This is a genomic window from Acidovorax sp. LjRoot118, assembly GCF_964253575.1.
Taxonomy (GTDB): Bacteria; Pseudomonadota; Gammaproteobacteria; order Burkholderiales; family Burkholderiaceae_C; genus Acidovorax.
The window spans coordinates 2979816-3200270 of the sequence record NZ_CAXURB020000001.1 but is presented as its reverse complement, the minus strand read 5'-3'; the positions used below and the strand labels follow the sequence as shown (position 1 = coordinate 3200270).

Below are 220455 nucleotides of genomic sequence, written 5' to 3'. Positions count from 1 at the left end.
ATGCGCAGGCCGCGACGGTGGCCGAGCAGACCGCCGCCCGCATGGTCGAGCCGCTGCACGGCCTGCGCGCCGAGCAGGAGCAACGCGCGCAGGAGCAACGCAGCGCCGCCTACGAGGCCGCGATGCAGACCTTCCAATCCACTTACCCGAATGCCGTGGAGGTGGTGCGCAGCACGGACTTCAGCGCCTGGATCCACACCCAGCCACAGCCCATTCAGGCGGCCTTCTACCAGGGGCAGGACCCGGGCGAGGCCATCGCGGTGATGGACGCCTACGACGCGCACCTGCGCCGCGCGGGCCGTGCGCCCATTGCCCACTACCCCCAGCAGCCGGCCGCCCAGCGCGCCAGCGCCAATGCCGCGCGGCTGCAGTCGGCGGCGGGCCTGCCTTCGCGCGCCAGCGGCGCCAAGGGCGGGCTGCCCCCTGAGGACGACTTCGAGGCGTCGCTGGACTTCTTTCGGCGCCAGCGCCTGACGCGCGCGGGCTGACGCCCCCATGCGCTCCATGACAGGCGCTGCGGCCACCCGCAGCGCCTGGACACCCGTACCCAATTTTCCCGATGAGGAGCAATCGATATGACCGTTTACGGTGACATCACCCCCCGTACCGCCGCCTATGCGGTGGACAAGATGCTGGAGCGTGCCCAGCCCTCCCTGAACATGGCCAAATTTGCCGTGGTGACTGCCGTGCCCAAGGGCAAGACCAAGGTCGTCAAGTGGCGCCGCTATGGCCGCCTGGCGCCCACCACCACGCCGCTGACCGAGGGCGTGACGCCCGTGCAGGGCAACATCACCAGCACCGACGTGTCGGCCAACCTGGAGCAGTACGGCCAGCGCGTGCAGATCACCGACGTGATTGCCGACACGCACGAAGACCCGGTGCTCAGCGAACTGAGCGCCTCGCTGGGCGAGACGGCGGGCCAGACGCAGGAGCTGATCCTGTACAACACCATCAAGGCCGGCACGCAGGTGCTGTACGCCAACGGCGTGGCGCGCAACACGGTGAACACGACCATGACGGCCAACGTGGCGCGCCGCGCCATCCGCCAGCTCAAGGCGCAGGATGCGCGGGCGCTGACCACCGTGCTCAACGCCACCGACGGCGTGGGCACGCTGCCCATCCCGCCGTGCTACGTCTGCTTCGTGCACCCCAACGTGGAGATGGACCTGCAGAACCCCGCGTTCTTCCCGGCCGGCTACACGCGCATCCAGAACTACGGCACCTTCAAGCCGCTGTGCGAGAACGAGATCGGCTCGTTCGAGAACATCCGCTTCGTCTCGTCCACGCTGTACGCGCCGCTGGTCAACGCCGGCAACGCGACACTGAACGGCATGCTGGGTGGCACCGCGGTGGACGTGTACCAGTCGGTCATCGTCGGCAAGGAGGCCTATGCCACGGTGAACCTGTCGGCATCGGGCTCGGGCCTCACGCCCATCGTGGTCAACCCCAAGCCCAGCGACAGCGACCCCATGGGCCAGCGCGGGCATGTGGCTTTCAAGATGTGGTCGGCCGCGGCGATCCTGAACGACGCCTGGATGACGCGCATCGAGCACGGCGTGTCCGCCTGACCTTCGCTTCACATCGCAACCCAGGGGCCGGCAAGCCGCCGGCCCCATCCTTTGAAGGAGCACCCCCATGGCAAAAGCACAACCCAAGGCCGCCGCATTGGCCGAACCCACCGCCGGCACCGACACCGACATCGACGTGGCCGTGCAGCAGCACGGCTTCTCGGGCCAGACCTGCGAGATCAAACTCTTCAAGGGCGAGCTGCACGAACCGCAACAGCCGTTCTTCGGGCTCAACAACTACCAGATCCAGATCCAGCGCGAGCGCTGGGTGCGCGTGCCGGTGGAGATGGCCGACCACATCGAAGGCCTGGCCTACACGGTGCGCGAGGCCGACCCCGAAGAGCCCGAGAACATCGACAGGATGCGCTGGGTGGACAAGCCCCGCTTCCCCCTGCAACGCAAAAGCTGAGCGGGGAGGGCGCGCACCATGAACTTCCTGCAACTGGCCCGGGCCGTCAAGCGCGAGAGCGGCTTGTCGGGCGGCCCGCCGGCCTCGGCCACTACGGCCAGCGGCGACGATGCCCGCGTGTTCGAGTGGGTGAACTGGGCCTGGCGCGACATCGCGCTGGCGCACGAGTCCTGGTTGTTTCGCCGCGGCGAGGCGCTGGGCCAGGTGGCGGCCGGTGCCCTGCTGATGGTGCCCGAGGCTGCGGCCCCCGGCTTCGCCCTGGCCGACTTCGCCGCCTGGAAGCCTGCGGCCGACGGCTACCGCCCCAGCGCCTGGCGCGTGGCCGACGGGCAGGTGAGCGAGCATGCGCTGGCCTGGCTCGACTACGAGGCGTTCCGCCAGCGCTTTCTGGTGGGTGTGCATGCGCCGGGCGCGCTGCAGTGCTGGAGCATGGCGCCCGGCGGCGAGCTGCTGGTGGGGCCCACGCCCGACGCGGCGCACATGGTGCGCGCGGCCTATGTGAAGGATGTGGTGGACATGGTGCTCGACGCCGACGAGCCGGCCCTGCCGGCGCGCTTTCACAACCTGATCGGCTGGCGCGCGCTGCGCGAGTACGGCGGCTTCGACGCGGCCAGCGAGGTCTACCAGCGCGCCGAGCAGAACTACAGCATGGGGTTTTCGGCGCTGGCGCAGTCGCAGCTGCCCAGGCCCGGCTTCGGTGCGAGGCCCTTGGCATGACCGGCGAGATGCGCATGCCTGCGCTCAAGACCCAGTACTTCCCGCTCGCGGGCGGGCTCGATGCCGAGTCGGCGCAGCTCACCCTGCGCCCCGGCATGGTCACGGGCGCGATCAACTACGAAAGCTCGGCTCTGGAGGGCTATGAGCGCATCGGCGGCTACGAACGCTTTGACGGCCGGCCCCGGCCCAGCGATGCGGCCTTCAAGTGCCTGCGCGCCGCCACCGCCTTCACGGGCCTAGCCGTGGGGCAGACGGTGGCGGGTGCCACCTCGGGGGCCACGGCCCTGGTGCTGGCGCTGCGCAATGCGGCGCAGATGGTGGTGACCAAGCTCACGGGCGCATTCGCCGTGGGCGAGCCGCTCACGGTGGCGGGCAGCGCTGTGGGCGTGTTCGATGGCGATGCCTCGGACATCGACGGTTTTGACGACAACGCCTTTGCGGCGCTGGCCGCCGACCACTACCGCGCGGCCATTGGCGCCGTGCCGGGGTCGGGGCCGCTGCGGGGCATTGCCGTATTGAATGGCACGGTCTACGCCTGGCGCGACAACGTGGCCGCCACGGCCTGCAGCATCTACAAAAGCTCGGCCACCGGCTGGATGCCGGTGTTCCATCACCACGAGCTGGCCTTCACCGGCGGCAGCGGGGCAGAGCCGGCCGTGGGCGCCAACATCACCAAGGGGACCGTGTCCGCGATGGTCAAGCGCGTGGTGGTGGAGTCGGGCACCTGGGCGGCCGGCACGGCCAAGGGGCGCTTCATCGTCACGGCGCCCTCGGGCGGGCCGTTCACCGCAGGCGCCTTCACGGCCGGCGTGGCCGCCACCGCCAGCGGCGCCGAGACGGCCATCACCCAGTTGCCCGGCGGCCGGCTCGACGCCGTGGTCTACAACTTCAACGGCCGGGCCGGGCAGCAGCGCATCTACGGCGCCGATGGCGTGAACCGGGGCTTCGAGTTCGACGGCGAGGTGCTGGTGCCCCTGGCCACCGGCATGGCGGTGGACAAGCCCGTGCACTGCGTGGCGCACAAGAACCACCTGTTCTTCAGCTTCGAGGGCTCGGTGCAGCACAGTGCCGTGGGCGACCCCTGCCGCTGGTCCGCCGTGGTGGGCGCCGCCGAGATCGCGGCCGGCGACGTGGTCACGGGCTTCCAGGTGCTGCCGTCAGACGCAGAGGGCGGCGCGCTGATGGTGTTTGCCGCCGAGCGCACCTGGGTGCTGTACGGCAGCAGCAGTGCCGACTGGCGCTTCGTGAACTTTGCCGACGACGTGGGCGCCCAGCGCGGCAGCGTGCAGAACCTGGGCCGTGTGCTGGTGTTCGACACCCTGGGCGTGGCCGTGGTCAGCGCCACGCAGGCCTTCGGCAACTTCGAGCGGCTGCCGCTGTCCTCGCGCATCCAGCGGTTGCTCAAGGCGCGGCAGGTCACGGCCTCGGTGGTCAACCGGGCCGACAAGCGCATGCGCCTGTTCTTCGCCACGGGTGAGAGCCTGAGCGTCACGCCCATCCCCACGGCCGACGGCGGCAGCGCGCTGGCCTTCATGCCCATCGACTATGGCCGCACGGTGCGCTGCACCTGCGATGCGGTGGTCGGCGGCGAGCCGCGCAACTTCTTCGGCAGCGACGACGGCTTTGTCTACGAGGCCGACCGGGGCCGCAGCTTCGACGGCGCGCAGATCCAGGCCTACCTGCGCCTGGCCTTCAACCACACCAAGAGCCCGATGGAGAAAAAACGCTTTCGCCGCGTGGATCTGGAGAGCAAGAACCGCAGCGCCTGCCGCCTGCTGGTGCAGGGCGAGTACAGCCTGGGAAAGCCCGAGGTGGGCCTGACCGACGTGGTCAACGTGCTGCAGAACGCCGGCGGCGCCTATTACAGCGTGAGCAACTACGGCCAAAGCTACTACAGCGTGCCGGCCAACGTGCTCTCCAAGGTGCGGCTGGACGGCGTGGGCACCGACCTCAGCCTGAACATCGTGAGCACCGCGCGCGACGAGCTGCCGCACACGCTGCAGAGCGTATCGGTGGTGTACACGCCGCGGCGCCTGGACCGATAGCCAACCAATGGAACCACACCCATGGCCAACACCTTCTACCACCGCGTCTTCAACCCGCTGCCCGGCCAGCGCGTGGACGAGCAGGTCCTCAAGGACGAGTTCCAGCGCGTCGAGCTGGGCTTCGACGGCGTGGCCGGGCAGACCGGCCAGCTCGCCACCGGCCTGGCCACCAAGGCCAACCTGGCCGGCGGCAACGCCCTCACGGGGGACCAGTCCGTCACCGGCAACGTCACGGTGACCGGCACCGTCACCGCCGCCACGCCTGTGCCGCCGGGCGACAACAGCCAGGCCCTGGCCAGTACGAACTGGGTGCAGGCCTGGGTCAGCGCCCAGGCGGGCGGGGCCATCGGCCTGCCCGTGTCGCCGGTGCAGGCCCGGCCGCTGGCGCTGTTCGTGGTTGCCGGCGTGCACCAGTGGGCGCCGGTGCAGTCGCGCAGCAAGGTTTTCTTTCTTTCAGGAGCTTGATCGACATGGCCAACGGACGTCTTTTTGCACTGGATCTGGCTGCGGCCACGGCCACCACCCTCTACCAGCCGGCCACGCTGACCGGCACGCTCACGCTGTCGCTGGTCAACCGCAACACCTGGGCCGTGCTGGCCCGGGTGGCGCTGGCCGCCGCGGCCACACCCACCGATGCGGAGTGGATCGAATACGACGTGTACCTGCCGCCCTCGGGCGTGCTCGAGCGCACGGCCATCGTGGTCGGGCCGGGCCAGTACCTGGTGGCCCGGGCCAGCGCGACCGGGGTGTCGGCGGTGGGGTTCGGGTTCGAGGAGTAGGACGCAGTGGGGGCAGGGTAGGGGTGGGGGTGGCGCCCTGTCGCCTGTATGCAACGAAGCGGACCCCACCCGAACGGGTGGGTACTAACCCCTAAACCGTTGCGCCAGCACGCGCAACCCGCACAGGGGTGGGTATTTGTGCTCTTTTGTAACGGTAAAACTGTCGCCCCAAAGGGCCTTTCTGAGATAATTGAACCGTGTGCGCCGTGCACACGCTAACCAATGAAATCAGGAGAGGGCCGTGCGCGCTGCGTTCGCCGTTCGGGCGTGGGCTGCGATAGCACCGGGCCTGCAAAGTCAGGAGCAATGGCTGCAATGGGCCAAGGCCCCGGTGTGCCCCGTGGGGGATACGGCGGTCGAGCTGCCCCACGTGCCCGCCATGTCGCGCCGCCGCCTGGGCCACTTGGCGAAGATGGCCGTTGCCGTAGCCGACACCGTGCTGCCGCCCGCAGACGGCGCCGACATCCCCGTGGTCTGGGCCTCGCGCTATGGCGATGCCGACAAGGCGCTGGCGCTGCTGCGCACCCAGGCCTTGGATGAACCCCTGTCGCCCACCGCCTTCGGCCTGTCGGTGCACAACGCCGTAGGGGCCCAGCATTCCATTTTGCGCGGCATGCGCGCCAACGCGGTCTGCGTTGCCTCCTCGCACTGCGCGCCCGAGGCCGGTGTGGTCGAAGCCCTGGGCCTGCTCAGCGATGCACCTCAGGGTGCGGCCGAGGTGCTGCTGGTCTGCTACGACGAGGTGTTGCCGCCCGACTACGCGGCCTTCCACGACGAGCCCGCAGCCGAATACGCCTGGGCCGCCTTGCTGGCGCCCCTGCAGGCGGGCGAAGCAGGTTTCGTGCTGCAGGCGCTCGACGACGATGCGCCGCAGCGCGAGGGCCAGGCGGGCGCCTTGCCGCACGGGCTCGATGCGCTGCATTTCCTGTTGCAGGGCGAGCGGCAAAGCCTGGTGCGTGGCCATGCCTCGGGCCGATGGATGTGGGAGCGCGTGCATGCTTGAAGTGATCAACCGCGCCTGGCGCATCGTGGCCACGGGGTTCTGCTTTTCCGTGTTCGGCCTGGGCGGCATCGTGCTGGGTATCGTGGTGTGCCCCGTGGCCATGCTCTTCGTGCGCGGTGCCGCGCGCCAGCAGCAGCTGTCGCAGACCATCATCCATTACTGCTTTCGCGGCTTCGTGGGGCTGATGAACTGGGTGGGCGTGATCTCCTACGAGGTGCATGGCGCCGAGCGCCTGAATCGCCGGGGCCTGTTGATCCTGGCCAACCACCCCTCGCTGATCGACGTGGTGTTCCTGATCTCCTTCGTGCGCCATGCGGACTGCATCGTCAAGGCGGCGCTGGCGAGCAACCCCTTCACGCGCGGCCCCATCCGGGCGGCGGGCTTCATCACCAATGGCGATGGTGCGGGGCTGCTGGAGGACTGCGTGCGTTCGCTCAAGGACGGCAACAACCTCATCATCTTTCCCGAAGGCACGCGCACGCCGCTGCAGGGCGCCAACCGGCTGCAGCGCGGCGCCGCCCATGTGGCGGTGCGCGGGCGCATCGACATCACGCCCGTGCACATCCACAGCAGCCTGCCCATGCTGACCAAGGGCACGCCGTGGTGGAAGGTGCCCGTGCGCAAGCCGCACTTCACCATCGAGGTGCAGCCCGACATCGCGGTGCAAGAATTCTGTGACTCGGCCGCCAGCGAAACGCTGGCTGCGCGCCATGTGACCGAGCACCTGTCCGTACAACTATTCAGGGGACCTGCCCGTGCTTCAACTTGAGCAAGAAATCAAAGAAATCATCATCTCCAGCCTGGCGCTCGAAGATATCGCGCCCGAGGACATCGACGCGGCAGCGCCGCTGTTCGTCGAAGGCCTGGGCCTGGATTCGATCGACGCGCTGGAGCTCGGCCTGGCCCTGCAAAAGCGCTATGGCCTGAGCATGTCGGCCGACTCGGAGCAGACGCGCAAGCACTTTGGCAGTGTGCAGGCGCTGGCCGCCTTCGTGGCCGCCAGCCGCACGCACTGAACCGGGCGGCCTTCACGGAAAAATCCAACATGAACAAAGAAGCCATCTACGAACGCATCGCCGCCATCCTGCGCGAGACGTTTGAAATCGACGCCGCCCGCATCACCCCCGAGGCCCGCCTGTACGACGACCTGGACATCGACAGCATTGACGCCGTGGACCTGATCGTGCAGCTCAAGCCCTGGGTGGGCAAGCGCCTGAACGCCGACGCCTTCAAGTCCGTGCGCACCGTGCAGGACGTGGTCGACGCGCTGCACCATCTGGTGAACGACGCCGCCCCCGCTTCCTGAGACGGTTCGGCAACCTGCCCGCCATGCACAAGATCGTGACCGCCGTGCTGGTGGTGCTGACGGTGCTGTACCCGCTGGGCGTGTACCTGGCCATGGGCCACGTGGCGCCGCAGTGGCTGGCCGTGCTGCTCGTGGCGCTGGCCGTGCTGCGCGCCCTGGTCACGCGCCAGCGCTTCTGGTGGGCCGTGGCCTCGGGCGCGGCGGTGCTGGCGCTGGCCGCCTGGTGGCAGGGCGATGCGCTGGCCGTCAAGCTCTACCCGGTGCTGGTCAACGCCGTGCTGCTGGTGGTGTTTCTGGTCAGCCTGCGCCACCCGCCCACGGTGGTCGAGCGCCTGGCCCGGCTGACCGAGCCCGACCTGCCCGCAGCCGGGGTACGCTACACCCGCAAGGTGACGGCCGTGTGGTGCGTGTTCTTTGTGGCCAACGGCGCGGCGGCGGCCTACACCGCCGCCTTCAGCAGCGATGCCACCTGGGCGCTGTACAACGGGCTCATCGCCTATGTGCTGATGGGCTGCCTGATGGGCACCGAGTGGTGTGTGCGCCAGTGGGTCAAGCGCCGTGGCGCGCTGGCCTGAGTTTGAATTTCCCGTCCCTGTCCAACAACTCCAAGAATCCAGGAATCGAGCAAAGTGAACGCATTTACAGCGCTGTCTGAAGTGGCCTTGCCGCAGGCACGTGCCGCCGCGCATGCGGTGGCGGCTATCGGCGGTCGTACGGTGCAGCACGCCGACTGGGTGCTGTCCGTGCAGGCCTGGTGCGCCGCCTTCCAAAAGGTGCAGGGCACCGAGGTGGGCCTGTATTTCGACGACCCGCTGGCCTTTGCCGCAGCCCTCTGGGGCGCCTGGCACGCGGGCAAGACCCCGGTGCTGGCCAGCGACCTGCAGCCGCACACCCTGGCGCACCTGCTGCCCCAGGTGCAGGCCTGCGCGGGCCTGCTGCCCGGTGCCTTGCAGCCCGATGCAGCCGCTGCCCCGGCCGTGGTGTTGCAGCCCCTGTCGCTGCGCGCGGCGCAGGTGGTGCTGTTCACTTCGGGCTCCACGGGCGTGCCCGAGCGAATCGTCAAGTATTTATCGCAGCTCGATGCCGAGGTGCATGCGCTGCAGGCCGTGTTCGGCCCCATGGCGGATGTGCCGGGCCTGCGCACGCTGGCCACCGTGTCGCACCAGCACATCTACGGTCTGCTGTTCCGCGTGCTGTGGCCGCTGGCGGCTGGCCGGCACCTGGGCACCGGGTTTCTGCGCTACCCCGAAGAACTGGTGGCCCAGCTCTCGCAGCCCGGCCCCAAGCTCTTGATCTCCAGCCCCGCCATGCTCAGCCGCCTGCCGGATGCGCTCGACTGGGCGGTGGCATCCCAGGGCCTGCGCGGCGTTTTTTCATCGGGCGGCCCCCTGCCGCCCGAGGCCTCAGCGCACTGCCTGGCGCTGCTCGGCCATTCGCCCACCGAAGTCTTCGGCAGCTCCGAGACCGGTGGCATCGCCTGGCGGCGCAGGGCAGAGCAGGGCGATGCCTGGCAGCCCCTGCCGGGTGTGCAGGTGCGCCTGGCCGACAGCGGCTGCCTCTCGGTGCGCTCGGGCCACCTGCCCGATGCCGATGCCTGGTGGGAGACCGCCGACCGGGCGCTGCCGCAGGATGGCGGCGCCGGCTTCGTGCTGCAGGGCCGGGCCGACCGCATCGTGAAAATCGCCGAAAAGCGCATCTCGCTGACCGCCATGGAAACCACGCTGCTGGCCAGCGACTGGGTGGCCGCGGCCCGGGCCGTGGTGCTCGAAGCGCCGCCCGCCGCCGACCGCGTGGGCATGGTGCTGGCGCTCAGCGACGCCGGCTGGCAGGCGCTGCAGCAGCGAGGGCGCCGCGGCCTGGGTGCCGCACTGCGCGCGATGCTGGAGCCTTGCGTGGACCGCGTGGCCCTGCCGCGCAGCTGGCGCTACGTGCTGCGCATGCCGCAGAACGCGCAGGGCAAGACCACGCAGCACGACCTGCTGGCGCTGTTTCGCCCGCTCATGCCGCAGCCGCTGTGGACGGAGCGCGGCGACCTGCGGGCCACGGCCACGCTGCAGGTCGACCCCGGGCTGCGCGTGCTCGACGGGCATTTCCCCGGCGCGCCCATCGTGCCCGGCGTGGCGCAGCTGCACTGGGTGGTGACCCTGGGCACACAGGCCTTCGGCATCCCGGCGGCCTTCATGCGCGCCGAGGTGGTCAAGTTCCAGCAGCCTATCCTGCCCGGCACCAGCGTGCAGGTGCAGCTGCAATGGGTGCCCGACAAGGGCCAGCTGCAGTTCTCGCTCACGTCCCACCGAGGCCCGCACGCCAGTGGCCGCCTGGTGCAGGGAGGTGCTGCATGACGCACGCCGCATTCAACCCCGTCGCCATCATCCCCGTCTACAACCACCCCACCACCATCGCCCGCATGGTGCAGGGCGTGCTCGGTGCGGGCCTGCACTGCATTCTGGTCGACGACGGCTCCGAGCCCGGCTGCGCCGCCGTGCTCGACGCGCTGGCCGTGCAGCACGGCGCACAGCTCACCTTGCTGCGCCTGCCGCAGAACCAGGGCAAGGGCGGCGCCGTGATGACCGGCATGCGCCATGCGCTGGCGGCAGGCCACAGCCACGCCCTGCAGATCGATGCCGACGGCCAGCACGCCGTGGCCGACATCCCCGCCTTCATCGCGCTGGCCCGCGCACAGCCCGGCACCATGGTCTGCGGTGCGCCGCGCTACGATGCCAGCGTGCCCAAGGCGCGCCTGTACGGTCGCTATGCCACGCATGTGTGGGTGTGGATCAACACCTTGTCGCTGGACATCGAGGATTCGATGTGCGGCTTTCGCGTCTACCCGCTGCGCGAGGCCATCGGCGTGATGGACGGCGCGCGCATCGGCAAGCACATGGAGTTCGACACCGAGATCCTCGTACGCATGCACTGGAAGGGCGTGCCCTTCGTCACCCAGCGCACGGCCGTGACCTATCCGCAGGACGGGCTCTCGCACTTTCGCGTGTGGCGCGACAACGTGCTCATCTCGGGCATGCACACGCGGCTGTTCGGCGGCATGCTGCTGCGCAGCCCCCTGCTGCTGGCGCGCAAGCTCGTGGGGCGGCGCCGTACCGGGCACGCGGCATGACGGCACCGGCGCCCGACGCCAAAACTGCTGCCGCAGCGGCCGAAGCGCCGCACTGGGCGCAGATGGGCGAGAACACCTTCGTCGCCGGCATGTGGCTGCTGTACCAGGTGCACCGGTTCCTCGGGCGCTGGCCGTTTCTGCTGTGCCTGTACCCCATCGTCGCCTACTACTGGCTGGCCAGCCCGGTGGCGCGTCGCTCGTCGCTGCAGTACCTGCAGCGCATGCAGGCGGCCCACGGCCTGTGGCCTGCCGTGCCGGGCTGGCGCCAGAGCCAGCGGCACTTTCGCATGTTTGCGCAGGTGATTCTCGACAAGCTGCTGGCCCTCACCGGGCGCTACCGCTTCGACCGCGTGGCCTTCACCGGGCGCGAGCAGTTCAGTGCGCTGCTCCAGCAGCAGGGCCGGGGCGCCGTGGTGGTCACCGCGCACATGGGCTGCATCGAGCTGTGCCGGGCCATTGCCGAGCGGCACGCGGGCATGCGCCTGAGCATTCTGGTGCACACGGCCCATGCGGAGCGCTTCAACCGCGTGCTGCAGCGCCTGGCGCCCGACAGCGGCGTGCAGCTGCTGCAGGTGACCGAGTTCAACGCCGCCACGGCCATGATGCTCGGCGAGCGCGTGGCCCGCGGCGAGCTCATTGCCATTGCCGGCGACCGCGTGCCCGTGCGCGAGGGCCGCGTCACGCATACCACCTTCCTCGGGCACCAGGCGCCTTTCCCCTGCGGGCCCTACGTGCTGGCCTCGGTGCTCGAATGCCCGCTGTATTTCATGGGCTGCGTGCACGATGGCGCAGGCTACGCGGTCGAATTCGTGCCGCTGGCCGAGCGCGTGCTGCTGCCGCGAGCCCGGCGCGAGCAGGCGTTGGCCGAGTATGCGGGCCTGTTCGCCCAGCAGCTCGAACGCATGCTGCGCAAGGCGCCCTACGACTGGTTCAATTTTTTCCCCTTCTGGGATCAGGCCGCCCCCGCGCGCCCGGTCCCCGCTGCATGATTGCCTGCATGACCCCATTTTTCACGCCCGCCCGGAGGCTGCCGCATGTCCACTGAGAAAGAGCTGGCCTCACGCGAGCGGCTCAGCCATGAGATCGAGATCACCCCCGCGTTCTACGACATCGACGTGATGGAGATCGTCTACCACGGCCACTACGTGCGTTTTCTCGAACTGGCGCGCAGCGCGCTGCTCGCCAAATTCGACTACGACTACCCGCGCATGCGCGAATCGGGCTACGGCTGGCCCGTGGTGGACATGCGCCTCAAATACGTGCGCCCGGCCACCTTCGGCCAGGTGCTCAAGGTGCGCGCCACCATCACCGAGTGGGAGAACCGCCTGCGCATCGACTACCTGATCAGCGACGCCGCCACGGGCCAGAAGGTCAACAGCGCCCACACCATCCAGGTGGCGGTGGACATGCAGACCCGTGCCATGTGCTTCGTCTGCCCGCCGGTGCTGTGGGAACGGCTGGGGGTGGCGCCATGAGGTTCGCGAAGTGGACACGCAGCCTTGCCCTGGCTTTGTGCAGTCTGGTGCTCGTGCCGGCCCATGCGGCAGAACCTGCCGCGCAGGAGCTGCTCGCCCAGGTGCGCCAGCGCGTGCACGACGCGCCCGTGGTGCGCGGCGGCTTCGAGCAGCTCAAGACCGTCAAGGGCTTCAAGCAGTCGCTGCGCTCCAGTGGCGACTTCGTCGTGGCGCGCGGCAAGGGCATCGTCTGGCATGTGCTCAAGCCCTTCGAGTCCACCCTGGTGGTGCGGCCCGACAGCCTGCAGTCGCGCGGCAGCGACGGCAAGCTCACCACGCAGATGCGCGCGCAGGACGAGCCCGTGCTGCGCACCGTCAACGCCATGCTGTTCGCCGTCATGTCGGCCAACCTGGCAGAGCTGGCCCAGCACTTCGAGGTGACGGGGCAGGTGGCGGCCAAGGGCTGGTCGCTGCACCTAGTGCCGCGCGACCCCACGCTGGCCCAGTGGCTGGCCTCGGTGGAGCTGCAGGGCAACCAGTTCGTGCAGGAGGTCAAACTGCAGGAGGCGCGCGGCGATGCCAGCGTGATCCGCATCGTCGCGCCCGTGGCCGAGAACGCGCTGCGCCCGCAGGACGCGGCGCAGTTCGAATGACGGCGCACACCCCGGCGGCGGACGCACCGCCCGGCTGGCTCTGGCGCACGGCCGCGCTGGCCTGGCTGCTGGTGATCGTCGCCGTGGGCGTGCACCAGTGGCAGTTCTGGACGCACGACGGCATCGACACCGACGTGATGGCCTTGCTGCCTGTGAACGAGCAGGCACCCGACGTCGCCCTGGCCACCGAGCAACTGGTGGGCCAGATGTCGCGCCAGGTGGTGGTGCTGCTGGGCGCGGGCGAGTGGGGCGATGCACGCTCCGCCGTGCAGGTGTTCCGCCAGTCCCTGGCCACCGGGGCCGGTGCGCGCCTGCGCGAGGACCCCATCGCGCAAAAGACCTCCATGGAGGCCGCGCTCGGCTTCTACCAGCCCTGGCGCGAGCGTTTGCTCACCCCCGCGCAGCGCGCCATGCTGGCCGGCACGCCCGACGCCGCGCTGGTGCAAAAGGCGCTGCAGGACCTGTACCAGCCCGCCGTGCAGGCCCGCCTGTCCGACTGGGTGAGCGACCCCCTGGGCCTGTGGACGCAGTGGTGGGCCGCGCGCGGCGCGCAAAGCCAGGCCCGCCCGCGCGATGGCGAGCTGTGGGTGGCGGCCGACGGCCAGCAATGGGCCGTGCTGCAGTTCACGCTGGAGGGCTCGGCCTTTCGCCTCTCCGGCGAACCCCTGCTCGATGGCGCCTTGCAGACTGCACTGGCCCAGGTGCGCGCGAAGTGGCCCGGCGCCCGCATGGTCACGGCCGGCGTGCCCCTGCACGCCGAGGCCGCCGCAGTGCAGGCCAACTGGGAGATCAACACCATCGGCTGGGGCTCGCTGGCCGGCGTGCTGCTGCTGGCCTGGCTGGCGTTCCGCTCGCTGCGGCCGGTGGCGCTGGTGGGCGTGTCGCTGCTGGTGGGCTGCGCGGTGGCCCTGTCGGTCACGGCGCTGTTCTTCGGGCAGGTGCACCTCTTGACCCTGGTGTTCGGCGCCAGCCTGGTGGGCGTGGCGGAAGACTATGGCATCCACTACTTCGCCAGCCGCCAGGGCGCACCCGGGCGCAGCCCGCATGGGCAGATGCGCGGGCTGATGCCAGCGCTGTGGCTGGCCCTGGGCACCAGCGCCATCGCCTACCTGGCGCTGGGCGCAGCGGCCTTCCCGGGCCTGCGGCAGATGGCGGTGTTCTCGGTGGTGGGGCTCACGGCCGCCATGCTCACCGTGGTCTGCTGGTTCCCCTGGCTTGACCGGGGCACCATGCCGCACAGCCCCGTGGCCCAGCGCATCGGCCAGACGCTGATGGCCTGGCCGCGCTGGCGCCATGCGCTGCCCGGCTCGGCCCTGGTGTGCGTGGCCATGGCGCTGCTCTTGTGGCTGCTGGGCGGCCTGCGCGCGCAGGACGACGTGCGCCAGCTGCAGAACGCATCCACCCCGCTCGTGGCACAGCAGCGCCAGGTGGGCGAGGCCCTGGGCCTGCCCAGCCCCGCGCAGTTCTACCTGGTGCAGGGCAGCACGCCCGAGCAGGTGCTGCAGCGCGAGGAGGACCTCAAGGACCGGCTCGACGCGCTGGTGGCGCGCCAGCTGCTGGTGGGCTACAGCGGTGTATCCGACTGGGTGCCTTCGGCCCGGCGCCAGGACAGTGATGCCCAGCTGGTGGCCCGCGCGCAGGAGGCCGTGTTCAAGGGCGTGAACGCCGAGCTCGGTGAAAGCTTTGCCCGGCCCGCCACGCCGCCGCCCGCGCCCATCACCGTGCAGGCCTGGCTGGCGCAACCCATCTCGGCCGCCGCGCGGCCGCTGTGGCTGGGCGAGCGCGACGGCAGCTACCGCAGCCTGCTGATGCTGCGCGGCGTGCGGGACCTCGCATCGCTGCCCGCGCTGGCCGGGGCTGCCGAGGGCCTGGAAGGCGTGGCCTGGGTCGACAAGCCCGCCGAGATATCGGGCCTGCTGCAGCGCTACCGCATCTCCATGACCGAGCTGCTGCTGCTGGGCCATGTGCTGGTGCTGGCCGCCCTGTGGCTGCGCTTTGGCCGCAAGGCCTGGCGCGCCTGGATGCCCACCGTGCTGGCCAGCCTGGTGGTGGTGTGCGTGCTCACCGCCTTTGGCGCACCCTGGCAGCTGTTCAACGTGCTGGCGCTGATGCTGCTGCTGGGCGTGGGTATCGACTACGGTATCTTCCTGCAGGAGCATGAGGACGACCCCCATGCCTGGCTGGCGGTGGTCATTGGCGCCGGCAGCACCTGGCTGTCGTTCGGGCTGCTGGGGCTGTCGGCCACGCCGGCACTCAAGGCCTTTGGCCTCACACTCATGCTCGGCCTGCCGCTGGTGCTGGTGCTGGCGCCGCTGTTTCGCGGCGCCACGGACAACAAGGAACTTTGATGCAACAACGTCGGATGGAACAGACCGAGGTGCTGATCGTGGGCGCGGGCCCCTCGGGCGCCGTGGCCGCCGGCCTGCTGCGCAAGCAGGGCCGCCAGGTGCTGGTCCTGGAGAAGGAGACCTTTCCGCGCTTTTCGATCGGCGAGAGCCTGCTGCCGCAGAGCATGGCCTACATCGAAGAGGCCGGCATGCTGCAGGACGTGGTGGAGGCAGGCTTCCAGTACAAGAACGGCGCGGCCTTCGCCAAGGGCGGGCTGCGCACCGACTTCGACTTTCGCGACAAGTTCTCGCCCGGCTGGGGCACCACCTACCAGGTGCAGCGCGGCGACTTCGACAAGGTGCTGGCCGATGCCGCGGCAAAGGCCGGCGCCGAGGTGCGCTACCGCCACACGGTGACCGCCGTGGACGTGTCGGGCGAGCGGCCCGAGGTGTCGGTCACCTCGCCCGAGGGCGAGGAATACACCGTGCAGGCGCGCTTCCTGCTCGACGCCAGCGGCTTCGCGCGCATCCTGCCGCGCATGCTGCAGCTGGAGCGCCCGTCCGACTTCCCGGTGCGCGGGGCGCTGTTTACCCACATACAGGACGGCATCGCCCATGGCGACATGGACCGCAGCAAGATCCTGATCACCGTGCACCCGGTGCACCACGAGGTGTGGTTCTGGACCATTCCCTTTTCCGGCGGCCGCTGCTCGCAGGGCGTGGTGGCCACGCCCGAGTTCCTGGCGCGGTATGAGGGCAGCGAGGTCGAGCGCCTGCGCGCCATCATCGCCGAGACCCCGAGCCTGGCCCACGTGCTGCGCAACGCCGTGTGGGACACGCCGGGCCGCTCCATCACCGGCTATGCGGCCAACGTCACCGCGCTGTGGGGCAAGGGCTTTGCGCTCCTGGGCAATGCGGGAGAGTTCCTCGACCCGGTGTTCTCCAGCGGCGTGACCATCGCCGTCACCTCGGCCAGCCTGGCCGCGCGCTGCATCGCGCGTGCCTGGCGCGGCGAGGCCGTGGATTGGCAGCAGGACTACGCCGTGCCGCTGCAGGCGGGGGTGAACACCTTCCGCGCCTTCGTGCAGGGCTGGTACGACGGGGGCTTTCAGGACGTGATCTTCCACGACCGGCACAGCCCCGAGATCCGCCGCATGATCGCCTCCATCCTGGCCGGCTACGCCTGGGACGCGAAAAACCCCTATGTCGCCGAGCCGCAGCGCCGCCTGCAGGTGCTGGGCGAGGTGTGCCGGCAGCAGCGGCAGGCGCCAGGCCAGGGGGCTGTGCCTGCATGAACCCCGTGCGAATTCCTGGGGGTCTGGCCGCCGCAGTGTGTGCCCTGCTGCTCGCAGGCTGTGCATCGCCGGGCGCCCCCGATGCCATGCGCAGCCCCCTGCTGGCCCTGGCGCCCGCGGCCCTGCGCTGCGAGGTCGCCGTGCAGCAGCGCCTCACCGTGGAAGTGCCCGGCCGGCCCGCGCAGCAGCTCGAAGCCCTGCTCGAGGTGGATGCCGAGGCTGTGCGCCTGGCCTTCTTCGTGATGGGGCAGGGCATGGGCACCCTGGTGTGGGACGGCTGGCAGTGGGACAAGCAGCTCTCGCGCCACTGGCCCGCGCAGCTCGCGCCCGAGCAGGTGCTCAGCGACCTGCAACTGGCCTTCTGGCCCGCGCGCGCCGTGCAGCGCGCCGTGCAGCCGCCCTGGAGCGTGGAGGCATCTGCCACCGGGCGCCGCCTGCTGCGCGACGGCCGCGAGCAGGTGCGTGTGCAGTTCATCGGCAATTCGGCCGTCGAGATCATCTACCCTGGCGGGCCCTTCACCTTGCGCGTCGAATCGCCCGGGGGCTCCCAACTGTGCGCCCCGGCGCAGGAGCCTTCGTGATCACCCGCCCGCATGTCTATTTGAACGCCGCGTCGGCGTACAGCGCGCTGGGCCTCAGCGCGCAAGCGATGCGTGCCAACCTCTTCACCGCCACCGATCCGCAGACCCTGCAGCGAACCGACCGCTATTCCCCCGGCCGCACCCTGCCGCTGGGCTGCCTGCCCGAGGGCGCTGTGCTGCCCGCACTCGACTTTGCGCCGCCGCACCAGCGCTCGCGCAACAACGCACTGGCCTGGGGCGCCGTGCAGGCGCTGCAGGGCCCGGTGGCGCAGGCCATTGCCCGCTGTGGCCCCACGCGCGTGGCCCTGGTGGTGGGCACCAGCACGGCGGGCATCGAAGAGGGCGAGGCGGCTGCCCGCCACCTGGCGCGCGAAGGGTGCTTTCCCCCCGGCTTCGAGTACCCCGTGCAGGAGATGGGCAACGTGGCCACTTTCCTGGCCCAGCACCTGGGCATCCGCGGGCCCGCGCACACCATCTCCACCGCCTGCTCCTCGGGCGCCAAGGCCCTGGCCTCGGCCGCGCGGTTGCTGCAGTCGGGCATGGCCGATGCGGTGGTGGCTGGCGGCGTCGACGCGCTGGGCCGCTTCACCGTGGGCGGGTTCAGCGCGCTGGAGGCCGTGTCCGCCGAGCGCTGCAACCCCCTGTCGGCCAACCGCCGGGGCATCAACCTGGGCGAGGCGGCCGCCTTCTTCGTGCTGAGCCGCGAGGCGGGCCCCGTGCGCCTGGCCGGCTGGGGCGAATCGCAGGACGCGCACCACATGTCCGCCCCCGACCCCACGGGCCAGGGCGCCGTGGCGGCCATGCAGCAGGCGCTGGCGCGCGCCGGCATGCCGCCGGCCGCCGTGGACTATGTCAACCTGCACGGCACGGCCACGCTGCACAACGACGCCATGGAGAGCCGGGCGGTGCAGGCCGTTCTGGGCCTGGATGTCGCGGTAAGCTCCACCAAGCCGCTCACCGGCCATTCCCTGGCCGCCGCCGGCGCGCTGGAGGCCGCCGTGGCCTGGCATGTGCTGCAGCACAATCCGCAGGGCGTATTGCCCGTGCACTGGTGGGATGGCGTGGCCGACCCCACCATGCCGGCCCTGGCCGCCGTGGCGCCCGGCATGCAGCTGGGGCGCACGGCGCGCGTGGTGATGAGCAACTCCTTTGCCTTTGGCGGCAGCAACAGCACCTTGCTGTTCGAGGCCGCTTGATAGAGTGACGACAAGCCGATGAGCAGTGAACTTCTACCCATAGAGAACTACGTGCCCCACCGCAGCGCCATGCTGCTGCTGGACCGCCTGCTGGCCGCCGACGAAGAGAGCGCCGTTGCCGAGGTCACGGTGCCGCGCGACGGGCTTTTCATGCACGACGCCGGCATGCCCTCGTGGGTGGGCATCGAGTACATGGCGCAGACGGTGGCGGCCTGGGCCGGCTGGCGTGCGCTGCAAAAGGGCAGGGCGGTACAGATCGGTTTTCTGCTCGGCTCGCGCCGGTACGAGACCGCGCAGCCCTTTTTTTCGCCCGGTACCCGCCTCACCGTCAGCGTGCGCTGCGAGCTGCTGGGCGACAACGGCCTGAGCATGTTCGACTGCCGGATCGAAGCCGATGGTGCGAAAGAGTTGGCAACCGCGCGCATTTCCGTCTTTGAGCCGGTCGACGGGAACGCCTATATTCCACCATCGCCCGCCACGGGCCAGTGACCGGGCCCGCCAGGCCCAAGGCAAGCCCACCTCCACACAGACAACAGGCCATCGATACCGAGAATGAACGAGTTGACGAAGACAACCACACCACCAGCGCCCACTGCTGCCACCACCGTGTTGGTGACGGGCTCCAGCCGGGGCATAGGCCGCGCCATCGCGCTGCGCCTGGCGCGTGGCGGCCATGACATCGTGGTGCACTGCAGGAGCGGCATGGACCAGGCACACAGCGCCGTGGCCGAGATACAGGCCCTGGGCCGCAGTGCGCGTGTGCTGCAGTTCGACGTGGCCGACCGCGACGCCTGCGCCGCCGCGCTGGAGGCAGACATCGAAGCCCATGGTGCCTACTACGGCGTGGTCTGCAATGCCGGCATCGCCATGGACAACGCCTTCCCCGCCATGACCGGCGAGGAGTGGGACCGCGTGGTGCACACCAACCTCGACGCCTTCTACAACGTGCTGCATCCGCTGGTGATGCCCATGGTGCGCCGGCGCAAGCCCGGGCGCATCGTCACGCTGGCATCGGTTTCGGCGCTCATGGGCAACCGGGGCCAGGCCAACTACAGCGCGGCCAAGGCTGGCGTGATCGCCGCCACCAAGTCGCTGGCCATCGAGCTGGCCAAGCGCGACATCACTGTCAACTGTGTGGCCCCGGGCCTGATCGACACCGAAATGGTCAGCGAAGAGGTGCTGGAGCACGCGCTGGCGATGATTCCCATGCGCCGCATGGGCACGGTGGACGAGGTGGCCGGCGTGGTCGCCTTCCTGCTGGGCCCCGAGGCCTCGTACATCACGCGCCAGGTGATCTCGGTCAATGGAGGGATGGTCGGATGAGCACTTCAACAACAACAGGCAAGAAGCGCGTGGTCGTCACCGGCATCGGCGCCCTGAGCCCGCTGGGCAACGACTGGGCCACGGTGCGCACCCAGTTGCTCAGTGGCCGCAACGTGATCCGCGTGATGCACGAGTGGGAAGGCTACGAGGGCCTGAGCACCCAGCTGGGCTGCACCGTGGCGCCCTTCGAGCTGCCCGCGCACTACAACCGCAAGACCATGCGCAGCATGGGCCGCGTGGCGCTCATGGCCACCCGTGCCACCGAGATCGCGCTGGAGAACGCCGGCCTGCTGGGCGACCCCTTCGTCAAGAGCGGGCACATGGGCGTCTCCTACGGCTCCTCGGCCGGCACGCCGGCCGCCATCGGCGACTTCGGCCGCATGATGGCCGAGAAGAGCACCGAGGGCATCAACGCCAACACCTACATCAAGATGATGTCGCACACCGCCCCGGTGAACATGGGCGTGTTCTTCGGCGCCACGGGCCGCGTCATCACCACCTCCAGCGCCTGCACCTCGGGCAGCCAGGGCCTGGGCTATGCCTACGAGGCCATCCAGAGCGGCAAGCAACTGGCCATGCTGGCCGGTGGCGCCGAAGAGCTCGACGCCACCCAGGCGGCGGTGTTCGACACCCTGTTCGCCACCAGCACCAAGAACGGCACGCCCGAGCTTACGCCCCGGCCCTTCGACGCCCACCGCGACGGATTGGTGCTGGGCGAGGGCGCCTGCACCTTCGTGCTCGAAGAGCTCGAACATGCCCAGGCGCGCGGCGCACAGATCCTGGGCGAGATCGTCGGCTTTGCCACCAATTCCGACGGCACCCACGTCACCCACCCCAACCCGGTCACCATGGCCCAGGCCATGCGCATGGCATTGGCCGATGCCGGCCTGGCGCCCGAGGCCATCGGCTACATCAACGCCCACGGCACGGCCACGGACCAGGGCGACATCGCCGAAACCACCGCCACGCACGCGGTGTTTGGTGGCGCGGTGCCCGTGAGCACCCTCAAGGGCTACATGGGCCACACCCTGGGCGCCTGCGGCGCGCTGGAGGCCTGGATGACACTGGAGATGATGCGCGAGGGCTGGTTCGCACAGAACGCCAACCTCACCGAGCCCGACCCGCGCTGTGGCGCGGTGGACTTCATCATGGGCCAGGCGCGACAGCTCGATACCGACGTGGTGATGAGCAACAATTTTGCGTTCGGCGGCATCAACACATCCTTGATATTCAAACGTTGGAGGGAGTAAGCAATGGGAATCGAGAAATCCTTCGCCCGGGGCAGCGCCCTGGCCATCGGTGCCGTGCTGGCACTGGCCTTGCACAGCGGCGCGGCCCATGCGCGCGCCGAAGCACTCGTCGATGCACCGCGGGTCGTCTTCTCGAGCGCCTACGTGCCCAGCGAGGCGCAGGTGCGCGAACGCATCATCCTGGCTGGCCAGTCGCTGGGCTGGGCCGTGGCACGCGAAACCCCGGGCACGCTGGAGCTGCAGTACGACAAGAACGGCAAGCACATGGCCGCCATCGTGGTGCGCTACGACCACACCGGCTACAAGATCGACTACCTGAACAGCTACAACCTCAACTACGCCGAGGGGGGGAATGGTCGCCTGATCCACCCCAACTACAACCGCTGGATCCGCAACCTCATGCAGCGCATCAGCGGCGGTGCCTGAATCCCGACGCGCAGCGCCGGGGTAAGCCAACCATTTGAAACCGCCCCTCCCACGCGGAGAGGCACCACAGGAGAATCCGCATGAAGCAATGGATCGTGGCACTGGCCGCGCTGTCGGCCCTGGGCGCGGTGCACGCCCGCAATACCGTTCTGACACTGCCCCTGGACGAGGTGGTGCGCATGGGCGTGGAGCAGGGCAAGCTTGACGGCAGCGTCAAGTTCTACCTCTCGGGCGCCAAAACGCCCCGGGTCAGCGCCCGCCTGGGCGAAGACATCGCCAACAAGAAGACCAACGGCGTGGGCAAGGACGATGCCTATGGCTGCAAGTGGGCGGCGCTGTCGGCGCTGATCGCTTTCCAGGAATCGGCCAAACAAAAGGGCGCCAACGCGGTGGTGGACCTGCACAGCTACTACAAGCGCGCCACCGTCAAGGACCCGGTCAGCTACCAGTGCCATGCCGGCGCGGTCGTGATCGGCGTGACGCTTAAGGGCACATTCGCCAAGGTGTGAAGCCACCCGCCGGGTGGCCTTGCCGCCCGGGCCCGCGCGCGCCCCGGCCATCCATCCATCCATCAAAACAAAGAGATCGAAAAGAGGGAAGCAAAGCATGACCATCAAGAAAACGATCCTTGCACTGGCCCTACTGGCTGGCGCAAGCATGGCCGCCCACGCAGAAAAGGTACTGCTGCTGCCCCTGGAAGAGGCCGTGCAACTGGGCCTGGAGCTCAAGAAGCTCGACGGCAGCGTCAAGTTCTACCTGTCGGGTGCGCCCACGCCCGAGGGCGGCACCGCCATCGGTGAAGAAACCGCCAACCGCAAGACATCCTCCGGCGGCCGGACCAAGGAAGAGGCCTGCCACTGGGTGGCCCTGTCCACGCTGATCTCGCTCGAAGAATTCGCCAAGAAGCGCGGCGCCAACGCCGTGGTGGACCTGCACAGCACCTTCAAGGGCAAGGTCTACAAGGACCCGGTCAACTACGAATGCCACGCGGGCAGCATGCTCACGGGCGTGACCTTCAAGGGCACCTACGTCCGTTTCGGGCAGTGACGACTACCACCCCGGCGCTGCAACTGCTGCTCGCCGCACAGGCCCCTTTGGCGGCCCGCGCGCAGCAGCAAAACGCACCGGAGTGGCTGACGGAGAGTGAAACGGCCCGGCTGGCCGGCATGCAACACCCGGCCCGGCGCCAGGAGTTCATCGCCTGCCGTTACGCCCTGCGCCACCAGCTGGCCATGGCCCGCGGCACCACCCCCGACCACTGGCGGCTGGACGCGCCCGAGGGCAGGGCGCCGCACCTGAACGCGCAGCACCATGGCGATGAAGCAGCAGCCGCCACCCACTTGTCCCTGTCGCACAGCGGCGCCTGGCTTGCCTGCGCGGCGGCCCCGCACCCGGTGGGTATCGACCTGGAGGTGAAAGACCTGCACGCCAGCCGGCGCGATGTGCTCGCCCTGGCCGGCATGGCCTGCACGCCAGGGGAGTTGGCGCAGCTGCAGGCGCTGGACGATGGCCCTGCACGCCAGCGCCACTTCCTGCAGATCTGGAGCCTCAAGGAGGCCTATTTCAAATGCACGGGGACAGGCGTGGATTTCGCGGCGATCCGGCGCATCGAGTGCCAGCCTGCGGGCCTGCCCAGCCAGGGCCAAGTTCTGGCGCATGCCAGCGCATGGCACGGCGCCACGGGGGGCGGCCATGCAGTGCTGTTGTCGGTGTGCGTGCTGGGGCCCGGGGGCTTGCCGCCATGTTCCCTGCAGGTCGATGCGGACGTCGCATGGCAGGACGAAGGCGACTGGCGCCTGGTGGCGTTGCCGGGCTGACGGCTGCGCGCGCGGCGCCAGTATGGGCGTATGAGGAATGTGGCCTGCCCGGAGGGACTCGAACCCCCGACCTATAGCTTAGAAGGCTATTGCTCTATCCAGTTGAGCTACGGGCAGACAGCGCCAACCTTGCGTTTGGCGCTACTATTTTGATGGCGTCCGCGGGGCGATCCGCGAATCCAAGCTGTGCAGGTACCGAATGATACCCGTTCGGGCACTCTGGATCGGCCAAACGGCAGGCCGGGCTGCTCTGCCCAATCCGCAAGAGCATTGAATGATTGATTGAAGGAGGGTGCATGCAAGGATCGGAAGACAGCTGGGCTGCGGCCATGAAAGAGGCGGAGTCTCCCGCAGACCGGGATCCGGCGCTGTGGGCCAAGTGCTTTGCCGAAACCGAAGGCGACGAGCAGCGCGCCAAGGCGGCCTATATGCGGGCCAAGGTGGCGGGCAGCACGCCGCCATCCGCTGCGGCGGCTGCAGAAGAGCCGACAGCCGCCAAGCCCCGCAAGAAGCGGCTGTTGCCCTGGTGGGGCTGGGTCCTGCTCGCCCCGGTGATCGCCATCGGGGGCCTCATGCTGATCGGGGCCCTGATGCCGAACAACCCGGACCGCGATGCGCGCTGGCGGGCGCAAGACGCCATCAAACTGTGTTGGAGCGAGCAGGGCCGCAAATCCCTGGACGCGTCGACGGCGCGGTTCGTTGCGGGCGCCTGCGAAAAGATGGAGCGCGACTACGAAGCCCGTTGGGGGCGCAAGCCCTAACCGATCCGCCGCGCTACCATCCGCCCCGCACACTCAGGCAGCTCACCTCGTTCTTGGTGTGCAGCAGCTTGCTCGGCGGTACCACCACCACTGCCTGGGCGTTCTTGCGCAGGGGCTTTCTGAGCAGAACATGCACGGTATTGGGGGGCTTCGCCTTTTGGGAGCAGCTGTCGACCCAGAAGTCCAGCACCAGGCCCGTGATCGTGCGGCCGGTGCCGTTCTCGATGTGGACGAAGGTGGTGTCGTCCTCGTACTGCCACCAGGTCTGCGAGTCGTTCACATCGCCCACGTCGAAGACCTTGCGCTCGGTGGTGGGGACGATGCGAGCGCGGATTTCAGCGAGCTTGCCCTCGTTCACCTGGTCCTGCAGTTCCTCCACGCGATCATGGTAGCTCTGGGTGAGCTTGGGCGCAGCCTTGGCTGCCGGTGCCGCCGCCTGCTGGGCCCAGGACGGTGCGGGCGATGCCAGCACCAGCGCCAGCGCGAGACCGGCCATGGCCAGGAATCCATGAGGGTGGCGGGAGAGGGGGCTAGGAGCGTGCGCGGCAGAAGGAGCATCGGCTGCAACGCCCGATAAACCGGTCTCGCCGGGTATCACCTCTGGCGCCCAGGGGTCCACCCTGGGCTTGTCGGTACTACCCAACGATCCTCGGTTTTCGGACGTTTCGCTTCGATGCCTTCTGCCGCGCACGCTCCTAGCGCCATGCCCGGCGGGGCAGGGCAGGGGGGTGGTGGTCAGTGGGAGCATGGGGTGAATTTCAGGGCGCAGCATTGCCCTTGATTTTTGCACCGCGCGTGCTTGCGGTTATAAGATTGCTGACCGCTTGTGTGAACTAAGGCACGCTATTTGCCTGCGTGTTCCAGGCAAGCACCCGCCCAGTTTTTTCCACCGCCTTTCACCACCATGCCCCACAGCGTCAACCTCATCCACACCATCGCAGCCGCGCTCGGGCTGGCGCTGGCGCTGGGGTTTGTCGCCACGCGGCTGCGCCTGCCGGCGCTGGTGGGCTACCTGCTGGCCGGGGTGGTGATCGGGCCGTTCACGCCGGGCTTCGTGGCCGATGCGGCCATGGCCAGCCAACTGGCCGAGATCGGCGTGATGCTGCTGATGTTCGGCGTGGGGCTGCACTTTTCTCTCGGTGACCTGCTGGCGGTGCGCAAGATCGCCGTGCCGGGGGCCGTGGTGCAGATCATGGTGGCCACGCTCATGGGCATGGGCCTGGCTTACTGGTGGGGCTGGGGCCTGGGCGGGGCGCTGGTGTTCGGCCTGTCGCTATCGGTGGCCAGCACAGTGGTGCTGCTGCGCGCGCTCGAAACCCTGGGCATCCTCGAGACGTACACCGGCCGCATCGCGGTCGGCTGGCTGGTGGTCGAAGACCTGGTCATGGTGCTGGTGCTCGTGCTGCTGCCGCCGCTGGCCGGCGTGCTGGGCGGCAACGGGGCCAGTGCAGATGCCTCGGACCTGGCCAAGACCCTGGGGCTCACCCTGCTGCAGGTGGGCGGCTTCGTGGTGCTGATGCTGGTGGTGGGGCGCCGCGTGTTTCCCTGGGTGCTGTGGCAAGTGGCCCGCACCGGCTCGCGCGAGCTGTTCACGCTGTGCGTGGTGGCCGCGGCCGTGGGCATCGCCTTCGGCTCGGCCGCGCTGTTCGGCGTGTCGTTCGCGCTGGGGGCCTTCTTCGCGGGCATGGTGATGCGCGAGTCGGAGTTCAGCCACCGCGCCGCGCAGGAATCCTTGCCCCTGCGCGACGCCTTTGCCGTGCTGTTCTTCGTCTCCGTGGGCATGCTCTTCAACCCCGCCGTGCTGTGGGACCGCCCCCTGCAGGTGCTGGCCGTGGTGGCCATCATCATGGTCGGCAAGACCCTCGCGGCCGCAGCCCTGGTGCTGTCGTTCCGCTACCCGCTCAACACCGCGCTCACCGTCTCGGCCAGCCTGGCGCAGATAGGGGAGTTCTCGTTCATCCTGGTGGGCCTGGGCGCGTCGCTGGGCCTGCTGCCGGCCGAGGGCACGAGCCTGGTGCTGGCCGGCGCGCTGATCTCCATGGCGCTCAACCCCATGCTGTTCCACGCCATCGCACCGCTGCAGGGCTGGCTGCGCACGCGCTCGGCCCTGGCGCGCCGGCTCGAAGAGCGCGACGACCCCCTGGCCGAGCTGCCCATGACCACGCACGCCAAGTTCCTCGCGCACCAGGTGGTGCTGGTGGGCTACGGCAAGGTCGGCCGCCGCCTGGCCGCCGCATTGGCCGCCAACGACGTGCCCTTCGTGGTCGCCGAGCAAAACCGCGAGCTGGTCGAAGCCCTGCGCGCCAAGGGCATCGCCGCTGTGTTCGGCGACGCGGTGGAGCCCGCCGTGCTCATCCAGGCCCACATCGCCCGCGCCGCCATGCTGGTCATCGCCACGCCCGACACCTTGAAGGTGCGCCAGATGATCGCCACCGCCAAGCTGCTCAACCCCATGATCGAAACCGTCATCCGCAGCCACAGCGAGCAAGAGGCGCGCTTGCTGGAGGAAGAGAACGGCAGCACCGTCTTCCTCGCCGAAGAAGCCCTGGCCCAGGCCATGGTGCGGCATGTGATCGACCGTGCGAACGACATGGCGCGGCATGGGACGGCGACGACGCCGGCGCGCTTGCATGGGTCGGGGTGAGGGGCTGTTCTGGTGCTGTTGCGCGATCCAGTGATGGATGGCAGGTTTCGGCCAGGAGCTGTCGTTCGATAGTTCACCCCCTCTTGAGGGGATACCTCAACCATTGCCCGCACCGAGATCATGCGCTGTGGGCCGCCAGACGTCGATCTTTGAGCACGTCGGAACATCGAGCGTCTTACGCGTGTTTTCAGCGTGACCGTTGGCACAGAGAATGAAAGCGCTGAAACCCATTGCTGGCCCTGACCCAGACAAGTTGCGTCACCCGGTCAATGCAACAGCGACGCGCTCAGCCCCGGAAAGACAAGCCTGCACTGTCAAGGACAGCTTGGCGCAGCCATACATGAGGCGGATCGCGTTCGAGACGGCGTGGCCAGATCATGGACACGGACGATCCGCGCACGCGCAGTGGCACTTCACCCAACTCCATTGACAGCAGGTTCGAGGCAGCGCGCGCCACCGGGCTGGGCAACGTGGCCAGCAGCGGGCTGTTGGCGGTGATAAAAACAGCTGCCGCAAAATCGGGCACCGTGACTTGTACCCGGCGCGTTGCCCGTCCCCGCTTGCGCAATGCTTCATCCACCTGATTGCCAAAGGCGCGTTCGATGTGAACTGCCACATGCGCCATTTGCAGGTACTCCTTCAAAGTGGTCGGCAGCGGTTCGCCTTTTCGCCGCACGCACATCCAGGAGTCCTCGATAAAAGGGGTACTCGCACACCACCCAGGACAGAACTCTTGTGGACCGAACATGATTTCGGCCTCGCCACTGGCAAGCAGGTTCTCGGGATTGCCCGTAACAGGGAGCAGAGAAATATGCACATGGGGTGCATGGTCGTGCAGCCAACTGACGATGGAGCCCATCAGCGCGACCGCTGCGTAGTCCGAACTCACAATGCGGAAATGCGCCTTGTCCCGCAACGGATCGAACGCACGCGGTGGGTTGAACAACTGCTGAACTTCGCTCAAACTCAATTTCAACGGCCCACGCAACGCGATGGCACGCGGGGTGGGCGCCAGTCCTCGCCCATGGGGAACAAACAGCGGGTCATCAAAGCATTCCCGCAGCCGCCCCAACATCCTGCTCACCGCTGGTTGGGACCGATGGAGCCGTCCTGCGGCTGCGCTTACAGAACCGGTGTCCAAAAGCGCATCCAGTGCAATCAGCAGATCCAGGTCCAGTCCTGACAGTTTCATATTCTGAATGGGTTCATCTGAAATATGCAATAGACGCATTGATTCTAGATCTTGATGATTGAGCCATCAAGCACTGATGAACCTCCTTCGTGAACACTCTCAAACACACCTTGCCGGGATCTTCCGTCCTGACAGCAGCACTGACACCCAATGCATCGGGCAATTCAATGCCCGGACCCCATCGCGCAATACCCTCCAGCGACAGTTGGCCTGTTTCTGAGCAGGACACACAGATCGTGACACTGACGGCGTCTGACTTGGCACGCAAGATCCAGGCACGGGAGCTCAGTTCTGTTCAGGTGGTGCGGGCGTTTGTCAGCCAGATCGCGCGTTACAACGAAGATTTCAACGCTATCGTCGTGCTGGATCTGAACGCCGCAATGGAACGTGCACAGGCTGCGGACCAGGCGTTGGGGCGCGGTGAGATCTGGGGCCCGTTGCATGGAGTTCCCGTGACGGTGAAGGATACCTATGCAACACGCGGGCTGCGCACGACTGCCGGCTCATCTGATCTGGCCAACTACGTTCCCGAAAATGACGCCGTTGCGGTGGCTCTTTTGCGCCAGGCGGGGGCCATTGTCCTGGCCAAAACCAATGCCGCAACGCTGGCGATGGATATGCAGACGACCAACACCCTGTTTGGAACCACCAACAACCCCTGGAATGTGAAACTGACCACAGGCGGTAGCAGCGGTGGGTGCGCTGCCGCGGTCGCCTCGCACATGTCGCCTCTTTCCTTCGGCTCCGACTTGGCGGGCTCGATCCGCCTTCCCGCCGCTTACACCGGTGTCTGGGGCTTGCGGCCAACCCTTGGTGTTGTGTCGATGCTTGGCCATATCCCACCCAAGCCCGACGAGGTGGACGGCATCAGGACCATGGCTGTGTTGGGGCCTTTGGCCAATAGTGTCGAGGATCTCGAACTGGCCTTGTCGGTGTTGGCGCGAACCTCGCCCGAAGACGCAACGGTCGCTCCGCTGCATCCTCGATCCGCCCAACCGGTAGCGTTGACAGGTCTGAAGATTGCCTATGCGGTCGAGTTGGGGGGAATGCCTGTCGGTGTGGACGTCAAGAAGGCCATTGAACAGGTGGTGGACGCGCTGCGCGCAGCAGGCGCAATTGTCGAAAAGGCCGAACCCCAAGGCTTTTCGTACCAACGCACCTGGGAAACCTGGGGGGCACTTGTAGGGATGCAAGGCGGCTATGAGCGCTCGAACCTTGCACGCCGCATCGGGCGCCTGTTTGCAGGAAAATCGGTAAAAGATATCCCCCACCAGCGCAGGATCCTCGACCCGATCTCCGTTGAAAGCTACATGCGAGCGCTGACAGAGCAGGCGCAGCAAACCAATGCAATGGAGCGATTCCTCATTGGCTATGACGCATGGATCGTCCCAGTCTCGCCGGTGCCCGCTTTTGCGCACCACAAGCACAGCCGGACATTCGGAATTTTCAATGTGTACGATGAGCCGCTGTCAGTGGATGGCAAGGCTGTGCCGTACTACAACGTCACGCAGTCCTACACGACATTGTTCAGTGTCACAGAGGGCCCCGTGGTCTCCATACCCGCATCTCAGACCGCACAAGGATTGCCCGTCGGCCTTCAGTTGGTCGGCCGCCGCTTTGAGGACTGGCATTTGCTGTCTGTCGCCAAAGCAATGGAGCCACTGCTGGCAAGATTGCGGCCCAACCGTGGAGCCAACGGCATTGGCGCACTCGGCGCGGCGATAAATGAATGAATAGCTGAACTCTGGCCGTGGCCGACAATTGGGCCGTGACCTGCGCATTGCCGCTGCGCATCACGATCAGGCTCAGGGCCAGTGCAAAGCCACCGCCCTGGCCGCACCCGGGCATCACGGCCTCCGGTCGCGCTGCTGCCCAGACCGCATGGGGCCCATGGGCATGCGCCACTGGACAATTCGTCCAGTGCGGCACGAGAGGCACCATCTATCATCGCGCTAAGAGCGGCTAACAAAACTCTTCTGGCGTCGTTGCAGCGTCTTGTCGTACTGCTCGTACTGCCTGCGACGCAGCGCCTAGCCAGAACCGCTTCACTGAGTTTTGTTAGCCGCTCGAAGGCATCCCACCTTGGCCGACCATGCACCGTGGGCACCACACCCATCAAGACAACAGACAGACCCACAGACTTCATGCAAGACGCTTCTTCGTTCATTCAACCCGGCACCTTCCGTATCCGCCAGGCCGATCAGGCCGCCGCCTTGCAGAACCTGCAGCGCGGGTGTCCAAAACACATGGTGATTGCAGACTATCTGAAGAACCCCGAGGAGTTCGCCCGCACCCGCTACCTGGCGCGGGCGTTCGAACTGCTGGGCATGCAATGCGATGTGGATGGTGGCGACCTGCTGCTCGTGCCCTTCGAGGGCGGCGAATCGGTGGACCTCTCGGCCTACTACTGGGATTTCATCGAAGATCTGGCGCACGAAGAGACTCCGGGCTCCATGGCCCACGGCACCAAGGTCGCGTTTCATGAAGCGGGCATCGATGTGGAGGATGACGACGAACACCAGGAGGTCAGCCAAGAGGCCGACGACTTCATCCGCGAGATGAGGCACCGCATGATTGGCTTGGCTGAACTCGACGCTCTCATCGCCCGCGAAGGCAGCGTGGACTTTCGCGACAACTACAACGGCAAAACGCCTTTGCTGGCGGCGTGCGAAAGCTACCGCTGGGCCATTTCGCAGCACGCCGATGCGCAGATGGAAGACGACAGCGATGAAGGCCGCGAAGCAAAAGCCGACGCCGCAGCAGAGCTGGCGGTGCAGGCGCACAACCTGCAGACCGTGCTGCAGCGCCAGCCGGACATGGCCGCGCGCAACCGGGACGGCACCGATGCGTTGGGCTTGGCCGCCGAGTCGGGCAGCGTGGATTTTGTGGACCAGCTGCTTGCCCACGGCGCAACCGTCAACGCGGGTGCACTGCAGGGCGCGGTGCAGAGCCTGTCGGTGAACATGGTGCGCAAGCTCGCCCAGGGCTACGCCCACCTGATGGGCCCTGGCCTGCTGCTGCACGCCTGCGTGGCCTACAGCGCCATGCCGACCAAGCTGGCCATGGTGCGCTACCTGGTGCAAGACCTGGGCTGCGACGTGAACGCCCGCGCGGCCAGCCGCATCCAGGACATGCAGGGCACCGTGGGCCGCATGGCCACTCCCCTCATGGCCGCCGCGCTGGCGGACGACCTGGCGGTGGTGCAGTACCTGATCGCCGCCGGGGCCGACGTGCACGCGGTGGATGCCTACGGCAACACGGCCCTGCACTACTGCAGCGGCCAGACCTGGGTGTCCGAAGACGGCCCGCTCTGGTTTGCGCTGGATGAGAACCCCAAGGTGATCGAGTTGCTGCGCCAGCACGGCGCCGACGACAGCGCCACCAACGTGGCCGGTAGAACGCCAGCCGACCTGTTCGCCAGCCGACGCGCGTAAGGAACTTCAGCCTGGTATTGGCTTGCACCGATGCAGCAGTGGAAGGTCCGCGAGCCGGGTGCTGGAGCTGCTTTTAACGGAGGTTGGCTGTGCGCTGAAGGGCCTCGGCCCGTGGCTGTGGGAAACGTCGTTAGGCGACTTGCAGGGGTACTTCACCCCTTGCTCGTATCGAGATCGTGCGTCGTAGGGCGATCTGAGCAGTCCATTTCTGAGCGGATCGTCAAACCGAGGGCGCAACGCGCGTTTTCACACAGCTTCGGCCGATCCCTGTCATCGCAGCAGTGGACTGCGCGCAGTCCGAACTGGCCACCCTGGCCGAGATGATGTCAACCAAGGGCGCCCAAGATGCCCGGATGGCACGCGCTCCAGTTCCCATCGAAGCAAGTGTTCATCACATCGAATCCATGAACGCACCGCCCAAGCAGGCGGTACCAAGAGCGCCACCGCAGCAGCACAGCCGAACGCAACCGATCAGGCCCCGCCCTGGCATGGGCTGGCCTGGGCGTGGTTCGCCGCGCACGCAGATGTCCCACACCGGCGCCGGCCCCTGGCGGCGCACGGCGGCTTGCGCCGCTTGCCATGCCGCAGGGCGGTCGCCTAAACGCGGGGCGCAACGCACGGCCGTGCGGAGGCGTCAATCACGCCGTGGCGAAGCGTTCCCTTGCCAGCCTGGTGCCTTCGGCCAGCGCTTGCAGCTTGCGCCAGGCCACGTCCCGGGCCATGGGGGCCAGGCCGCAATTGGTGCAAGGGAACAGCCGCTCCTTGGGCACGAACTCCAGCGCCCGGCCGATGGTGTCGGCCACTTCCTCGGGTGTCTCGATCACGTCGCTGGCCACATCGATCACGCCGACCATCACGTCCTTGCCGGCCAGCAGCTTCATCAGGTCGGGCGGCACATGCGAGTGGATGCATTCCAGGCTCACCTGGTCGATGCTGCTCCTGGCCAGCGCGGGGAACACCGTCTCATACTGGCGCCATTCGTCGCCCAGAGTGCTCTTCCAGTCCGTATTGGCCTTGATGCCGTAGCCGTAGCAGATGTGCACCGCGGTGGTACAGGTCAGGCCCTGCGCCGCGCGCTCGAGCGCCTGCACGCCCCAGTCGGCGGCGTCCTTCATGTAGACATTGAAGGCGGGCTCGTCGAACTGGATGATGTCCACGCCGTCGGCCTGCAGCGCCAGGGCCTCCTGGTTGAGCAGCTCGGCGAAGGCAAAGGCCATCTTGACCTTGTCGCCGTAGAAGCGGTCCGCCACGGTGTCGACGATGGTCATCGGGCCGGGCAGGGTGAACTTCAGCTTCTTCTTGGTGTGCGCGCGCGCCAGTTGTGCCTCGAACGCATGCACGCGGCCCTTCAGGCGCAGGGCCGAAACCACCTGCGGCACCATCGCGTCATAGCGGTTGTCGCGGATGCCCATCTTCACCTTGTGCTCGAAGTCGATGCCCTCGACCTGCTCGAGAAAGCCGTGCACGAAGTGCTGTCGTGATTGCTCACCGTCGCCCACGATGTCCAGGCCGGCGTCTTCCTGGGCCTTGATCCACAGCAAGGTCGCATCGGCCTTGGCCTGGCGAAGCGCATCGCCTTCGGCCATCCACTGAGGCCAGAGCTTGTTGGTTTCAGCCAGCCAGGCGGGCTTGGGCAGGCTGCCGGCGATGGAGGTTTCAAACATCTGAGGATTCCTTTAAAGCAGAGATGGGGTGGCAAGCTTAATCACTTCGGGGTCGTTTTACGCGAACAGCCACGGATGGTGTGTTGTAGGGGCATGGCGGCAGGCGAGATGCCGCCGCAAAAGCGCTTGTCGGGCGGGTCAGAGCGCGACATCGGCAACCCATTGTTCAAGGACGTTCTTGTAGGGCTTGATGAAGTGCTCCTGCGCAAACTGCCCCTGCTGCACCGCCAGCTGGCTGCGCTCTTCCCGGTCATAGACAATCTGCGTCAACGAGTAGTCCTGGTTCTTCAGGCTCGGCTGATACAGTTTCCCTGCGGCGCAATTGGCGTTGTAGATTTCGGGGCGATAGATCTTCTGGAAGGTCTCCATGGTGCTGATGGTGCCGATCAGCTCAAGGTTGGTGTAGTCGCCCAGCAGGTCGCCGTAGAAGTAGAAGGCCAATGGCGCAACGCCATTGGCGGGCATGAAAAAGCGGACCTGCAACCCCATTTTTGCGAAGTACCGGTCGGTCGGGGACGGTTCACTCTGTTGGTACTCCACACCCAGCACAGGGTGCTGGTTGCCGGTCCGCTCGTAGGTCTTGCTGGTCGAGGCGCTGATGCAGATCACAGGCGGCTTGTTGAAGCGCTCTTGGTAGGTGCTTGAGCTGACGAATTGCTTGAACAGCTTTCCATGCAGGTCGCCAAAATCGTCGGGCGTGCTGAACTCTGCCCGATCGGCGTTGTACCCCGGCAGCAATACGCTGAAGTCGTAGTCGCGCACGTAGGATGAGAAATTGTTCCCCACGATGCCATCGATGCGCCTGTTCGTCTTCTTGTCGAGGATGCAGGTCTTCAGTATCTCGATCAACGGAAATGCACCCGTGCTGCCCTGGGCGCCCATGTCCATCTCGACGGAGATGATCTCGAGTTCGACCCCATAGCGGTCTCCCGCCGGATTGTCCCAATGCGCCAGGTCGTTGAAGCGGTTGTCGATCATCCTCAGCGTGTTGCGCAGGTTCTGCCGCCGGCTCATTCCACGGGCCAGGTTGGCGAAGTTGGTGGTGATGCGCGTGCTCTCCGATGGGTGGTAGTTCTCATCGAAGAAGATGCTCTTGAGGTGAAAGCTGGGGTCTGTGTTCATGGCGATGATCTGTTTTTTGAGAGAAAAGACGATTCCTGCGTCAGGCCGCAAGCACTTCCTCGGCCACAGCGGGCCTGGCGTGGCGCGCCAGTTCGACCAGCGGCAGTGCCCGTTGCACGGCCAGCCTGGCCCGCTCGATGACGGCCTTGTTCTGCAGGCGGTAGTCGGCGAAATCCGCGTCGGTCGCGTAGACACCCAGCGGCAAGGTGCGCGCCTGAAAGAAGCTGAACAGCGGCCGCAACTGGTGGTCGATCACCAGGGCATGGCGCTCGCTGCCACCGGTGGCCGCCAGCAACACGGGCTTGTCGGTCAAGGCGTCCTGATCAATGAAGTCGAAGAAGTGCTTGAACAGCCCCGTGTACGCGCCGCGAAAGACCGGGGTTGCCACCACCAGCACGTCGGCTTGCTCGACCGCTGCAAGCTCGCGCTCCACCGTGTCGGGCAGGTTCGCACGCCAGACCGCTCCGGCAAGCCGCGGTGCGAGCTGGCCCAGTTCGACCAGGTGCTGCTCGCACGGCAGTTCGTCGGCAATCAGCTCCAGCAGGTGCTCTGCCAGGGCTGCCGACCTGGAGGGGCGTTGCAGCCCGCCGGAGACTGCGACGAGACGCAAGGGACGTGTCATTTGTGCTTTCATCAGGATGGTTCTGCGCGTTGCCGCCAAGCAGGCAAACGAACGATGTGGGCGGATGATATTGGCGCACACCAATGAAGTAAAATGGTTTTATTTCAACAATCCATGAGCGAGATTCATGTAAATGCTTGAGCGCATCCACCTCAGCATCGTTCAGCAGGTCGAAAGACAAGGATCGCTCACAGCCGCTGCGGGCGTGCTGAACCTGACCCAATCGGCCCTGAGCCACAGCATGAAGAAGCTGGAGCAGCAGCTGGGCACCGACATCTGGCTGCGCGAAGGCCGAAGCCTGCGCCTGACGCAGGCCGGCCAGTACCTGCTGGCCGTGGCCAACCGCGTGCTGCCGCAACTGGACCTGGCCGAAGAGCGCCTGGGCCAGTTCGCGCAGGGCGAGCGCGGTGCACTGCGCATCGGCATGGAATGCCACCCGTGCTACCAGTGGCTGCTCAAGGTGGTGTCACCCTATCTGGCGGCGTGGCCAGACGTGGATGTGGACGTCAAGCAGAAATTCCAGTTCGGCGGCATCGGCGCGCTCTTCGGCTACGAGATCGACCTCTTGGTCACGCCCGACCCGCTGTTCAAGCCAGGGCTGAAGTTCGAGCCCGTGTTCGACTACGAGCAGGTGCTGGTCGTGGCCAAAGGCCACGCGCTGGCTTCGGCGGCCTATGTAAAGCCCCAGCAGCTGACCCAGGAGGTGCTGATCAGCTACCCCGTGGACGTGGAGCGGCTGGACATCTACAACCAGTTCCTGTTGCCGGCCGGTGTCACGCCCAAGCGCCACAAGGCCATCGAAACCACCGACATCATGCTGCAGATGGTGGCCAGCGGCCGCGGCGTGGCAGCCCTGCCGCGTTGGCTGGTCGAGGAGTACGCGGCCCGGATGGACGTGGTGCCGGTGCGGCTGGGCGTGCGCGGCATCGCCAAGCAAATTTTTCTGGGGGCACGCGAGGCAGACACCGCCATCGACTACGTGCGCGCCTTCATCGAACTGGCCCGCCAGCCTGCCATCGCCATGGCGCAAGGAGCCAAGGGCTGACGCCACCCACCGCCGACGCAAACCGCCTGCGCTGCCCGGTGGAGCGCCGAGAGCATCTGGTGGCCGTCACTTTTTCGCCTGAACCACCATGCGCCGCCCGGCCCCCCAACCGCTCCATGCCATCGCCACTGCAAGCGCCCCCACCAGCCAGGTATTGGCCGCATAGCCGCCGGTCCATTCGCGCAGCACACCCACCAGCAGGGGGCCGCCGGCTGCCAGCAGGTAGCCCCAGCCTTGTGCCATGGCCGACAGCTGGGCCGTGACCTGGGCATTGCCGCTGCGCATCACGATCAGGCTCAGGGCCAGCGCAAAGGCACCGCCCTGGCCGCACCCGAGCAGCACGGCCCAGAGCCAGCGGCCACCCAGCGGGCCGACCATCAAGCCCAGAAAGGCGACCAGGATCAACGCACTCATGCCGACGGCCAGCGCGCGCTGGTCGCGGCAGCGTGCGGCGAACGAGGGCACCAGCAGGCAGGTGACCAGTTGGGTCAGTATCGACACCGCCACGATGTAGCCTGCGTCCGCACTGCCGATGCCGCGCTCTCGCAACAGCGGCGACAGCCAGCCCATCACGATGAAGGCCAGGGCCGATTGCAGCCCCATGAAGGCAGTCACTTGCCAGGCCAGGCGATCGCGCCAGAGTGCGCCGCCCCCAGCCGCCCCGTCGAGGGGCTGGGCACGGGTGTGCCATGCCTGCGGCGCCCAGAGCAGCAGCACCAGCACGGCGGGCAGCGCCCAGAACGCCAGGGCCCAGGCCCAGTGCCCATCGAATGCACCCACCATCAGCGGCACGGTCAAGGCTGTGGCCGATGCGGCGCCTGCGCAGATCGCCAGCGTGTACAGGCCGGTCATCAGGGCGGTGTGGCTGGCAAAGCTGCGCTTGACCAGACCCGGCAGCAGCACATTGCCCATGGCGATGCCGGCCCCTGCCAGCACCGACGACGCAAACAGCGGCCCCAGCGTGCCCGCAGCGCGCAGCAGGGTGCCCACGGTGATGAGCAGCAGGGCCAGCAGCAGCACCCGCTCTGGCCCGAACCGGCGTGCCAGGGCGGGCGTGGGTGCAGAAAACAGCCCGAGGCACACGATGGGCAAGGTGGTCAGCATGCTGGCACCGACGGCCGACAGGCCGGTGTCGCGCATGATTTCGGGCAACACCACAGACAGGCTGCCAAACACCGGCCGCAGGTTGCAGGCAATGAGGATCAGGCTCAGTCCCAGCAGCAGCCTGTGGCTGTGATCGCTGCCTGGCTTCACCCCTTCGGGCTGCGCGGCATTGGGGTTGGGATCAGCGGTTTCGGCCTGGGCACTCGTGAAGGTGCGCAAAGCGGTTGTCGAATCGGGCAAGGGCATAAGCGTCTGACTTTAACGCTCCGCACAAGGGGCTGCCGGGCTGATGGCTCGTGGCCGTAATACCTGCCTCAAAGCAAATGCTCACGGCACGCCGATGTTCCAGGTGATGACCGGGTCCTTAAGAGCGGCCCTGCTGCCCGCAGGCGACAGGCCGCCCCAGTGCCTGAAGTATTGGATGTAGTCTGCCAGGTACCCCCGCTCCAGTTCATCGGGTTCAGCGGCGCAGGTGATGTCGATGTAAAACTGCCCGTCGAATTGGCGGTCTTGTATCACCTGTGCCGTGTTGTAGGGGCCGCTGCACGATTCGCTCAGCAAGCGGCCCAGCTCGAATGCGGCCGAGCGCACTGCGCGGTTGGTCGAAGAGGCGTCTTCGATCTCTATGCGGTAGCCGTGCTTGCCCTTCTTGGCGGAAGGGGGCTGGGTCACGCGCACCACGGGGCTCAGGTGGGGCTCCAGCAGCGCGTGGGTCAGCGGCTCGTCGGGGCGCCACATCAGCAGGGCGCTTTCGGCGAGCAGGTCCTTGCGTCGCAGTGTGAGGTAATTGAGGCCATCCACCAGGCCGCATTGGTTGGTGATCTCCCATGGTGTGTCCCAGCGCAGCTCCTCGGCCTGCACTGGCACTGGCCCTGCGTGCCCCACGCCGCTCAGCGGGATGGCCAGCAGCACCTGCGGCTGCAGCCACCCGGTGAAAGCCATGCAGGCGCGCGTGCCATCATGCCAGCCGAGAAAGTCGTTGCCATCGGCGTCCAGCGGCTGATCGAAGCGGTGCACCGTCCGCAATGCACTGCCTGCACTTGCGCCCAGCAGCTTCACCCCTTCGGCGTCCACCAGCAGCGTGCCACCGCTCGGCAGCGCGAGCACCCCTACCAGCCCATCCACCACGCTGATGGAGCCTGCGAATGCGCGCTGCGCCACGTCGTAAACCTGGTAGATCGGCTCCTCGGTGGTGCGAAAGAAAAACAGATCATCGGTGAAGCGGGGCCGCCAGCGCCGCTCGGATCGGTCGACGCCGGTGATCTCCTCCAATTTCGTTCCCGCCAGGTCGTACACGGCCCATTGCTGTTGGTTGCCCAGGGCGATGGCGGTCGGGGCGAGGTAGCGCTCGGCGTAGTAATACGGCATCTGAAAGATCAGCTCGCCATCCCAGCGGCGCGCCACATACAGGTCTTGCCCGTCGTCCTGCTCCTCATTGAAGAATGCATACGAGAGCTGGCCGCCCAGGAAGCTGTGCGGGGACAACCATTCACCCTGGGCGTGGGTGATGCGGTTGTGGTCCCCTTCCTTGCGGAAGCTGCCCACGACCCGGTTGCCGCCGATGCTGAACTTCAGGTACTCGTCGACAGGCGGTTTGAGCAAGGGGGTGCTGTTCCCTTCGGTCAGCATGACGCGTGACTCTTCGCTCACGAACTCCAGGCCCGCCGGTGTGGTGTCCACTGCCGCGATGCCCCAAAAATTGAACAGCATTTTTCGTGGTTGATGGGTTGTTGGGAGCTGCGTGCGTCAGAGTTTTTTCTCGCCCAGCCGCGCCACACTGGCCAGCACGAACGCCCGCGTGCCCGGTACACCCAGACCGTTGTGCGCACTGCTGCCATCATCGTCGCCCGTCGTGCCCAGGGCCAGCCAGGCGGTCAGGGCGGCCTGGGCCACCTCCAGGTGGGTTTCCTGCAGCAGCAGCTCGTACAGTGGCTGGCCTGCCGCAGGGTCTGCGATCTGCGCCAGCGCGGTGGCGGCGCCGTGGCGGCGGCGTGCGTCGGGGCTGGCCAGTTGCTCCACCAGCGCAGGCACTGCGGCTGGATCGGCCAGGCGGCCCAGGGCATCGAGTATCTCGTCGGTGGCGGCATTGGCCTGCAGTCCTCGCAGCAGATCGGGTATGGCCTCGCGCGTGGCTGCGCTGGCCAGGGTCTCCAGGATCAGCTGCGCATCGGCAGGCGTTTCGGCCTGCTGCAGTGCTGCGGACAGTGCGGCGCTGGCCTCAGGGCTGGGCGTGGTAGCCAGGGACAGCATGGCGCCGTCGCGCAGTGGGTTGCTGCGCACCAGTAAGGGTGCCAGCAACCTGGCTCCCTGGGGGTCGCGGAACTCGGAAAGCGCCAGCACGTAGCGGTGCTGCACGTCGTTGCTGGCCGCCTGCGCCTCGCTGATCAGCGCGGGCAGTGCCTGGGCGCCCTGTGCGATCAGTGCCTTGCAGACAGTGTGGACGTATTCGTTGCGGATGCCGGGCAGCAAGCCCAGCAGCAAGGCCTGCACCTGAGGCCCACGCAGGCCTTCGCAGGCGCAGGCAACGGCGCTGGCGTTCCAGTGGAGAGGGTCGTCTGCCAGTGCCTGCGCAAAGCCCTCAAAACCCTCCGCATGGCCCAGCGCGGCCAGCGCCTTCGCCACGCTGACGGCATCGCCGCTGGGCAGTTGGGCCAGCATTCCGCGCAGGTGCTGCGCTGCTTCTTCGGGAGCCGTGTGCACTAGTTGCAACGCGGCAGCGCGGCGAACCTGCAGCGAAGCCGAATGCAACCCTGCGCGCGGCCACTGCTGCTCGCCGGGCCCGTCCAGCTGGGCCAGCACCTCGGCCAGTTCGCCGGCATCGCGCGGTGTCCTGGCCTGCTCCAGCGCGGCCATCAGCTCGGGCACGGCCTCCTGCGCGTTCAGCGGGCCCAGTGCCGGTGCGGCAAGGGCCACCCCGGCCCGCAGCAGCGGCGCAATGGCACGGGCGTCGCCCAACTGGCCCAGCACCTTGACCAGTTCCATCCGCAGCTCCAGCGGCATGCCGCGGCGCGGGTGTTCAAACGTGTCGATCAGCGGCACCACGGCGGCTTGGTCGCCCAGGCGCCCCAGGGCGCTGATGCAGGTCTTGCGCACCCGGGCGTCGGCGTCGCCCAGCCCCTGGATCAGCAGGTCAAGGTTGGCCTTGGTGGATTTATCGACCACCGTGCTGCACAGCGTGACGATGACATCGCCAAAGTCCTTCTTCTTGTCGGTCTCTTCACGGCGCATCTTGCCGATGGCTTCGAGCAGCTCTGCGATCCAGCGGTCGTCAGCGTGGCGGCGGATGGAGTCCGCTGCATACGCACGCACACTGGCGCTGCGGTGGCCCAGTGCCTTGAGCAAGGGCGCGCGCACCTCTGGCGAAGAAATTCGCCCCAGGAACATCAGCCCTGCGCCGGCCTCGTCAACGCTCTTGGATTTGGCCATGCGCAGGTACAAGGGCAGGGCACCATTGGACGGCCGGCTCAGCAGTGCCTGCCTGGCCGCATCGGCCACGGCTGCATGCTCGTCCAGTGTGGCCTCTACCAGCATGGCGGGTGCGCGGTCGGCCAGTACCAGCAGTGCTTTGTGGGCCAGGGGCAAGTGGCGTGCCGGCGCCGACCTGATGAACGCCGCGATGGCCTCGCAGGCCACTGCGGGGGCCGTGCAGGAAAGTGCCTCCAGCGCCAGGAATACATCTACATCGTTCGTGGCAGCCCGCAGTTGTTCGGCAAGCGCCTGGCTCAAGTCTTCATTCATGTGCGGTAAGTAGGCGGGTGGGTGGAAGGGTGGGCAGGTCCATCAGCGGGGTTCGTTGATGGGCGGCGGCATAGTTTCAACAGGGCTGGTTGCTCAGAGGAGCGTTCGTGCGTTTACCAACGCGCTCGGCAATTGCCGAGCCGAACGCCTCAGGCTTTCTTCTTCTCCAAGCGCGCCAGCGTAGCTTCGTAAGCCTGCTGCACATCCGGTCGGGCTTCGGCTGCGGCGTTGAACCGGCTGGCCAGCACAGCCGCATCGGCCTTGCCGCCCAGCTGGGCTATGGCCTTGAAGATCTTCTTCATGAAGGCGGCATCGCCGCCGATGATGTGCTTGTCCAGGCGCAGCAGGTCGATGAGCGGCTCCACCAGCTGCGGCGCCTGGGTCTTGCCCACCACGTCGAGCAGCTTTTTGTAGTAGTACAAATGCATCTCGGAGAACCTCTCGCGCTCGTTGAAGTAGGCGAGGAACAGGTTGGTATGGGCGGGGCTTGCGACCTTGACCAGAATGCGCATGACCATCGCGTGCTCCAGCTTCATCTTGCCGGCGCTGAAGTCATTGCCCCGGTCCCAGGGCCGCGCCAGCGCCGTGTGAAAGCATTGGGTCAGCACGGGAATCAGCCGCTCGCCATAGCCGCTCAGCACGTTCACCATCAGCTCGGCCTCGGTGGCGTAGTGCGGGCTGAGCCCCTGGGCAACCATGGCGTCGAAGGCGCCTGGCGCCGGGTGGACCAGCACGCCGCGCAGCGTGTCTTCGTCGTAGTGCCCGTGCACCAGGCTCGCGAACGCCTCGCCCAGCAGCGCCAGATCGGTGATGGCGTAGAGCTGGGCCCAGTCGTGCGCGCGCATCAGGTCGGCCACGCGCCATCTCTCGACCTGCTCGGCGTCTTGCACGTGCGGCAGCTCGGGCAGCAGCAGTTGCAGGGCCCCCTTTTCCTCGTTGTGCCGCGCATCGGCGTAGAACCGTGAGAACCGCATGCCCGCCGGCGGCGCCAGGCTGGCCACCGGGTTGTCGTTCACGTGCAGCTCGGTCAGGCCGGGGCATGTGGCCAGCGGCGACAGGTCGGTGATCTGGTTGTTGTCGGCATGCAGGTTGGCAAGGGTAGGGTAGCTGCGCGCAAAGCCCAGGTCCGGGATGCGGTTGTCCGACAGGGTACAGGCTGGCGAGCTGCGGCAGGTCCAGCCCCGCCGGAAACGCCGCCAGCTTGTTGTGCCACAAGAACAGGTATTTGAGCGCCTTGAATCCGTTGAGCGCATCGAAGTCCGAGAACATGCAGTTCTCGATGACTGGTCCACTGAAACCGAGAAATCGGCTGTGCGTGAGGGTCTGGCAGGGCCGCAATCTAGGCGCCGGGCGCAGCCGGGTTGCACACCCGGCGAGCACGGCAACGACGAGTGCGGCCCTGCCAGACCCTCACCCTGCGGGCCGGGGTGGCAGCAGGTGCATCGCGGCGTTGCGGGCTTTGCCAAGGCGGCCAGCCTTGGCCGCAGCCCGCGCCTTGCGCTGCATCCCGCGGCCACCCCGGCGCACAGCCGATTTCTCGGTTTCAGTGGACCGGGCTGCAGATGGGGCAACACCCGCAGTGCCGCAAGGTTGGTGAACTTCAGCCTGTCCAGGCTCAGCTTGCGCAGGCTGGTGATGTGGGCCAGGCGGGCCAGGTCCACAGGCTCGGCCATCTTGCTGCTGCGCAGCGACAGCTCCACCACGTCGTCGCAGCCTGCTATCTCATCGAGGTCGTCGCTGGTAAAGCGCTCCAGGTGCAGGCCCTGGGCATGGTTCAGTACGCTGATGGGGGAATGGATCTGGTCGGTCCACTTGGATTGACGGGTTGCCATGCGTGTGGTGTGGGGGCGTGGTGTTACGGGATTGCCCCCGGATCATAGGCATGCCTGGCCCGCTGCACTGGACAAGTTGTCCAGTGTGAGACGCACGGTTTCAGGGGCAGGGGGTGGCGGGGCAACACGCCTGGCCCGCCTTGTTTGTCACTAGAACTGGGGACAGCGCGCAAGCCGGTGCTGTGGGACACTCCACGGGCCTTCACGCCCCGACAGATAGGCAGACAGACAGACATACCGACAGGTCCAGCCCCCTTTCCATGCCAGAAGCCATTGCCATCGACAAGCCCGCAAGCATCCAGATCGCTCTCGTGGAGGACGACCCGCGTTTCCAGGCGGCCGTGGCCTCGGCGATCCGCCAGACGGATGACATGCAACTGCTGTGGGTGGCCGACACGCTGGCGCAGGCGCTGCGCTCACTGAACGGTGGCGGCCCTGCTGCCGATGTGCTGTTGGTGGACCTGGGCCTGCCCGATGGCTCGGGCATCGAAGCCATCGCGACGGCTGCGCGGCGGTGGCCCGGCTGCGCGGTGATGGTGAGCACGGCCTTTGGCGACGAGGCGCATGTGCTGCAGTCCATCGAGGCGGGAGCCAGCGGCTACCTGCTCAAGGACAGCATGCCCGAGCGCATCGTGGGCGAGATCCGCAGCCTGCACGCGGGCGGCAGCCCGATCAGCCCGTTGATCGCCAGGCAGGTGCTGATGCGCTTCAAGCAGGCCGGCGTGCCGGCGCCAGAGGCGGCCGCGCAAGCCGATGCCCCCGCCATGCTGTCCGCCCGCGAGCGCGAGGTGCTGCAGTACATCACCAAGGGTTTCACGGCAGAAGAGATTGCGCGGGCGCTGGATGTATCGCACCACACCGTGCTCACCTTCGTGCGGCGCACGTACGCCAAGCTCAAGGTGCGCTCCAAGGCCGAGGCGATCTACGAGGCTCGTGCCCGGGGTCTGATCTGAAGACCGCTCTGGCGCGCGCCTTCGTGCTGGCATGGTGCCTGCTGTGCAGCGGCGCGCTGCAGGCGGCTGACCCCGGGCCATCGCCTGTCGACCAGGGTGCGGCGCACATCGTGCAGGCGCAGCGGCTGGAGCGCCCCAGCGTGGGCTTTACACCCCCGCCGTACGTGCTGCAAGGGGACGACATGCCGCGCGGCGGGTGGGAGGCAGTGGCGCTGCCGTTTGCCCAGTCGCCGCAGGTCAAGGTGCCTCAGCAGCAGCAGGGCCAGCCGTTGACCACCGAGGTCTGGTACCGCCTGGCGGTGCCCGCGCTCGCGCCTGAGGCCGGCCCCCTGTACCTGTACCTGCCGCGCTGGAAGTCGGACGGCCAGATCGCCGTGTACGCCGATGGGCGGCTGCTCTACCAGACGGACGCAAAATTTTTGTGGAACGCGGTGAACCTGCCCTTGTGGATTCCCCTGCAGGGCACGGCCGGCGCGCCCGCCGTGCGCGAGGTGCAGATCCGCGGCCAGCGCCTGCGGCACACCGGTGCTGCCATCTCCAGCGCCTGGGTTGGGCCCAGTGCGGCCATCGGCTGGCGCTACCAGGCGCGCCACTGGCTGCAGTCCGACTTTCCGGCCATGAGCAGCGCCGCCTTCGTGGCGGCGGGCATCTTCGCGCTGGGCGTGTGGCTGCTGCGGCGGCACGAGCCGCTGTACCTGCTGTTCTTCGCCACGTCCGTGGTGGCATTTGTGAGGACGCTGCACTACTTCGTGAGCCGCCAGCGGCTGCCGATCAGCGATGCATGGTTCAGCGGGCTCACCGTGAGCGCGCTGTTCTGGCAGGTGCTGATCTCGTACCTGTTTTTGAGCTACCTGCATGGGGTGCACCACCGCCGGCTCACCATCACGGCCTGCGTGGTCACGGCGCTGGTGAGCATGCTGACGCTGCCACTGCTGCCGGCGCCGCCCAATGCGGCGATCATTTCGCCGCTGCTGTACGCACTGCTGCTTGTGCTGGGCACCACGCTGCTGGGCGTCGCCTGCCGCGATGCCTGGCGCGTCGGCTCCAAAGAGGCCGGCCTGCTCGGCGGCTGGGGGCTCATCAGCCTGATGTCCGGCGGCTACGACTGGCTGCTGCAGAGCAACCTGCTGGTCAGCGTGGAAGGCATCTACCTGGGGCCCTACAGCAACATCGGCGTGTTCTTCATCTTCTCGTACATCATGCTGCGCCGCTACCTGGCGGCGCTGGACGGCATGGAGCGCGTGAACGCCAATCTGGAGCACCGCCTGCGCGAGCGCGAAGGCGAGCTGGCCCTGAGCTACGAGCGCCTGCGCGAGACCGAGCACCGGGCCACCCTGGCGCAAGAGCGCCAGCGCCTGATGCAGGACATGCACGACGGCCTGGGCTCCTCGCTCACCAGCGCGCTGCACCTGGTGCGCCACGGCAAGGCCGGCAGCGAAGAGCTGGCCCAGGTGCTGGCCGAGTGCATGGACGACCTGAAGCTGGCCATCGACTCCATGGAGCCCGTGGACGCGGACTTGCTGCTGCTGCTGGCCACCCTGCGCTTTCGGCTTGCGCCGCGCCTGGAGGGCATGGGCATGGAGCTGCGCTGGGAGGTGCAGGACGTGCCGCCCCTGGCGTGGCTTGATGCCGGCAGCGCGCTGAACCTGCTGCGCATCCTGCAGGAATGCTTTGCCAATGTGGTCAAACACGCGCAGGCCTCCTGCATCCGCGTCGAGTGCGAGGAAAGCGCCGGCGGCATCGAGGTGCGCGTGCTGGACGACGGCCACGGCTTCGATGTCGACGCCGCGCTGCAGGCGCGCGGGCGCGGCCTGAAGAACCAGCTGCGCCGGGCCGACGCCATCGGCGCCAGCGTGTCCTGGGCCAGCACGGCGGCCGGCACGCGCTGCGTGCTGTGGCTGCCGCTGCAGGCGCCCGGCCAACCGCCTGCGCCGTAGCCGGCCCTGCGGCCCCTGCTGCCCCAGGCGGCACTCCCTTTCTGCGCTGCCTGGCCCGGTGTACTGGGGTGCAGGCGCCTGCGCAAGGGGCTGCGCCGCTTCGCTTGTAGCTAGTTCTAGGGACATACAGGCCGGCCGCAAACCGATAGATTCCGGCGTCATCGCCTGTGCGCAGCCTGCGCCGGCGTTTCCGTCACGAAAGCTGCCCCCATGCCAACCCGCCCGACCCCCTTCTCAAGCACCCCTGACACGGGGGGAGCCCTGGCCTGGCGGCGCGCCGCCACCCCGTGGGCCCTGCTGCTGTGGCTGGTGATGGCCTGGCTGCTGCTGTCCGGCGCCACGCCCGCGCGGGCCCAAAGCCCCGTGCCGGCATCGGTGCTGGGCCAGCCTGTGCAGCAAATGACGGGGGGGTATCTTCACACGTGCGCGCTGACCACGGCCGGGGCCGTGCAGTGCTGGGGCTACAACAATGTAGGCCAACTGGGCGATGGCAGCTTAGGCAACAACAAGATCACGCCCCAGCCCGTTACCGGCCTGGCCAGCGGGGTGGCGGCCGTTGCGGCGGGAGGCGAGCACACCTGCGCGCTGTCCACGGCCGGGGGCGTGCAGTGCTGGGGTATCAACTCATATGGCCAACTGGGCGATGGCAGCATCGGCAGCGCCAAGACCACGCCCCAGCCCGTCATCGGCCTGGCCAGCGGGGTGGCGGCCATTGCGGTGGGAGCCAACCACACCTGCGCGCTGACCACGGCCGGGGCCGTGCGGTGCTGGGGCTTGAACCTCAACGGCCAAGTGGGCGATGGCGGCACCACCGACAGAACCACGCCCCAGCCCGTCACCGGCCTGGCCAGCGGGGTGGTGGCCATTTCGGCGGGTGCCAAACACACCTGCGCGCTGACCGCGGCCGGGGCCGTGCAGTGCTGGGGCTACAACGCTGAAGGCCAACTGGGCGACGGCAGCACCACCAACAAGAGCACGCCCCAGCCCATCACGGGCCTGGCCAGCGGGGTGGCAGCCATTGCGGCGGGGTACAGCCACACCTGCGCGCTGACCACGGCCGGCGCCATGCAGTGCTGGGGCAAGAACGCTTTCGGCCAGCTGGGCGATGGCGGCACCACCAACCAAAACACGCCCCAGCCCGTCACGGGCCTGGCCAGCGGAGTGGCGGCCATCGCGCCCGGGGATGACCACACCTGCGCGCTGACCACGGCCGGCGCCGTGCAGTGCTGGGGCAGCAACGTCGATAGCCAACTGGGCGATGGCAGCAATACCAACAAGCGCACGCCCCAGCCCGTCTCGGGCCTGGCCAGCGGCGTGGCGGCCATTGCGGCAGGGGGCTACCACAACTGCGCGCTGACCACGGCCGGGGCCCTGCAGTGCTGGGGCTACAACGGTGACGGTGAGCTGGGCAATGGCGGCACCACCGACAAGAATACGCCCCAACCCGTCACGATCCTGGCCAGCGGGGTGGCGGCCATTGCGGCAGGGCAGTTCTACACCTGCGCGCTGACCACGGCCGGGGCCGTGCAGTGCTGGGGGAGCAACAGCGAGGGCCAACTGGGAGATGGCAGCACCACCAACAAGAGCACGCCCCAGCCCGTCACGGGCCTGGCCAGCGGAGTGGCGGCCATTGCGGCAGGAGTTGCCCACACCTGCGCCGTGACCACGGCCGGGGCTGTGCACTGCTGGGGCCAAAACAACCTCGGCCAGTTGGGCGATGGCAGCGCCACCAACAGGAGCACGCCCCAGCCGGTTACAGGCCTGGCCAGCGGGGTGGCTACCATTGCAGCAGGGCAGTTTCACACCTGCGCGCTGACCACGGCCGGGGCCGTGCAGTGCTGGGGCCATAACGTTTTCGGCCAACTGGGCGATGGCAGCACCACCAGCAAAACCACGCCCCAGCCCGTCTCGGGCCTGGCCAGCGGGGTGGCGTCTATTGCGGCAGGGGATTACCACACCTGCGCGCTGACCACTGCCGGGGCCGTGCAGTGCTGGGGCTGGAACAGTAGTCGCCAACTGGGCGATGGCAGCACCACCAACCAGAGCGCGCCCCAGCCCGTCACGGGCCTGGCCAGCGGAGTGGCGGCCATTGCGGCAGCGGGCTCCCACACCTGCGCGCTGACCACGGCCGGGGCCGTGCAGTGCTGGGGGAGCAACGCCGTTGGCCAACTGGGCGATGGCAGCTTCACCGGCAAAACTACACCCCACCCCGTCACGGGCTTGACCAGCGGGATGGCGGCCATTGCGGCAGGGAGCGCGCACACCTGCGCGCTGACCACGGCCGGGGCCGTGCAGTGCTGGGGGAACAACGGCGATGGCAGCACCACCAACAAAACCACGCCCCAAACCGTCACGGGCCTGGCCAGCGGGGTGGCGTCTGTTGCGGTAGGGAGCGATCACACCTGCACGCTGACCACCTCCGGGGCCGTGCAGTGCTGGGGGGGCAACTTTCTTGGCCAACTGGGCAACGGGGGCACGGCCAACCGCAACCTGCCAACGCGCATCGCCGCAGCGCAGGCCATCGACTATCCTTTGGCAGCAGGCTCGCCTGCCTCGGGCACCTCGGCCACCCTGTCGGCCACTGCCAGCAGCGGCCTGGCCGTTTCATTCGGCACTTTCACACCCGACGTCTGCACCGTTACCGGCACCACGCTGACCGTGCTGCCCGGCAAGACCGGGTACCTGTGCGGCGTGCTGGCACTCCAAGCCGGCGGCACGGGCGCCGATGCCGCCTACTTCGCGGCGGCACCCACCCGCTCGCGCCTCATGCTGGTGGTTGACGTCCCCGACGCCCCCACCGCAGTGACCGCCACGGCCGGCACTGCCCAGGCAACCGTGGCGTGGACGGCCCCCGCCAGCAATGGTGGCAGCGCCATCACCGCTTACACGGTGACCGCAGTGGCCAACCCCACCAAGACCTGCACGGTCACCACCGGCAGCCCGCTGCCCACCACCTGCACAGTGACGGGGCTTGCCAGTGGCACGGCCTACACCTTCACGGTCAAGGCGACCAATGGCGCGGGCGACAGCGTGGCATCGGCCGCCAGCGCCCCGGTCACGACGGCCTCGCCCGCCGGCGGTGGCGCACCCACCATGGTCAGCGTCAACAGCACGGGCGTCACCACCATCACCGACCCCAGCCTGCCGATCATCGTGGGCCCAGGGGCGGTGGGCGGCACCATCGTTCTGCCCGGCACGGGCACCACGCCGGTCACGCTGCAGGTTACGGTCAACGGCCAGCCGCTCACGGTGACGGCGCTGCCCGGCACCCAGTTGCAGGTGGCCCAGGTCAACGGCCAGAGCGTACTGGTGCTGGTGGTGCTGCAGGGCTGGGCAAGCATGACCTCCAGCTCGGCAGGCCAGCCCATGGCGCTGGCGGGCGAGGTGCTGCTCAGTTCGGGGGCTGCAGGCACGCGCATCGAGGCGCAGCCATTGACGGTGGCCGTGGTCAGCGGTTCGCTGGTGCCTTCGCAAGGCAGCCTGCCGCAGCTGGGCAGCCAGGGCCTGCTGGCGGGCGAGCGCCTGCAGGTGGACGCACAGGGCAAGCTGGTGTCCATTGCGCTCGGCTCGCTCAAGGGCGATGCACAGCAGGTGGGCGATGCCATGGCGTTTGCCAACCTGCCGGCCAGCGTCACCGTGGACGGCACGGCGTATGCGCGCCTCAGTGGTGCAGTCACCCGCCTCTCGGGCGCGAACCTTGCCGTGGGCCTGGAGACCACCCCCTCGGGCGTGGTGCTGGTGCGCGATGGCACACAGATCATCCAACTGCTGCCCGTGCAGCCCATCACCATCGATGCGCGCCTACCCGATGGCGTCGCCTTTACCCCGCTGGGCCTGCTGCGCTGGGTGCGCGGCGGGGTGGTGGTGCAGTTTGCGCCCGCCGTGGCCGACCTGGCCGGCCTGGCCCAAGCCATCACGGCATTGCTGCCCGATGCGAAGACCAGGCTCGGCGCAGAGGGCGTGCTGCAACTGCGCACCGGCGGCCACACCTACGTGCTGCGGCCCGACTGGATGGGCGCAGGCGCGGCCACCGGCACCCCGCAGATCGGCGTGGATGAACAAGGCCGCATCTACCTGCAGACAGGGCAGAGCGCGCGGCAGTGGCTGCTGCCGGCGCTGCTGAGCCCAACGCAGGCCAGCGCGATCCTGGGAGCTGCCCTGCCGGGCGCAATGCTGGCGGTGCAGCCATCGGCCAGCGATGGATCGATGACGCTGACGCTTGGCGGCACCCAATGGCGCCTGGTGCCGCAGTGGGTGCTGCCCGAAGGCGGTGCCGCGAGGCAGACGGCGCCCTGGACGCTGGGCGCCGATGGCGTGCTGTACTTCAAACTGGGCAGCCAGGTGCAGGGCGTGCACATCGCTGACTGACTGAGCGATGAACCGACCCTGGGGGAGTGCGTGGGGCGCCGTTCCCACGCCCAGGAGCGTGCGCGGCAGAAGGAGCATCGGCTGCAACGCCCGATAAACCGATCTCGCCGGGGTTTACCTCTGGCGCCCAGGGGCCCACCTGGGTTTGTCGGTAATAGCCAGCGATCCCCGGTTTTCGGGCGTTTCGCTTCGATGTCTTCCGCCGCGCACGCTCCTACCTGCGCGGCACATACCGCATCGCCACGGCCCCCGAGCCAAACTCCACCCGATCCACCAGCTCCAGGTCCACGTACTTCGACAGCCCCGCGAACAGGGTCGGCCCATGGCCCACCAGCCGGGGGTGCACCACGAACTCATACTCGTCGATCAGCCCCAGCTGCGCCAGCGCCATCGGCAGCTGCACGCCCCCCGTGAACAGCCCCTTGCCCGGCTGCTGCTTGAGCTGCTCAACGGCCGTGCCCAGGTCCCCGTGCAGCAACTGCGCGTTCCATTCAACCTGTGCCAGGGTGCTCGACACGACGTACTTCTTGGCCGCGTCGATGGTCCGGGCAAACGGGTCCGTCCAGCCAGGCCGTGGTTCGGTTGATGCCGCAGGCCGGAAGGCGGCCTCCATCATCTGGTAGATGACCCGCCCGAAGAGCAGGGCATCGGCCCGTTCGAGGTTTTCGACCGCGTGGCGGTGCAGCTCCTCGTCCGCAGGCATGGCGCGGTGGTCGCAGCACCCGTCCAGGGTGACGTTGATGGAGTACCGCAGAGGGCGCATCGTAGAAGGCGGGTGATGAATGGGATCCATTCGCAGTGCATGGCGCCATTCCAGAAATGGGCTTGCCAGTTTGCAGCCACTGCAGGGCCGAACGGTAATGATCGGGTGTAAAGCCTGCCATTGTTACCTGTTCTGGTGGCATCCGGGGGGCACGGCGCTACTATGATCGAGACCACTGTTCCGCATCTCCGCGGCCCATACAACCACAAGCCTGCAGGAGAAGCCCCATGGCGGTCAGTACGCAAGAGCAGAAGCTGCTCATCAAACTCGTCGTCAGCATGCTGGGCATTTCCCCCGGCAGTGCCTTCATGCCGCTGTTGGTCAAAACCTACGAAGACGTGGGCCACAGCCTGCCCGATCTGGCCTCGGCGCTGGCGGGGCTGCCGCAGTTCCAGGCGCGCTACCCAGCCGGCATGGCGGGCGACGCCTTCGCCACCCAGTTCCTGGCCGGCATGGGCCTGGCGGCCGATGCAGGGCTGCACCGTCTGGCGGCGGACCTCTTCAACACGGGTACACCGCCGCAGCAGATCATGCTCGCCGCCGTGCAGGCCCTCGCATCGCCCACCGTGCCGGCGCAGTACGCCGCAGCACGCGCGCTGCTGGAGAACAAGGCCGAGGTGGCCTACTACCACACCCAGATCGCGGGCCGCACGGAAACCGACTTCGCGGCCCTGGCCAAGGTGCTGGAGAACGTGACGCAGGACCCGGCCTCGGTGGCCGCGGCCAAGCTGGTGCTCGACCAGCCGTTGGTGCCCGATGCAGGCGGTGGCGGGCCACCACCGGTGTTCGCCGTGACCAAGGGCGTGGGCGACATCGCCTCGTTTACCACTGCGGGCACGCAGATCGACGTGACCGAGGCGGGCGGCACCTTCACCTTCACCAGCAGCGGCGGCAGCGTGGGCACCGCCACGCTGGTCGGCCCGCTGGCCGGCATCATCGTGCCCGCGGGCACGACCCTCGCCATCGGCAGTGCGCTGGCGGGCAACAAGGCGTTCTCCGGCGCGGGCACCGCCCTGGTGGTGGCCAATGCGGGTGGCGAAGACCTTACTGCGTTCACCGGCACCGGCGTCGGCGGCTTTGCCCTCACCAGCGGACAGAACTACACCCTCACGGCCGCCCAGGCGGCCATCGGCCGCATCGGCACCGGCGGGGCCGCGGGCACGCTGACCGATGCGGGCACCACCACCGTGCGCGACACGCTGGCCGCCCTGGGCGGTGGCGTGGCCGCCACGCTCAAGGCCCACGGCGCGGACAGCGTGATCGCCAGCGCCACCACGCCGGGCGACATCTCGGCCACCACGGTCGCCGGCATCGACAGCATCGTGCTGGCCGGCGGCAACTACACCATGACGGCGGCGCAGGCCGCGTTGGCCGATGGCACCACGGGCACCCAGGTGGTGACCCTGACCACCCAGGCCAGCGGCACGCTGGCTGCCAGCGTTGAATCCTTCGCGCTGGGCAATTTTGCCAACAGCGTGACTCTGGGCGCCGCAGGGCAGAACGTCAGCAGCCCTGCCGGCACCGGGACCACGCTGGACATTGCCGGCGCCACGCCCACCGGCACCTGGACACTTGGCCACGCCAGCGACGACACGCTGGTCGCCACCGACGGCGCCAACATCCAATTCGTCAACGGCGGTGCCGCCACCACGGCGGACAAGCTTGCGCTGACTGGCAGCATCTTCATGTCGCAGGCGCAGCACGAGGCGTTGGCCAGCATCGCAGCGCCTGGTTCTTCGAACAGCGTGACCATCAGCGGCACCGGCACCGTCACCGCCCGCGCCGATGTGGAAACCTACAGGGTGGCAAACTCCAGCGCCCCGAACACCATCCTCATCACGCTTGGGACCACCAACGTGATTGGCGGTTCGGGTGATGCGACACTGGTCATCGCCCCCGGCCTGGCAGTCACCGGCAACTACGTCCTCAACGGCTTCTCCGGCGCGATCAGCGCGGGCAACGGCGTGAACCTTTCGGGCGTGAACAGCGGCGGCGCCACCACGGCCAAGGACCTCACCATCAACGGTGCGATCAGCATGTCGCAGGCACAGCACCAGGCGTTTACCACTGTCAGTGCCACCGGCGGTTCGGACGATGTGACCATCACCACGGGCGGGGCCGTCACCGCAAAGGCCGGCATTGAAACCTACAAGCTTTCCGGGGGCGGCTCCAACACGCTGACGGTGCTTGCGGGTGCGACACAGATCATCGGCGCAGCGGGCAACGCCACGACGGTGGATATTGGCAGCCACATCGTCAGCGGCACCTGGACGCTGGGCAACGCCAACGATGTGATCGTCGCCTCGGGTGCAAACATCTCCGGCGTCAACGGCGGCGCTGCCACCACGGCGGAAAACCTCACGCTGACCGGCGGCATCATCATGACGCAGGCCCAGAGCTTGGGGCTGACCAACATTTCAGCGACTGGGGGCGCGGACTTCATCACCATCACCACGGGCGGCACCGTCACGGCGCGCGCAGGGGTGGAAACCTACACCGTGTCGGGGGGCGCCTCGAACAACGTCTTCGTACTGGCCTCCACCAGCGTCAACGGCGTGGCGGGCAACGCTACGACGGTGAGCGTGGGTGGCACCACGGTCACCGGCAACTACCAGTTGAGCCACGGTGCAGACGTGCTGGAGGCGACCAATGGCGCCAACATCGCGGGCGCCACGACGAGCTCGGTCGAGAACCTGACGGTCAGCGGCGACATCTCGATGCGTGCAAACCAGTACACTGGCTTCGGCACTATCACGGCCACGGGCAACAACGACAGGATCATCCTCACCTCGGCGCTCAACGGTGGCCAGGTTCTGAATGCAGCAGTGGAGAACTTCACCCTGGCCGCAGGGAACAATTCGGTCACACTGGGTGCCGCGCAGTCGATCAATGCACAGGCCCTCACCGCCGGGCAGTCGCTGGCGCTGGACGGCAGCTTCGCGGCAACCGTCACGCTGGCGGACGGCAATCTCTCGGCCAGCAGCGCCACGGGAAAACTTACGGTGACGGGCGGGACGGCGGCCAATACCATCACGCTGGGCAGCGGCGGCGACACCGTCAATGCCGGTGACGGTGCGGACATCATCACAGGTGGGGCCGGCGTTGATACCCTCAATGGCGAGGATGGCAATGACACATTCCTGTACGGTTCGATGGCGGAGTTTCTGTCGGCAAACGCGCTGCTCGACCTGGTCAATGGCGGCAACGGCATCGACACTGCAGAGATCGGCCCCGCCGCTATCGTCCTGACAACTTCGTCCGACCTGACGCACATGACCAGCGTGGAGCAGATCAAGGCACGAAGCCAGTCCGCGACAAACTTCGCGCACAGCATCGTCGTCAACAGCGACTTCAACCTGGGTGACGTGACCACCATTGATCTTTCGGGCGACACCAAGTTTGGCTCCTCGGCAAACTTCGACATGACCGGCGTCACCCGGGACCTCACGCTCAAGGGTGTGGGCGCGAGCGGGAACAACTTCGTCGGCGGTTCGGGCGTGGACACCATCGTCGGCGGCAGCGGCGCCGACTTCATCTTTTATGCCAACGCGGCCTCGTTTATCTCCGGCACTGCAGTGGTCGACAGCATCGATGGCGGTGGCAGCACCGATGCCATCACGGTCGGTGGCTCGTTCAGCGTCGGCAGCACGCAGTCGCTCGCGCGCATCACCAATGTCGAGGCCCTGCGCAGCGACGTGAATGCGGGCGCTGCCCGAAACTTTGCTTTGACCTTCCAGTCCGACGCCAACCTCGGCTCCATCAGCCAGATTGACCTGGTGTACGACCAGGCCACCGGCTCCACGGCGACGATCAACCTCTCGGGCGTTACGCGAGCTATGACGGTAAGCGGCGTGTTCCAGGGCACCAACGCCATCACCGGCGGCTCGGGCGGGGACACCCTGTCGGGCGGCCGGGTCAACGACACCTTCCGCGGCGGCGGCGGCAACGACACCATCACCACCTCCATCACTGGCACCGCCACCTATGTCTTCGAGGCAACGGCTTCCGCCAACGGCAATGACACCCTGAACGGCGTGCTCAGCACCGGCAAGTTCGATTTCTCGGGGTTTCTCGGCGCACCGGGCGCGCTACTGAACGCTGCGGTGGACGCAACAGCCGATGCTGTGCGCCTGGACCTTACTGCCAACAAGAACATCGGCGTGCGCTACGGAAGCTCAAGCCTGTCCACCACCAACATCAAGACGGCCAGCACGGGAGCCGCCGGCGAAGTCATCATCGCCAACGACGGTAAGGCGGTTGTCTTCTCGTTTGCGAGCGGCAGTACCGGCAACAACGCCAATGGGTCCATCTACTACGTGGAAGACGTTCTTGCAGGTGCTGGCGAGCAATGGGCCGTGTATATGGTGGGCACGATGAGCGGCAGTAACGCCACCATTCTGCAGATGGTGAATCAGGGCATGTACCTGTAGGAGGATGCCAGCTGTCAGGTCTGCGGGCGCTTGTCTCCGTGACGGGCGTACCTTGGCTGCGCCGCCGATCATCCGGTTGCGGACTGGGACAAATGCGCTCTCAGGAGTGCGTGGATGCAATGCCACGCCCGGTCGCACGATCAAAGGCGGATGCCGCTTCCAGCAAGAAATCGGGGTACGCATACTGGTTGCGAAACCCCAGTACCGATGTTTGCATGTCGAGCGCAAGCATTCCCATCTGTTGCCATTACCGGACAGCACTTTCCATCCCGAACTGAAGCCACTCGGTTTGCAGTGCAACGAGATCGCACGGGGTGCATGGGCCTTTGAGCTTTTCGGCAATTGCTGCATGCCGTTGCGCCACTGCCTGGACGGTGTGTGCCTGTGCCTTCCACATGCCGTCAAGGCCGCGGCACAGTGACGTGGCGCAGTCGGCTATGGCTGCAGACTGATGCTGCTGCACAGCGTCCCAGAACCCGCGCAAGGGAGTTGCCGAGGACGGCACTGACGGGAGGGGGAGGGAGTGGACGGTCATGGTCGTTCGTTCCTTGTTGTCGGGTTGGGGGCTTGGCACCTGCATGGCTGGCCGGCTTCACGTTGGCCAGCATTCCTGTGCCCAGGGATGCAACCGTTCGACGCGAGCGCTCTATTCGTCGCCGCGCACCACGAGCACGGGAACGGGGGCGGTGCGAATGACCTGTTCCGCGCCGCTCCCCAGCAACACCCGTCCCAAGCCCTTGCGCCCGTGGGTTCCCACCACGATCAGGTCTGCCTTCCATTCGCAGGCCTGAATGGCCACCGTTTCACCGAGCCGCACGCCAGGAATCTCCGCCAGCACGGAGTCTGACTCCACCCCAGAAGAGCGGGCAATCGCCATCGCATCGGCCAAAAGGCCGTGTGCCTGGTTGCGTGCAACCGAGAGGAGATCGACGCTGTAGTCGTAGCCGGAAATCAGTGCCAGGTCGTCGATGGCATGCACGAGGCGCACCACGGCACCACATTCCCGCGCCAGCCCGAGCGCGGTGACGAGTGCCTTGTTGGAGGTCTGGCTTCCATCGACGGGAACGAGAATGCGCTTGAACATGGGATCCTCCTTGGGGTGGGAGTTCCATCATGGATGGACCAGGGCGCACATCCATTGACCTTGGTCATCCTTGGCGGATACAGCTGGATTTTTCCTGCCGCGCTGCTGTGAGTAACCGGGGCAGGGGAGTAGCGCAGCGGCGATGCGTTGTTTCTTGATCCGCATCAAGTCCCCCCGGTGCGTGGCTCGCGAAGATGATCGATGTCCTGCACGCGCGGCCTCTGGCCTTGAAGGATGTGTGCTGTTGCGCGTCGCAGGCCTTCCAGAAAGGTGTCTGATGGATTCGACCGCCAGCAGCCAGGCAACCATGCTCCCGGCCCTCGGCCTGGCCGTGGCGCTGGGTGTCGGTCTTCTTATCGGCACCGAGCGCGAACGGCGCAAGGGGCTAGGCGACGACCGGGAAGTGGCCGGTGTGCGCAGCTTTGCCGTTGCCGCCGTCTGCGGGGCGTTGGCGCAAAGCCTGCCAGTGCCGGGCCTGGTGGCGGTGGGCGCGCTGCTGGTGGCCCTGCTGGCGACGATTGCCTATTTCAAAAGCCGCTCGAAAGACCCGGGGCTGACCACCGAGATGGCCCTGTTCGTCACCTACCTGATCGGGGTGCAGTCGGCCATTTCACCGCCGCTGGGAGCAGCCTGTGGTGCCGGCCTGGCTGCGCTGCTGGCCGCGCGCAGCCATCTCCACCGGTTCGCGACCGAGTTGCTCAGCGAGCAGGAGCTGCATGATGGCTTACTGCTGATCGCCCTGGCGCTGATCCTTTTGCCGCTGGTTCCATCGCGTCCAATGGACATGCTGGGTGGCATCAATCCGCGCCCGCTGGCCGCGATGGTGCTGCTGATCCTGGCGATGCAGGCGGGCGGCCAGGTCGCGCTGCGCAGGCTGGGCCCCCGCGGCGGGCCGCTGCTGGCAGGCCTCGTTTCGGGCTTTGTCTCCAGCACGGCGTGCATTGCATCGCTGGGCAGCCGGGCCCGTGCCCAGCCGCAGCAGCTGTCGGTCCTGGCGGGGAGCGGCGCTGTCTCGGCGTCTGCCACCTGGCTGCAGGCCTTGATGCTGTCGGCGGCGCTCTCACCAAGTGCCGCGTGGGCACTGCTGCCCAGTGCACTTGCTGGGGCGGTGGGGGCGGCTGCGTGCGGCGCAGTTCTTGCCCGCCATGCAGCCGCCCCACCCGAGGCGCTGCCGGACAGCAAGGGCTCCGCCCTGCGCCCCCGCGAGGCCATTCTGGTCGCGCTGGTACTTGCGGGTGTGACCTTGCTGGTGGGAAACGCCCAGCGCCATCTGGGCGACACGGCAGGCAACATCGGCGTGGCGTTGGCAGCGCTGCTCGATCCCCACGCCTCCATCGCCGCGCTGGCCGCGCTGCATGCCGCCGGCCGTGTATCTGCCGATCACTGGATCGCAGGCGTGCTGGTGGCCATCGGTGCCAACACGTTGACCCGTTGCGTGGTGGCCGCCGTAGCGGGTGGCAAATGGTTCGCCGCACGCATCGCTGGGGCGCTGGCGTGCAGCCTGGCCCTCGCATCGCTGACGGCGTGGTGGACCGTGCGGGGGTGATTCACTGTTCAAACTGCCGATCCCTTGATGGGCATCAAGCCGCAAGCAGGTAGCGGCTGACACAGTCAGCCATGACCACTGCGTCGATGCCTTCGACCCGCGCTGCGAACAGCGGCGCGTGGCCAAGATCCGCATCCATCAGAGCCATGGGCAGATACAGACGGGTACAAGGACAAGGCCGCAGCAAAGGCGCCGTACCGAGTGGGCCTGCCAGACCTGCGCATTCAGTAGTACGGAACGGACCTCTCCCCGCGCTCAGCCCGCGTGCACTGGGCCTTCCACAAGTGCTCCATCAATCGCCAGACTGCGTTGCACCACGAAACGCGATGCGGACTATCGCGGCGTTGCTCCGCCACACGAACCAACCCATCCGCACAGGTGCTTTGGCTAGGCTCAAGCATCAGGGCGGACCGCTGCCGATTTGCGGTTGGCCGAATCCCGGACCACGTTGCAAACCTGCACGCGGTACTCCGAAAAGAACACCTGTCGCCCCATCTTCTTGGCCCCAACGTGCTCTGGGTGGGCCGCCCAGGCCTTTAGACCTTCTTCGGACTCAAACTCCACGATCGTTACCCGTTCGCCGTCGTCGGCCGTGAAGCCCTTGTGCGAAACGTAGCCGGCAATGCCTCGGACCAACTCGCTCATCCGCGCTGCGGATTTCTGGTATTCGCCCTGGAATTGGGCGTTCAATCTGGATCTGAAAACGGTGACGATCATGGATCCTCTTTCAACGCAAAGTGTGCACTTCAAAGACAAAGTGATTGCAGTCTAGAAAGCATCGTTCGTCTCGTAAAATGAATAATTAAAATCATTTCATTCTTGAATTGAGAATATGGACTTGCCCGATCTGCGCGTTTTCAAGGCTGTGGCTACGGCTGGTGGCATCACACGGGCGGCGGCTTTGCTGCATCGCGTCCCGTCCAATGTCACGACGCGCATCAAGAATCTCGAAAGCAATCTCGGCGTCACACTCTTTGACCGGGAAAATCGGCAGTTTCAGTTGTCGCCGCAAGGAAAGGTGTTGCTCGAATACGCCAATCGCTTGCTCGCCTTGGCCGAGGAGGCGCGCGGTGCAATGCACGAGCAGGTGCCGCGTGGCGTGCTTCATCTGGGTGCGATGGAGAGCACCGCCGCCATTCGCCTTCCGTCGCTGATCGGAAAGATTCACGATAGCTACCCGGATCTTTCCATTGAACTTCGCACGGGCGCGCCGCGCCCGCTGACGGCGCGCGTGCTGTCTGGCGAGTTGGACGCGGCGCTGGTGGCAGAACCCGTGTCCGACCCGCAGCTGGACAGCCTGGTGGCGTACACGGAGCAACTGGTCGTCATCGGACCGGCCGGGCATCCGCCGATCCGCTCTGCCCATGACATTCGAAAAGGCACGTTGCTGGTCTTTGAACCGGACTGTCCGCATCGCCAGCGACTGGAGGCCTGGTGTGCACGAGACAACATGGCACCGAGTCGAATCATTGAGCTTGGGTCTTACCACGCCATCCTTGGATGTTGTGTGGCGGGCATGGGCGTCGCGCTCATTCCGACGGCAGTGCTGGACACTTACACCGAACGCGCCAGGCTTTCGGAGCACAAGCTCAAGGGCGACTTCCGAACGGTGAAGACCTTGCTCATCTGGCGCAGGGATTCGCCACAACCCAAGGTGAAGGTCCTTGCAGATTTGATCCGGCAGGGGCAACGGCCACCGCGGCAACGCCGCGTCGATTGACGCAGGCCTGTCAGTCCTGGTCCAGGCGTATCCTTGGCGTTGTCTGCAGATGGCGGAAAGCTGCCGTCGGTTTTCTGCTTCGCGGCAAGGCTGAAATTCAGCTCGGGGCGAAGGATTCAACCGGTCGTGCACATCCCTCGGGCCACCTCAGGGCAACTGAGCGAGGCAGATGCCGATTGGCGGCAGCTTGGGGGTGTGCAATTGAGCCGATCTGGGTGGCCAGCTCCCGCCGTTCCCACTGTCCCCTGTAAAAAGCCGGACTGGGCGTTCAGCAGCGGCTGAAGTACGCAGCCTTTGCGGCACAAGGCGCCGTCACTTTTCCCCGCGCTTGCGGTGGACGCTCTGCCGCAAGGCCCTGGCGGCTTTCGATGAAGCTTCTGCCGCCGCTTTGGCCGCCTTCTGCATGGCAAGTTCGGCCTGTTCAAGCGCCTCGCGGGTGGCAAGGGCTGCCTGCTGCGTGTCTTGCCTGCTCGCCTGCAAGGACCGCTTGGCCGCGTCGTCAGCCTTTTGCAGCGCCTCACTTGCCAGTTCAGATGCTTTGCGTGCCTCGGCGCGGGCGAGGATTGCAGCCTCTTTGCTCTGGTCGACGGCCTTGTCTGCCGACGCGGCGGCTTTTTCTTCGAACCGGACCGTTGCTTCGGCGGCCTTGCGCGCTGCCCGCTGTATGCCTTGCGCCAGCGCCCTGGAAACCTTGCCTGCGGCCATCCTGCTCTTGTCTGCGGCGGCTTTGGCTGCCGCTGTGGCCTGTCGGGCCGCGATCTCTGCGTCGTGGGCTGCCCTTGCGGCCACACTGTCTGCCGATGGGTTGGCCTGGGGTGCTGGTGGCCGGGCTGAGGGATCGCCTGCTTGCGCTGCGAAGGCGGTGAGGCTGGCCGTGACCAAGGTGAGCACAATGAATTTGGGCAGTGGGTGCGCCATCTGGAACTCCTGTCAACAAGAATGAAAGGGGCTGGGGCAGGTGGCCGCTGCCCCGTTTCGTCACGGCGACATCGGCCTGTGCGGTTGGGCGTGGCGCCTGGTCAATCGAAGGTGATCCACGCCACGAACATACGCACCGCCAACCATATTGCTGCCGCCGCGCACACCAGGCCCAGTGCGCCAATGATCCATAGACGGGGCGTCATCGAGTGGCCCCTCCACAAAGATGGAGCAGTGTGCAGGTCAAGGCTTTTGGCGCTTGAAGGTGCTGAAGTCGATCAGGGAGTAGATCGGGCAGGTTCCCATGACACCTGTGAGAAGCAGCACGAAACCGATGTAGCCCCAGGGGCCAATGGTTCCCATGGCGGCCAGGCTGATCAGCAGCACCCCCGCAGCCAGCCTTACGGCCCGGTCCAATACCCCGACATTGCTTTGAAGAAATGACATGGCAGCTCCTTGATGGTCATGGCCCATGGTGCGCGTCCTGGCCCTGTCCCCATTGAGGCAGATCAATCAATAGTCCACTGAAACCGAGGAATCGGCTGTGCGCCGGGGAGGCAGGGGGATGCAGCGCAAGGCGCGGGCTGCGGCCAAGGCTGGCCGCCTTGGCAAAGCCCGCAACGCCGCGATGCGCCCGCTGCCGCCCCGGCCCGAAGGGTGAGGGCCTGGCAGGGCCGCACTCGTCGTTGCCGTGCTCGCCGGGTGTGCAATCCGGCTGCGCCCGCCGCCTAGATTGCGGCCTTGCCAGACCCTCACGCACAGCCGATTCCTCGGTTTCAGTGGACTGGCCCAATCCAGGGCCCGTCTTCCATTGACCCAGGTCAATGGTGTTCAGGGCCAATGGGCCTAACGTGTGTGCACGGCAGGGCTTGGGCATGCGTCGTCCAAAGCCACGGACCACCACGTAGATCGGAGACAGGCATGCGCATCGACTTTCTGGGCGGAACAGGCACCGTCACCGGTTCGAAATACCTGCTGACCCACCATGGGCGCCGGCTGTTGGTCGACTGCGGCCTTTTCCAGGGGCTCAAGCAGTTGAGGCTGCACAACTGGGATCCGTTGCCGGTGGATGCTGCCAGCATCGATGCCGTCTTGCTCACCCATGCGCACCTGGACCACAGTGGCTATGTGCCGCGGTTGGTGAAATCAGGATTTCGCGGAAAGGTGTATTGCACAGCGGCCACGCGCGAGCTGTGCCAATTGCTGCTGCCCGACTCGGGATGGCTGCAGGAAGAGGACGCAGAGTACGCCAACCGCCATGGCCATTCCAGGCACAAGCCTTCGCTGCCGCTCTACACCCAGGAGGATGCCCGCGTGGCACTCGAGGCGTTCGAGGAGATCCCCTTCGGGCACGAATGCTCGCCCTGGAGCGGCTGGTCATGGCGGCTGCAGCGTGCGGGGCACATCCTCGGGGCCGCCAGTGCGCGCATTGCCTGGGACGGTGGTAGCCTGCTGTTTTCGGGTGATGTGGGGCGAAGCGATGACCTCCTCATGCGGCCGCCGCAAACCGTCGAAAAGGCAGACTACGTGGTGGTCGAGTCCACCTACGGCAACCGCCAGCATCCTCAAGAGGATGGACTCGTCGAGCTCGCCTCGGTCATCAACCGCACGGCGGCCCGGGGCGGCATCGTGGTCGCACCCGCATTTGCAGTGGGTCGGGCGCAGACCTTGATCCATGCCATCCAGTTGCTCAAGTCAGCGCGGCGCATTCCGGACCTTCCGGTCTACCTCAACAGCCCGATGGCTGCGGACGTCACCGGCCTTTACAAGAACCACGCGGACGAACATCGGTTGGGGGCGATCGAGTGCGAGGCGATGAGCGTGCAAACCACCATCGTCAACACCGTGGAGGAGTCACGCCGGCTCAACAGCCTGAGCTATCCCTCGGTCATCGTCTCCGCCAGCGGCATGGCCACTGGCGGCAGGGTGCTGCACCACCTCAAAGCCTATGCGCCAGACCGCAAGAACGCGATCCTGTTTGCGGGCTTTCAGGCCGCGGGGACCCGGGGCCAGGCCCTGGTGGACGGTGCAGATGCCATCAAGATCCACGGCGCGTACGTGAAGGTGCGGGCGGAAGTCACCAACCTGGCGCAATTTTCTGCGCACGCGGACCGCCGTCAACTGCTCGACTGGCTCGGCGTGCAGCATTCACCGCGCCGCGTCTTTGTGACCCACGGAGAGCCGGTGGCAGCGGATGCGATGCGCTTGGCCATCGAGGAAACCTACGGCTGGGACTGCACCGTGCCCGAGTACCGGCAGTCCTTTGAGCTTTGAGTAACTACCGACAGTTGCCGGGCCACCACGGCCAAGGCAGGCAGGATCTGCAGGGGGCCGCACCATGGTTGGTCAATTCGCCGCCTGCTTGGCGCTGTCGCGAATGCTCTGTGCCGTCTGCCCGAACAATACCTTCTTCTGCTCGTCCGTCATCGGCTTGCGCAGGTCCTTGGCCAGGTCCAGGCCGCGCTGCACGGCGGGGCGCTCCATCAACGTGTCGTGCCAGCGCTTGAGGTGCGGAAAGTTTTCGAGCGGGATCTCGTACGCCACATGCGAGCGGATCCAGGGCAGGCTGGCCATGTCGGCAATCGAATAGTCGTCACCCGCCACATAGGCACCCGTGCGCGCGAGCTGGCCGTCGAGCACGCCGTACAGGCGGTTCACTTCCTTGCCGTAGCGGTCGATGGCATAGGGCACCTTCTCGGGCGCGTAGATCTTGAAGTGCCCGTTCTGCCCCGACATGGGCCCCAGGCCCCCCATCTGCCACATCAGCCACTGCATCTGCGCGTAGCGCTGGCGCAGCTCGGTGGACCAGAATTGGCCGGTCTTCTCGGCCAGGTACATCAGGATGGCGCCGCTTTCGAACACCGACACCGGCGCGCCGCCGCCCGGCGGCGCGTGGTCCACGATGGCCGGCATGCGGTTGTTGGGGCTGATGGCCAGAAAGTCGGGCTTGAACTGCTCGCCCTGGCCGATGTTCACCGGCAGGGTGCGGTAGGGCAGGCCGCATTCCTCCAGCATGATGGAGATTTTCCAGCCATTGGGCGTGGGCCAGTAATGCAGGTCGATCATGGGGCGCTTCATCGGTGGTGGTTGAAGGAAGCGGCAGCGTAGCAGCCTTGGGGGAAGGTTGCAGGGGAGGGCCCGGCAAGACCATGTGGTGCTTGTCGTTCTGAAGGCGTCTGCGGCTTGCTTGAATCCGTTGGGCACCTTGTAGCCTCTGGCGGGCCGGAGACAGCCCCCAAGGGGGATCTCTGATGAAGGCAGTCTCGGTTCGCGGGGCCAACAGCAAGAGATCGTCATGGCCCCCTGAGGTACCTGCTGTTGCCACCTCAGCCGATGAGTGGCAGCGGCGCCTCGGGATGCACCAGCCCCGCAGCCCGCAGCTCACGCCAGAAATCCGCCGGCACGGCCAGCTGCAGCGCGGCGCGGTCCTCCGCAAGGCGTTCAGGCCGGCTGGCACCCGGGATCACCGCTGCCACGGCCGGGTGCGCCAGCGCGAACTGCAGGCCCGCGGCCTTCATCGACACGCCATGCCGGTCCGCAATCGCCTTGATGGCAGCCACCTTGGCCAGGATGGCGGGCGTGGCCGGGGCGTACTCAAAATTGGGCCCGCCGACCAGCGCGCCCGAGCTGTAGGGGCCACCGACGACGATGGACAGGCCCTGCTCGGCCACCTTGGGCATCACGCGCTGCAGCGCACGGCTGTGGTCCAGCAGCGTGTAGCGGCCCGCCAGCAAAAAGCCGTCCGGGCGCGGGCCCTGCAGGTCCAGCAGCAGCTCGATGGGCTCGACCCGGTTCACGCCCAGGCCCCAGGCCTTGATGACGCCCTCGTCGCGCAAGCGGTCCAGCGCCTTGAAGGCGCCCTTGCGCGCGGTCTCGAACACGCCCAGCCATTCGTCGCCGTAGAAATCCTGCGCCACGTCGTGCACCCAGGCGATGTCGATGTGGTCGGTCTTCAGGCGTTTGAGGCTGTCTTCGATGGAGCGCAGCGTGGCGTCCTCCGAGTAGTCATTGACGATGCGGTTGGGGCGGCCGTGCCGGAACACATCGCCCTTCTCGCCCAGGTCGCGCGCGGCCACGTCCTCCACCTCGTCCAGCACCAGGCGGCCGACCTTGGTGCTGATGACGTACTCGTTGCGCGGCCGGTCCGCCAGGGCCTCGCCCATGCGGATCTCGGCGAGGCCCGCGCCGTAGAAGGGGGCGTTGTCGAAGTAGCGGATGCCGTCGTTCCAGGAAGCGTCTACCGTGGCGCGCGCCTCGGCCTCGGGGATGGCGCGGAACATGTTGCCCAGCGGGGCGGTGCCAAAGCCCAGCGGGCCGGGAAGAAGGTCTTTGAGGGTTGCTGTCATGGTGTTCTCCTGCGGATGGGTGATGGTAGGGGGCTCAGGCAGCCTGCATGGCCGTGAATTCCGTATAGCTCTCGGCGATCAGCAGGCCGGCGGATGCATGCTCGGCGTGGTAGCGCGCTGCCAGGGCCGGGGGCACGCCGTCCATGCCGACGCGCGAGCGCGTCAGCGGGGCCATGGCGATGCGGTTCTTCACATCAATGGCGCCCAGGCGGGTGGGGGTAAACAGGGTTTCGGTGGTGGTCATGGTGGTTTCTTTCGATGGCAAAAGTGGATGGGCAAAGGCTTGCACAGGACGAAGGATGCGCGCCGCTGACAAATTCATCCAATTTATTTGCTGGATTCCAGATATTCCAGTAAAAGATATCTGATGCGCTACGACCTCAACCTCCTGCCCGTCTTTCTGACCCTGATGGAAGAGCGCAGCGTGACCCGCGCCGCCGAGCGCCTGGGCACCACGCAGCCCGCGCTGTCCAACGCGCTCACGCGCCTGCGCACGCTGCTGCAGGACCCGCTGTTCATCCGCGAGCGCTACGGCATGCAGCCCACCGCACGGGCCTTGGCCCTGGCGCCGCAGATCGCGCAGGCCCTGGCGGTGCTCGATGGCATCGTGCTGGGGCAGCAGGCGTTCGATCCGGCCAGTGCCGACCAGCTCGTGACCATCGCCGCCAACAGCTACATGGAGTTCGCGCTGATGCCGGCCATCGTCGCGCGGCTGCGCGCGCAGGCTCCCGGCATCCGCCTGCGCCTGGTACCGTTCGGCACCGACCTGGCCGAGACCGGGGTGGTCTCCGGCACCACGGCAGTGGTGCTGGGCCGCATCGTGGACGCGCCAGACAGCTTGGTCGTGCAGCACCTGGGCGACGACGGCCTGGCCTGCGTGGTGCGGGCCGACCATCCGCAGGTCGTCGGCAACAAGCTGACGAAGAAGCTCTACGAGCAGCTGCGCCACGTCAACGTGCTGCCGCCGGGCCGGCTGCGCGCAGGCCTGTTCCAGGCGCTCGAGCGCCAGGGCCTGCAGCGCGATGTGGCCGTCTCGGTCACGCACTTCCTGGCCATTCCGGAGATGGTGGCTATGACCGACTACTGCACCACGCTGCCGCGGCTGATCTGCCACCGGCTGGCGCACGATGCGCGGCTCAAGGTGCTGCTGGCGCCTGTGGACCTGGGCACCTTTCCGCTGCACGTGGGCTGGCACGTGCGCTACCGCGACGACCCGGCGCACCGCTGGCTGCGTGCGCTGGTCGCGCAGGTGGCGCAGGAGCTGATGGGGGAGGAGGGCCCGACCGGGGACGCGCTGGCCACTGCAGCTGCAAGGCCATCCGCCCCTGCGCCAGAAGCACCTCGCAGGCGTCCTCGGCCCTGAAAATCCGCGCTGCCTTCTGAAACCGCGAACCGGTTTTTACTGCGCCATGCGCTTGGACAGGAACCGCATCGCAAACGGCAGCAGAATCCCCAGCGTGATCATGATGAAGCGCACCAGCGGCGGCTGGTTGCCCATGGCCCAGTGGCCGAACCAGGCGACGATGAACACCGAGTACACGTAGATGCGCAGCACCTGCATCACGTCCAGCGGCACGTCCTCGATGAACTCGTAGTTCGTGGTGCGCTTGAAAAACGGAATGCCTTCGCTGCCCAGTTCACGCAGCCGCGCACTGCCCATCGGGAAGATGGGAAAACCGATCAGAAACCACTTGGTGGTGACGAACGAGTCGTCCTGCTCGAACTTGCACTTGCCAAGATACGAGGTGCCTATGCCGTTGTAGGTGTTAGCCATGGAGGGCAATCCCCTGCATGTTCCCCCGCCGTGGCAGGCAGGGACGGGCTTGCCATCCGCTCTTGCACCGCATCCCGCGATCAAGCCGGCCGCAAAGGGCCATGGCGCCTTGATTCCTCATTGGTATTCCCCTTGTTGGATTTGATTTTTGGTTACCGCGTCCCGTTGCACTGGGGTCAGCCACGGCCAGCGGTGGCGCGATGGTGCCATGGCAGCGGGAGGGGAATCAATCCAGGGCGACAGGCGGACCGTTGTCGGGCGCCAACGGCTTGCTCATGTAGACAGTGAACCCGCCCATGAAGGGCTCCTCGCGGTCCACATCGAAACCGTGGTGCAGGTACAGGTCGACGTTCGATGCAAACTGCTTGTTGGTGAAGAGCCTGAGTCCAGCGAGCTGCAGCGCCTTTGCTGTCTGTTCGGCATGCGCGAGAAGGATGCGTGCACACCCACGGCCCTGGAATGCGGGTGCGACCGCTAGTCCACTGAAACCGAGAAATCGGCTGTGCGCCGGGGTGGCAGCGGGTGCAGCGCAAGGCGCGGGCTGCAGCCAAGGCTGGCCGCCTTGGCAAAGCCCGCAACGCCGCGATGCGCCCGCTGCCGCCCCGGCCCGAAGGGTGAGGGCCTGGCAGGGCCACACTCGTCGTTGCCGTGCTCGCCGGGTGTGCAACCCGGCTGCGCCCGCCGCCTAGATTGCGGCCCTGCCAGACCCTCACGCACAGCCGATTTCTCGGTTTCAGTGGACTGGGTTCTCGATCAGCAGCCACTGTGGCTCCGGGATCATCTCGACCAGGCCGGCGAACACGCCATCGACGTGCAGCAAATCGACCCGATGTTCCCTGACAGCCGTCTCGTAGTCCGCCTTCATCGGCAGGGGCTCCCGTCCGATCACCGGCACCCACTTGGCATAGGCGGCGCGGGTCAGCAAGGCCACTTCTGGTGCGTCGTTGGCGGTCGCGCGCCTGATTTGAAAGTCCATGGGATGTTTGCCGCTCAGTCTTTGCGCGCTTCGCCGGCCGCATACCACGCAGGCACCGAACCCGCATGGATGCTGCGCAGCGCTTTCGCCGGCACGAACGGTGTATCCAGCGTACCCAGTGAGAACGACATCCACGCCGCCGCATCTCCATGCTCGCTGTGCCAGGTCAGCGGCGAGCCGCATTCCGGGCAGAACGTGCGCGTGACGCCCGGCGATGACTCGCGGCGCTTGAGCAGCTCTGCGCCGCGTGTGAAGGCAAAGCTGCCCACCGGCACACTGCCATAGGACCCGAAGGCCGCGCCATGCGCCTTCTGGCACATGCTGCAGTGGCAGTGCGAGGCAGCCTTGATCTCGGCATGCGCCTCGTAATGGATGGCGCCGCACAGGCAACTGCCGTGGTACAGCGGGGGTGGGTGGTCTTGCGTGCTCATTCGGGTGAGAAACGTCTTTGTGCGGATGGCCCGATTCTGCCTGCGATGAGCGGATTCAAGCAGCGCAGGAGCGTGTGCGGCAGAAGGCATCGAAGCGAAACGCCCGAAAACCGAGGGTCGCTGGGTAGAACCGACAAGCCCAGGGTGGGCCCCTGGGCGCCAGAGGTGACACCCGGCGAGACCGGTTTATCGGGGCGTTGCAGCCGATGCTCCTTCTGCCGCGCACGCTCCTGAGCACATCGATCCTGCGCCTGCCAGCCCCACGGCTACCGGGTGGGCGCGGCTCCCTCTGCCCGGCACCACGGCAGCCATGTCGATGGGCACAACAGAGCCATGCGGCTCTCGATGCTGAAGCCGATGGGAATCCGGGCCCAGGAGGCATGTGCGACCCCGTCCGTCTTGGCCGGAATGAACTGGAACTGCTGAACCGATTGCAGGGCTGCGGCATCCAGCGACGGATGCCCCGAACTCTGGTGCACCTCCACCCTGCTGGCTGCGCCTGATGCGCTGATGAGCACCTTGAGAACGGTCTTGCCCTCTATGCCCGCGAGCAGTGCCTCAGGGGGATAGTCCGGCTTCTTCATGGCCGCGTACCGCGCAGGTTCCTGGCGCAGCGGGGTGAGCGCGGGCTGCACCACGCCGTACAACGCCAGGGCCAGCACCGGCCAAAGCCTGGCCGCCCTGGGAAATTTCGGCATCCGCAAAACCATGGCGATCCCGATCAGGCTGGTGTGGGGCCGCAGGTCGCGGCCGGTGGTGGCGTCTGGCGCCGCCAGGGCGAAGCAGGGGTGGAGTTACCAATCCCTGAAGGAAGTCAGGGCGCTTCCCTGGGTCAGCGCGGCTGCTTGCCAGCGCCGACCCATCCCATCACGCCCAGGGCGAGCAGCAAGGCCACGAACGACCACATGGCGATGGCCGGGCCCGAAAGCCCGAACATCTGCGCAAATGCTGAGAACAGCCACGCGGCCCTGCCGGTATAAGGCGGCACGATGGGATTCGTCCACAGCAGCAGACCTGTGGCCGCAGCCATCAGCCACAGGCCAATGGCTGCTTCCCGGCCGGTGATCAGGGGTTTGCCGCTGGCGTCTCTGCCTGGTGAGTATTTCATGCGTGGGTTCAGGCAGTTGGCTTGGGAGCAGGGCAGGTTGCCTTTTATGGCCAGACCACTCAATCCGTCTCTTCAAACACCAGCGACGGCGTGGACATCACGCGCGCCGTCTGCGACAGGTCTTCCACCAGGCGGTTGGCGAAGTAGCTGTTCTGCGTATCCGGCTCCAGCGCGGCCACGGCCAGGTGGGCCAGGGGCTGGTTCAGGGGCACGTAGTAGCTGCCGGCGGGCACGTCGATGGCAGCGCGCACGGGGGCGACCTGCACGCGGATGATGTCGGCGCTGTCGCTGATGGTGCCCAGCACGTCACGGCGCTCCGAGGTTTCGCGCGCGGTCTCGCGGTAGGTTTCGCCCAGCAGCGATCCGTTTTCGGCGATGCGCAGCACCTGCAGGCCCAGCAGCTTCAGGCGCTCCACCACCGGGGCGGCCTGGTTCGATACCCAGTAGCCGCAGGGGCGGGCGCGGGATTTGAGGGTGCGCAGGTTCAGCGACGAATTCCAGTCCACGCGCACCGGGCGGTCCATGCCGGTCTCGGGGTCGATGAAGACCACTTCGCGCTGCGTGGGCGTGGGGCCGGCCTCGACCACCACGTTGTCGCGGCAGGCCTTGGCCGAGATGTCGCGCACCACGAAGCCGCGCACCTGCTCCAGGTTGGCGGCGCGCTCGGCGGTGGAGCGCAGCGCGCTGGCGATGGCCGTGACCTGGGTGTGCACGCGGCGCTGCATGTGCAGCGGGCCGATGCCCACACCGCGCGTCTCGATGAGCAAACTCACCGTGTTCTTCAGGCCATGCACGTTGCGGCCCGTATCGGGCTGCGTGCCGCCCATCGACAGGGTGCGGTCGTCCGCGCCCGTGGCATTGGTGTAGTACCACTCGCTGGAGAGGTTCTGCGCCTTGAGCGCGGCCTGCATGGGCTGGTGGTACCACTCCTGCGAGGCCTTGGTCAGAAACTCGGGGTAGTTGGCCGTGGTGGTGTACTGCAGCAGGGCGTCGTAGCGCTGCACGGCGTTGAACTTCTGCAGGTAGCGGCCGGCCACGGTGTACTCGTGCGCGTCCACCACCAGGATGGGGCGGTAGTCGCGCACCAGGCGCGCGATGGCCTGGGCCTCGGGCGTCATGAGCAGCAGGTGATCGCGGTTCATGTCGATGCCGTTGGCCGTGGCGCGGGTGTCGGCCTGCGCGCCGTCGGGGTTGGCGCGCGGCACCACGATCACGTTCATGCGTTCGAGCAGCGGCTCCAGCAGGCCCTGGCCCAGCTCGCTGGCAATGACCAGCAGGGCCTCGGCGCCGGCGGGCTCGTTGCCGTGCTGCTGGCCGATCAGCACCACGGTCGGGCGCTTGCCGGCATCCAGGCTGGCCGGGTCGTCACCGGGGGCGCGGGTGAGCAGCAGGCCCACCAGAGGCTCGCCGCGCTGCGAGGTGCCCAGGCGCAGCACGCTGGCGCGCGAGGGGCCGCCTGCCGTGCCCGAGGCCACCGACTGCAGCCACTGCTCCACCTCGGCATTGGTGGTGTAGGCGCGGCGGCCGGGCGCCAGGCCCGGCGTGCTGTAGCGCACCGTGGGGTCCGGGAAGCGTGCCATCACGGCGGGCCCATAGGGCGGGGTGGCCAGGGGCTCGTTGCGGCCCACCACCGGTGCGGTGGGCGGCAGCGGTGCGGTGATGACGCCTGTGGCGCCGGGCTGCGGCGCGGGCGCCTGCTGCTGGGCGCCCAGGGGGGCGGGCACCACCCTGCCTGGCTGCGCGCGGGGCACCGGGGCGGGGGCATTGGGGCGCGGCGCTGTGGCACCCGGCGCATTCCAGGGCGGCAGCGGCGTGCTGCTGCAGGCCGCCAGCAGCAGGGCCACCAGGGCGGCTGCCGCCGTGCGGCCAGGCCCCCGGCTGGTCTGGGCGTCAGTGTGCTGCTGGGGTGGTGGGGAGATGTGGGCTCTGGGCATGGTCATATAGAGGTCTCGTCGCCCCTTGCTCAATCCGGGGCCTGGCCCGGCATCTTACTGGGCGCCTCGTTACCACATGTGTCAGCCGGCACGCCGTGTTGCAAGGTGTGCCGCAGCGCGGCGCGCCAGGGCGCAATTCCCAGGGTGGATGAGGGATTTGGCAGCGTGCCTGACCGTTCAAGGGCAGATCGTCTGGGCTCCTACGCGCGAGCAGGTCTTGCCGGTGGCTGCATCCACGAAATCCGGGCCGCTTTTCATATGGATACCCCCCTTGTTGTCGTGGCAGAGGCCGGCCTCGCAGTAGACGAAGGCCACGGGCCCGGAAGCGGCAGGTGCCTTGCCGGCCACTGGCGGCGGGTTGGCGCCCGGTGGCTCGGCACCGCAGGCGGCGGCCACCCGCGTCTCCTGCCCCTGCACCCGTATGCGCTTTTCCTCCGGCGACACGGTGCGCAGGCCCACGAGCAGGGCCATTTCTTCCCTGGCCTTGCGGCACGGCACGGAGTTGGCGCTACCTGCCCCTTGCGCCCTGTTGCGCGCCTGCTCCCAGGCCACTTCGCGCACGCTGGGGTCGGGCAGTATCACCCCGCCCGTCTGGCTGCGGGTGCATGGCTGGTCGCTGTAGACCATCTTTCCGTCCGGCTGTTTGCAGCGGTGTACCTGTGCGCCTGCGGACAGGGCCGCAAGGCCCAGGCACGCGATGGCGATGGTTTTCCAACGCATCTGTCTTGTCCTCGATTTTTTCTCGGAGGAATGTAGCACCGGTATGCACCGGCGTGCGCAGGCAAATGGGTGATGCCGCGCCGCTGGCGGCGGGTGTGCTTTCAGGCCATCGGCGGGGCTGCGGGGGCAGGCTGCGCACGCTGCGGTTCCATCTGCAGCCGCAGCAGCGCACGCACGAACCCATGGTCCGAGCGGGTGCGGTCGCGGCCCTCGTGCAGGTGGTCGTTGAAATAGTCCACCCGGCGCACGTCGCCCAGGCTGTTGCGCCCGCGCGCAAGGAACTCCTCGCTCACCAGGATCTGGTCCAGCACCGAGGGTGAGCCCTGGTGGATGTGGGAAAAGGCCACGTCCTTCTTCAGCGCCATCTCGCCCTGCAGATCGTAGGCGTTGAACAGCGCCACGTCGCGGGCCGAGCGGTCGTAGGCGATTTCGGTGGTGGCGCAGATCAGCTGCGTGGTCACGCTGTCGGGCGTGTCGTTGAAATCGCCCATCACCACCAGCGGCACGCTGGTGCGCTGCAGCAGGTCGATCACCAGGCAGCGCAGGGCCATGGCCTCGGCGCCGCGCATCACCAGCGAGCGCAGCGAGGCCAGGGCGCCCACCTTGCGGTCGTCCTTGTCCTCCAGCGCGTGGCCTTGCGCATCTTGCAGAAACTTGGGGCGCTTGGACTTGAGGTGCGCCGTGAGCACGTTCACCCGCTGCCCATGCTTCATGCGCAGCGTGGCCACCAGGGGCGGGCGCTCAAAGCGCGTGTGCGGGCCCAGGCCCGGCACATCGACCTGAAAGGCCGGCGGAAAGTTCGCGAACGATTGCACCGCCTCCACCTTGAGCCGCGTGGCAATGCCCACGCGCGGCGTGCCCTGGGCTCCATGGCGCGTGGCGTCGTTCTCGGCACCGGGCACCGCCACGAAGTCATAGCGCAGCCCGCTGTGCGCGATGGCCGCCTTCAGCGCCGCCTCGTCCCACACCTCCTGCACGGCCAGCACGTCGGCGTTGAGCGTGCGAAACCGGTTGCCCAGCCACTCCACCTTGCGTTCGTACTCGGCCTCGGTATAGGCGTCCTGGTTGGGGTAGAACATGCGCCCGGGGTTGGCCAGGTTGAGCACATTGCAGGTGGCCACCATCAGCGTGTCCAGGGGCGGTGGCGTGTCGGCAGGGGTGGGGCGCATGGGGGCAGCAGGTGGAGGGTGGGAGGAGGGCGCTTGCCCAGGCGGTGTCTGCAAAGAGCCCATCCTAGCGGGCTTTGGTTGCAATGGCCTGCGCAATGGCCATGTGCGGCAGGCTTGACCAGGATCAAGCGCCGGCCGAATAAAGCAACTCCCAGCGAGATTCGTGCGCCAGCGCACTGACAGCTACCGGGATGGCGCACACAGTGGATTGGCACCCGACCACCCAAAGGACCCCTCACCATGCTCGCCCTCGTGTACCACGGCCCCGGCCAGAAAAGTCTGGACGAACGCGCCAAGCCCACCATCCAGGACGCCACCGACGCCGTCGTGCGCATCACCCGCACCACAATCTGCGGCACCGACCTGCACATCCTCAAGGGCGACGTGCCCACCTGCCAGCCCGGCACCACCCTGGGCCACGAAGGCGTGGGCGTGATCGACTCGGTGGGCCCCGGCGTCACCACCTTCAAGCCCGGCGACAGGGTGCTCATCTCCTGCATCAGCGCCTGCGGGCGCTGCGAGAACTGCCGCAAGGGCATGTACTCGCACTGCAGCACCGGTGGCTGGGTGCTGGGCAACCGCATCGACGGCACCCAGGCCGAGTTCGTGCGCATACCGCATGCCGACACCAGCCTGTATCCCATCCCCGACGGCGCGGACGAAGAGGCGCTGGTCATGCTCAGCGACATCCTGCCCACCGGCTTCGAGTGCGGCGTGCTCAACGGCAAGGTGCAGCCCGGCTCCACGGTGGCCATCGTCGGCGCCGGCCCCATCGGTCTGGCAGCGCTGCTCACGGCGCAGCTGTACTCGCCGTCAGAAATCATCATGGTCGACCTGGACGACAACCGCCTGGCCGTGGGCAAGCGCTTTGGCGCCACGGCCACGGTCAACAGCGCCGATGGCACCGCCGCCCAGCAGGTGATGGCGCTCACCGGCGGGCGTGGTGTGGACACGGCCATCGAGGCGGTCGGCATCCCGGCCACCTTCACGATGTGCGAGGACATCGTGGCAGCGGGCGGCACCATCGCCAACGTGGGCGTGCACGGCGTCAAGGCCGACCTGCACCTGGAGCGGCTGTGGTCGCACAACATCACCATCACCACGCGCCTGGTCGATACCGTGTCAATGCCCATGCTACTCAAGACCGTGCAGTCCCGGCGCATCGACGCCAAACAGCTCATCACCCACCGCTTCCAGCTCGCGGACATCCTGCAGGCCTACGACACCTTCGGCCGGGCCGCAGAGACCAAGGCGCTCAAAGTGATCATCGAGGCGTAGCCCGCATGGCACAGCCGCAAGGACCGAAAGACCCATCAACGCAAGGTGCCGAGGACCTGGCGCGCCTGCTGGGTACCGACCTGGTCAGCGGCCTGCCGGCACACGAAGCCGCGCGCAGACTGGCCCAGGACGGTCCCAACGAACTCCAGGCCACCCCCCGCACGGCCGCTTGGCGCCGCCTGTTGTCGCAGTTTCAGGACCCCCTCATCTACCTGTTGCTGGGCGCGATAGTGGTGTCGCTGCTGGCATGGGTGTTCGAGGGCCTGCACGGCTGGCCTGTGGACGCCATCGTCGTCGCGGCCATCGTCCTGCTCAACGGGGTGCTGGGCCATGTGCAGGAAGCTAAGGCGCACGACGCCGTGGCCGCGCTGGCGCGCATGAGCGCGCCCACCGCGTCGGTGGTGCGCGGCGGCCGGGTGCAGCGGGTGCCGAGCGCGCAGTTGGTCAAGGGCGACCTGCTGGTTCTGGCCGAGGGCGATGCCACGCCAGCCGATGCCCGCCTGGTGCGCGCAGCCGCCCTGCGCATGCAGGAGAGCTCGCTCACCGGCGAGAGCGAGGCCGTGCTCAAGGACCCCGCGCCCCTGCCAGGCCCCGCCGCACTGGGCGACCAGCTGAACATGGTGTTCAAGGGCACCTTCGTCGCCCAGGGCAGCGGCACCGCACTGGTCGTCGCCACCGGCATGGCCACGCAGATGGGCGCGATTGCCGGCATGCTGGCCGCCACGGTGGAGCAGCCCACGCCGCTGGAAAAGGAAATCGTCCACATCGGGCGCATGCTGGGCGTGGCCGTGCTGGCCATCGCCGCCGTGGTGGTGTGCACCATCTTGCTCATCTCCCGGCCCGACAGCATGGCCGAGGTTGTCGGCGTGCTGCTGCTGGGCGTGGCCCTGGCCGTGGCGGCCGTGCCCGAAGGGCTGCCGGCCATCCTGTCAGTGGTGCTGGCCTTGGGGGTGCAGCGCATGGCCAGGCACCACGCCATCATCAAGAACCTGTCGTCGGTGGAGACGCTGGGCGCCACCTCGGTCATCTGCACCGACAAGACCGGCACGCTCACGCGCTCGGAGATGACGGTGGTGCGCGTCGTGACCGCCTCGGGCACCACGGACGTCACGGGCGTGGGCTACGCGCCCGAAGGCCAGGTGCAGTGGGCCGGCACGCCCTTGCAGCCGGGCCCGCTGCACGCCGAACAGGTGGTGCTGCTCAGCGGCGGCAGCCTGGCGGGCAACGCATCGCTGCAGCAGGCCGACAACGGCGCGTGGCAAGTCCACGGCGACCCCACCGAGGCCGCTTTCCTGGTGGCCGAGCACAAACTGGGCGTCACCGCGCGGCGCAAGCAGCGGTTCGAGCGCATTGCGGAGCACCCCTTCACCTCCGAGCGCAAGCGCATGTCCACCATCGAGCGGGACCTGGAGCACGGCGGCGAGCGGGTGCTAATCTGCAAGGGCGCGCCCGATGTGCTGCTGGGCCTGTGCACCCATGCCCGGGTGGGGATGGGCGTGGTCGCGCTCGACGCCACCTTGCGTGCGAAGATCCTGGCCGATGTGGACGCACTCTCGGGCGACGCCCTGCGCACGCTGGCCGTGGCTTACCGCCCCCTGGCCGCGCACGAGGATCTGCAAGAGGTGGATGCGCTGGAGCGCGGCCTCATCTTCGTAGGCACGGCGGGCATCATCGACCCCCCGCGCGAAGAGGCGGCGGTGGCGATCCGCGAGGCACGGCGGGCCGGCATACGGGTCATCATGATCACCGGCGACCACCCGCGCACAGCGGCACGCATCGCGGCCGACCTGGGGCTGGTGCCGCCCGGCGCCACGGCGCTCACCGGGGCCGAGCTCGATGTGCTGGATGGAGCGGCCTTCGCCCAGGCGGTGCGCCGCACCTCGGTCTTCGCCCGCGTGGCGCCCGCGCACAAGCTGCGCATCGTGGCCGCCCTGCAGGCCGACGGCCACATCGTCGCGATGACCGGGGACGGCGTGAACGATGCCCCCGCGCTCAAGGCCGCCGACATCGGCGTGGCCATGGGCGTGACCGGCACCGAGGTGGCCAAGGGCGCGGCCCGCATGGTGCTGGCCGACGACAACTTCGCCACCATCATCGAAGCGGTGCGCGAGGGGCGCGGCATCTTCGACAACATCCGCAAGTTTCTGCGCTACCTGCTGTCGTCCAACATGGGCGAGGTGCTGACCGTGTTCCTGGGCGTGGTGGGGGCTGGTGTCATCGGCCTGACCGCGCCCGGCGGCGCGCTGGTGCTGCCGCTGCTGGCCACGCAGATTCTGTGGCTGAACCTGATCACCGACTCCTGGCCCGCACTGGCGACGGGCATGGACCCCACCAGCGACGACGCCATGGCGCGCAAGCCCCGCCACCCGGGCGAGCGGGTGATCGAGGCCGCCATGTGGTGGGGCGTGGTTCAGATCGGCATCGTGGTGGCCGTGGCCACCCTGCTCACCATGGACATGTACCTGCCCGGCGGCCTGATCGAGGGCGACCGCGACCTGGCCAACGCCCGCACCGCAGGCTTCACCGTGCTGGTCTTCGCCCACCTGTTCAACTGCTTCAACTCCCGCTCCGAGACCACCAGCGCGTTCGCCAACCTGGCCACCAACCCCTGGCTGTGGGGCGCGGTTGCGCTGTCCGCTCTGCTGCAGGTGGGCGTGGTGCACCTGCAGGTCTTGAACCTGGCCTTTGGCACCGCGCCGTTGTCGCCTGACCAGTGGCTGGTCTGCGGCGCGATGGGCAGCACGGTGCTGTGGTTCAGCGAAGTGTGCAAGTTTTTCAAAAGGAGAAGTCTGCGACCTCTCCGGTAGCGGAGGACGGCTGCAGGCGGCGACCGAGTTATTTGTGCGCGTCCAGGCCACGGCAAAGCCGGTTCAGAACGCCGCCAGTTGGTAGCGGCCATGCAGCGTGACCGCCAGCACCAGCAGAAAGTACCCGGCCATTGCGCCGGTCACCCCGAACTCGGTGGCCTGCTGCAGGGGCGTGCGCTCCTTTTCCAACGGCCCGAGCGCCAGCGCCAACAACAGGGCCGGCATGATGAAATAGCGCCCCTGCACGCCCGAGATGACGGGCACGGGGTAGTCGTTCCAGGTGACCGCAATCGCAAAGAAGGCCAGCAGCGTGCTGCTGACGGCGCAGGCCGTCAGAACCGCCCGCAGCGGCGTGTACTGCCGCTCTTCGCGCCCCGCGTAGACAGTGGCCAGCAGCGCCAGGGCCGCCAGCACGGCCCAGATCCCCCGCATCGCCGGCTTGGGGATCAAGGTGTCGAGCCAGCCCAGCACCCCGACGAAAGAGTAGATGAGCATGTACCCCTTGTCCTTGTCGGCCAGCGTGCTGCCGACCAGCCCCATGAAGTACAGCGGATCCTCCAGGTAGATCTGCACGATCTGCAGCGTGGTGTGCGTGCGCTCGATGCGCGCATCCATGGTGGTCAGCAGCACGAACAGCGTCCAGCCCAGGCTGGCGGCGCACAGCAGCATGAAGGCCGCCAGCCGGGTGCCCGAAAAGCGCTGGCACAGCAGCAACAGCGGCAGGGCCAGCAAGGGCAGCAGGTTGGTGCGTGAGGTGACCAGCACGAAGGTGAAGCCCACGATGGCGGCAAACCGCCATCGGCAGGTCGGCGTGGTGGTGCTGCCTTGGCTCTGGGCCTGGTACTGCGCGATGGCCAGGCCCCCGAGCACCAGCGTCATGGCAATGCACAGGCCGTCGATGGTGGGCGACAGGATCTGGAAGGCCGACATGGGCATCAGCACCAGGGCCCGCACCAGCAGGTTGGGCGGCAGCAGCTGCCAGGCCCAGGCCAGCAGCGCCAGCACCGAGAGCGTCACCACCCCCCGCGTGAACTCGTAGCTGGCCCGCATCGACCAGTCCATCTGGCGCGAGATGGCCAGGCCGGCGGCATGCGGCAGGTAAATCAGCGGCAGGTAATAGGCCGTGCCGACGGCATCGACGAAATGCCGGTCGTGCGCCCAGCCGTGGCGCGAGGCCTCGTCCATCAGCCAGGCGGGAGAAACATCGGTCTTGCGGTTACCGGTGATCGTCGCCATCCAGGTGGCAAAGCGGATCAGGTGCAGGTCGGTATAACCCCCGGTATGGCCCCGGGCATCGGGCGCGGGTTTCTCCAGGAGCAATTGGCCGTTGGCGATCATGTCGGCCCGGTGCAGGTGCATTATCTCGTCCGGCGACTGGAAGGCGGGAATCAACCGCGCCATTACCAGTGCAAGGGCGAATGCGAGGACGAATAATCCGATGCAGACCGGGCGCGTCAACGGGCCTCGGTTGGTTGTGGCGGGCATGGCACGGCGCACCGGGCGCACCGACAGGGCGCCAGAGGCTGCTGTTGGCGTTGACGCCACTGCCAAAGGGCTAAGCTGCATTGAATATCTCCCTGCTCTTGTGGATTTGTATTTTTCTGCTTCGATAAAATCGCGCAATGCGGATCTGAAGGTCCATACCATGTGAATGGCAATAAAAACCCCCACCTCCATGAAAATGGAAGAAAAAGCAGCCTGCGAAAAATTCAGTGCGAGGGATATCCTCGCCGGGTGCGATCAGAAATTGAAAATGGCGCAATGGGCACCCCGGCAGGGATGCATCAGAAAATCAAAGGTGAGCCATTGTGGCGCGGCCCTGGGTAATTAACGGTGATTCCCGTCACGTCCAGGTTGTGCACAGGCCGTGTCATTGCAGGCGCAGGCAGCACCCCGCGCTTGAGCTCAGCAGGGCAGGGCGCTGCCTCCTTCACACCTTCCTTGAACAGGCGCCCATACGGATTTGCCTTCAACCGTATAACTAGGCGGGAGGCCGCAGACAGTGCTGTGGCACGGCAGGGCGGACCAACGACGTTAGACAGTTGAAGGCAAATCCGTATCAGTCCGCCACGCCATGCAGCGATTGCTGCGTGACCTGGGCATACGCCAGCACTGCGATGAGCTTGTGCAGCAGCGTGCGGTCATCGCTCTCCAGGGGGTGGGCCAGCAACGGCACCAGGTGCGAGAGCGCCTGCTCGACCTCCTGCGTCGAAAACGTCTGGTCCTCGTAGAGGCCGAAGATCCGGTGCAGGAAGAACGAATCGGCGTGCGCGAGCAGGCGCAGGATCGCTGGCAGCTCGTGGTGGTCGATGCTGCCGACATGGTGGGCCGGGTTGCGGATCTGGGGGCCGTTGCCGGCCAGAAAGTCGAATGGCATGGCGATGGAGGGTGTGCGTTGCTCGTGAAAAATCGTGTCGGGCCGCTTCCAAAGCCTGGTCAGGCCACAGAGCGCTTGCCCGCGTGGTACGTGGCGAGTGCCGAGGCGATGGCAGAAGGCCAGTGAAGAATCGCAATCGCCATGACCGTGGCGACCCATCCCAGATAGATGCACCAAAACCGGCATGGACCCGCCAAGGTCGCCTGGCGCCATGTCAGGACGGACTGCAGCAGGAGCAGGGCAGGCAGCATCGCCAGCAGGATGTAGTGCACCCTGAGCGTCGGCGACACCTCTGCATCGGTGACTACGCGGGTCAGGAACGCGCCTGCGCTTTGCAGGAAGGACATGCCTGAGGAGGCATCCGGTGACAAAAGGGCGAACCAGACGCCAAGGGGAAGGATGGCGCTGAAGGCAAACCCCAGGCTGGCAATTCGCGGTTCGGACAATTTCATTTTTTTGGCAGGATGGTGAAGTTCAGGCGATGGGGCACGCAGGGCGGGCTGTTGACGCTGGCCAACGGCGCCATGCCGCGCGGCCCACCCAAGGCAATGGCTGCGAGCAGGGCGATCAGCAGGATGGCGGGGATCATCAGCAGCATGGACGGGACGCGCTGGCGCAATGGCCTGAGTGGATGTGCGCGCCATTTTGGCGAGATTCCCCGCGCTCGGGCAGTACGCAAATGGGTGATACGGTGCCCGGGGCGCAAGCTGCCATCGTCTGCTTCGGGGGCAAGATCAAGTCAGCGCAAGCCAGGCCCATTACCCCTGCGCACCTTGACATCGGTGTTTGTGGCAGCATGTTCCCAAGAACATGTTTCCGGCCGCTCGCGTACGAGTGCCCGGTATGAAAAGCCACCGACCCGACCGAACAAAAGATGAAAACCATCGACGAGATGCTGCACCTCGAGCTGCTCACCCATGAGCAGCACTTTGAAATCAGCGCCTGGATTGCGCGCTCTGCCTCGCCGGAAGAGATACTGCAGATGCCCGCGCCCCTGTGGCAGGCCGTGGAGCGCGCCAGCCAGACCATGGGCATCAACGAGGACCTTTCGCGCCCGCCGTCGCTGGACGCGGGGAACCTGGTCTTCGGTTAGGGCGAGAAATCGCGCAAGGGTCGTGCCGGGATCGCTGCATGGTGCCGCCCTGAGGTGCGCTGGCGCATTTTCACAAGGCAGCTGACACATGACCGACTGGCGCCTGCAAGGGCAGGAAAAATACCTCCAAGGTGCCGTGCTCGAACGCAAGGCCTACCAGCCGTACCGTCCTGAATGGGAGCACGACCACTGCGAGTTCTGCTCGGCCGAGTTCTCGCTGGATACCCCCGGTGCGCTGCGCGAGGGCTATACCACGTCGGACCACTATCGTTGGGTCTGCGCTGTCTGTTACGAAGACTTTCAAGAAATGCTGGGCCTGCGCCGGGGGTGAAGTGAGCAGCGCGGCATATCCTTCCTGACTTAAAGGGAGGGAACACAATGATCAAGAGGAACGCCAGCGCGGCCGCTATCGCAATTGCCATCACCGCCGCCATGGCCGGCTCGCTGCCGCAGGCCCATGCGCAAACTGCTGCAGTGCGCGACGTCGCCGTCGTGGCCGAGGCCGATGGCCCGCAGGCCGCTCGACTGGGTGCCCTGGTGACCGAGGGCATCCGCAAGAGCGGCTCCATGCGCTACAAGGAGCCAGCGTCCAAGGCGCAGCTCACCGTGCGCATCGCCACCATGTCGGCGCAGGACGCCGGCTCCATCGTCTATTCAGCGAGCTGGGTTTCTACCGGCAAGGACACCCTCATCGACCGGCAGTTGGCCACCTGCGATGTGGAGCGCATCGCGGCGTGTGCGGACACGGTGGTGGCCAAGACGGATGCGGTGCGTGCATCGCTGGCTGGCAAGAAGTAGGGCGGGGGGGCTGCCGCAGTGCAGCAGCGGTTGTGCTCTCAGGCTGCGGGAACTCAGTTGTCCAACTGCAGGCCGGGCACCTTGGCAAATTCGCGGCTGTTGTTGGTGACCAGCAGAGCCTGTTGGCTCAGGGCATGGGCCGCGATCATGGTGTCGAGCGAGCCAATGGGCGTGCCACGGCGCTCCAGGTCGGCGCGCAGGTCGCCATAGGCCCACAGGGCCGCGTCGTCGAACGGCAAAATGGTGAGTGGGGCCAGGAACATCTCCAGCGCCTGGCGGTTGCGTGCCGAGCCGCTCTTGGCGACGCCATACGCCAGTTCTGCCGCCACCACGCTGCACATCCCGATGTCGCCGAGCCGGTATTGGCGAAAGCGCTCCAGCACCGCAGGCGGCCTGGAATTGATGATGTAGATGCAGATGTTGGTGTCCAGCAGGATCATGGGGTGATCTCTGCGCGCATCTGGTCGTCAGGCTGCTGGCGCTCCAGCACAAAGCCTGGCTCGAATGCCGCCAGCCCTTGCTCCAGCGTTTGCCAAGGAGCTTCCACCGGCAGCAGCACGCCGTTGCCAAAGTGCTTGACGACAACCTCGGTGCCGGAAAAGCGGTATTCCTTGGGCAGCCGGACGGCCTGGCTGCGGCCTGACTGGAAAAGGCGTGCGGTGTCCATGGAGGGCTCCCTTCAGATGGTGGCTATCAATCGTAGCTACCAAAAGCCGATTCGTTAAAGCGACGGTGTCAATTCAGCGCCTGCCCCATCAACACCTGCACTTGCGGCACCCCCTCGGTCTGCCCCGCCTGCACAGCCCGCACCAGCGCCCGCGTCACATCCGCGCCCGGGCGGGCGCGGTAGTTGGCGGGGATCAGCGGGTCCAGCAGCTTGAAGGCCTTGATGGACAAGGATTCGGCTGCGCGCGGCGCCTGGCCCAGGGCCTCGCGTTCGCCCAGCAGCAGGGAAGGGCGCGCGATCACCAGCGTGGCAAAGCCCAGGCTCTTGAGTACCTGCTCGACCTCGCCCTTGACGCGGTTGTAGAAGATTTTGGAGTGGGCATCGGCGCCCATGGCGGTGACCACGCCGCAGCGGGTGGCACCGGCCGCGAGGGCCGTGCGCGCCGTGGCGATCACGGCATCCAGGTCTACGGCGCGAAACGCATCCTGGCTGCCTGCGGCCTTGATGGTGGTGCCCAGTGTGATGTAGACGTCATCGACATGCGGCAGGGCCGGGACCACGGGCTTGGCGCCCAGAACGGCAAAATCCACGGCATGCAGGTGCAGCCGTGGGTGTGACATGTCCGGCGTGCGCCGGCCGAGGGCATGCAGGGCATGCACCTCGGGTGGCAGCGCGCCGTTGCCGGGCGCTGCGCTTGCGTTGCTTGGTGTAGTGCTTTTGGCTGCCGACGGATCAGCGGCCAAAAGAGCCGCGAGAACCGCCCGGCCCACGAGACCCGTTGCCCCGGCCACCAGAACCACCCGTGCCGCCTCCGCCATAGCCGCCACCTCCAGAGTTGCCACCACGATAGCCACCGCCACGGCGGCCGCCGCCCATGCTGTCTACGCTGGTGCGCATCGGGTCGGGCTGGCCACCGGCACCGCCACCGGCATGGCCGGAGCTGCGGTGGTTGGGATTGGCGTGGCCCATTTGTGTGCCCAGGTGGGCGTTGGGGCGTGGTGGCTGGTCGTCGTAGCGGTTGCCGCCACCACCACCTTCGTAGCCGCCGCCACCGGAATTACCACCACCACCGCCGCCGCCGGAACGGCCGCGTGCAGGTGCCTGGCCACCGGCGCGTGCGCCGCCGCCCTGGCCACCGCCGCCACCACCGGCACGGGCGCCGCCGCGCGGGCCATTGCCGCCACCGCCGCCGCCAGCTGCTGCGCCGCCACCGGCACGGCCGCCTCGGCCGCCGCCACCACCACCATTGCCACCGCCGGCAGGGCGGGGGCCACGGTCGCCACCACCACCACCGCCGCCAGCACCCTGGCCGGCCTTGTTGGTGCGGATGCGTTCCATCATTTCGCTGCGGGCGGCCTTGGCGGCGGCCTGCATCACGTCACGGCTCGGGGGCTTGCCTGCGCCGCCCCAGATGGTCTGGCGCCCCATGGCGATGGGCTCTGCCTTCTCGCCGGCGTCGGGGCCGAAGCCTTCGATGATCTGGACGGGGATCTGCTGCTTGGTGAAGCGCTCGATGTCCATCATGAAGCCTTCTTCGTCCATGCAGACCAGGCTCACGGCTTCGCCGCTGTTGCCGGCGCGGCCGGTGCGGCCAATGCGGTGGACGTAGTCTTCCGAGACGTTCGGGATTTCGTAGTTCACGACGTGCGGCAGCTCGTCGATGTCGATGCCGCGGGCTGCGATGTCGGTGGCCACCAGGGCGCGGATGTCACCGCTCTTGAAGCCGGCCAGCGCCTGCGTGCGGGCGCTCTGGCTCTTGTTGCCGTGCAGGGCCATGGCGTTCACGCCGTTCTTGGTCAGGAACTCGGCCACGTTGTTGGCGCCGAACTTGGTGCGGGTGAACACCAGCACCTGGCTCCAGTTGTGCTGCTGGATGATGTGCAGCAGCACCTGCTTTTTCTTGCCGCGGCCCACGGGGTGGATCACCTGGGTGATGCGCTGCACCGTGGTGTTGCTCGGCGTGACCTGGATGCTTTGGGGGTTCTTGAGCAGGGTGTTGGCCAGGTCGCGGATTTCGTCGCTGAAGGTGGCCGAGAACAGCAGGCTCTGCTTTTCGCGGGGCACCAGGGCCAGCACCTTCTTCACGTCGTGGATGAAGCCCATGTCCAGCATGCGGTCGGCTTCGTCGAGCACCAGCACCTGCACGGTCGACAGGTCCAGGAAGCCCTGTTGCTGCAGGTCCAGCAGGCGGCCGGGGGTGGCCACCAGGATGTCCACGCCGCGCTTGATGCGGTCGATCTGCGGGTTCATGCCCACGCCGCCAAAGACGACGGTGGAGTTGATATCGAGGTATTTGCCGTATTCGCGTACGGACTCTTCCACCTGGGCGGCGAGCTCACGGGTGGGGGTCAGCACCAGGGCGCGGATGCCCTTGCCGCCGAACTTGTTCTTGGGGGCAGCGCTTTGCGACAAGCGGTGCAGCAGGGGCAGGGTGAACGCGGCGGTCTTGCCGGTGCCAGTCTGCGCGCCGGCCAGCAGGTCGTGGCCTGCGAGAACGGCGGGAATGGCCTGGGCCTGAATGGGCGTGGGGGTCTCATAGCCCGTTTCGTGCACGGCCTTCAGGATGGCAGGAGCCAGGTTCAGTTCGTCAAATGTCATGTCGTTGAATGCGCCCATCCGGGGCGCTGGGTATCGGCCTGTCGTACAACCGGGGGGTTGCCGAGCCAGTCTCAAGCCGACGAGGTTCAAGGGTGGGAGCCCAGAGGTTGGAATGCCTCCTTCGTCCCCAGCGGTGTGCTGATGTGGCGGGCAACTGGAGCCCGTCACGGTGCGTATTGTCGCATGGCCCGATAATGGGTGTTTTGAAAGCAGAATTCTTCTGCCCAATTTCCGCAAGTTTTAAGACAAGCAAATGGCCCAATACGTATTTTCCATGAACCGCGTCGGCAAGATCGTGCCGCCCAAGCGCCAGATCCTCAAAGACATCTCCCTGAGCTTCTTCCCGGGTGCCAAGATCGGCGTGCTGGGCACCAACGGCTCGGGCAAGTCCACCCTGCTCAAGATCATGGCCGGCGTGGACAAGGAAATCGAGGGCGAAGCCATCCCCATGGCCGGCCTGAACATTGGCTACCTGCCCCAGGAACCCCAGCTTGACCCCGACCAGACGGTGCGCGAAAGCGTGGAAGCCGCCATGGGCCGGGTGATGACCGCCAAGGCCCGCCTGGAAGAGGTGTACACCGCCTACGGTGAAGAAGACGCCGATTTCGACGCCCTGGCCGCCGAGCAGGCCGAGCTCGAAGCCATCATCGCCACCGCCGGCACCGATTCCGAGCACCAGCTTGAAATCGCCGCCGACGCCCTGCGCCTGCCCCCGTGGGATGCCAAGGTGGGCATGCTGTCCGGCGGTGAAAAGCGCCGCGTGGCCCTGTGCCGCCTGCTGCTGTCCAAGCCCGACATGCTGCTGCTTGATGAACCCACCAACCACTTGGACGCCGAATCCGTGGACTGGCTGGAGCAGTTTTTGCAGCGCTACTCGGGCACCGTGGTGGCCATCACCCATGACCGCTACTTCCTGGACAACGCGGCCGAGTGGATTCTGGAACTGGACCGGGGCTCCGGCATCCCCTACAAGGGCAACTACAGCGACTGGCTGACCCAGAAGCAGGCCCGGCTGGAGCAGGAGCAAAAGGGCGAGGAATCCCGCGCCAAGGCCCTGAAGAAGGAACTGGAATGGTCGCGCCAGAACCCCAAGGCCCGCCAGGCCAAGAGCAAGGCCCGCCTGGCCCGCTTCGAGGAACTGTCTGACTTCGAGTACCAAAAACGCAACGAAACCAACGAAATCTTCATCCCCGTGGCCGACCGGCTGGGCCATGAGGTGATCGAGTTCGAGAACGTCACCAAGTCCTTCGGCGACCGCGTGCTCATCGACAACCTGAGCTTCAAGGTGCCCGCCGGTGCCATCGTCGGCATCATCGGCCCCAACGGCGCCGGTAAATCCACGCTGTTCCGCATGATCGCGGGCAAGCAGGCACCCGACAGCGGTACGGTCAAGATCGGCTCCACCGTGAAGATGGCCTTCGTGGACCAGACCCGCGACGACCTCTCGGACGACAAGACCGTGTGGGAAGATGTCTCGGGCGGCCTCGACATCCTGAACGTGGGCAAGTTCCAGATGGCCAGCCGCGCCTACTGCGGGCGCTTCAACTTCAACGGCGGCGACCAGCAAAAGAAGGTTGGCATGCTGTCGGGCGGTGAACGCGGGCGCCTGCACCTGGCCAAGACCCTGATCGCAGGCGGCAACGTGCTGATGCTCGATGAACCCTCGAACGATCTGGACGTGGAAACCCTGCGTGCGCTGGAAGACGCGCTGCTCGAGTTCGCCGGCTCCATCATGGTCATCAGCCATGACCGCTGGTTCCTGGACCGCATCGCCACCCACATCCTGGCCTGCGAGGGCGACAGCCAGTGGACCTTCTTCGACGGCAATTACCAGGAGTACGAAGCCGACAAGAAGAGGCGTCTGGGCGAAGAGGGTGCCAAGCCCAAGCGCATGCGCTTCAAGGCGCTGAAGTAAGGCGCCGGGGCCACTGTACGTGACCTTGCGCACGGCAGCGGCGGTTCGGACCGGCGGCCGGGGTGTTGTGGGTGCCAATAGCCCGGCTATCGGCACCCAAGTGAACCTGGCCGACCGCCCGATGCCGTGCCGCAGCCGACTGGCAGGGAATTGTGCAGATGGCCCTCAGGTCAAGTAGCATTGCAGCTGGAAACCTTTTTCCCATCCCCATCCCACCATGTCCCAGGCTGCGCCTTCTTCGAAAACCGTTTTCCGTGCCTGTGTCGTCAACGCAGTGCGTGGGGGCGAGGCGCTCATGGACAAGCTCATTGCGGTCACCCGCAGTGCGCTGACGGCCGAAGAGAGCACGGTGCGCAACATCCAGCAGCGCAACCTGGCCAGTGACAGCCTGCGCCTGCTGGGCCAGCATGAGGCCGCCCTGGTCAAGGGCTACTCCATGGCCCTGCTGGAGATCTTTGCCGAAGGCCCGCCCGCCGCGGCGGGCAAATCCCGCTCCGCAGACGCTTCGCCCCTGGATTTTGGCGAGCTTTCGCTCATGGACGAGAGCGAGATGCAAAGCCAGGTGGAGCTGGCCCGCGCCCAGCAACTGGCCTCGCACGCCACCGAGGCGATACTGGCCGAGCTCAACACCCTGGTCAGTTCGGCCCAGGGCCTGCGCAGCGTGCAGCCCGAGCGCAACCCCCTGCGGCCCGAAAGCTACATCCGCGCCCTGCAGCAGGTGGTGGGCGAGACCGGCGTGAACGCCGAGGTGCGCGGGCTTTGGATGCAGCACATGCGCGACCTGCTGGGCAAGCTCCTGGTCGACGAATACAAGACCATGGTCAAAACCCTGCGCGACAACGGCGTGGAGCCCGTGGGCTACGCCGTGCTGGGCGCACCCGGCGCCGGCCCGCGCACGGGGGGCAGCATGCAGGGTGGTGGCGGTGGCAATACCGGCTATGGCGGCGGCTACGCGGGCACGGGCTATGGCGGCCCCATGGGCGGCCCCAGTGGCTACGGCAACGCCGGCTATGGCAACACGGGCTATGGCCGCGGCATGGGCGGCGGCCAACACAACAACTGGAGTGGCGACCCGAACAACAATTGGAGCGGCGAGGCCCAGATGCCCGCGCCCATGATGTCCCCCCAGGCGGCGGCTGCCGAAGAGGCGCTGCTCACCGTGGGCATCCTGCGCCAGATGCTGGCCGGCGGCGACCCGTTCGACCCCCGCGGCTACGGCGGCATGGGTGGTGGCGTGCCCTCGCAACCCGCTGCCATGCAGTCGGCGTGGGCCGGCGGCGGCGGTGGTGCTGCCAGCGGTGCGGCCAGCATGCATTCAGGCTTGGGCGGTGCCTACCACCCCGGCAACGCGGTGGCCGAGGCCATGGAAGACATGGCCCAGCTCGAACGCCTGGTGGGCCGCCTGGCCGGCGTGCCGCAGGCCGTGCCCCAGGTGATGCACCAGGTTCCCCAGGGCGGCTGGGCACCCACCACGCCGGGCACGGCACCCCAGCACCTGTACACGGTGCCGGGCATGCCGTACCAGCAGATCTACACCGTGCCCGTGGTGGCCCCGCAGGACCCGCCGGCCATGGCCGCCGAGGTGGTGGGCCGCATGATGGAGAACATCGCACGCGATTCGCGGCTGCTGCCCTCGGTGCAGCGCGCGGTGCAGAACCTGGAGCCCGCGCTCAAGCACCTGGTGCGCCGCGACCAGACCTTCTTCACGGAGCCTGCGCACCCCGCGCGCGTGCTGCTCGACGAGATGACCCAGCGCAGCCTGGCCTTCCCGGACGAGAAGGCCCCCGGCTTTGCCCGCTTCATCCGCCTGCTCAACGAATCCGTGGGCTACCTGGCCGGCATCGAGATCAAGGACGCCACCCCGTTCGAGACCGTGCTCAAGGCCCTGCAGGCCGCCTGGAACTCGCAGGTGCAAAAGGCCAAGGCCCGCCAGGCCGAGAAGGACAAAGCTGCGCTGCAGGCCGAGCAGCGCGAGATGCTGGCCGGCAAGATCGCCGCCGACATCCGCAAACTGCCCGACCTGGAGCGCGTGCCCGCCGACGTGCTCGACTTTGCCGCCGGCCCCTGGGCCGAGGTGGTGGCCCTGGCGCAGGTCGCGCAGGCCGCTGGCGGCGAGGACGACCCCGGCGGCTACCTGGCCCTGGTGCCCCTGCTGCTGTGGAGCGCCCAGCCCGAGTTGACCCGCGCCGAGCCCGACCGCCTGTCCGAAGCCATTCCCGGCCTGCTCGTCAAGCTGCGCGAGGGCCTGCAGACCATCGACCACCCGGCGGCCAAGACCAGCGCCTTCCTGGAGCGCCTGGTGGGCCTGCACCAGGACGCCTTCGAGCGCGCAGCCTTCGCCAAGATCACCCTCGACCCCGAGGACTCGGTTCAGGACTCGCGCGACCCCAACGACTCCGTGGCGGCGGTTGCCGGCTACGACGACAGCGCCCAGGCCCTGGTGGACATCGCCCCGCCCGAGCCGGCCGCTGCCGCGCCCACCAAGGCCGAGCCCTACGCCGAATTCGTGGTGGGCGCCTGGGTGGAGCTCATCAGCAACGGCCGCGCCGTGCACACCCAGCTCACCTGGTCCAGCCCGCATGGCACGCTGTTCCTCTTCACCGCGCCGGACAACAGCACCCAGTCCATGACGCGCCGCATGCGCGACAAACTGGCCGACGAAGGCGCCCTGCGCGTGGTGCCCGCCCCCAAGGCCCGGCCCCCGGCCGCAGCAGCCACCGCCACGCGGGCCGGCGGCATCGCCACCACCCGGGGCAGCCTGCCCGCACCGCTGGAAACCTCGCGCGGCAAGCTCGGCAGCGCACCCAGCAGCAGGCAGGCACCGCTGGGCGGCAAGCCACCTGCCAAGGGGCGGTAGGCGGGGCTGTCTCGGACGGCGGGTGCGGATTTTTTACCGCCGAAGCACTGCCTCAGCCGCTGTCGCTTTCAGTCCTGGTCGCCTCGGGTATCAGCGCATCGTCGCAGCCCTGCTTTCCCTTCACGGGCAGCACCAGGTACTGGTGCTGCTGGCCTGGCAAATGGCCAAGCACGATGGCGCAGCGCATCTCGCTGGCCGTGCGGGCCATCTTTTCGTCCGCAAAACCCAGGGTGGCCTCGAAGCCTGACATCAGCATGTCTGGCCGCTTGAAGGCCTGCGCCACGTCGGGACGCTCGGTGCTGACCAGCGAATCCAGGCGTACCCGGATATCTGGGGCTGAGACCCCCAAGGCCATCTTGCGGCCGGGCCCCAGGGTCGGTGTCCAGCCTTTCACATGCAATTGGGTGCCCTTGATGGTGATCGAATCGATCGATCCGCCGTAGCCGTGCGCCATGCGCGGGAGCGGACCGTGCATGGGCAGTGCCGTGGTGGAGTTGGCCAGGTGGTTGTGCAGAATGGACTCTTGCTCCCCGGGTGGGCGGCTGTCCAGCCGCACCAGGCACAGGCAGTCTTCTTCCCACACCCGGATACTTGCGCGCTCGGCTGCATTGGCGGGTTCCCAGCGCACCAGCGCCGGCTCTGCATGGGGCCTGCCGGGCTCCAGGCGCTTGAACGCCGCATGTGCATACATCATCTGGATGACGGTGGAGGTCGCGGAGGCGAGCTCGTAAGGCACCAGCACCTGATCGGGCGGGGGGGTCCGCGCGAAGGCGTAGTGGGTATCGAACATGGCGTTGGCGGCACGGTCGTGCTCGCGCTGTGACAGGGACTGCAGCCCCACTGCCGTGGCGAAGACCAGCAAGGCCGCGGTGTGCCAGCGCGCCAGCGAGGCAGGCCACCTCAGGCTCCACAGAACGCACAGGGCGACCCAGGGCGCCCACAGATAGCGCGTATGGCCCTCCGGGTCAACACCGGGGTGCACCACGAACACCAGCGGGAAGACCACTACCAGTGCGACCGCACCCAGCCCCGCCAGCATCGCCAGGCGGCCCCGCTCCGGCTGTGCCGCAAGTCCGGCCACCAGGCACACCAGGCACAACAGGACCGCAGTGGCGCCCAGCACCCCGCTGCCCATCAGGCCCTGGACGAGCCAATGGACCAGTTTGCTGGCGAAGACCGGCAGGTCTTGCCAGCTGCTCAGTGCGATGCCGTGGTACCCGCCCATGCCGGAAAACACGCTGATGCGCAGCACGGCATATGCCAGGGCCACGGCCAGCGTGGGCAACGCGAAGCGCCAGCGCGCCATGCCCGAAGGCGAGCCAGCAGGCAGAGGCAGCAGCAGGGTCAACGCCACCCAGGGGACATACACCTCCTTGCACAGCGTGGACAGCAGGTAGAACCCCGCTGCCAGGACGGCCCAGCGCCATTGCGCCCGCTGCACGGCATGCACATAGGCCCACAGGCCCAGGCAGGCGAACAGCAGGCCGTCCAGATAGTGCCCCACCATCAACTGCTGGGCCATGTGCACGGATGGGGCGCCAATCAGCAGCAGGGCGGCAGGCGTCAGCGCCTGCCAGCGCCCTAGCCAGTGGCGCAGCAGCAGATACAGCCCGCCCGCTGCGCAGGCCAGCGACAGCAGGTGGTGCAGGTAGAAGGGGAAAGGGTTCAGGCCGAAAAGGGCGTAGTTGACCTGGTACATGAACAGGTTCCACGGCGCCACCTGGTTGCCGGATGCCACGCGCGTCACCTGGGGGTCGAAGAACAACGACCACGGGCTGTACATGCTCACGTTGAACAGGTGCAGGCCATCGTCCCAGCGCCAGTAGCCCTGCAGGGCGCTGCCGTGCAGCGCGAAGGTCAGCAGGCACAAGGCACCCAGCATTGCCAGATCGCGCTTCCATGTGGTTTGGTGTGTTCTGGTCTGGTTCGGCATTTTCATCCTGTTGCATGCGCCGGGTTGGCGCAGGCAGCTTGGTGGCACGGATGGCCTGGCCGCCCAAACTCTTTGCCGTCAGCGGTCATCCCCCCTCCGCTCTGGTCGCGTCGGGTATCAATGCATCGCTGCAGCCCTGCTTGCCCTTCACGGGCAGCAGCAGGAACTGGTGCTCCTGTCCCGGCAGGTGGCCCAGGACGATGGCACAACGCATCCTGCTGGCCGCCTGGGCCATGCGTTCGTCCGAAAAGCCCAGGATGGCCTCGAACCCCGACAGCAGCATGTCTTGGCGCTGAAAGGACTGCGCGACGTCGGGCCGTTCTGTGCTGACCAATGCGTCCAGGCTGACCTGGGCACCCGGGGTGGGCACAGCCATCACCATTTTTCGGCCGGCTCCAAGGGTCGGGGTCCATCCGGATATGTGCAACTGGCGGCCTTCGACGGTGATGGCGTCGATGGAGCCGCCGTAGCCATGCGCCACGCGCGGGGGCGGTTTGTCCATGGAAAAAGCGTGACCGACATTGGCCAGCTGGGATTGGATGACGGCCTCCTGCTGCTCGGGCGGCAGGCTGTCCAATGGCACCAGGCACAGGCACTTGTCATTCCACGTTCGGATGCGCGCGCGCTCGGCTGCATCGGCGGGCGCCTTGCGCAGCAGCGCTGGCTCGGGATGGAGTCGGCCGGGCTCCAGGCGCTGCTGCGCTGCGTGCGCGTACATGATCTGGGTGACTGTGGAAATGGGCGAGAAGAACTCGTAAGGCACCAGGATCTGGCCTGGCGGCGGATTCAGGGCGAATGCATAGTGGGCCTCGAACACCGCGTTGGCGGGGCGGTCATGCTCGCGCTGGGCCATGGACTGCTGCACCACCGCCGCCACGAAAACGAGCAGGGCGGCTGCGCGCCAGCGCGCAATGCGGGCGGGCCACTTCAGGCTCCAGAGAACGCACAGGGCAACCCAGGGCACCCAGAGATAACGCGTATACCCGATCAGATCCACACCCGGGTGCACCACAAAAAGCAACGGAAAGACCATCACCACGGCAGCGGCGCCCAAGCCCACCAGCATCCATCGGCGGTGCGGCGTGGATTGTGCGGCAACCCCCGCCACCAGGCACACGAGGCACGCCAGGATTGCAGCCATGCCCAGCGCACCGCTTCCAAGCAGGCCCTGGGCCAGCATATGGGCCAGGTTGCCAATGAAGACCGGCAGGGCCCGCCAGTCGCCCAGCGCACTCCCATGGTATCCCCCCATGCCTGAAAAAACGCTGATGCGGACCACCGCATACGCCAGCGCCACTGCCAGTGTAGGCAACGCGAAGCGCCAGCGCGCCATGTCCCAGGGCGAGCCCACCGCCCCAGGCGAGCCTGCAGCTGCAGACTGCGAGCCAGCAGGCAGAGGCAGCAGCAGGGTCAACGCCACCCAGGGGACATACACCTCCTTGCACAGCGTGGACAGCAGGTAGAACCCCGCTGCCAGGAAGGCCCAGCGCCATTGCGCCCGCTGCACGGCATGCACATAGGCCCACAGGCCCAGGCAGGCGAACAGCAGGCCGTCCAGGTAGTGCCCCACCATCAGCTGCTGGGCCATGTGCACCGATGGGGCACCAATCAGCAGCAGAGCCGGGGGCAGCAGCGCCTGCCAGCGCCCCAGCCAGTGGCGCAGCAGCAGATACAGCCCGCCCGCTGCGCAGGCCAGCGACAGCAGGTGGTGCAGGTAGAAGGGCAAGGGGTTCAGGCCGAAAAGGGCGTAGTTGACCTGGTACATGAACAGGTTCCACGGCGCCACCTGGTTGCCGGATGCTACCCGTGTCACCTGCGGGTCGAAGAACAACGACCACGGGCTGTACATGCTCACGTTGAACAGGTGCAGGCCATCGTCCCAGCGCCAGTAGCCCTGCAGGGCGCTGCCGTGCAGCGCGAAGGTCAGCAGGCAAAGCACGCCCAGTGCTGCCAGTTCTGCCCGCCATGCTGGTTTTGTCGGACTCACCATACCGTCACCTGTGCCGGGTTGCCGCGGGCATGAGCACACCCTGGCACTGTTTGCTGCCGGCTATCGGCAGCAGCAGGAATTGGTGCTGCTGCCCGGGCAAATGGCCAGGGGCTACGGCGCACAGCTCGGTGCTGGCGGCCTGCGCAGCCTGTGCGCTCGCGAAGGTCAGCGTGGCCTGGAAGCCTGCTCCCAGCACGTCAGTGCGCTGCAAGAACCTGGCCACGTCGGGCCGCTGCACGCTGGCGATTTCCACCAGGGGCACCTCGTCGAAGCCCGTGATGAACAGTTTGCGGCCTGGCCCGATGGTGGGGGTCCAGCCCGTCAGGCGCACCTGCTGGCCGACCACGGTGATGGTGTCGATTGCGCCGCCCTGCGCATTGGCGATGTAGGGCAAGGGCCGCCGCAGTGGAATGGCGAAGGCCTGGTTGCCCAGCTGCGATTGCAGCGCCGCCTGCTGCTGCGCGGGTGGCAGGTCGCCCAAGGGCATGAGGCAGCGGCAGCCCTCCTGCCAGACGAGGATGCGGGTCCGCTCGGCAGCGTCTGCGGGCTCCTGGCGCACCAACGCCGGCGCCGGGTGCGCCGTGGCGGGCGCGAGCCGCTGGCGCGCCACATGGGCGCCCATGGTCACTGCAGTCAGATAGCCGGGCGAGTTGAACTCGGCGGGCAGCAGCGCCTGGCCTGCCGGAGGCTGAAGGACGAAGCCGTAGTGCGCATCGAACATCGCCTCGATCGGGCGGTCATGCTGGCGCTGCACCCAGGCCTGGTGCGCAGCCGCCGCGCTGAATACAAGCAATGCCGCCACGTGCCAGCGTGCCAGGTGCCTGGGCCAGGGCAGGCACCACAGCACGCACAGGGACACCCAGGGAACCCAGAGGATGCGCGCGTGCAGCATCCATTCAAAACCGGGGCGCGCCACGAACAGCAGCGGAAACACCACCACCGTGGCCGCCGCTGCCATGCCCAGCGCAGCCCGCAGGCGCGCCTGTGCCGGCTGTGCCGCCAGGCTGGCCACCGCGCAGACCAGGCACAGGGCAGTAGCGACGAGGCCCGGCGCTCCGGCACCCAGCAGCCCCTCGGTGAGCATGCGGGCCACGGTGGTGAGCACCCCGGGCAGGTCGTGCCAGCCCGTCAACGCACTGCTGTGGTAACCGCCCGCGCCTTCGAACACCTGGATGCGCACCATCGCATACCCCAAGGCCACCGCCACAGTGGGCAGGGCATAGCGCCAGCGCGCCAGCCATCCGGGTGGCGAACCCGCGGGCAGCGGCACGAACAGTGTCAGCGCGATCCAGGGGACATAGACCTCCTTGCACAGCGTGGACAGCAGGTAGAACACTGCTGCCAGCAGCGCCCAGCGCCATTGGCCCAGGCGTACCGCGCGGACGTAGGCCCACAGCGCCAGGCAGGCGAACGTCAGGCCGTCGATGTAGTGCCCCACCATCAACTGCTGCGCCATGTGGAAGGCCGGGGCACCCAGGAGCAGCAGGGTGGCGGGCAGCAGCGCCCTCCAGGGGCTGAGCCACTGGCGCAGCAGCAGGTACAGCGCGAGCGCGGCGGCCGCCAGCGACAGCAGGTGATGCAGGTAAAAGAGCTGCGGCCGCAGGCCGAAGAGGGACGTGTTGAGCTGGTAGATGAACAGGTTCCACGGTGCCAGTTGGTTGCCCGACACCGCGCGCGTCACCTCGGGGTCCAGGAACACCGACCAGGGGGTGTACTGCGTCACATTGAAGAGGTGCGTGCCATCATCCCAGCGCCAGCCGGCTTGCAGGGCGCTGCCATGCAGCACCAGCACCAGGGCGCAGAGCAGGGCCGCGGCAAGGAGGCCCGTGCGCCACGCCGGTCGGGGCGGGGTCAGCGAGGTACTCATCGGTACGTGAAGCTCCGATGGCCGACGAAGCTGAAAGCGGGCACGAAAACCACCACCAGCGCAATGCCCAGCGCATAGTGCCCGCCAACGCGCTCCACCAGCCAGGCAATACCCATGCTCATCAGGCCCGCCGTCCCGGCCACCAGCGCAAAGCGCCCGGCTGTAGCCATGCCCAGGCGCGCGCCAAAGCTCCAGCGGGTGTTGGCCACATAGGACAGCAGCGTGGCCACCACGAAGGCCACACCATTGGCCAGCGGCGCTCGCGCGCCCAGCCACTCAATCAGCACGGTTGCCACGCACACATGCGTGAGCGTGGACAGCACCCCCACCAAGGCAAAGCCGAGGGCAGAGCGACGCATGCTGGTCAAGAGGAACGACCCATTACCGCGATCACCGACGTGCCGAACGGCAACCCCATGCGCGCCACCAGCGGGCGCTCAGCCCCGAACAGGGTGCGCAAGGTGGCGTTGAGCCAGGGTGCGGGCAGGGCAGTGTCGGCATCGCCGCCGGTGCGCCCCGTCAGCTTGCCCACCAGACGGGCCAGCGCGATCAGCGGGAACAGCACGGTATTGAAGTAGCCCGCGCGGTGCACCACCAGGCCGGCCTTTGTGGCCTTGGAGCGCAGCCGGCTGGCGGTGTAGCGCCGGTGGTGGTGGTGGTCCACGTCGTGGTCCGACCACAGCCACTGGTACGCAGGCACGGTGAGCAGCAGCCGCCCCCCAGGCTTGAGCAGCCGGGCCACGCGGGCCAGCGCAGCGTCGTCGTGCTCCACGTGCTCCAGCACGTCGAGTAGGCAGACCAGGTCGAAGCTGCCATCGGCAAACGGCACGGGCTCGGGCAAGCCGCCGGCCTCCACGGGGCACAGCCCCAGGCTGGCCGCTGCGGCACGCGCCTCGGGCGCGTATTCCATGGCGCTCAGACTGCCGTGTCGCGCCAGCATGGCCAGGTTGCCGCCTGGGCCGCAGCCGATCTCCAGCACGCGGGGTTGGGCGGCCGGCAGGTCCAGGCCGTCGATGACGGAAGAAAGGATGTCGCGCCGTGCTGCAAACCACCAGTGGGTCTGCTGCACTGCGGCCATCTGGGCAAGCAGTTCAGGGCGCATGGTGATTGGGTGATTGGTGTGGCACGGCCGGTTGCGCGGGTGGCGTATGTTGCGGTGGTTCGGCAGGCTCACGCACCAGGTAGATAGGGCGCCCCTTGGACTCCATGTACACCCGGCCCAGGTACTCCCCCAGCACGCCCAGCCCGATGAGCTGCAGCCCGCCCAGAAACAGCACCACCGTGATCAGCGACGCATAGCCCGGCGCGTCGCGCCCGAACAGCAGAACCTGGCCCACGATGACCAGGCCATAGCCGAACGCCAGCAGCGCGACGGCCAGGCCCAGGTAGGTCCAGATGCGCAGCGGCACGGTCGAGAACGAGGTCACCCCCTCCACCGCCAGGTTCCACAGGCCCCAGCCAGAGAATTTGGTGTCCCCAGCCGCGCGGGCTGGCCGGGTGTAGGGAATCGTCGCCTGGCGAAAACCCACCCAGGCAAACAGCCCCTTCATGAACCGGCGCCGCTCGGGCAGGCGCTTGAGCGCATCCACCACCTGGCGGTCCATCAGCCGGAAATCGCCCACATTCGGCGGTATCTGCGAGTCGGAAATGCGGTTGTGCAGCCGGTAGAACCACTCCGAGGTCTTGCGCTTGAGCAAATGGTCCGCGCTGCGGTCGGTGCGCTGGGCCAGCACCACGTCAAAGCCCTGCTGCCACAGCCGCACCATCTCCAGAATGAGTTCGGGCGGGTCCTGCAGGTCCGCATCGATCGGCACCACCGCCGCACCCAGCGCATGGTCGATGCCGCAGGTCAGCGCCGCCTCCTTGCCGAAATTGCGCGACAGGTCGACCACCCTGAGGCCCGGCACCGTGGCGCCCAGCGCCTGCAGGCGGGCGAGCGTGCCATCGCGGCTGCCGTCGTTCACGCAGACGATCTCGAAGGCCAGGCCGGTCTGCGCCAGCACCGGCAGCAGCTGCGCAAAAAACAGGTCCAGCGCGGCCTCTTCGTTGTACATCGGGCACACCACCGAGAGCAGTGCGGGGGCGCTGGCGTTGCTGCTGTCCATTTGGTTGGCTGGCAGAGAGGGCGAAAGGGCGTTGTCGATCAATGGTGCTTCAAGATTGGCTCGCCCTGGCAAGGCCTCCGCAGGTCGCGGTAGGCTCAAGGCGCGGACCGCTGAAGATACACCATGCAGCGGGCCTTGCCTGTAGGCTGCCGCGAGGCGTTCGTGACGGGGATCACCCGTCCTTTCTACCGCCCTTGGCCCGCGCCAATGCCCGGGCCAGCGCCGCATTGGCCTTGCCAGGCGCAGGTGCTTTCGGCGTGGCCGACGGCATGGTGGCCACCCACTGGCTGCCCTGCTGCTCCTGCGCGTCGAAATCGCACACCGCCTGGGCGATCTCGATCACCTTGGCCACGGTGGGGCTCACCACGTTCTTCCTGAACACCGCGTAGTAGTGCACGCGCGGCAGGTCGGGGCTCACGCGCAGCTGCACCAGCTCGCCGCGCTCCACCATGGGCGAGAACAGGGCCGGGGGCAGGTAGCTGATGCCCAGGCCCAGCATGGTCAGGCGCGCCACCACCACCATGTTGTTGCAGGTGAGCACGCGGTTCACGGCCAGGCCCTGCTCGGTGAACCAGGCGTCGTACAGGTGCGACAGGGCCGAGTTGGTGGGCTGGGTGATCACCGGGTGGGCCACCAGGTCGCGCGGCGCCAGCGTCACCGAGGGGTCGAACCCCAGCGCCGGGCTGGCCATCCACTCGTTGCGGATGGAGCCCAGGGGCACGCAGTCGTATTCATAGCTCCAGAACGGGCCGGGCATGATGGCCATGTCCAGCGTGTCCTCGGCCAGCTTGCGGTACAGCGTCACGCCGCCGTCGATCTCGGGCATCAGCGTGAGTTGCGGGTAGCTGCGGCTGACCTGGTCGATCAGCGGCGCCAGCCAGGTCAGGCCCACCAGCTCGGTCACGCCCAGGCGCACCACGCCCTCGAAGCTCTGGGCCGAAGCGATCTGCTGCACCACGCGGCTGCTCAGCTCCAGCGTCTCCTGCGCCAGCTCCATCATCTGGCGCCCGCGCGGGGTGAGCACCAATTGCTTGGTCTTGCGGTCCAGCAGCGGCATGCCGCTGAAGGCCTCCAGCTCGGCCACGCGCTTGGCAATGGCCGACTGCGTGGTGTGCAGCTTGCGGGACGACGCGCTGAAGCTACCGAGTTGCGCGCTCCAGTAGAACGCCTCCATCTGCTTGAGGGTGTACATCCCGGAAAGCATACCCCTCCCGGACAGGACCCAGGGGCTGGTCAGCCGTGGCTCGGGAGGATGTCTGACAAGAAGCGCTGTGCGCGCGGATGCTTGGGCGCGCTGAAGAAATTGGCCGGCGTATCGCTCTCCAGGATCTCGCCCGCGTCCATGAACACCACGCGGTCGCTCACCTCGCGGGCAAAGCCCATCTCGTGTGTCACGCAGACCATGGTCATGCCGTCCTTCGCCAGCGACTTCATCACCTGCAGCACCTCGCCTACCATCTCGGGGTCGAGCGCGCTGGTGGGCTCGTCGAACAGCATCACCGGCGGCTTCAGGGCCAGCGCACGGGCAATGGCCACGCGCTGCTGCTGCCCGCCCGAGAGGTTGCCCGGATAGGCATCGAGCTTGTGCGACAGGCCCACGCGTTCGAGCAGCACCTTGGCATCGGCCATGGCCGTGTCGCGCGGGGTCTTTCGAATGTTCTGGGGCGCAAACATCACGTTGTCCAGCACGCTCATGTGCGGAAACAGGTTGAAGCTCTGGAACACGAAGCCGATGCCGGCGCGCAGCGTGTTGATGTTCAGGCCCTTGGCGTACACGTCCTGGCCGTTCACGGTGATGCGGCCTTTCTCGATGGGTTCGAGCCGGTTGATGGTGCGGATCAGCGTGGACTTGCCCGAGCCCGAGGGCCCGCAGACCACGACGACCTCGCCGGCGGCGATGCGCAGGTCCACGTTCTTGAGGACGTGGTTCTCACCGAACCACTTGTTGACTTGTTCGAGTTGGATCATGGCGATCGATCAGAAAGGGATTTAGCGCATGGCGCGGGTGCGGCGCACCCGGGCGTCCAGCAGGCTCACGCCGCGGCTCAGGGTGAAGCAGACGATGAAGTAGATGATGGCCAGCACGCCGAACACCTGCAGCGGCTTGGTCAGCACCAGGTTGTTCACCTGGTTGGCGGCAAAGGTCAGCTCGTTGACACTGATCACGTAGCCCAGCGAGGTCTCCTTGACGGTGGAGACGAACTGGCTCGTCATGCTGGGCAGCACGTTGAACAGCGCCTGCGGCAGCACCACCTTGAACATGGTGCGCCAGTAGCCCACGCCCAGCGAGCGCGAGGCCTCGATCTGCCCCCTGGGGATGGCCTCGATGCCGGAGCGAATCACCTCCGACAGGTAGGCGCTCTCGTAGATCACCAGGGCGCACACCAGCGTGGTGAAGCCGCTCACCGCATGGCCCGTGACCTTGGGCACCACGAAATAGGCCCAGAAGATCAGCATGAGCAGCGGCATGCCGCGCACCACATGCACCAGCGCGGCAGCGCAGCGCGCAACCCAGCGGTAGGGGCTGACGCGGGCGATGGCGATCATCAGCGCCAGCGGCAGCGACAGCAGCAGGCCCAGGCCGGCCACGATGAGCGTCATCGCCAGGCCGCCCAGCGGGCCGTGGGGGTACTGGCCTACCAGCAGCAGGGGCCAGTATTCGCGAATGATGTCAAGCACGGCGGCCCTCCTTGCGCGCAAGGCTGTAGTGCGCCTGGATGCGCGAGCCGACGTACATCAGCAGGAAGGAGCCGATCAAATACATGATCGTCGCCGCGCCGAACGTGGCGAAGGTGCGGTAGGTTTCGTTTTCGATTTCACGGGTCTGGTAGGTCAGCTCCACCACGCCGATGGCCATGGCCACGCTGGTGTTCTTGAAGAGCAGGAGGGCGCGGCCCACCAGCGGCGGTATGGCGATGCGCAGCGCCTGCGGCACGATCACCAGGCGCATGCACTGCAGGTAGCTGCAGCCCAGGGCGCGCGCCGCTTCGAACTGCGTGGTGGGGATGGCGCGCAGCCCGCTGCGGATGTCCTCGGCGATGTAGGCGGCCGAGCCCAGGCCCAGGGCGATGGCCGCGAGCGACATTTCCGCGTTGTGCTGGTACAGCCAGGCGCGCACCCCGTCGGGCAGCAGCTCGGGCATGCCGAAGTACCAGAACAGCACCTGCACCAGCAGGGGCACGTTGCGGTGGTATTCCACATACGCGTCCACGATGAAGGTGGTGGCCCGGACGTTGGCCGTACGCACTACCGTGAGCGTGAGCGCAATGGTGAAGGCCAGCACCCAGGCCACCGCGAACAGCTGCAGCGTGGTGACCATGCCGGAAGCCAGTTGCAGCAGCTGGGCGGAGTCTAGGAATTTCATGGGGCCATTTTTCTCTCGGGCAAGCCGCCGGCGGACGGCGGCTTGCCGATCAGCAACAAGAACGGATCAACGCGGAATGGGCGCAACGGTGAAGCTGCGCTTGAGCTTGTAGGGGCTGGCGGCGCCCATCCACTTGTCGAAGATGGCAGCCGCTTCGCCGGACTTCTCGGCCTCTTCCAGCACCTTGTTCACGGCGGCGATGAAGCCCGTCTCGCTCTTGCGCATGCCCAGGCCCCAGGGTTCGTCGAACACGGCCTTGTCCATGATCACCACGGGCGAGGTGGGTGGGCTTTGCAGCACCAGGCGGGCCAGCACCAGCTCAGAAGCGAACTGCCCGTCCACCTTCTTTTGCTGCAGCGCCAGGTAGGCGGCCGAGCTGTCCGCAAAGCCCAGCACCTGCGAGCCCGGCAGGCGCGCCTTGATCTCGCGCTCCGAGCTCGAACCCTTGGTGGCGCTGATGCGCTTGCCCGTCAGGTCTTCGATCTTGGTGAACTTGGACTCGGCGCGCGTCAGCAGCTTTTGCGGGCTCTGGAAGTAGGCGTGCGAGAAGGCGATCTGCTCGGCGCGCTCGGGCGAGTAGCCCAGGTTGGCGGCCAAAATGTCCACGCGCGACTCGTTCAGCTCGGGCACGCGCGCCGCCACCGACAGCAGCTTGAACTGCACCTTCACGCCCAGCTTGGCCGCGACCAGCTTGCACACGTCCACGTCATAGCCCACCAGCTCGCGCGTGGCACCGTCCTGAAAGCTGAAGGGCTGCGAGGTGCCCAGCGTGCCGCAGACGAGTTCGCCTTTTTGCTTGATGTCGGCCAACTGGTCCGCATGGGCGGCGAGGCTGGCGGTCAGGGCCGGCAGGGCAAGGCATGCACCGATCAGGAATTTGATTTGCTTCATGGCTGAATCCTAGAGGTTGTCAAAGGGCGGGGCGGGTTAAATCAGTTTTGCGCAGGCGGCACGGATGCCTTCGCAGCCTTGCGCTATGGCGTCCATGGACGCCGCGAACGACAGGCGGAAGGTGCCGGGGGCACCATACGCCGTGCCATCGATGAGTGCTACGCCGGCTTCGCGCAGCAGGTAGTTGGTCAGGTCGGTATCGGTGCGCAGCACCTCGCCCGTGGGCGTGGTCTTGCCCATCAGGCCATTGCAGTCAGGGAACACGTAGAACGCGCCCTCGGGCACCACCACCTTCAGGCCGTCGATGCCCGACATCAGCCTCACCGCCACGTCGCGCCGCTCGCGGAAGGTGGCGGCAAACTGCTGCACACAGTCCTGCGGGCCGGTCAGTGCCTCCAGCGCCGCAGCCTGGCTGATGGACGATGCGCCCGAGGTGCTTTGCGACTGCAGCACCGCCATGGCCTGGATCAGCGGCTCGGGGCCGGCCCCGAAGCCGATGCGCCAGCCCGTCATGGCATAGGCCTTGGAGACACCGTTGACCAGCAGCGTGCGCGCGGCCAGCGCGGGCGCCACCTGGATGGGGTGCACGGTAGGGCTGCCGGTGAAGTTCAGGCGGGCGTAGATATCATCCGTCATCAGCCACACGTGGGGGTGGCGCAGCAGCACGGCGCACAGGCCTTCCAGGTCCTCGCGGGTGTACAGCGCGCCCGTGGGGTTGCTGGGCGAGTTCATCATCAGCCACTTGGTGCGCGGCGTGATGGCGCGCTCCAGCGCCTCGGGCGTGAGCTTGTAGCCCTGCTCGGGCGTGGCATTGGCAATCACCGGCGTGCCGCCGTTGACCACCACCATGTCGGGGTACGACACCCAGAACGGCGCGGGGATGATGACTTCATCGCCCTCGTTGAGCGTGGCGGCCAGCGCGTTGTAGATCACCTGCTTGGCGCCGGTGCTCACGATGATCTGGCCCACCGGGTAGCTCACCCCCCAGTCGGCCTGCATGCGCGCCGCCACCGCCTTGCGCAGGGCTGGCGTGCCCTGCGATGCGGGGTACTTGGTCTCGCCCCGCGCCATGGCCGCCGTGGCGGCCGCGCAGATGTGCTCGGGCGTGGAGAAATCGGGCTCGCCAATGGTCAGGTCGATGATGCGGCGACCCTGCTCGCGCAGCTGGGCAATGATGGTGCGCACCGCCACGCTGGGCGAGAGCTTGATGCGCTGGATGCGCTCGGAAACGATGCTGGGGCTGGTGGCCAGGGTCGCGGTCGTGGTCATCATGCACCCCCCGCGGTCTTGGCGGCAATCGTCTTGTCCACCCACGGCTTGGTGTAGGTGCCGGCGCGGATGCGCTCCTTGATGCCGGCCTCGTCCGCTTCCTTCTTCAGGGCCAGGGCCAGGATGGCTTCTGCAATGTCAGCCGGGATGGCGATCACCCCATCGGCATCGCCCACCACCAAGTCGCCGGCCTGAATGACCTGGCCGCCAATGCTCACCGGCACGTTGATCTCGCCCGGGCCGTCCTTGTACGGGCCCCTGTGCGAGATGGCGCGCGCAAAGCAGGGGAAGGCACCCTGCGCGAACACATCCGCATCACGGATCGCGCCGTCGATCACGAAGCCGGCCACGCCGCGCCCCTCGGCATCCATGGCCATCAGCTCGCCCACCAGCGCATTGGTGGCCTCGCCTGCGCCATCCACCACGATCACGTCGCCCGGCTGCGCCAGCGCAATCGCTTTGTGGATCATCAGGTTATCGCCCGGGCGGGCCTTCACGGTCACCGCCAGGCCCACCATGCGCAGGGCGCTGGCGGCATGGCGCGGCGCCAGGCCCACCACGCCGTACAGGCGGCCCATGCAGTCACTGATCTGCGCGGAGCCCACGGTGGCGAACTGCGCAAGCGCCTCGGCGCTGATGCGGGCGGCGGGCCGCTCGTTGATACGAAAACCGACGGAAGACATGAATTTGTGACAGGAAATTGAACGGAACTTGATTAAAGTCGCGCACCTACCCATCGGCCAAACGATATAAATTCGGCCTGCATCACGAAAAAAATTCGTGATACACCCTTGCACCACACCAGTGCATCGCCAGGTTGACCTGGAAGTTGCCCCCTTGGCCGTGTCCAGATCAGGCCCGATTGCGCAGTAAAGCCCCGCCCCGGGCCGAAAGTGTTGGCCGCAGGGGCTGGGCCAATGCAGCCCTCACGGCCAGACGCCAAAGGGCGGCGCGGGCATGGCGCTGCTGCCTGCTGGTGCAAGCAGGCACGCAGCCGGTGCATGCGCCCGGGCCAAAAAAATCTGCCGCAGTGCCAATCGGCAGTGCGGCTTGCCTGATTCCTGAACGCCCAGGCGTTTTCTTAGCGCGCGCATGGCTGAGCAAGGCCTGACGAAGTTACCTTGCATCAAGCCTTTGCCAACGTGCCGCTGCTGCGCACCCCGGCAGGCGCCGACAGGTACAGCAGCTCGAACACCCGCCCCTCGGTGCCTTGCGGTGGCTGCCGATGCCACAGCACCGTGCGGTTCACCTGCCAGCCCTGCGCATCCAGCCCCGTGAACACGCTGTGCACACCCGGCGTACCCGCCAGCGCCGTGGCTGCAGCGCGTTCGTCGGCCGCGCGCTGCACCAGGTCCGTGGTGGCCGGCAGGTCTGCAAAATGCTGCGTGGCAAAGCCCGGCACCTGGCCGGCGGCCGGCCCTTGCAGGTGGGCAATAGGGCTCCAGCTGCGAACCACCGGGTGCCCGTACTTCGCCTGCACGGCCGCAAAGTCGGGCGAGGTGACGAAGCCGGCCGCGCCCGCTGGGTCGTCCCACAGGTAGAAGGGCGTGTAGCGGTTGGGCGCCGTGGCCGTGCGGTCGGCCAGCAAAAAGGCCTTCAGGTGCAGGCCGGGCAGGGCGTCGAAGCGGCTGCCGATCTCCGGTATGCGGCGGCGCAGGGCGGCCATGTCGAAGTCATCGGGCAGGTCAAATCCATATTGCATCGCAAGCATGTCAGGTGTCCTTCAGAGGTGGAGCAGGGTTGAGGTGCATGCACTGTAGAAACTGCCATTGCTTTAAACAATCGAATTGTTTTTGTATGAATAGTTAAAATTGCTAACCTATGCTGCTCGACCTGCCCTCCCTGCAAACCCTGGTCACCGCCGTCGAGCTGGGCGGCTTTGGCAAGGCCGCCCAGCGCCTGCATCGCACGCCCGGCGCGGTGAGCCTGCAGATCAAGGCGCTGGAAGAGCGCGTGGGCACGCCCCTGTTTCGCAAACAGGGCCGCCAGCAGGCGCTGACCGAGGCGGGCGAGTTGCTGGTGGGCCATGCGCGGCGGCTCATCGCGCTCAACGACGAAGCCGTGCTCTCGCTGCGGGGCGCTTGCATGCAAGGCAGCGTGCGCTTCGGCATGCCGCAGGACTTTGCCGACGGCTGGCTGCCCGCCACGCTGGCCCGCTTTTCGCGCACCCACCCCGCAGTGCGCATCGACATCCGCGTGGACCGCAGCAGCGCGCTGCTGGCCCAGCTGCAGGCCGGCGAGGTGGACCTGGTGCTGGCCTTTGGCGAGCCCTCCGGCGCGCAGGCTGGTGGGCAGACGGGCGGGCAGACGATTGCACGCCTGCCCACGCAGTGGATCGCGCAGCCCGGCCTGCCACTGCCACCCGGCGAATCCGTGCCCCTGCTGCTGCTGGAGCAGCCCTGCAGCTTTCGCCAGGCCGCCATCGCCGCGCTGGAGCGCAGGGGCCGGCCCTGGCACACCGTGCTCACCAGCGCCAGCGTCTCGGCCATCTGGGCCGCCTGCCAGGCCGGCCTGGGCGTGGCACCCCGGGCCACGGCACAGATTCCTGCCGGCCTGGCCGCCGTGGGCAAGCCGCTCGGCCTGCCTGCGCTGCCGTCCGTGGGCGTGTCATTGCACCGCGATAGCGTGGGCGTTGCCAACAGCCCTGCGGTTGAGCACCTGCAGGCGGTGGTGCAGGAGGTGGTGGCCGGGCGCCTGGTATCTGTCGCTGCCGATTGACCCCCATGGCACCATCGGGTCATTGAATCCAGCGAACCCACACAGCATGCGTTACGTCATCGTCGGCACCAGCGGTGCCGGCAAGTCCACCTTTGCCGCGGCCCTTGTGCAGGCCACCGGCTGCCCGCACATCGAACTCGATGCCCTCTACTGGGGCCCCGAGTGGACAGCCGTGCCTCACGAACAATTCGAGGCCCGCGTGCGCAGCGCGACCGAGGGCGAGTGCTGGGTCGCAGATGGCAACTACACCGCCGTGCGCGACGTGCTGTGGGGGCGCGCCACGCACATCGTGTGGCTCAACTACGGGCGCGCCACCGTGTTCTCGCGAGTGCTGTGGCGCACCGTGAGCCGGGGCCTGCTGCGCACCCAACTGGCCCACGGCAACCGCGAATCGCTGCGCCTGGCGTTCTTCTCGCGCGACTCGGTGCTGTGGTGGTCGTACTCCACCTTTGCTCGGAATCGGGTCAAGTTCGCGGGGCTGCGCAAAGACACGGCGTATGGCCACCTGCAGTGGACCGAACTCGCCAGGCCTGCGCAGGCGCGGGAGTTCATCATCCAGCGGCACCCGCCCCACCGGGTGTAGCGTCCAACGCGCGGCACCGTGCCGCCTCAGATCGAATCATCGTTGTGCTGCGCCCATACCGGCGCCGCCGCCTCATGCGATTCGACCCCACGAAAGAACGCATCGCCCAGCGCCTTGTAATCTGCAGTGCCCGGCCCCTGCCAACCCAAGAACTTGGGCCGGTGCAGGGCAAAGCCACTGGGTGATTGCGCGTGGCGGTAGGGCACCGCCATGGTGAGCGTGGTGGGCGGCCTAGCGTACGACCGCACGAGAACGATCAACGCATCCGTGCGGCCTGTTGGAAGGGTGATGAAACCGTCATAGACCAAGGCTGCGCGCTCCGCCTGGCCTGGGTTCTGGTCCAGGTACTCCTGGGCCTGTGCAACGCCGTCCTCCAACTGGTCCGCAGCAAAGCGCAGCATGTTGCGCCCATAGGCAGCCGACTCCTGGGCCAGCATCGGGGTTAGGGGCTCGCCCTCGGCCACGCACCATATGCCGTGTGCGGCAAAGAAGCCTGCGAGTTCGATGGCGCGTTCCATGGCGGCTCCTTCCTTCTCTTTGGGCAGATCGCGGCATTCTGCATGAGGTGGGCGGGGCAGTGACCATCGTGCCGCAAGCACAATCGTCGGTGGTTCCAACATGGGCAAGCCATGTGGTAGCAGTGGGTGCCTACACATTAAATTACAAATAAGCGTTTTACCACCCATTTGGGAGATAGTCTCGACGCACTTTGATGGTTACATTGTTCTGCTAAGTTGAGTTTGCATGGTTGTCTCGTCGCGGTGTCATATCGCAGATATTAAAAAATATGGGAGGGAGTTTTTATGTTCGTAAGTTCATCGCCTTGGATTCAGGGGATCGTTTTAATGCCTTTTGATAGGAAGGACGGGGCTGTGGATTTTTCGAACCTGAGTGAGAAGTTTGGATTGACCAATAGGTTGGTCAATTATTTTCTGAAGCTATTGCTGCTTTCGTTGATTTTTTTCTCGGCTGGTAGCAGTATCGCAGCCTTGGAGCCTGTGGTTTATTATAAGGGATCTGCTTATACAGAGGCTTTGGGGAAAAATTTCTATACAAAGGGAGGTTATTGCGCTGCCTATTCCGCTTGGAGGGCGAGTAACCCGGATGATAATCATTTTTTCGTAGTTAAGAGATTGGTTGATGCTAATGAGAATTTTCTTGAGTGCTGGGGTGATCTCATTCATAAAACCTCAGGATATACTCTGGAAACTTACATAATAACCAGTATCATTCGCAAATGCCCCGACAATAGTGGAATCTACGCTGGAGGCGTCTGCACTTGTGACTATGGATATACGGAGGTGGGTGGACAGTGCAAGCTGATAAGTCTCAATCCTCCGCCAGAAAAAGATCCGCCCGATGGCCCTGGAGGGGCGGGAGGTGGCCCTCCCTCGTGTCCCAATCCAGGCTTGGGTAACCCCGGGTTCAGTTCTCCAAATCCCATCCTCCTGAGCACGGGCGAGAAATACCTGCACGAAAATGACTATGTCGATGCATCGACGCATTCGCTCACATTTTCTCGAAGCTATCTGCATCGACGAAGTTCCAACTTTGGCGCCATGGGCGGTGGTTGGTCGCATGCATACGCAGAGTTCCTCAGGCATGAGCCTGCAGTTGCTGTGTCGGATACCGTCCCGGCCTCCGCTGAAAGGCTGGCGGTATTTTTAGGCGACGGTTCTGAAAGTTGGTTTGTTCCCTCAGGTAGTAGCTGGATTTCGCAAAATACTGCAGATACCCTGGTTTCCACCTCGCAAGGTTGGACCCACAAATCTGCTTCCGATGATACCGTGCGGATATTCGATTCCACGGGAAAGCTGCTCAGCCTTCATCAACGAAACGGCTGGACGTACCAGTACAGCTACTATGCCAATGGCCGCTTGCAGGCAGTCACCAATCAGTTTGGTCGTACTTTGCAGTTTGCCTACAATGGAATAAATCAATTGGCGAGCGTCAGTTTGGGTGGGGCAATAAAGGCCAGCTATGAATATGACAGTGAGAAACGTCTAAGAATAGTGCGCTTTGCAGATGATACCTCAAAGTCGTACGTCTATGAAAATGCTGCGCTTCCACAGGCAATCACCGGCATCGTTGATGAAAATGGTACGCGCTTGGCAACTTTTACCTACAACACCAATGGTGCTGCTGTTAAAACGGAGCGTGCGGGAAATGTCTTGACCTATGAGGTTAACTATTCGTCTTATCCCAATGGCTACACCACTATCACGGATCCGCTGGGAAGGTCTCGCTACTACTCTTATAGGAGAAGCAACGGCGTTCTGGCCATCGTATCGGGCAGCGAAGCTTCGAGTGGCGGTTCAAACGATGCCGCCAGCCGGGTGCAAAACTCTTATGGTCTGATTGATTCGGAAACCGATTTTCAGGGCTTCTTGACATCTTACACATGGGACGCATCGCGTCGTCTTCCTCTGACCAAGACCGAGGCAGTGAACCAGCCGGAAAGCCGTACCACCAATACAACATGGCATAGCCAGTGGCGCTTGCCGTTGGCGGTCGCGGAGGCTGGTCGCACCACCAGCTACACCTACGACAGCCAAGGCAATCCGCTTTCGCAGACCATCACGGACGCTGGACCGGGGGGAGTGGCGCGCACCACCGCCTGGACGTACAACTCGGCGGGCTTGGTTGCCACTGAAACGGCGCCCAATGGGGCAGCTACCAGTTATGTTTACGACGCAGCGGGCAACCTTACCCAAAGCACCAATGCCCTGGGCCATGTGCAGGCCTACACCCACGACAGCACAGGCCGGGTGCTGACCCATACGGCCGCCAACGGCTTGGTGACCATCTACACCTACGACGCCCGCGGCCGCATGCTAACCAGCAACCGCGGAGGTCGCGTTACCACGCTCACCTACCGCCCCAGCGGCCAGATAGCGACCGCCACGCTTCCGCACGGTCACACCATCACCTACATCTATGACGCAGCCCAACGCATGACCGGGTGGAGCGACAACCGAGGCAATACAGGTACCTACGTGCTCGACAACATGGGCAACCGAACCACCGAAGAAGTACGCGACGGCTTGGGCCAACTTGTTTGGCAACTGGTCCGCGCTATAGCTAGCTTGAATCGCGTTGTCAGTGTCTCATCCGGTGGTCAGAGCGTTAGCTACGACTACAACAACAATCGCGACCTGATTAAAAGCACCAATGGCTTGAGCGAGTCCACCCGTCTAGGCCTGGACCCACTGCGCCGCATCAAGACCATCACCGATGCCGAGAACGCCACCGCCAGTCTGACCTACAACGCCCTAGATACCGTTACCAGCGTCACGGACCCGAAGAGCGTCACCACCGCCTACACCCGCGACGCCCTGGGCAACGCCACCTCCGAGACCAGCCCGGACAGCGGCAGCGAAACCGCCCAGTACGACGCCCTGGGCCTGCCCAGCAGCATCACCAACGCCCTGGGCCAGGCCACGACCATCACCCGAGACCTGCTGGGCCGCCCCACGTCGATCACGCACACCGGTGGCACCACCACCTTGCGCTACGACCTCACCCCGGCCAGTAAGGGCTACCTCAGCGAGATCGAAGACGCCAGCGGCCTGACCACCTACCAGCGCGACCTGCACGGCCGGGTGGTGAGTCAGACCCAGAAGCTCATCAACAACGACACCCGCACCCTGGCCTACAGCTACCACGCCACCACAGGCCTGCTGACCAGCACCACTTACCCCGGTGGCCAAGTCCTGCAAAACGTCTACGACGCCACCGGCCAACTCACCAGCCTGACCTGGGCCGGCCAGCCCATCGTCAGCGGCATCACCTGGAGCCCCCTGGGCCAGCCCACCGGCTGGAGCTGGAACCTGCCCGGCGCATCGGCAGCCATCCCCGCCACCCGCAGCTACAACACGGCAGGCCAGCTCACCGCCACCGAGTTCAGCAGCTACACCTACGACGCCGCAGGCCGCATCACCAGCCTTACCCAGGGCCTGATGCAACCGGCCAGCACCGATGCGCAGGCCAGCACCGTGACTCAGGCCCCAGCCACCTGGACGGTGACCTACAGCCCCGCAGGCCGCATCACCGGCTTCACCAAGACAGTAGCCAGCGGCACCCCCGCCAACACCGTCACCTACGCCTACGACGCCAACGGCAACCGCACCACCAGCAGCCAACAGCGCGCAGGCACCACCACCAACCGCACCTACACCCTCCCCGCCAACCGCCAGACCGGCTTCAGCCAGACGCAAACGGGTGCCAGCACCGCCAACACCACCGTCACTTACGGCTACAACACCGCCGGCGACCTGCTGACCGATGGCCTGCGCACCTTCCAGTACGACAGCCAGGAACGCCTGGAAAAAGTCACCACCGGCACGGGAGCAGACGCCCCCAGCACCCAGTACGCCCACAACGCCCTGGGCCAGCGCGTGTTCAAGACCGAACCACTGTTCGCCAGCGGATCGGGATCAGGTGGCACCACCAGCGGCAAGAACCTCAACAACCTGCTGGCCGACCCCGAAGACCAGGAAGAAGCGGAAAAGGAACAAGACAAAGGCTTCATCCAGACCGCGTATGAATTCTTCACCCGCCTGTGGAGCCCTGGCAGCAGCGACGCGCAAAAGCTCGGCTTCGCGTACGTCTATGGCCAAGACGGCACCCTGCTGGGCGAATACGGCATGGGCGGCAGCAACAGCACCGGCACCACCCAGTACCTCTACCTGCCCACGGCCAACGGCCCCATGCCCATTGCCGCCATCGTCAATGGCGTGGCGTACGCCGTACACAGCGACCACCTGAACACCCCGCGCAAATTGACACAGCCCGACGGCCAGGTGGCCTGGCAATGGGCCTACAGCGCCTTCGGCGACGAACAACCCACCCTGGGCGCCAAGCGCTTCACCAACGAAACCACCAACCCCACCACGGGCACCACCACGATTCCCGAGGTGACATTCAACCTGCGCTATCCGGGGCAGTACTACGACAAGGAAAGCGGGCTTCACTACAACTACTTCAGAAGCTACAGTGCGGAGCGGGGGAGGTATACGCAGGCGGATCCGATTGGGCTGGATGGTGGGTTCAATCGGTTTGGGTATGTGGGGGGGAATGCGTTGTCTTTCACAGATCCGGATGGGTTACGTCCAAACAGGCCACAGTGGTGGAATGATGGCTGGACGCCTACAACCCCTTCAGGTAGTTGCGCTACCGCTGAGTGCGCAGCGGGATTGTCGCCAACACCTTCTGACAACAGAAGTCCTGAGGAGGTGAATTTTGGCCAATGCAAGATGGTTTGCTTGACATCGCTTTTGGTTCCGGTAGCGATGTGCAACGCTGTTGTTGGGGGTGGTCTTCTTGGAACGGCCGCATCAGCGGTCGCTAAAAGTGGGGTGTGTACATGGGTGTGCAAATGAAAACAGCTGATCGACTGAGCTGCCCGAACTGCGGTCATGAATATATTGCACTGTACTTCCGTCCGCGGAACAGATGCCCAAATTGTAGGGCGGAGGTAAAGACGGATTTGAGGAAAATAGCTATTTTTGAAACCCTGATTGGTGTGCCGATTCTTTGGGGTGCGGCAGTGCTCTTGCGAATCTATTTGAATGACTCGGCAGGTATTGTTTCATATGGATTACTATTAGTTCCAGTATTGGCTATTCATCTCTTGGTAATCAGGAAATTCGTCACAGCTCAATTAGTTGGTGATACGTCTTAGCATGATCCGCCAGTGTCCGTGGCGGCATCTCCGGCTGCATCCCCCTCCTGCACCTTCAGCAACTTCCTGCGCACGCACCATCTGAATAGAACGGATGAAGGGGGCAGGTCTTGCCTTTTGCCCCCAGACGACCAGATGGTCTGGCAATTGGCTACCGCGCGTTTGGCGACGCACAACCCACCCTGGGCGCCAAGCGCTTCACCAACGAAACCACCAACCCCACTACGGGCACCACCCCCATCCCCGAGGTGACCTTCAACCTGCGCTACCCGGGGCAGTACTACGACAAGGAGGGCGACCCTGGATGCGGCAGTTGAATGCTCCCGAGGGTGCCGTGATCGGTGTGCCAGGCAAGGCGTGAGGACGCGGCACACCGTTGTGCGCAAGGAAGAGCAACGCGGCATGGCGCGGCGAGCGCGGTGCGATCGGGTGCATAGCGCCACTGTCAATCGCCCAACCGGGGTGTCCGGAGGCCCGACACTTTGCTTGCGCCTGCGATCTCGCTGGGTGACACTGGCGTGGTCAACTGCCGGATCCACGGTTTGGCACTACAACTACTTCCGCAGCTACAGTGCGGAGCGGGGGCGGTATACGCAGGCCGATCCGATTGGGCTTGATGGTGGGTTCAATCGGTTTGGGTATGTGGAGGGGAATCTTATGTCGCTCACGGTTCCATTGGGCCTCTCCGCGTCAGGGCCCGATGGCAGCGACGAAGGTTTTTCGAGTACGGATTTTTGCGGCTATAAAGAGGAGTGAAAGGCATGCTACAAAGCTGCAGATGCAACAAGAACAGCGTGTTTGCGGGGTGCTCGACACCCATTAACATTTGCGGGATGCATTGCGGCACATGCTTTATGGATCGCGCGATGCAACGCGAATCATCCTAGTGACTCTCGGCCAGGACCGCCGTCTCCCACACCTTCGGCACCAAAACCATGACCATCTCATTCTTGGCCACTACGGAACGCGACCTGATATTCGTTGGGTCTGATGGATATCAGATGCCTATTCACGTGGCCGTTGGGGCACCGTACGCGAATGCCAGAACAGAAGGTATGGAGAAGTATGCGGCCTGTCTTTTCCTTACATGCGACGACCCAGAGCTTACTACCGAGATATTTGGGGGAGATGAGATGGAGGCTTTAGCTGCGGCGTTGGAGTTCATTGAATCGTTTCTACAGAAACTGGTAAGGGTCTATGGAGGCAAACTAACTACGCCCGATGGCACGCCCTTTGATCCGGCAGGGTCAATGCTGTTGAAGGAGTCTCGAAGGCTGGCTTCTCGTAACGCCTAGGGTGTTGCGTCCGGCCGAAAACTGACCCACCTACGGCCATCGTGCCGATTCAACTGCGCAGCCGGCTTGGATGCAGGGGCCTGACCTCTATTGTTTCGAGGACTGGCCGGAGCGGCGCAATAGGCTTTTAATGCGATGACATTGGAAGAAAACATGGATGCCAATTCGCTTGAGATAGGTGCAACTTACTATCGAATTACATACGCGGACGTGTCTCAAACGATGCCGGGCATTGAGCCGTTGGTATACGCAGGCTTGAACATATTCGACCCACCTTCTGACGAATCGGCCAAGTACTACTTCCAGGATGCGGTCTCTGTAGTGCGGTTTGGATTAGGCGTCCGGTGGGGGCAAGAAATGCAACCCGCTGATGAGACTTCAGATCTGAATCCGGATAATGATGAGGGTCGCGTGTATTGTGTCCATGAGGCAAGGGAGATAGGCTGGGTGATAGTTGATCTACTGGCTCTTCCCGCCGAGATTGATGCAACTATTCAACGAGCCAAAGAGTTGGGCTTTCCGAAGTTATCGAAGGCGAAAGGAAAGTGGGTTTAGCATGCCGCATGCAGGTCGTTGAGCATCTCTGGGTGGCCCGCAGGATTGGTTTCAGCGTGCCCTCGATCTCGCGCACGCGGCCGTACCAACGGAACTCGCGCGAGCGCAAGTGGAACTTGTAAAGTGGCGGCACGATGCGTGGCAGGGGCCACAGCGCGCGCTCATCCTCTTCCCATACACAGGCACAGTTGCTTGCGCGGGGGCAATGAACGGTGCGCACGGCCGATATGATGAAGGGGGTGATAGAAGAGGGCGGAGCGTGCCGTCTCCATGCGCTATGGCATCTCCTGGAGGCGCTTTCGAGGCTCTGCCGCCAGTACATTCTGATTTTGAAACAGTCGATGAAATTCAATACTCCCAAGCGCTCGCATCAATCCAATGCGGCGCTGCTTTTGCTGTCTGCGTTGTTGTCCGTCTCCGCTTTTGCCCAGAGTCCGCCACCCGCCAGGAAAGCCGCGAAGGCCGTGCCAAAGCCCGCGGAGAAAGTAGCTGAGCCGCCAGCGCCGGTGGATGATGCCCGCGCAGAAGTCCCGGTTGCGCCGCCCGCAGCCGTGCCAAAACCCTTTTTGCCGGTGTTTTTTGATCCGGCAACCCCTGTGCTTCAGTATGTTCAAAATGAACCCAGGAAGGTTTACGACTGGGTGGTGGAGCAACTGGTGTCGGTCCCTGGCAAGCCCGACAAGTTTTCCAGCCTGGACGAACGCAGCGCCTACGACGCTGCGCTGGCCGCTCGCATGGGAGGGCTCGGAGCGATTCCCATCATCGGCCGCTGCATTCTGGACTACAACATTGCCTATGAGACGTACGAAGTCAAAGCGCTTGCCGCACCCGTGAAAAGCGATATCGACGGCTCCCATAGCAAGCCCGAAGCTCTGAATCTGCGCCGGGTGACGCTGGGCAAGGCGAATGAAAAAACCGATTCGTACGAGGCCAGCAATGCCTATGGCGCCATCACCAAGGTCTTGCGAAATACCAGTGACAACTATGCCCTGGTGCTCTCGGGAATCCCTGGCAATGAGCCTTCGTCGGCCTTGGCGCGGGGTGCCAGCTCTTCCGTGCTCTCGGGCTATCTGCACGACTTCTACTACTACCGGCAGTCCGTGAAGATGCCGAGGGATATGGCCCGGTCGCTGGAAAAGGACATTGGCTGCCTGTATGTCGCATCGCTCGCCGCGCCGTGGGTAGTGACGTACCAGGAGCGCACGAGTCCCACGCGCAGCGATCCGTTCGACGAAACCGACAACTACTTCGCGCTTTACGGAAAGCTCGACATGGTCGCTGTGATCAACAAGACCACCGGAGAAATCTATTCGAAGGTGGAAAGGGGCCGATAGCGGCAACGCTCCCTCCAAATGGGGGCGATGGCTGATTGGCCGGGCATCTGCTGTCAGCCCGCCTGCTCTGCAGGTTGTGGTGTCGCAGGCACTTCCTCCGCCACACCCCCCGCCTGCACCCTGAGCAATTTCCTGCGCACCATCTGAATATGGTTGCGCAGCGCATATAGCTCATCCGCATACGACAGCGGCACGCTGATCTTCTCCACCTGCGCCTCCAGCCCGTCCAGGGCCTTGAGCATCTCGGGGTGGCCGGCGGGGTTGGTCTCCAGGGTGTCCTCGATCTCGCGCAGGCGGCCGTACCAGCGGAACACGCGTGAGCGCACGCGGAACTGGTACAGCGGCGGCACGATGCGCGACAGGGGCAGCAGCACGGCGATCAGCAAACCCATCACAAGCCACATGCGGTCGATGACGTTGGCGATCCAGAAGGGTAAATAGCGCTGCATCATGGGCACGGGCTCGTTGATGGCGCGCTCGCCTTCCTTGGCGATGGGCAGTTCGCTGTGGCGGGTGCTGGGGAACTCGCGGGCGCGGTTGAACCAGCTGGCGCCGCTGTGCAGCTTTTGCGCGTTCTGCGCGAACAGCGTGAGCAGGGCAGGGTGGGTGCCATCGCGTGCCAGCAGCGAGGTGGTGGTGGCCACCAGGCGCGCGTCCAGCGGCGGGATGTTGCTGGCCAAGTCCACCACGCCGCGCGGCAGGGTCACGGGCGTCAGGTACGGAAAGCGCCGCGCGTAGGCTTCGTGCTGGGCAAAGTCCATCAGGTGCACGCCGGGGGTCTGCAGCAGCATCTGTACCATCAGCGATTCGGGGGCCGAGGCGAACACCAGGGCATCGAGTTTGCCGTCCAGAAAGGCCACGGTGGCGGGCGTCTGCTCCAGCTGCGACAGGCGCACCTGCTTGGGCTCCACGCGGTTGGCCTCCAGCAGTTGCTCCATCAGTCGCGGCACGCCGCTGCCTTCAGACCCCACGTTCACGCGCAGGCCGCGCAGCTGGCGCAGGCTGTCCAGCCGGCCCGCAGCGTTTACGCGCAGGGCCGATTCGGCGCGGTAGAACAGCCAGATCGGCTCCACGAACAGGCTGCCCAGCGATGCCAGGTTGTCCGGGTCGTCGGGTAGCAGCTCGGCCGTGCCGCCCTGCACAAAGGCCAGGTCGGCCTCGCCATCGCGCAGCAGCTGCAGGTTGTGCGACGAGCCCGCGCTGGGCTTGAGCACCACCTCGATGCCATCGGCCGCCAGCGCCTTCTGGTAGCGCTTGCCGAACTCTTCGTACGCGCTCTGCGCAGGGCCGGTGGCCAGCGTCACCTTCTTGGGCGGGTTGGGGTCCAGCCACCAGTAGGCCGCCACCAGCAGGCCCACGGCCAGAAAGGCCAGCGGCCCGGCAGACAGGATCAGGTCGCGCAGGGTGAGGAAGGTGTTGCGGAAGGCCTGGGGCATGGAGGGCTGGTGGGGTGTTTGTAGAGAGCGGATGAGCTGGCTGGGGCTGATGCGCCAGGGATGCAGTGCTTGCTGGCTGGCCTTGCGGACTTCGCGATTATCCGTGCACGCAGCGGGCAGGGCGCCTGGCGCAGCGGGATCAACGTATCCGTTGGTAGGAAGCTGCTCTGCTGTGGCCGGATCGACCCATATTGAAGTAACCGTGTGTCTCCAGGGCCCGGTTTTTGCATAGGGTGGGCCGTTGGGTCCTGCCGCATGGCAAACTTGCCCCACCTTTGGCGTTTCTGACTGAAGATGACCATCCTGACCCGCGAGAACCTCCGCAACGGCAGCTTGCGCCGCCGCATGAACCTGGTTGCCCACCCAGGGTGGTCCGACGAGCGGGTGGAAGAGTCCTTTGCCCACGCCTGGGACAGCCGGCCCGAAGGGCCCACCTGGGTGTTCGGCTACGGTTCGCTGATCTGGAACCCGCTGATGCCCTTCGAAGATCAGCACACGGCCACGCTGGCGGGCTGGCACCGCAGTTTCTGCCTGCGCTCCATCTCCGGGCGCGGCAGCCCCGAGCGGCCGGGCCGCGTGCTGTCGCTGATGCCCGGTGGTGCCGTGCAGGGCGTGGCCCTGCGCTTGCCCGAGGCCGATGCGCGCGACGAGGTGCGCATGCTGTGGACGCGCGAGATGACCGGCGGCGGCTACCACCCGCAGTGGCAGGCCGTGCAGCTGGAGGATGGCCGCAGCGTCACCGCCATCACCTTCGTGGCCAACCCCGACCACCCGCAGCACGAACAGGACGCTTGTGCCGAGACCGTGGCCCGCCTGGTGGCGGTGGCCAAGGGCGTGTTCGGGCCCAACATCGACTACGTGCTGTCGCTGGACCAGGCGCTGCGCGAGCGCGGGCTGCACGATCCGTATGTGGAGGCCATCGTGCGGGGCATCAGGGATGCACAGGCCGAAGGATGATACGGATTTGCCTTCAACCGTCTAACTTCGTTGGTCCGCCTTGCCGTGCTACAGCACTGTCTGCGGCTTCCCGCCTAGTTGTACGATTGAATGCAAATCCGTATGAGGGGTGCTGCCAGGCTCTTTTTCGTATCTGCTGGCCGCCGGCCAAGAGACAATGCGGGCTGGCCCCGTGTCCCAACCACCACCCGCTTTCGCCCGTTCACCCATGCCCATCCACGCCCTGATCCCCAGCCGCACCCTCCTGATCGCCGTCGACCCCGATGGCAGTTGGTCCCTGGCGGACGATGGCACGCCGGGCTCGGCGGACGTGGATTTTCGCCTGGAGATCACCGATGACGGCGGCAGCGGCTGCCTGCTGGTGTGCACGTCGCTCGACGGCCGGCTGGCCGCCGACCATTGGTTCGCCTCGCTTGGCGAGGCCCAGGCCTTTGCGGCCGATGCGTTTGGCATCGGGGCGCAGGAGTGGGCCGCCACTGAAGGCTGATGCCGCCGCCCGTCGCGCTGACAATCACTACACCCTGCACTTTTTCCTCACCCAGAAGACTTTGCGATGACCGAGCCCATCGACCCCAACGATCCACTGGAAATCACGCAGCCTGCGGACCTCACCGAATCCGCGGACACCACGCAGCCCGCAGGGCTTGGCGACTCTGGGGAGCCCGCCGAGCCGGACCAGGATGCGCCCCCCGAGGTGGTGCGCCTGATCGCGGCCCTGACCGCCATACCCGGCGTGACCCAGGCGCAGCTGGACAACACCTACCTGCCTGAGGTGGCGGTGTCCGACCTGTCCCTGCCGGGCCCCTATGCCGACCTGCCCATCGCCGCGCTGCGCCGGTCCAATGGCGCGCTGGAGAACGAGCTGCTGCTGTCGCTGGAGTTTCGCATCCAGCGCAACGAGGCCGGGCTGCGCGCTGCGGAGTTTCTGTCGTGGTGGGTGCGCGACCAGTCGCGCGGCGGCGAGAACATGCAGATCCGTACCATCGGCCTGCCCCCCATGGTGGCGGGCGACCAGCAACTGGGCCGCACCCTGCGCTTCACCATCGACTGGTTCTACGCCGACCCATCGCAGGACATGGCCAACGTACTCAGCGCCGTGGGCGGCAAGGCGCTGGCGCTGGAGCTGGCCACCAACATGTACAAGGATGCGTTCTAGCCGCCAGGCTGCCCACCGCCCGTGGGCGCACCCTGCATGACAAAGGCGCTGCGCCGATCTGCCGCGCGCCTGGCGCTGTTGCTGCTGGTCGTCGTGCCCGTGGCCGCCTGGGCGCTGGTGAAACCCGTGCGCGTGCTGGCACCGGGCCTGGCCGGCATCGGCTGCAGACAGGGCGCCACGGTGTGCGTGGAAGACCCGGCGCGCGAAGCAGAAGCCCGCCAACTGCTGGCTGAAGGCATGGCCTTTGTCGCCAGCCACATCGCGCCGGTGGAGGGCTCGCCACGCTTCGTGTTCTGCTCCACGCGGGCCTGTGCCGACACCTTCGGCCTGGGCGTCCGCTCTGCCGTTACGGCAGGCACCTGGGGCACCGTCATCGGCCCGCGCGCCTGGGCGCCGCACTATGTGCGCCATGAGCTCATCCACCACCTGCAGGGCCAGCGCCTGGGCCTTCTGCCTCGCCTGCTCAAGCCCACGTGGTGGGTGGAAGGCATGGCCTATGCCTTGAGCGAAGACCCGCGCACACCGCTGGCCGAGCCGTGGGAGGGCCACCGGCGCGACTTCGATGCCTGGTATGGGCGGGTAGGGGCTGACCGGCTGTGGGTGGAGTCGGGGCGGTTGTGAGATCCTTGGTTCAATGACCATCTACCCCACCGAACTCATGGTGCTCGGCCTGTGGCTCGTGGCGCCCGCGCTGGTGCTGGGCCTGCTGGTGCTGTATGCCGTGCAGGCCCGCTTCGGTGCTCGCATGGGCCTGCGTCCCTGGCGGGCTGCCAGCCTGCTGGTGGTGTTCGGCATTGCCATTGCGGCGTTGATTCTGGTGTATGCCCCGGCGGGCATGGCCCGGTCCCTGGGCCTGCGCGACATCCGTATCCTGGGCTGGCAGACCTACTGGGCGCCGGTGGGCTTCATGGCCCAGTTGCTGGCATTGCCTGTGGCGCTGTGGCTGGGGCGGGGGCGCTGAGCGGCTGCCAGTTCAGCCTGCGTCGTCAGACCCGCACCGCGCAGTAACCAGCATGCGCGCCACGCGCAAAAACTCCGTGGGCCCCACCCAGCTGACATTCCAGTGGCCGCCCACCGGCACCTCGCGCTTGTGCGCGATCACCATCGACCGTGCGGGCACCACCAGGATGTACTGGCCGTGCACGCCCCAGGCCATGTAGGCGCCGTGCAGCGGTGAGCCTGCGGGCTCCTTCTCCAGCAGCCACCACAGGGTGCCATACCCAAACCCGCGCCGGGCGGTGCGTGCCGGGTGCATATGCGCGGCAGGCGTGGTCTGCGCCGTCATCTGCGCCACCCAGCCGGGCGGCAGCAGCGGTTGGCCGTGCCATTGGCCCTGGTTCAGCGCCAGCAGGCCCAGCCGGGCCATGTCCCGCGTCGATAGGTAGAAGGGGTAGGCCAGGTGCTCGGATTTGCGGGCATCGCCGCTGCGGGCATGGCGCACAGGCGCAAAGTCTTGAAGCTGCAGGGGCGTGGCCAGGTCGTCGGCGAAGGCCTGGTAGATGCTGCGCCCGGTCAGGCGCTCGAAGGCGGTGCCGGCGGCGTTGAAGTCCCAGTTGTTGTACAGAAAGTAGCTGCCCGGCGCCTGCGATCCGCGCGCGGGGGCCGCAGCCGCATCGTCGCCGCCATTGGCCGCCGCGTGGTACACACCCGAGCGCGCGGCCAGCAGGTCGCGCAGCCGGGCCTGGCGTTCGATGGGCAGCAGGCCGCCCACAGCGTCGTCCATGCCCACATCGGCCAGCGTGCGGTCGAGGTCAATGGCGCCGCTGGCCACGTACTTGCCGTACATCATCGAGAGAATACTTTTACGCACCGAGAACACGATGCTGACCCGCTCCACCGGGCCTTCGCTGAACAGCACGCGGCCATCCCGCACAGCCATCAGGGCCGTGGTGTCCAGCGTGTGCACGTAGTCGCGCGCGGCCTGCAGCTCGCGCTGGCAGGTGCTGCCAACCCCGGGTGCGGGCCAGGCCTGCCACGTGGCGGCGGGAAAGGTGGGGGCGGCGACGGAGGCCGCATGCGAGGCGGGTGCTGCAGTGACTGCGGGTGGCGGGATGGCGCAGCCGCTGGCAAGCACCAGCAGCATGCCCGCGCCCATGAGGGTTGCGATGCGTGATGTCCGGGTTGGCTTCATGCGCCCTGCGCCGCCCGGTGCGCCTGGATTGCGGCCAACACCTGTATGCCGAACTCCCGGTCCACATTGCGTGCCTTGTAGGGCGACCGGCTCGCTGCGACACCGGGCGCCGAATGGTGGATGGCGTGCGCCAGTTCGTGCAGGCAGTCCCGGCCCCGCTCGGCATAGAGCGCGGTCTCGGCCTCGTTCAGCTGCAGGAGGAAGCTGTACGACACAAAGCTGTGGCTGCAGTTCACGTCGAGCAGCAGCGAGGACCCGTGCTGCACAAGGATCCAGCTGGCGGGTTCGTGGTCGATGACTTGCATGGGGTCGCTCAAGCTCAATCCCGGTCCGGCGCACCCAGCGGAAAGTACGGCCGAAAGTACCGCGCCTCGTCCACCGCACGCGCGAACGAAGGCCGCGCCAGCAGCCGCGCGCGGTAGGCACGCAGCACGGGGTATTGTTCGGCAATCGGGTGCGTCCAGTCCGCATAGAACAGCGAGGGCGCCGCCGCGCAGTCGGCCAGCGTGAAGTGCTCGCCCGTGGCCCAGGTGCGGCCGGCCAGGCGGGTGTCGAGCCAGGCGTAGGCGCGGTCGAGCTTTTCCACGGCCAGGGCCATGCCGTCCTGGCGCTTGACCGGGTCGCCCGTGAGCGCGCCGTTCACGGCCAGCTGCATGGCGTTCATCACGTGCAGGTCGAAAAACCGGTCCATGAAGCGCACGTCCAGCGCCTCCACCGGGTCGCTCGGTATCAGGCGCACCGGGCCGGGGTGGGCGATCTGCAGGTACTCGATGATGATGCTGGTCTCCACCACGTCGCGCGCCCCATCCACCAGCAGCGGAAACTGCCGCAGCGGCCACTTCGCCAGCCATGCGGCCGCATGCTGCGGCGCATCGGGCCCCAGCACGCGAAACTCGAAGGGCGTGGCGTTTTCGTACAGCGCGGTCAGCACCTTCTGCGTGTACGACGAGAAGGGATGGCCGTAGAGCACGAGTGGCGCTGCTGCGGGGGCCTGGGGTGCATGTGGGGCGGGCTGGTTCATCCGGGTCTCTTCCTGAGTGTGAAGGTGGATCGAAGGCGCACGGTACCACGCGGGCGCGGGCGGTTTTCTTGCCTCTACGGCGCGCGCCTGGTCGTGCCCGGCGGCACCAGGCCGCGCCGCGCGATGGGGGTGGAAAACACGATGGAGGTGCGGGTCTCGCCGTACTTGTTGATGGTGCCGATGAAGCGCTCCAGGTCGGCCAGGCTGGTGGCCACCACGGTCATCACGTACGAATCAGCGCCCGCCACGTGGTGGCACTCCAGCACCTCGGGGGCCGCGCGCAATCGGTCCAGCAGGGGTTTCTTGGCGGGCTGGGCCACGGTGATCCCGATGGTGGCCTGCACTGGGTAGCCCGCCTTGGCGGCATCCAACTGCGCCGTGAAGCCCTGCGCAATGCCCGCATCCAGCAACCGCTTGAGCCGCTCTGCGGTGGCGGCCACGGACAGGCCGGCCGCCTCGGCCAGTACCTTCAGCGGTGCCCGCGCGTCGCGCTGCAGTGCGCCCAGCAGGCGCCAGGCAGCATCATCCAGCTCGTGTGCCTGGGTTCTTGTCACAGCCATGTTTCACCAGAAAAAAGCGTGGTCCGGGCCCGATGGGCCGTAGCAATCCACTGTACCACCGGTGGTCTGGCGGCAGATGATCGTGTATCTCCAACCCATGCCTATTTGCACCATGTTCGACATACAGAATTACGCCAGCTTCATCGCCGCCATCCTGGTGTTCCAGGCCGTTCCAGGCGCTGGCACCATCGCCATCCTCGACGCCACGGCACGCGACGGCCGCAGCGCGGGCATGGCTGCGGTGTTGGGCACCCTCGCGGGGGATTGCCTGTTCATGCTGGCGGCTGCGGCCGGCCTGGCCGCGCTGCTGCAGGCGCAGCCCCTGGCGTTTCAGGGGCTGCAGTGGTTTGGTGCCGCCTACCTGTGCTGGCTGGGCGTGCAACTGCTGCGCAGCCAGCCCGGCGGCGCGGGCGCAGAGCCCGCCCGCGCGCAGACGGCAGGGGTGTATTTTCGCCGCGCCTTCATGGTGAGCCTGACCAACCCCAAGGTCATCCTGTTCTTCGTCGCGTTCTTTCCGCTGTTCCTCAAGCCCGGTGCCTCCGGCACCACGCTGGCGCTGATGATGCTGCACGTCACCGTGCTGAGCCTTGCCTACCAGGCCGCCCTGGTGCTGGTGGGCAACCTGGTGGCGGTGCGTCTGAAGGCGTTTCCCGGCGCCCGGCGCCTGGCCATACGGATTGCGGGTGTGGCCCTGGTTGGGCTGGGAGGGCGGCTGGCAGCTGGCATTCGCTGAATGCCTCCTGGCAGCGGCTTGCCTTTTTGCGCTGACGCATGCCTGCGGGGGGGAGCGCTGCAGGTATCGCCAGGTGCTCCGTGGAGTAGCCGTACAGGCTTCTTCTGCAGTGCCTTCCTCACGGTGCAGGCCACCGCCATTACGCTGGGCGCCACCATCTTGACCGGGAGAATGCGCATGCACATGTCCGTGGGATTCATCGTGGGCCTGATCGCCCGCTGCCTGCTGCTGGCCGCCCTGGCTTCGGCGAGCGTGGCCTGTTCGGTGCAGTGGTATGCAACGCCGTATCCCAAGCCCGAAGGGCTGGCGACCATGGGGTGGCTGCTGCAGTGGATGGCATTTCTGTGCATCTGGTTTGGCTTTCGTCCGCTGAACCCGCTGGCGTGGATGCTGGGCGGGTTGGTGCTGTTTCCGCTGGCCCAGGCCTCCGTCCATTGGATGGCGGGAGAAATGGGCCTGACCCGGGACTTCACGGGATGGGGTGGCTTCCAGGCAATGTTCTGGCTGCACGCGATCATCTCGTGCTGCCTGTGCATGGCTGCCTACGGGGTCTATTTCGTCCTGCGGCGGGTGCAGGGGCTCAGCGCCAACGTCATCGATGGGTGATGAGTGGATGGTTGATGGGGGCCGCCGAAGCGCAGCCGGAGCAGGTGCGCCGGGAGACTGCTGCGTGCACGGCGGCCAGAGAGCGATGCAGACAAGGGAGTGCTGCAGCGCGGTATCGGGCCGCGCCGCCATATTTCGCTGGCGCAAACCCCGGGCGGTTTCGATAATCGTGTGGCGGTGCCAGGCTTGGGTGCCGTCAAATCCAAAACCAACAGGGGTGTCTTCCATGCGTCTTCCACGATCCACCATCCGCAGGCCTGCGCGCCTGGCGCTTGTCACCGCCATGCTGGCCGCCTGCGGGCTGGCCGGCGCGGCCACCACCTGGTCGCCCGACCGCCCCACCGAGGTGCGCATCGGCAGCCTGGTGGTGGGGGACACCAAGTACGACAACGTCGTCATCACCGTGGGCAACGTGCTGGGGTTCAGCGCCACGGGGCCCAACCGCACCTACGACAGCTTCAATCCGGCCAATGGGCAGGTCACCATCGCCACGCTGACGGTGGGCAGCCAGTCGTTCTATGACGTGGTGGTGACGGTGGGCGGGCTGGTCAGCGTGGGCGGGGGTGGCCCGCTGCCGGCGCTGGTGCCCAACGACCCGCTGTTCAGCCGCCAGTGGCATCTCAAGAACACCGGCCAGAGCGGCGCCGGCGGCCCGGCCGCGCTGGCGGGCGAGGACCTCAACATCGGCAAGGCCTGGCAACTGGCCACCGGCACGGGCGTGCAGATCGCGGTGATCGACGATGGCCTGGACATCTTCCACGAAGACCTGCGCGTGGTGGCCGGCAAGAGCTGGGACTACCGCACCAATGCCTACGGCGACCCATCGTCATCCACCAGCTCGCACGGCACCAGCTGCGGCGGCCTGGCGGCGGCCATTGGCGACAACAACCTGGGCGTGACCGGCGTGGCCTTCAACGCCCGCTTGGTGGGCTACAACCTGCTGGCCGCCACCACGGGCGCCTTCGGTGCCGACGCGGTGACCAAGGACCTGGCCAGCAACCACATCTACACCAACAGCTACGGCGCGGCCGACAGCAACGGCCTGCTGGCCCCGGCCGACGAGCTGTGGCGCGACGCCATCCGCACCGGCATCAGCACCGGGCGCGGCGGCAAGGGCGCCGTCTATACCTGGGCCGCAGGCAACGGGGCGCCCGAGGACCGCTCGGACTACGACGGCCAGGCCAACTTCCAGGGCGTGCTGGCCATCGGCGCGCTCAACGACCAGGGCCAGCGCTCGTCGTACTCCGAGCCCGGCTCCAACCTGCTGGTCACGGCCTATGGCGGCGAGTTCTGCTCCACGCAGACGACCACCACCACCGACGTGTCGGGCGCAGGCGGCTACAACGACGGCAACAAGCCGCAGGACATCACCGGCAGCCCCAACTACACGCGCTGCATGAACGGCACCTCGGCCGCCACGCCACAGGCGGCCGGCGTGGCCGCGCTGCTGCTGGAGACCAACCCCGCGCTCACCTGGCGCGATGTGCGCGCCATCCTGGCCCGCACCGCGCGCAAGACCGACCCGGCCAACGCCGGCTGGGTGACCAACGGCGGCGGCCTGCACGTGAACCATGAGTACGGCTACGGCGCCATCGACGCGCTGGCCGCCGTGCGCGCAGCCCCGGGCTGGGCCCTGCTGCCCGCACAGAAAACCGCCACCCAGGCCGCCACGCTGGGCAGCCCCCTGGCCATTGCCGACAACGGCGCTGCCACCACCAGCAGCCTCACCCTGCAGGGCAGCGGCATCGGCAAGCTCGAATTCGTGGACCTGGCCATCACCTCCAACCACACCAACGTGGGCGACCTGGAGATCACGCTCACCAGCCCCGCGGGCACGCGCAGCACGGTATCGGTGGTGCGCGAGTGCAAGGACACAGCGGCCAACGCCGTCACCTGCGGCGCCGCGCTGGAAGGGGGCTTCACCTTCGGCATCGCACGCCTGATGGGTGAGGCCGCCGACGGCAACTGGACCCTGTCCGTGCGCGACGGCCGCACGGGCGAGACCGGCAGCGTCTCGGCCTGGAGCATCAAGGCCTATGGCTACTGAGTAGCCGCGCCGCCTGCTCCACCGCACACCACGCCATTTCACTGAATACCTGCTGAGGCCTCACACCATGAAGCTCCCCACTCTCTCCCTTCTGCGCCTTGCCGCAGTAGCCGTCGCTGCCGGTGCCATCGCCAGCGGCGCCCTGGCCGCCACCACGGCGCATTACTTCGACGGCGACACCCAGCGCAGCATCACGCTCGACACCAGCCTGGTCGCCGTCATCACCCCGATCCCCGAAGCGGGCAGCAATACCCAGGCGCGCAGCGTGGGCGAGGGCGCCAGCCCCGCACCCCTGGTGCAGCTGCAGCCCGCCAACCAGAGCGTGGCCAAGGGCGCCGGCACGCACACCTCACCCGTGTACCGCGAGGGCAACTCCCCCGCGGGCCGGCTGATGGCACTGCCCGGCGGCGTGGTCGTCAAGTTCAACACCGACTGGAGCGACGCCCAGGTGCGCGCGTGGGCCCAGGCCAAGGGCCTGGCGGTCACCCAGCGGCTGGGCACCACCAGCAACTGGTACCTGATCGCCACGGCCCCCGGCAGCGCTGCGCTGGAGCTGGCCAACAGCCTCAAGGCGGGCGGCGAAGTGCTGGCGGCCATGCCCAATTGGTGGAAGCAAACCGCAGCACGTTGAACCGCCCGCCAGGCCAGCCACGCCTCTCGCAAGGGGCGTGGCTGTGCCATGGTGCGCGCGGCCCTGCTGCCCGCGCCACGCATGCACGCACTATGTCCCACGTCCTTGAGCGCACGTTTTTCAACCTGTCCGTGGTCCGGGCCCCGCTGCAAGCGCTGATCGGCCAGTTCGCCAGCCTGCCGCCCCTGGTGGCTGCGCGCGCTGAAAGGGTGGCGCTGGCTTTTCCAGACCAGCCTTACACCGCAGCCCCTGGCGCCTTGCCGCTGCTGCTGTGGTCGCCTGCGTGCAGCCCGGGGCTCACGGCAGTCATGCCTCACGTCAGTTCGGGCGACTATTTTGTGTTGGAGTACGCATGCAAGCGATTCGGGCACGACGGTGCGGCAGTGCGCAGCAGCGCTGCGTCGGACGCAGAGCCCATCAACGAATTTGTCACCTACACCGGCAACCGCATGCAGCGCGCCGTGCGCGCGATGAAAGACTCGCCGCGCTGGGATTTTTATCAGCACGGCGACCCCTTGCCCTTCGAGTCGGTGGATGCCTACACCGCCCGCCGCGTGCGCGACCGGCTGCAACGCGAAGCCGTGCTGCGCTACCTGGAGGCCTGGGGCGCGCCGGTGCGGGATGCGGGGTTCTGGCGGAGCCAGGGGGAGGCGGTGACGCTGGTAAGGGGTGCCGTGCAGCCCACGCTCACCCCTTGAGGACGAACCGACTCATGGACATCCTGGTCAATTGCTTCGCTGCCTTTGCTGCCCTGTGCCACTGGCGTCTGGTGGTTTCGCTGGCGGCTGGTCTGCTGGCTGCCGTGGTGCTTGCCCAGTTGGTTCCCTGGTTCACCGGGGGGATGGGTCTTTGGTTGGTGCTTTTTGCATGCGGCGTCGGCATGTTGTGGGAAGGGGATGCCTCTGCAGGCGCTGCACCTGCCGCTTCTGCGGCCATTGGCGAAGCGCAGCCTCAGGGGATGCTCATCTCCACGCCTGTTGCGGCGCTGGGCCTGTGCCTGATCGGCATGGTCTGGGGCGGCCTGCTCGGCATGTGGATGGGCTCGCTCTGGGCGGGTGCTGCAGTCCTGGTTGCGGCATCGTTCGCTGTCGGGATGCTTTGGGCATGGGGATTGCGGCGCCCTGTGCCATGGGCTTACATGGCCTTTGCGGCCTGCGCATTGTTGTTCGGGGTTGGGCTACTGCGGGTGCTGGTGGAGATGACGGAGCGGGGGTGAAGCAAAGCGCGTTGCGTTCACTTGCGGCGGGGCAGCGCGGGGTTTGCCACAAGACAACGGGGCCATAAGGCCCCGTTGGTCATCGCAAGGGTTGTGCGCTGCTTACGGTTTGCTGGCGCGCCGCTTCTTCTCAAACGCCACGCACTCCTGCACCGACAGCAGGTCGTTGTTGTCCGCATCGGCCGCCTCGAAATAGGCCATGCGTGCCTCCACCACTTCCTTGAACGACAGCTTGCCGTCGCCATCCTTGTCGGCGGCGGCCAGGCGCTTGATGCGGCCCTTGCCCATGCGCGGCACCTGGGCCAGTTCGAGCAGTACGACGTGGCCGCTGGCATCGGGACCCAGGCTGTGCCAGCTCTGCACGATGTCCTGGTGGAACTCGTCGAGCGACACATTGCCATCGTGGTCCAGGTCGGCGGCGGTGCAGATGGCCTGCAGGCGGTCGCCAGGTGTGCGGCCGGGGCCCTTCTTGTGCGGGTGGGCTGCTGCTGCCGCAGGCTTGGCGGCAGGTGCGTCAGCGGCCGTCTGTGCGGTGGCTGCCGTCGCGAGCAGCAAGCTGCAGGAGGCTGCACAGAGCAGTGGGATGGCTCGGTTCAATATTGTCATGAGGTAGTCCTCTTGGCTGTTTCTGCTGGGATCGTGAATGTGCCGTTTTGGAGCGGCTGAAAAAACTCAGCGAAGCGGTTCTGGCTAGGCGCTGTGTCGCAGGCAGTACGAGTAGTACGACAAGACACAGCAACAACGCCAGAAGAGTTTTTTAAGGCGCTCCTACCACCACCAGCGTTGACTTGGGCTGCGGTTGCACTGCCACACCATGGCCGGCTGCCCTTGGCGAATCTGGCCGTCCACCACATCCAGGCACTTGCCGGACAGCTGGCTAACGATCTGCCCGCCGCGCGTCGTCCAGCTCTGGCTGGGGGCGCCCGAGCACGACCACAGCACCACCCGGGCACCGTCGCGCGGGTCGCCGCGCTCCACGTCCAGGCAAAAATCGCGCACGCGGATTTCGCCACCACGGCCTACGCGAAAGCGCTGCGAATCCGTGCCGTTGCAGGCAAACACCTGCAGCGCGTTGCCAGGGCGGAAATTGCCCTTGCTCACGTCCAGGCACAGGTTGCCATTGACGCGGATCTCGCCGCCCCGGCCGCCGCCGCCACCATTGCCGTAGTCCGGGTAGTCGGGCCGGCGGTCGTCGTCGTGCTTGTTGTGGTTGGCCAGCAGCGCAATGCCGGCAATGGCGGCCACGGCCGCGACGGCTGCGCCTGCGTTGTTGGAGCTGTTGTTGTTATTGCCCTGGGCATAGGTGCGCGTGATCTTGAAGCGCCCGCCGCAGCCGCCATTGGTCCACAGCTCGCGGTTGGTGAGGTCGTAGCCCCAGGTGCGGTTGAAGCGGCAGGCGCCCTGGGTCTGCTCGGCCAGGTCCACCTGGGTCACATCGTCTGCCAGGCGTGCCGAGGTGTAGCCGCCGTTGGAGCGCAGGTCCACAAACTGCTCCTGCGCCTGCGCGGCCTGGGTGGCCAGCATCAGCGGCACGCACAGCAGCCAGGCGTGCCGCAGACGGATCACGGGTTGTGTGTTCATAGGTCTTTTCCTCCTTGTTGCATCGGGTTACTGCTATCGTGCCGGTGCACCCAGGGCGCGCCAGCATCTCTTCGTCGGCATTATGTGGGTTTGGCGTGTCGCCGGCGCGCTTGGCTGGCAACTACGTGGTAACTATCATCGTGCCCTATAAGATCCTGAACAGGTTCTAAGGTACCACCCATGCTCGCTGTTGCTGCGGCCCTGATCTGGCTGACCGGCCTGGCCCATTCCATCCTGGGCGAGCGCTACATCCTCATCCGTCTGCTGCGGCGCGAGGACAGCCTGCCCAAGGTGCTGGGCAGCACGGCCTTCACGGCCGGCACGCTGCGCTTTGCCTGGCACCTGACCACGGTGGCCTGGTGGGCCCTGGCGTACCTGGTGTTCTTGCTGGTCGGCGGGCTGGTCCTGCCGGCGCGCGGGCAGGGGTGAATCCGCCCGCCATCGCGCCGCGCCGCGCGCCTCAGCCCTTGTCCGCCAGGGCCTTGAGGTAGGTGTCCGCAAAGTCCGTCTGCACCTCGATCCACAGGGGGCTATGGTCCGACATCTGCCAGGTGCGCCATTTCTGGTACAGCTTCTCGGGTGTCTTGGCGGCGGTGGCTCCCTTCTCCGGGTCCTTGGCAGGCATGTGGGCCTGGTAGACCGGCAGGTCCTCATCGCGGAACACGTCCTCGAAGATGTCCACGATACCGCCGCTGCGCACCTGAAAGCGCTCGTCCTTGACCCGCACCGCAATCTGGTCGTAGAAATGCATGCCCTTCTTGCGGACCTTGTCGCCGTCGATGGCCGCCGGTACTGCAAACCCGTGGCTCTTGAGTGCGGCCATGGTTTCGTGCTTGGGGCTCACCACATTGAAGTCGCCTAGCAGCACATAATTTTCCACGGCGCCCCGGCTGTCCTTTTCCTGCTTGCTGGCCTGGTCCTGCCGCTGCGCAAAGAACTTCGCCAGGCTCTGGATCTCGTCGATGCGCCGCTGCAACTGCGCGCCCGACTCCTTGCCGTAGTAGATATGCACCGTGCACAGGCTGAAGCGGAACCACCCGGACTGAAACGCCACCAGAAAGGGACTGCGGGCGAACTGCTGCTTGGCTTCGGTGTCGACGGTTTCCCCGTCCACCTTGACCGTCTTGGGTGACACGACCAGCTGCCCGTCGGGCAGCACGATTTCTCCGGCGATCTTGCGAAACCACACTTTTTCACGGTTGTAGAGAAACGCCATGCGCTCGCCATTGCCACCCGTGCCCTCGGTGGTGTCGGTCACGATGTAATCCCATTCGCGCCCCAGAATGCGAACCAGCTTCTCCAGCGGGCCCAGGTCGCGGTTCACCTCCTGCAGGGCCACCAGGTCAAAGCACGAGATGACTTCCGCCAGGTAGTAGAAGGTCTCGGCAAGCCGGGGGCCGAAGCCGAACTTGTTGGAGTCGAAATCCCGGATGTTCCAGGTCGCCAGCATCAGGTTGCTGTCGTTCCTGCGGCCCTTCAGTGGCGCCAGCCGCTGCCGCAGAGCGAGCAGCCGCTCGGCACAGCGCTTGCGCGCGTCCTCGTCTTCGATATCGCGGCGCAGGCCGGCGTACATGTTGGACATGGGAAGTTCTCCGTGGGTTGCAGGGCGACAGGATTGGCGCGCAGTATGCGGACGGATGTCTGCCCATGCAATCTTCAAATTGCCAAGCCGTTCTGCCCTGGTAGGAGATCGTCTTCGGCATCGCCACATCCTGGAACAAGGGCTCTCGCCTGCCCAGCTTGGTCACTTTTCTGTCCGTCAAACCCGCCGCGTGCTCGCCAGAGAGCAGGCTGATCCCTGCACCGTGACTTCCCCCTCGAACCTGGCGGTAGGCCCCCATGCCCCGGCCATTGCCGATTCCCCCATCAAGCCCTGCCATGTCCACCGGATGCGCACCGGGGCTTGCTGTGCCGCCTGCGCCAGTTCGGGGAAGGCGCGCGACAGCGAGATCGTTCCTTCGGCACTGGCTGAAGGCATGACCCTGACAGAGCCTGGGGGAGGTGCGTACCCCCATGCGACAGGCCCTTTCAGCGGCTGTGCATTTGCACCCTGGCTCTCTGCCGTGATGCGCAGGCTGCGCAACGCCGCCGCCCAGGGCGCCGTATCGCCCGACACCCAGACCGTGCGCTCGCTGCGGTTGCGCAGCCCGAACACCAGGTCGATACCGGTCGTGCTGGCCACGCAGCGGGTGTGCAGCTCCAGGATGTCCGCGGGCATATCGGCGGCGAGCGCAGCGGCGGCTGGCAGGGCAAGCGCCAACGCTGCGAGCAGGCGCCTTGCCTTGGATGGAATCGTGGAGCGTGCCATGGTCTGGTGTGGAATGCGGTGGTGTCGCATTGTGCCGCTGTCCGCGCGTGGCGAACCGGATGCACTACTCAGAACGTGTGCCGCACCCCCAGGTCCACGCCCGACGATGCCTGGTTGGCCGCCGTGGCGGCGCCGTTGAGCGCGGTGGTGGCCCCGCCGCTGTTGCGCACACGGGCATAGGTCGCGTACAGCGCCGTCCGCTTGGAGAGGCCGTGTACGTAGCCGAGCGACAGCTTCTTCGTCTGCGGCGTGCCGCTGGCCGTGGTCTGGTACTGGGACCACTGCGCCTTCACCTCCCCGGTGCCCACGCGGTACACGCCGCCCACCTGCACGCCGCGGCCCACCAGCCCACCCAGCGTCTCCACCCGGTCGCGGTAGATGCCCCCCATGGCCGTGAAGGGGCCGGCGTCGTAGCGTGCGCCCAGGTTGCTGGAGGTGATGTCCCCGGTGGTCGCGGTGCGCGCAAACCGGGTGCGCGCATGCGCGGCCGACAGGTTCAGTGGCCCCGCACGGTAGCCCAGGCGCACGCCACTGCCGGTGCCATCGTCCGCGGTGGGGCCGGCGTTGCCCGGGTTCTCGCCCCGGTAGTGCTGCAGCTCGCCGTACAGGCCGCCCAGGCCCGATGGCAGGAAGTACATGATGGCGTTGGACACCCGTGAGGACACCGGTCCGCCCAGCGAGCCCACATTGGTCTGCGATGAACCCACGCCGTTGTTGCCGAACGGGTCGAATTCGAAACGGTTGTAGTACTGCACAGCATAGTCGCGGCCCAGGCGGACTTCGCCCCAGGTGCCCGCCAGGCTCACGGTGGAGCGGCGCCCGAACACCAGGCCCCCGCCGCCGCTGGTGCCCGCCGCCTGGTTGCTGGTGTTGGTGGTGCCGAAGGTGCCGCTGTCCAGCGTCAGCCCGGCCTCCAGCCAGAAGCCGGCCGACAGCCCGCCACCCAGGTCCTCCGTGCCGCGCACGCCGATGCGTGACGAGGAGTTGCCGCCCGAGCCCAGTTGCGTGCGGTTGGCGGTGCTGCCCGCGCCGTACTGCAGGGCCGCATCGGCAATGCCGAACAGGGTGACGGAGGACTGGGCTGCCGCCAGGCTGCAGGTGGCCAGCAGTGCCAGCGGGGTGAGTGCGTGTTTCTTCTTCATGGGGGTCTCTGGGTGGTGGCAAAAAGAGCTACCGCAGGGCTGCGCCCGCCGGCCCTCCTTGCGAAAGCCCGGCGTGGGTGGCGCTGCGCGCCGCGCGGATTGCGGGGAACGGGAGGGGGCGAGGACCGTGGGGTCAGTCCATGGTGACGTTGGCCTTGCGGATCACCTCGGCCCAGCGCTGCGTCTCGAAGCGGACCAGGGCCGCATACTCGTCACTGGTGCCGGGCCGGGGCAGGGCACCCTGCACGGCCAGCAGGTCGGCCGTCGCCTTGTCCCGGGCGATGCGGTTGATCTCGGCCGATAGCTTGTCCACGATGGCCCGTGGGGTGGCGGCCGGGGCCAGCACGCCCGACCAGGAATCCACCACGAAATCGGGCACTCCCGCTTCGGCCATGGTGGGCACCCCGGGCAGCGAGGGCGAGCGCTCCGCCCCGGCGATGGCCAGCGCCCGGAGCTTGCCGCCCTGGATGTGTGGCAGCACCGTGGGCAGGTTCACAAACATCAGGTCGATCTGCCCGCCCAGCAGGTCGTTGTTGGCCGGACCGGCGCCCTTGTAGGGCACGTGCTCGAATTCGACATGGGTGCGCAGTTCGAACATCTCGCCGAGCAGGTGGTTCACGCCCCCCGTGCCCGACGAGCCCATGAAGAAGCGCTTGCCCGACTGGGCCTGCGCGATCAGTTCCTTGACGCTGCGCGCCGGCATCTTGTTGGACACCACCAGCACATTGGGCACCGTGGCAAACAGGGCCACCTGCGTGAAGGCCTTGTTGGGGTCATAAGGCAGGCGCTTGTAGAGCAGGGGGTGGAACGACTGGTGCGACGAAGCCGCCAGCAGCAGGGTGTGGCCATCGGGCGGCGCCTTGGCCACGAAGTCCGCGCCCAGGGTTCCGCCCGCGCCCGGCTTGTTCTCCACGATGACCTGCTGGCCCAGCGTGCGCGACAGCCGCTCGGCCAAGATGCGCGCCACGATGTCCACGGTGCCACCCGAGGCGAAGGGCACGACGAGCCGCACCGGACGCTCCGGGTAGGTGGCGGCTGCGGCTCCGCCGGCATGGCAGGCACCGGCCAGTGCGGCGCAGGCGATCAGCGCCTTGGCAAGGTTCTTCATCATCATGGTGTGGCCCCTTGAGGGTTGGCAACAGTGTGCGCCGAAACGCCCGCGAGCACCGCCACGTCATGCGCCAGCCGGCGGCGCACCGCGGCCAGGCGCTCGCGCACCGCGCCAGCCTCGGCCACGATGGCATCGAGGTGGCGCGACTGCGCCGCCGTGGCCTGGGCCACCTCCGCTGCTGCGGGGCCGCCGTTGCGCCGTGCATGGACGCTCTCGATGGGGTCCAGGTACTTGCGCAGCTTCTCTTCGCTCCAGCCCAGCGTAACCCCGATCACATCGACGGCGGCACGGTCCAGCATGGCGGGCGTGAGTTCGTCGGCACGCTGGCCCGCATCCAGTGCGATGCGCACCAGGCCGCCCACCACGTGGTGGGCGTCGCGGAACGACAGACCGCCTTCCGCCACCAGGCCATCGGCCAGGTCGGTCGCCACCGAGAAGTCCGAGCGCACCCGTTCGAGCATGGTGCGGGTGCGCGGCTCCACGCTGTCGATGACCAGCCCGAACAGCGCGAGCGAGCGCAGCGTCTCCTCGGTGCATTCCCAGAAGCTGCGCATGCTCTCGCGGCTGCTGTCGCCAGCGTGGCTGAAATTCGTGCCCTTCACCGCCACCAGAGAGGCCGTGAGCAGTCCGATGATGTGGCTGCTCTTGCCGCGCAGGTACTCCAGCACCACCGGATTTTTCTTCTGCGGCATGATGCTGGAGGTGCTGGCCACGCGGTCGGGAAAGGCCACCAGGCCGAACTCGGGCGTGGACCAGATGTGCAGGTCCTGTGCCACGCGGCCCCAGGTCAGCGCGACGATGGCCATGGCGGACATGGCCTCCCACGCAAAGTCCCGCGATGCCACGGCGTCGAGCGTGTTGGGCAGCACCGCACCAAAGCCCAGCGCCGCGGCCGTCATCTCGCGGTCGATGGGAAAGCGCGTGCCCGCCAGTGCGCCGGCCCCCAGGGGCGAGGCGTCGATGCGTTCCAGCGCGCCCTGCAGGCGCTCCATGTCGCGCCCCAGCGCCTGTGCCACCCCGCTGAGGTAAAAGCCGAAGGTGATGGGCTGCGCCGGCTGCAGGTGGGTGTAGCCAGGCATCACGGCGTCCGCGCATTCAACGGCCCGGCGCAGCGCGCTGCGGCGCACGCGGCCCAGGGCCTCGATCACGTCCAGCACCACGGTACGGGCCCGCATGCGGTCCATCGTCACCGCCAGGTCGTTGCGGCTGCGCGCGGTGTGCAGCCGCCCGCCCACGTCGCGGCCGGTGATCTCCATGAGCCGGGCCTCGTAGTTGAAGTAGGGGTCTTCCTTGGCGGGGTCGAGTTCCACCGCCGCGGGGCCCTCATCCTCCATCTGCAGCAACCCCCGGGCCAGCGCACTGGCCACCTCGGGTGCAATGATGCCGGTCTTGTGCAGCATCAGCAGATGCGCCTGGTTCACCTCGCCGAGGCTGGGGAACACGCGCTCGAAGTCGCGTGCAAGGCGCGGGCCGTAGATGTGCTCGCAGATTTCGGGGGCAAGCGGCTCCTTGAGCCGGCGGCTGATTTTTGATTCCATACATCCGTCCTGGTTGGGGTGGACGAAGTATCAAAAGCCACGCCGATGCTGGCAAATGACAGTTTTTCCCCTGCGCATACCAAATTGATATGCCCGGCCGCCGTGCGCAGCGTATGCTGCGCGGCGCACCCACCTCCACCATTGCCATGAACTTCAAGCAGCTCGAAACCTTCCGTGCCGTCATGCTCACGGGCTCCATGACCGTGGCGGCGCAGCAGCTGCACACCTCGCAGCCCAACGTCAGCCGCATCATCGGCAAGCTGGAGGCCGAGGTGGGCTTCGAGTTGTTCGACAGAACGCCCGGGCGGGTCGTCCCGACCAAGGCGGCGGAGGCGCTGTTCAAGGACGTGGAGCGCGCCTTCATCGGCCTCGACAGCGTGTCCGAATCCGCACGGGCGATCCGCGATCTGGGCGCCGGCACCTTGCGCGTGGCGGCGGCGGCATCGATATCGATGAGCGTGCTGCCGCTGGCCATCCGCCTGTTCAGCGAGCGCTACCCGCGCGTGCGCATCGTCGTGGCCACCAGCGAGTCGTCGATCATCGCCAACTGGATCGCCACGCAGAACTGCGATGTGGGCTTTGTCAGCTACGTACCCGACAAGCCGGGCGTGAAGGCCTCGGTCATCCACACCGAGAGCGCGGTCTGCGTCATGCCCTCGGGCCACCGGCTGGCGCGCAAGCGCTTCGTGCAGCCGCAGGATTTGAACGCAGAGCGCTTCATCTCACTGCCCAGCGGCAGCGCCTCGCGCCGCGCCGTGGACGCGGCCTTTGTGGACGACGGCCGCACCATGGTGCTGGAGACCTCGCACGCGGCCACCATCTGCCGCATGGCCAGCGAGGGCCTGGGCGTGGGGCTGGTCAACCCCATCGTCGTGCGCACCATGCGCCTGCCCGGCGTGGTGGCGGTCGCCTTCCGGCCGGATATCCCGTTTCGCAGCTACATGCTGCGCCCCCAGCTCGCTGCGCGCGACACGCACGCCGGCCATTTCGCGTCGTGCATGCGCTCGTCTTTCCAGGCCACGGCAACGACCAGCCGCCGAGGCTGATGCCGGTACTGGCCTTCTCAGATGCTTGCCGCCCACCCCGTCAGCGTCTCCCGCTCCCCAGTAGTCCACTGAAACCGAGAAATCGGCTGTGCGCCGGGGTGGCAGCGGGATGCAGCGCAAGGCGCGGGCTTTGCCTAGGCTGGCCGCCTTGGCAAAGCCCGCAACGCCGCGATGCGCCCGCTGCCTGGATTGCGGCCCTGCCAGACCCTCACGCACAGCCGATTTCTCGGTTTCAGTGGACCATGTGCGTTTTTCTCACGCATGCAGATCGCAAATCTCGTTTGTCCGCATGGGGGGCGGCAGGGACCATAGGGCCCTTAACCAACCAGGGGGAGGGCACCATGCCGAAAACGACCAGCACCACTAAAACCTGCACCACCCGCGCCGCTGACGGCAGCGCAGGCGATGTCGACTACGGCGCCATGGGCAGCACTTATTCGTCGTACCGCCAGCCCGATCCGCGCATTGCAGCGTTGATCGAGCAGGCCCTGGGCGACGCGGCCACCACCGTGCTCAATGTGGGCGCAGGGGCCGGATCGTACGAACCCACAGGTCGCAGGGTGACGGCGCTCGAGCCCTCGCAGTCCATGCGCGACCAGCGGCCAGCGCACCTGCCGCGCGCCGTCGATGGTGTGGCCGAGCAACTGCCGTTTGCCGATGGCGCATTCGACGCGAGCATGGCCACCTTCTCCATCCACCAGTGGAGCGACGTGGAGGCTGGCCTGCGCGAGATGCGGCGGGTGACGCGCGGGCCGGTGGTGATCCTCACCTGCGACCCGGGCGCGGTGCAGGACTTCTGGCTGGTCGACTATGCACCCGAGGTGCTGGCCACCGAGGCGCGGCGCTATCCAGCCATGGACCGGATTGCGACGGCGCTCGGTGGGCGGGTGGAGGTGTTGCCGGTGCCGATTCCCTGGGATTGCAGGGATGGGTTCAACGAGGCGTATTACGGGCGGCCGGAGATGCTGTTGGTGCCGGCTGCGCGGACGGCTTGTTCGGCATGGGGTTTCGTGTCGGCCGAGTCGGCTGCGGCGAGTGTGGCGGCGTTGCGTGCTGATCTGGTCAGTGGTGTCTGGGATCCGCGGTATGGGGCCTTGCGCAGGCAGGCGGTTTATGAAGGGTCGCTTCGGTTGGTAGTGGCCCGTTGAGTTTTTGCTGCCTTTGCTGGCGGCATGCTCGTGCTCAAGGGCGGAGGCCGGGGTGTGCGCCCTGCGGCGCAGTAACTTTCTCTTGAGTCTGAGAAAGTCACCAAAGAGAAGATGACCCCCAGTCTGCGTCCCCCCATCGCCCGGTGGGCGATGGGGCAACCTGCGATGCTCGGATCTGGGGTGGGCGTCGCTGAACTCGCTGCGTTCTACGAACTCCGCTCAAACAGCTGCGGCAAGCCAGATCACGAAGCGTGTGTGTCCTTCGGCACACACGCCCACCCCAGCTCCTGCGCTTCTCGGCGCAGCCAGCAGAGGTGGGGCGCGGGTACCACACGGCTGCTGCTGCGCAGCTGCGCCTGGGGTCGGTGACGCGCGCAGTGCGCGCTGCCGACTGTTGGGCGCGATCTCCCTGCCCAGGCCAAGCGCAGCGAGGCAGTTGGGGCCGAGCGAAGCAATGGCCCGAGTGGAGCCCGCACCCACCCCCTTCTGACCGTGCCGAGAAGCGCAGGGCCTGGGGTGAGCGCGTGCCGAAGGACACGCGCATCGTCATCTGACTCGCCGAAGCTGTTTGACCGGAGCTGCCTCGCAGAGGCAGCGCAGGGAGTTCTTCGGCGTCACCCCAGGACCGAGCATCGCAGGCTGCCCCACTCGCCCGCAAGGGCGAGTGGGGACACGGGCAGCGGGGTCGCCTTCTCTTTGGTGACTTTCTCTTGGAGGGTGTAGAAGAAATAAATTATAATAGCGCTGCATTGACCAAGCAGGAGCAGCGCAATGGCAAAGACAGGCCGACCACCCGTGATCCCCCCTGGCGAGTACGCCACCTTGCGCGAGGTGGTCCGAGACAATCCGCAGGCGACGCTGCCCGAGTTGGCGCTGGCCTGGGCCGATCACATGGGCCGCAGCGCCCCTAGCACGGTGACTCTGCGCGCAGCACTGAAGGCTGCCGGCCTGCAGCGAGCGCGGCCCAAGTCGCAGCTGTCCCGCTCGCAGCCTGGTCAGCCTGGCACGCGCTACGGCTACACCGCCCGGCATCGGCCCGCCAGTCAATCCGGCAACGCCATTGCCGGTGCCCTGACCGATGCCGAATGGGCGCTGGCGCAGGACCTGTTCGAGCCCCAACCGGGCTCGCGTGGCAGACCGGCCACCTACTCGCGGCGTAGCGTTGTCGATGCCTGCTGCTATGTGCTGCGCACCGGCTCGTCCTGGCGCAACCTGCCGGTGCAGATCTATCCGCCCTGGCAGTCCGTGCAGAAGGCCTTCGTCAACTGGGCCCGCCAAGGCAAGTTCGAAGCGCTGCACGAGCGTCTGCGCCAGCAATGGCGCCAACGCCTGGAGCGCGCTGCGCAGCCCAGCGAGGCCATCATCGACTCGCAGTCCAACCGGGGCAGCCCTCAGGGTGGTACCTTGGGCTTCGATGCAGGCAAGAAGGTGCAAGGGCGCAAGCGCCATCTGGTCGTGGACACACTGGGCCTGCTGCTTGCGGTTGTGATCACCAGTGCAGCCGTGCAGGACCGCGACGCGGCCGCGCAAGCGGTAGCACAGGCGTGCAAGCGCACGGATGGCTCGTTCAAGACGTTGTGGGCCGACAGCGCGTACGCTGGGCAATGCGCCCAGCAGATCGAGAAGGCGCACCACGTACAGGTGCGCATCGTGCGCCACAGTGCCCGCCACCGCTGGGACGATGCCCAGCAGCCGCTGTGGAGCGACGAGCAGCCCGCCCCCATCGCCAAGAAGCGCTGGGTGGTGGAGCGCACCCATGCATGGCTGGAGCGCAACCGCAGGCTTGTGATGCACCACGACCGCAAGCCGTTCTATGCGGCTGCGTGGGTGTGGCTTGCGCAGGCCCGGATGTTGTTGGGGCGGTTGCAATAGATTTCTTCTACACCCTCTTGGCGACGCAAGAGAAAGCTACTGCGCCGCCGGGCGCACACCCCGGCCCCCGCCTTCAACCAAAGCACACAGCCACCATCGACGACAAGCGACTGCGGCACCATCCACCAAGCCCACCCCAATCAATCGTTGGCCCTGAACCCCGTAGCCTTCACCAACCCCGCCCACCGCGCCGTTTCCGCAGCGATCGTGCGGGCGAATGCATCACCGTGCTCGGCGGGCACATCAAAGCCCTGCGCATCGAGTTTGCTGCGGTAGTCCGGCGCCGACTGCGCCTTGACAGTCGCGGCCTCGATGGCGTCCAGCACCGGCTTGGGCACGGCGCTGGTGGCCAGCAGGCCGAACCAGATGGTGGTGTTCAGGTCCTTGTAGCCCAGCTCGGCCAGCGTGGGCACCTGGGGCAGGTGGCGTGAGCGCTCGGGGCTGGTCACGGCCAGCGCGTTGAGCTTGCCGGCCTGCACCTGGGGCAACGCGGTCTGCATCTGCGCAAAGCCCAGCGGCACCTGGCCGCCCACCAGGTCCACCACCTGCGGGGCCGAGCCCTTGTACGGAATGTGCGCCATGTCGGTCTTGAAACGCTCGTTCATCTGAAAGCCCAAAAAGTGCGAGGGCGTTCCCGGGCTGTACGAGCCGTACGACACCTTGCCCGGGTTGGCCGCCGTCCACTTCACCAGGTCGGCAAAGCTGCGCGCCGGCACCGAGGGGTGGGCCACCAGCACCAGCGGCGCCTCCACCCCCTTGGCGATGGGGCGAAAGTCCGCCGGCTTCCAGCGCAGGCTGGCGTAGGCACTGGGGTTGATGGTCACCATGGCCTGCGTGCCGATCCACAGCGTGTGCCCGTCGGGCGCGGCCTTCTGCACATACTCGGCACTGATGTTGCCGTTGGCGCCGGGCTTGTAGTCCACGATGAAGGTGCCGCCCGTCACCTTGCCCAGCTCGTGGGCCAGTGCGCGTGCATAGGCGTCGATGGCGCCGCCCGGCGGCGTGCCCACGACCAGGGTCACGGGGCGGCTGGGCCAGGCGGGTTTGGCCGTGTCCTGCGCATGGGCGGGTGCAGCCAGTTGCAAGGCAAGCAGCGACGCTGCTGCCAGGGCAGCAGGGCGCAGTGCACTGTGCCGGGTGCCACGCTGCAGGCATGGATGGGTGAGGGTCATGGTCTTGTCTCCTTGGGTATTGTTCTGAGGGCTGTCTCGGTTTTTTTGTCTGTCTGCCTGTGCGCCTGCCTATCTATCTCTGCGGCATGTCCTTGGCCGAATAGCCCAGGCTCACGGTGGCATCGGCCGGTATCTCGGGCATGGAGGCATTCCACGCCATCCAGTCGTCGCGCATCTGCGCAAAGCGCGCGGGCTCGTGCCGGGCCAGGTTGGCGCGCTCGCGCGCATCGTTCTCCAGGTGGAACAGGTACTCGTGTTCGTCCACCTTCAGGTACTTCCACGGCCCCCGGCGCAGGGCGCGCTGGGTGCGGTGGTTCATGCGCCAGTACAGCGGCCGCTCGAAGGTGTCCGCCGGGTCGCGCAGGATGCGGGCCAGCGACACGCCGTCCAGCGGGTACTGCGGGTGCGGCACGCCACCGCCCAGCTCCAGCAGGGTGGCAGACCAGTCCATGCCCATGCACTGCTGCGCGCTGGTGCCGCCTGGTGCGATCACGGCCGGCCAGTGGGCGATCCACGGCACGCGGATGCCGCCCTCGGTCAGGTCCATCTTGCCGCCCACCAGCGGCCAGTTGTCCGAAAAGCGCTCGCCCCCGTTGTCGCTGGTGAAGACGATGAGCGTGTTCTCCAACAGGCCCTCGGTGCGCAGCGTGGCCACCAGCCGGCCAATGCCCTCGTCCATGTGGTGGATCATGCGGCGGTAGGTCTCCACATTGCCGCCGTGCAGGTGGAACAGGTTGTCCTTGACCTGCGCCGCCAGGGCCGCGTCGTCGCGGGTTTCCCATGGCCAGTGGGGCGCCGTGTAGTGCAGGCTCAGCAGGAAGGGCTTGCCCGCCCGCGCGCCCTCGGCCATGCGGCCCACATGGCCAACGGCCCGGTCCGACAGCAGGTCCGTGAGGTAGCCGGGCTCGTGGTGCTCCTCCTCGCCCAGGTACATGTCATGGTCGCCCCGCCCGGCGCAGTGGCTGAAATAGTCCACACCGCCGGCCATCACGCCATAGAACTCGTCATAGCCCGAGCGCAGCGGGCCAAAGCTCGGCGGGTAGCCCAGGTGCCATTTGCCGATGAGGGCTGTCGCATAGCCCGCCTCGCGCAGCAGCGAGGGCAGGGTGGGCAGCTCGGGCGGCAGGCCCAGCACGGTGCTGCCCTTGCTGCGGCTGTTGATGGGCTCCTCCATGCCGGCGCGCACACGGTACTGGTAGCGCATGGTGGCCAGGGCCACGCGCGTGGGCGAGCACACGGGCGAGTTGGCGTAGCCCTGCGTCAGGCGCAGCCCGCCCGCAGCCAGGGCGTCGATGTGGGGCGACACCGGGCCAAACTGCGCCTGGCGCCCGCCATAGCAGCCCAGGTCGGCAAAGCCCAGGTCGTCGGCCACGATGTAGATGATGTTGGGTTGCATGCCCCTGACGTTAGCGGCAGCTCCATTCTTTGTAAAATTGAAATTTGGGTGTTTCAACTTAAATAAATCTATGGATCCCCGGCATCTGCTGCAACTGTCCGCCATCCTGGAATGCGGCTCCATCAGCAAGGCCAGCCAGGTGCTGCACCTGACGCAGCCCACGCTCACGCACAACATGCAGGCTCTGGAGTCGCGCGCGGGCGGCCAGCTGTTCGAGCGCAGCCGCTTCGGCGTGCGCAGCACCGCGCTGGGTGAGGTGCTGGCGCGCGAAGGCCGGGCCATCGCGCGCAGCGTGCGCGATGCCGAGGAGGCCTGCGCCCGCCACCGCGGCGGGTTTCGCAACACCATCCGGCTGGGCACGGGGCCGCTGGTGGGGGCCGCGCTGGTGCCAGGCCTGGTGGCCGGGCTGGCCGCCGTGGCCCCGGGCCGCGCCTTCTCGGTGCAGAGCGACCGCCCGCACCTGCTGGTGGACCAGTTGGTGGACGGCCGGCACGAGCTGGTGATCGCCCCCTCGTGGCTGGACAAGCCGCCCGCGGGCATCGAGCGCTTCTTGCTGGTGCACGATACGGTGGGCGTCTTCTGCGGCCAGGCGCACCCGCTGGCGCGCATGGGCGTTCTGGCCGCGGGCGGCGATGTGGACTGGCTGGGCATGGGCACGGCGTCCCCGTTCGATGCGCCCGTGCGCGACATGCTGCGCCAGGCAGGGGTCGAAGCCCGCCATACCGAGGTCACCGTGATGGGCGATGCTCACATGGTGCTGGAGATCCTCTCCAAGGGACGCCACCTGTCGGTGCTGCCGCGCTATCCGCTGGGATTTTTGGCGCCTTTCTACGGCCTGGTCGAACTGGCCCTGCCGGTCGCGGTGGTGCCGCCCCCGCGCGACATCTACCTGTGGTGCCGCAGCGCGTTGCTGGAAGACGCCTCCATGGTGTTGGTCAAGGACTTCATCCTGGCGCAGGCGAGCGGGCGTTCATGAAGGATCATCGCTTCGGGTGATGGTTGGCGTGGTCTCTCGTTGTCTGTTTGGGTTGCGTGCCTGGGTTGAGGGCGGAGGCCGGGATGTGCGCCCGGCGGCGCAGTAACTTTCTCTTGCGTCGCCAAGAGAAAGTCACCAAAGAGAAGGCGACCCCCAGTCTGCGTCCCCCGTACGCCCTGTCGGGCGAACGGGGGCAACCTGCGATGCTCGGACCTGGGGTGGTGCCGCAGAACTCGCTGCGTTCTTCGAACTCCGCTCAAACAGCTGCGGCAAGCCAGATCACGAAGTGCGTGTGTCCTTCGGCACACGCACCCACCCCAGGCCCTGCGCTTCTCGGCGCAGCCAGCAGGGGTGGGGAGCGGGTACCGCACGGCTGCTGCTGCGCAGCTGCGCCGGGTGTCGGTTGCGCGCTGCGCGCTGCCGACGGGCGGCGCAGCCGCCCTGGCGAGCCGAGCGCAGCGAAGGACCGCAGGCCGAGCGAAGCAATGGCCCGAGTGGAGCCCGCTCCCACCCCCTTCTGACCGTGCCGAGAAGCGCAGGGCCTGGGGTGAGCGCGTGCCGAAGGACACGCGCATCGTCATCTGGCTCGCCGAAGCTGTTTGACCGGAGCTGCCTCGCAGAGGCAGCGCAGGGAGTTCTTCGGCGTCACCCCAGGACCGAGCATCGCAGGCTGCCCCACTCGCCCACCGGGCGGGTGGGGACACGGGCAGCAGGGTCGCCTTCTCTTTGGTGACTTTCTCTTGGCGACGCAAGAGAAAGTTACTGCGCCGCCGGGCGCACACCCCGGCCCCCGCCCTCGCCCAAAGCACACAGCAACCATCGCCCAAGGACCAGTACCAGGACCACTGGACCTGCACCCCCCACCTGTGGCAGACTGCCCGACCCAGCTCCATCACAGCCCCTTCGGGAGACCAGCATGATGATGACCCCTCCGAGCACAGCGGCAACGCCAACGGCACCAGCCCTTCGCGAAATCCTCATGGTCACGACCACGGTCGCCACCGAAGCCGAAGCCAAACGCCTCGCCCACGCGGTGCTGCACGCCCGCCTGGCCGCCTGCGTGCAGGTGGAACCCATCACCGCCTACTTCCACTGGGAAGGCGCCCTGGAAGAATGCCGCGAACTTCGCGTGGCCTGCAAGACCGCCGCCAGCGCCATGCCCGCGCTGATGGCCCTGCTGCGCAAACAGCACCCCTACACACTGCCCCAGTTGGTGGTGCAGCCGGTGCAGGCCTCGGCCGAATACGGCTGCTGGGTCGATGAGCAACTGATACAGCAACAGCAGCAACAGCCCGCCCGCCAGCCTGCGATGGCAATGGCCTGAGTCAAGGGCGGCGCGCGCACCGCCGCAAGCGCGTGCAGCGTTGCACTCTTGGCGCGGGCAGGGAGGTCTAACCGCCCTGCAACGTTGTTTCTAGTGCAATTGAATGAGGTACAAGCGGGCCGCACCTCGTCATAATCCGCCGCGTGGCTCCATTCAGTAATTCCTCCACGGGCGTCCTTGAGGCGCCTGCGCCCCCTGCTGGCCATGGCCAGGGGGAGGGCCACCGCATCCGCGTGGGCGTGGTGGAAGACGAGCCCGAAGAACGCGAAGCCTTTGCCGAACACATCACGGCCCAGCCCGACATGGAGCTGGTGCTGGTGGCCACCAACCGCGCCGAGGCGCTCGCGCTGCTGCCCCTGCACGCGGTGGACGTGCTGCTGGTGGACCTGGGCCTGCCCGATGGCTCGGGCCTGGACGTGATCGTCGCCGCGCGTGCCCGGTGGCCGGACTGCAACGTGCTGGTCAGCACCATCTTCGGCGACGAGGCGCATGTGCTGCCCTCCATCGAGGCGGGTGCCACGGGCTACCTGCTCAAGGACAGCAGTGCGCCAGGCCTGGTCGACGAGATCCGCAGCGTGCATGCCGGGGGCAGCCCCATCAGCCCCATGGTGGCGCGCAAGATCCTGGCGCGGGCGATGGTGCTGCCGCTGCCGCCCTCGCTGGCGGCACAGGCGGCCCCGGCGGCCGATGCCAAGGCGGGCGCGCAGGCACTGGGCGAGCCCCGCCTGCCATCGCATGAGGTGGCCCTGTCGGTGCGCGAGCGCGCCGTGCTGCAGCTGGTGAGCAAGGGCTTCAACACCGAAGAGGCGGCCGCCACGCTCGGTGTCTCCACCTCCACCGTGCGCACCTTCGTGCGGCGCATCTACGCCAAGCTGCAGGTCCGCTCGCGGGCCGGCGCCATCGACGTTGCGCGCCGCCATGGCCTTCTGGCCGACTGACACACGGATGCGCCGGCCGTCCTCTCGCCGGCATTCGCCTTCACCCTCCCTGCGCTGGCTGGTGCTGCTGTGGCTGGCTTCGGCCGCACTCGTGGCCATGGCGGTGGCGGGCGCGCAGGCACAACAGCCGGCCACCCAAGAGGGCGCTGGCGCCAGCCACCTCAGGCAGGCAGGCTTCTGGCCCGAGCCTGCGGGTGCCGGCTGGCAGGCCCCCGCCGCGCCGCCGCCCGAGGTGCTCCACGGCAGCGTGCCCTGGGAGGACGTGGCCTTGCCCCACAGCCGCCCGCGCAGCATGGCCGAATCGAGCGACACGGCAACCGCGCTGCCCCAGGTGGTGTGGTACCGGCTGCAGGTGCCTGCCGGCGCTGCGCCGGCCGACGGCACCTTCCTGTACCTGCCGCGCTGGCAGACCATCGGCGGCATCGCCGTGTATGCCGATGGCCAGCTGGTACACCGCTCGCGCGGCAGCCGGGTGTGGAACAGTTTCAACCGGCCCCTGTGGGTGCCGCTGGCCGACGCGCAGGGGGCGCCCGCACCGGCCACGGTGCTGGTGCGCATGGCCAGCCAGCAGGGAGTGGGTGGGGCCATTTCCACCGCCTGGGTGGGCGGCGAGGGCGAGCTGCTGTGGCGCTACCAGGTGCGCAGCTGGCTGCAGGCCGACTTCACCGCCATGGCGGCGGGCGCCTTCGTGGTCATCGGCATCTTTGCCTTTGCCGTGTGGTGCGTGCGCCGCAGCGAGGTGATGTACGTGCTGTTCTTCGCCACGTCGGTAGCCAACGCGCTGCGCATGGTGCAGTTCACCATGGGCGACGTGCCGCTGCCGATTTCCGACGACTGGTTCGGCTGGCTCACGGCCAATTCCCTGGGCTGGTCGCTGGTGTGCGTGTTCCTGTTCACCGTGCGGGTGCATGGGCTGCGCATGCCGCGGGTGGAGCGCACCATCATCGCCCTCGTCACCGCCGTTTCGGTGGTCACGCTGCCGTGGCTGCCGCTCAAGGTGGAGACCGTGCTGCCCGCCATCTACCTGTGCATCGTCGGCGTCACGCTGATCGTGGCGGCCTCGGGCATGTGGGCGTCGTGGGTCAACCGCTCGCCCTGGGCCATGGTGCTCAGCCTGTGGGTCTCGCTCACGGTGCCCGCATCCATCTACGACACGCTGATGGCCAGCTACCGCGTGTCCATCGAAGGGCTGTACCTGGGCCCCTACGCCTCCATCGGCGTGTTCGCGATCTTCCTGGTCATCGTGTTCCTGCGCTACACCGGCGCGCTGCGCGAGGTCGAGACGCTGAACGCGGGGCTGGAAAGCCGCCTGGCCGAGCGCGAGGCCCAACTGGCCGCCACCTACGCGCAAGTGAACCAGCTGGAGCGCCAGCGCGCACTGGATGCCGAGCGCCAGCGCATGATGCAGGACATGCACGATGGCATCGGCTCGTCGCTGATCAGCGCGCTGCGCATGGCCGAAGGCGGGCGCCTGCACGAGGGCGACATGGCGCGCGTGCTCAAGGAGTGCATCGATGACCTCAAGCTCTCCATCGATTCGCTGGACCACAGCGGCGCCGACCTGCTCAGCCTGCTGGCCGCGCTGCGCTTTCGGCTGGGGCCGCGCCTGCAGGCCGCAGGCCTCACGCTGCGCTGGGGTGTGCAGGATGTGCCCGCGCTGGAATGGCTCGACCCCAAGAGCGCCCTGCACGTGCTGCGCATCCTGCAGGAGGTGCTGACCAACATCATCAAGCACAGCGGTGCGCAGTCCATCGGCATCTCCACCACCTCGGACGCCACGGGCGTGCAGGTGCTGGTGCGTGACGATGGCCAGCCCTTCAGCTCACCGTCCGCCACCCCGCCGCCGGGCAGTACCGTACCGGGCCGGGGCAAAGGGCTGGGCAACGTGCGCTCGCGCGTGCAGGCCATCGGTGCGCAGTGCACATGGACTGCCGGCAGCGGTGCGCAGGACGGGGCTGGCGCAGGCAATGTCTTTTGCCTGTCGCTGCCCCTGCAGCAGCCTTCTCGCCAGGTGCCTGGCCCCGCGTAGTCCCGCAGCCCAAAGCCGCACTCCGCTTGCGGATCCACACCGCAGCGGCGGTGCCTGCGGAGCCCCCAAAAAAAGCGGCAAATGTCATCTAGTTGGGGGACATACAAGCGCGTGCGAAAGGCCTAGCATCGCGGCTGCATTACCCAATAGCTCTTATTTCTATAGCTGCGTAAAAAGGCGTGGCGGGCGATGCGCTGCCTGTTCAATTTCAATTGGGGATATTCGCCATGACACACCACCGTTCAATTGCCGCCGCCGCCGGCACCACCTTCACCGCCCGCCGCACCGTCGCCGCCATGGGCTGCATGCTGCTGCTCACCGCCGGTGCAACGGCCCACGCCGCCGTGTGCCGCGTCAGCAGCACCGGCACCGACGCCGGCGACGGCCGCACCTGGGCCGCAGCCACCTTGCTGCAGTCGGCCCTGGCTAAGCCCGCGTGCAGCGAAATCTGGATCCAGCAGGGCACCTACAAGCCCACCGAGGGCGCAGACCGCTCCATCGCATTCGCCATCAACCGCCCCGTCAAGCTCTATGGCGGCTTTGCCGGCACCGAGACCGCGCTGGCCCAGCGTAGCGCCGACAGCCGCCTCACCGTGCTTTCGGGCGACATCGGCACGCCGGTGGTCAGCGCCGACAACAGCCACCATGTGGTGGTCATCGGCGGCCTGGGCGCAGGCGCCAGGGCTGCATCGGTGGCCAGCATCTACCAGCCCGCCGACACGGTGATCGACGGCCTGAGCATCGTGCACGGCCGGGCCGACGGCGCCAGCCACGCCAGCGGCGGCGGCCTGTACTGCAATGGCGCGGGCCAGGGCAGCGTGTGCAGCCCCAGCATCGCCAACGTCAGCTTCCGCGGCAACTGGGCGCGCGACGACGGCGGCGCTGTCTACTCGCTCGGCGCGGCCGGCGGTGCCAGCAGCCCCGGCATCTCGCAGTCCACCTTCATCGGCAACGCGGTGGACGGCTACGGCGGTGCCATCGCCAGCGTGGGCCAGGGCGGCACCAGCAGCCCCGCCATCGCACAGTCCACCTTCATCGGCAACGCGTCGGGCCGCTACGGCGGCGCCATCGCCAGCCACGGCAACGCCGGCACCAGCAGCCCGCGCATCACGCAGTCCACCTTCAGCAGCAACTGGGCCGGCGACTTCGGCGGTGCCCTGGCCAGCGTGTCCAGCGGCAGCAGCGGTGTGAGCCGCCCCTTGCTCAGCCAGTCCACGCTGATCGGCAATGCGTCCGACGGCTACGGCGGCGCGCTGTCCTCGCTCAACTTCGCGGGCGGCGGCAGCCAGGTCGAAGTGGTGTCCTCGGTCATCTGGGGCAACACCTCCGTGCATGGCGTGCAACTGGACACCACCTACAGCGGCAAGACCAGCGTGCAGGCCAGCATCCTGCAAGGCGGCTGCGCGGCCGGCCCCGACTGCGTGGGCGTGATCAACGCCGACCCCACGCCCGGCAGCACCCTGGCCGGATACGGCAACAGCGGTGGCAACGGCAACCAGGCCCTGCTTCTGCTGCGGCGCGCGCAGGCTTCTCTGCCTTGAAGCCAGTCTCTGCGGGTCCGGTTACGGTGTCACCAGCAGGCCCTCGGCCACGCGTGAAGCCTGTGCCCGGGCCCTCAAAAAAACCGCATTTGTCATCTAATTAGACGACATACAAAACGGATTGAAGGGCCTAGCATGCCTGCTGTATTGCATCGCACGCGCTGGCTTCGACGACCGTACCGCTTGGCACAGGCGCTGTCTGCAATCGTTTTGCTTTCACCAGACGCCTGTTGCCCATGACCACATCCCTCGCCTGTGCTTGTCCCCTGAACCCATCAGCGCGCCTAAGCCGCAGCATGCGCGCGCTGGGGTTGCTGGCGTTGGTGATGTCTGCTGCGGGCGCTGCCAATGCAGCGATATGCCGGGTGTCACCTGCTGGCACGGGCGACGGCAGCACCTGGGCCGCCGCTGCGCCGTTGCAGTCCGCGCTGGCGGATGCCAACTGCGACGAGATCTGGGCCAGCCAGGGCACCTACCTGCCTACCCTTACGGTGGATCGCAGCATCAGTTTTGCGATCAATCGCCCGCTGAAGCTTTATGGAGGATTTGCGGGGGGTGAAACCTCACTGTCGCAGCGCAGCAGCGACAACCGGCTGACAGTGCTGTCGGGCGATATTGGTGTTGCTGGGGACAACACGGACATCAGCCGCCACGTCGTGGTCATCGGTGCCGCAGGCAACGGAGTCCATCAACGAAGCGATACGGTGGTAGACGGGCTGAGCATTGTCGACGGAAACGTTTTCTCAATCGGCCAGTATTCCGAGTCCCAAGGTGGCGGTCTTCTTTGCAGTGCTGTTGGTAGCGGCAGGGTATGCAGCCCGACCCTGTCCAATGTGCTGTTCAGCGGCAATTCGTCCGTTCACTCTGGTGGGGCGCTGGCAAGCATGGCCGGCTCCGGCGGGGTGAGCAGTCCTCTCATCCGGCAATCCACATTCACGGGCAACACGGCCATCAACGGAGGTGGGGCCGTGTTTGTCTGGGCGGGGTCGGCAAGCACCGCCAATCCAGAAATTGCGCAGTCGTCGTTTGACGCAAATGCCGTATCAGGGCCGGCCAGCTTTGGCGGCGCCGTCTTTCTGCTGGGCAATTTGGGACACGCGGCAACGCTCATTTCGCAGTCCACATTCAATGGCAACTCAGCGACAACAGGGTCCGCCAAGGGCGGCGCCATTGCAAGCTATTCGGACGGTGGAGGAACCAGTGTCGTCACCATGACCCAATCCACCTTGGTGGGTAACTCTGCCACTTCCGGAGGGGCGGTGCACATCACCAGCAGTACCTTCGACGTGAAGTCTTCCATTGTGTGGGGCAATACTGCGGCGACCGGTTCGCAGTTCTTTGTCAACGGAGGGAGCATCTCGGTGGACGGCGGCATTGTGGAGGGAAGCTGCCCGGCCGGCGTGACTTGCACCGGCGCTCAAAACCTGGACCCGCAGTTGGGCGTTCTGGCATTCAACGCAGGCTCCACCAAGACGATGATGCCCGGCCTTGGCAGCCCGGCGTTGAGCGTGGCGGGCTCATGCAGCGCGTCGGCCGTGGACCAGCGCGGCGCGCCGCGCCCCACCAGCGGCAGCTGCGACGTGGGCGCGGTGCAGCGGCAACTTGTCGCACCGGCTTCGCCCACCAGCTTCGTGCCGCGGCGGGCAACTCCGCGCTGGCCCTTTCCTGGTCGCCCGGTGGGGGCGGCTGGCCCCACTATGAGGTGACCGACACCACGGGTGGTGGGTCCACCGCCGTCTGTTCCACCACCGCAACCACCTGCACCGTGCCCGGCCTGCTCAACGGCACGGCTTACACCTTCAGCCTGGTCGCGCGCAACGAAGTCGGAACCAGCGGTCCGGCAACGGCAAGCGGTACCCCCATGACCCTGCCGGACGCGCCGACCGCTACCGCCGCAACGGCAGGCAATGCACAGGCCACTGTGACCTGGACAGCCCCGGCCAGCGATGGCGGCAGCCCGATCCTCAGCTACACCGTCAGCGGAATCCCTGGCGGTACCTGCACGGTGGCCGCAGCCGCGCCCCGCACTTGCACCATCACAACCCTGACCAACGGCACACCCTACACCTTCACCGTGAGGGCGACGAACGCCGTGGGCGACAGCCTGCCATCGCTTGCCAGTGCGCCTGTCACGCCCACCGCACCGGTGGTCGTCGCCCCGCCCGCCGAAGACCCCGGACCGACCTCGACGACCATCAACACCCCCGGCAGCACCACCACCATCACCAACCCATCCCTGCCCGTTGTGGTGGGCCCGGGCGCGGGCGGCGGCACCATCGTGCTGCCCGGCACGGGCACCACGCCCACCACACTGCAGGTCATCGTCAACGGCCAGCCGCTTACCGTTCAGGCGCTGCCGGGCACGCAGCTGCGCATTGCCGAGGTCAATGGGCAAAGCGTGCTGGTGCTGGTGGTGTTGGAGGGCTGGGCCTCCATGGCCTCCAGCGCCGTGGGGCAGCCCATGGTGCTGGCCGGGCCGGTGCTGCTCAGTTCGGGCAGTGCAGGCACCACCGTCGAAGCGCAGCCGCTGGCCGTGGCGGTGCAGGTGGGCTCGCTCACCGCCCCCACAGGCAGCTTGCCCGCCGTGGGCAGCATGGGCCTGCAGGCTGGCGAGCGCCTGCAGGTCAACGACCAGGGGGCTGTGGTCGCGATCACCCTGGGCTCGCTCAAGGGCGATGCCCAGCAGCCGGGCGACCCCATGGCGTTTGCCAACCTGCCGGCATCCATCTCGGTGGACAACAAGGCCTTTGCACGATTGAACGGCGCCCTGGCCCGCCTGTCGGGCGGCAACATGGCCCAGGGGCTGGAGGTGGCGCCCTCGGGCGTGTTGCTCGTGCGCGATGGCGGCCAGGTCTTCCAGCTGCTGCCCACCCAGCCCATCACCATCGACGCGCGCCTGCCCGACGGCATGGCCTTCACCCCGCTGGGCCTGCTGCGCTGGGTGCGCAGCGGCGTTGTCGTGCAGTTCGCCCCCGCCGTGGCCGACCTCGCTGGCCTTGCGGGTGCCGTGACAGCGGCCTTGCCCGATGCCACGTTGAAGCTCGGCCCCGAAGGCGTGCTGCAGCTGCGTACCGGCGGGCAGACCTATGTGCTGCGGCCGGACTGGACGGGCAGCGGAACGGCCCCAGGCACGCCGCAGATCGGTGTGGACGAGCAGGGCCGCATCTACCTGCAGACAGGGCAGGGCGCACGGCAGTGGCTGCTGCCCGCGCTGCTCAACGCCACCCAGGCCAGCAGCATTTTCACCACGGCGCTGCCGGGTGCGGTGTTGTCGGTGCAGGCGGGCAGCAACACGGGCGCGCTCACCCTGACCCTGGCCGGCCAGGCATGGCGCCTGGTGCCGCAGTGGGTGCTGCCCAGCGGCAGCGCGGCCCAGGTGCCGCCGCAGGCGGGGCCGTGGTGGATGGGTTCGGATGGCCTGCTGTACCTGAAGCTGGGCACGCAGGTGCAGGGCGTGCGGGTCTCGGATTGAGGAGGGCCACCCGCCCGGCATGGCGGGCCGGGCTCAGGCTTCCTGCTGCTGCGCCCGCATGATCTGGTGGCGTTGCCAGTAGTGGCCAACCTTGGCGTTGAAGGCGTCCTTCTCCTTCTTCAGGCCGCCGAGCTTGATCTTGCTGGTCTTGGCGCCGATCATCGCTTTTTCGGGGTGGGTGACGATCAGGGCGTTGCCCCAGGTGCTCTCCTTGAATTCCAGCGCCTTGATGGCGTCCCAGGCCACGGTCACGCCATCGGCCGAGGTGGCGATGCCTTCGATGCTCACCGTCACTGTGTCGCTGCCCTTCAATGCGAACTGCACCGGCGGAAAATACTGCAGCACCAGCGCACGCTCTTCGTCGTTGGCGGGCTCGTAGCGGTAGGCCAGGCTGCGCTCGTGCTCTGCTGCGAAGGCCTGCTCGTACGCGCCCCACATGCGCTGCTCGATGGCATCGGCCGTGAGGATCTGCTGCGCCCAGGTGGCGGCCGGCACGCGCACGACGATGGCGCCATAGTCGCTCTCGGCCAGCGCCACGCCCACGGAGCGCATGCGCTCGGGCATGGCGGGGTGCGAGTCGAACGGGTGGGGCACGTTGGCCGTCCTCATCTCCGAGAGGAAATCGGCCGATGCGGCATAGGGTGGCAGCCCCTGGGCCACATAGCTGGCAATGCCCAGCGCGGCGGCGTCGTGCTTGCGGTTCTGGCCGAAGAGCTCGCTCTCGATCTTGGAGCGGTACTGCGCATAGGCGGCGATCTTCACCAGTGATTGCGCAATCGCATCGGGCGAGACCAGCTGGGCGGCAGTGCGGTCGGCCTCAAACTCGCGTGCGCGGCTTTCGCGCGCCAGCGCCACCTCGAAAATGGTGCGGTACAGGTCGATCAGGGGCAGGAACACGGCCGTGAGGCCGCCCTCGCGCATGGCGTGGCGGTAGTGGTCGTACTGGCTGATCTTGGGGCCCAGCAGCGCACTGCTCTGGGTATCGCCGCCGCGCAAGTGCGCCAGCTCGTGGCCCAGCACGGCATCGGCTTCTGCCTGGTCGAGCAGGCGCAGCAGGGGAATGCTGACGAACAGCGTGCGCCCGGTGAGCCGCTGGTTGCCCACGGTGAGGGGCGCCTCGGTCACGAAGAAATTGGCGTCGATGCCGGCCACGATGTTGCGCGGCGGCTCGGTCTTCAAACGCTCGGCCATGTGGCGGATGCGCGCCCACAGCAGGGGGGCATCGGCCTCGGTGAGCAACTCGCCATCCACGCCGTTGTTCAGCTGCACCCGCTTGAAGATGCCCACCACCGCCATGAACACCCCGCACGCGACCAGGATCCCTACCAGGATGATGAGCTTGGGCCAGTACTTGTGCATGAAGAACGCCGTCACCCAGAACGACAGCCACACCGCCAGCGCCCCCTGCACCACCAGCGAGATGGCGCTGGCCCAGGTGGTCAGGTGCCAGCCGGTGACGAAGCTGGTGTACTGCAGCCTGCGGTTGACGAAGGCCAGGGCACCGAGGGCCAGCACGGCCACCAGCAGCACCACGCCGGCCACCATACTCCACAGCGACAGCTTGCGCACCAGGTTGAACTGCCACAGCTCGCCATAGGTCTCGCACATGGCCTCGCGGTAGTCCGCTACTTCGGGGTCCTGGTTGGTGCAGATGGTGGACGGCGGGTTGGCGCGGTAGAAGTCTTTCTGCACCTGCTTCTCGGCTGCGGGCATGGCCTTCTCGGCATCGATGCGCTGGCTGATGCGGGCGATGAACCGGGTGTCCTCGTCGCGCTGGGCATACCCTGTGAACAGGTAGGCGGCCAGTGGGATCAACAGCAGCGCGAGCAGCGAATAGGCCAGGTATTTGGCCAGGCCCAGGCGCAGGGCAGAAGAGATTTTCATAGAGTTACGCGATGGGTTGTGTGTGTTTTTTCGGTCCGACCCATGGAGCCCAGGGGCACGCTTGCAGCGCGCCCCTTTTCCTCACTCCATGGCGGGGGATTATCTAGACGCGCACGCGCTGTGGTCGCGCCAACAAGTAACACTTGGAACGGCAGCACCGGTGTGTGAAATTTGGCACGGATGCCGCGAAAAATGAAGGGTGGCCTGCCCGGGCTGCAGCCACCAATGCCGGTCGCCTGGCCGGCTATCGCGAATTACTTCGGGCTTTTCAGCACGACTTCGGCAAAGCAGTAGTAGTGCATGTCGTCGTCTTCCTTCTGCTTGCAGTTGTTCTCGCCCACCTGCAGCCGGCGCGCGGTGGCCGGCAGGGCCTCGAACTGTACCTTCACGATCTTGCGCTTGCCCGGCCGGATGGTGTCCATCCCCCGCGCGCACGACCTGATCCCCGTGACGCCCCGTTGCCTGAGCACCAGTCCGCTGTCCAGGTCCTTGATCGTGAACGCTTCGGGGCGGTGGTTGGGGTGGATGCAAGCCTCACCGATTTCGTCTGTGGTGTTTCCCACCACGATGGTCACCGTGGTGCCCTTGGGCGTGACGGTGATGTCCCGCAGGACGGTGTCGCTGTCCTCGGGCAGCGGCATGTTGAGCTTATAGCTCTGGGCGTGGGCGCTGCCTGCGGCACCCAGGGTGATGGCTGCCAGGACAGCCGAGGCTGCCAGAATTTTGGTGAACACGGTGACTCGTTTCAAGGGAGGGAAGAGGGGGCGCAAGGGGTTCTCGGCGGCAGCGGGCATCACTTCCACTGCCGGCCGTCGCCAGCCGCGCAACCGTAGGGCGGCACGGACTTGGCAAACCGCTCCTGCAGCTGCGCGCAGCCCCAGCGGTTCAGTGGCCCCGGCGCGCGGGAATTGAGTTCGATGCCGATCTCCTCATAGGGCGACTTGGCCTTGCTGACATAGTCGTACCAGCGTTTGCCGACGAAGAGCGTGATGGCCGCAACGCCGATGAGGACCACGAGGAGGGCTTTGAGTGCAGGGGATTTTCTCAAGAAAAGGGCCTGGTTGTTGTTGAAAAGCGCTTGGCAGATGCGATTGTGTTGGCGTTCGTCGGCAGGCCGGCCTTGCGCGGCGTATGCATGCCGCCAGTCGTGAAGCAATGCACAGAATCGGCACATGCCGTGCCCATCAGTGGGTGGTGTCGCAACGCCCTCGGTGAAGCGCGGCGAGAAAACTACGCCCCCCCTGCTGCGATAAATTCATAGTTCCACTCTTTCAGCCAGCGAAAAGAAATTACAGGATTTGCAAGCCACGGTCCAAAATGGCTTCATGCAATTCGATTCCACCTTCGCCTCAACACTCCTCACCATCGCAGCTGGAGCCCTCGGCTACTGCCTGGCTACTTTCTGGCTGAAGCCGATGGTTCTCTATATAGAGCTGCGAAGCAAGGTTCTCTCCGACCTTGTCTATTACGCCAACGTGCAAAGTCCTGAGGGCTTGGTTCCCGATGAGATCAGAAGGGGCGCTGAAGGCCACAACGCCCTCCGACGCCATGCAGGAGAACTTGCCGCGTGCGACGAGCAGCTTCCCGCCTTCTACAAGGGATACCTGCGCCTCAGAGGCAGGTCCTTGAGCCGGTGCTCTGAGTTGCTCATCGGCTTGTCAAACACTGTCGAGTTCGATATGGCTGACAAGAAGCGCAAGGCGATTCTTGACCAACTTGGCGCTGGCGCACATTTGAAGGCCACCCTCTAAAACAGGCCAGCCGGCTCGGCCTGGCGGTCCCAGCTGTAGATGACCAGCTCGCCGCGCTCCACCCGGTTCGCCCCGCCGCCCACGGTGTAGTCGATGCGCAGCTCCTCCATATCGTAGGCGGCGAAGCACTTGCGGATGGCGGGGTGGTCGTTGATGCTGATCACGGCCTTGCCCTTGATTGTCTTGAGCCTGGCTGCCATCAGCTCGTACTGGGCCCAGGGGAACGGCACGCCATAGCCTTCGGTCTCCCAGTACGGGGGATCCAGGTAGAACAGGGTGTGGGGGCGGTCGTAGCGGTCGACGCAGGCGGCCCAGTCGAGCTGCTCGATGTAGACGCCGTTCGCCAAGCGAAGATGGGCGGCTGAGAGGTTCTCCTCGATGCGCAGCAAATTGATGCTGGGGGCGGTGGTGGCGGTACCCCAGGTCTGGCCGGACACGCGGCCGCCAAAGCTCTCCTGCTGGAGGTAGAAGAACCTGGCCGCGCGCTGGACGTCGGTCAGGGTCTCGGGGCGGGTCTCCTGCATCCATTTGAAGATCTGGCGGCTGGAGAGTGCCCACTTGAACTGGCGGACGAACTCCTCGAGGTGGTGGGTGACCACCCGGTACAGGTTGACCAGGTCGCCGTTGACGTCGTTGAGCACCTCGACCTCGGCGGGATGCCTGGTGAAGAACACCGCTGCGCCGCCCGCGAAGACCTCGACGTAGCAGCTGTGGGCGGGAAAGCGGCTGAGCAGCAGCTCAGCCAAGCGGCGTTTGCCGCCGATCCAGGGAATGATGGGGTTGGGGGCCATGAGAGGGTCCGTTTGGCGCTCTGTGGCGCTCGGGTGGGGGGCTCATGGCCCTCAATGTGTTGACAGCCCCGCAGCGGGGGCACTTGATGGTGAGGACGGTGTATTCGCCCTCGCCGAGCTTCTTGCGGCACTCGCCGCACCTTATTTCAGTCATTGCAAGCCGGTTTCTCTGGTTGAAACTTCCGATAGACTCGCCGCACTCTGTACAGGGTGGCGGGTCTTGCCGGGCTTGCAGGTCTACTCTGCGGGTTCGGGGCTCGGGCTGGTGTTAGCGCACCAGCACGGGTCGCCCGTCTTTTTTCTTCAGTAAGCCGCCTCCTCCCCTGCGGCCGCGAGCCACAGCAGCGAGCGGAAATAGCGGTCCTCGGCCGCGACGATCTGGTGCAGGGTGCATGGGTCCACGCGGTGGCCTTCAAGCTGGCCGCCTGCCTCGGTGCACACCTCAGAGCACGTGTCGCGCGAGGCCTTGTGGCGGAAGAGCCAGGCCACGAAGCCCAGGATCAGCTGCCAGTCGTACAGCGCCCCCTCCCGCCGCTTGAAATGCTGGGCGGCCGCCAGCGGATCGCGGCGGTACTTGACTAGGTCCCAATGGGCTGGGTCCAGCTTGATGCGCTTGAAGCGCACGCCCCCTCGGTGGCCAGGCCGGCGCGGCGACGTCGCCGGCAGGCGCTCCCAGGCCACGCTGCTGGCGCACCACAGGGCACCCGAGGCGTCTGGCTCGCAGGTGCCGTCGGGCATCAGGTGGTCCACGCCATCGCCGGGCTCGAACACCACCTCGTTGTGGCTGTAGTCGCCGTCCAGGCGCCAGCGGATCAGGCGGTTGGCGATGCCCTGCATGCCTGGGCGGATGGCTTTGTACGAGGCCAGCAGCATCACGCACCCCCTATGCCCAGCTGGGCGCGTACGGCGGCAACAAAGCCCGCCCAGGTAGCCATGGTCGCGGCCAGGCCGGCTGGCCCCAGCGCAGCCCGGGCTTGTTCCTTGCGCAGCAGGCGCTGCGCGCGGATCAGCTCCTGGGCGCCGCGCCACTGGGCAGCGACGGCCAGGACGTCATCGGCGGCGGCCTGGGCGGTCCAGCCCTTGGCGATGGCCCAGCTCTGGACCATGCCAGGCACAGGCGGCTCGTAGCCGGCATCGGCGAAGGTTTGCGCCTGGCGCTCAGCCATCTCGTACTCCGCCTGGCGCAGACCGATGGCAGAGCCATAGATGGCGTCGACGTCGGCGTCGATGCGCGCCACGGCCGCCGCAATGGCTGCGGGCATGTCCACCAGCTGCAGGTCCCGGTCGGGATCGGCGTAGACCGTCTCCGAGGTTTCCCAGCCGCCCCTGTCGGTGCTGTAAACCACAGGGCCGGTGCCGGTCACAACGGTGCTGCCGTCATTGGTTTGAAGCTGCCACATGATGGCCTCCCCGCTCACGCCACGATACCGAGAAGCACGGCTGTCGTGCCCCCGGTGATGATGGCCTTGCAGCCGACGGGCACCGAGCTGCGCCGGTCAAAGCTCACGGCCGGCATTGTCTGGTTGGCCCGCCAGCGGCCCGCCGTGGCCACGGTCACCGCCTGGCCGTCGCTGCCGGCCGTGATGGCCAGACCCAGCAACGATGCAGCTTGCGGCGCCAGGCGCCCATGAACGGACACGCCGGTGACGGCGGTAGAGCAGAAGGTGTAGGCCAGCAAGCCGCACGGCATCAGCTCGGCCCACAGGCCGAAAGTGGTGGTCGTGGTTGCCTGCACGGTCAGCGCCGTGGCCTCGGCAGTCAGCGAGGCGTCCCATGCCATTGCCGAAACAGAGCCGGTACTGGATGAGTCGAAGTTGGTGTAGAAAAGCACGGGGCCAGTGGCGACGCGCTCGATCAGCAGCCCCTGGTTGCTGCCTGGGAGTGCTGTGGGCGCCGTCCCAGAAACCAACCGATTGCCGGCGTTGTCGTACTGCGCAATCAGGCCGTTGAAAGTTGCGATGTAGAAACCGCCGCCAGACTTGGCACGCGGCATGGTGTTGTTGGGACCCAGGCCTGAACCCAAGCCGGTGTTGTTGGTGATGGTGGCCAGAAACGTGCCGGCGCCGTCGTACAGGCGCACTGCAGACACTGTGCCTGTGGTCGGGTCCACCAGCGCCACATTGCCGTTTGCAAGCTCGATGGCGTAGTTTTCGGACAGCCCGGCGGTCAGGTTGGCGCTGCCCGTGAAAACGGTGGTCAAAGCACCCTGCAGCACGCCTGCCGCGTTGTACCGGGCGAACTTGTATGCAGCAGTCGCCGTGCTGCGGTAGTAGTAGACCCAGAAGCCACCAGCGGCCAGGGGCAGCACGCACACATAGTCGGCGGCCACGGCGGCCTCCACGGTGGTCTCTGCCCCCTGCAACGCACCTGAGGCGTTGTACCGGCTGAAGAACATTCCGCCCGTGGCCGTCTTGTCATAAGCGAGCAGCAGATCGCCGTTGGCGAGCGCTGCAGCATTCCAGCGCGACATGGCGCCAGAGCCCAAGGTGGCCACAGTGATAGCCGCCGACACTACGGCGCCTGCATTGCTGTACACGGCCATTTTCAGCGCCGAGGTTTCCACCCAGCAAACAGCAAAGTTGTTGGCGCCGAGCTTGAACACCCGGAACACCGAGATGCTCGCCGCAGCCGTGACCGCAACGACTGCCACCTGGGCTTTGAGCGGGCTGTAGATTCGGCAAGTCAGTGCGTTGCTGGCGCTCGTGCCATCGCCCGCGTGCAGGCAAGCAACGTTGCCGTTGCCCAGCACAGCAAGCAGCCGGCCCGGCTGGACTGAACCGCCGTAGTTGGTCGCTGCAACATGGGCTGTAGCTCCCAGGCCCGCCAGCGCAGTGACGCCAGTCCCGGTGTTCTGCGCCGCCAGAGACAGGCCGTCCACGGCGCGCCGGCCAGCGCCCGAGGCCTCCACGCGCACGTAGTCGCCCACGGTGACCGCGTCGCCCGTGATGGTGACGGCCAGGGGTTCGTGCAGCGCGGCTGCGGTCGTTGTGATGTTGCGTCCCATGGATGCTCCTTATTCCTCGAAACCGAAAGCCACGGCCGACACGCTGGCGGCCGAGGATTGAACGACCAGGTACTGCCCCGGACCGACCACGATGGCCGCCCGCTCCAGCACGCCAGCGGTGGGCAGATAAGCGTCGTACTCCAGCCACTCGGCTGCGGTGGGTGCTGCCGTAGCGGCCAGCGCCAGGCGCACCAGCGCCCCGCTCGCGTTCCTGTTGACCACTGAAACGGTGACGGTCCCAGTGGCGCCCGTGGGGTTGTAGAGGGTGGTGTTTGTGTTGGCGGCGAGGTCCGCCGCGCCCAATCGTCCGTTGGCCATGTGTCAGGCTCCTGCGTAGTAGAAAAGCTTGTTGCGTGGGAATCGGGCCGGTGGGCCGCTGACAGCCACGGTCCACTGCGAGTAGGTGCCCGCGCCCTCGGTATGGGACACAAACACCTCGATGTCGCCGGTGGCGTTGTCATAGAACTGGATGCGCCCGTACATCACCTGGCCGCCGGGCGCGCTGATGGTCACGAACATGCCCGCACGCAGGTTCTTATCGGCCTCGATCAGGAAAGCTGGCTGGCCCTGGGCGACGGTCATGCTGGTGGTGCTGGTGGCCAGGGTGCCTGGTGCGTTGATTGCGGTGATCGCGGCCGCCTGCGCGTCTTCTCTGGCAGCGACCGCCGTTACTGCGGCGGGCACTGCCACTTGGGCGGCAAGGTAGGACGCCTGGGCGTTGTGGTGGACGTTGGCGTTGGCTGCGTTCTGCAGGGGCACCTGCGCCACCACCTCGGCCACGTGCACGTCCGCCCGTTCGGCGAAGTTCACGGGGTTGGTGAGACTCGGGGGCGTCGACAGCGCCGGCAGCGCCGTGGGCTCAACAGGGGCGATCAGGTCGGAGAGTCCTGGCATGGTCACATTTCCTCGATTTCTAGGTCGGCAGAGGCGTACAGCTTGTTGCTGGGCCGGATGGGGAAGCGGCGGTAGATGCCGTACAGCAGGAACGCTTCGGCATAGGGGCTGTTGGGGTAGCGCGTCCACCCTGCCCAGAGCGCCGGCACCGCATTGAGCTGCTCGCGCAGCTTGAGCATGCGGGGGACGTTGGCCGCGTCGATCCGCACGCGCATGTTGGCCTTGGGCACCGAGCGGCGGGCGATCAGCGTCACGTCGGGGGTCAGCGCCCCATCAAAGTCGCGCTCGATGCGGCTGAAGTTGAGGGCGTCGTTCTCGGGGTTCCACTCCACCTCGCCCACATTCACGCCCATGCCCACGGACAGCCGGCCGCAGGAGGCCACGCCCGAGGCGGGCTCGATGGTCACGGTGATCTTGGCGTCGCGGAAAGGCGGCAGGTCCCACACCACCAGGCTCGGGCGCTGCTCGGGGTCGCCAGTGAAGTACTCGTACCAGTTCTGTACGGTGTGCTGGATCAGGCTCTGCTCGCGCTCGGTGATCAGCGTAGAGCCCTGGTGGACCTGGATCTTGGCCCGCGAGCCCACCAGGTTGAGCAGGCCCAAACTGTCGGCGCGCTGCCCCGGCTGCAGCACTACCGTGAGGGGCCCGCCCGACACCGTGGTCTGCGTAGACCTCAGGTGGTCGAACATGGCCCATTTGTTGGTGGGCCGGATGGCTTTCCAGTTGGCCGGGTCCAACTCGGGAGCCGTGGCCGTCGTGCCGGCAGTAATGCGGCGGTACACCAGGTGCGTTTCCACACGGTGGCACAGGTCGTCCTTGGCCCAGGCGGTGGCTGCAGCCCACACGGGCGATGGATCTTCCAGAGCCACTGTGGTGGACAGCAACATTGCCGGCGTGACGGTGAGGGATGGGAGGACGCGCATCATGCTGTGGTCACCGAAAGCTTGAGTTCGCCGCGCGCTGCGGCTTCCATGACGTCCCGGGTGCGCCTGGCGGCATCACGGGTCTGCAGGGCTGCGTCCGTGAGGGAGCCGATGCCAGCGCCGAGCTGGTCGACGCTGCGGCCGAGGGTGGTGATGACCGAGGAGACTGCCGCCTCGCCGGCTGCACTGCCGCCCGACTGCTGCAGGCGCGCGCTGATGGCTTGTGCCCCCGTCCACATGCCGGGGTTGGCGTCGGGGTTGTACTTCTTGGGAACGACGCGCTCGCCCTCGTGGATCAGGGCCAGCATGTCGTGGGGCACGTAGTTGGTGCCGACGTCCAGCGAAGCCAGGCCGTTGGCCTTCGCCCAGTCGTTGATGGTGGTGGTGTTGCTGCCTGTCCACTCGGCCAGCATGGCGGCGGTGATGCCGTTGGCCTTGGCGATGTCGTACAGGTCCTTGGCCTGGCCGGCGTTGACCATGTCGATGGCCGCCGCACCCAGGTCGGCGGCCAGGTAAGGCAGTCCCGTGCTGCCGGCGTAGAAAACGCCGCTGCTGCTGTCGTACTGCGCCCCATTGGGGCCGTCGAGCACCGTTCGAGGCTTCGTGGCGCCGGGCTTGGCCGCCCCGCCCGGCGTCGCGACCGCAGCAGGCGCGCCCTGGTAGGGCGCGAGCTGGGCCAGGGCCGAGGCGAAGTTGGCGGTGGCCTTGTCGATGTTCTTGAGCGACAGGTCCATGCCGCGCGCCACGGCGAGCTGTTCCTCGGCGTTGCGCAGCTGGTCGTCCAATGCCTTGAGGCTCCTGTCGGTGCTCTGCTGGATGGCATCGATCTCCTCCTCCAGCAGCTTGGCTTGGTCCTCGGTCGCCTGCAGGTGGCGCTCGGCCACAGACTTTTGCCGCAGGCCGAGCTGCTCGAGCTGGGCCAGCTGGTTCGCCTGGTCGAGCTGGGCAATCTCCCAGTCGACGGCAGAGGCGTAGCGCTGCTGGTCGTCGTTGGTGACCGATTCAAGGGCCCGGGAAAGAGCATCAGCGTCAGGCATGGCGCCGGTTGCATTGGCGGCGACAAGGGCGTCAGCGATGAAGCGGCGGGCGGCGGCGAGGTCCTGCAGCTTCGTGCTTTCGACCTGGCCGCGCAGTGAACGCGCAGCGCTGGCAAGCGTCTCGGTCATGGACGTGAGCGTCGCCACCGCCTCGCTGGCGGCTTCGTGGGCTTTCTGCTGGGCTTGGCCCTCCTTGGTAAGGGCGTCGATGCGGGCCTGTGCGGCCTCGCTGATGGCGGTTTTCTGGGCGTCGATGGCGTTGCTCAGCACGCCCAGGGCGGTGTCGGCCGCTGCTTCCTTGAGGTCGGACAGCGACGCGGCTGCTCTCAGCAGCGCCAGGCGGGTCGCGTCGGAGGTGGTTCCCATGGCGTGCACAGCCATTACTGCACCCGCGATCTGGTCCTTGGAGGCACCGGCCAGAGCAGCGGCCGACACGTTGATGCCGGCGTCGGCCAGGCCGGCGCTCACACCCTCATAGGCGAGCGCCTGGCGCTGCGCCGGGGTGCGGTACCGGTCGAGCACGGCCGGGGCTTCTGCCGCCACCTGGGCGCGCGCCTCGGCGGCTTTGACCTGGTCCCACAGCGCGCGGTTGCTTTCGTGGATGGCGTTGCGCTCCTTTTCGAGGAGCTGCACGCGGGTCATGGTCAGGGCGTCGAGCTGGTCCTGCAGGCCCTTGCGCTCGTCGGCAATGCGTTTGGCCTCGTCTGCTGCCTCGCGCTGCGCCTGCGTGCCATCCTTGGTCGCATCGGTATTGTCTTTGACGGCCTGGGTGTACTTCGGCACGTAGGTCAGGGCGGAGCCCGCGCTGCCCAGGGCACCGCCCACGCCGGTGCGGATCTGCTCCAGGGCCGCCTGGAAGCGCGGATCGTTGAACAGCGTGTTGAGGGCTGCGGCCTGCTCCGTTGCGCGCTGGATCACCCGGTCGATGGACTCCTGGCTCAGCAGCTCCGAAAGAGATGCCCCCGTGGTGATGGCGTCCAGCATCGGGGTGACGATGCCCTGGTTGACCGTGTCGAAGATCTTGCCCGCTGCATCGGTGTACAGGCTCTGCTCGACGCTGGCCACCAGGGTATCGGCAACGGCCTGGCCCGCCCCGGTTGCATCGCCTTTGGCAAGGCCTTCGGCGAACTGCTGCACCAGCTCGTCGCGAGAGGTGCCCACGGCTTCCAGCATCGCATTGGGATAGGCGGCCACGTCCTTGAGCAGCTGCTCCAGTACCTTGGCGGTGTCATCCCCCGACGTGTCGGCCGCCGCAATGATGCGGTTCGCCCATGCGGGCAGCTCTTTGGAGGATGCCTTGAACGTGTCGATGGTGGCATCGCTGATGGCGTCCAGGTATTGCTTCCAGCCCTCGTCACCGTTGGCGAATTCCTTGGGCGCCCATTTGCTCGTCTGGGTGTCTTTCCAGTCCAGCACCTTGTTGCCAGCGGAGTCATCCACGCGGAAGCTTCCCCAGGCGCCGTCCTTGCTGATGTCGTCGGCAAAGGCCGTCTGCACCTTGAAGCCGGACTTCAGACCGAAAGCATCAAAGAAGCCGTCCAGCGTGCCGCCCACCGCCTTGGCGACCTCGTTGATGGCGGGCTGCGCGCTGGCCGCGTACTCGCGCGGGTCACCCATGTTGAAGCGGTCATAGGTGTAGTTTTCGCGGCCGCCGACCACCGTGCCGTTCTGGTAGATCGCGCCGGCTCCGGTGTGCGCTGTGGCTTGTATCCCCAGCTTCGACGCAATTTTGCCGATCAGGGCGCCGCCCGTGATGATGTTGGCCGAGCGCTCGCTGAATCCGATCTTCTCGAAGAAGCCGGTGAGCTTGTTCATCTGGGGAAAGATGAGCCCGTAGCTCTTGCGAATCGTGCTGTCCTCCAGGCGGTAGCCCTGGTCATAGGCGCTGCCCGACGCCATCATGCCCATGATGATTGCGCCAATGATGGGGACCATCTTCAAGCCAGCGCTGATCAAGGTAGGCGCGGTGGTGGCGGCGCCTCCTTCCGCAGCCGCAGCGGCCAACGTGCCCGCAGGCAGCGCAGGCGCGGTGCCTGGCGCCATGGCCGCAGCCGCATTGACAGCAGACGTAGCAGAGGTGCCGAATGCGCCATTGGTAGCCAACAAACCGTTGAGGCCCGTGCCCGTCGCGTTGGCGTACACCGTGCCCGCAACGTTTGCCGAGGACATGCTGCCGCTCAGCCACTGAGAGCCGAGCTGCCAGGCGGTTTTGCCAGCGCTTAGAAGGTTGACCGCACTGGATGCCGTGCCAAGCGCACCCATGCCACCACCACCGCCACCACCGACCGCACCCATGATGGTCGCCAGGATGCCGCCCAGCCCCTCCATGACGGGCGTGAGCACGATCTCCCAGGCCTTGCGCTTGAGCATGTTGGTGATGTAGTTTTTCAGGCTGTCGCCGCCCTGCATGGCCGCATTGACCAGCCCTTGGGTGTAGTTGTCTGTGGCGCGCTGCAGCTCACTCTGGGCCTCGACCCCGGCGCGGCGTGCTGCGTCCTTGGTCTGGTTGCTGCCGATCTGGGCGGCAAGGCGGCGCCGGGCCTCGATCTCCTGGGTGGCCTGATTCCAGCCGTCGCTGCCCTCGTAGTACTTCGCCGCGCGCTGCTCTTCCAGGCGGGCGATGGTCACCAGCTCGATGGCCTGGGCGAGGCTGATGTTCTTGGCGGCGGCAAGGTCGGCCGCCTTCTGCTCATCGGCAAGCGAAGTGATGCGCTGCTCGATGCTGGCCAGGTTCTCGCGCTGGGCGGTCTGCTGCTGCTCCATCCACTGTTCGATGCCTTGAGTCTCCTGGCGGCGCGCCTGCATGCGCGCCTGGGCTGCGCGGGCCTGCAGCTCGGTCAGCTTGTCCTGGTAGTCGGACTCGATGGTCAGCTCGTTCTGAGCCAGCTTCGCCAGCTCCTGGCCGTACTTTTCCCGGGCCTTGGCCTTGTCGGCGGCCGACGCCTTGGAGGTTTCCACCGCTTCCAGCTCCAGCTCCACGATGGCCATCTGGTCGGTGTTGGCGTTGAGGGCCATCTGGCGCCGCTGGGCGTAGTACTGTGCCTCGCTGACCAGGCCGGCCTGGTGCTGGGCTTCGAGTTGCTTCGCCGCCCGGTCTGCTATGCCTGCGGCTTCCGTTTGCAGCTGCTCCAGCTCGGCGATCTCGGCGGAAATGGCCAACTTGGCTGCAGACGGGCCTGTGCCCTTGTTGGCGTGCTTGGCCTTGATGGCGTCGGTGTCTGCCTTGTACTGCGCATCACTGACCTTGCCCTTGAACTCGGCGTCGTAGGCCTTGAGCGCCTGGGCCATCTTGTCGGCCTGGTCCTTGTAGTCCGCCATGAACTTCTCGCGGGCTTCACGCGTCTTGTTCTTGGCGTCCTCGGTCATTGCATCCGCGAGGTCGGTGTAGCGCTGGAAGGCCTGCCCCATTGCAATGCCTGCGCTCTTCAACAGGTCGGAACGGGCCGCAGCGGGCAAATTCGCAAACTGGCCCTCACCGTTCACGATGGATTGATACCGGTTATAGGCGTCCGTGTACTGCTTCGCTGCATCCAGGGAGGTTTGATCCTCAGTCTTGGGCAAAGGTGCGCCCGACAGGCGATTTCGCTCGCGCAGCTTGGCAATCTGGGCGTCGATGCGTTTGATGATCTCCTCGTGGGACTCAGCCACCTGTGCTTGAACGGCCTTCTCGCTACTGGTGCCGGCCGCCTTCCAGGCAACCCATGCGGTGGCGGCAATACCCAGCGCGGTCACCACCAGCCCGATGGGGCCGCCGAGGGCCCCGGTGGCAACGTTCAGGGCGGTGGTGGCCGCCGCCGCCACGGTGGCCGAGCGGGAAATGGCGATGTAGGCGGTCGCAACCAGGCCGGCAGCAACCACTGCTGTGTCCATGTTCCGGGCTACGACGAGAAGCCCTTCCGCGAAGCCGCGGCTGATGCCGTTGGCCTGGTCGAACACACCAATGGTCTGCATCAGGCTGTTGCTGATGACGGTGAAGGCCTGGCCGATGGTGGCGGGCAGCTGGGCGAACTCGCTGTCGATCTTGCCTTTCATGCGCTCGAGCGCGACGAAGATGGCGTCGGTGGTGATCTGCCCTTGCTCGGCCATGGCCTTGAGCGCGCCGACCGGCTTGCCGAGGCCTTCCGCAAGCGCCTGGGCCAGCCGTGGTGCCTGCTCCAAGACGCTGTTGAGTTCATCGCCGCGCAAGGTTCCCGCCTGTAGGCCTTGCCCGAACTGCACCATTGCCGCCGATGCGCTGGCCGCGCTGCCGCCCGACAGCGTCATCGACTTGGACAGGGTCTCGGTGACGCCGAGCACCCGCTGCTGGCTGAAGCCCAGCTCTGCTCCTGCCTTGGACAGCACCCCGTAGGTTTCCGCAAGACCGGTCACGTCGACACGCGCCTCGGCCGCGATGCGGGTCACGCCAGCCAGGCCGACCTGCGCGCTGCCGAGGCCTTGGCTTGCGAGGCCGATGCGGGCGGTCAGGTTCGTCCAACCGTCTGCCAGCCCGGTGAGCTTGTTGACAGCGAATGCGCCGGCCGCAGCTTGGCCGAGGCGCAGCAGATTTCCATTGAGCCCATCCACCGCGCTGGTGGCCTTGCTGGCGCTTGAGGAGACTGCACCGCCCAGTTGCTCTGCCTGGCGGCTGGCGGCAAGCAGGGCAGCGCCCGTGGCCCCCGCTGCAGCGGTGGTGGACGCGAGCGCAGTCCGGGACTGATCCAACTGGCGGCCGAAGCCGGCCACGGCGGCTTGGGAGTTCTTGAACTGCGCTGCGACGCCCTGGAGCTGCTGCGGGATGACGCTGACTGCGCTGCTGGCCTGGCTGGCAGATTTGGCGGCCTGGTCGAGCGCCGAGGCGGCAGAGGTTGCGCTGCCTGCAGCGGCACCAACGGCCTTCAACTGCCCGGCGACCGCGCCCAGGCTGGAGGACGCAGCCGTCGCGCTGGTGGACACCTGGGCGCTGAATGCCTGGTGCTCGGCGCCCGTGGCCTTGAGGTCGGCCACGTACTCGCCGCGCTCAAGCCGGAGAACAACCTTGACTTCTGACATGCCGCCCTATCTGTCGTTGAGAATCTCTGCCGCCTCGTCTTCGAGGACCTGGACCTGGGAGCGCACCGTGCGCCAGTCCTTGCGGGGCACCCCTTGAATGCGGAAGCTGGACTCCACTGCGGTGGCTTCCAGCCCTTGGAAATACACCCCACCCTGGCCGGCGATCACGCGCCACTGGCGGCCGCAATCGAGGAACACTTCCCAGGCCTGCTGGTGCTCGGGCCACAGCTCGAAATCACCCGTGGCGTTCTCGTCGCCGGTGGCGCTGGCGGTGGCCGCCAGGCGGGCCCCTTCTGCATCCACCCCCAGCAGCGCGAAGTCCGCCTCCATCTCCTCGCTGCTGGCCTGGCGCCTGCTGCCGCCCGTCAGGTGGTGGCGGGCAGCGCCTCGGAGTTTTTTTCCGCGTCCTTGAGCACCTGATCGGGATTGCGGTTCTTGAGGTACGAACGCGCGAAGGCGGTGTCCATGCCTGCGTAGTCGGCAAACAGCTGGTCGCGCGTCGCGGGGGTATAGGGAACGCTGCCGCCATGCGCGTCAGTCATACCCTCCCAGTCCACCAGTACCTGGTTGACCAGCTCGGCGTCTGTGATGGCCGGCACGAACTCGGGAACAGGCTTCTTCGCAACCATGGCATCCACCTGGGCCTGCAGGCGCTCCTGGTTCAGGTGCAGGCGCTTGTCCAGGGCTTTGGATTCCTCGGTGTTGAGGCGCTTGAAGCGGGCCTTGAACTTGAACTCGCTCGGCTGGCCGGGCTCGTCGGGCAGCACCAGAAAGCAGTCTGCCCAGAATGCGGGCTTGCCAATGACTACGGACATGGATGGGTCTCCTAGGATGAAACGGGTTTGCAGGGGATGAAAGAAGAAGGCGGCCGGGGCCGCCTGGTGGTCAGACGGTGATGACCAGCTCGTCGTTGCCGGCGTCGCTCGGGATGAAGCGCAGCGGCAGCGTGACCATCTGGATGCCGTCCGCCTCCGCGAAGGTGGGCTTGCCGATCTGGGCCCGGGCCGCCTCGACCTTCACGGTGTTGGTGGCGGCCAGGCCGTGCACCAGCTCGAAGGGCACGGTCTGGTTCACCATGCCGACCCAGTCCTGGGTGCTTGCCAAGGTGTCGCGGATGGTGATGGAGCCCACGGACTTGCGGCCAGTGATCTCGGTCTCGTCGACCTCGGTCAAGTCTTGCTTGACCACCTCATTGCCCAGGTCGACGGTGAAGGCGTTGCAGGCCCAGTACGCGCCGTCCAGCTTCACGCGGGTGTTGGCCTTGTTCACGCCCAGCGGCAGCATGAATGCGGCCGTGTTTTGGGTGGGCATGGTGGGCACGGTTTCGACCGGCACGAAGGCCCCCGTGAACTCGAAGTTCATCCACGGCAGCTGCTTGCCCGAGCCTTCGATCTTGCAGGTGCCGGCAGCGCCCGGCATCTTGTAGACGTTGCGGCCGACCACGGCGTACAGGGACAGGCTCTCGATGGCGTCGTCCACCGGCTCGAACACGGTGTCCGTGCCAACGGTGTTGGTCACGCTCATGGCGCAGCCACGCAGCAGCTTGGAGTAGCCGGGAATGGCCCCGGCAGCACCCACGCCGGCAAAGCCCACGCGGAAGGCCATCTTGCGGTACTGGGTGACCAGCACGGACTCGACGGAACCAAAGTGCGCGCGCACGATGTCGTAGTCCACCTCATCGCCCTCAATGGGCGTGATGGTGACGTTGCTGACCTCAAGGGCGTCGGCCGCCACAGGGACCACAAAGGTGCCCTTGACGGTTTCGATGGCGGCCAGGACGGCCATCTTGCGCAAACGGATGACATCAGCCATTGGTGCTTTCTCCTTCGGTGGTGGTGCCGGCGTCCGTCACAGGGACGCGTACGCCGTTGACACGGGTGTAGGCGCCGCCGCGACCGTGGTGCTGGTCGGGCGCTTTGGCCTGGCTGGCCGGCGCGGACTGAACCACGGCTCCGGCGCTATCGGCAGGGGCGGCAGCTGCGGTGCTGGTCTGCGCCCCGTCCGGGTGGGTGGAATTGGTGGCCGCAGGTGTTTGCTTGCCATTGGTTTTGCTCACGGGGTGCTCCTGTAGTAGCTCTTCACAAAAAACTCATCGGCCCACCACAGCTGGCCGGGCTTGAGGTCGACCAGTTCGCCGCCCAGGAACAGCACGGGCTCGCCCAGCTCCTCCTCGGGCTCCCAGCCCACCAGGGCGACACGGGTTTGGCGGCGGCACTCGACCAGGCCGGGCACGCCTGGCGCGGGCTTGGGGTGCACGACCTGGATCACGGCAAAGACCTGGTGCAGTTCCTGGTCGACGTCGCCCGTGTGGCGCATCTCGGCACCGCGCTCCGACATCGGCACAACGAAGGCGGCCGGCGCAGCGCCCCGAAACTCCTGCATGACCTGCTCCAGGCCCGCAGCCGAGTCGAGCAGCCGGAAGGCGGTGCTCTCGGCTTTGAGCCGGTCGAGGAAGGGCTGGACGTCCATGGCGGGCGATCAGCGGAAGGCGCGCAGCTCGCTGCGGCCGAAAACATTGGGGGCGCCATCAAAGCGCACGTCGGTGCTGCTTCCGGCGCCGGCACTTGTGGACGGGTCCTCTGCGCCCAGCTTCAGCTTGCCCTGGGCGACTTGGCCGAGCAGACGCAGTGCATCGCGGTAGTCGCGCACGACAGGGTCTTTGGACTCCTCGGACACGCGGTTGCGGTTGAGCAGGTAGCGGCTGATCGCCCGGGCCCAGGCCGTGAGCATGGTCTTGCCAGCGCTGCTGGGCGGCAGGCTCAGCGGCAGCGCGTAGCCGCCCTGGGCCAGGTGGCCATCGATGAGGGCGCCGGCTTCTGCCACGGCGTCCTGGACGCGGGCCAATGCAGCATCAGCACCCGTGACCTGGTCGGGCGTCCACGCGCTGCGGTCGTTGCCGCGCAGCGTGGCGTCCATGAGCGCGACTTCGACCAGGGGCTGACCGTCGCTGCTCGCGACCTGGGACAGCTCCTGGGCGCCGGGGCGCTCGGCCAGTTCGAGGGTGGTGATGTAGGGCATGGGCAGTTCAGGCAGTACGGGCGGGGGCTGCGGCGCGCAGGCGGTGCGCCAGGCGGGCCATGCCGTCCTGGCTGACCACCAGGCCAGGGGCTTGGCGGCCTTGCGGCGGGGCCTGCACGCGCGCGGCGGCCGATGGATCACGCCAGCGCTGCTGGCCAAATGCGAGGAGCTTCTTTTTCATGGCGGGATCCAGAGGTGGGTTGATCGAAGCGCCGGGGCTTTCCTGCAGTGGTCCCGTTATCCAGCCCCGGCTTGAAAGAGGTTGGCGGGTCGGGCGGTTGCCCTCTTCGTCGCTGGTGAAAGTTCAGTCCTGCGCTTGGCTGGCGCCTTCGGCCGGCAGGTCGACCAAGTGGGTGACCAGGGCGGGCTCGGTGGTGAGGGCCTCGTATTGCTGGTCGTCCAGATCGGCCAGCGGGATGACGTCGCCCTCGGGGTTGTCGAAGGCGTAGCCCGCGCGGCGGAAGCCCGGGCGCTTGGGCACCACCTTGAGGCCCTGGGCCTTGTCGGCCGTGGGTTTGGTGACGGGGGCAGCAGTTGGCGCCTTGGCGGCCTGGCCGCGCTTGGTGGTGGTCTTGGTGGTTGCCATGGGTGATGGGCTCCGTTGGGTGGTGATGGGGCGACAGGCCTGGTCGGGTCAGGTCAGATCAGCCAGGGGCAGACCACGACCTTGGACAGGTTGCGCATGACGTTGGTGGCGCCGTTTGCCAGGCGTTCGGCCTGCACCACCTCCAGGGCTTCCTGTTCCAGGCTCGGTGGCACCCACAGCTCGGAGCTGCGGATCACCAGCGGCTTGCCGTTGTCGCCGACCAGGCTCTGGTGCGCGGCGCGGGCGTCGGCGTAGGAGGTGGTGCTCAGCGCTTCCTTGCTGCCGTAGCCGAGTTGCCACAGTCCGAGGCCCACGTTGCCGCGCCCATCGGCGCCCCAGACGAACTCGTTCTGCTTGAAGACGTTCTCGTCGCTCAGGTTGGTCTTGGACTGGAAGGCGTAGTCGCGGCGCTTCTGGTAGATCAAGGGCTTGAGCACCTTGGTCGTGTCGAACAGGTACCAGGCCGTGCCGCTGCCGCCCTGGTAGTTGCTCACGCTGACTTGCTTGCCGGGCGGGCCCACGGGGTGGTCGGTGTCGAAGAAGTACTGACCGTCGTAGCACGGGGTGGTGAAGGCGGCCTTGAGCAGGCTGAACACCAGCTCGTCGGGGTGCTCGGCGGCGTCCTGGCCCAGCTGCTGGATGACGGGCTTGTAGATGCCGTAGTGGTCGTCTTCGATCTCGTCGCGGGTGACCGTGACGGTGTTTTCCCAGGTCTTGTTCTTGACCGCGTAGTCGTGCTGGGCCAGATTCTGGTACTGGCGCTCGCCGATCCACTCGCGGAACTTGGTGAACTTGCCCAGCCAGGCGTACTTCTGCTCGGCGGTAGTGCTGGGCACCAGGGTGGCGATCTGGCCCCACATGGGCTGGGCACCGCCCAGGCCGAGCTGGAAGGCCGCGCTGAACGACTGGTTCAGGATGGAAAGGTTTGCTGCGTTGAGGATCATTGCGTGCTCGCTGAAAGTTGCGGGTTTGCGCGGGGTCAGGCGACGTTGACCCAGACGCCATCGGCGTCCACGTCGAACACCTTGCCGGCCACGCTGCGCGTGTTGCTGCCGTTGGTCTTGGCGACCGTTTGGTCGTCCACGATGTAGCAGTCGGTGCCGATCTCGGCCAGGGTGATGGCGTCGGCCGAGGCACTGTTGGAGAACTGGTGCGGGCCCTTGCGCAGCGGCACACGGATGGCGCCAGCGGCGCCGCCCGTGTTGTCTGCTCGGGCCTCGGCCACGCCGGCCGCCTTGAGGGTGGTTGACGTTGCCCCGGGCACGGCGTAGCCCGCGGCGTTGATGGCCACGAGGGCCCCGGCGTAGATCAGGGTGGCGGCCGCGACGGGCGGCTCCATCTGCTTGCCGTCGCGGCGGAGGGTGTTGCGGTCTTTGGCGAGTGCTGCCATGGGTAGTGCTCCTGGGAAGTGAGGGACTGGGCCAGCCTGGTCAGGCGGCTGCTGCGACGGCGGTGGCGCCGGCCTTGTACTGCTCGGGCGTCAGGCCCATGGCAGAGCACACGGCCAGCTCGGGGGCGCTCAGCTGCGCATCGCCCTTGGCGAGGCCACCAGGCGGCAGGCCGCCCGTCTGGGTACTGGCGAGCGCGGCAATGGGCTGGGCGGCGCCCAAGTAGGAGGTGAGCGCGGCCATGTTTGTCTTGCCCAGGTCGCGGGCCCATGCCTCCATACCGGGCAGCAGGCGGCCATCGTTGAGCGCGGCACCGACAGCGGTGTCGACGTCGCTCTGCTGCTGGCGCGCGGTGAGCGCGGCCAGGTTGGTCTGCAACTCGGTGACCATGCCGATGGGCACGTACTTGGCCGGGTCGGGGGTGCCAGGGGCTGCGGTGCGCAGGCTGGTGCACGCGGCCGTCACGGCATCAGGGGAGGCATCTGCCGGCAGGGCCAGGGCCGAGCAGGCGGCAACAGCACGCCCCTGCAGGGCGGTCAACGGGCCGAGGGCAGTCAGCGCCGTGATGGCGTTGGCTTCGGTGGTGGTCTCTGGCAGGCCGAGGGAGGCCAGCAAGGCCTTGAGCAGTGGATTCACGGATGGCTCCTGTTGGGGCGTGACGATGAACGCGGCCGTCGCGGCCGCGAGGAGGGAAAGCGGCTCCATGCCATGGATGGCTGGGGCATTGGTGAGCGCGCCCATGTGCAGCTGGAGCACCTGGCCGGTGGCCTTGGAGTACTCGAAGACGGGCGAGAAGTAGAGGTACTCGCCGTTGGCGATGTAGTCCTGGGCGCGCTGGGTGAGCTCGGCGACCGCATACAGGCCCTTGCCGTCGATCCAGCGCAGTTCACGGAACCAGCCGGCAGCGGGCGCGGGCTGGCCGTTCGTGGCCTTGTTGAGGGTCTGGTGCTCGTAGTCCAGCACCAAAGGCTGGTTGGCGGTCGCAGCGGCAAAGCGCTGGATGACCGCCTGGGCGCTGACCGCGTCGATGTTCCACGGGGGCGAATCCATCTCGCGGCCATCGCTGGGCGCGAAGTTCCCGGCCGGGGTGACCTGCAGCAGGATCTGGCCGCCTGGCAGTCGGGTCTTGACGGGCACCTGGTAGGTGCATGCCTGGATGGCCACGGCCGTGGCCGCAGCGAGGGCCGAGCACGCGGCGATGCCGGTGCGGCCGGGGCGGTTACGGGAGGTGGTGCGCTGGTGCATGCCGCAATGGTCTGCGGCGGCGCGCTGCGGGTCTTGTTCCCGCGTCCACTATTTCAGTTGGCAAGTTACTTCTTCAAATTGACATCGGCAAGGCTGTAGCCTCTGCTCTCTACGAATTTGATGAACGCGTTTGTGTACTCGTCGGTCGGTACAGTTTGAACGATGGAGTAGAGCTCTTTTCCGGCTCGAGTGAGTGCTGGGCCTTCCATCAGCACATTGTCGGCGAGGTCAACTTTTTCCCCAGGTTTCAACCCGTAGTTGCGGCCCTGATGTACAAAATACGCTCCGACCAAGTCGTGTCTCACGACGCAGTTGGCGTATGGCATGGCCGAGTTGTACTCGGGTATCACGAGGCCGTATTCGGATAGCACGGTCAAGTCGTCATAGGCCATCCCAAACTTCATTAAGCCATTTGCGGCCGCTCTCTCGCCTACGGTCATTACGCGAACATCCAGTAGGTCTTGGTGGCGCCCGTAAAAAGCCATCGCCAAGGAGCAAAACTGAGTAAACAACTTGGCCGCTTGATTGTCGAGCTGCCCCATCAACTTGATGGTGCGGATCGAAAAAGAACCTGGCTGTGCGATTTCGCCAGCAAGTATTCTTCCGAAGTGGCGCTGCATGTATTCGGTCGACATGTTGCCGGCTTCTTCGTCAAAAGCGTTGATCCAGTCATCGCTGACCGAAGCCTGAGAGTCAGGGCCTGCCTCTACCGCAGTTTCTACAGGCGGAGCGATGTTTTTCAACTCTTCAGCCGCAAAGCCACACGTCTTGTCCACATTCATCTGCTTGCGGAGAATTTTGGCGGCGTACTTGTTGCCAGCAGCTCGACCATATGCCGGGTCAACGTCGATATGCTCGGCCATCTGAGTGCCAGAAGTGGAAATAACCTGCAAGCGAGCTGCTGTTGTCGCTCTAATCTCCTGCGCGATTCCCTCGAGCTTCGCCACGCCAATGTCAGCGACGCCTGTGACAAGCTTGCCAAACGTGTCCCACGCTACCCGCTTAAGCGGCGCTGGAACGCCAGTGATAGCGCCTTCTATGGCGTCTACCACTGCGTTCATCGCACCTTCATCGCCAGTGGAATTGGCGGGTTCGGTACCCAATTCGCCCATGATTTCCCTCCGATTTTGAGAGAAATCATTGTGCAGCAAGGCTCTTGCGCGTCATAGCCTTGAATTGCGTACCACCCAATCCAGAATGATCTCCCGGATCTCCGCGTTGTCTGCGGCGCTGATCCCCAGGTACGGCCGTGCCGGCATCGTGACCTGGTACTTGCCGATGTTGACCTGGCGCTCAGTGGCGCGCTTGTGCTTGCGGCTGGCAAACAGCGTGCGGCCTGCTACGGTGCGGTAGCGCACGGTTGCTTGGCGCGCCGGCATGTCGATGGTGCCCCCGAGCTGGTGGATCGCGGCATAGGCGAGGTTGGCACCCACGTCGACCGTGGTGTCGCTGGTGACCTGGTGACGGATGCCACTGCGCAGATAGCCGCGCAGGGTGAGCACCTTGTCCTGGTTGTACTTTTTTCGCCTGGCGTAACGCGCTTTCAACGGTTGCCACGGCGTGCCATCGGGCGCTGTCTGGGTCGTGAAACGGTCTTGTGTGGAAGCCTGCAGGGATTCGCCGATGCGGTTCATGATGTCGCTGCCGGGCGGCTGCGCCTGGCGGGCGAGCATGTCCAGGACCTCGCGGTCGTTGACCTCTGCAGTAATGCGGGTTCCTGCCATGGCTTCGATCTCCTACAATTGCGGCAACATCAGGCGAGACGGCCGCGCCAGGCCCACCGACCCTTGCCCAGATGGGGGCCAGCACTTGGCGCAGTGCTGGCTCTGTCGTTTCCGGGCCTTCATTCGGCCAGGCGTTGGTACAGCAGCACCCCGATGCGCCATTCATCCTCGGACTGGGTGGCGCCCTGGAAGGTGGTGATGCCGCTCCACCCGTCGGCCCCCAGCTCGAACACGGCCAACGCTGGCGTTTCCTCCCCCTCGACCGCGAAGCGCGCCACGTAGCGACGCCGCACCACGGCCTTGGCCTGGCTGTGCTGCCACACCAGCCGGGCCCAGATCTCGTCGGGGTCGACCAGCGCCCGCGCAAGCAGCCGCATGAACTGCTCGCGGCCGCGCTTGGTCACCTTGAGGTTGCCCTTGGCGTCGGTGAACAGCTCCTCGCCCACCACCAGGCGCTCCCCAATGGCGTCCTTGACGATGGCCGGTGCGCCTGGCAGCACGCCGAGGGTCTGCATGTAGGCATCGACGTACTGGCGCTCGGTCAGGCCCTTGGGCAGCAGCTCGGTCGCCGGCAGGGGCCGGGGCGGTGGCAGCGGGTCGAGCGGGCGGCGGTTGGGCAGGCCAGGGCCGCCTGCGCTGCCTGGAAGTGGTGGGTCTGGTCGCTCGGGCGGGATGGCACTGCGCAGCCGCGCGCTGCCAGGGGAGTACTCAAACCCTGGGTCGATGCCTTCGGGCACACGCACGGTGCGCGGACCGATGGCGCTGCGCTGGCCGATGACACGCTCGACCAGGTTGATCTCGGGCGCCTGATCGGGCCCGGACTTGCCCAGGCGCTGCAGGTCGCGTGGCCACAGCCCCCGCACCTTGCAGTGGCACCCCCAGCCGTTGGGCGGGAAGTGGGTTTGCCAGAACGGATTGCCCTGTTCCAGCACCAGACCGTCCCAGCTCTGGTGCTCGGGCCGGGGGTTCTGCACCCAGTCCTGGTGGTCGTACTGCCAGAACGGTGCCGCCTGCAGCTGCTGCCAGCGCCCGGCCGCGTAACTGGTGGCGAGGTTGGTGTCGTAGATCACGCGGCTGCGCCAGTTGCGGCCGCCGTTGTAGTCCCACCCGTGCTTGGCGACGATGCCGTCGAAGTCCTTGCGGAACTCCTCCAACGTGGCGCCGCCGTCGATGGCCCTGGCGACGGCCGCGCGGAAGTCGGACACGATGGCGTCGCGGTTGGCCCCGGCGACCACGAACGCCCAGTCATGCTCCCGGGTGTAGATGTCGGTCCAGCCATCGGTAGGCAGGTTGACTTTGCGCCGGAAAAACTCCGACTGCTCGGCGAAGGGCAAAGAACCGTAGGCAGCTTGGGACATGGAAAGGGCCGACGAGGCGTTTATAAACGGCGAGAAGCCGGGGAAGGCGGCGCCGACGTCCGAAGGCCGCACCCCTGAGGGTCAGGGGCCTTGTCGGCGGGCAGGATTTCAGCGGGGGGATGCGGCTTCATCGAGCACGTCCGACCGGCCTGCGAGCTGGGCCGCGCGCAGGGCCTCGGCCATGAGGGTTGCGTACTGGTCGAGCGTCATGCCGGGCAGCAGCTGCTCCAGGCCATCGCGTATGGCTTCGAGCGACGTGGCGCTCTCTACCAGGTTGCGGATGGGCTCGATCCAGGCCTGCAGGGCCGGGGCCATGCTGCGGGCCAGCTGCGGCTGCATGAGCACGGGTGGCGGTAGGTCGACGCCGGCAGCGGGCAGCGCCGCTGTCGCGGCCGCCTGGCCCACGGGCGGTGCTGGCGGGGTTGGTGGTACCGGAGCGCCTGCAGGCGGTTCTGGGGGCGGTGGAGGGGCCGGGGCGCCGAGCACTGCCTCGCCAGCCTGGGCCTGGGGGATGCCCAGCTTCTCGTGCGCCCAGGCCACCGTGGGCCGCACGCCGACTGCCACCAGCTTAGGCAGCGCGTCGGCATAGGCGGTCAGGTCTTCGGGCTCCTGGGCGTTGAGCTGCATGCGCGGGGCGCGGCGCAGCCCTCCAGGCGCCAGGCCGTTGAGTGCGGCCATGGGGTAGACCAGGTCGCGCGACAGCGTGGTGTTGGCCTGGCGCACGTCGCCGTCGCGCAGGTCCTTGCGCACCTCGTTGTGCACGTTGCCCAGGGCGTTGGTGCTGCTCTTGCCATCGGCGCCGCTGGTGAGGGTGCCGCCCAGGATCACCTTGGACTGGGTGCGCTCGCACCAGCTGATCATCAGCTCGAAGGCGGCCGGGTCGCCCGTGGCCGCGTCCAGGAAGTCCAGCTCCATGCCCTCGGGAATGATGCCCGCCGCGTTGTGGCCGATGCCCACGAGGGCGCGCAGCAGCGTGGCCTTGTCCTTCTCGCTGGCGCTGGATGGGTACTTGCCCAGGCGCAGCGGGATGCCGTAGATCTCCAGGAACTCAGCCAGGTCGCCGACGCTGTAGTTCTTGAACAGGTACGGCCAGACAAGGGTGCGGAACAGCGAGGCGCGCTCCAGGTAGCCGCTCTTGGCCTTGTGGACGTGGGTGATCCAGCCGAAGGGCTGCAGCGGGTCGCCCACGGCGCCTTCGACCACGTTGTTGGTGCGCAGGCGCAGCTCTTGCCGGTAGCCCCGGTGCAAGGTGAACCAGCTTTGCGGGCGGTGGGTGATGGTCTTGGGGAGCCAGTACCGCTCGACCCTGTGCCATTCGATCTCCAGGCAGGCGTAGCCCTTGCCGATGGCGTCGGTGAGGTCGAACACCATGTCCTCGAAGTCCGGGATCTCCAGCATCATCTCGCTCAGCTGGTCCGTGGCCTTCTGTTCGGCGGCGCTGGCGTTGACGGGCGCGGCCAGCTCCCAGTCGAGCACACAGGCGCGGCGGCGCTTGCTCATCTCGCTGGCAATGTGGCCGTCCTTCTCCTCCATGTCCTCGAACAGCTCGAACTGGGAGATCAGGTCGCCTTCCTCTGCCTGGTCGAGGATGCGCGCCAGGCGCGAGGGCGTGAGGCCGCGCGTGGGGTGGCGCTGCAGCTCGCGCTGCAGATGGGTGAGCCGCGAGGTCTGCGGCTCTGCCAGGTCGGGCGTGGTGATGGGCTGGCCGTCTGGGCCGAGGATGCGGGAAGTAGCCATGGGGTCACCAGGTAGCGGAGTGCTCGGGCATCTGCAGGTCGTCGTCCTGCCCGCCGTCGCGGATGTTGTCGAAGCCACGCGGAAGCTGCGGCACAGGGATGAACTCGATGGCGCCGCTCATGTTGAGGGTGGCGAACCAGCCGAGGGCCAGCATGATGGCGCTGTCGCCGTGGCGGAACAGGTCCGGGTCTTTGATGTCGGCGCGGCGTATCTTGCTGACCATGGGGATGCCGTCCACCTCTTCGATGGCGCGCAGATCGCCCGCAATGTCGGGGTCGGCCGGGATGTCGATCATCCCGTCCTCGAAGCCTTGAACCAGCTTGGGCATCCAGGTGCCATACCAGGAGCGGGCCAGCTTGATCTGGTGCACATGGGTGCGGCCGAATTTGTCCGCCGTCTCTTCAGCCAGCGGCTCGCCCGAGCCGCCCGCATCCATGGCACCGCCGCAGCGCCTGGGCAGGTGCTTGATGGCGTGCCAGGTGATCTGCTTTTGCTGTGCGTAGGGCACCTTGTGCATGTCGATGGCCAGGGCCAGCTGCCGGCGCATGCCAATACCCACGCTCAGGGCGCCCCAGCTCGAAAAGTCCCTGTGTCGGGCGTAGTCATGGCTGAAGACGTGGCGCAGCTGCGGGTCGAGCCTCGCCAGGGCCGGGTCCAGGTATCGCTGGATCCAGTCGTCCACCCAAGAGGTGCGCTCCTCGGTCGTGAGCCGCACGAAGTCATCGTCAAGCGCCAGGCGGAGCACGCGCTCGGGCGGCAGCGTGGCGGCCTGCTCGATCCACACGCCAGGCAGCGATACGCCGTTGCCGTCGCGGGGGATGGCGTCCAGCTCTTCGCGCATGGCGGCCTTGCGGATACCGTATCCGTTGCGGATCTTGGAGTACCAGGCCTTTTTCGCCTCCTCAGAGGGTACGGTGCCGGCCATCAGGCATACGCGCTCGAACAGACCGTTGGCGACCGCGTCGTCGAAGGTGACTGTGTAGACGACCGCGTCGGTACCGTACCGGCCGGCCTCGATGTCGCGGCAGAACTGGGCGAACGGGTTCTTCTTGCCGTTGTGCGAGCTGATGACCGTGATCTGGCCACCCCAGATCAGCAGAGCGGCTGCTGCATCGAGCACGCCCTGCACGTCAGGATGGAAAGCCGCTTCGTCGATCACCACATGGCCCTGCAGGCCGCGGATGTTGGCCGGGCGGCTGGACAGCGCGCAGACCTGGAAGCCCGAGGCGAAGCGCACGCGGTAGGCGGTGATCTGGCGCGTCTTGCCGGTCACCGGGTCCTGGTCCTCGAACAGAAATTCTTCGATGCCCGAGACTTCGCCCTGGGCCTTGGCGATCAGGCGGGAGAACTTCGCCACGTAGCCGATGGCTTCGAGGCCCTTTTCCTTGGTGTCACCGATGTAGAAGACGTTGGCGCCGCCGAACTCCTTGCGGGCTGCGGCCACCAGCGTCTTGCGCAGCATGGTGCCGTAGGTGATGCCCGTTCGCCGGCCCTTGGGGATGGCGATGATGGCGTGCGGCAGCGCGGCGGCCTCGCGCTGGTGGAGCATGAGCACGCCCTCGGCCAGCAGGTTGAGGTCGGCCGGAATGGACCGCACGCTGGCTGGGAGGTCATCCCATTCCAGCGTGCGCAGTGTGGTGCCGAGAGGCTGGATGAGCGAGGCCATCAGCTGGTGCCCCCTGCTGGCTTGATGCCCAGGAAGTCGCGCATCCAGAAGTCGAGCTGCTCTTTGCCCATGCCCTGGGCCTTGGCAATCTCCTGCAGGTTGGCTTGCTGCTCGGCCAGCAGCTTCTTGCGGGTGTCCTCTTCCACCTTGCGCTGGAATTCCTTGAGGTTGATGCTCGACCTGGTCAGGGTGGCGATGTTCTTGGCGGCCTTGGACAGCAGGGCTACGCGCTCGCCATGGTCGGCATCGGCCGCGTCTTCGTTGGCCTCCTGCATCGCCAGGATGGCCTCGAACAGCTCGGTCTGCACCATGGCCGTGAGGGCCTCGCTGCGGGCGTCCTTGTCGTCGCCGGCATGCGCCTGGATGATCTTGGCGGCCTCGGTGCTGGCGCGGATGGCGGCCAGACGGCGCTCCAGCTTCTGGCCGTAGCGGCCCACCGCGCTGCGGCTGGGCAGATCACCGGATGCCGACTCGATGGGAAAGCGCTCGCGCAGGTCGGCAATCAGCTCGTCCAGGGTCTGCGAGCCGGTGGCGAGCATGGCCTGGATATACGCCTTGACGTCCTCAGGCAGGCGGTCGATGCTGCTTTTGCGGGCCATGGCTACCAGTACTTGGCGGGGCGAGCGATGCCGGGCTCGCAGTCGATGGTGTACTCGGCGATGTCGGTGCCAAAGCGCGTCAGGTCAGCATGCCAGCGGCCGCTGGGCTGCTTGTCCAGCTTCACCAACTCGCGGCCGGCCAGGTAGTCCAGGTTCACGCGCAGCTCCAAGGGCGTTGCGTCGGGATACTCGCTCTGGGCCACGGACAGGATGGGCCCCTCGAAGGCACCCATCGGACGCGCGTTGTTGAGCGTGAGCAGGATGAGCCAGCGCAGTGCCTCGCGGCGGATGCGGGCGGTGTCGAGGCCGGTGTTCATTTCATGGTTCCCTGGTTGATGATTCCGCGCAGCTGGGCGTTCTCCAGCTTGCCCGCCAGGCCGTCGAGCTTGGCTTCGATGATGGATTGGCCGCGGATGTAGTCGTCGCGCATGACGTACTTCATGGGCATGTCGGCCACCAGCTTGAGCATCTCGCGCTCGACGCGTTGCCACTGGACGGTCTCCTCGCGGTTGACCTGCTCCAGCCCGTCAAGGCGGGAGGACAGCTGGGCGGCCTGCTCGGCGCGAGCCTTCTCCTGGGTGACGAAGCGCTCGTCCAGGTGCCGCTGCGACTGGTCGAGCAGCAGCTTGCCGGCGCCGGCCACGGCCGCCAAGAACGCCGTGAGGAGGCCGACCAGGTTCCAGAAATCTACGGTGACATTCATCGTTTCGCTCTCTCCACGCGCGCCTGGCACGACACGCACATCTGGCAACCCGGCACAGTTCGGCGGCGCAAGGCCGGGACTCTCTCTCCACAATCGGCGCACCAGCGCGCAGAGTCGGCCGCTGTCTTGCCCTGCAGGCCTGCGCGGCGTGCCTGGTCGCGCAGGGCATCGGCCAACATCTCGGCCTCGCGCTCGCTGGCGCGGTCTACGTCGTCCATCAATCCGAGACCTCCACGGTCGGCGCCCGGATGACGTCGGCGACGTAGGCCTGCAGGCCGATCACCTGGTCGCGGAGCTGGTCAGCCTCTGCTGCCAGATCTCGATACGCGCCTGCGCTTTCGCCGAGAAGCTCCCGGGCGGTGGTGGCTTCGCGAGCGCAGGCGGCAAGGCCGGCGTCTCCTGCCGGGTAGGGATTGGGGCGGGCGTTGAGCTGGGCGACCTGGTCGCGCAGGCTGCGCACAGCAGCAGCGGCAGCAGCATCGCGAGCTTGGCGCGCGGTTTCACGTTGAGCGGTGGCATAGGCGGTTCTCTCGGCGTTGCGGAACTTGGCGACGTTGTCGTCGGCCGTGGCGGTGGTGCGCTCGGCCTCCTGGCGGTCCCAGGCGGCCTGGATGCGGCTGGCGCCCTGGGCGTCGCCCTTGGCGAGGAGGTGTCCCTCCCAGGTCTTCACCCCGAAGATCGCCGCGCAGATGGCGACGGCGATCAGGATCAGTCGGTATTGCGCGCTCACAGGCCCGGCCCCCACGACAGGTAGCGGGGCTGGAGCACCACCAGGATGCGGTGGGGGTAACCCAGGTTTTCACGGCAGTGCAAGGCTGCGCGGCGGGCTTTGCCGCATGCCTCATCGACCTGGGCGCGCGTTGGCTGGGCCAGCCCGGTACTGGCGGCCTCCGCTTGCCAGTGGCCGAGCCCGCCGTTGTAGCTGCGCAGGGCGACCCACATGCGGTCGCGCGGCGTGTAGTGGCCTGGTGTGCGGGCGTAAAGCCAATGGTTGTAGGCCGCCAGTGCCTGCAGCGCCCACGCGGGGTTGAACGGTTCGGGGTTGGCCAGGCTCGGCCGCACCGAAGGCATCCAGCGGGCCGTGGCGGGCATGAACTGGGCGAGGCCGGCTGCGCCCACGTGCGACACCGCATCGGGGTTCCAGGCGCTCTCCTGGTGGACCTGGGCGGCGAACACGGCGACCGGGGCGTTCAAGCCCCATTCGGCCTGGGCCACCTTGATCAGCAGGGCGCGGTATGGAAGCGCAGCCTCGGGCACCTGGGCGCGGCAGCTCTCGGCGGCGCCCAGCGCCAGCAGGCATGCGAGGATGGCCCAGGCCATGGGCTTGCGCAGCAAGCGTGTGATGACGGGGCTGCGCACGTCAGATGCCCGCCGCCACGCCGGAGATCACGGCGGCCACGATGACCGCGCGCCGCAGCATGGCCGCAGCGAAGGGGATCACGTAGCCAGGCGCGATGGGATGGTCGGCCTCGCCCTGGGGCTCAGTCGAGCCGAGCCGCCAGTCGCGCACCAGGTAGCTGTCGGGGCGCGCGTAGGGGAACAGGGCACGGTCGAGCCAGTACGCCATGACGGCGGCCAGCGAGACCAGCGAGGCCTTGTAAATCGTGAGGCCGAACTTCTGCGGGGCGATGACTGCGATGACCGCGATCAGTGCCAGCGCCAGCACGAGCCAGGTGGACGTGCGCGGGACGCGCAGCCAGGCGGGAACGGAGTCTCTGAGTTGCATGGGCCCCTCCAAGGGCAGGACAGTGATGGAACAGGCCCCGCGAGGGGGAAACCATCAGTGTCTGCAGGAGGGGGTGCGCGGTCTTGTGGACGAGGGAACTATTCGCTAGAACTACGCCCCAGCTACTTGGGAGATATCAACATTGCAGCAGTCTAAGCAGCACCATTGCTTGGCTGGGACGCATTGCCGCCTGTCGCGCTCTGAGCGGTATAGAAGTCATCGAGCTTGAGGATGCATCGCCTCAGGGACCGCAAGTCGGTGACGGGTACAGGGGACTGAACATCCATGTGGTCCGCGTTAAAAAGCCCCTTGGGCGCTCTGGCGGTGTTGATCAAATCGACGTAGCAGCCGTAGTCGATGCCATACACCGTATAGCGAACTCCGGGCTCATCCTGAGCGGACATTCCTTTTCGCAGGACATGCAGTACGCGAGCGTCATAAAGGTAGTCTATGAGGTCATCTTTACGGCCAGCTGCGAGCAGGAAACCTTTGGCCTGACGTTCTTTGATTACCCAATCGATAATCCAGTTCAGCAAATCCTTGGCCTTCTCGTCGGCGGCAACAGCAGCGTCTTTGGAAGAGAGGTACCACTGACGAGCCGCTGCGCGCACTTCACTGACGGAGATGGTGGTCGTCCCGGCTTTTTGTGCTGCTTGATTGAGGATATTGATCGCGTCGCGCGGAACACCCTCACACGCACGCACGACTTCAGCGAAGGCGTTCGCCTGTGTAAATCCAGCGGAAAGCATCTCCTGCACAGTTCCCGGTGCGGGGAGTCCTTCAGCTTCCAGAGCAGCTTGAACGTGAGCTAGCACGAGCTTTTGGAAGAATTGCACTGCAGCGGTTTCGTTGTTCTCGAACACCATGTGTTCGTCCAAGTTCACCGCAGTGGATACATCGGCACCGAGCTCTAGGCCGACGTTTCCAATCATCCGGTCAGGGATCAGAAATCGACTGCGTTGTTCGATGGCTGCGATCTTCACAAAAAGGCCTCTCGCAGGCATAAGTGATCGCCGAATCAGATCGGCCAGGTATGGCTGAAGATCCAATGGCACTTCGCTCCATTCGTCTATAAGTATCCAAAGGCGCTTTTTCGGCAACGTGCTCATCAGCGAGCGAGTGGCGGTTCCGACACTCCCAAAATTGACCCGGTAGTTCTCAACTCCGGACTCCACCCGCTTTTCCCCTGTGACCCTCTTCGACGAATGCGAACCCTTGCCCCCGACTTCAAGACTTGGAGCGGCTGAAAGCTTCAGCGAGCCTGATGCCTCGCTCGCTTCAGTGGCCTCGCCAGAACTAGTTTGCTCGACCGAAACAGTACCCTGTACTTTCACCTCTCGGTGGGCTTCCAAAAAACTATCCAGAGCTTGGCGGCAAGCAGGTGAATCCATTGCTTCAGTGCCGGCCAGCTGTTCAACTATCTGCGAATGGATTGCTGACAGGACGTCAACCAAAAGCCGGGTAGCACGGGTATGCAACGGGATAGTCCTGTCACCGTAAATACCTCCCGCTGACCCTATCGTTCGCATGTCAAGCTGAATCGCAATTTCGCCTGCGTCTCGGCGATTTTGGCGTAGCACGCTCAGCAGATGGGTCTTCCCAGTTCCTCGCCTGCCGAAGAGGATTTGGTGTTCAAAAGTCTCGAACGTAGCGTACACACCGCCGAGATCTACAAACGTTTTTTGCAGGACCTCATCATCTTGCTGCTCTGCTCGTTTCAAGACTTTTACGAATGCACGGTTGGTAGGAAGCATAGAGGCCCTCGTTCAGAGAAATTGGCACGTTGCGATTATGGATGTTTGGCCGTCATCGGCCTGCAGGCGGGCAAGCGACGTGCTTCGTCGCGCGGGAGCCCAGATGTCGTGAGTTTTCTAGGAGACACACGAATTGCTCCAGATGTGCTCGAACTCGGCCTTGTTGTCCTCTTCCTGCGTGGGCTGGCGCTTGTTGGCTCTGAGGAACGCCGTCGTGCGTTCGATCCTCCTGATGATGGCCTCGCTATCGTTGTCGGGTGTCCAGCCTTGAGCGCCATGCTCTTCAAGTGCGTAACGGGTGGGCGTGGACACATAGCGCACGAAGCCGGTGTAACCGCCGAGGCTGTTGCGCGCGTTCACCTCGCCGCAGACGTACTCACGTTGGATCCGTTCGTTGCGGTAGGTGGCGGAGCCCGGATCTTTCAGCGCTCCCAGGACGCCGGCACGTAGACGCGGCAGTTCAACCCAGTCGTCCCATTTCGCAAACGCAGTGCCCGCCGCCGCCACTGCCAGGCCAGCCACCAGAAGCCCAATCCACTTCGCTCTCATCGCGCCCTCCGTCGCTGGTTGTTTTGCTGACCGGCTTCGAGCGCAGTGCAGTGGCCACAGCAATCACGCAGCGGCACGCTCAGGTTGACGACGGTGATGTTCCCTTGAACGCAACCAACTTGCACGGTTCCGTTGCCCCAGTTGTTCAGCGTGCTCTTCGGCTTCATTCCCTCAACCAGCCGCAGCACCCAAGCCCATTCGATCAATTTGTATCTCCTTTGTTACAGCCATTGTGAACAAAGGAACACGAACGTGCACGCAGCATTCCGCCCGGTTGGGGCCCTATTTGCGCTTTTTGCCTCCCCCATTTGGGTGAAAGACGCCGCCACTGATGCTCCCGGCCTGCACCACACCCGGCGCATGGTTGGTCAGGTTGACGCTCTGGCTCTGTGTCTGAGTGGGTTTTGAGCCCGAGCCGATCAGGGCACCCAGTGCCGCGCCCTGGCCGCCTTCGTCAGCCGCGAGGAAGTACTCCAGCATCGTCTGCGCCTTCGGGCTGAGCGCGCCTGGGGAGATGCGCCCCGTGATGATGAAACCCACATCCGCGCCGGCCTTGGACCACGCGGACAGCACTCGCGCGTTCGGGTAGGCGGTCTCCTTTTCCCACGCCAGCTGGGAGTTCTTGGACGCGTCGCCAAGCCCAGCGAATGCCATCTGCGACAGCCCCAGCCGCTCGCGCTCGATCCTGATTCGCTCACCGATCCCTGTTTTCTGTTCCATATCGCTTTAATGGCACAGTTTTCTGTACCATAATCGGTGCCAACACGTTTCAACAAAACGCCACAAGCGCCAACTTGTGGCAACCAAACAGGACGCACCACCATGCCCCTAAAGACCCGCCAGGAGGTACGCAACGAGTTCGCGCTGAAGGGCTTGTCCTTCAGCGCCTGGGCCAAGCAACGCGGCTACTCCGTCGCGCTTGTCTCGCTGATCCTCAACGACGACCAGGTCAACCCGCGCCGCAAATGCCTGCGCGGTGAAAGCCACAACATCGCTGTGGACCTGGGCCTCAAGACGGGCATCCCGAACGTCGGAACGTTCCGCCCTTTGGCCAGGCCACAACTCGCGGCGGCAGCATGATGGTTTTGTCCTCCACGCATCTTACCGATGCGACTGCACCGGCACGCGCTTGCCGCGCCGCGTCGAGTTCGTCGGCCAGCTCGTGCAGCGTGCGCCGCGCGGTTTCCATGGCCGGCAGCACGTTGCAGCGCCGGGCCCTGCGCCAGCCTTGCGCAAGCCGCCGTCCGTCGATTGCACCGCCCATCTCCAGTGCCGCCGTGAGGTGCAGCAGGGCCTGCCCTATGCCCTCGATCCTGCCTGCCAGCTCGTCGAAGTTGCGTGCTTCCATCTCGTCCTCCCGCTTGTTGGTGATGGCTGCACTGTATGTGCCGCGACACCGCTTCGAGCAGCTCCAAACCGGTGTTTGTTTGGCGCTGGCCGGTGGAGGCAATCGGCCATGAGTTCCAAGCCCACCCGCAATTGGAAGCGCATACAGCCCACCAGCCTGAGGCACGCGCTGGAGCTGTGCAAGGACCACGCACGCGAGCGCCTGAACAAGTCGGTCGAGCGCATTGGCGAAGACATGGGCGTGTCTGACCACTGGACCCTTTACAAGTGGCTGAGCACTGGTCGCCTACCGACCAACATGATCCGGCCCTTCGAGACCGCCTGCGGCATCGACTACGTGACGCGCTGGATCGCGGCCAGTAGCGGCCGGCTGCTGGTGGATGTGGCCACCGGTCGCAACCTGAACCATGCGGACATCGCCGAGTTGCACGAGCACTTTGCCGGCACGGTGAAGCTGCTCAGCGCCTTCTATGCCCGGCCCGGCGACCCCGCCGAGACGCTGGCCGCGCTGACCAAGCACATGGAGCACATGGCTTGGCACCGCAGCAATGTCGTGCAGCACGCCAACCCCCAACTGGAGCTGTAAGCATGCTCAAAGCCCGATACACGCGCACCGCCAAACATACGCCCCTTGTGGTGCTGGAAGGCGGTCCATTCAACGGCATGGAGAGCACGCCCGCGCAATTGCGCGCACTGGCGGCCTTGCTCAACGAGGTGGCCGCGCATGCCGAGACCCGGCCTTGTGTAGGCCGGCTCTGGGCCCCGGCCACGGAGAGCTACGACACCGCCGCCTGGAGGGCCTGCGCATGAGCCAGGACGACACCAAGACCGGGGCCCAGGTCACGCGCGCCCTTGACATGCTGGAGTGCCTATCTGGCCGCGTGCTGGACGGCATGTCCAACAAGGACCTGGCCGAGGCCATGCGCTGCCCACCGCCCTACGTGACCCGCACGGCCGAGACCCTGATCCGCAAGGGCTGGGTCGAGAAGGACGAGACCACTGGGCGGTTTCGGATCACCACCCGTTTCAGCCGCCTGACCTTCCGCGTCATGGCGGATTTCGACCGCGCGAAGACTGCCCTGGAGCAGGCCCAGCGCAACTACACCCTGACCAACTGAGCACACCACCGACATGGCACGCCAACCCAACAAGACAACGCCTCCAGCCGACGCCCCGAAGCTCAACGAAGCCGCGCTGGCAACCCTCGACGCTGCCCCAGCCCAACTGGTGGCCGCCCAGGAAGCCATGGACGAAGTGCTGGCCGCCGGCGTTGACCTCGGCCGCCTGGAAGCACTGACGTTTATTCAAACGGTTTCAGAATCCGCAGCCCTCGCAATCTATGAAAACGTAAAGAAATCAAAGGCTTGGCGCCTTTTGCGCAACCCCAAGAGTTCAAACGGTTTGAATTTCGCCAGCCTGGACGAGTTTTGCCAGGTCAAGCTGGGGCGCGGGTATGCGCGCATGCAAATGCTGCTGGGCAACCAGCGCGCCGTGGGCGAGGAGGCCTTCGAGCAGGCCGAGCGCCTGGGCCTGCACCAGCGTGACTACAACGCCATCAAGGCGCTGCCCGCCCCCGACCAAGAGATGGTGCGCCGCGCTGTGGAGGAGGCCAAGACCCGCGAGGAAGTGCTGGACGTGCTGCACGACCTGGCAGTGCGCAGCGCCCAGCAGAAGGCCGCGCTGGAGGAGGAGCTGCAGGACGCCAACGACCAGGTAGAGAGCCTGGCCGAAGACAAGCGCTCCCTCATCAACGAAAAGGAGACGCTGCGCAAGCAGGCGCGCCGCCTGGCGCAGGCCACGCCCGACGAAGTGGCCGAGCAGCTGCGGGCCGACATCGAGCGCGAGGCGCTGACCGCCCAGGGGCTGATCCAAGGGCCCATCCGCGACGGCCTGGAGCAGCTGCAGCGCCACTCTGCCGAGCACGGCACGAACCACGAGGAGTGGATGGCCGGCCAACTTGCCCAGCTGGAGCGCCTGGTGCGCGAACTGCGCGGCCGGCTGGGGGTGAAGGCCCAGGCCGATGGCGACGACACCCCCGAGTGGCTGCGCGGCATGCAGGTGGATGGCCTCCCAGCAGCAGGGCACGCCTAACCGCCATGGCGCAGCCGAATGCCGTCATCACCCAGCGCCTTGTGCACTACGCGCAGGCGGCTGCTGCGGCCGACTGGGGCGCCAAGGGTGCGCTCTACGACGCGGCCAGCGCCGAGCTGCAGCTGTCCAAGGCAACCGTAATGAGAAAGATCAAGGAGGTATCGATGACGTCGACCAAAACGCGCAAACGGCGCTCCGATGCGGGCAAGACGTCGCTCACCCGTGACGAGGCGGTCTTCATCAGCGCCATGCTGATGGAGCACATGCGCAAGAACAACAAGCGGCTGCTGTCGGTCGAGGCGGCGGTGGAGGAGCTGCGTGCGAACAGCCTGATCCGTGCCGAGCGCACCGATGGCGAGGGGGAGATTTTCAAGCTGTCGACCAGCACCATCACCCGGGCGCTGCGCACCTACCTGCTGCACCCCGACCAGCTGCTGGCGCCTGCGCCTGCCATCCACCAGGCCAGCCTACACCCGAACCACGTGTGGAGCATCGACGCCAGCCGCAGCATCCTGTTCTACCTGCCGCAGCAGGGCCGCGACACCGGCCTGCGCACCATGGATTACCGCGAGTACTACAGCAACAAGCCCGCCAACGTGGCGAAGGTGCTGCAAGAGAGCCTGTGGCGCTATGTGGTGACAGACCACACCAGCGGCGCGCTGTTCGTCTGGTACGTGACGGGCGGCGAGACTGGGGGCAACCTGGCCGAGGTGCTGATCCAGGCGATGCACCCCCGTGAGGGCAACCCGTTCCACGGCGTGCCGCGCCTGGCGATGCTGGACCCGGGCGGTGCCAACACGAGCCCGCCCTTCATCAACCTGTGCAAGGCGCTGCGCGTGCACGTGCAGATCAACAAGCCCAAGAACCCGCGCGCCAAGGGCCAGGTGGAAAAGGGCCAGGACATGGTGGAGCGCGGCCTGGAGTCGGCCTTCAAGCTGCTCAAGCTGGAGACGCTGGAGCAGATCAACGCCGTGGCCGCGAAGTGGTCGGCCTGGTTCAACGCGACCCAGGTGCACACGCGCCACGGAATGACGCGTTTCGAGGCGTTCATGCGCATCCTGCCCGAGCAGCTGCAGCTGGGCCCAGGGATCGAGCTGTGCCGCGAGCTGGCGGTGTCTGCGCCGCAGGAGCGCACCGTGAACGACTTCCTGGAGGTGGAGTTCATGGGGCACACCTGGGACGTTTCGCACGTGCCGGGCGTGGTGGTCAAGCAGAAGCTGCAGATCGTGCGCAACGCATGGCGCCAGGACTCGGCCCAGGCCGTGGGCATGGGTGAGGACGGGCGGGAGGTGTTCTATGTGCTGGAGCGCAAGGAGCGCAACGAGTTCGGCTTCTACGACGACGCTACTGTGATCGGCGAGGGGTTCAAGCGGCATGCCGAGACGCCTGCCCAGCGCAACATGAAGGAAGTGGAGCAGCTCGCCACTGGCACCAGCTCGTTGACCGATGCAGAGGCTGCGCGCAAGGCCCAGGACAAGGGCAAGGGGCCGATCCCATTCAAGGGGCTGGTGGACCCGCTCAAGCGCGTCAACGACGCTGTGCTGCCCACCTATCTGCCGCGCCAAGGCACAGCGGTGGCTGTGGACAACCCGGTTGCCAACGGCCAGGTGCTTGACCAGGTGGACACGATGCTGGCCCTGCAGCGCATCGCCAAGCTGATCGGCCGCTCGATCACCCGCGAGGAGAACCGATTCATCAAGGGCCGGTGGCCTGAAGCGATGCCGGCCGAGCAGGTAGATGCCTTGGTGGCGCAGTTCACGCGCGGCGCAGACGCTGCGCCTGTGGAAGCCTTCGGCGGCCTGCGCGCCGTGGGCATGTGAGGGGCCGCCGATGCTGAACCTGCACCTGATCATCAAGGAACTGGGCGTCAACCAGGCCGACTTCGCTCGCCTGTTGAAGGTGAGCACCGCGACGGTGAGCCTGATCTTCAAACACAACCGCTGGCCGGTGAAACCAGGCATGGAATTCCGCCTGAAACGCGCCGCCACGGAATACCTGCTTCAACGCGGCGTTGACCCTGCACGGGTGGCGACCGCATTTGAAGAGTGCGCCGGGCAGCGCGCCAACGCTGCCCAGCCCACTGAGGCCAACGCCTCGACTCCAAGCCCAAAAACCAACTTGCTCAATCGACTCAAGGACGAGGATATGTTACTTCGCAAGCACACGATCACCCAGGACGCGCGGGATTACTTCGCGCTGGAGCGCGATCCCTTCACCAACGAGATGCGCGGCGTGGCCGACGTGTTCCTTAATGACAACATCCGCAAGGTGCGGGCCGCAGTGCGCAATGTGGCCGAGCACGGCGGCATGCTGGCGGTGATTGCGGAGTCCGGCGCGGGCAAGTCGACGGTGCGCAAGGACCTGGCGAAGTGGATCCAGGGGCAGCAAAAGCCCATCGTGGTGATCGAGCCGGGCATCGAGGGCCTGGACAACCAGGACCGCAAGAGCCGACCGCTGAAGGCGAGCGACCTGGTGGAGATCATCATCACCACCATCATGCCGGGCGCGGCCATTCGCCAGAGCTACCAGGCCCGTTTGAACCAGATGCGTGATGCGCTGCGCGCCAGCGCCAGTGCGGGTAACAAGCACGTGATGGTGATCGAGGAAGCCCATCGCCTCGCCACGCAGACGCTCAAGCACCTGAAGAACTTCTATGAGATGGACGACGGGGCGTTCACGCCGCTGCTCGCCATCATCCTGATCGGCCAGACTGAGCTGGACTGGAAGCTCGACGAGAAGTCGTTCGAGGTGCGCGAGGTAGTGCAGCGCTGCGAGAAGCGCTTCATCGAGCCGCTTGACAACGATGTCGAGGCCTACCTGCGGCACAAGTTCGCCCGGGTGGGAGGCGACTTCGACAAGGTGTTTGCGCACGACGCGGCCGAGGCCATCGTGGCCCGGCTGCGCGTGACGGTGGAGACCAAGATCCGGGGGCAGCGCTCGCTGGGCCCGCGCTCGCTGTGCTACCCGCTGGCGGTCAACAACCTGGTGTCGGGGGCCATGAACCTGGCGCACCAGGGTGGCGAGGACCGCGTGACGGCCAAGCTGGTCGCGCAGGTTGGCCGGGAGGAGTGATGCGGCGCTATCTCATCCTCATCCACATGTGCGATGGCTCCAGAGGCCAGTTGCGCGGTCTGTTCGCGTCGGATTGGGAGGCCATCGACGCGGTGCTCGGCGCCTTTGGCGACGCTGTTTCGGTGGTGCCGCGCCGGGAGGGCTTGGCATGAAGCGCCTTCACCCGATGACCGCCTTGGCCTGCTGGCTGGGCGTGATCCTGGCCGCCGTGCTGCTGACCATGGTCTACGTGGTCAGCGAAATGCACGTGAGCGACGCCCGCCTGGACGCGGCGCACCTGGCCGGCATGGCCCAGGGCGCCACCATGTGCCCGGGAGGCCGCTGATGGGCGCCGACTTTGTGAACGTGTGCGCCAGCTGCGGGGCCGAAGAGAGCATGGACGCGCTGCTGGCCCGCATGATCGACGACGAGGAGGCGCGCCACCTGGTGGCCGATGTGGTCGCCATGTCGCTGCCGCTGGGGCGCGAGGTGCTGCGGTATCTGCGGCTGCACAAGCCAGAGAAGCAGCGCCTGCGCATGTCACGCGCTAAGACCATCCTGGGCGAGCTGGTGCCGGACATGATGCGCACCGCCGTGACCCGGGGCGGGCGCACCTACCTGGTGACCGCAGACGACTGGCGGGGCGGGTTCGAGGCGGTTTTCACAGCGGTGCAGCGGGGCACGTTGGCGGTGCCGCTGGCGCACAACAACTACCTTTACAGCGTGGTGTTGCGCGCTTCTGACCGCAGTGAGGCGCAGATCGAGGCCGACCGGGAGTTGCAGCGGCGCCTGGGGCCCCGGCCAAACGTGGTGCAGATCGACGGTGCCCCTGCGGTGACTGCCGGCGCTGCGCTGCTGAGCCATCTTGACCCGGCGCTGCTGGACTTGCAGGAACGGGACCGCCAGGCGGCTGGGCCTTCTGACCAGGTGCGGGCCAAGATGGCGCAGCTGCTGGGCAAGGCGCCAGCGGAAGGGCCCAAGCCATGATGCCCGCCGAACTGGCCTCCCTGCGCGTGGTGCTGCTGGCTCTGATCCCGACCTACGGCCAGGCGGCATCGACCCACGAGCTGGCCGCTGCCGCCAACGCCAGCCGCCGCGACGTCCACGACGCCTTGTACGAGCCGCTGGCGGCCCACCAGGTGCGTTACGACCTGATGGCCGACACCTATGCGGCCGTGAAGCAGGGAGACGCCCTGTGAACGAGCTCAAGCCAGGCCGTCCCCAGATCGCGCGCTCGGGCTTCACCAAGCCCGCCGCCGACTTGGTCAAGCCGCAGCAGTACGACCTGATGCGGGCGCCCGTGTGGACGCCCCCAGCCGCCGCGCCCGCCCGGGCCGGATCTTTGAACCACAAGCGCATCGAGAGCCGTGGCTTTCGGTGCTGAGCAGGAGCAAACCATGCCAACACCAAACGATGCAGCGCGCCAAGCCAGCGTTGTTGCCCATATGCCCGATGGCTTCATGCGCAACGCGCAGGGCCACCTGGTGCCCCTCGACCTGGTCAAGCCCGTAGACCAGGAGCGCGACCGCCTGGTGCGCGAGCTGGTGCAGATCGCCCAGGACCTGAACTCCAAGCTGGTCGAGGCCAAGGGCAAGATCTTCGGCGACGTGGCCGCCTTTGCGGAGCTGAGCGCCGAGCAGTACGGCGTGAAACGCGGTGGGCAAAAGGGCAACATCACGCTGCACACCTTCGACGCCGCATACAAGCTGCAGCTGGCCACCGCCGACACCATCACCTTCGACGAGCGCCTGCAGGCGGCCCAGGCCCTTGTGGACGCGTGCATCAAGGACTGGGCTCAGGGTAGCAGGCCCGAGATCATTGCTCTAGTGCAGCAGGCCTTTCAAACCGACAAGGAGGGCAAGCTCAACGTGGGGAAGATCCTGGCGCTGCGCCGCCTGGAGATCACCGACCCGCGCTGGCTGGATGCGATGAAGGCCATCGGCGACTCGATCCAGGTGATCGGCACAAAGCAATACATCCGCTTCTACAAGCGCGTGGGCCAGTCGGACCGCTATGAGGCGATTCCGCTGGACATGGTGGCTGTATGAGGCCGCCCATCGACTGATCTCGCAGCGGGATAAGCGGAGGGTGCCCGGGCTCTACAGCGCCATCAACTTCCGCAGCGTGTGAGCGCGTTCTCCGCCCTTGCCCAGGGCTGCGCGGTGCAAGCCGGTTTCCGGTGTTCGTCAACACCGGGTTGTTGTTTCAACCATTCATCTACGGACTTCTCAGACATGAACAAGACAGAACTTATCGAACAGATGGCCGACAAGGCTGGCATCTCGAAGGCCGCTGCAGGAGCTGCCCTCGAGGCGGCTACCGAAGCGATCAAGGCCACCCTCAAGAAGGGCGGCGCCGTCACGCTGGTGGGCTTTGGCTCTTTCTCTGTGACCAAGCGGGCGGCCCGCACTGGCCGCAACCCGAAGACCGGCGAGCCCTTGAAGATCAAGGCACGCAAGTCCCCCAAGTTCACCGCAGGCAAGGGCTTGAAGGACGCCCTGAACTGAGCCAGCCGGCTTTCTGAAGCCCCCGCCTGGGGGCTTTGGTGAGCCACCTGGAGCACACGACCATGACCGCAGCCACCGCCACCACTACCGCCGCCCGCCGCGTTACGCTGATCAAGCTGATCCACGTGGCGAAGCGGGAGCTGGGCCAGTCGCATGGCCTGGACGACGTGGCGTACCGGCAGATTCTGCTGAGCGTTGGAAAGGACGCATCGCTCAAGACGATGGCCGTTCCAGGAATGGTGGCTGTCTTGGAACACCTCAAGTCGAAGGGCTTCAAGGTTCGTCCAAAGGCCGGCGACCGGCGCCAGGCCGTCAACCTGGGCGCCAGCAAGGTGCGGGCGCTTTGGCTGTTCTTGCACCTGCTCGGCGAGGTACGCGATCCTAGCGAGAAGGCCCTCGCGGCCTACGTGAAACGGATTGCCCATGTCGATGATCTGCACTGGGCGGGCAGCAAGGCGACCGACCTTCTGATCGAGACCTTGAAGAAGTGGGCGATGCGCCTGCTGCCAGGCGCCATCAAGGCGCTGGCCGACGAGGTGCTGGTGCGCCATCGTGTCCAGCCATTCGAGGCGCTGCAGCTGGCCGTGTTCCTGCGTGCAGCGAACGCCTCGGTCAACTATGAAGGTTTCGACCACCACCTGTGGGCCTGGCAAGACCTCATGGAGCTGCTCGGCAGGCCCGTGGGGGGCTTTGCCCAGGCCCTGGAGGCCCACCGGTGATCCGTCCTGAGACGCGTACGTCCATTCGGCGCCATGAGCTGCTGGCCGACCTGGTCGACGTCGTTGCGCGCCGGCTCAAGGATCACGAGATCAGCGCCACGGCGTCGGAGATCATCGCCAACGACCTGGCCGACCACCTGGCTAAGCACTGGGGCGGCCAGATCATTTCCTTCCCGAAGGATCTGCGTCGCGAGCTGGTGCGGCTGGAGCTGGAGATCTACGGCAAGTTCCTGGGTGACAACTACGACGAGCTGGCCCGCCAGTACGACATGACCGTCAGCGGCATGCGCAAGCTCATCACCCGCATCCGCGCCAAATTGGCGGCGGACACCCAGCACGACCTTTTCGACCCTGCCCGGGTCGCTTGAGCGGCCGCAGCCGCTCGTTACAGGTAAGCGGATGGCCATTCCATGTTGACCGAAGGCTCTAGCAGAAAGCTAGACTTCCGCCTTGGGCAAGACTGAAAGGCAGCTTTGGGCCCATTGCAGCCGGTCGCTGGAGCGAATAGCGGACGTTCAATTCAGGAAGTATGTGCGGCCGATGTTGAGAATCTTTAATGCCGTCTGCAGGCCCCAGCGTGGAGATGGAGTGCTGGCAGTGACATCGCCTTCAACGATTTTTAGCTGCAATGCGAGTACCCCATAGGGACGAACGCTACGCCATTTGCCGTTTGCGGAGGAGTCTTGGCGACAAACCCAAGGCGTTGATATACCGGAACCGCGAACAATGATGAGTTGACGGTAAAGTTGAGGTTTCCCGATAGAGCCTTTGCATGCTCCCAAAGTGCGCGAGAAAGACCTTGCCCTTGGGCATCCACTCTGACAAAGAGATGATAAAGATGTGAGCCGTCCCGCAGCGCAATAACGCCGCAAACGCCGACGGAGTCTTCCGCGACGTAATGGTTGAATTTGGATGAACCGATCCGCTCTGTAAAGGAAGCTGGAGTGAGTCCAGCCAAGAACGGCTTAACTTCAGGGGATGATGGATCTGCAAGGAAAAAATGAGCTAAGCCAGCAACTAAGCGGCTTATTGCTTCCGCATCAGATGCTGTTGCTTGGCGAATTACGAAATTCATTGATGAAAGCTCACGGAAAGCGTTCGTCTTACGCCTGGCTCAAAAGCCAACGAAGGCCAAGACGTTACATAGATGGTGGATTGATCCGCTCGCCCTGCAGCCTGCGAGTTATGGGGATGCTAGGCGTAGAGCCTCGCAGGGGTGGGCAATTATGGGAACAACGACAAGGACGTACATCCCTCGGCCCACGAACGGCGGCTCATGGCCGATAGCGGAAGTCTAGCAACATGCCAAGGCTTTTAGGCGGAAGGGTTCACCGCTCACTTCACTTGCCGTTACAGCCTCTGTAACGCAATTTCACCGACCGGTTTCGGCTGATCCCGTTCTGTCCCGGCAAATCCCGATTTATCGCGACGTTTTTGGGTTGTTTATCTCAACTCCCTTCACCTCGGCATGGGTGAAAGCCGGTGTTGCGCGAATGCCCGTTTGTGGTCCAAGGTTGTCGGCATGCCTCTGAAATGCTTCTAAAATAGAACTGATTCTCGTTACGGTTATTGCCGTATTCGTGTTGTCAGCCAGTGCCGGGTGGCCCTTCGCGGTCGTCCGGTGGTTCGCACCAGCTGCGATCCACCTGCGCACCAGCCAGCCAATCCCGCTCCCCCATCGACCGCCCCGCGTTGCTGCCATTGCGTGCAGCGGCCTGCATGCGCGCGCTGCCGTGCATTCATGCGCGAAGTGTTGCCGTGTAGATGGGGGCGTGCATTCCTCCACCTCTTTCGTACACAGGCCTTCGATGATGTCCCGATCCCCCTTGTCCTTCGCGCCCGTGGCGCTGGCCGTCATGGCCCTCGCCAGCGCCACCGCTGCCCGCGCGCAAAGCGTGGAATCCACCACCGCAAACACGGACGTCAAGGCGCCTGCCGCAAGTGCCAGCGGAACCCGCAGCACCAACCTTCCCCCCGTCATGGTGCGCGCCCAGCAGGACCGCACCAGCACCGAAGGCACCGAGCGCTACAACAGCACCCAGGCCACGGTGGGCAAGGCGGCGGCCGAACTCAAGGAGATCCCCCAGTCCATCAGCGTGGTCACCCAGCAGCGCATGGAAGACCAGAACATGCGCAATGTGGAAGAAGTGCTGGAGCAGACCGTGGGCTATGTGTCCGAGCGCTTCGACAGCGAATCGGCCTCTTACTCGTCGCGCGGTTTCGCCATCAACAACTACATGATCGACGGCGTTCCCGCGCCCGGCACGGCATCCGCGTGGGACTCCGTGCTGTTCGACCGGGTGGAGCTGCTGCGCGGCCCTTCCGCGCTGTTCAGCGGCGTCTCCAGCTCCGGCGGTGCCGTCAACCTGGTGCGCAAGCGCCCGCAAGATACCTTCCAGGCGCGGGGTGCAGTGCAGCTCGGCTCATGGTCCACCAAGCGTGCCGAGGTCGACGTGACCGGCCCGCTCAACCAGGCCGGCACCATCCTGGGCCGCCTTTCGGCCGCCAAGCAGGAGGGCGGCACCTACCAGAGCGGCGCCCAGCGCGACCGCTATGCGATTGCCGGCTCGCTCGACTTCAAGCTTGCGCCCACCACCAGCCTGCTGGTCGGCGCGCACGCGCAGAAAGTCGACGGTTGGCTCACCGGCGGCCTGCCTTCGTACACCACCGGCGCGCTGCTCGATGTGCCGCGCTCCACCTGGCTGGGCGCGGACTGGAACCGCTCCGAGCAGGACGAGAAGTACGTGTACGCCGAACTCACGCACCGCTTCAACGACGACTGGCGCGCCCGCCTGCACTGGAGCGGCTACCGCAACGACCAGGCCACCAACTACCTGTACCTGCCCAACGGCCAGGTCACGCCCACCAACGGCCGCACCAGCCTGATGCTGTGGTTCAACCAGACGCGCATCGAGCAGAACGTGCTGGACGCCAACCTCACCGGCAGCTTCAACGCCCTGGGTCGCAAGCACGATGTGGTGGTGGGGGCCGACTGGCGCCGCAACACCAATGCCTCCACCTCGGGCCGGTATGCCAACTACTACGTGCAGGACGTGTATGCGCCCGACCACTCGGCCGTGCCATACCCGGATCGCCCGGCCACGGCGCGCTCGCAGTCCGAAACATCGCAGTACGGCCTGTACGGCCAGACCCGCCTGCGCTTGGCCGACCCGCTCACGGTGGTGCTCGGCGCCCGCGTGAGCTGGTACGACACGCAAAGCCGCAACCTGCTGCCCACCACCGGCGCGTGGACCACCAGCCAGGTGGACCACAAGCTCAGCCCCTATGCCGGGTTGACCTATGCGTTCACCCCGCAGGTCTCGGGCTATGTGAGCTACAGCGACGCCTTCACGCCGCAGACGCAGCTGGCCTTTGGCGGCGGCGTGATCGACCCCATCGTCGGTAAGCAGCTCGAAGTGGGCGTCAAGGGCGAGTTCTTCGACCGTGCCCTCACCACCAGTGCTGCCGTCTACCGCATCCGCGAGGTCAACCGCGCCCAGGCCGACCCGGTCAACACCGGCTTCTCCATCGCCCAGGGCGAGGTGGAAAGCAAGGGCGTGGAGCTCGAAGCCTCGGGCCGCATCACCAAGCAGTGGAATGTCTACGCCGGCTACGCCTACAACGAGAACCGCTACGTGCGCGACACATCGAGCGGCGGCCTGCCGCTCAACGCGCTCACGCCGCACCACAGCGTCAAGCTGTGGTCGCAGTACCGCTTCAACGACGGCCTGCTCGACGGCCTGAGTGTCGGCGCAGGCGTCAACGCCTACAGCAGTGCCAGCGGCGGCAACGCCACCACCAACACCCACCGCCCCGGCTTCGGCGTGGTGAACGCCGCCATCAGCTACCGCATCGATCCGCGCTGGACTGTGGCGCTCAACCTCAACAACCTCACCGACAAGGTCTACTGGCAGCGCGTGTACACCACGGGCCGCAGCAACTTCTTCGGCGAGCCGCGCAATGCGAGCGTGACGCTGCGGGCGAGTTACTGACCTCCGCCGGTATCACACTGCCGAGCAGCTGAAACTCTCCGCCTTCGCCGTATCCCCCTTGCCGTCATAGCGCGGGAACTTCGGGTACTCGCACACCGGGCGCTGCAGCACCGGGGTCTGCTGGCCGGCGCGCGGATCGGCGGGCTCGTAGCGGGTGGCCACCAGCTTGTCGGGCGCGCTGCCGCGCTCCACCCAGGCGTCCATGGCGGCCAGCAGGTCGATGCTCACCGGGTCGGTGCCCGGGCCGTCGAGGTTGTGGCCGTTGGAGGGCGAGGTCAGCATGCGCGCAAAGCCCTGCACCTTGCTGGCACCCAGGCGCTGGCGCACGCTGTCCAGGTAGTCCGCCGTGCGGTACACCGACACGCAGGCATCGCCCATGCCGTACCAGATCAGCAGCTTGCCACCGTTGTCGGCAAAGGCCGAGAGGTCGGGGTTGGTCGCGTCGATCAGGTTCGCCAGGCGCAGGTACGGGGCCTGGTACCGGGTGGGGTCGTGCTGGAGCAGGTCGGCAGCGGGGTTGCCCTCCACCAGCCGTGCTGCGGCCAGTGCAGCCATGTAGTTGAACGAGTCGCGCGCCTCGAAGCTGGGGCCGAACACATAGGCCTCCCAGTCGGATGTGGCGGCACCGCCGCGCCCATAGCCTGGGTAGCCGCGCGCGCCTTGCGACAGGGTCACGGGCACGTCCTTGTTGGCGTAGATCAGGCGCACCGATTCGATCTGCCCGGCGGTCAGGCAGCTGTCGTTGTCGGAGCCCTTGCACAGCAGGTCTGTGGGCACGTAGTTGCAGGCTGCCACATTGCCGATGATGCCGTCCTTGAGGCCATCGAGCCCGTCGCATGCCTGCGTCTCGGCCTTGGCGTACAGCGCGATCTTGGCAGGGCTCATCCAATTCTCGGGTTTGGAGAAAACGTGGCGCAGCAGCGTGGGCCCCAGGTTGGTCTGGTGCGCCTGCTGGCTGATGGCGGGCTCCATGGCCACCACGCCGTCGTAGTCCTTGGGGTAGTTCTGCGTGGCGGCGAGGGCCGAACGCCCGCCGTTGGAGTGGCCGATGTGGTAGCGGCGCGCAGGCCGCTTGCCATAGAAGTCGGCGGCGATGGCCGTGCCCACCTCCAGCACGAAGTGGTTGGCGTCGAAGGCATGGTTGCGCAGCGCCACGTCGCTAGCGCCCCAGGCAAAGCCGGGTGCCAGGTGGCCCGAGTCGGAACTCATCTTCACGTAGCTGTGGGCCGACGCGCCGATGATGTGCTGGTACCACGGGTCGTCGGTAGGGATGAAGCCATCGAATGCACCACCGCCCACGGTCAGCGTCTTGCCGTTCCACACCGCGCCCGCGGGCAGCTCCACCGCCCAGTGGATGGTGGACTGGGGCGACGAGACGATCTCGCCGCGCACGATGCACACCTCGGGCAGCGGCCCCTCGGCCGCGCGCAGCTCCGTGCGGGTGATGGTCGCGCCATGGGGCAGGGTGGCCGTGCGGTAGGTCGGGCAGGCCTGGGCCAGCGGCTGGCTGGCAGCGGGGGCGCTGGTGTCGCTGCCGCCGCAGGCGGTGAGGGCCAGTGCGGCCAGGGTGCCCATGGTGGCCGCGAGCAGGGCCGAGCCTGCGGACGGTGGGGTTGAAAGCATGGAATGCGTCTCCTGTTGTTGCTTGGTTCTTCCGAAGTCTTGGGGCTCCGGGCGCAACGATAGGGACGGGTGGGTGTTTTGACGCCTCTGCAAATGCAGAGGGCATGGGAAAACACCGAGCGGGTAGCGCCGCCTACTGCCGGCGCAGCGCGGCGACGAGTTCCACCTTGTTGCGCACCCCCAGCTGCGCATAGGCACTGCGCAGGTAGGTGCGCACCGTGGCCGGTGTCAGGCCCAGCGTGGCGGCAATGTCCTTGTACGAATGCCCGTGCGCGTACAGCGTGGCCGCGCTCAGCTCGCGCGGGGCCAGCGGCGGTTTGCTGGCGTGCGGTGATGGAATGCTGATCGCCAGCAGCGGCCCACAGGCCTCAAGCCGCAGCCGGCAGGCTTTGCCCAGCACCAGGCTTCCCGGCAACGTGGCCGGCAGGGCCGCCAGCAGAGCCGGGGGCAGGGCGGTTCCCGACCAATCCGGGTAGGCTGCCTGCAGCGCCAGCCCCACGCGCAGGCCCACGAAGAGCAGTTGGCCGGCGCCATCGGCCAGCGCATAGCCGTCCCACGGGCCGTTGCCTGCGGGCGCCGTCTGCAATTGCTCCAGCCGGTGCTGCCAGTGGCCCAGCAGGTGCGGCACGAACTCGCCGAACAGCGCCGCCTCCTGGTCCGTGAAGTTGGGCTGGCCCGGGCCGCGGTACATGCTCACGAAGAACATCAGCCCGCTGCGCGGCATGGCCACCGTGATCGCCATGCAGTGGTACAGCCCGTGGCGCCGGCAGAACGCCTCGATGTCCGGCGGTATCTCCACGCCCTGTGGGGGCAGGTCGTCGGCGCTCTCGCGCAGTACCACGCCCAGCCGGTCCATGGACTGCTGGGCGAACATATCGGCCATGGCCAGCGCATTCCACTCCGTGGCAAAGCCCTTGGCCAGACCGATACTGCCATGCAGCCAGTTGCGCGGCGGCGCATCGGCATGGCCGGGCGACACCTCGCCCCACCAGGCGGTGTCGAACCCGACCAGGGAGGTGCGCAGGATCTCGAGTGCCTCCTGCAGCATGGCCTGCGGCGGCGTGGTGCGCGCCACGGCGGCCAGTTGCAGCAGGCTGGCGCTCAGCGCGCGCAGGGGGGCGAAGGCTGGGGCTGTCAGTGGCTGGGGCGGGCTCGTGGTGGGGTGGGCCTGCATGGTGGCACTTGTCTCCTGCAATGTTGTTGTCGTCGTCCTGATCGGCTCTGCAGCAGGGCGCATGGTACGCAGGTTCGTCCGCCCTGGGCCTGCGCGTCTGGGCAAAATTCGGTTGGAGAGGTCACGCGCGGGTGATACGCTCGCCTAGAGTGCTTGGCCCGTCCCCTTGCCAATTCGTTCATCCATGGAACCTGCCATCCACTTCCTCACCCGGCTCTTCGACGTCTCGCTGGAGCCCGAGAATCCCATCAACCCCATCCGGGGGCAGTCGCTGCTCGAATGGCTGCGCACGCGCGTCCCGGCGCAGCTGGAAATGACCGACGCGGATGCCGAGGACTGGGGCTGGTACGCGCACGTGAGCTGGGAGGGCCGCACCTACATGGTCGGCGCCGCCGCCAACGAAAGCGCGGACGGCAAGCACGAATGGGTACTGTCGCTGACCAAGCACCGCTCGCTCAAGGAGCGCGTGCTGGGCAAGGCCAAGATGGCTGGCGACGATCCGTGTCTTGTGTTTTTCCATTGGCTCATTGCGCAGGAGCCGGGGTTCGAGGCAGTGTCGGTGGAGGGGGTCACTTGAGGCCCGTCCAGAGAACTTGTTCGTACCGGTGATGGTTGGGCGCCGCGTTGGGATACTTGCCCTGTGGGCATTGGTGCTGTTGCTCGGTTTCGTCGTCGCAGCGTTGGGTGCCGGCGAATGGCTCAGCCATCCTGCCACCCGCACCATAGGCCCGCCACCGAAAGATTTTTTGGCGCGCGAGGTCCGCATCGACATCGCTCCAGTTGGCCATGTGGCTGGCTGGTTTGCACCGGGCCAGCGAGGCCGGGGCGCCGTGCTGCTGCTCCACGGCGTTCGCTCCGACCGCACTCAGATGCTGGGCCGCGCCAGGTTCCTGAATCGGGCGGGCTATGCCGCCTTGCTGATCGATCTGCCTGGGCACGGCCAGAGCACTGGCGACCGCATCACCTTTGGAGCGCGCGAGGCGGCAGGGGTGAAGGCAGCCCTTGAGTTTCTGCGGCGCGAAAGTCCGGGCGAGCGCACCGCGGTCATCGGTGTCTCCCTGGGCGCCGCAGCCACCGTGCTGACACTGCCTTCCCCCGCGCCGGATGCCGTGGTGCTCGAATCCATGTACCCCACCATCGAAGACGCCGTGACCAACCGGCTGACCATGGTGCTGGGCCCTGCGGGCGCGGTGCTGGCCGGGCCCTTGCTGTGGCAGCTGCCGCTGCGCGCCGATGTATCGGCCAGTGACCTGCGGCCCATCGAGCGCATCGCCCGCCTTGGGGCGCCCGCGCTCATTGCCTCTGGCGCCCAGGACAGGCATACCACCTGGGCCGAAACTGAGCGGCTCTTAAATGCGGCGGCCGGGCCCAAGGAGATCTGGCGTGTGGAGGGGGCTGGGCATGTGGATCTGCATGCCTACGGCCCTGGGGCGTATGAGCGCCGGGTGCTGGGGTTTCTGGCGAAGTACCTGCGCTCCGAGAGGTGAGCCTGTGGGCTCGACCTCCCGCTTCGCCAGGCGCTGCTGAAGGCCTGCGCCAGCACGCTCGGGCAAACGGGCACAGCATGCTGCCAGAACCTGGCAGCACCCCCTTCTAACCTCGCTCCTTTCTTTTCTTACTCAAGGAGCTTCGCATGAAGTTTGCATCCGTCCGCCTCGTCACCACGCAATTCGAAGCGCTCGTCGCGTTCTACACCCTGCTGTCGGGCACCGCTGCCACCCGCCTGGCCGATGGCTTTGCGGAAGTGCGGTTCGAAGGCGCCACGCTGGCGATCTCCGAGGAGCGCCTCGTGCAGCTGTTCAACCAGGGGGCCGCAACGGCCGCGTCGAACCACTCGGCCATCCTGGAATTCGAGGTGGCCGACGTGGACGGCACACTGGCGCGCATGCGTGGCGACGCCAGCGCCGAGGTCGTCATGCCGCCCACGGTGATGCCCTGGGGCAACCGCTCGGCCTTGCTGCGCGATCCAGATGGAAGTTTGGTGAATATCTTCTCGCAGCCCATGGCTCCCCCTGCACAGGCTGCGTAAGCTGTTCTGCACTCTGGAGACCTGCCCATGCAATCCACCCCCGTCAACTCCCCCTTGGCCCCTGGACCCTCCGGTGGCTACTCCCAGTCGCTGGACGTGCAGGGCGCTACGCGCTGGCTGGTCATCAGCGGCCAGATTCCGGTCGACCGGGCCGGTGTCGTGCCCGCCGCCTTCGCCGAGCAGGCCGACCTGGTGTGGGCCAACATCCTGGCCCAGCTCGATGCCGCAGGCCTGGGCGTGGCCAACCTGGTGAAGGTGGCCACGTTTCTCTCATCGCGGCAATACGCCGATGAGAACGGCGATGCGCGGCGGCGCGCGCTGGGGAGCCATGCACCAGCGCTCACGGTCATCATCGCCGGCATATATGACGAGGAGTGGCTGTTGGAGATCGAAGCCATTGCAGCCGCGTGAGGGTATTGGTTGCGTTCAGGGGGAGTCCGGAAACCGCTCCACATGCACCTCCCCCTTGCGGCCGAAGTAGCTCACATGCCGCCCTGCCAGCCACACCACGTAGCCCACACAGCCCGCTGCGCGGGAGAGCTCAAGGAACTCGGGGTACATCACCTCTCCGCGCTGCGCGCCGTGGATGGCGGCCTGCACGCCTGCCGCGTCGAAGCCCTGTGCGATGGGCGTGGCAGGCGGATGCAGGGCCACGGCATGTGTCTCACCGCTGGGCACGTAGTAGGTGGTCGCGTTGCTGCGGTAGTCGGCAAAATACGCCTCCACGCCGGCCTCGCTCAGGGCCAGCACGATGGCGCCGAAATGGGCCGTGCCGTCCTCGGATGATTGGGCGCAGCGTTCGATGGTGGCGATGGTCGTTTCGTTCATGGGCATCTTTCTGGGATGAGGTCTCGGATTCAACTGCGCGGCACTTCCTGCCACTGGTGCAGGCGCACCATCTCCTGCAGCAGCCGCGCCAGCCGCTGGCGCTCGGCCGCGGGCAGGTGGCCGAAGAACTGTTCGTCGTTGGCATCGGCTTTGGCGGCCAGCACGGGCACCAGGGCGCGGCCGGCCGGGGTGAGCGACAGGGTGTGGCTGCGCGCGTCCTGCAGTGCATCCGCGCGGGCCACCAAGCCCTTGTCCTCCAGCCGTGTCACCACCTTGGAGACGGCGCCCTTGGTCATGCCCAGGGCCTGGGTCAGCGTGGCGTGGGTGGCGGGGTTGTCGCCATCGTCCGCATCGAGCAGTGTGCGCAGCGCCACCCAGTCGGTGACGGACACGCCCGATGCCTCCACCGCCTGCTGGAACCCGGCCGACACCTGGTTGGAGACAAAACGCATCCAGTAGCCCAGGTGGGCTTCGAGCGGGCTGGGGTGGGGCGATGGGTTTTTTTTCATGTTTTGTTTCTGCGGAAACTATCTGTGGCTGAAATATAGTTTCCCAAGAAACAAATTGCAAGTGCCGCAGTCGTGTAGCCTGCCACCCCATGGATTCGCTCATCACCGCCGCCGCCCGTGCGCTTGCCGCCGGTGATGCGCTGGGCGCGCTGCAGCGGGTGGCCCTGCGCGATGACCCGCCGGCGCTGGCGCTGCGCGGCATTGCCATGGCGCAACTGGGCGAGCACCCCCTGGCGCGCGAGCTGCTGCGCCGCGCGGCCAGGGGCTTTGGCGCGCACGAAGAGTTGGCCCGCGCCCGCTGCGTGGTGGCGGAGGCCGAGGTGGCCCTGGCCCTGCGCGACCTGAACGGACCGCCGCATGCCCTGGTGGCCGCTGCGGCGGCGCTGGCGGTGCGCGGCGACCGGGCCAACGCACTGCAGGCAAGGCTCATCGCTGCGCGCCAATGGCTGCTGATGGGCCGGCTGGGCGAAGCCGCGGCCCTGCTCGCCCCCATCGACCTGCGGGAGCCGGGCATGCCGGCCGCGCTGGCGGCCGTGGCGGGGCTCACGCTGGCCGAACTGGCCCTGCGCTCGCTGCGCGTGGCAGCGGCGCGCGATGCGCTGGCCCAGGCGCGCGAAGCGGCAGCGCGCGCCCGCGTGCCTGCGCTGTTGGCCGAGGTTGAAGAGGCCCTGGCGGCCATGCAGCGCCCCGCCGCTCGGCGCCTGCTGCCAGGCGATGGCGATGGCGATGGCGGCGGCGTGGCGCGCGAGCAGTTGCTGCGCCTGGACGACGTCGCGGCGCTGCTGGCCTCGGATGTGCTGGTGGTCGACGCCTGCCGGCACCGGCTGGGATCGGGATCGGTGGGGGCGCAGGAGGGCAGCGGTGCGGCCCCCACCTGGCTATCCCTCGCACGCCGGCCCATCCTGTTCGCTCTCGCCTACGATCTGGCCCAGGCTTGGCCCGGCGATGCCGAGCGCGACGCGCTGATCGCCAGCGCCTTTCGCGCCCGCCACCCCGACGAAACCCACCGCGCCCGGCTGCGCGTGGAGCTGGGCCGCCTGCGTGCATTGGTCAAGCCCTGGGCCCGCATCGAGTCCACGGCGCGCGGCTTTGCGCTGCGGCCCCTGGATGGGCGTGATGGCGGGCGCGCGGTGGTGGTGCTGGCGCCGCCCATCGCGGGCGAGCAGGCCTCGCTGCTGGCCCTGCTGGCGGATGGCGCGGCTTGGTCCACCTCGGCCCTGGCGCTGGCGCTGGGCAACAGCCAGCGCACCGTTCAGCGCGCCCTGGCCGAGCTGCAGGAGCAGGGCCGCGTGCGCTCCATCGGCCAGGCGCGTGCGCAGCGCTGGCTGGCACCGCCCCTGGCAGGATTCACGCCAATCTTGTTACTCCCCGCTGCGCTGTCATTTGAATAGAGTTCACCCATCGACCTCCCGAGCCGGGGTCGAACCAACACGGAGCACTCCATGCCAATCACCACCTGCAGCCCCGACAGCGCCAGCCGCATTGCACCGACCGGTGTCCCCGCCCGTCCCGCCGAGATCGTTAGTGAATACGGCCCCTTTGCCGGCGCCCGCACCGTGGCCGGCGTCACGCACGACGGCCAGCGCGTATGGGCCGCCACAGGCGCCAGCTTGGTGGCCTTCGACCCTGCCAGCGGCGAGACCACGCACACGCTGGGCGTTCCCTGCGATGCGGGCACCGCGTTCGACGGCAATCACCTGTACCAGATCGCAGAGTCGCGCATCGACAAGATCGACCCGGCCACGGGCGCTGTGGTTGCCTCCATCCCCGCGCCGGGCAAGGGCGCCGACTCGGGCCTGACCTGGGCCGAGGGCAGCCTGTGGGTGGGCCAGTACCGCGACCGCAAGATCCACCAGATCGACCCCGCCACGGGGGCGATTCGCCGCACCATCGAATCCAACGCCTTCGTGACCGGTGTGACCTGGGTCGATGGCGAGCTGTGGCACGGCACCTGGGAGGGTGATGCCAGCGACATCCGCCGCATCGACCCCGCCAGCGGTGCCGTGATCGAGCGCCTGGAAATGCCGACCGGCATGGGCGTGAGCGGGCTCGAATCCGACGGTGCCGGTCTGTTCTATGCCGGTGGCGGCGAAAGCGGCAAGGTTCGCGCGGTTCGCCGGCCCAAGACCGCGCGGGCCTGATGCCCGGCGGGTGGTCAGCACCCGCCATCTCCCATCCACCCAACGCCCTGTGCAACAACCGCCTCCCCAGGCGGCGGTTGAAGCCGCTGCATGGGCGTGCCCTGTTTGACAACCCCCAAAGGAGCACCGCATGACCACCGCCACCCACAACCCCTCACTCCACCACCCCGTCGTTCCGCGCAGCGATTGGCTGGCCGCGCGCCAGGCCCTGCTGCTGCGCGAAAAAGAACTCTCGCGCCAGCAGGACCAGATCGCCGCTGAGCGCCGCGCGCTGCCCTGGATGCGGGTGGACAAGCCCTACCTGTTCGACACCACCACCGGCCCGCGCACGCTGGCCGACCTGTTCGACGGCCGGCGCCAGCTGCTGGTGCAGCACTTCATGTTCGGCCCCGGCTGGGAGCAAGGCTGCCCGAGCTGCTCGTACATGGCCGATCACATCGACGGCATGAACATCCACCTGGCCCACCGCGACATCACGCTGGTGGTGGCCTCGCGCGCACCGCTCGCGCAGATCGAGCGCTTTCGCCAGCGCATGGGCTGGCGCTTTCACTGGGTGTCATCGCTCGGCAACGACTTCAACCACGACTATGGCGTGAGCTTCAGCACCGAGCAGGTGGCGCGGGGCGAGGTGCCCTACAACTACACCGTGCAGCGCTTCCCGGCCGAGGAGGCGCCGGGCATCAGCGTGTTCCACAAGGAGCCGGGCGAGGGCGCGGAGGTGTTCCATACCTACTCCACCTACGGCCGCGGGGTCGAGGTGATGATGGGCGCCTACGCCCTGATCGACCTGACCCCCGCAGGCCGCAACGAGCGCAACCCCGAGTACACGATGGACTGGGTGCGCCACCACGACCGCTACGAAGGCGCCGTGCCGTTCCAGCCCGCGCCATCGCCGCTGGCGGCAACGGCGACCACCGCCGTGGCCACGGCCGGCGGCTGCTGCGACGCCCAGGCCTGAGGCAGGCCGGGAGCCCACGGATGGACACGTTCTGGCCCTGGCTCGCGATGGCCGGCACGGGCGCCCTGCACGGGCTCAACCCCGCCACCGGCTGGGCCTGCGCAACCGCCTGGGGCCTGCGCTCTGGCGGCAATCGGGTAAAGGCGCAGCCGCTGCACGCCCTGCTGCCCATTGCCATCGGCCATGCCGCATCGGTGGCACTGGTGGTGGCTGCGGTCATGTGGGGCTGGTCGCTGCCGCGCAGCGTGCTGCAGGCAGCCGCAGGCTGCCTGCTGGCGGCTGCTGTAGCGGTGTACCTGTGGCGCCGCGCGCCGCGCAAAGCCCGCACATCGGCCGGGCATGTGGGGCTGGTGCTGGGTGCGTTTCTGGCATCCACGCTGCACGGCGCGGGGCTCATGTTGGTGCCGGCGCTGGCACCGCTGTGCCTGGGCAGCGGTGCGGTGGGGCAGGGCGCCGGTGCAGCGGATCCACTGTGGTGGGCGTTGGCGGCGGTGGCAGTGCACATGGCGGCCATGCTCGCGGTCACCGGCCTGGTGGCCACGGGCGTGTGCCGCTGGGTGGCGCTGCGCCGGCGCACACCTGCCAAGCTCTAACCGAGGCGCTTTTCCTGCCGCAGCTGCGCGCCGATGCGCCGGATCTCTGCCTCGCCCTGTGCCAGCGCGGCCCGGCTGGTGTGCACCGAGTAGCGGCCCATCACCAGTTCGTGCGGGTGCTTCACTGCAGAGCCCAGCACGAAGTGCGTGTCGCCTCGGGCCACGAAGTCGATGGCGCCGTTCGATTCTTCGAACACCGCAAGCTCACCGGTGTCTACGGGCCCGCCCGCATCCAGCGCACCCGCTGCCACCGCCACCCAGGCCACGGTGTGGCCAGCGGGCGGCACATAGCGCCAGTGCTCGCCGTCGCGCAGCTGCACGGCCAGGTAGGTCATGGGCGAGGGCGCCTCGATGGGGCTCAGCACCCCAGCATGGCTGCCCAGCAGCACGCGGGCCGGGCCGGCCTGCGGGATCTCCTGGGGCGCCAGGTACTGGCTCAGCGCGGGCGCATTCTCCAGCGCGGCGGGCAAGGCCACCCAGAGCTGAAAGCCCAGCGAAGGCGCATCGCCCATGGGCGCACCGGTATGCCACACGCCGTTGCCCGCGCGCATCCACTCCACGCTGTCTGCGTGCAATGTGCCGCTCTTGCCGGTAGTGTCCTCATAGGACATATCGCCCGCCATCAGGTAGGTCAGCGTGGCAATGCCCGAATGCGGGTGCATGCCAAAGCCGCGAAAGGCCGCAGGCGAGTCCGATGCAAACAGGTCCAGAAAGACAAAGGGCTTGATCCACTCCCCGACATCGCCAGGGCTGACCAGGCGCGTGATGGGCCCATGTGAGCTGCCGCGCGTGCGGTAGGCAATGGCACGGCTTGCCACAGAGGCAACCGGTGCTTGGGCCAATGCGGTGTTCATGCAGCCTCCCTTGCGGTCTTGAGCGCCTTGGCCCACCAGGCCATGTCGTCCAGCAAGCCCTTGGCCGACTGCGCCAGGTGCGGGTAGTCCTCGAAGCTTTTGCCCTGCTGCCACACCCCGAGGAACTCGACCATGCCCATGTGCACGGCATTGCGCACGGGGGCCATCTGCAGCTCGGTGGCCACCAGGCGCAACTGCTCCACGGCACGCGCCGCACCCACGCCGCCATAGCCCACAAAGCCGATGGGCTTGCGCGCGAACTCCTTGTACGCGTAGTCAAACGCGTTCTTGAGCACGGCCGTGGGGCCGTGGTTGTACTCGGCGGTGATCACCACCAGCCCGTCCAGCGTGGCCAGCTTGGCGGCCCAGCGCTGCGCGGCCTCGTTCTTCACCGGCGCCCAGGCAGGCGACAGTGCTTCGTCGAAGAACGGCATGGGGTAGTCGCGCAGGTCGATGAGTTCGGCCGAGACATCGGTGCGCTGGCTGGCGATGCCGTGGAACCACTGCGCCGGCTTGTCGGCAAAGCGGCCCTCGCGGGTGGAGCCGATCACGATGCCGATATGGGGCAATTGCGAAATTGTCATAGGTGGGAGTCCTTCCTGGGAGTGGTGGAGGGGCAGTGCACCCCGATGCCTTGAAGATTAGGGCGTACCCCATTGGTTGACTAGATGGCACAATGGGATTGCACTCATCCATCCATGCAAGGTATCCGTGACCACACCTGCGCTCGACCTCAATGACGTCGCCCTGTTCGTGCAGGTGGTGCGCAGCGGCAGCTTTGCCGAGGCCGCACGCCGCCTGGGCGTGCCGCCCAACACCGTGAGCCGGCGCGTGCAGCAGCTTGAGGCGCAGCTGGGCACGCGCCTGCTGCAGCGCTCTACCCGCAAGCTCACGCTTACCAGCGCGGGCGAGGCCTTCCATGAGCGCTGCGCGGGAGCCGTCGATGGCCTGCAGGAGGCCGGGCAAGAGCTGCGCCTGGGCAGCGACGAGCCCACCGGCTCGGTGCGCGTGGCGGTGCCGGCGGATTTTTTCGACTTCTTTCCCATGGAGTGGATCGCCGCCTTCCTGGCCGCGCACCCGCGCGTGCGGCTCGACTTCGTGCTCAGCGATGCGCGCTCGGATCTGATCGCCGAGCGCATCGACGTGGCGTTTCGCGGCGGGGAGGTGGGTGATTCGGGCTATGTGGGCCGCCAGCTGTTCGGGGCCCGGGGCGACTGCCTGGTGGCCAGCCCCGCCTACCTGGCCGCGCGCGGCATGCCCGCCACGCTGGCGGAGCTGGCCGGGCACGACGCCATCATGGCCAGCCATGCGGGCAGCAGCGGCACCTGGCGCCTGGTGGGGCCCGATGGCGCCGTGCACGAGGTGCAGCAGGCCAGCGGCCGCTTTGGCGCCAACACCGCCCAGGCCCTGCGCCGCGCCGCCGTGGCCGGCTTGGGGCTCGCACTGCTGCCCACCGGCATGTCCCGGCTCGACCTGCAGGCCGGCCTGCTCGTGCCCGTGCTGCCCCAGTACCAGCGCAAGGGCCAGGGCCTTACCGTGCTGTACCCCAGCCGCAGGCACCTGCCACTGGCCGTGTCGGCCTTCATCGCGCTGGTGGTGGACAAGCTCGGTGAGCTGGAGAAGACGCCCGAGGGGCGGTGCTGACGATGCAGGCTACTTGGAGCGGATAACAAAACTCAGCGAAGCGGTTCTGGCTAGGCGCTACACATCAGATGTCTTGCAGGCAGTACGCGTAGTACGACAAGACGCGGCAACGACGCCAGAAGAGTTTTGTTAGCCGCTCTTACCAGGTCGACGGCACGTACTTGTTGCCCGCCGCCTTATAGCTTTCGATCGCGGACTGCAGCAGTGCGTACTGCTGGCAGCCACTGGCGCCGCACTCGCTCCCGAGGGTGGCCAGGCGCGCCTGCGCCTTGCCGAGCTGGCCCTTCATCAGGTACAGCTCACCGGAGTATTCGAGCGTGTTGCGATGGCGCGGGTCGATGCGCAGCGCTTCATCGTAGTGCTTGCCGGCTGCAACCAGGTCGGGCTTCTTGCTGTGGCGCAGCGTGTAGCCCATCAGGTTGTGCCAGTCGGCGCTGCCCGTGTCGTTGATGCGCTTGAGCTCATCGAACGCCGCAGACCACTGCAGCGAGCGGGTGAAGTAGCGCGCCTGGGCCAGCTTGTCTGCTGCCGGGGCTTGCGTATGCGCAGGCGGCTGGCTGGCGGGGCGGGTGGGTGCCGGCGGCGGCGGTGTCGGCGGCATGTCTGCCGCATAGGCAGTGGCGCCCGCCTGGATCAGCAGGGCAGACAGGGCCAGCAGCGTGCGTGTGGTCTGGGTGGTCATGGCGTGTTCCTCGGGGTGACGTTGTGCCGTAGCGCCACAGCATGCCCCTGCCTGCCGTTGAGCGCAAGGCGAATCGCCATCGCCCTGGCGTAAAAAAGCCCGCACTCCCCAAAGAAGTGCGGGCCAAGTAGCTGTGTCTCTGCCCTCCCACCAGTCAGGGCAGCAGCGGGCATGACGCCATCAGAAGTTGTGGCGCACCCCCATGGCGAACGAGCTGAAATCGTTGCCGGCGGCCGACACGCCGTAGTTGGCGGCCTGGTTGTTGTTGATGCGGGTGTAGTAGGTGTAGATCTTGGTGCGCTTGCTCAGGTGGTAGTTGTAGCCCAGCGTGTACTGGGTGGCGGCCGTGTTGTCCACGCGGGAGTAGTCGCCTGCGCGGCCCACGTTCAGGTGGAACTCGGACACATCCACGATGTAGGCAGCCGACAAGCGCACGTTGGTGCGGTTGCCGCCATTGGCGATGAAGGCGTTCTTGTCACGCTGCACATAGGCGCCCAGCACGAACGGGCCGGTCGAATACGAAGCGCGCACGGCAAACTGGCTCTGGTCGTCAAGCTTGGAGTAGCCGGCACCCAGGCCCAACGCGCCGATGGCGTAGTTGGCGGCCAGGTCGACGCTGTTCTTGCCGCCGGTGCCGCTCACCTTCTCGTGCATGGCCCAGCCGGCCTCGAACGTGGCGCCACCAAAGCTCGGTGTGCGGTAGGCGATCTTGTTCACGTCGCGGGCCGGGTAGGCATACAGCGCATCTGCCGACGAACCGGTGTCGTGGTTGTGGTTGCTGATGTAGTCGGCGGTGGCGTAGTACGACTCCGAGGTGAAGTTGCCCATGCGCACCATGCCGAAGCCGCCGGAGAGGTTCACCTCGCTCTGGCGGGCGAAGACACCGCGGGAGTCCGTGGCACCGGTGCTGGAGTCAAAGCCGCTTTCCAGCTGGAAGCCCGCCTTCAAGCCGCCGCCCAGGTCTTCCTGCCCCTTGAAGCCGAAGCGGGAGGAGTTGTTGAACAGACCGGTCTTGGACACGTCGCCATCCTTCTGGCGCTCGAACGTGGTGTTGATCCGGCCGTACAGGGTCACGCTGCTCTGGGCAAACGCAGCAGACGTGCCCACCAGGGCCAGCGCTGCAATGGCGCAGCGATTCATCGTTTTCATTGGCAAGGTTCCCTCAATCAAATTGTGTTTGATGACAAATAATCACAAACCAGAAAATGCGGGTATGCATTTCCTGGTCGTCGCTACCAGCAAGTTTGATGCCGAGGACGCTGTGATCGTTGCAGGTTGCAACGAAGAGGGATGCTATTGGCCTGCGCCACGGGGCGCCACAGGGGTAAGTACCGCTGGCCCACAGTGACTGTCATGTGACAGGCAATGTGGCACATGGCACCAGGCCGCGGGCGGGAGTGCGGGCCTGCACCGCAATGACGCCAACCCGGGCACTGCTTTGCACGTCGGCAGCGCACGAAGCGGCTGCCGCAGGCGCAGCGGTTGCCGAAATGCCATCGCACCCGGTGCCGCTGTTTCCTTTCGCCCATTGACAATCAGGAATATGTGTAATAAAGTCATTTACACACAAGCACAAACGAATCCAATTTTCTCCATGCCCACCAGTACCCGCTTCGCCGTAGCAGTGCACGTCCTGACCGCCTTGGCCGTCAGCGATGGCACGCCCATGCGATCCGAAGATCTCGCGTACTCGGTGAACACCAGCGCGGTGGTGATACGGGGCCTGCTGTCGCGGCTGGGCGAAGCCGGATTCACCCGTTCGCAACTGGGCGCTGGCGGCGGGGCGATGTTGGCCAAGGCTGCTGCAGACATCCGGCTGCTGGATGTGTACGAGGCCGTCGAAGACCCCGAACTTTTTTCGCTCCATCGCACGCCGCCGTGCGAGAACTGCGCGGTGGGCGGCAATATTCTGCAGGCGCTGCAACCCACCCTGGCCCGGGCGCGCGGCGCCCTGGAGCAAGAGCTGGCCAAGACCACCGTTGCAGATGTCGCTGGCGAAGTGGCCCGGCTCGGCAAGTTCTCCATCCCTCTCGTCTGGTGACTTCGGACGTCCTATTTTTTGTTCAAAAATGTCATAGTGACAGTGACACACATTCATTAAAAGCCAGGTCTGCCTGGTTTTCATGGAGGGAGCTGCCCAGATTGCGAGGGGCGGGCAGCTCCGGTTTTTCATCCCCCTTCATACCTTCAAAGGAAATCAAATGACTATCGGCATCATCGGCTCCGGCGCCCTGGGCTCCAACTTCGCCCGCGCTCTCGCCAAAAACGGCATCTCGGCCACCATCGCCAACAGCCGCGGGCCTGAATCGCTGGCAGCGCTGGTCGCAGAGATCGGGCCCTCCATCAAGGCAGGCACCGTGCAAGAGGCTGCAAGCGCAGACATCGTGATGGTTGCAGTGCGCTGGACCGACGCGCAGAAAGTGCTGGGCGGCTTGCCGGCCTGGAACGGCCGTATCGTGATCGATGGCACCAACCCGGTGGAATTCATCGACCCGGCATCGCCAGACGCCAAAGACCCTGGCAATCCCCTTGCCGCCTACGGCATCAAGGCCGTGGACCTGGGAGGAAAGCACTCCAGCCAGATCATCCAGCAGTTTGCAGCAGGGGCCCGGGTCGTCAAGGCGTTCAACCACCTGGACGTGAACGTGCTGCAGCAGCCTGCGGTGGCAGGGGGCAAGCGTGTGTTGTTCTACTCGGGCGACGATGCCGCAGCAAAGGCCGAGGTGCGCGGCATCATCGAAGCCACCGGTTTCTTCCCGATCGACCTGGGCGCGCTCGACGTCGGTGGGCCACTCGCCTCGCTGCCTTTTGGCGCACTGTCGATGCACAACCTCGTGAGGATCTAGGCTGTCACGGCGCACGCCGGGCTGCGGTTTTGCTCAAGGCCCTGTGCGGCTTTGGCATGGCGATTTCGGCCAGCCGCAGCCCGCACAGCCCCGTCAGCCCGGGATTCGGGCGATGACCTTGATCTCGAAGTCGAACCCTGCCAGCCAGGTGACCCCGAGCGCCGTCCAGTTGGGGTAGGGCGCGCTGGGGAAGACATCGTTCTTCACGGCCAGCACCGTCTCGAACTGGTTCTGCGGATCGGTATGGAAGGTGGTCACATCCACGATGTCGCTGAGGCTGCCGCCGCCTGCCTTCAGCGTCGCTTGCAGGTTGGTGAAGGCCAGGCGCACCTGGGCTTCGAAGTCGGGCTCGGGCGAGCCGTCGCTGCGGCTGCCGACCTGGCCAGAGACGAACAGCAGATCGCCGGACTGGATGGCTGCCGAGTACCGGTGGTTGGCATACAGATCCTGGCGACCGGCGGGGAAAATGGCTTTGCTTTGACTCATTGGGGGCTCCATGGGTGGGTTGGTGCAGTCACTGTAGCCCTGGCGATTGTTTTGATAAAGCCACCGCCTCCTGCATCACTGTTTGTAAAATAAGGACAATCTTTGGGAGAGCCCTGTGGACAGGTTTGACGGCATGCGGGCCTTCGTGCGGGTGGTCGAGTCGGGCAGCTTCACCAAGGCCGCCGACAACTTGGGCTGGAGCCGCACCACGGTGACCCAGCTGGTGCAACAGCTGGAGGCGCGCCTGCAGCTCAAGCTGCTGCACCGCACGACCCGCCGGGTCAACGTCACCACCGACGGCGCTGTCTACTACGAGCGGGTGCTGCGCCTGCTGGCCGAGCTAGACGACATCGAAGGCAACCTCCCCGGCGCTCCCACGGCCCCGCGCGGCCTGCTGCGCGTGGACGTGCCCAGCCCCCTGGCCAACATCCTTCTGGTGCCGGCGCTGCCCGCCTTCCATGCCCGGTTCCCCGACATCCAGCTCGACATGGGCGCCAGCGACCGCAAGGTCGACCTGATCGGCGATAACGTCGATTGCGTCGTGCGCGGCGGCGAAATCAAGGACCAAGGGCTGGTCGCGCGCCACGTGGGCGACCTGCAACTGGGCGTGTATGCCGCGCCGGCTTACCTGGCGCAGGCGGGCACGCCCGTGCACCCCGATGAACTGCGCGACCCGCGCCACCGCATCGTGCGCTACCGGTGGGACGGGGACCTGCCCTACGCCATGCGCAAGGGCCGCGAGACGGCCAAGGTCGGCGGGCGCTACGTGCTGGCCATCGACGATGGCAACACCTACCTCACCGCAGGGCTGTCCGGCCTGGGCGCGCTGTGGCTGCCCCACTACATGGCCAGTCAACACGTGGCCAGCGGCGCGCTGGTGCCGCTGTTCACGGACTGGCGCATCGATGCCATGCCCCTGTATGTGGCCTATCCGCCCAACCGCTATGTGAGCAAGCAGCTGCGGGTGTTCATCGACTGGATCGTGGAGCTGATGGCGGTGCATGCGCCGCGTGGCGGGTAGCCGGCATCGTTCTCGAAGCCGTCGGTGAGGCGGTGTCGTTTGAAGAGACGTTGGCAAGCACCGAAGGTAGGGCGGCTCCCTTCAGATCCATTGCTGCCGCTGCTGCGATGGCAGCTATCGACCGGGGCCATGTGAAAATGTCGATAGCAGACTTTTGCGGCGGTACTTCCACCATTGCTCGCATCGAGATCGTGCGTTGTAGGCCGATCTGAGCGGTCGACTTTTTGGCAGGCCGGCAAGTCAAGGGCGTAACGCGCGTTTTCACACAGCCGCAGCCATAAGCTGTGGCTTGAAGCGAAGCAGTGAACGACAACCGGCGCATTGCACAATTGCTATACATTGCACAACGTCACACACCTCCAAGAAGAAGGCCGCATGTCGATCACATCCACTCTGAAGTTCTCCGTTGCCGCACTGGCGCTCGTCACCGGCGGGTCTGTTCTTGCGCAGGGCACACCCATCAACGCGGCGGCGTTTGACGCGCTGGTAGCGCAGGGCCCCGTCGCCGATGCGGCGACCATCGCATCGAGCACCTGGGCCACCAAGGTGAAGCAGGCCGGCACGCTGCGCCTGGGCGGTACCCAGACCTCCAATCTCTTCTCGCTGCTGAACGAGAAGGACGGCAAGATTCGCGGTTTCGACGCAGGCCTGGCCCAGCTCGTCACGCGCTACATCCTGGGCGATGGGGCCAAGTACCAGTTCACGCAGGTGAACTCGTCCACGCGCGAGCAGGTGCTCATCAACGACCAGGTGGACATGGTGTTCGCCACGTATTCCATCACCCCCGCACGCGCCGAGAAAATTGCGTTCGCAGGGCCCTACTACACCTCGCAGGCCGGGGTGCTGGTCAAGTCGAACAACAAGGCGATCCAGTCGTACAACGACCTGGCCGGCAAGAAGACCGCCACGCAGGCCGGCTCCACCGGGCCTGCCATCCTGGCGCAGGTCGCGCCCAAGGCCACGGTGCAAGAGTTCCAGACGCACCAGGAGGCCCTGGACGCACTGCGCCAGGGGCGCGTTGATGCCTATGTGACCGACCACACGCTGCTGCTCAACGCCCTGAGCCTGGGCACCGGCGACGCGAAGCTGGCGGGCGCCCCCTTCGGTGCGCAAGACCCCTACGGCATCGGCCTGCCCAAGGGCTCGGATGGCGTGGCCTTCATCAATGCCTTCTTGAAGAAGATCGAAGCCGACGGTACCTGGGCCAAGCTGTGGACCGTGTCCATCGGCCAGCGCACCGGCAGCACCGACGTGCCCAAGCCGCCCGCCCTCCCGTAAACAATGGACGGGGTTTCTCGGCTCCTGGCTGACTACGGGCCTGCTTTCGGGCAGGCCCTTTTGCTCACGTGGAAGCTCACCGCGCTGTCCTTTGTGGCCGGCTTCGCGCTGGGCATGGTGGTGGCGGTGCTCAGGCTCCTGCCCGTGGCGCCGCTGCGCTGGGCCATGACGGTCTACGTCGAGATCTTTCGCAACATTCCCAGCGTGGCGCTGCTGATCTTCATCGTGTTCGCACTGCCCGATCTCAACGTCCTCATCGACTATGAGGCGAGCGTGGTCCTCACCCTGACCCTGGTCTGCTCTGCGTTCACGGCGGACTACGTGCGCACCGGCATCAACACCGTCGCCGGTGGCCAGGCCGAGGCCGCACTCAGCCTGGGCATGCGCCCCATGCGTGTCATCACCGCGGTGGTCTTGCCGCAGGCGCTGCGCGCCGTGGTGCAGCCGATGACCTCGCTGCTCATTGCGCTGATGCTGTCGACCTCGTTGGCGTCGCAGGTGCCGCTGCCGGGGCGCGAGCTCACCGCGCTCGTGTCCAAGATCGCCACCGACTCCGCCGCCGGCATGGCCGCATTCGCCGTGGCCGCCTCGATGTACGTGGCCAGCGGCTTGCTCATCGCCTGGGCCGGTGCCACGCTGGAAAAGAAAGTGCGGATCCTGCGATGAGCCGTGCCCTGGAAGACATCCTGTTCGCCGCGCCCAGCCCGCAGGCCCGCAAGCTGACGCGCGTGGTGAGCGCGGTCGCAGCCGCCGTGCTGGTGCTGATGGCGGCAGCCGTCGTGTTCCGCTTCCACTCGGCTGGGCAGCTCGAGCCGCGCCTGTGGGAATTCTTCGCCCGGCCGACGACCTGGGCCTTCCTGGGCAAAGGCCTGCTCGGCACGCTGGCATCGGCGGCGATTGCGGCCGCCATCGCGCTGGCGTTGGGGCTGGTGCTGCTGCTGGGGCGGCTGGCAAAGCCCCGGCTCGTACGCTGGCCGAGCATCGCGGTGATCGAGTTCCTGCGCGGCACGCCCACGCTGCTGCTCATCTACTTGTGCTTTCTGGCGCTGCCATCGGTGGGCATCAAGCTCGCCACCTACTGGATGCTGACCCTGCCCGTCGGCCTGAGCACCGCCGCGGTGGTGGCCGAGGTCTATCGCGCGGGCGTGCTCGCCGTTCCCCGCGGCCAGACCGATGCCGCGCGAAGCCTGGGGCTGACCGAAGCCCAGGTCTTTTTGCACATCGTCTTTCCCCAGGCCCTTCGCTACATCGTGCCGGCGCTGGTCGCGCAGCTGGTCATCGTGGTCAAGGACACGACGTTCGGCTATGTCGTCACCTATGGCGAGCTGATGCAGAACGCCAAGGTGCTCATCGCCAACTACAACTCACTGGTGCCCGTGTACCTCGTTGTCGCGGCGCTCTACTGCCTGGTGAACTACGCGATCTCCAGGGCCAGCAAGCGGCTCGGGCAGCCGATGCATTGACCGTCGCCAGGCTGCTCACCGGGCGGCGACGCGGCGCTCTGGCAAGAAAAGAGAAGTGGGTCGGGTCATGGCCGACGCGGGCTGTAGTCAGACATGGGGCGACTGGCCGTATCCGGTGAACAGCCTTCGTTCAGACTCGCTGGGCGAGGACGGCAATGGGCCCGAGACTGCCGCTGATACGATGGCTGCCATCGGCCAAGAGCGGCCATTGCGTTTTTGCGATAGCCAAGCCAAAAACCGAATTTGCAGCGTCGATTGAAGGTCGGAAAGACCGAATATGGGTCAGTGGACAATTTGTCAAGCCAGCGGGTACCGCGCCTGGACACAATGGCGCCTCAGACGCCTTTTCGCTTTTCTACACCACCCTCATGTCTTCCAACATCCTGACTTTTACTTGCGTAGGTGCAGACGCTCTCAAGCTTTCCACGCTGCACGATCACCTTCAGATCGCCGTCGGCAAGTTTGCTGACCAGTGGCCCGCGCCACTGCAGGTTTGCTTCGACGACTGGGAGAAGCCCTTCTTGACCAGTGCGTCGCTGCGCGGCGAGACACTGCGCTTCGTGGTCGACAGCTCATCCGGCGACGAACTGGAGAAAGCGCACATCCAGGCATTGCACGACGCTGGCGCGACGCACATCCGGGTACGCATCTGGTACGGGCAGGTCGGCGAAACGCGAACGCTGCACTACCAGGGCGGCAAGAAGGTTGCGGCCAAGGCCTTCCCGGCGCCGACGCTGACCGAGGAGGAGCAGCTGCTGGAGTTGCTGCTCGAGGGCAAGGAAGCAGCCTTCGCCAAGGCCATCAAGGGCGGCGCACCGAAGGACGCGCTCGTCGATGGCGCGCCGCTACTGGTACATGCGGCCAAGGCCAGCCTTGGCAAGGCGGTGTCGGCCTTGTTGAACGCCGGAGCTGACGTGATCGCTTGCCTTGCTTGGGTCGACGAGATCGCTGGGGCGATTCAGCGCCACGGCGGCAAGGCGGCACCCGCACTGCTGCGCACGCTCGTCGAGGCGCCGCAGGCCGATCCCTCGGCGCTGTGGCGTTCCGCAAATGTGCTGCTTGTGCTCTGCGAGTATCCTGAGCTATTGGCCTTGCTGGCGTCGCGCGAGGGCGTTGACGTCAACGCGCAGATCCGCTGGGCCCACAAGGGCCAACTGGAGGGGAGTCTGCTCTTCAACAGTAGATTTCTATTCGACAACCGGCCAGGCGTACTGGCCGTGTTGAAGGCATTGGGGGCGCGCTCCGTACCGCCGCCGACCATGAGTGATCAACGCCGCCTCGAGCGAATGTACTTTCAGGAACGCGACGCCGACACCATTGCCGAGCTGGTCGCCGCGGGGGTGGACCTGGACACACCGCTGTGGGATCACCGCCCCATCTCCTTGCTGCGCAACTTGTTTCGTCACCCCACGATGGGATGCAGACCGCTGACCCTGGCCAACGAACTTCTCGCAAGCGGTGCGAGCGCTGCATTCTGGATGGAGCCAGATGCGTTTCAGGACGAGGTGCTAAAGGGCCTTTTCGATACCGATAATCTGGCCTGGATAACCGATGCCACGCTAAGCGACGAGCGCCGTTTTGTCCCGCAGC

General features: G+C 66.7%; 227 protein-coding genes and 1 tRNA gene (2 of these 228 running past the window's edge). 112 read left to right on the top strand and 116 right to left on the bottom strand.

The window, feature by feature from the left end:
* From ACSQ9E_RS15150 to ACSQ9E_RS15015, 28 genes are all read left to right on the top strand, one after another.
* Positions 1-488, top strand: the final stretch of a protein-coding gene (locus ACSQ9E_RS15150) for a hypothetical protein (RefSeq protein WP_436218324.1). Its footprint begins 601 nt before the window's first position; 488 of the gene's 1089 nt are visible here — the last part of the coding sequence; its start codon lies beyond the left edge, outside the window; it ends in the stop codon at positions 486-488.
* 87 nt (positions 489-575) lie between these two features.
* Positions 576-1568, top strand: coding sequence for a N4-gp56 family major capsid protein (locus ACSQ9E_RS15145; RefSeq protein WP_057203384.1), 993 nt, complete (start codon positions 576-578; stop codon positions 1566-1568).
* Between the two features lie 67 nt (positions 1569-1635).
* Positions 1636-1977 (top strand): hypothetical protein, encoded by a 342-nt coding sequence (locus ACSQ9E_RS15140; RefSeq protein WP_057203383.1) that lies wholly within the window; start codon positions 1636-1638, stop codon positions 1975-1977.
* 18 nt (positions 1978-1995) lie between these two features.
* Positions 1996-2694, top strand: coding sequence for a hypothetical protein (locus ACSQ9E_RS15135; protein WP_428001170.1), 699 nt, complete (start codon positions 1996-1998; stop codon positions 2692-2694).
* The gene (locus tag ACSQ9E_RS15130) at positions 2691-4739 is read left to right on the top strand and encodes a hypothetical protein (RefSeq protein ID WP_436218323.1); all 2049 of its coding nucleotides are present in this window, start codon (positions 2691-2693) and stop codon (positions 4737-4739) included. Before ACSQ9E_RS15135 ends, ACSQ9E_RS15130 begins: the two co-directional genes overlap by 4 nt.
* Before the next feature lie 21 nt (positions 4740-4760).
* Positions 4761-5204 carry a hypothetical protein gene (locus ACSQ9E_RS15125; protein ID WP_057268228.1) on the top strand — a complete coding sequence of 148 codons (444 nt, stop codon included), beginning with the start codon at positions 4761-4763 and terminating at the stop codon, positions 5202-5204.
* A 5-nt stretch (positions 5205-5209) separates the two neighbouring features.
* The gene (locus ACSQ9E_RS15120; RefSeq protein ID WP_436218322.1) at positions 5210-5518 is read left to right on the top strand and encodes a hypothetical protein; all 309 of its coding nucleotides are present in this window, start codon (positions 5210-5212) and stop codon (positions 5516-5518) included.
* Between the two features lie 241 nt (positions 5519-5759).
* Positions 5760-6521 (top strand): beta-ketoacyl synthase chain length factor, encoded by a 762-nt coding sequence (locus ACSQ9E_RS15115; protein WP_436218321.1) that lies wholly within the window; start codon positions 5760-5762, stop codon positions 6519-6521.
* On the top strand, positions 6514-7290 hold the full coding sequence (locus tag ACSQ9E_RS15110; protein ID WP_436218320.1) for a lysophospholipid acyltransferase family protein: 777 nt from the start codon (positions 6514-6516) through the stop codon (positions 7288-7290). Before ACSQ9E_RS15115 ends, ACSQ9E_RS15110 begins: the two co-directional genes overlap by 8 nt.
* Positions 7277-7537: a phosphopantetheine-binding protein gene (locus ACSQ9E_RS15105; RefSeq protein ID WP_057203377.1), complete on the top strand. Its 261-nt coding sequence runs from the start codon at positions 7277-7279 to the stop codon at positions 7535-7537. Before ACSQ9E_RS15110 ends, ACSQ9E_RS15105 begins: the two co-directional genes overlap by 14 nt.
* 29 nt (positions 7538-7566) lie before the next feature.
* Positions 7567-7827: an acyl carrier protein gene (locus ACSQ9E_RS15100; protein WP_057203376.1), complete on the top strand. Its 261-nt coding sequence runs from the start codon at positions 7567-7569 to the stop codon at positions 7825-7827.
* Positions 7828-7850: 23 nt separating this feature from the next.
* Positions 7851-8402, top strand: coding sequence for a hypothetical protein (locus ACSQ9E_RS15095; protein ID WP_436178035.1), 552 nt, complete (start codon positions 7851-7853; stop codon positions 8400-8402).
* 54 nt (positions 8403-8456) lie between these two features.
* Positions 8457-10169, top strand: a complete 1713-nt coding sequence (locus ACSQ9E_RS15090) for an AMP-binding protein (RefSeq protein ID WP_436218319.1) — start codon at positions 8457-8459, stop codon at positions 10167-10169.
* Positions 10166-10942: a glycosyltransferase family 2 protein gene (locus ACSQ9E_RS15085; RefSeq protein ID WP_057268223.1), complete on the top strand. Its 777-nt coding sequence runs from the start codon at positions 10166-10168 to the stop codon at positions 10940-10942. The genes ACSQ9E_RS15090 and ACSQ9E_RS15085 overlap by 4 nt, the downstream gene beginning before the upstream one ends.
* Positions 10939-11931: an LpxL/LpxP family acyltransferase gene (locus ACSQ9E_RS15080; protein ID WP_436218318.1), complete on the top strand. Its 993-nt coding sequence runs from the start codon at positions 10939-10941 to the stop codon at positions 11929-11931. Before ACSQ9E_RS15085 ends, ACSQ9E_RS15080 begins: the two co-directional genes overlap by 4 nt.
* Before the next feature lie 45 nt (positions 11932-11976).
* On the top strand, positions 11977-12417 hold the full coding sequence (locus tag ACSQ9E_RS15075) for an acyl-CoA thioesterase (RefSeq protein WP_305745369.1): 441 nt from the start codon (positions 11977-11979) through the stop codon (positions 12415-12417).
* Positions 12414-13049 carry a LolA family protein gene (locus ACSQ9E_RS15070; RefSeq protein WP_436218317.1) on the top strand — a complete coding sequence of 212 codons (636 nt, stop codon included), beginning with the start codon at positions 12414-12416 and terminating at the stop codon, positions 13047-13049. The genes ACSQ9E_RS15075 and ACSQ9E_RS15070 overlap by 4 nt, the downstream gene beginning before the upstream one ends.
* The gene (locus ACSQ9E_RS15065) at positions 13046-15397 is read left to right on the top strand and encodes an MMPL family transporter (protein WP_436218316.1); all 2352 of its coding nucleotides are present in this window, start codon (positions 13046-13048) and stop codon (positions 15395-15397) included. The genes ACSQ9E_RS15070 and ACSQ9E_RS15065 overlap by 4 nt, the downstream gene beginning before the upstream one ends.
* A complete protein-coding gene (locus tag ACSQ9E_RS15060) occupies positions 15397-16671 on the top strand; it encodes an NAD(P)/FAD-dependent oxidoreductase (RefSeq protein ID WP_436218315.1) in 1275 nt (424 codons plus the stop codon). The genes ACSQ9E_RS15065 and ACSQ9E_RS15060 overlap by 1 nt, the downstream gene beginning before the upstream one ends.
* Entirely contained in the window at positions 16668-17252 is a 585-nt protein-coding gene (locus tag ACSQ9E_RS15055; RefSeq protein ID WP_436218314.1) for a DUF3261 domain-containing protein, read from the top strand. Before ACSQ9E_RS15060 ends, ACSQ9E_RS15055 begins: the two co-directional genes overlap by 4 nt.
* Positions 17252-18448, top strand: coding sequence for a beta-ketoacyl-ACP synthase (locus ACSQ9E_RS15050; RefSeq protein ID WP_436220226.1), 1197 nt, complete (start codon positions 17252-17254; stop codon positions 18446-18448). Before ACSQ9E_RS15055 ends, ACSQ9E_RS15050 begins: the two co-directional genes overlap by 1 nt.
* Positions 18449-18466: 18 nt before the next feature.
* Positions 18467-18937: an ApeP family dehydratase gene (locus ACSQ9E_RS15045; protein ID WP_436218313.1), complete on the top strand. Its 471-nt coding sequence runs from the start codon at positions 18467-18469 to the stop codon at positions 18935-18937.
* 63 nt (positions 18938-19000) lie between these two features.
* Positions 19001-19771, top strand: a complete 771-nt coding sequence (locus ACSQ9E_RS15040) for a 3-ketoacyl-ACP reductase FabG2 (protein ID WP_436218312.1) — start codon at positions 19001-19003, stop codon at positions 19769-19771.
* Entirely contained in the window at positions 19768-21021 is a 1254-nt protein-coding gene (locus ACSQ9E_RS15035; RefSeq protein WP_436218311.1) for a beta-ketoacyl-ACP synthase, read from the top strand. The genes ACSQ9E_RS15040 and ACSQ9E_RS15035 overlap by 4 nt, the downstream gene beginning before the upstream one ends.
* A gap of 3 nt (positions 21022-21024) precedes the next feature.
* Positions 21025-21447: a hypothetical protein gene (locus tag ACSQ9E_RS15030; protein WP_436218310.1), complete on the top strand. Its 423-nt coding sequence runs from the start codon at positions 21025-21027 to the stop codon at positions 21445-21447.
* Between the two features lie 80 nt (positions 21448-21527).
* Complete coding sequence (locus ACSQ9E_RS15025) at positions 21528-21956, top strand: hypothetical protein (RefSeq protein WP_057268212.1); 429 nt, start codon at positions 21528-21530, stop codon at positions 21954-21956.
* A 97-nt stretch (positions 21957-22053) separates the two neighbouring features.
* On the top strand, positions 22054-22494 hold the full coding sequence (locus ACSQ9E_RS15020; protein WP_057268211.1) for a hypothetical protein: 441 nt from the start codon (positions 22054-22056) through the stop codon (positions 22492-22494).
* The gene (locus ACSQ9E_RS15015) at positions 22491-23264 is read left to right on the top strand and encodes a 4'-phosphopantetheinyl transferase family protein (RefSeq protein WP_436218309.1); all 774 of its coding nucleotides are present in this window, start codon (positions 22491-22493) and stop codon (positions 23262-23264) included. The genes ACSQ9E_RS15020 and ACSQ9E_RS15015 overlap by 4 nt, the downstream gene beginning before the upstream one ends.
* A 40-nt stretch (positions 23265-23304) precedes the next feature.
* Here ACSQ9E_RS15015 and ACSQ9E_RS15010 read toward each other — a convergent pair.
* Positions 23305-23381: transfer RNA gene (locus tag ACSQ9E_RS15010), tRNA-Arg, on the bottom strand.
* 179 nt (positions 23382-23560) lie between these two features.
* Between ACSQ9E_RS15010 and ACSQ9E_RS15005 the strand changes: the two genes are divergently transcribed.
* Positions 23561-24025: a hypothetical protein gene (locus ACSQ9E_RS15005; protein ID WP_436218308.1), complete on the top strand. Its 465-nt coding sequence runs from the start codon at positions 23561-23563 to the stop codon at positions 24023-24025.
* Between the two features lie 13 nt (positions 24026-24038).
* Here ACSQ9E_RS15005 and ACSQ9E_RS15000 read toward each other — a convergent pair whose 3' ends face one another.
* Positions 24039-24521, bottom strand: a complete 483-nt coding sequence (locus tag ACSQ9E_RS15000; protein WP_436218307.1) for a hypothetical protein — start codon at positions 24519-24521, stop codon at positions 24039-24041.
* Between the two features lie 408 nt (positions 24522-24929).
* Between ACSQ9E_RS15000 and ybaL the strand changes: the two genes are divergently transcribed.
* On the top strand, positions 24930-26669 hold the full coding sequence (gene ybaL / locus ACSQ9E_RS14995) for a YbaL family putative K(+) efflux transporter (RefSeq protein ID WP_057203358.1): 1740 nt from the start codon (positions 24930-24932) through the stop codon (positions 26667-26669).
* A gap of 286 nt (positions 26670-26955) precedes the next feature.
* Here ybaL and ACSQ9E_RS14990 read toward each other — a convergent pair whose 3' ends face one another.
* Positions 26956-27900, bottom strand: a complete 945-nt coding sequence (locus ACSQ9E_RS14990; RefSeq protein WP_082608171.1) for a LysR family transcriptional regulator — start codon at positions 27898-27900, stop codon at positions 26956-26958.
* Between the two features lie 50 nt (positions 27901-27950).
* Between ACSQ9E_RS14990 and ACSQ9E_RS14985 the strand changes: the two genes are divergently transcribed.
* Entirely contained in the window at positions 27951-29594 is a 1644-nt protein-coding gene (locus ACSQ9E_RS14985; RefSeq protein WP_436218306.1) for an amidase, read from the top strand.
* Between the two features lie 411 nt (positions 29595-30005).
* Positions 30006-31295, top strand: a complete 1290-nt coding sequence (locus tag ACSQ9E_RS14980; RefSeq protein ID WP_436218305.1) for an ankyrin repeat domain-containing protein — start codon at positions 30006-30008, stop codon at positions 31293-31295.
* 638 nt (positions 31296-31933) lie between these two features.
* On the opposite strand, the gene ACSQ9E_RS14975 is transcribed toward ACSQ9E_RS14980, so the two are convergent.
* From ACSQ9E_RS14975 to msuE, 3 genes are all read right to left on the bottom strand, one after another.
* On the bottom strand, positions 31934-32959 hold the full coding sequence (locus ACSQ9E_RS14975) for a methionine synthase (RefSeq protein WP_057266193.1): 1026 nt from the start codon (positions 32957-32959) through the stop codon (positions 31934-31936).
* Positions 32960-33097: 138 nt separating this feature from the next.
* Complete coding sequence (locus tag ACSQ9E_RS14970) at positions 33098-34081, bottom strand: DUF1852 domain-containing protein (RefSeq protein ID WP_436218304.1); 984 nt, start codon at positions 34079-34081, stop codon at positions 33098-33100.
* Between the two features lie 40 nt (positions 34082-34121).
* On the bottom strand, positions 34122-34703 hold the full coding sequence (gene msuE / locus ACSQ9E_RS14965) for an FMN reductase (RefSeq protein WP_436218303.1): 582 nt from the start codon (positions 34701-34703) through the stop codon (positions 34122-34124).
* 133 nt (positions 34704-34836) lie between these two features.
* On the opposite strand from msuE, the gene ACSQ9E_RS14960 reads away from it, so the two are divergent.
* Positions 34837-35748 (top strand): LysR family transcriptional regulator, encoded by a 912-nt coding sequence (locus tag ACSQ9E_RS14960; RefSeq protein ID WP_436218302.1) that lies wholly within the window; start codon positions 34837-34839, stop codon positions 35746-35748.
* A gap of 66 nt (positions 35749-35814) precedes the next feature.
* On the opposite strand, the gene ACSQ9E_RS14955 is transcribed toward ACSQ9E_RS14960, so the two are convergent.
* The 4 genes from ACSQ9E_RS14955 to ACSQ9E_RS14940 all read right to left on the bottom strand — a co-directional run bounded on the left by ACSQ9E_RS14955 (position 35815) and on the right by ACSQ9E_RS14940 (position 42422).
* Positions 35815-37071 (bottom strand): CynX/NimT family MFS transporter, encoded by a 1257-nt coding sequence (locus ACSQ9E_RS14955; RefSeq protein ID WP_436218301.1) that lies wholly within the window; start codon positions 37069-37071, stop codon positions 35815-35817.
* Between the two features lie 108 nt (positions 37072-37179).
* Complete coding sequence (locus ACSQ9E_RS14950) at positions 37180-38562, bottom strand: hypothetical protein (RefSeq protein ID WP_436178054.1); 1383 nt, start codon at positions 38560-38562, stop codon at positions 37180-37182.
* A gap of 36 nt (positions 38563-38598) precedes the next feature.
* Positions 38599-40590 carry a HEAT repeat domain-containing protein gene (locus tag ACSQ9E_RS14945; RefSeq protein WP_436218300.1) on the bottom strand — a complete coding sequence of 664 codons (1992 nt, stop codon included), beginning with the start codon at positions 40588-40590 and terminating at the stop codon, positions 38599-38601.
* A gap of 149 nt (positions 40591-40739) precedes the next feature.
* Positions 40740-42422, bottom strand: a complete 1683-nt coding sequence (locus ACSQ9E_RS14940) for a leucine-rich repeat domain-containing protein (RefSeq protein WP_436218299.1) — start codon at positions 42420-42422, stop codon at positions 40740-40742.
* A 260-nt stretch (positions 42423-42682) separates the two neighbouring features.
* Here ACSQ9E_RS14940 and ACSQ9E_RS14935 point away from each other — a divergent pair, with 260 nt between their 5' ends.
* From ACSQ9E_RS14935 to ACSQ9E_RS14925, 3 genes are all read left to right on the top strand, one after another.
* On the top strand, positions 42683-43375 hold the full coding sequence (locus tag ACSQ9E_RS14935; protein ID WP_436218298.1) for a response regulator: 693 nt from the start codon (positions 42683-42685) through the stop codon (positions 43373-43375).
* A gap of 23 nt (positions 43376-43398) precedes the next feature.
* Positions 43399-45312, top strand: coding sequence for a sensor histidine kinase (locus ACSQ9E_RS14930; protein ID WP_436218297.1), 1914 nt, complete (start codon positions 43399-43401; stop codon positions 45310-45312).
* Between the two features lie 210 nt (positions 45313-45522).
* Positions 45523-49680, top strand: coding sequence for a fibronectin type III domain-containing protein (locus ACSQ9E_RS14925; protein ID WP_436218296.1), 4158 nt, complete (start codon positions 45523-45525; stop codon positions 49678-49680).
* Positions 49681-49894: 214 nt separating this feature from the next.
* On the opposite strand, the gene ACSQ9E_RS14920 is transcribed toward ACSQ9E_RS14925, so the two are convergent.
* Positions 49895-50443 carry a dihydrofolate reductase family protein gene (locus tag ACSQ9E_RS14920; RefSeq protein ID WP_436218295.1) on the bottom strand — a complete coding sequence of 183 codons (549 nt, stop codon included), beginning with the start codon at positions 50441-50443 and terminating at the stop codon, positions 49895-49897.
* Positions 50444-50670: 227 nt separating this feature from the next.
* Here ACSQ9E_RS14920 and ACSQ9E_RS14915 point away from each other — a divergent pair, with 227 nt between their 5' ends.
* Positions 50671-54873 carry a beta strand repeat-containing protein gene (locus ACSQ9E_RS14915; RefSeq protein WP_436218294.1) on the top strand — a complete coding sequence of 1401 codons (4203 nt, stop codon included), beginning with the start codon at positions 50671-50673 and terminating at the stop codon, positions 54871-54873.
* Between the two features lie 247 nt (positions 54874-55120).
* On the opposite strand, the gene ACSQ9E_RS14910 is transcribed toward ACSQ9E_RS14915, so the two are convergent.
* Both ACSQ9E_RS14910 and ACSQ9E_RS14905 read right to left on the bottom strand, forming a co-directional pair.
* Positions 55121-55408: a phasin family protein gene (locus ACSQ9E_RS14910; RefSeq protein ID WP_436218293.1), complete on the bottom strand. Its 288-nt coding sequence runs from the start codon at positions 55406-55408 to the stop codon at positions 55121-55123.
* Positions 55409-55519: 111 nt separating this feature from the next.
* Positions 55520-55957 carry a universal stress protein gene (locus ACSQ9E_RS14905; RefSeq protein ID WP_436218292.1) on the bottom strand — a complete coding sequence of 146 codons (438 nt, stop codon included), beginning with the start codon at positions 55955-55957 and terminating at the stop codon, positions 55520-55522.
* A gap of 277 nt (positions 55958-56234) precedes the next feature.
* On the opposite strand from ACSQ9E_RS14905, the gene ACSQ9E_RS14900 reads away from it, so the two are divergent.
* Entirely contained in the window at positions 56235-57503 is a 1269-nt protein-coding gene (locus ACSQ9E_RS14900; RefSeq protein WP_436218291.1) for an MgtC/SapB family protein, read from the top strand.
* 393 nt (positions 57504-57896) lie between these two features.
* Here the strand turns inward: ACSQ9E_RS14900 and ACSQ9E_RS14895 are convergent, their stop codons facing one another.
* Positions 57897-58220, bottom strand: coding sequence for an antibiotic biosynthesis monooxygenase family protein (locus ACSQ9E_RS14895; RefSeq protein ID WP_428001131.1), 324 nt, complete (start codon positions 58218-58220; stop codon positions 57897-57899).
* Positions 58221-58335: 115 nt separating this feature from the next.
* On the opposite strand from ACSQ9E_RS14895, the gene ACSQ9E_RS14890 reads away from it, so the two are divergent.
* A complete protein-coding gene (locus ACSQ9E_RS14890; protein WP_436218290.1) occupies positions 58336-59223 on the top strand; it encodes a LysR substrate-binding domain-containing protein in 888 nt (295 codons plus the stop codon).
* Positions 59224-59535: 312 nt separating this feature from the next.
* On the opposite strand, the gene ACSQ9E_RS14885 is transcribed toward ACSQ9E_RS14890, so the two are convergent.
* Both ACSQ9E_RS14885 and ACSQ9E_RS14880 read right to left on the bottom strand, forming a co-directional pair.
* On the bottom strand, positions 59536-60141 hold the full coding sequence (locus ACSQ9E_RS14885; RefSeq protein WP_436218289.1) for a hypothetical protein: 606 nt from the start codon (positions 60139-60141) through the stop codon (positions 59536-59538).
* A gap of 243 nt (positions 60142-60384) precedes the next feature.
* A complete protein-coding gene (locus tag ACSQ9E_RS14880) occupies positions 60385-60588 on the bottom strand; it encodes a YgaP family membrane protein (RefSeq protein ID WP_057203336.1) in 204 nt (67 codons plus the stop codon).
* Between the two features lie 474 nt (positions 60589-61062).
* Here ACSQ9E_RS14880 and ACSQ9E_RS14875 point away from each other — a divergent pair, with 474 nt between their 5' ends.
* Complete coding sequence (locus tag ACSQ9E_RS14875; RefSeq protein ID WP_436218288.1) at positions 61063-62415, top strand: MBL fold metallo-hydrolase RNA specificity domain-containing protein; 1353 nt, start codon at positions 61063-61065, stop codon at positions 62413-62415.
* Positions 62416-62487: 72 nt separating this feature from the next.
* Here the strand turns inward: ACSQ9E_RS14875 and ACSQ9E_RS14870 are convergent, their stop codons facing one another.
* The 3 genes from ACSQ9E_RS14870 to ACSQ9E_RS14860 all read right to left on the bottom strand — a co-directional run bounded on the left by ACSQ9E_RS14870 (position 62488) and on the right by ACSQ9E_RS14860 (position 64731).
* Entirely contained in the window at positions 62488-63207 is a 720-nt protein-coding gene (locus ACSQ9E_RS14870; protein WP_428001126.1) for a glutathione binding-like protein, read from the bottom strand.
* Positions 63208-63467: 260 nt separating this feature from the next.
* On the bottom strand, positions 63468-64487 hold the full coding sequence (locus ACSQ9E_RS14865; RefSeq protein ID WP_436218287.1) for an aldo/keto reductase: 1020 nt from the start codon (positions 64485-64487) through the stop codon (positions 63468-63470).
* A 34-nt stretch (positions 64488-64521) separates the two neighbouring features.
* Positions 64522-64731: a hypothetical protein gene (locus ACSQ9E_RS14860; RefSeq protein WP_436218286.1), complete on the bottom strand. Its 210-nt coding sequence runs from the start codon at positions 64729-64731 to the stop codon at positions 64522-64524.
* A 123-nt stretch (positions 64732-64854) separates the two neighbouring features.
* Here ACSQ9E_RS14860 and ACSQ9E_RS14855 point away from each other — a divergent pair, with 123 nt between their 5' ends.
* Entirely contained in the window at positions 64855-65850 is a 996-nt protein-coding gene (locus ACSQ9E_RS14855; protein ID WP_436218285.1) for a LysR family transcriptional regulator, read from the top strand.
* A 36-nt stretch (positions 65851-65886) separates the two neighbouring features.
* Here the strand turns inward: ACSQ9E_RS14855 and ACSQ9E_RS14850 are convergent, their stop codons facing one another.
* From ACSQ9E_RS14850 to ACSQ9E_RS14810, 9 genes are all read right to left on the bottom strand, one after another.
* A complete protein-coding gene (locus ACSQ9E_RS14850) occupies positions 65887-66261 on the bottom strand; it encodes a hypothetical protein (RefSeq protein WP_305745321.1) in 375 nt (124 codons plus the stop codon).
* Positions 66262-66487: 226 nt separating this feature from the next.
* A complete protein-coding gene (locus ACSQ9E_RS14845) occupies positions 66488-66898 on the bottom strand; it encodes a GNAT family N-acetyltransferase (protein WP_436218284.1) in 411 nt (136 codons plus the stop codon).
* Positions 66899-66994: 96 nt separating this feature from the next.
* Positions 66995-67237: a hypothetical protein gene (locus ACSQ9E_RS14840; RefSeq protein ID WP_436218283.1), complete on the bottom strand. Its 243-nt coding sequence runs from the start codon at positions 67235-67237 to the stop codon at positions 66995-66997.
* A gap of 14 nt (positions 67238-67251) precedes the next feature.
* Positions 67252-67668 (bottom strand): GFA family protein, encoded by a 417-nt coding sequence (locus ACSQ9E_RS14835; protein WP_436218282.1) that lies wholly within the window; start codon positions 67666-67668, stop codon positions 67252-67254.
* A gap of 266 nt (positions 67669-67934) precedes the next feature.
* A complete protein-coding gene (locus ACSQ9E_RS14830) occupies positions 67935-68366 on the bottom strand; it encodes an energy transducer TonB (protein WP_436218281.1) in 432 nt (143 codons plus the stop codon).
* 134 nt (positions 68367-68500) lie between these two features.
* Complete coding sequence (locus ACSQ9E_RS14825) at positions 68501-68776, bottom strand: hypothetical protein (protein ID WP_057268716.1); 276 nt, start codon at positions 68774-68776, stop codon at positions 68501-68503.
* Positions 68777-68835: 59 nt separating this feature from the next.
* Positions 68836-70716, bottom strand: a complete 1881-nt coding sequence (locus ACSQ9E_RS14820) for a M14 family zinc carboxypeptidase (protein WP_436218280.1) — start codon at positions 70714-70716, stop codon at positions 68836-68838.
* 171 nt (positions 70717-70887) lie between these two features.
* Positions 70888-71430, bottom strand: coding sequence for a DUF4124 domain-containing protein (locus ACSQ9E_RS14815; protein ID WP_436218279.1), 543 nt, complete (start codon positions 71428-71430; stop codon positions 70888-70890).
* 101 nt (positions 71431-71531) lie between these two features.
* Positions 71532-72599 carry an endonuclease/exonuclease/phosphatase family protein gene (locus tag ACSQ9E_RS14810; protein ID WP_436218278.1) on the bottom strand — a complete coding sequence of 356 codons (1068 nt, stop codon included), beginning with the start codon at positions 72597-72599 and terminating at the stop codon, positions 71532-71534.
* A gap of 240 nt (positions 72600-72839) precedes the next feature.
* On the opposite strand from ACSQ9E_RS14810, the gene ACSQ9E_RS14805 reads away from it, so the two are divergent.
* On the top strand, positions 72840-73877 hold the full coding sequence (locus ACSQ9E_RS14805) for a zinc-dependent alcohol dehydrogenase family protein (protein ID WP_436218277.1): 1038 nt from the start codon (positions 72840-72842) through the stop codon (positions 73875-73877).
* A 5-nt stretch (positions 73878-73882) separates the two neighbouring features.
* Positions 73883-76684 carry a cation-translocating P-type ATPase gene (locus ACSQ9E_RS14800; protein ID WP_436218276.1) on the top strand — a complete coding sequence of 934 codons (2802 nt, stop codon included), beginning with the start codon at positions 73883-73885 and terminating at the stop codon, positions 76682-76684.
* A 63-nt stretch (positions 76685-76747) separates the two neighbouring features.
* Here ACSQ9E_RS14800 and ACSQ9E_RS14795 read toward each other — a convergent pair whose 3' ends face one another.
* From ACSQ9E_RS14795 to ACSQ9E_RS14780, 4 genes are all read right to left on the bottom strand, one after another.
* Positions 76748-78085 (bottom strand): DUF2142 domain-containing protein, encoded by a 1338-nt coding sequence (locus tag ACSQ9E_RS14795; RefSeq protein WP_436218275.1) that lies wholly within the window; start codon positions 78083-78085, stop codon positions 76748-76750.
* Positions 78086-78743: 658 nt separating this feature from the next.
* Entirely contained in the window at positions 78744-79061 is a 318-nt protein-coding gene (locus ACSQ9E_RS14790) for a hypothetical protein (RefSeq protein WP_436218274.1), read from the bottom strand.
* 59 nt (positions 79062-79120) lie between these two features.
* Complete coding sequence (locus tag ACSQ9E_RS14785) at positions 79121-79513, bottom strand: hypothetical protein (RefSeq protein ID WP_436218273.1); 393 nt, start codon at positions 79511-79513, stop codon at positions 79121-79123.
* Complete coding sequence (locus tag ACSQ9E_RS14780; protein ID WP_436218272.1) at positions 79510-79659, bottom strand: hypothetical protein; 150 nt, start codon at positions 79657-79659, stop codon at positions 79510-79512. Before ACSQ9E_RS14780 ends, ACSQ9E_RS14785 begins: the two co-directional genes overlap by 4 nt.
* A gap of 276 nt (positions 79660-79935) precedes the next feature.
* Between ACSQ9E_RS14780 and ACSQ9E_RS14775 the strand changes: the two genes are divergently transcribed.
* The 3 genes from ACSQ9E_RS14775 to ACSQ9E_RS14765 all read left to right on the top strand — a co-directional run bounded on the left by ACSQ9E_RS14775 (position 79936) and on the right by ACSQ9E_RS14765 (position 80952).
* Positions 79936-80154 carry a hypothetical protein gene (locus ACSQ9E_RS14775; protein WP_057203306.1) on the top strand — a complete coding sequence of 73 codons (219 nt, stop codon included), beginning with the start codon at positions 79936-79938 and terminating at the stop codon, positions 80152-80154.
* Between the two features lie 88 nt (positions 80155-80242).
* Positions 80243-80485: a hypothetical protein gene (locus ACSQ9E_RS14770; protein ID WP_428001098.1), complete on the top strand. Its 243-nt coding sequence runs from the start codon at positions 80243-80245 to the stop codon at positions 80483-80485.
* A 47-nt stretch (positions 80486-80532) separates the two neighbouring features.
* Positions 80533-80952 carry a hypothetical protein gene (locus ACSQ9E_RS14765; RefSeq protein WP_436218271.1) on the top strand — a complete coding sequence of 140 codons (420 nt, stop codon included), beginning with the start codon at positions 80533-80535 and terminating at the stop codon, positions 80950-80952.
* 53 nt (positions 80953-81005) lie between these two features.
* Here ACSQ9E_RS14765 and vapC read toward each other — a convergent pair whose 3' ends face one another.
* The 4 genes from vapC to ACSQ9E_RS14745 all read right to left on the bottom strand — a co-directional run bounded on the left by vapC (position 81006) and on the right by ACSQ9E_RS14745 (position 84217).
* On the bottom strand, positions 81006-81392 hold the full coding sequence (gene vapC, locus ACSQ9E_RS14760) for a type II toxin-antitoxin system tRNA(fMet)-specific endonuclease VapC (protein WP_436218270.1): 387 nt from the start codon (positions 81390-81392) through the stop codon (positions 81006-81008).
* Positions 81389-81619, bottom strand: a complete 231-nt coding sequence (locus ACSQ9E_RS14755; RefSeq protein WP_436218269.1) for an antitoxin — start codon at positions 81617-81619, stop codon at positions 81389-81391. The genes vapC and ACSQ9E_RS14755 overlap by 4 nt, the downstream gene beginning before the upstream one ends.
* 68 nt (positions 81620-81687) lie before the next feature.
* A complete protein-coding gene (locus ACSQ9E_RS14750; protein WP_436218268.1) occupies positions 81688-82239 on the bottom strand; it encodes a nucleoside-diphosphate sugar epimerase in 552 nt (183 codons plus the stop codon).
* Between the two features lie 112 nt (positions 82240-82351).
* The gene (locus ACSQ9E_RS14745; protein ID WP_428001097.1) at positions 82352-84217 is read right to left on the bottom strand and encodes a DEAD/DEAH box helicase; all 1866 of its coding nucleotides are present in this window, start codon (positions 84215-84217) and stop codon (positions 82352-82354) included.
* Between the two features lie 253 nt (positions 84218-84470).
* Here ACSQ9E_RS14745 and ettA point away from each other — a divergent pair, with 253 nt between their 5' ends.
* Positions 84471-86132 (top strand): energy-dependent translational throttle protein EttA, encoded by a 1662-nt coding sequence (ettA, locus tag ACSQ9E_RS14740; protein ID WP_436218267.1) that lies wholly within the window; start codon positions 84471-84473, stop codon positions 86130-86132.
* Positions 86133-86349: 217 nt separating this feature from the next.
* Positions 86350-88989: a DUF1631 family protein gene (locus ACSQ9E_RS14735; RefSeq protein ID WP_436218266.1), complete on the top strand. Its 2640-nt coding sequence runs from the start codon at positions 86350-86352 to the stop codon at positions 88987-88989.
* 52 nt (positions 88990-89041) lie between these two features.
* On the opposite strand, the gene ACSQ9E_RS14730 is transcribed toward ACSQ9E_RS14735, so the two are convergent.
* From ACSQ9E_RS14730 to ACSQ9E_RS14665, 14 genes are all read right to left on the bottom strand, one after another.
* On the bottom strand, positions 89042-90871 hold the full coding sequence (locus tag ACSQ9E_RS14730; RefSeq protein ID WP_436218265.1) for an ArnT family glycosyltransferase: 1830 nt from the start codon (positions 90869-90871) through the stop codon (positions 89042-89044).
* A 136-nt stretch (positions 90872-91007) separates the two neighbouring features.
* Positions 91008-92912 (bottom strand): hypothetical protein, encoded by a 1905-nt coding sequence (locus ACSQ9E_RS14725; protein ID WP_436218264.1) that lies wholly within the window; start codon positions 92910-92912, stop codon positions 91008-91010.
* Between the two features lie 4 nt (positions 92913-92916).
* The gene (locus ACSQ9E_RS14720; protein ID WP_436218263.1) at positions 92917-94779 is read right to left on the bottom strand and encodes a hypothetical protein; all 1863 of its coding nucleotides are present in this window, start codon (positions 94777-94779) and stop codon (positions 92917-92919) included.
* Positions 94776-95138, bottom strand: coding sequence for a GtrA family protein (locus ACSQ9E_RS14715; RefSeq protein WP_436178095.1), 363 nt, complete (start codon positions 95136-95138; stop codon positions 94776-94778). Before ACSQ9E_RS14715 ends, ACSQ9E_RS14720 begins: the two co-directional genes overlap by 4 nt.
* Before the next feature lie 5 nt (positions 95139-95143).
* The gene (locus tag ACSQ9E_RS14710) at positions 95144-95881 is read right to left on the bottom strand and encodes a class I SAM-dependent methyltransferase (protein ID WP_436218262.1); all 738 of its coding nucleotides are present in this window, start codon (positions 95879-95881) and stop codon (positions 95144-95146) included.
* Positions 95871-96884, bottom strand: a complete 1014-nt coding sequence (locus tag ACSQ9E_RS14705) for a glycosyltransferase family 2 protein (protein WP_436218261.1) — start codon at positions 96882-96884, stop codon at positions 95871-95873. Before ACSQ9E_RS14705 ends, ACSQ9E_RS14710 begins: the two co-directional genes overlap by 11 nt.
* A 172-nt stretch (positions 96885-97056) precedes the next feature.
* Positions 97057-98076 carry a LysR family transcriptional regulator gene (locus ACSQ9E_RS14700; protein WP_436218260.1) on the bottom strand — a complete coding sequence of 340 codons (1020 nt, stop codon included), beginning with the start codon at positions 98074-98076 and terminating at the stop codon, positions 97057-97059.
* A 41-nt stretch (positions 98077-98117) separates the two neighbouring features.
* Positions 98118-98852 carry an amino acid ABC transporter ATP-binding protein gene (locus ACSQ9E_RS14695; protein ID WP_436178099.1) on the bottom strand — a complete coding sequence of 245 codons (735 nt, stop codon included), beginning with the start codon at positions 98850-98852 and terminating at the stop codon, positions 98118-98120.
* A gap of 21 nt (positions 98853-98873) precedes the next feature.
* The gene (locus tag ACSQ9E_RS14690) at positions 98874-99563 is read right to left on the bottom strand and encodes an amino acid ABC transporter permease (protein WP_428001088.1); all 690 of its coding nucleotides are present in this window, start codon (positions 99561-99563) and stop codon (positions 98874-98876) included.
* Positions 99556-100248, bottom strand: a complete 693-nt coding sequence (locus tag ACSQ9E_RS14685) for an amino acid ABC transporter permease (RefSeq protein WP_057203291.1) — start codon at positions 100246-100248, stop codon at positions 99556-99558. The genes ACSQ9E_RS14690 and ACSQ9E_RS14685 overlap by 8 nt, the downstream gene beginning before the upstream one ends.
* 66 nt (positions 100249-100314) lie before the next feature.
* Complete coding sequence (locus tag ACSQ9E_RS14680; protein ID WP_057203292.1) at positions 100315-101139, bottom strand: ABC transporter substrate-binding protein; 825 nt, start codon at positions 101137-101139, stop codon at positions 100315-100317.
* A gap of 36 nt (positions 101140-101175) precedes the next feature.
* Positions 101176-102408, bottom strand: coding sequence for an aminotransferase class I/II-fold pyridoxal phosphate-dependent enzyme (locus tag ACSQ9E_RS14675; RefSeq protein WP_436218259.1), 1233 nt, complete (start codon positions 102406-102408; stop codon positions 101176-101178).
* A complete protein-coding gene (locus tag ACSQ9E_RS14670) occupies positions 102408-103091 on the bottom strand; it encodes an RraA family protein (RefSeq protein ID WP_436218258.1) in 684 nt (227 codons plus the stop codon). The genes ACSQ9E_RS14675 and ACSQ9E_RS14670 overlap by 1 nt, the downstream gene beginning before the upstream one ends.
* A gap of 443 nt (positions 103092-103534) precedes the next feature.
* Positions 103535-104119 carry a DUF4865 family protein gene (locus ACSQ9E_RS14665; RefSeq protein WP_436218257.1) on the bottom strand — a complete coding sequence of 195 codons (585 nt, stop codon included), beginning with the start codon at positions 104117-104119 and terminating at the stop codon, positions 103535-103537.
* 110 nt (positions 104120-104229) lie between these two features.
* Here ACSQ9E_RS14665 and ACSQ9E_RS14660 point away from each other — a divergent pair, with 110 nt between their 5' ends.
* A complete protein-coding gene (locus tag ACSQ9E_RS14660; protein WP_436218256.1) occupies positions 104230-105126 on the top strand; it encodes a LysR substrate-binding domain-containing protein in 897 nt (298 codons plus the stop codon).
* Between the two features lie 46 nt (positions 105127-105172).
* The gene (locus ACSQ9E_RS14655; protein ID WP_436218255.1) at positions 105173-105709 is read left to right on the top strand and encodes a toxin; all 537 of its coding nucleotides are present in this window, start codon (positions 105173-105175) and stop codon (positions 105707-105709) included.
* 26 nt (positions 105710-105735) lie between these two features.
* Here the strand turns inward: ACSQ9E_RS14655 and ACSQ9E_RS14650 are convergent, their stop codons facing one another.
* Positions 105736-106227 carry a hypothetical protein gene (locus ACSQ9E_RS14650; RefSeq protein WP_436218254.1) on the bottom strand — a complete coding sequence of 164 codons (492 nt, stop codon included), beginning with the start codon at positions 106225-106227 and terminating at the stop codon, positions 105736-105738.
* 354 nt (positions 106228-106581) lie between these two features.
* Between ACSQ9E_RS14650 and ACSQ9E_RS14645 the strand changes: the two genes are divergently transcribed.
* The 6 genes from ACSQ9E_RS14645 (at position 106582) to ACSQ9E_RS14620 (ending at position 114576) form a co-directional block, all read left to right on the top strand.
* On the top strand, positions 106582-111090 hold the full coding sequence (locus ACSQ9E_RS14645) for an RHS repeat-associated core domain-containing protein (protein WP_436218253.1): 4509 nt from the start codon (positions 106582-106584) through the stop codon (positions 111088-111090).
* Positions 111091-111502: 412 nt separating this feature from the next.
* Positions 111503-111709: a hypothetical protein gene (locus tag ACSQ9E_RS14640; RefSeq protein ID WP_436218252.1), complete on the top strand. Its 207-nt coding sequence runs from the start codon at positions 111503-111505 to the stop codon at positions 111707-111709.
* An 85-nt stretch (positions 111710-111794) separates the two neighbouring features.
* Positions 111795-112148, top strand: a complete 354-nt coding sequence (locus tag ACSQ9E_RS14635; RefSeq protein ID WP_436220225.1) for an RHS repeat-associated core domain-containing protein — start codon at positions 111795-111797, stop codon at positions 112146-112148.
* A 179-nt stretch (positions 112149-112327) separates the two neighbouring features.
* Positions 112328-112687, top strand: a complete 360-nt coding sequence (locus ACSQ9E_RS14630; protein WP_436218251.1) for a hypothetical protein — start codon at positions 112328-112330, stop codon at positions 112685-112687.
* Between the two features lie 153 nt (positions 112688-112840).
* Positions 112841-113242 carry a hypothetical protein gene (locus ACSQ9E_RS14625; RefSeq protein WP_436218250.1) on the top strand — a complete coding sequence of 134 codons (402 nt, stop codon included), beginning with the start codon at positions 112841-112843 and terminating at the stop codon, positions 113240-113242.
* Between the two features lie 341 nt (positions 113243-113583).
* Complete coding sequence (locus ACSQ9E_RS14620) at positions 113584-114576, top strand: hypothetical protein (RefSeq protein WP_436218249.1); 993 nt, start codon at positions 113584-113586, stop codon at positions 114574-114576.
* A gap of 53 nt (positions 114577-114629) precedes the next feature.
* Here the strand turns inward: ACSQ9E_RS14620 and ACSQ9E_RS14615 are convergent, their stop codons facing one another.
* Complete coding sequence (locus ACSQ9E_RS14615; RefSeq protein ID WP_436218248.1) at positions 114630-116012, bottom strand: TAXI family TRAP transporter solute-binding subunit; 1383 nt, start codon at positions 116010-116012, stop codon at positions 114630-114632.
* Between the two features lie 294 nt (positions 116013-116306).
* On the opposite strand from ACSQ9E_RS14615, the gene ACSQ9E_RS14610 reads away from it, so the two are divergent.
* The 5 genes from ACSQ9E_RS14610 to ACSQ9E_RS14590 all read left to right on the top strand — a co-directional run bounded on the left by ACSQ9E_RS14610 (position 116307) and on the right by ACSQ9E_RS14590 (position 119086).
* On the top strand, positions 116307-116969 hold the full coding sequence (locus tag ACSQ9E_RS14610; RefSeq protein WP_436218247.1) for a gamma-glutamylcyclotransferase: 663 nt from the start codon (positions 116307-116309) through the stop codon (positions 116967-116969).
* A gap of 208 nt (positions 116970-117177) precedes the next feature.
* On the top strand, positions 117178-117456 hold the full coding sequence (locus tag ACSQ9E_RS14605) for a hypothetical protein (RefSeq protein ID WP_436218246.1): 279 nt from the start codon (positions 117178-117180) through the stop codon (positions 117454-117456).
* A 66-nt stretch (positions 117457-117522) separates the two neighbouring features.
* Positions 117523-118125: a hypothetical protein gene (locus ACSQ9E_RS14600; RefSeq protein WP_428001076.1), complete on the top strand. Its 603-nt coding sequence runs from the start codon at positions 117523-117525 to the stop codon at positions 118123-118125.
* Positions 118126-118161: 36 nt separating this feature from the next.
* Complete coding sequence (locus ACSQ9E_RS14595) at positions 118162-118746, top strand: hypothetical protein (RefSeq protein WP_428001075.1); 585 nt, start codon at positions 118162-118164, stop codon at positions 118744-118746.
* 13 nt (positions 118747-118759) lie between these two features.
* Positions 118760-119086 carry a hypothetical protein gene (locus tag ACSQ9E_RS14590; RefSeq protein ID WP_428001074.1) on the top strand — a complete coding sequence of 109 codons (327 nt, stop codon included), beginning with the start codon at positions 118760-118762 and terminating at the stop codon, positions 119084-119086.
* Between the two features lie 12 nt (positions 119087-119098).
* Here the strand turns inward: ACSQ9E_RS14590 and ACSQ9E_RS14585 are convergent, their stop codons facing one another.
* The 4 genes from ACSQ9E_RS14585 to ACSQ9E_RS14570 all read right to left on the bottom strand — a co-directional run bounded on the left by ACSQ9E_RS14585 (position 119099) and on the right by ACSQ9E_RS14570 (position 121837).
* Positions 119099-120256 carry a serine hydrolase domain-containing protein gene (locus tag ACSQ9E_RS14585; protein ID WP_436218245.1) on the bottom strand — a complete coding sequence of 386 codons (1158 nt, stop codon included), beginning with the start codon at positions 120254-120256 and terminating at the stop codon, positions 119099-119101.
* Entirely contained in the window at positions 120253-120561 is a 309-nt protein-coding gene (locus tag ACSQ9E_RS14580; protein ID WP_436178112.1) for a hypothetical protein, read from the bottom strand. The genes ACSQ9E_RS14585 and ACSQ9E_RS14580 overlap by 4 nt, the downstream gene beginning before the upstream one ends.
* Positions 120562-120575: 14 nt before the next feature.
* Positions 120576-121277 (bottom strand): glutathione S-transferase family protein, encoded by a 702-nt coding sequence (locus tag ACSQ9E_RS14575; RefSeq protein WP_436218244.1) that lies wholly within the window; start codon positions 121275-121277, stop codon positions 120576-120578.
* 74 nt (positions 121278-121351) lie between these two features.
* Complete coding sequence (locus ACSQ9E_RS14570; protein WP_057199618.1) at positions 121352-121837, bottom strand: Lrp/AsnC family transcriptional regulator; 486 nt, start codon at positions 121835-121837, stop codon at positions 121352-121354.
* Positions 121838-121934: 97 nt separating this feature from the next.
* Between ACSQ9E_RS14570 and ACSQ9E_RS14565 the strand changes: the two genes are divergently transcribed.
* The 6 genes from ACSQ9E_RS14565 to ACSQ9E_RS14540 all read left to right on the top strand — a co-directional run bounded on the left by ACSQ9E_RS14565 (position 121935) and on the right by ACSQ9E_RS14540 (position 127070).
* The gene (locus tag ACSQ9E_RS14565) at positions 121935-122570 is read left to right on the top strand and encodes a LysE family translocator (RefSeq protein ID WP_235514191.1); all 636 of its coding nucleotides are present in this window, start codon (positions 121935-121937) and stop codon (positions 122568-122570) included.
* A gap of 177 nt (positions 122571-122747) precedes the next feature.
* Positions 122748-123176, top strand: coding sequence for a hypothetical protein (locus ACSQ9E_RS14560; RefSeq protein WP_436218243.1), 429 nt, complete (start codon positions 122748-122750; stop codon positions 123174-123176).
* A gap of 226 nt (positions 123177-123402) precedes the next feature.
* Complete coding sequence (locus ACSQ9E_RS14555; RefSeq protein ID WP_436218242.1) at positions 123403-125223, top strand: S8 family serine peptidase; 1821 nt, start codon at positions 123403-123405, stop codon at positions 125221-125223.
* Positions 125224-125290: 67 nt separating this feature from the next.
* Entirely contained in the window at positions 125291-125854 is a 564-nt protein-coding gene (locus tag ACSQ9E_RS14550) for a hypothetical protein (protein WP_057199614.1), read from the top strand.
* A 92-nt stretch (positions 125855-125946) separates the two neighbouring features.
* Positions 125947-126552 carry a hypothetical protein gene (locus ACSQ9E_RS14545; protein ID WP_436218241.1) on the top strand — a complete coding sequence of 202 codons (606 nt, stop codon included), beginning with the start codon at positions 125947-125949 and terminating at the stop codon, positions 126550-126552.
* Between the two features lie 14 nt (positions 126553-126566).
* Positions 126567-127070 (top strand): hypothetical protein, encoded by a 504-nt coding sequence (locus tag ACSQ9E_RS14540; protein ID WP_436218240.1) that lies wholly within the window; start codon positions 126567-126569, stop codon positions 127068-127070.
* A 102-nt stretch (positions 127071-127172) separates the two neighbouring features.
* Here ACSQ9E_RS14540 and ACSQ9E_RS14535 read toward each other — a convergent pair whose 3' ends face one another.
* On the bottom strand, positions 127173-127676 hold the full coding sequence (locus ACSQ9E_RS14535) for an EF-hand domain-containing protein (protein WP_436218239.1): 504 nt from the start codon (positions 127674-127676) through the stop codon (positions 127173-127175).
* Positions 127677-127838: 162 nt separating this feature from the next.
* A complete protein-coding gene (locus tag ACSQ9E_RS14530) occupies positions 127839-128651 on the bottom strand; it encodes a lectin (RefSeq protein WP_436218238.1) in 813 nt (270 codons plus the stop codon).
* 180 nt (positions 128652-128831) lie between these two features.
* Here ACSQ9E_RS14530 and ACSQ9E_RS14525 point away from each other — a divergent pair, with 180 nt between their 5' ends.
* Positions 128832-129080 (top strand): hypothetical protein, encoded by a 249-nt coding sequence (locus ACSQ9E_RS14525; protein ID WP_436218237.1) that lies wholly within the window; start codon positions 128832-128834, stop codon positions 129078-129080.
* A gap of 31 nt (positions 129081-129111) precedes the next feature.
* Here ACSQ9E_RS14525 and ACSQ9E_RS14520 read toward each other — a convergent pair whose 3' ends face one another.
* From ACSQ9E_RS14520 to argH, 5 genes are all read right to left on the bottom strand, one after another.
* Positions 129112-130233 carry an endonuclease/exonuclease/phosphatase family protein gene (locus ACSQ9E_RS14520; protein WP_436218236.1) on the bottom strand — a complete coding sequence of 374 codons (1122 nt, stop codon included), beginning with the start codon at positions 130231-130233 and terminating at the stop codon, positions 129112-129114.
* Positions 130234-130410: 177 nt separating this feature from the next.
* Positions 130411-130959 carry a hypothetical protein gene (locus tag ACSQ9E_RS14515; RefSeq protein ID WP_157412279.1) on the bottom strand — a complete coding sequence of 183 codons (549 nt, stop codon included), beginning with the start codon at positions 130957-130959 and terminating at the stop codon, positions 130411-130413.
* A 68-nt stretch (positions 130960-131027) separates the two neighbouring features.
* Positions 131028-132101: a porin gene (locus ACSQ9E_RS14510; protein WP_436218235.1), complete on the bottom strand. Its 1074-nt coding sequence runs from the start codon at positions 132099-132101 to the stop codon at positions 131028-131030.
* Positions 132102-132234: 133 nt separating this feature from the next.
* Positions 132235-133209, bottom strand: a complete 975-nt coding sequence (locus ACSQ9E_RS14505) for a Bug family tripartite tricarboxylate transporter substrate binding protein (protein WP_057199603.1) — start codon at positions 133207-133209, stop codon at positions 132235-132237.
* Between the two features lie 2 nt (positions 133210-133211).
* Positions 133212-134750: an argininosuccinate lyase gene (gene argH / locus ACSQ9E_RS14500; RefSeq protein WP_436218234.1), complete on the bottom strand. Its 1539-nt coding sequence runs from the start codon at positions 134748-134750 to the stop codon at positions 133212-133214.
* A gap of 89 nt (positions 134751-134839) precedes the next feature.
* Here argH and ACSQ9E_RS14495 point away from each other — a divergent pair, with 89 nt between their 5' ends.
* From ACSQ9E_RS14495 to ACSQ9E_RS14485, 3 genes are all read left to right on the top strand, one after another.
* Entirely contained in the window at positions 134840-135796 is a 957-nt protein-coding gene (locus ACSQ9E_RS14495; protein WP_235514188.1) for a LysR substrate-binding domain-containing protein, read from the top strand.
* Between the two features lie 341 nt (positions 135797-136137).
* Complete coding sequence (locus ACSQ9E_RS14490) at positions 136138-136944, top strand: class I SAM-dependent methyltransferase (RefSeq protein WP_436218233.1); 807 nt, start codon at positions 136138-136140, stop codon at positions 136942-136944.
* Positions 136945-137715: 771 nt separating this feature from the next.
* Positions 137716-138816: an IS5 family transposase gene (locus ACSQ9E_RS14485; protein WP_436218232.1), complete on the top strand. Its 1101-nt coding sequence runs from the start codon at positions 137716-137718 to the stop codon at positions 138814-138816.
* A gap of 140 nt (positions 138817-138956) precedes the next feature.
* On the opposite strand, the gene ACSQ9E_RS14480 is transcribed toward ACSQ9E_RS14485, so the two are convergent.
* Together ACSQ9E_RS14480 and ACSQ9E_RS14475 are read right to left on the bottom strand one after the other, a co-directional pair.
* Complete coding sequence (locus ACSQ9E_RS14480; RefSeq protein ID WP_436218231.1) at positions 138957-139988, bottom strand: Bug family tripartite tricarboxylate transporter substrate binding protein; 1032 nt, start codon at positions 139986-139988, stop codon at positions 138957-138959.
* Positions 139989-140061: 73 nt separating this feature from the next.
* Positions 140062-141384 carry a sulfatase family protein gene (locus ACSQ9E_RS14475; RefSeq protein ID WP_436218230.1) on the bottom strand — a complete coding sequence of 441 codons (1323 nt, stop codon included), beginning with the start codon at positions 141382-141384 and terminating at the stop codon, positions 140062-140064.
* 70 nt (positions 141385-141454) lie between these two features.
* Between ACSQ9E_RS14475 and ACSQ9E_RS14470 the strand changes: the two genes are divergently transcribed.
* The 7 genes from ACSQ9E_RS14470 to ACSQ9E_RS14440 all read left to right on the top strand — a co-directional run bounded on the left by ACSQ9E_RS14470 (position 141455) and on the right by ACSQ9E_RS14440 (position 151664).
* A complete protein-coding gene (locus ACSQ9E_RS14470) occupies positions 141455-142360 on the top strand; it encodes a LysR family transcriptional regulator (protein WP_436218229.1) in 906 nt (301 codons plus the stop codon).
* A 916-nt stretch (positions 142361-143276) separates the two neighbouring features.
* Entirely contained in the window at positions 143277-143684 is a 408-nt protein-coding gene (gene cutA, locus ACSQ9E_RS14465) for a divalent-cation tolerance protein CutA (protein WP_436218228.1), read from the top strand.
* Positions 143685-143911: 227 nt separating this feature from the next.
* On the top strand, positions 143912-144622 hold the full coding sequence (locus ACSQ9E_RS14460) for a response regulator transcription factor (protein ID WP_436220224.1): 711 nt from the start codon (positions 143912-143914) through the stop codon (positions 144620-144622).
* Between the two features lie 7 nt (positions 144623-144629).
* A complete protein-coding gene (locus ACSQ9E_RS14455) occupies positions 144630-146651 on the top strand; it encodes an ATP-binding protein (protein WP_436218227.1) in 2022 nt (673 codons plus the stop codon).
* 227 nt (positions 146652-146878) lie between these two features.
* Positions 146879-148192 (top strand): hypothetical protein, encoded by a 1314-nt coding sequence (locus ACSQ9E_RS14450; protein WP_436218226.1) that lies wholly within the window; start codon positions 146879-146881, stop codon positions 148190-148192.
* A 236-nt stretch (positions 148193-148428) separates the two neighbouring features.
* On the top strand, positions 148429-149898 hold the full coding sequence (locus ACSQ9E_RS14445; protein ID WP_436218225.1) for a choice-of-anchor Q domain-containing protein: 1470 nt from the start codon (positions 148429-148431) through the stop codon (positions 149896-149898).
* Positions 149847-151664 (top strand): fibronectin type III domain-containing protein, encoded by a 1818-nt coding sequence (locus ACSQ9E_RS14440; RefSeq protein ID WP_436220223.1) that lies wholly within the window; start codon positions 149847-149849, stop codon positions 151662-151664. The genes ACSQ9E_RS14445 and ACSQ9E_RS14440 overlap by 52 nt, the downstream gene beginning before the upstream one ends.
* Positions 151665-151697: 33 nt before the next feature.
* On the opposite strand, the gene ACSQ9E_RS14435 is transcribed toward ACSQ9E_RS14440, so the two are convergent.
* From ACSQ9E_RS14435 to ACSQ9E_RS14425, 3 genes are all read right to left on the bottom strand, one after another.
* A complete protein-coding gene (locus tag ACSQ9E_RS14435) occupies positions 151698-153548 on the bottom strand; it encodes a M48 family metallopeptidase (protein ID WP_436218224.1) in 1851 nt (616 codons plus the stop codon).
* A 254-nt stretch (positions 153549-153802) separates the two neighbouring features.
* The gene (locus ACSQ9E_RS14430; protein ID WP_436218223.1) at positions 153803-154282 is read right to left on the bottom strand and encodes a hypothetical protein; all 480 of its coding nucleotides are present in this window, start codon (positions 154280-154282) and stop codon (positions 153803-153805) included.
* A 59-nt stretch (positions 154283-154341) separates the two neighbouring features.
* Positions 154342-154596 (bottom strand): hypothetical protein, encoded by a 255-nt coding sequence (locus ACSQ9E_RS14425; protein ID WP_436218222.1) that lies wholly within the window; start codon positions 154594-154596, stop codon positions 154342-154344.
* 277 nt (positions 154597-154873) lie between these two features.
* Between ACSQ9E_RS14425 and ACSQ9E_RS14420 the strand changes: the two genes are divergently transcribed.
* Positions 154874-155299 carry a hypothetical protein gene (locus ACSQ9E_RS14420; protein ID WP_436218221.1) on the top strand — a complete coding sequence of 142 codons (426 nt, stop codon included), beginning with the start codon at positions 154874-154876 and terminating at the stop codon, positions 155297-155299.
* Here ACSQ9E_RS14420 and ACSQ9E_RS14415 read toward each other — a convergent pair.
* The 36 genes from ACSQ9E_RS14415 to ACSQ9E_RS14240 all read right to left on the bottom strand — a co-directional run bounded on the left by ACSQ9E_RS14415 (position 155296) and on the right by ACSQ9E_RS14240 (position 185749).
* Complete coding sequence (locus ACSQ9E_RS14415; protein WP_436218220.1) at positions 155296-156090, bottom strand: DNA adenine methylase; 795 nt, start codon at positions 156088-156090, stop codon at positions 155296-155298. The two genes, ACSQ9E_RS14420 and ACSQ9E_RS14415, sit on opposite strands and share 4 nt — an antisense overlap.
* Positions 156038-156244 (bottom strand): Com family DNA-binding transcriptional regulator, encoded by a 207-nt coding sequence (locus ACSQ9E_RS14410; RefSeq protein WP_082608226.1) that lies wholly within the window; start codon positions 156242-156244, stop codon positions 156038-156040. Before ACSQ9E_RS14410 ends, ACSQ9E_RS14415 begins: the two co-directional genes overlap by 53 nt.
* A gap of 149 nt (positions 156245-156393) precedes the next feature.
* A complete protein-coding gene (locus tag ACSQ9E_RS14405) occupies positions 156394-156963 on the bottom strand; it encodes a hypothetical protein (protein ID WP_436218219.1) in 570 nt (189 codons plus the stop codon).
* On the bottom strand, positions 156963-157490 hold the full coding sequence (locus ACSQ9E_RS14400; RefSeq protein ID WP_436218218.1) for a hypothetical protein: 528 nt from the start codon (positions 157488-157490) through the stop codon (positions 156963-156965). Before ACSQ9E_RS14400 ends, ACSQ9E_RS14405 begins: the two co-directional genes overlap by 1 nt.
* A 14-nt stretch (positions 157491-157504) precedes the next feature.
* Entirely contained in the window at positions 157505-159094 is a 1590-nt protein-coding gene (locus ACSQ9E_RS14395; protein ID WP_436218217.1) for a hypothetical protein, read from the bottom strand.
* A gap of 9 nt (positions 159095-159103) precedes the next feature.
* On the bottom strand, positions 159104-159412 hold the full coding sequence (locus ACSQ9E_RS14390) for a hypothetical protein (protein WP_157422101.1): 309 nt from the start codon (positions 159410-159412) through the stop codon (positions 159104-159106).
* A gap of 3 nt (positions 159413-159415) precedes the next feature.
* Positions 159416-159988, bottom strand: coding sequence for a hypothetical protein (locus tag ACSQ9E_RS14385; protein WP_436218216.1), 573 nt, complete (start codon positions 159986-159988; stop codon positions 159416-159418).
* A 2-nt stretch (positions 159989-159990) separates the two neighbouring features.
* A complete protein-coding gene (locus ACSQ9E_RS14380; RefSeq protein WP_436218215.1) occupies positions 159991-160914 on the bottom strand; it encodes a hypothetical protein in 924 nt (307 codons plus the stop codon).
* The gene (locus ACSQ9E_RS14375; RefSeq protein ID WP_436218214.1) at positions 160911-166976 is read right to left on the bottom strand and encodes a tape measure protein; all 6066 of its coding nucleotides are present in this window, start codon (positions 166974-166976) and stop codon (positions 160911-160913) included. Before ACSQ9E_RS14375 ends, ACSQ9E_RS14380 begins: the two co-directional genes overlap by 4 nt.
* A gap of 6 nt (positions 166977-166982) precedes the next feature.
* Positions 166983-167306, bottom strand: coding sequence for a DUF1799 domain-containing protein (locus ACSQ9E_RS14370; RefSeq protein ID WP_436218213.1), 324 nt, complete (start codon positions 167304-167306; stop codon positions 166983-166985).
* 35 nt (positions 167307-167341) lie between these two features.
* Complete coding sequence (locus ACSQ9E_RS14365) at positions 167342-167791, bottom strand: hypothetical protein (protein WP_057268757.1); 450 nt, start codon at positions 167789-167791, stop codon at positions 167342-167344.
* A 70-nt stretch (positions 167792-167861) separates the two neighbouring features.
* Positions 167862-168788, bottom strand: coding sequence for a hypothetical protein (locus ACSQ9E_RS14360; protein ID WP_436218212.1), 927 nt, complete (start codon positions 168786-168788; stop codon positions 167862-167864).
* A complete protein-coding gene (locus tag ACSQ9E_RS14355) occupies positions 168781-169032 on the bottom strand; it encodes a hypothetical protein (RefSeq protein WP_436218211.1) in 252 nt (83 codons plus the stop codon). Before ACSQ9E_RS14355 ends, ACSQ9E_RS14360 begins: the two co-directional genes overlap by 8 nt.
* Positions 169029-169445 carry a phage tail terminator protein gene (locus tag ACSQ9E_RS14350; protein WP_436218210.1) on the bottom strand — a complete coding sequence of 139 codons (417 nt, stop codon included), beginning with the start codon at positions 169443-169445 and terminating at the stop codon, positions 169029-169031. The genes ACSQ9E_RS14355 and ACSQ9E_RS14350 overlap by 4 nt, the downstream gene beginning before the upstream one ends.
* Before the next feature lie 9 nt (positions 169446-169454).
* On the bottom strand, positions 169455-169994 hold the full coding sequence (locus ACSQ9E_RS14345; RefSeq protein ID WP_436218209.1) for a gp436 family protein: 540 nt from the start codon (positions 169992-169994) through the stop codon (positions 169455-169457).
* A 7-nt stretch (positions 169995-170001) separates the two neighbouring features.
* Complete coding sequence (locus ACSQ9E_RS14340) at positions 170002-170175, bottom strand: hypothetical protein (RefSeq protein ID WP_436218208.1); 174 nt, start codon at positions 170173-170175, stop codon at positions 170002-170004.
* Between the two features lie 123 nt (positions 170176-170298).
* Entirely contained in the window at positions 170299-170580 is a 282-nt protein-coding gene (locus ACSQ9E_RS14335) for a hypothetical protein (RefSeq protein ID WP_436218207.1), read from the bottom strand.
* A gap of 53 nt (positions 170581-170633) precedes the next feature.
* Complete coding sequence (locus tag ACSQ9E_RS14330) at positions 170634-171524, bottom strand: Mu-like prophage major head subunit gpT family protein (RefSeq protein ID WP_436218206.1); 891 nt, start codon at positions 171522-171524, stop codon at positions 170634-170636.
* Between the two features lie 35 nt (positions 171525-171559).
* Entirely contained in the window at positions 171560-171970 is a 411-nt protein-coding gene (locus tag ACSQ9E_RS14325) for a hypothetical protein (protein ID WP_436218205.1), read from the bottom strand.
* Between the two features lie 40 nt (positions 171971-172010).
* Positions 172011-173213 carry a phage protease gene (locus ACSQ9E_RS14320; protein ID WP_436218204.1) on the bottom strand — a complete coding sequence of 401 codons (1203 nt, stop codon included), beginning with the start codon at positions 173211-173213 and terminating at the stop codon, positions 172011-172013.
* A gap of 65 nt (positions 173214-173278) precedes the next feature.
* Positions 173279-174325 (bottom strand): DUF2806 domain-containing protein, encoded by a 1047-nt coding sequence (locus tag ACSQ9E_RS14315; protein ID WP_436218203.1) that lies wholly within the window; start codon positions 174323-174325, stop codon positions 173279-173281.
* A 51-nt stretch (positions 174326-174376) separates the two neighbouring features.
* Positions 174377-174937 (bottom strand): phage virion morphogenesis protein, encoded by a 561-nt coding sequence (locus ACSQ9E_RS14310; RefSeq protein WP_436218202.1) that lies wholly within the window; start codon positions 174935-174937, stop codon positions 174377-174379.
* A 119-nt stretch (positions 174938-175056) separates the two neighbouring features.
* Positions 175057-176295, bottom strand: a complete 1239-nt coding sequence (locus ACSQ9E_RS14305) for a PBECR2 nuclease fold domain-containing protein (RefSeq protein WP_436218201.1) — start codon at positions 176293-176295, stop codon at positions 175057-175059.
* A gap of 108 nt (positions 176296-176403) precedes the next feature.
* Entirely contained in the window at positions 176404-178032 is a 1629-nt protein-coding gene (locus tag ACSQ9E_RS14300) for a DUF935 domain-containing protein (RefSeq protein ID WP_436218200.1), read from the bottom strand.
* Positions 178033-178036: 4 nt separating this feature from the next.
* Positions 178037-179698 (bottom strand): hypothetical protein, encoded by a 1662-nt coding sequence (locus ACSQ9E_RS14295; protein ID WP_436218199.1) that lies wholly within the window; start codon positions 179696-179698, stop codon positions 178037-178039.
* A complete protein-coding gene (locus ACSQ9E_RS14290; protein WP_436218198.1) occupies positions 179698-180297 on the bottom strand; it encodes a DUF3486 family protein in 600 nt (199 codons plus the stop codon). The genes ACSQ9E_RS14295 and ACSQ9E_RS14290 overlap by 1 nt, the downstream gene beginning before the upstream one ends.
* A 2-nt stretch (positions 180298-180299) precedes the next feature.
* Positions 180300-180614 (bottom strand): hypothetical protein, encoded by a 315-nt coding sequence (locus ACSQ9E_RS14285; protein ID WP_057268772.1) that lies wholly within the window; start codon positions 180612-180614, stop codon positions 180300-180302.
* Positions 180611-181000, bottom strand: a complete 390-nt coding sequence (locus ACSQ9E_RS14280) for a hypothetical protein (protein ID WP_057268773.1) — start codon at positions 180998-181000, stop codon at positions 180611-180613. Before ACSQ9E_RS14280 ends, ACSQ9E_RS14285 begins: the two co-directional genes overlap by 4 nt.
* Positions 180997-181218 carry a TraR/DksA C4-type zinc finger protein gene (locus ACSQ9E_RS14275; RefSeq protein ID WP_436218197.1) on the bottom strand — a complete coding sequence of 74 codons (222 nt, stop codon included), beginning with the start codon at positions 181216-181218 and terminating at the stop codon, positions 180997-180999. The genes ACSQ9E_RS14280 and ACSQ9E_RS14275 overlap by 4 nt, the downstream gene beginning before the upstream one ends.
* Entirely contained in the window at positions 181218-181730 is a 513-nt protein-coding gene (locus tag ACSQ9E_RS14270) for a hypothetical protein (RefSeq protein WP_436218196.1), read from the bottom strand. Before ACSQ9E_RS14270 ends, ACSQ9E_RS14275 begins: the two co-directional genes overlap by 1 nt.
* Positions 181727-182359, bottom strand: coding sequence for a transglycosylase SLT domain-containing protein (locus tag ACSQ9E_RS14265; protein WP_436218195.1), 633 nt, complete (start codon positions 182357-182359; stop codon positions 181727-181729). Before ACSQ9E_RS14265 ends, ACSQ9E_RS14270 begins: the two co-directional genes overlap by 4 nt.
* Position 182360: 1 nt before the next feature.
* The gene (locus ACSQ9E_RS14260; RefSeq protein ID WP_436218194.1) at positions 182361-182726 is read right to left on the bottom strand and encodes a putative holin; all 366 of its coding nucleotides are present in this window, start codon (positions 182724-182726) and stop codon (positions 182361-182363) included.
* Positions 182727-182878: 152 nt separating this feature from the next.
* Positions 182879-184480, bottom strand: coding sequence for an ORC-CDC6 family AAA ATPase (locus ACSQ9E_RS14255; protein ID WP_436218193.1), 1602 nt, complete (start codon positions 184478-184480; stop codon positions 182879-182881).
* Between the two features lie 117 nt (positions 184481-184597).
* On the bottom strand, positions 184598-185029 hold the full coding sequence (locus ACSQ9E_RS14250; RefSeq protein WP_436218192.1) for a hypothetical protein: 432 nt from the start codon (positions 185027-185029) through the stop codon (positions 184598-184600).
* Positions 185026-185235, bottom strand: a complete 210-nt coding sequence (locus ACSQ9E_RS14245) for a hypothetical protein (RefSeq protein WP_436218191.1) — start codon at positions 185233-185235, stop codon at positions 185026-185028. Before ACSQ9E_RS14245 ends, ACSQ9E_RS14250 begins: the two co-directional genes overlap by 4 nt.
* A gap of 76 nt (positions 185236-185311) precedes the next feature.
* On the bottom strand, positions 185312-185749 hold the full coding sequence (locus tag ACSQ9E_RS14240) for a helix-turn-helix domain-containing protein (RefSeq protein WP_436218190.1): 438 nt from the start codon (positions 185747-185749) through the stop codon (positions 185312-185314).
* Between the two features lie 102 nt (positions 185750-185851).
* Between ACSQ9E_RS14240 and ACSQ9E_RS14235 the strand changes: the two genes are divergently transcribed.
* Complete coding sequence (locus ACSQ9E_RS14235) at positions 185852-186109, top strand: DNA-binding protein (protein WP_436218189.1); 258 nt, start codon at positions 185852-185854, stop codon at positions 186107-186109.
* Here ACSQ9E_RS14235 and ACSQ9E_RS14230 read toward each other — a convergent pair.
* A complete protein-coding gene (locus ACSQ9E_RS14230; protein ID WP_436218188.1) occupies positions 186039-186377 on the bottom strand; it encodes a hypothetical protein in 339 nt (112 codons plus the stop codon). The two genes, ACSQ9E_RS14235 and ACSQ9E_RS14230, sit on opposite strands and share 71 nt — an antisense overlap.
* Before the next feature lie 108 nt (positions 186378-186485).
* Between ACSQ9E_RS14230 and ACSQ9E_RS14225 the strand changes: the two genes are divergently transcribed.
* The 15 genes from ACSQ9E_RS14225 to ACSQ9E_RS14155 all read left to right on the top strand — a co-directional run bounded on the left by ACSQ9E_RS14225 (position 186486) and on the right by ACSQ9E_RS14155 (position 195112).
* Positions 186486-186962: a hypothetical protein gene (locus ACSQ9E_RS14225; protein ID WP_436218187.1), complete on the top strand. Its 477-nt coding sequence runs from the start codon at positions 186486-186488 to the stop codon at positions 186960-186962.
* Between the two features lie 2 nt (positions 186963-186964).
* Entirely contained in the window at positions 186965-187186 is a 222-nt protein-coding gene (locus tag ACSQ9E_RS14220) for a hypothetical protein (RefSeq protein ID WP_436218186.1), read from the top strand.
* On the top strand, positions 187183-187494 hold the full coding sequence (locus ACSQ9E_RS14215) for a MarR family transcriptional regulator (protein WP_436218185.1): 312 nt from the start codon (positions 187183-187185) through the stop codon (positions 187492-187494). Before ACSQ9E_RS14220 ends, ACSQ9E_RS14215 begins: the two co-directional genes overlap by 4 nt.
* A gap of 13 nt (positions 187495-187507) precedes the next feature.
* Positions 187508-188467, top strand: coding sequence for a hypothetical protein (locus ACSQ9E_RS14210; protein WP_436218184.1), 960 nt, complete (start codon positions 187508-187510; stop codon positions 188465-188467).
* A gap of 5 nt (positions 188468-188472) precedes the next feature.
* On the top strand, positions 188473-190287 hold the full coding sequence (locus ACSQ9E_RS14205) for an integrase (protein ID WP_436218183.1): 1815 nt from the start codon (positions 188473-188475) through the stop codon (positions 190285-190287).
* Between the two features lie 10 nt (positions 190288-190297).
* A complete protein-coding gene (locus tag ACSQ9E_RS14200) occupies positions 190298-191539 on the top strand; it encodes an ExeA family protein (protein WP_436218182.1) in 1242 nt (413 codons plus the stop codon).
* Positions 191539-191691, top strand: a complete 153-nt coding sequence (locus tag ACSQ9E_RS14195) for a hypothetical protein (protein WP_436218181.1) — start codon at positions 191539-191541, stop codon at positions 191689-191691. The genes ACSQ9E_RS14200 and ACSQ9E_RS14195 overlap by 1 nt, the downstream gene beginning before the upstream one ends.
* The gene (locus ACSQ9E_RS14190) at positions 191688-191864 is read left to right on the top strand and encodes a hypothetical protein (protein ID WP_436218180.1); all 177 of its coding nucleotides are present in this window, start codon (positions 191688-191690) and stop codon (positions 191862-191864) included. Before ACSQ9E_RS14195 ends, ACSQ9E_RS14190 begins: the two co-directional genes overlap by 4 nt.
* A complete protein-coding gene (locus tag ACSQ9E_RS14185; RefSeq protein ID WP_436218179.1) occupies positions 191864-192505 on the top strand; it encodes a hypothetical protein in 642 nt (213 codons plus the stop codon). The genes ACSQ9E_RS14190 and ACSQ9E_RS14185 overlap by 1 nt, the downstream gene beginning before the upstream one ends.
* On the top strand, positions 192502-192717 hold the full coding sequence (locus ACSQ9E_RS14180) for a hypothetical protein (protein WP_436218178.1): 216 nt from the start codon (positions 192502-192504) through the stop codon (positions 192715-192717). Before ACSQ9E_RS14185 ends, ACSQ9E_RS14180 begins: the two co-directional genes overlap by 4 nt.
* Complete coding sequence (locus ACSQ9E_RS14175) at positions 192714-192902, top strand: hypothetical protein (protein ID WP_436218177.1); 189 nt, start codon at positions 192714-192716, stop codon at positions 192900-192902. Before ACSQ9E_RS14180 ends, ACSQ9E_RS14175 begins: the two co-directional genes overlap by 4 nt.
* 13 nt (positions 192903-192915) lie before the next feature.
* Positions 192916-193566: a DUF3164 family protein gene (locus ACSQ9E_RS14170; protein WP_436218176.1), complete on the top strand. Its 651-nt coding sequence runs from the start codon at positions 192916-192918 to the stop codon at positions 193564-193566.
* Between the two features lie 186 nt (positions 193567-193752).
* Positions 193753-194025 (top strand): HU family DNA-binding protein, encoded by a 273-nt coding sequence (locus ACSQ9E_RS14165; protein WP_436218175.1) that lies wholly within the window; start codon positions 193753-193755, stop codon positions 194023-194025.
* 62 nt (positions 194026-194087) lie between these two features.
* Complete coding sequence (locus tag ACSQ9E_RS14160; RefSeq protein WP_436218174.1) at positions 194088-194744, top strand: gp16 family protein; 657 nt, start codon at positions 194088-194090, stop codon at positions 194742-194744.
* Positions 194741-195112 (top strand): Mor transcription activator family protein, encoded by a 372-nt coding sequence (locus tag ACSQ9E_RS14155; protein ID WP_057268794.1) that lies wholly within the window; start codon positions 194741-194743, stop codon positions 195110-195112. The genes ACSQ9E_RS14160 and ACSQ9E_RS14155 overlap by 4 nt, the downstream gene beginning before the upstream one ends.
* A gap of 251 nt (positions 195113-195363) precedes the next feature.
* Here ACSQ9E_RS14155 and ACSQ9E_RS14150 read toward each other — a convergent pair whose 3' ends face one another.
* Positions 195364-195819 (bottom strand): GNAT family N-acetyltransferase, encoded by a 456-nt coding sequence (locus ACSQ9E_RS14150; RefSeq protein ID WP_082608232.1) that lies wholly within the window; start codon positions 195817-195819, stop codon positions 195364-195366.
* 736 nt (positions 195820-196555) lie between these two features.
* Between ACSQ9E_RS14150 and ACSQ9E_RS14145 the strand changes: the two genes are divergently transcribed.
* Positions 196556-198736 (top strand): TonB-dependent siderophore receptor, encoded by a 2181-nt coding sequence (locus tag ACSQ9E_RS14145; protein ID WP_436218173.1) that lies wholly within the window; start codon positions 196556-196558, stop codon positions 198734-198736.
* A 12-nt stretch (positions 198737-198748) separates the two neighbouring features.
* On the opposite strand, the gene ACSQ9E_RS14140 is transcribed toward ACSQ9E_RS14145, so the two are convergent.
* Both ACSQ9E_RS14140 and ACSQ9E_RS14135 read right to left on the bottom strand, forming a co-directional pair.
* Positions 198749-200359, bottom strand: a complete 1611-nt coding sequence (locus ACSQ9E_RS14140; RefSeq protein WP_436218172.1) for a tannase/feruloyl esterase family alpha/beta hydrolase — start codon at positions 200357-200359, stop codon at positions 198749-198751.
* 133 nt (positions 200360-200492) lie between these two features.
* Positions 200493-201533 carry a response regulator transcription factor gene (locus ACSQ9E_RS14135; RefSeq protein ID WP_436218171.1) on the bottom strand — a complete coding sequence of 347 codons (1041 nt, stop codon included), beginning with the start codon at positions 201531-201533 and terminating at the stop codon, positions 200493-200495.
* A gap of 184 nt (positions 201534-201717) precedes the next feature.
* Here ACSQ9E_RS14135 and ACSQ9E_RS14130 point away from each other — a divergent pair, with 184 nt between their 5' ends.
* Entirely contained in the window at positions 201718-202110 is a 393-nt protein-coding gene (locus ACSQ9E_RS14130) for a hypothetical protein (protein ID WP_436218170.1), read from the top strand.
* Here ACSQ9E_RS14130 and ACSQ9E_RS14125 read toward each other — a convergent pair.
* On the bottom strand, positions 202103-202378 hold the full coding sequence (locus ACSQ9E_RS14125; RefSeq protein WP_436218169.1) for a hypothetical protein: 276 nt from the start codon (positions 202376-202378) through the stop codon (positions 202103-202105). The two genes, ACSQ9E_RS14130 and ACSQ9E_RS14125, sit on opposite strands and share 8 nt — an antisense overlap.
* Here ACSQ9E_RS14125 and ACSQ9E_RS14120 point away from each other — a divergent pair.
* The 3 genes from ACSQ9E_RS14120 (at position 202364) to ACSQ9E_RS14110 (ending at position 203973) form a co-directional block, all read left to right on the top strand.
* On the top strand, positions 202364-203020 hold the full coding sequence (locus tag ACSQ9E_RS14120; protein WP_436218168.1) for an alpha/beta hydrolase: 657 nt from the start codon (positions 202364-202366) through the stop codon (positions 203018-203020). The two genes, ACSQ9E_RS14125 and ACSQ9E_RS14120, sit on opposite strands and share 15 nt — an antisense overlap.
* Positions 203021-203166: 146 nt before the next feature.
* Complete coding sequence (locus tag ACSQ9E_RS14115; protein WP_436218167.1) at positions 203167-203562, top strand: VOC family protein; 396 nt, start codon at positions 203167-203169, stop codon at positions 203560-203562.
* A 27-nt stretch (positions 203563-203589) separates the two neighbouring features.
* Positions 203590-203973 (top strand): RidA family protein, encoded by a 384-nt coding sequence (locus ACSQ9E_RS14110; RefSeq protein WP_436218166.1) that lies wholly within the window; start codon positions 203590-203592, stop codon positions 203971-203973.
* Positions 203974-203988: 15 nt separating this feature from the next.
* On the opposite strand, the gene ACSQ9E_RS14105 is transcribed toward ACSQ9E_RS14110, so the two are convergent.
* A complete protein-coding gene (locus ACSQ9E_RS14105; protein ID WP_436178146.1) occupies positions 203989-204390 on the bottom strand; it encodes a DUF1398 family protein in 402 nt (133 codons plus the stop codon).
* 29 nt (positions 204391-204419) lie between these two features.
* Positions 204420-204899 (bottom strand): MarR family winged helix-turn-helix transcriptional regulator, encoded by a 480-nt coding sequence (locus tag ACSQ9E_RS14100; protein ID WP_436218165.1) that lies wholly within the window; start codon positions 204897-204899, stop codon positions 204420-204422.
* Between the two features lie 89 nt (positions 204900-204988).
* Here ACSQ9E_RS14100 and ACSQ9E_RS14095 point away from each other — a divergent pair, with 89 nt between their 5' ends.
* The 4 genes from ACSQ9E_RS14095 to ACSQ9E_RS14080 all read left to right on the top strand — a co-directional run bounded on the left by ACSQ9E_RS14095 (position 204989) and on the right by ACSQ9E_RS14080 (position 208591).
* A complete protein-coding gene (locus ACSQ9E_RS14095; protein ID WP_436218164.1) occupies positions 204989-206290 on the top strand; it encodes a helix-turn-helix domain-containing protein in 1302 nt (433 codons plus the stop codon).
* 51 nt (positions 206291-206341) lie between these two features.
* Positions 206342-207040, top strand: a complete 699-nt coding sequence (locus ACSQ9E_RS14090) for a Vgb family protein (RefSeq protein WP_436218163.1) — start codon at positions 206342-206344, stop codon at positions 207038-207040.
* A gap of 130 nt (positions 207041-207170) precedes the next feature.
* Positions 207171-207998, top strand: coding sequence for a DUF899 domain-containing protein (locus ACSQ9E_RS14085; RefSeq protein WP_436218162.1), 828 nt, complete (start codon positions 207171-207173; stop codon positions 207996-207998).
* Between the two features lie 20 nt (positions 207999-208018).
* Positions 208019-208591: a hypothetical protein gene (locus tag ACSQ9E_RS14080; RefSeq protein WP_436218161.1), complete on the top strand. Its 573-nt coding sequence runs from the start codon at positions 208019-208021 to the stop codon at positions 208589-208591.
* On the opposite strand, the gene ACSQ9E_RS14075 is transcribed toward ACSQ9E_RS14080, so the two are convergent.
* Both ACSQ9E_RS14075 and ACSQ9E_RS14070 read right to left on the bottom strand, forming a co-directional pair.
* Positions 208588-209445 carry a pirin family protein gene (locus ACSQ9E_RS14075; protein ID WP_436218160.1) on the bottom strand — a complete coding sequence of 286 codons (858 nt, stop codon included), beginning with the start codon at positions 209443-209445 and terminating at the stop codon, positions 208588-208590. The two genes, ACSQ9E_RS14080 and ACSQ9E_RS14075, sit on opposite strands and share 4 nt — an antisense overlap.
* A complete protein-coding gene (locus ACSQ9E_RS14070) occupies positions 209442-210029 on the bottom strand; it encodes an NADPH-dependent FMN reductase (RefSeq protein ID WP_436178151.1) in 588 nt (195 codons plus the stop codon). The genes ACSQ9E_RS14075 and ACSQ9E_RS14070 overlap by 4 nt, the downstream gene beginning before the upstream one ends.
* Positions 210030-210156: 127 nt before the next feature.
* Here ACSQ9E_RS14070 and ACSQ9E_RS14065 point away from each other — a divergent pair, with 127 nt between their 5' ends.
* Entirely contained in the window at positions 210157-211089 is a 933-nt protein-coding gene (locus ACSQ9E_RS14065; protein WP_436218159.1) for a LysR substrate-binding domain-containing protein, read from the top strand.
* Positions 211090-211228: 139 nt separating this feature from the next.
* Here ACSQ9E_RS14065 and ACSQ9E_RS14060 read toward each other — a convergent pair whose 3' ends face one another.
* Positions 211229-211771 carry a tetratricopeptide repeat protein gene (locus ACSQ9E_RS14060; RefSeq protein WP_436218158.1) on the bottom strand — a complete coding sequence of 181 codons (543 nt, stop codon included), beginning with the start codon at positions 211769-211771 and terminating at the stop codon, positions 211229-211231.
* Between the two features lie 180 nt (positions 211772-211951).
* Positions 211952-212920: a porin gene (locus ACSQ9E_RS14055; protein ID WP_436178153.1), complete on the bottom strand. Its 969-nt coding sequence runs from the start codon at positions 212918-212920 to the stop codon at positions 211952-211954.
* Positions 212921-213365: 445 nt separating this feature from the next.
* Between ACSQ9E_RS14055 and ACSQ9E_RS14050 the strand changes: the two genes are divergently transcribed.
* Both ACSQ9E_RS14050 and ACSQ9E_RS14045 read left to right on the top strand, forming a co-directional pair.
* Positions 213366-213812: an Rrf2 family transcriptional regulator gene (locus ACSQ9E_RS14050; RefSeq protein WP_057265409.1), complete on the top strand. Its 447-nt coding sequence runs from the start codon at positions 213366-213368 to the stop codon at positions 213810-213812.
* A 160-nt stretch (positions 213813-213972) separates the two neighbouring features.
* The gene (locus tag ACSQ9E_RS14045; RefSeq protein ID WP_179679967.1) at positions 213973-214617 is read left to right on the top strand and encodes an NADPH-dependent F420 reductase; all 645 of its coding nucleotides are present in this window, start codon (positions 213973-213975) and stop codon (positions 214615-214617) included.
* Positions 214618-214710: 93 nt separating this feature from the next.
* Here the strand turns inward: ACSQ9E_RS14045 and ACSQ9E_RS14040 are convergent, their stop codons facing one another.
* Positions 214711-215103, bottom strand: coding sequence for a RidA family protein (locus ACSQ9E_RS14040; RefSeq protein WP_428001027.1), 393 nt, complete (start codon positions 215101-215103; stop codon positions 214711-214713).
* Positions 215104-215218: 115 nt separating this feature from the next.
* On the opposite strand from ACSQ9E_RS14040, the gene ACSQ9E_RS14035 reads away from it, so the two are divergent.
* The 5 genes from ACSQ9E_RS14035 to ACSQ9E_RS14015 form a co-directional block, all read left to right on the top strand.
* Positions 215219-216124, top strand: coding sequence for a LysR substrate-binding domain-containing protein (locus ACSQ9E_RS14035; protein WP_436218157.1), 906 nt, complete (start codon positions 215219-215221; stop codon positions 216122-216124).
* Between the two features lie 375 nt (positions 216125-216499).
* Positions 216500-217402 (top strand): glutamate ABC transporter substrate-binding protein, encoded by a 903-nt coding sequence (locus ACSQ9E_RS14030; protein WP_057204484.1) that lies wholly within the window; start codon positions 216500-216502, stop codon positions 217400-217402.
* A 3-nt stretch (positions 217403-217405) separates the two neighbouring features.
* Positions 217406-218068: an amino acid ABC transporter permease gene (locus ACSQ9E_RS14025; RefSeq protein WP_436218156.1), complete on the top strand. Its 663-nt coding sequence runs from the start codon at positions 217406-217408 to the stop codon at positions 218066-218068.
* Positions 218065-218865, top strand: coding sequence for an amino acid ABC transporter permease (locus ACSQ9E_RS14020; RefSeq protein ID WP_436218155.1), 801 nt, complete (start codon positions 218065-218067; stop codon positions 218863-218865). Before ACSQ9E_RS14025 ends, ACSQ9E_RS14020 begins: the two co-directional genes overlap by 4 nt.
* 368 nt (positions 218866-219233) lie before the next feature.
* Positions 219234-220455, top strand: partial view of a hypothetical protein gene (locus ACSQ9E_RS14015; protein WP_436218154.1) — the 5' portion only. 461 nt of this gene lie beyond the right edge of the window; only the first 1222 of its 1683 coding nucleotides appear in the window; its start codon is at positions 219234-219236; its stop codon lies beyond the right edge, outside the window.

Bases quoted from the DNA above. Each gene is read 5' to 3' on its own strand.
- ACSQ9E_RS14060 (WP_436218158.1), bottom strand. From the start codon at position 211,771: ATGACCACCCAGACCACACGCACGCTGCTGGCCCTGTCTGCCCTGCTG.
- ACSQ9E_RS14570 (WP_057199618.1), bottom strand. From the start codon at position 121,837: ATGGCTGTGACAAGAACCCAGGCACACGAGCTGGATGATGCTGCCTGG.
- ACSQ9E_RS14620 (WP_436218249.1), top strand. From the start codon at position 113,584: ATGAAATTCAATACTCCCAAGCGCTCGCATCAATCCAATGCGGCGCTG.
- ACSQ9E_RS14100 (WP_436218165.1), bottom strand. From the start codon at position 204,899: ATGAAAAAAAACCCATCGCCCCACCCCAGCCCGCTCGAAGCCCACCTG.
- ACSQ9E_RS14480 (WP_436218231.1), bottom strand. From the start codon at position 139,988: ATGACCCTCACCCATCCATGCCTGCAGCGTGGCACCCGGCACAGTGCA.
- ACSQ9E_RS14685 (WP_057203291.1), bottom strand. From the start codon at position 100,248: ATGAAATTCCTAGACTCCGCCCAGCTGCTGCAACTGGCTTCCGGCATG.
- ACSQ9E_RS14810 (WP_436218278.1), bottom strand. From the start codon at position 72,599: ATGCGCCCCACCCCTGCCGACACGCCACCGCCCCTGGACACGCTGATG.
- ACSQ9E_RS15000 (WP_436218307.1), bottom strand. From the start codon at position 24,521: ATGGCCGGTCTCGCGCTGGCGCTGGTGCTGGCATCGCCCGCACCGTCC.
- ACSQ9E_RS14170 (WP_436218176.1), top strand. From the start codon at position 192,916: ATGCCAACACCAAACGATGCAGCGCGCCAAGCCAGCGTTGTTGCCCAT.
- vapC (WP_436218270.1), bottom strand. From the start codon at position 81,392: ATGATCCTGCTGGACACCAACATCTGCATCTACATCATCAATTCCAGG.
- ACSQ9E_RS14905 (WP_436218292.1), bottom strand. From the start codon at position 55,957: ATGTTCAAGCGCATTCTCGTTCCCGTCGATGGAAGCCAGACCTCCAAC.
- ACSQ9E_RS14220 (WP_436218186.1), top strand. From the start codon at position 186,965: ATGCTCAAAGCCCGATACACGCGCACCGCCAAACATACGCCCCTTGTG.
- ACSQ9E_RS15060 (WP_436218315.1), top strand. From the start codon at position 15,397: ATGCAACAACGTCGGATGGAACAGACCGAGGTGCTGATCGTGGGCGCG.
- ACSQ9E_RS14925 (WP_436218296.1), top strand. From the start codon at position 45,523: ATGCCAACCCGCCCGACCCCCTTCTCAAGCACCCCTGACACGGGGGGA.
- ACSQ9E_RS14230 (WP_436218188.1), bottom strand. From the start codon at position 186,377: ATGGAAGCACGCAACTTCGACGAGCTGGCAGGCAGGATCGAGGGCATA.
- ACSQ9E_RS14455 (WP_436218227.1), top strand. From the start codon at position 144,630: ATGCGCCGGCCGTCCTCTCGCCGGCATTCGCCTTCACCCTCCCTGCGC.
- ACSQ9E_RS14560 (WP_436218243.1), top strand. From the start codon at position 122,748: ATGCACATGTCCGTGGGATTCATCGTGGGCCTGATCGCCCGCTGCCTG.
- ACSQ9E_RS14575 (WP_436218244.1), bottom strand. From the start codon at position 121,277: ATGAACCAGCCCGCCCCACATGCACCCCAGGCCCCCGCAGCAGCGCCA.
- ACSQ9E_RS15125 (WP_057268228.1), top strand. From the start codon at position 4,761: ATGGCCAACACCTTCTACCACCGCGTCTTCAACCCGCTGCCCGGCCAG.
- ACSQ9E_RS14515 (WP_157412279.1), bottom strand. From the start codon at position 130,959: ATGGCACGCTCCACGATTCCATCCAAGGCAAGGCGCCTGCTCGCAGCG.
- ACSQ9E_RS14075 (WP_436218160.1), bottom strand. From the start codon at position 209,445: ATGAACACCGCATTGGCCCAAGCACCGGTTGCCTCTGTGGCAAGCCGT.
- ACSQ9E_RS14235 (WP_436218189.1), top strand. From the start codon at position 185,852: ATGCCCCTAAAGACCCGCCAGGAGGTACGCAACGAGTTCGCGCTGAAG.
- ACSQ9E_RS14325 (WP_436218205.1), bottom strand. From the start codon at position 171,970: ATGGCAGCACTCGCCAAAGACCGCAACACCCTCCGCCGCGACGGCAAG.
- ACSQ9E_RS14090 (WP_436218163.1), top strand. From the start codon at position 206,342: ATGCCAATCACCACCTGCAGCCCCGACAGCGCCAGCCGCATTGCACCG.
- ACSQ9E_RS14450 (WP_436218226.1), top strand. From the start codon at position 146,879: ATGACACACCACCGTTCAATTGCCGCCGCCGCCGGCACCACCTTCACC.
- ACSQ9E_RS15025 (WP_057268212.1), top strand. From the start codon at position 21,528: ATGAAGCAATGGATCGTGGCACTGGCCGCGCTGTCGGCCCTGGGCGCG.
- ACSQ9E_RS14680 (WP_057203292.1), bottom strand. From the start codon at position 101,139: ATGAAGCAAATCAAATTCCTGATCGGTGCATGCCTTGCCCTGCCGGCC.
- ACSQ9E_RS14840 (WP_436218283.1), bottom strand. From the start codon at position 67,237: ATGGACTTTCAAATCAGGCGCGCGACCGCCAACGACGCACCAGAAGTG.
- ACSQ9E_RS14445 (WP_436218225.1), top strand. From the start codon at position 148,429: ATGACCACATCCCTCGCCTGTGCTTGTCCCCTGAACCCATCAGCGCGC.
- ACSQ9E_RS15110 (WP_436218320.1), top strand. From the start codon at position 6,514: ATGCTTGAAGTGATCAACCGCGCCTGGCGCATCGTGGCCACGGGGTTC.
- ACSQ9E_RS14475 (WP_436218230.1), bottom strand. From the start codon at position 141,384: ATGCAACCCAACATCATCTACATCGTGGCCGACGACCTGGGCTTTGCC.
- ACSQ9E_RS14290 (WP_436218198.1), bottom strand. From the start codon at position 180,297: ATGGCCCGCAAAAGCAGCATCGACCGCCTGCCTGAGGACGTCAAGGCG.
- ACSQ9E_RS14115 (WP_436218167.1), top strand. From the start codon at position 203,167: ATGAAGTTTGCATCCGTCCGCCTCGTCACCACGCAATTCGAAGCGCTC.
- ACSQ9E_RS14105 (WP_436178146.1), bottom strand. From the start codon at position 204,390: ATGAACGAAACGACCATCGCCACCATCGAACGCTGCGCCCAATCATCC.
- ACSQ9E_RS14830 (WP_436218281.1), bottom strand. From the start codon at position 68,366: ATGCCGAAATTTCCCAGGGCGGCCAGGCTTTGGCCGGTGCTGGCCCTG.
- ACSQ9E_RS14860 (WP_436218286.1), bottom strand. From the start codon at position 64,731: ATGACCACCACCGAAACCCTGTTTACCCCCACCCGCCTGGGCGCCATT.
- ACSQ9E_RS14195 (WP_436218181.1), top strand. From the start codon at position 191,539: ATGCGGCGCTATCTCATCCTCATCCACATGTGCGATGGCTCCAGAGGC.
- ACSQ9E_RS14415 (WP_436218220.1), bottom strand. From the start codon at position 156,090: ATGGCCCCCAACCCCATCATTCCCTGGATCGGCGGCAAACGCCGCTTG.
- ACSQ9E_RS14780 (WP_436218272.1), bottom strand. From the start codon at position 79,659: ATGCTGCTGATGATCCCCGCCATCCTGCTGATCGCCCTGCTCGCAGCC.
- ACSQ9E_RS14085 (WP_436218162.1), top strand. From the start codon at position 207,171: ATGACCACCGCCACCCACAACCCCTCACTCCACCACCCCGTCGTTCCG.
- ACSQ9E_RS14545 (WP_436218241.1), top strand. From the start codon at position 125,947: ATGTCCCACGTCCTTGAGCGCACGTTTTTCAACCTGTCCGTGGTCCGG.
- ACSQ9E_RS14370 (WP_436218213.1), bottom strand. From the start codon at position 167,306: ATGGAGGCGGACTTCGCGCTGCTGGGGGTGGATGCAGAAGGGGCCCGC.
- ACSQ9E_RS14280 (WP_057268773.1), bottom strand. From the start codon at position 181,000: ATGAATGTCACCGTAGATTTCTGGAACCTGGTCGGCCTCCTCACGGCG.
- ACSQ9E_RS14870 (WP_428001126.1), bottom strand. From the start codon at position 63,207: ATGATCGACCTGCATTACTGGCCCACGCCCAATGGCTGGAAAATCTCC.
- ACSQ9E_RS14625 (WP_436218250.1), top strand. From the start codon at position 112,841: ATGGATGCCAATTCGCTTGAGATAGGTGCAACTTACTATCGAATTACA.
- ACSQ9E_RS14410 (WP_082608226.1), bottom strand. From the start codon at position 156,244: ATGACTGAAATAAGGTGCGGCGAGTGCCGCAAGAAGCTCGGCGAGGGC.
- ACSQ9E_RS14525 (WP_436218237.1), top strand. From the start codon at position 128,832: ATGCTCGCTGTTGCTGCGGCCCTGATCTGGCTGACCGGCCTGGCCCAT.
- ACSQ9E_RS15040 (WP_436218312.1), top strand. From the start codon at position 19,001: ATGAACGAGTTGACGAAGACAACCACACCACCAGCGCCCACTGCTGCC.
- ACSQ9E_RS14140 (WP_436218172.1), bottom strand. From the start codon at position 200,359: ATGCTTTCAACCCCACCGTCCGCAGGCTCGGCCCTGCTCGCGGCCACC.
- ACSQ9E_RS14730 (WP_436218265.1), bottom strand. From the start codon at position 90,871: ATGCTGGGTGCCTTGTGCCTGCTGACCTTCGCGCTGCACGGCAGCGCC.
- ACSQ9E_RS14635 (WP_436220225.1), top strand. From the start codon at position 111,795: ATGGCGCGGCGAGCGCGGTGCGATCGGGTGCATAGCGCCACTGTCAAT.
- ACSQ9E_RS14735 (WP_436218266.1), top strand. From the start codon at position 86,350: ATGTCCCAGGCTGCGCCTTCTTCGAAAACCGTTTTCCGTGCCTGTGTC.
- ACSQ9E_RS15100 (WP_057203376.1), top strand. From the start codon at position 7,567: ATGAACAAAGAAGCCATCTACGAACGCATCGCCGCCATCCTGCGCGAG.
- ACSQ9E_RS14615 (WP_436218248.1), bottom strand. From the start codon at position 116,012: ATGCCCCAGGCCTTCCGCAACACCTTCCTCACCCTGCGCGACCTGATC.
- ACSQ9E_RS14595 (WP_428001075.1), top strand. From the start codon at position 118,162: ATGACAAAGGCGCTGCGCCGATCTGCCGCGCGCCTGGCGCTGTTGCTG.
- ACSQ9E_RS14165 (WP_436218175.1), top strand. From the start codon at position 193,753: ATGAACAAGACAGAACTTATCGAACAGATGGCCGACAAGGCTGGCATC.
- ACSQ9E_RS15120 (WP_436218322.1), top strand. From the start codon at position 5,210: ATGGCCAACGGACGTCTTTTTGCACTGGATCTGGCTGCGGCCACGGCC.
- ACSQ9E_RS15075 (WP_305745369.1), top strand. From the start codon at position 11,977: ATGTCCACTGAGAAAGAGCTGGCCTCACGCGAGCGGCTCAGCCATGAG.
- ACSQ9E_RS14655 (WP_436218255.1), top strand. From the start codon at position 105,173: ATGCGTTACGTCATCGTCGGCACCAGCGGTGCCGGCAAGTCCACCTTT.
- ACSQ9E_RS14975 (WP_057266193.1), bottom strand. From the start codon at position 32,959: ATGTTTGAAACCTCCATCGCCGGCAGCCTGCCCAAGCCCGCCTGGCTG.
- ACSQ9E_RS14700 (WP_436218260.1), bottom strand. From the start codon at position 98,076: ATGTACACCCTCAAGCAGATGGAGGCGTTCTACTGGAGCGCGCAACTC.
- ACSQ9E_RS14330 (WP_436218206.1), bottom strand. From the start codon at position 171,524: ATGATCCTCAACGCAGCAAACCTTTCCATCCTGAACCAGTCGTTCAGC.
- ACSQ9E_RS14865 (WP_436218287.1), bottom strand. From the start codon at position 64,487: ATGACAGCAACCCTCAAAGACCTTCTTCCCGGCCCGCTGGGCTTTGGC.
- ACSQ9E_RS14255 (WP_436218193.1), bottom strand. From the start codon at position 184,480: ATGCTTCCTACCAACCGTGCATTCGTAAAAGTCTTGAAACGAGCAGAG.
- ACSQ9E_RS14420 (WP_436218221.1), top strand. From the start codon at position 154,874: ATGCAATTCGATTCCACCTTCGCCTCAACACTCCTCACCATCGCAGCT.
- ACSQ9E_RS14815 (WP_436218279.1), bottom strand. From the start codon at position 71,430: ATGCGTTGGAAAACCATCGCCATCGCGTGCCTGGGCCTTGCGGCCCTG.
- ACSQ9E_RS14755 (WP_436218269.1), bottom strand. From the start codon at position 81,619: ATGGACACCGCACGCCTTTTCCAGTCAGGCCGCAGCCAGGCCGTCCGG.
- ACSQ9E_RS14915 (WP_436218294.1), top strand. From the start codon at position 50,671: ATGGCGGTCAGTACGCAAGAGCAGAAGCTGCTCATCAAACTCGTCGTC.
- ACSQ9E_RS14380 (WP_436218215.1), bottom strand. From the start codon at position 160,914: ATGATGCGCGTCCTCCCATCCCTCACCGTCACGCCGGCAATGTTGCTG.
- ACSQ9E_RS14135 (WP_436218171.1), bottom strand. From the start codon at position 201,533: ATGCAGGCCCACCCCACCACGAGCCCGCCCCAGCCACTGACAGCCCCA.
- ACSQ9E_RS14630 (WP_436218251.1), top strand. From the start codon at position 112,328: ATGACCATCTCATTCTTGGCCACTACGGAACGCGACCTGATATTCGTT.
- ACSQ9E_RS14305 (WP_436218201.1), bottom strand. From the start codon at position 176,295: ATGTCCCAAGCTGCCTACGGTTCTTTGCCCTTCGCCGAGCAGTCGGAG.
- ACSQ9E_RS14935 (WP_436218298.1), top strand. From the start codon at position 42,683: ATGCCAGAAGCCATTGCCATCGACAAGCCCGCAAGCATCCAGATCGCT.
- ACSQ9E_RS14470 (WP_436218229.1), top strand. From the start codon at position 141,455: ATGGATCCCCGGCATCTGCTGCAACTGTCCGCCATCCTGGAATGCGGC.
- ACSQ9E_RS14540 (WP_436218240.1), top strand. From the start codon at position 126,567: ATGGACATCCTGGTCAATTGCTTCGCTGCCTTTGCTGCCCTGTGCCAC.
- ACSQ9E_RS14535 (WP_436218239.1), bottom strand. From the start codon at position 127,676: ATGACAATATTGAACCGAGCCATCCCACTGCTCTGTGCAGCCTCCTGC.
- ACSQ9E_RS14365 (WP_057268757.1), bottom strand. From the start codon at position 167,791: ATGTCCGTAGTCATTGGCAAGCCCGCATTCTGGGCAGACTGCTTTCTG.
- ACSQ9E_RS14095 (WP_436218164.1), top strand. From the start codon at position 204,989: ATGGATTCGCTCATCACCGCCGCCGCCCGTGCGCTTGCCGCCGGTGAT.
- ACSQ9E_RS14210 (WP_436218184.1), top strand. From the start codon at position 187,508: ATGGCACGCCAACCCAACAAGACAACGCCTCCAGCCGACGCCCCGAAG.
- ACSQ9E_RS14360 (WP_436218212.1), bottom strand. From the start codon at position 168,788: ATGGCTGATGTCATCCGTTTGCGCAAGATGGCCGTCCTGGCCGCCATC.
- ACSQ9E_RS14295 (WP_436218199.1), bottom strand. From the start codon at position 179,698: ATGGCCTCGCTCATCCAGCCTCTCGGCACCACACTGCGCACGCTGGAA.
- ACSQ9E_RS14435 (WP_436218224.1), bottom strand. From the start codon at position 153,548: ATGAAAATCTCTTCTGCCCTGCGCCTGGGCCTGGCCAAATACCTGGCC.
- ACSQ9E_RS14585 (WP_436218245.1), bottom strand. From the start codon at position 120,256: ATGAAGCCAACCCGGACATCACGCATCGCAACCCTCATGGGCGCGGGC.
- ACSQ9E_RS14240 (WP_436218190.1), bottom strand. From the start codon at position 185,749: ATGGAACAGAAAACAGGGATCGGTGAGCGAATCAGGATCGAGCGCGAG.
- ACSQ9E_RS14775 (WP_057203306.1), top strand. From the start codon at position 79,936: ATGAAAACCATCGACGAGATGCTGCACCTCGAGCTGCTCACCCATGAG.
- ACSQ9E_RS14510 (WP_436218235.1), bottom strand. From the start codon at position 132,101: ATGAAGAAGAAACACGCACTCACCCCGCTGGCACTGCTGGCCACCTGC.
- ACSQ9E_RS14720 (WP_436218263.1), bottom strand. From the start codon at position 94,779: ATGAGTACCTCGCTGACCCCGCCCCGACCGGCGTGGCGCACGGGCCTC.
- ACSQ9E_RS14190 (WP_436218180.1), top strand. From the start codon at position 191,688: ATGAAGCGCCTTCACCCGATGACCGCCTTGGCCTGCTGGCTGGGCGTG.
- ACSQ9E_RS14180 (WP_436218178.1), top strand. From the start codon at position 192,502: ATGATGCCCGCCGAACTGGCCTCCCTGCGCGTGGTGCTGCTGGCTCTG.
- ACSQ9E_RS14835 (WP_436218282.1), bottom strand. From the start codon at position 67,668: ATGAGCACGCAAGACCACCCACCCCCGCTGTACCACGGCAGTTGCCTG.
- ACSQ9E_RS14660 (WP_436218256.1), top strand. From the start codon at position 104,230: ATGCTGCTCGACCTGCCCTCCCTGCAAACCCTGGTCACCGCCGTCGAG.
- ACSQ9E_RS14315 (WP_436218203.1), bottom strand. From the start codon at position 174,325: ATGGGCGAATTGGGTACCGAACCCGCCAATTCCACTGGCGATGAAGGT.
- ACSQ9E_RS15085 (WP_057268223.1), top strand. From the start codon at position 10,166: ATGACGCACGCCGCATTCAACCCCGTCGCCATCATCCCCGTCTACAAC.
- ACSQ9E_RS14555 (WP_436218242.1), top strand. From the start codon at position 123,403: ATGCGTCTTCCACGATCCACCATCCGCAGGCCTGCGCGCCTGGCGCTT.
- ACSQ9E_RS14300 (WP_436218200.1), bottom strand. From the start codon at position 178,032: ATGGCTACTTCCCGCATCCTCGGCCCAGACGGCCAGCCCATCACCACG.
- ACSQ9E_RS14890 (WP_436218290.1), top strand. From the start codon at position 58,336: ATGGACTTGCCCGATCTGCGCGTTTTCAAGGCTGTGGCTACGGCTGGT.
- ACSQ9E_RS15005 (WP_436218308.1), top strand. From the start codon at position 23,561: ATGCAAGGATCGGAAGACAGCTGGGCTGCGGCCATGAAAGAGGCGGAG.
- ACSQ9E_RS15070 (WP_436218317.1), top strand. From the start codon at position 12,414: ATGAGGTTCGCGAAGTGGACACGCAGCCTTGCCCTGGCTTTGTGCAGT.
- cutA (WP_436218228.1), top strand. From the start codon at position 143,277: ATGATGATGACCCCTCCGAGCACAGCGGCAACGCCAACGGCACCAGCC.
- ACSQ9E_RS14745 (WP_428001097.1), bottom strand. From the start codon at position 84,217: ATGACATTTGACGAACTGAACCTGGCTCCTGCCATCCTGAAGGCCGTG.
- ACSQ9E_RS14055 (WP_436178153.1), bottom strand. From the start codon at position 212,920: ATGAAAACGATGAATCGCTGCGCCATTGCAGCGCTGGCCCTGGTGGGC.
- ACSQ9E_RS14185 (WP_436218179.1), top strand. From the start codon at position 191,864: ATGGGCGCCGACTTTGTGAACGTGTGCGCCAGCTGCGGGGCCGAAGAG.
- ACSQ9E_RS14880 (WP_057203336.1), bottom strand. From the start codon at position 60,588: ATGTCATTTCTTCAAAGCAATGTCGGGGTATTGGACCGGGCCGTAAGG.
- ACSQ9E_RS15030 (WP_436218310.1), top strand. From the start codon at position 21,025: ATGGGAATCGAGAAATCCTTCGCCCGGGGCAGCGCCCTGGCCATCGGT.
- ACSQ9E_RS14855 (WP_436218285.1), top strand. From the start codon at position 64,855: ATGCGCTACGACCTCAACCTCCTGCCCGTCTTTCTGACCCTGATGGAA.
- ACSQ9E_RS14785 (WP_436218273.1), bottom strand. From the start codon at position 79,513: ATGAAATTGTCCGAACCGCGAATTGCCAGCCTGGGGTTTGCCTTCAGC.
- ACSQ9E_RS14980 (WP_436218305.1), top strand. From the start codon at position 30,006: ATGCAAGACGCTTCTTCGTTCATTCAACCCGGCACCTTCCGTATCCGC.
- ACSQ9E_RS15055 (WP_436218314.1), top strand. From the start codon at position 16,668: ATGAACCCCGTGCGAATTCCTGGGGGTCTGGCCGCCGCAGTGTGTGCC.
- ACSQ9E_RS14960 (WP_436218302.1), top strand. From the start codon at position 34,837: ATGCTTGAGCGCATCCACCTCAGCATCGTTCAGCAGGTCGAAAGACAA.
- ACSQ9E_RS14710 (WP_436218262.1), bottom strand. From the start codon at position 95,881: ATGCGCCCTGAACTGCTTGCCCAGATGGCCGCAGTGCAGCAGACCCAC.
- ACSQ9E_RS14970 (WP_436218304.1), bottom strand. From the start codon at position 34,081: ATGAACACAGACCCCAGCTTTCACCTCAAGAGCATCTTCTTCGATGAG.
- ACSQ9E_RS14215 (WP_436218185.1), top strand. From the start codon at position 187,183: ATGAGCCAGGACGACACCAAGACCGGGGCCCAGGTCACGCGCGCCCTT.
- ACSQ9E_RS14395 (WP_436218217.1), bottom strand. From the start codon at position 159,094: ATGGGACGCAACATCACAACGACCGCAGCCGCGCTGCACGAACCCCTG.
- ACSQ9E_RS15145 (WP_057203384.1), top strand. From the start codon at position 576: ATGACCGTTTACGGTGACATCACCCCCCGTACCGCCGCCTATGCGGTG.
- ACSQ9E_RS14940 (WP_436218299.1), bottom strand. From the start codon at position 42,422: ATGGCAACCCGTCAATCCAAGTGGACCGACCAGATCCATTCCCCCATC.
- ACSQ9E_RS14350 (WP_436218210.1), bottom strand. From the start codon at position 169,445: ATGGACGTCCAGCCCTTCCTCGACCGGCTCAAAGCCGAGAGCACCGCC.
- ACSQ9E_RS14675 (WP_436218259.1), bottom strand. From the start codon at position 102,408: ATGACCACGACCGCGACCCTGGCCACCAGCCCCAGCATCGTTTCCGAG.
- ACSQ9E_RS14345 (WP_436218209.1), bottom strand. From the start codon at position 169,994: ATGCCCTACATCACCACCCTCGAACTGGCCGAGCGCCCCGGCGCCCAG.
- ACSQ9E_RS15140 (WP_057203383.1), top strand. From the start codon at position 1,636: ATGGCAAAAGCACAACCCAAGGCCGCCGCATTGGCCGAACCCACCGCC.
- ACSQ9E_RS14505 (WP_057199603.1), bottom strand. From the start codon at position 133,209: ATGAAGAACCTTGCCAAGGCGCTGATCGCCTGCGCCGCACTGGCCGGT.
- ACSQ9E_RS15130 (WP_436218323.1), top strand. From the start codon at position 2,691: ATGACCGGCGAGATGCGCATGCCTGCGCTCAAGACCCAGTACTTCCCG.
- ACSQ9E_RS15035 (WP_436218311.1), top strand. From the start codon at position 19,768: ATGAGCACTTCAACAACAACAGGCAAGAAGCGCGTGGTCGTCACCGGC.
- ACSQ9E_RS14390 (WP_157422101.1), bottom strand. From the start codon at position 159,412: ATGGCCAACGGACGATTGGGCGCGGCGGACCTCGCCGCCAACACAAAC.
- ACSQ9E_RS14665 (WP_436218257.1), bottom strand. From the start codon at position 104,119: ATGCTTGCGATGCAATATGGATTTGACCTGCCCGATGACTTCGACATG.
- ACSQ9E_RS14910 (WP_436218293.1), bottom strand. From the start codon at position 55,408: ATGACCGTCCACTCCCTCCCCCTCCCGTCAGTGCCGTCCTCGGCAACT.
- ACSQ9E_RS14070 (WP_436178151.1), bottom strand. From the start codon at position 210,029: ATGACAATTTCGCAATTGCCCCATATCGGCATCGTGATCGGCTCCACC.
- ACSQ9E_RS14030 (WP_057204484.1), top strand. From the start codon at position 216,500: ATGTCGATCACATCCACTCTGAAGTTCTCCGTTGCCGCACTGGCGCTC.
- ACSQ9E_RS14725 (WP_436218264.1), bottom strand. From the start codon at position 92,912: ATGGTGAGTCCGACAAAACCAGCATGGCGGGCAGAACTGGCAGCACTG.
- ACSQ9E_RS14565 (WP_235514191.1), top strand. From the start codon at position 121,935: ATGCCTATTTGCACCATGTTCGACATACAGAATTACGCCAGCTTCATC.
- ACSQ9E_RS14250 (WP_436218192.1), bottom strand. From the start codon at position 185,029: ATGAGAGCGAAGTGGATTGGGCTTCTGGTGGCTGGCCTGGCAGTGGCG.
- ACSQ9E_RS14040 (WP_428001027.1), bottom strand. From the start codon at position 215,103: ATGAGTCAAAGCAAAGCCATTTTCCCCGCCGGTCGCCAGGATCTGTAT.
- ACSQ9E_RS14770 (WP_428001098.1), top strand. From the start codon at position 80,243: ATGACCGACTGGCGCCTGCAAGGGCAGGAAAAATACCTCCAAGGTGCC.
- ACSQ9E_RS14990 (WP_082608171.1), bottom strand. From the start codon at position 27,900: ATGCGTCTATTGCATATTTCAGATGAACCCATTCAGAATATGAAACTG.
- ACSQ9E_RS14590 (WP_428001074.1), top strand. From the start codon at position 118,760: ATGACCATCTACCCCACCGAACTCATGGTGCTCGGCCTGTGGCTCGTG.
- ACSQ9E_RS14020 (WP_436218155.1), top strand. From the start codon at position 218,065: ATGAGCCGTGCCCTGGAAGACATCCTGTTCGCCGCGCCCAGCCCGCAG.
- ACSQ9E_RS14145 (WP_436218173.1), top strand. From the start codon at position 196,556: ATGTCCCGATCCCCCTTGTCCTTCGCGCCCGTGGCGCTGGCCGTCATG.
- ACSQ9E_RS14950 (WP_436178054.1), bottom strand. From the start codon at position 38,562: ATGCTGTTCAATTTTTGGGGCATCGCGGCAGTGGACACCACACCGGCG.
- ACSQ9E_RS15045 (WP_436218313.1), top strand. From the start codon at position 18,467: ATGAGCAGTGAACTTCTACCCATAGAGAACTACGTGCCCCACCGCAGC.
- ACSQ9E_RS14765 (WP_436218271.1), top strand. From the start codon at position 80,533: ATGATCAAGAGGAACGCCAGCGCGGCCGCTATCGCAATTGCCATCACC.
- ACSQ9E_RS14895 (WP_428001131.1), bottom strand. From the start codon at position 58,220: ATGATCGTCACCGTTTTCAGATCCAGATTGAACGCCCAATTCCAGGGC.
- ACSQ9E_RS14400 (WP_436218218.1), bottom strand. From the start codon at position 157,490: ATGTGGCAGCTTCAAACCAATGACGGCAGCACCGTTGTGACCGGCACC.
- ACSQ9E_RS14130 (WP_436218170.1), top strand. From the start codon at position 201,718: ATGGAACCTGCCATCCACTTCCTCACCCGGCTCTTCGACGTCTCGCTG.
- ACSQ9E_RS14820 (WP_436218280.1), bottom strand. From the start codon at position 70,716: ATGACCATGCCCAGAGCCCACATCTCCCCACCACCCCAGCAGCACACT.
- ACSQ9E_RS15080 (WP_436218318.1), top strand. From the start codon at position 10,939: ATGACGGCACCGGCGCCCGACGCCAAAACTGCTGCCGCAGCGGCCGAA.
- ACSQ9E_RS14850 (WP_305745321.1), bottom strand. From the start codon at position 66,261: ATGGCTAACACCTACAACGGCATAGGCACCTCGTATCTTGGCAAGTGC.
- ACSQ9E_RS14825 (WP_057268716.1), bottom strand. From the start codon at position 68,776: ATGAAATACTCACCAGGCAGAGACGCCAGCGGCAAACCCCTGATCACC.
- ACSQ9E_RS15020 (WP_057268211.1), top strand. From the start codon at position 22,054: ATGACCATCAAGAAAACGATCCTTGCACTGGCCCTACTGGCTGGCGCA.
- msuE (WP_436218303.1), bottom strand. From the start codon at position 34,703: ATGACACGTCCCTTGCGTCTCGTCGCAGTCTCCGGCGGGCTGCAACGC.
- ACSQ9E_RS14050 (WP_057265409.1), top strand. From the start codon at position 213,366: ATGCCCACCAGTACCCGCTTCGCCGTAGCAGTGCACGTCCTGACCGCC.
- ACSQ9E_RS14520 (WP_436218236.1), bottom strand. From the start codon at position 130,233: ATGTCCAACATGTACGCCGGCCTGCGCCGCGATATCGAAGACGAGGAC.
- ACSQ9E_RS14495 (WP_235514188.1), top strand. From the start codon at position 134,840: ATGCCCGGCCGCCGTGCGCAGCGTATGCTGCGCGGCGCACCCACCTCC.
- ACSQ9E_RS14205 (WP_436218183.1), top strand. From the start codon at position 188,473: ATGGCGCAGCCGAATGCCGTCATCACCCAGCGCCTTGTGCACTACGCG.
- ACSQ9E_RS14225 (WP_436218187.1), top strand. From the start codon at position 186,486: ATGAGTTCCAAGCCCACCCGCAATTGGAAGCGCATACAGCCCACCAGC.
- ACSQ9E_RS14715 (WP_436178095.1), bottom strand. From the start codon at position 95,138: ATGCGTCGCTCTGCCCTCGGCTTTGCCTTGGTGGGGGTGCTGTCCACG.
- ACSQ9E_RS14790 (WP_436218274.1), bottom strand. From the start codon at position 79,061: ATGCCATTCGACTTTCTGGCCGGCAACGGCCCCCAGATCCGCAACCCG.
- ACSQ9E_RS14610 (WP_436218247.1), top strand. From the start codon at position 116,307: ATGACCATCCTGACCCGCGAGAACCTCCGCAACGGCAGCTTGCGCCGC.
- ACSQ9E_RS14670 (WP_436218258.1), bottom strand. From the start codon at position 103,091: ATGTCTTCCGTCGGTTTTCGTATCAACGAGCGGCCCGCCGCCCGCATC.
- ACSQ9E_RS14550 (WP_057199614.1), top strand. From the start codon at position 125,291: ATGAAGCTCCCCACTCTCTCCCTTCTGCGCCTTGCCGCAGTAGCCGTC.
- ACSQ9E_RS14160 (WP_436218174.1), top strand. From the start codon at position 194,088: ATGACCGCAGCCACCGCCACCACTACCGCCGCCCGCCGCGTTACGCTG.
- ACSQ9E_RS14695 (WP_436178099.1), bottom strand. From the start codon at position 98,852: ATGATCCAACTCGAACAAGTCAACAAGTGGTTCGGTGAGAACCACGTC.
- ACSQ9E_RS14795 (WP_436218275.1), bottom strand. From the start codon at position 78,085: ATGGCGCGGTTGATTCCCGCCTTCCAGTCGCCGGACGAGATAATGCAC.
- ACSQ9E_RS14260 (WP_436218194.1), bottom strand. From the start codon at position 182,726: ATGCAACTCAGAGACTCCGTTCCCGCCTGGCTGCGCGTCCCGCGCACG.
- ACSQ9E_RS14650 (WP_436218254.1), bottom strand. From the start codon at position 106,227: ATGGAACGCGCCATCGAACTCGCAGGCTTCTTTGCCGCACACGGCATA.
- ACSQ9E_RS15095 (WP_436178035.1), top strand. From the start codon at position 7,851: ATGCACAAGATCGTGACCGCCGTGCTGGTGGTGCTGACGGTGCTGTAC.
- ACSQ9E_RS14605 (WP_436218246.1), top strand. From the start codon at position 117,178: ATGCCCATCCACGCCCTGATCCCCAGCCGCACCCTCCTGATCGCCGTC.
- ACSQ9E_RS14320 (WP_436218204.1), bottom strand. From the start codon at position 173,213: ATGCACCAGCGCACCACCTCCCGTAACCGCCCCGGCCGCACCGGCATC.
- ACSQ9E_RS14600 (WP_428001076.1), top strand. From the start codon at position 117,523: ATGACCGAGCCCATCGACCCCAACGATCCACTGGAAATCACGCAGCCT.
- ACSQ9E_RS14200 (WP_436218182.1), top strand. From the start codon at position 190,298: ATGCTGAACCTGCACCTGATCATCAAGGAACTGGGCGTCAACCAGGCC.
- ACSQ9E_RS15065 (WP_436218316.1), top strand. From the start codon at position 13,046: ATGACGGCGCACACCCCGGCGGCGGACGCACCGCCCGGCTGGCTCTGG.
- ACSQ9E_RS14025 (WP_436218156.1), top strand. From the start codon at position 217,406: ATGGACGGGGTTTCTCGGCTCCTGGCTGACTACGGGCCTGCTTTCGGG.
- ettA (WP_436218267.1), top strand. From the start codon at position 84,471: ATGGCCCAATACGTATTTTCCATGAACCGCGTCGGCAAGATCGTGCCG.
- ACSQ9E_RS14490 (WP_436218233.1), top strand. From the start codon at position 136,138: ATGCCGAAAACGACCAGCACCACTAAAACCTGCACCACCCGCGCCGCT.
- ACSQ9E_RS14310 (WP_436218202.1), bottom strand. From the start codon at position 174,937: ATGGCAGGAACCCGCATTACTGCAGAGGTCAACGACCGCGAGGTCCTG.
- ACSQ9E_RS14335 (WP_436218207.1), bottom strand. From the start codon at position 170,580: ATGGCAACCACCAAGACCACCACCAAGCGCGGCCAGGCCGCCAAGGCG.
- ACSQ9E_RS14750 (WP_436218268.1), bottom strand. From the start codon at position 82,239: ATGTCACACCCACGGCTGCACCTGCATGCCGTGGATTTTGCCGTTCTG.
- ACSQ9E_RS14875 (WP_436218288.1), top strand. From the start codon at position 61,063: ATGCGCATCGACTTTCTGGGCGGAACAGGCACCGTCACCGGTTCGAAA.
- argH (WP_436218234.1), bottom strand. From the start codon at position 134,750: ATGGAATCAAAAATCAGCCGCCGGCTCAAGGAGCCGCTTGCCCCCGAA.
- ACSQ9E_RS14945 (WP_436218300.1), bottom strand. From the start codon at position 40,590: ATGAATGAAGACTTGAGCCAGGCGCTTGCCGAACAACTGCGGGCTGCC.
- ACSQ9E_RS14045 (WP_179679967.1), top strand. From the start codon at position 213,973: ATGACTATCGGCATCATCGGCTCCGGCGCCCTGGGCTCCAACTTCGCC.
- ACSQ9E_RS14800 (WP_436218276.1), top strand. From the start codon at position 73,883: ATGGCACAGCCGCAAGGACCGAAAGACCCATCAACGCAAGGTGCCGAG.
- ACSQ9E_RS14530 (WP_436218238.1), bottom strand. From the start codon at position 128,651: ATGAACACACAACCCGTGATCCGTCTGCGGCACGCCTGGCTGCTGTGC.
- ACSQ9E_RS14485 (WP_436218232.1), top strand. From the start codon at position 137,716: ATGGCAAAGACAGGCCGACCACCCGTGATCCCCCCTGGCGAGTACGCC.
- ACSQ9E_RS14705 (WP_436218261.1), bottom strand. From the start codon at position 96,884: ATGGACAGCAGCAACGCCAGCGCCCCCGCACTGCTCTCGGTGGTGTGC.
- ACSQ9E_RS15135 (WP_428001170.1), top strand. From the start codon at position 1,996: ATGAACTTCCTGCAACTGGCCCGGGCCGTCAAGCGCGAGAGCGGCTTG.
- ACSQ9E_RS14340 (WP_436218208.1), bottom strand. From the start codon at position 170,175: ATGAAAAAGAAGCTCCTCGCATTTGGCCAGCAGCGCTGGCGTGATCCA.
- ACSQ9E_RS14285 (WP_057268772.1), bottom strand. From the start codon at position 180,614: ATGAACACCGGCCTCGACACCGCCCGCATCCGCCGCGAGGCACTGCGC.
- ACSQ9E_RS14920 (WP_436218295.1), bottom strand. From the start codon at position 50,443: ATGCGCCCTCTGCGGTACTCCATCAACGTCACCCTGGACGGGTGCTGC.
- ybaL (WP_057203358.1), top strand. From the start codon at position 24,930: ATGCCCCACAGCGTCAACCTCATCCACACCATCGCAGCCGCGCTCGGG.
- ACSQ9E_RS14405 (WP_436218219.1), bottom strand. From the start codon at position 156,963: ATGCTGCTGGCCTCGTACAAAGCCATCCGCCCAGGCATGCAGGGCATC.
- ACSQ9E_RS14150 (WP_082608232.1), bottom strand. From the start codon at position 195,819: ATGAATTTCGTAATTCGCCAAGCAACAGCATCTGATGCGGAAGCAATA.
- ACSQ9E_RS14900 (WP_436218291.1), top strand. From the start codon at position 56,235: ATGGATTCGACCGCCAGCAGCCAGGCAACCATGCTCCCGGCCCTCGGC.
- ACSQ9E_RS14080 (WP_436218161.1), top strand. From the start codon at position 208,019: ATGGACACGTTCTGGCCCTGGCTCGCGATGGCCGGCACGGGCGCCCTG.
- ACSQ9E_RS14885 (WP_436218289.1), bottom strand. From the start codon at position 60,141: ATGGCGCACCCACTGCCCAAATTCATTGTGCTCACCTTGGTCACGGCC.
- ACSQ9E_RS14805 (WP_436218277.1), top strand. From the start codon at position 72,840: ATGCTCGCCCTCGTGTACCACGGCCCCGGCCAGAAAAGTCTGGACGAA.
- ACSQ9E_RS14375 (WP_436218214.1), bottom strand. From the start codon at position 166,976: ATGTCAGAAGTCAAGGTTGTTCTCCGGCTTGAGCGCGGCGAGTACGTG.
- ACSQ9E_RS14580 (WP_436178112.1), bottom strand. From the start codon at position 120,561: ATGCAAGTCATCGACCACGAACCCGCCAGCTGGATCCTTGTGCAGCAC.
- ACSQ9E_RS14385 (WP_436218216.1), bottom strand. From the start codon at position 159,988: ATGCCAGGACTCTCCGACCTGATCGCCCCTGTTGAGCCCACGGCGCTG.
- ACSQ9E_RS14275 (WP_436218197.1), bottom strand. From the start codon at position 181,218: ATGGACGACGTAGACCGCGCCAGCGAGCGCGAGGCCGAGATGTTGGCC.
- ACSQ9E_RS14110 (WP_436218166.1), top strand. From the start codon at position 203,590: ATGCAATCCACCCCCGTCAACTCCCCCTTGGCCCCTGGACCCTCCGGT.